This window comes from Pseudomonas sp. TE3786 (assembly GCF_054057335.1).
In genome coordinates this window covers 166,418-397,103 of the sequence record NZ_JBSRZF010000002.1, presented here as the reverse complement: position 1 = coordinate 397,103, position 230,686 = coordinate 166,418, and the positions used below count along the sequence as shown (strand labels likewise).

At 62.0% G+C, this 230,686-nt stretch carries 201 protein-coding genes, 1 pseudogene and 3 riboswitches (2 of these 205 cut by a window edge); of the genes and pseudogenes, 98 read left to right on the top strand and 104 right to left on the bottom strand.

The annotated features are described in order from the left end of the window. The 6 genes from ACVW0Y_RS04250 to ACVW0Y_RS04225 form a co-directional block, all read right to left on the bottom strand. Positions 1-557, bottom strand: partial view of a fimbrial biogenesis chaperone gene (locus tag ACVW0Y_RS04250; RefSeq protein WP_457436276.1) — the 5' portion only. 226 nt of this gene lie to the left of the window's left edge; the window shows 557 of its 783 coding nt (coding positions 1-557); it begins with the start codon at positions 555-557; the stop codon falls past the left edge of the window. 50 nt (positions 558-607) lie between these two features. Next, the gene (locus ACVW0Y_RS04245; RefSeq protein ID WP_457436275.1) at positions 608-1,165 is read right to left on the bottom strand and encodes a Csu type fimbrial protein; all 558 of its coding nucleotides are present in this window, start codon (positions 1,163-1,165) and stop codon (positions 608-610) included. Then, positions 1,165-1,695 carry a Csu type fimbrial protein gene (locus ACVW0Y_RS04240; RefSeq protein ID WP_457436274.1) on the bottom strand — a complete coding sequence of 177 codons (531 nt, stop codon included), beginning with the start codon at positions 1,693-1,695 and terminating at the stop codon, positions 1,165-1,167. The genes ACVW0Y_RS04245 and ACVW0Y_RS04240 overlap by 1 nt, the downstream gene beginning before the upstream one ends. Positions 1,696-1,787: 92 nt before the next feature. Then, entirely contained in the window at positions 1,788-2,327 is a 540-nt protein-coding gene (locus ACVW0Y_RS04235; RefSeq protein ID WP_457436273.1) for a Csu type fimbrial protein, read from the bottom strand. Positions 2,328-2,877: 550 nt separating this feature from the next. Beyond that, positions 2,878-3,747 (bottom strand): acyl-CoA thioesterase II, encoded by an 870-nt coding sequence (gene tesB / locus ACVW0Y_RS04230; RefSeq protein ID WP_457436271.1) that lies wholly within the window; start codon positions 3,745-3,747, stop codon positions 2,878-2,880. Positions 3,748-3,842: 95 nt separating this feature from the next. Beyond that, positions 3,843-4,433 (bottom strand): GNAT family N-acetyltransferase, encoded by a 591-nt coding sequence (locus ACVW0Y_RS04225; RefSeq protein WP_457436270.1) that lies wholly within the window; start codon positions 4,431-4,433, stop codon positions 3,843-3,845. Between the two features lie 81 nt (positions 4,434-4,514). Here ACVW0Y_RS04225 and ACVW0Y_RS04220 point away from each other — a divergent pair, with 81 nt between their 5' ends. From ACVW0Y_RS04220 to ACVW0Y_RS04195, 6 genes are all read left to right on the top strand, one after another. After that, positions 4,515-5,423 carry a histone deacetylase family protein gene (locus ACVW0Y_RS04220; protein WP_457436269.1) on the top strand — a complete coding sequence of 303 codons (909 nt, stop codon included), beginning with the start codon at positions 4,515-4,517 and terminating at the stop codon, positions 5,421-5,423. A gap of 80 nt (positions 5,424-5,503) precedes the next feature. Continuing rightward, on the top strand, positions 5,504-6,121 hold the full coding sequence (gene trhA / locus ACVW0Y_RS04215) for a PAQR family membrane homeostasis protein TrhA (RefSeq protein ID WP_457436268.1): 618 nt from the start codon (positions 5,504-5,506) through the stop codon (positions 6,119-6,121). Positions 6,122-6,254: 133 nt separating this feature from the next. Beyond that, positions 6,255-7,349 carry an L-dopachrome tautomerase-related protein gene (locus ACVW0Y_RS04210; protein ID WP_457436266.1) on the top strand — a complete coding sequence of 365 codons (1,095 nt, stop codon included), beginning with the start codon at positions 6,255-6,257 and terminating at the stop codon, positions 7,347-7,349. A 52-nt stretch (positions 7,350-7,401) separates the two neighbouring features. Then, on the top strand, positions 7,402-8,103 hold the full coding sequence (locus ACVW0Y_RS04205) for a CTP synthase C-terminal region-related (seleno)protein (RefSeq protein WP_457436265.1): 702 nt from the start codon (positions 7,402-7,404) through the stop codon (positions 8,101-8,103). A 190-nt stretch (positions 8,104-8,293) separates the two neighbouring features. Next, complete coding sequence (locus ACVW0Y_RS04200) at positions 8,294-9,544, top strand: TIGR03862 family flavoprotein (RefSeq protein ID WP_457436264.1); 1,251 nt, start codon at positions 8,294-8,296, stop codon at positions 9,542-9,544. A gap of 65 nt (positions 9,545-9,609) precedes the next feature. Next, on the top strand, positions 9,610-10,206 hold the full coding sequence (locus ACVW0Y_RS04195) for a GNAT family N-acetyltransferase (RefSeq protein ID WP_457436262.1): 597 nt from the start codon (positions 9,610-9,612) through the stop codon (positions 10,204-10,206). 119 nt (positions 10,207-10,325) lie between these two features. On the opposite strand, the gene ACVW0Y_RS04190 is transcribed toward ACVW0Y_RS04195, so the two are convergent. The 6 genes from ACVW0Y_RS04190 to ACVW0Y_RS04165 all read right to left on the bottom strand — a co-directional run bounded on the left by ACVW0Y_RS04190 (position 10,326) and on the right by ACVW0Y_RS04165 (position 17,458). After that, a complete protein-coding gene (locus ACVW0Y_RS04190; RefSeq protein ID WP_457436260.1) occupies positions 10,326-11,798 on the bottom strand; it encodes an aldehyde dehydrogenase family protein in 1,473 nt (490 codons plus the stop codon). Between the two features lie 24 nt (positions 11,799-11,822). After that, the gene (locus tag ACVW0Y_RS04185; RefSeq protein ID WP_457436332.1) at positions 11,823-12,629 is read right to left on the bottom strand and encodes an ABC transporter permease; all 807 of its coding nucleotides are present in this window, start codon (positions 12,627-12,629) and stop codon (positions 11,823-11,825) included. 16 nt (positions 12,630-12,645) lie between these two features. Next, positions 12,646-13,554: an ABC transporter permease gene (locus ACVW0Y_RS04180; RefSeq protein ID WP_457436259.1), complete on the bottom strand. Its 909-nt coding sequence runs from the start codon at positions 13,552-13,554 to the stop codon at positions 12,646-12,648. Positions 13,555-14,011: 457 nt separating this feature from the next. After that, complete coding sequence (locus ACVW0Y_RS04175; RefSeq protein WP_457436258.1) at positions 14,012-15,154, bottom strand: ABC transporter substrate-binding protein; 1,143 nt, start codon at positions 15,152-15,154, stop codon at positions 14,012-14,014. A gap of 57 nt (positions 15,155-15,211) precedes the next feature. Continuing rightward, complete coding sequence (locus ACVW0Y_RS04170) at positions 15,212-16,330, bottom strand: ABC transporter ATP-binding protein (RefSeq protein ID WP_457436257.1); 1,119 nt, start codon at positions 16,328-16,330, stop codon at positions 15,212-15,214. Positions 16,331-16,636: 306 nt separating this feature from the next. Then, on the bottom strand, positions 16,637-17,458 hold the full coding sequence (locus ACVW0Y_RS04165) for a LuxR C-terminal-related transcriptional regulator (RefSeq protein WP_457436256.1): 822 nt from the start codon (positions 17,456-17,458) through the stop codon (positions 16,637-16,639). Between the two features lie 288 nt (positions 17,459-17,746). Between ACVW0Y_RS04165 and ACVW0Y_RS04160 the strand changes: the two genes are divergently transcribed. Beyond that, entirely contained in the window at positions 17,747-18,745 is a 999-nt protein-coding gene (locus ACVW0Y_RS04160) for a response regulator (protein ID WP_457436255.1), read from the top strand. A 9-nt stretch (positions 18,746-18,754) separates the two neighbouring features. Then, positions 18,755-19,189: a PAS domain-containing protein gene (locus ACVW0Y_RS04155; protein ID WP_457436254.1), complete on the top strand. Its 435-nt coding sequence runs from the start codon at positions 18,755-18,757 to the stop codon at positions 19,187-19,189. A 119-nt stretch (positions 19,190-19,308) separates the two neighbouring features. Here the strand turns inward: ACVW0Y_RS04155 and ACVW0Y_RS04150 are convergent, their stop codons facing one another. The 3 genes from ACVW0Y_RS04150 to ACVW0Y_RS04140 all read right to left on the bottom strand — a co-directional run bounded on the left by ACVW0Y_RS04150 (position 19,309) and on the right by ACVW0Y_RS04140 (position 21,949). Then, positions 19,309-20,640 (bottom strand): DEAD/DEAH box helicase, encoded by a 1,332-nt coding sequence (locus tag ACVW0Y_RS04150; protein WP_457436253.1) that lies wholly within the window; start codon positions 20,638-20,640, stop codon positions 19,309-19,311. 67 nt (positions 20,641-20,707) lie between these two features. Beyond that, positions 20,708-21,319, bottom strand: a complete 612-nt coding sequence (locus ACVW0Y_RS04145) for a 3'-5' exonuclease (RefSeq protein ID WP_457436252.1) — start codon at positions 21,317-21,319, stop codon at positions 20,708-20,710. Positions 21,320-21,430: 111 nt separating this feature from the next. Then, positions 21,431-21,949 (bottom strand): NYN domain-containing protein, encoded by a 519-nt coding sequence (locus tag ACVW0Y_RS04140; protein WP_457436250.1) that lies wholly within the window; start codon positions 21,947-21,949, stop codon positions 21,431-21,433. A 115-nt stretch (positions 21,950-22,064) separates the two neighbouring features. On the opposite strand from ACVW0Y_RS04140, the gene ACVW0Y_RS04135 reads away from it, so the two are divergent. After that, positions 22,065-22,739, top strand: a complete 675-nt coding sequence (locus tag ACVW0Y_RS04135; RefSeq protein WP_457436249.1) for a hypothetical protein — start codon at positions 22,065-22,067, stop codon at positions 22,737-22,739. A gap of 44 nt (positions 22,740-22,783) precedes the next feature. Beyond that, positions 22,784-23,227, top strand: a complete 444-nt coding sequence (locus ACVW0Y_RS04130) for a VOC family protein (protein WP_457436248.1) — start codon at positions 22,784-22,786, stop codon at positions 23,225-23,227. Here the strand turns inward: ACVW0Y_RS04130 and ACVW0Y_RS04125 are convergent. Further along, positions 23,224-23,964, bottom strand: a complete 741-nt coding sequence (locus tag ACVW0Y_RS04125; protein WP_457436247.1) for a substrate-binding periplasmic protein — start codon at positions 23,962-23,964, stop codon at positions 23,224-23,226. The two genes, ACVW0Y_RS04130 and ACVW0Y_RS04125, sit on opposite strands and share 4 nt — an antisense overlap. A gap of 208 nt (positions 23,965-24,172) precedes the next feature. Here ACVW0Y_RS04125 and ACVW0Y_RS04120 point away from each other — a divergent pair, with 208 nt between their 5' ends. After that, on the top strand, positions 24,173-25,264 hold the full coding sequence (locus ACVW0Y_RS04120; protein ID WP_457436246.1) for an endonuclease/exonuclease/phosphatase family protein: 1,092 nt from the start codon (positions 24,173-24,175) through the stop codon (positions 25,262-25,264). Positions 25,265-25,361: 97 nt separating this feature from the next. On the opposite strand, the gene ACVW0Y_RS04115 is transcribed toward ACVW0Y_RS04120, so the two are convergent. The 3 genes and pseudogenes from ACVW0Y_RS04115 to hrpB form a co-directional block, all read right to left on the bottom strand. Further along, a complete protein-coding gene (locus tag ACVW0Y_RS04115; protein WP_457436331.1) occupies positions 25,362-26,087 on the bottom strand; it encodes a methyl-accepting chemotaxis protein in 726 nt (241 codons plus the stop codon). 129 nt (positions 26,088-26,216) lie between these two features. Beyond that, positions 26,217-27,062 (bottom strand): annotated as a pseudogene (locus ACVW0Y_RS04110) (cache domain-containing protein); the annotation flags it as partial. A 345-nt stretch (positions 27,063-27,407) separates the two neighbouring features. Further along, complete coding sequence (hrpB, locus tag ACVW0Y_RS04105) at positions 27,408-29,942, bottom strand: ATP-dependent helicase HrpB (protein WP_457436244.1); 2,535 nt, start codon at positions 29,940-29,942, stop codon at positions 27,408-27,410. Positions 29,943-30,121: 179 nt separating this feature from the next. Between hrpB and ACVW0Y_RS04100 the strand changes: the two genes are divergently transcribed. Both ACVW0Y_RS04100 and ACVW0Y_RS04095 read left to right on the top strand, forming a co-directional pair. Continuing rightward, on the top strand, positions 30,122-30,541 hold the full coding sequence (locus ACVW0Y_RS04100; RefSeq protein WP_457436243.1) for a polyribonucleotide nucleotidyltransferase: 420 nt from the start codon (positions 30,122-30,124) through the stop codon (positions 30,539-30,541). Then, positions 30,538-31,425 (top strand): cation diffusion facilitator family transporter, encoded by an 888-nt coding sequence (locus ACVW0Y_RS04095; protein WP_457436242.1) that lies wholly within the window; start codon positions 30,538-30,540, stop codon positions 31,423-31,425. The genes ACVW0Y_RS04100 and ACVW0Y_RS04095 overlap by 4 nt, the downstream gene beginning before the upstream one ends. A gap of 99 nt (positions 31,426-31,524) precedes the next feature. Here the strand turns inward: ACVW0Y_RS04095 and ACVW0Y_RS04090 are convergent, their stop codons facing one another. Further along, on the bottom strand, positions 31,525-32,640 hold the full coding sequence (locus ACVW0Y_RS04090) for a DUF6515 family protein (protein ID WP_457436241.1): 1,116 nt from the start codon (positions 32,638-32,640) through the stop codon (positions 31,525-31,527). A gap of 544 nt (positions 32,641-33,184) precedes the next feature. On the opposite strand from ACVW0Y_RS04090, the gene ACVW0Y_RS04085 reads away from it, so the two are divergent. Together ACVW0Y_RS04085 and ACVW0Y_RS04080 are read left to right on the top strand one after the other, a co-directional pair. Continuing rightward, complete coding sequence (locus ACVW0Y_RS04085) at positions 33,185-33,664, top strand: Lrp/AsnC family transcriptional regulator (protein ID WP_108096230.1); 480 nt, start codon at positions 33,185-33,187, stop codon at positions 33,662-33,664. Between the two features lie 119 nt (positions 33,665-33,783). Beyond that, a complete protein-coding gene (locus tag ACVW0Y_RS04080; protein ID WP_108096231.1) occupies positions 33,784-33,987 on the top strand; it encodes a DUF2788 domain-containing protein in 204 nt (67 codons plus the stop codon). Positions 33,988-34,095: 108 nt separating this feature from the next. Here ACVW0Y_RS04080 and ACVW0Y_RS04075 read toward each other — a convergent pair whose 3' ends face one another. Then, the gene (locus ACVW0Y_RS04075; protein WP_457436239.1) at positions 34,096-34,719 is read right to left on the bottom strand and encodes a pseudouridine synthase; all 624 of its coding nucleotides are present in this window, start codon (positions 34,717-34,719) and stop codon (positions 34,096-34,098) included. Between the two features lie 142 nt (positions 34,720-34,861). Between ACVW0Y_RS04075 and ahr the strand changes: the two genes are divergently transcribed. Continuing rightward, entirely contained in the window at positions 34,862-35,890 is a 1,029-nt protein-coding gene (gene ahr, locus ACVW0Y_RS04070; RefSeq protein ID WP_457436238.1) for an NADPH-dependent aldehyde reductase Ahr, read from the top strand. Positions 35,891-35,970: 80 nt separating this feature from the next. Beyond that, complete coding sequence (locus ACVW0Y_RS04065; protein WP_457436236.1) at positions 35,971-37,005, top strand: MBL fold metallo-hydrolase; 1,035 nt, start codon at positions 35,971-35,973, stop codon at positions 37,003-37,005. 97 nt (positions 37,006-37,102) lie between these two features. Here ACVW0Y_RS04065 and amn read toward each other — a convergent pair whose 3' ends face one another. The 4 genes from amn to ACVW0Y_RS04045 form a co-directional block, all read right to left on the bottom strand. Next, positions 37,103-38,575 carry an AMP nucleosidase gene (amn, locus tag ACVW0Y_RS04060; protein WP_457436235.1) on the bottom strand — a complete coding sequence of 491 codons (1,473 nt, stop codon included), beginning with the start codon at positions 38,573-38,575 and terminating at the stop codon, positions 37,103-37,105. A gap of 160 nt (positions 38,576-38,735) precedes the next feature. Continuing rightward, entirely contained in the window at positions 38,736-40,388 is a 1,653-nt protein-coding gene (locus tag ACVW0Y_RS04055; RefSeq protein WP_457436233.1) for an acyl-CoA dehydrogenase family protein, read from the bottom strand. Beyond that, positions 40,385-41,041, bottom strand: a complete 657-nt coding sequence (locus ACVW0Y_RS04050; RefSeq protein WP_457436231.1) for a TetR/AcrR family transcriptional regulator — start codon at positions 41,039-41,041, stop codon at positions 40,385-40,387. The genes ACVW0Y_RS04055 and ACVW0Y_RS04050 overlap by 4 nt, the downstream gene beginning before the upstream one ends. Positions 41,042-41,229: 188 nt before the next feature. Beyond that, complete coding sequence (locus ACVW0Y_RS04045) at positions 41,230-43,638, bottom strand: 7TM diverse intracellular signaling domain-containing protein (protein WP_457436230.1); 2,409 nt, start codon at positions 43,636-43,638, stop codon at positions 41,230-41,232. A gap of 281 nt (positions 43,639-43,919) precedes the next feature. Between ACVW0Y_RS04045 and ACVW0Y_RS04040 the strand changes: the two genes are divergently transcribed. The 5 genes from ACVW0Y_RS04040 (at position 43,920) to ACVW0Y_RS04020 (ending at position 47,995) form a co-directional block, all read left to right on the top strand. After that, positions 43,920-44,717, top strand: coding sequence for a hydroxymethylpyrimidine/phosphomethylpyrimidine kinase (locus ACVW0Y_RS04040; protein WP_457436228.1), 798 nt, complete (start codon positions 43,920-43,922; stop codon positions 44,715-44,717). 5 nt (positions 44,718-44,722) lie between these two features. After that, the gene (thiE, locus tag ACVW0Y_RS04035; RefSeq protein ID WP_457436329.1) at positions 44,723-45,343 is read left to right on the top strand and encodes a thiamine phosphate synthase; all 621 of its coding nucleotides are present in this window, start codon (positions 44,723-44,725) and stop codon (positions 45,341-45,343) included. A gap of 72 nt (positions 45,344-45,415) precedes the next feature. Further along, a complete protein-coding gene (gene hemL, locus ACVW0Y_RS04030) occupies positions 45,416-46,705 on the top strand; it encodes a glutamate-1-semialdehyde 2,1-aminomutase (RefSeq protein WP_457436226.1) in 1,290 nt (429 codons plus the stop codon). Continuing rightward, positions 46,705-47,355 carry a DUF6962 family protein gene (locus ACVW0Y_RS04025; protein WP_457436225.1) on the top strand — a complete coding sequence of 217 codons (651 nt, stop codon included), beginning with the start codon at positions 46,705-46,707 and terminating at the stop codon, positions 47,353-47,355. The genes hemL and ACVW0Y_RS04025 overlap by 1 nt, the downstream gene beginning before the upstream one ends. 91 nt (positions 47,356-47,446) lie before the next feature. Then, positions 47,447-47,995 (top strand): tetratricopeptide repeat protein, encoded by a 549-nt coding sequence (locus tag ACVW0Y_RS04020; protein WP_457436327.1) that lies wholly within the window; start codon positions 47,447-47,449, stop codon positions 47,993-47,995. A gap of 123 nt (positions 47,996-48,118) precedes the next feature. On the opposite strand, the gene hemE is transcribed toward ACVW0Y_RS04020, so the two are convergent. From hemE to ACVW0Y_RS03965, 11 genes are all read right to left on the bottom strand, one after another. After that, entirely contained in the window at positions 48,119-49,186 is a 1,068-nt protein-coding gene (gene hemE, locus ACVW0Y_RS04015; protein ID WP_457436224.1) for a uroporphyrinogen decarboxylase, read from the bottom strand. Between the two features lie 218 nt (positions 49,187-49,404). After that, positions 49,405-50,823 (bottom strand): FAD-dependent oxidoreductase, encoded by a 1,419-nt coding sequence (locus ACVW0Y_RS04010; RefSeq protein WP_457436223.1) that lies wholly within the window; start codon positions 50,821-50,823, stop codon positions 49,405-49,407. A gap of 34 nt (positions 50,824-50,857) precedes the next feature. Then, positions 50,858-55,303 (bottom strand): glutamate synthase large subunit, encoded by a 4,446-nt coding sequence (gene gltB, locus ACVW0Y_RS04005; RefSeq protein WP_457436221.1) that lies wholly within the window; start codon positions 55,301-55,303, stop codon positions 50,858-50,860. A gap of 226 nt (positions 55,304-55,529) precedes the next feature. Beyond that, entirely contained in the window at positions 55,530-57,161 is a 1,632-nt protein-coding gene (locus tag ACVW0Y_RS04000; protein ID WP_457436219.1) for an AAA family ATPase, read from the bottom strand. 26 nt (positions 57,162-57,187) lie between these two features. Continuing rightward, entirely contained in the window at positions 57,188-58,291 is a 1,104-nt protein-coding gene (aroB, locus tag ACVW0Y_RS03995; RefSeq protein ID WP_457436217.1) for a 3-dehydroquinate synthase, read from the bottom strand. Between the two features lie 50 nt (positions 58,292-58,341). Further along, on the bottom strand, positions 58,342-58,860 hold the full coding sequence (gene aroK, locus ACVW0Y_RS03990) for a shikimate kinase AroK (RefSeq protein ID WP_457436216.1): 519 nt from the start codon (positions 58,858-58,860) through the stop codon (positions 58,342-58,344). A gap of 4 nt (positions 58,861-58,864) precedes the next feature. Next, positions 58,865-60,952 carry a type IV pilus secretin PilQ gene (gene pilQ / locus ACVW0Y_RS03985; protein WP_457436214.1) on the bottom strand — a complete coding sequence of 696 codons (2,088 nt, stop codon included), beginning with the start codon at positions 60,950-60,952 and terminating at the stop codon, positions 58,865-58,867. Positions 60,953-61,006: 54 nt separating this feature from the next. Continuing rightward, a complete protein-coding gene (gene pilP / locus ACVW0Y_RS03980; RefSeq protein WP_457436212.1) occupies positions 61,007-61,534 on the bottom strand; it encodes a type 4a pilus biogenesis lipoprotein PilP in 528 nt (175 codons plus the stop codon). Continuing rightward, entirely contained in the window at positions 61,531-62,181 is a 651-nt protein-coding gene (gene pilO / locus ACVW0Y_RS03975) for a type 4a pilus biogenesis protein PilO (RefSeq protein WP_457436211.1), read from the bottom strand. Before pilO ends, pilP begins: the two co-directional genes overlap by 4 nt. Then, complete coding sequence (locus ACVW0Y_RS03970) at positions 62,178-62,750, bottom strand: PilN domain-containing protein (RefSeq protein ID WP_457436208.1); 573 nt, start codon at positions 62,748-62,750, stop codon at positions 62,178-62,180. The genes pilO and ACVW0Y_RS03970 overlap by 4 nt, the downstream gene beginning before the upstream one ends. After that, positions 62,750-63,814, bottom strand: coding sequence for a pilus assembly protein PilM (locus tag ACVW0Y_RS03965; RefSeq protein ID WP_457436207.1), 1,065 nt, complete (start codon positions 63,812-63,814; stop codon positions 62,750-62,752). Before ACVW0Y_RS03965 ends, ACVW0Y_RS03970 begins: the two co-directional genes overlap by 1 nt. Positions 63,815-63,998: 184 nt before the next feature. Here ACVW0Y_RS03965 and ACVW0Y_RS03960 point away from each other — a divergent pair, with 184 nt between their 5' ends. Further along, positions 63,999-66,425 (top strand): penicillin-binding protein 1A, encoded by a 2,427-nt coding sequence (locus ACVW0Y_RS03960; protein WP_457436206.1) that lies wholly within the window; start codon positions 63,999-64,001, stop codon positions 66,423-66,425. A gap of 62 nt (positions 66,426-66,487) precedes the next feature. Here the strand turns inward: ACVW0Y_RS03960 and ACVW0Y_RS03955 are convergent, their stop codons facing one another. From ACVW0Y_RS03955 to rpmE, 4 genes are all read right to left on the bottom strand, one after another. Continuing rightward, positions 66,488-67,756 (bottom strand): malic enzyme-like NAD(P)-binding protein, encoded by a 1,269-nt coding sequence (locus ACVW0Y_RS03955; protein ID WP_457436204.1) that lies wholly within the window; start codon positions 67,754-67,756, stop codon positions 66,488-66,490. A 101-nt stretch (positions 67,757-67,857) separates the two neighbouring features. Continuing rightward, entirely contained in the window at positions 67,858-69,294 is a 1,437-nt protein-coding gene (locus ACVW0Y_RS03950; protein WP_457436202.1) for a M48 family metalloprotease, read from the bottom strand. Further along, positions 69,291-70,091, bottom strand: a complete 801-nt coding sequence (locus ACVW0Y_RS03945; RefSeq protein ID WP_457436201.1) for a thermonuclease family protein — start codon at positions 70,089-70,091, stop codon at positions 69,291-69,293. The genes ACVW0Y_RS03950 and ACVW0Y_RS03945 overlap by 4 nt, the downstream gene beginning before the upstream one ends. A 26-nt stretch (positions 70,092-70,117) precedes the next feature. After that, positions 70,118-70,333, bottom strand: coding sequence for a 50S ribosomal protein L31 (rpmE, locus tag ACVW0Y_RS03940; RefSeq protein ID WP_108096257.1), 216 nt, complete (start codon positions 70,331-70,333; stop codon positions 70,118-70,120). A 159-nt stretch (positions 70,334-70,492) separates the two neighbouring features. Here rpmE and ACVW0Y_RS03935 point away from each other — a divergent pair, with 159 nt between their 5' ends. The 11 genes from ACVW0Y_RS03935 (at position 70,493) to ACVW0Y_RS03885 (ending at position 85,233) form a co-directional block, all read left to right on the top strand. Beyond that, on the top strand, positions 70,493-72,712 hold the full coding sequence (locus tag ACVW0Y_RS03935; RefSeq protein WP_457436200.1) for a primosomal protein N': 2,220 nt from the start codon (positions 70,493-70,495) through the stop codon (positions 72,710-72,712). Positions 72,713-72,831: 119 nt separating this feature from the next. Beyond that, on the top strand, positions 72,832-74,571 hold the full coding sequence (gene argS / locus ACVW0Y_RS03930) for an arginine--tRNA ligase (RefSeq protein WP_457436198.1): 1,740 nt from the start codon (positions 72,832-72,834) through the stop codon (positions 74,569-74,571). A 1-nt stretch (position 74,572) separates the two neighbouring features. Further along, a complete protein-coding gene (locus ACVW0Y_RS03925; RefSeq protein ID WP_457436196.1) occupies positions 74,573-75,250 on the top strand; it encodes an SPOR domain-containing protein in 678 nt (225 codons plus the stop codon). 187 nt (positions 75,251-75,437) lie between these two features. Continuing rightward, positions 75,438-76,961 (top strand): N-acetylglucosamine-binding protein GbpA, encoded by a 1,524-nt coding sequence (gene gbpA, locus ACVW0Y_RS03920; RefSeq protein WP_457436195.1) that lies wholly within the window; start codon positions 75,438-75,440, stop codon positions 76,959-76,961. A 182-nt stretch (positions 76,962-77,143) separates the two neighbouring features. Further along, complete coding sequence (gene hslV / locus ACVW0Y_RS03915) at positions 77,144-77,674, top strand: ATP-dependent protease subunit HslV (RefSeq protein WP_110617264.1); 531 nt, start codon at positions 77,144-77,146, stop codon at positions 77,672-77,674. A gap of 14 nt (positions 77,675-77,688) precedes the next feature. Further along, positions 77,689-79,029: an ATP-dependent protease ATPase subunit HslU gene (gene hslU, locus ACVW0Y_RS03910; RefSeq protein WP_457436194.1), complete on the top strand. Its 1,341-nt coding sequence runs from the start codon at positions 77,689-77,691 to the stop codon at positions 79,027-79,029. Positions 79,030-79,115: 86 nt separating this feature from the next. Next, positions 79,116-79,490, top strand: coding sequence for a gamma-butyrobetaine hydroxylase-like domain-containing protein (locus tag ACVW0Y_RS03905; protein WP_457436193.1), 375 nt, complete (start codon positions 79,116-79,118; stop codon positions 79,488-79,490). Positions 79,491-79,761: 271 nt separating this feature from the next. Further along, on the top strand, positions 79,762-81,444 hold the full coding sequence (phaC, locus tag ACVW0Y_RS03900) for a class II poly(R)-hydroxyalkanoic acid synthase (RefSeq protein WP_457436191.1): 1,683 nt from the start codon (positions 79,762-79,764) through the stop codon (positions 81,442-81,444). 279 nt (positions 81,445-81,723) lie between these two features. After that, on the top strand, positions 81,724-82,587 hold the full coding sequence (gene phaZ, locus ACVW0Y_RS03895; protein ID WP_457436190.1) for a poly(3-hydroxyalkanoate) depolymerase: 864 nt from the start codon (positions 81,724-81,726) through the stop codon (positions 82,585-82,587). A gap of 195 nt (positions 82,588-82,782) precedes the next feature. Beyond that, positions 82,783-84,468 (top strand): class II poly(R)-hydroxyalkanoic acid synthase, encoded by a 1,686-nt coding sequence (phaC, locus tag ACVW0Y_RS03890; RefSeq protein ID WP_457436188.1) that lies wholly within the window; start codon positions 82,783-82,785, stop codon positions 84,466-84,468. Positions 84,469-84,618: 150 nt separating this feature from the next. Then, positions 84,619-85,233: a TetR/AcrR family transcriptional regulator gene (locus tag ACVW0Y_RS03885; RefSeq protein WP_457436187.1), complete on the top strand. Its 615-nt coding sequence runs from the start codon at positions 84,619-84,621 to the stop codon at positions 85,231-85,233. A gap of 269 nt (positions 85,234-85,502) precedes the next feature. Here the strand turns inward: ACVW0Y_RS03885 and ACVW0Y_RS03880 are convergent, their stop codons facing one another. From ACVW0Y_RS03880 to ACVW0Y_RS03870, 3 genes are all read right to left on the bottom strand, one after another. Continuing rightward, positions 85,503-86,525: a phasin family protein gene (locus ACVW0Y_RS03880; RefSeq protein ID WP_457436185.1), complete on the bottom strand. Its 1,023-nt coding sequence runs from the start codon at positions 86,523-86,525 to the stop codon at positions 85,503-85,505. Between the two features lie 10 nt (positions 86,526-86,535). Beyond that, positions 86,536-86,982 (bottom strand): phasin family protein, encoded by a 447-nt coding sequence (locus ACVW0Y_RS03875; protein WP_457436184.1) that lies wholly within the window; start codon positions 86,980-86,982, stop codon positions 86,536-86,538. A 204-nt stretch (positions 86,983-87,186) separates the two neighbouring features. Then, complete coding sequence (locus tag ACVW0Y_RS03870; RefSeq protein WP_457436182.1) at positions 87,187-87,462, bottom strand: polyhydroxyalkanoic acid system family protein; 276 nt, start codon at positions 87,460-87,462, stop codon at positions 87,187-87,189. 150 nt (positions 87,463-87,612) lie between these two features. Here ACVW0Y_RS03870 and ubiE point away from each other — a divergent pair, with 150 nt between their 5' ends. The 9 genes from ubiE (at position 87,613) to ACVW0Y_RS03825 (ending at position 93,617) form a co-directional block, all read left to right on the top strand. Further along, a complete protein-coding gene (ubiE, locus tag ACVW0Y_RS03865; RefSeq protein WP_457436181.1) occupies positions 87,613-88,383 on the top strand; it encodes a bifunctional demethylmenaquinone methyltransferase/2-methoxy-6-polyprenyl-1,4-benzoquinol methylase UbiE in 771 nt (256 codons plus the stop codon). Further along, entirely contained in the window at positions 88,383-89,012 is a 630-nt protein-coding gene (locus tag ACVW0Y_RS03860; RefSeq protein WP_457436180.1) for a ubiquinone biosynthesis accessory factor UbiJ, read from the top strand. Before ubiE ends, ACVW0Y_RS03860 begins: the two co-directional genes overlap by 1 nt. Continuing rightward, positions 89,009-90,616, top strand: a complete 1,608-nt coding sequence (ubiB, locus tag ACVW0Y_RS03855; RefSeq protein WP_457436178.1) for a ubiquinone biosynthesis regulatory protein kinase UbiB — start codon at positions 89,009-89,011, stop codon at positions 90,614-90,616. The genes ACVW0Y_RS03860 and ubiB overlap by 4 nt, the downstream gene beginning before the upstream one ends. Positions 90,617-90,686: 70 nt before the next feature. Further along, positions 90,687-91,088, top strand: a complete 402-nt coding sequence (gene hisI / locus ACVW0Y_RS03850; RefSeq protein ID WP_457436177.1) for a phosphoribosyl-AMP cyclohydrolase — start codon at positions 90,687-90,689, stop codon at positions 91,086-91,088. Beyond that, positions 91,081-91,413, top strand: a complete 333-nt coding sequence (locus tag ACVW0Y_RS03845; protein WP_108096276.1) for a phosphoribosyl-ATP diphosphatase — start codon at positions 91,081-91,083, stop codon at positions 91,411-91,413. The genes hisI and ACVW0Y_RS03845 overlap by 8 nt, the downstream gene beginning before the upstream one ends. Positions 91,414-91,438: 25 nt before the next feature. Then, entirely contained in the window at positions 91,439-91,711 is a 273-nt protein-coding gene (locus ACVW0Y_RS03840) for a twin-arginine translocase TatA/TatE family subunit (RefSeq protein ID WP_457436176.1), read from the top strand. A gap of 3 nt (positions 91,712-91,714) precedes the next feature. Continuing rightward, positions 91,715-92,134 carry a Sec-independent protein translocase protein TatB gene (tatB, locus tag ACVW0Y_RS03835; protein WP_457436174.1) on the top strand — a complete coding sequence of 140 codons (420 nt, stop codon included), beginning with the start codon at positions 91,715-91,717 and terminating at the stop codon, positions 92,132-92,134. Beyond that, positions 92,131-92,913: a twin-arginine translocase subunit TatC gene (gene tatC / locus ACVW0Y_RS03830; protein WP_457436172.1), complete on the top strand. Its 783-nt coding sequence runs from the start codon at positions 92,131-92,133 to the stop codon at positions 92,911-92,913. Before tatB ends, tatC begins: the two co-directional genes overlap by 4 nt. After that, complete coding sequence (locus ACVW0Y_RS03825; protein WP_457436171.1) at positions 92,910-93,617, top strand: 16S rRNA (uracil(1498)-N(3))-methyltransferase; 708 nt, start codon at positions 92,910-92,912, stop codon at positions 93,615-93,617. The genes tatC and ACVW0Y_RS03825 overlap by 4 nt, the downstream gene beginning before the upstream one ends. A 109-nt stretch (positions 93,618-93,726) precedes the next feature. On the opposite strand, the gene ACVW0Y_RS03820 is transcribed toward ACVW0Y_RS03825, so the two are convergent. Beyond that, positions 93,727-94,221 (bottom strand): winged helix-turn-helix transcriptional regulator, encoded by a 495-nt coding sequence (locus ACVW0Y_RS03820; protein WP_457436169.1) that lies wholly within the window; start codon positions 94,219-94,221, stop codon positions 93,727-93,729. A gap of 149 nt (positions 94,222-94,370) precedes the next feature. Here ACVW0Y_RS03820 and ACVW0Y_RS03815 point away from each other — a divergent pair, with 149 nt between their 5' ends. From ACVW0Y_RS03815 to ACVW0Y_RS03805, 3 genes are all read left to right on the top strand, one after another. After that, positions 94,371-95,099 carry an SDR family oxidoreductase gene (locus ACVW0Y_RS03815; RefSeq protein WP_457436167.1) on the top strand — a complete coding sequence of 243 codons (729 nt, stop codon included), beginning with the start codon at positions 94,371-94,373 and terminating at the stop codon, positions 95,097-95,099. Between the two features lie 114 nt (positions 95,100-95,213). Then, complete coding sequence (locus ACVW0Y_RS03810) at positions 95,214-95,810, top strand: DsbA family protein (RefSeq protein WP_457436165.1); 597 nt, start codon at positions 95,214-95,216, stop codon at positions 95,808-95,810. 435 nt (positions 95,811-96,245) lie between these two features. After that, positions 96,246-97,898 carry a trypsin-like serine protease gene (locus ACVW0Y_RS03805; RefSeq protein ID WP_457436163.1) on the top strand — a complete coding sequence of 551 codons (1,653 nt, stop codon included), beginning with the start codon at positions 96,246-96,248 and terminating at the stop codon, positions 97,896-97,898. Between the two features lie 83 nt (positions 97,899-97,981). Here the strand turns inward: ACVW0Y_RS03805 and dtd are convergent, their stop codons facing one another. Both dtd and pip read right to left on the bottom strand, forming a co-directional pair. Beyond that, positions 97,982-98,419, bottom strand: coding sequence for a D-aminoacyl-tRNA deacylase (gene dtd / locus ACVW0Y_RS03800; protein WP_457436161.1), 438 nt, complete (start codon positions 98,417-98,419; stop codon positions 97,982-97,984). Beyond that, on the bottom strand, positions 98,416-99,387 hold the full coding sequence (gene pip / locus ACVW0Y_RS03795) for a prolyl aminopeptidase (protein ID WP_457436160.1): 972 nt from the start codon (positions 99,385-99,387) through the stop codon (positions 98,416-98,418). Before pip ends, dtd begins: the two co-directional genes overlap by 4 nt. 107 nt (positions 99,388-99,494) lie before the next feature. Between pip and ACVW0Y_RS03790 the strand changes: the two genes are divergently transcribed. Then, entirely contained in the window at positions 99,495-99,938 is a 444-nt protein-coding gene (locus ACVW0Y_RS03790) for a hypothetical protein (protein ID WP_457436159.1), read from the top strand. 58 nt (positions 99,939-99,996) lie between these two features. Here the strand turns inward: ACVW0Y_RS03790 and hutG are convergent, their stop codons facing one another. From hutG to ACVW0Y_RS03765, 5 genes are all read right to left on the bottom strand, one after another. Next, positions 99,997-100,809: an N-formylglutamate deformylase gene (gene hutG, locus ACVW0Y_RS03785; protein WP_457436158.1), complete on the bottom strand. Its 813-nt coding sequence runs from the start codon at positions 100,807-100,809 to the stop codon at positions 99,997-99,999. After that, complete coding sequence (gene hutI / locus ACVW0Y_RS03780; RefSeq protein ID WP_457436157.1) at positions 100,802-102,010, bottom strand: imidazolonepropionase; 1,209 nt, start codon at positions 102,008-102,010, stop codon at positions 100,802-100,804. Before hutI ends, hutG begins: the two co-directional genes overlap by 8 nt. Before the next feature lie 66 nt (positions 102,011-102,076). Continuing rightward, positions 102,077-103,753, bottom strand: a complete 1,677-nt coding sequence (gene hutU, locus ACVW0Y_RS03775) for a urocanate hydratase (RefSeq protein ID WP_457436156.1) — start codon at positions 103,751-103,753, stop codon at positions 102,077-102,079. Between the two features lie 132 nt (positions 103,754-103,885). Beyond that, positions 103,886-105,814 carry a hypothetical protein gene (locus tag ACVW0Y_RS03770; RefSeq protein ID WP_457436155.1) on the bottom strand — a complete coding sequence of 643 codons (1,929 nt, stop codon included), beginning with the start codon at positions 105,812-105,814 and terminating at the stop codon, positions 103,886-103,888. A 143-nt stretch (positions 105,815-105,957) separates the two neighbouring features. Continuing rightward, positions 105,958-106,569 (bottom strand): glutathione S-transferase family protein, encoded by a 612-nt coding sequence (locus tag ACVW0Y_RS03765; RefSeq protein WP_457436154.1) that lies wholly within the window; start codon positions 106,567-106,569, stop codon positions 105,958-105,960. Positions 106,570-106,671: 102 nt separating this feature from the next. On the opposite strand from ACVW0Y_RS03765, the gene ACVW0Y_RS03760 reads away from it, so the two are divergent. The 3 genes from ACVW0Y_RS03760 (at position 106,672) to dxs (ending at position 110,433) form a co-directional block, all read left to right on the top strand. Next, positions 106,672-107,571: a LysR substrate-binding domain-containing protein gene (locus ACVW0Y_RS03760; protein WP_457436153.1), complete on the top strand. Its 900-nt coding sequence runs from the start codon at positions 106,672-106,674 to the stop codon at positions 107,569-107,571. Between the two features lie 127 nt (positions 107,572-107,698). Next, complete coding sequence (locus ACVW0Y_RS03755; protein WP_457436152.1) at positions 107,699-108,373, top strand: HlyD family efflux transporter periplasmic adaptor subunit; 675 nt, start codon at positions 107,699-107,701, stop codon at positions 108,371-108,373. A 137-nt stretch (positions 108,374-108,510) separates the two neighbouring features. After that, positions 108,511-110,433 carry a 1-deoxy-D-xylulose-5-phosphate synthase gene (gene dxs / locus ACVW0Y_RS03750; RefSeq protein WP_457436150.1) on the top strand — a complete coding sequence of 641 codons (1,923 nt, stop codon included), beginning with the start codon at positions 108,511-108,513 and terminating at the stop codon, positions 110,431-110,433. Between the two features lie 54 nt (positions 110,434-110,487). On the opposite strand, the gene hemN is transcribed toward dxs, so the two are convergent. Beyond that, entirely contained in the window at positions 110,488-111,870 is a 1,383-nt protein-coding gene (gene hemN / locus ACVW0Y_RS03745; RefSeq protein WP_457436149.1) for an oxygen-independent coproporphyrinogen III oxidase, read from the bottom strand. Positions 111,871-112,339: 469 nt separating this feature from the next. Then, positions 112,340-112,630, top strand: a riboswitch (cobalamin riboswitch). Between the two features lie 95 nt (positions 112,631-112,725). Here hemN and ACVW0Y_RS03740 point away from each other — a divergent pair. Then, complete coding sequence (locus ACVW0Y_RS03740; protein WP_457436148.1) at positions 112,726-114,627, top strand: TonB-dependent receptor domain-containing protein; 1,902 nt, start codon at positions 112,726-112,728, stop codon at positions 114,625-114,627. An 89-nt stretch (positions 114,628-114,716) separates the two neighbouring features. Here the strand turns inward: ACVW0Y_RS03740 and ACVW0Y_RS03735 are convergent, their stop codons facing one another. From ACVW0Y_RS03735 to nrdR, 14 genes are all read right to left on the bottom strand, one after another. Beyond that, on the bottom strand, positions 114,717-115,514 hold the full coding sequence (locus tag ACVW0Y_RS03735) for a cobalamin-binding protein (protein WP_457436147.1): 798 nt from the start codon (positions 115,512-115,514) through the stop codon (positions 114,717-114,719). Further along, the gene (locus ACVW0Y_RS03730) at positions 115,514-115,930 is read right to left on the bottom strand and encodes an MFS transporter (protein ID WP_457436145.1); all 417 of its coding nucleotides are present in this window, start codon (positions 115,928-115,930) and stop codon (positions 115,514-115,516) included. The genes ACVW0Y_RS03735 and ACVW0Y_RS03730 overlap by 1 nt, the downstream gene beginning before the upstream one ends. Continuing rightward, complete coding sequence (gene ribA, locus ACVW0Y_RS03725) at positions 115,927-116,547, bottom strand: GTP cyclohydrolase II (protein ID WP_108096317.1); 621 nt, start codon at positions 116,545-116,547, stop codon at positions 115,927-115,929. Before ribA ends, ACVW0Y_RS03730 begins: the two co-directional genes overlap by 4 nt. 132 nt (positions 116,548-116,679) lie before the next feature. Further along, positions 116,680-117,549, bottom strand: coding sequence for a class A beta-lactamase (bla, locus tag ACVW0Y_RS03720; protein ID WP_457436144.1), 870 nt, complete (start codon positions 117,547-117,549; stop codon positions 116,680-116,682). A 4-nt stretch (positions 117,550-117,553) separates the two neighbouring features. After that, on the bottom strand, positions 117,554-118,195 hold the full coding sequence (locus ACVW0Y_RS03715) for a retropepsin-like aspartic protease family protein (RefSeq protein WP_457436325.1): 642 nt from the start codon (positions 118,193-118,195) through the stop codon (positions 117,554-117,556). 40 nt (positions 118,196-118,235) lie between these two features. Further along, entirely contained in the window at positions 118,236-118,964 is a 729-nt protein-coding gene (locus ACVW0Y_RS03710) for a substrate-binding periplasmic protein (protein WP_457436143.1), read from the bottom strand. Between the two features lie 59 nt (positions 118,965-119,023). Beyond that, positions 119,024-119,539 (bottom strand): phosphatidylglycerophosphatase A family protein, encoded by a 516-nt coding sequence (locus ACVW0Y_RS03705; RefSeq protein WP_457436142.1) that lies wholly within the window; start codon positions 119,537-119,539, stop codon positions 119,024-119,026. Continuing rightward, entirely contained in the window at positions 119,508-120,500 is a 993-nt protein-coding gene (gene thiL / locus ACVW0Y_RS03700) for a thiamine-phosphate kinase (RefSeq protein WP_457436141.1), read from the bottom strand. Before thiL ends, ACVW0Y_RS03705 begins: the two co-directional genes overlap by 32 nt. 8 nt (positions 120,501-120,508) lie before the next feature. Beyond that, the gene (gene nusB, locus ACVW0Y_RS03695) at positions 120,509-121,006 is read right to left on the bottom strand and encodes a transcription antitermination factor NusB (protein WP_108096323.1); all 498 of its coding nucleotides are present in this window, start codon (positions 121,004-121,006) and stop codon (positions 120,509-120,511) included. Further along, entirely contained in the window at positions 121,003-121,479 is a 477-nt protein-coding gene (ribH, locus tag ACVW0Y_RS03690) for a 6,7-dimethyl-8-ribityllumazine synthase (protein ID WP_108096324.1), read from the bottom strand. The genes nusB and ribH overlap by 4 nt, the downstream gene beginning before the upstream one ends. A 117-nt stretch (positions 121,480-121,596) precedes the next feature. Beyond that, positions 121,597-122,688 carry a bifunctional 3,4-dihydroxy-2-butanone-4-phosphate synthase/GTP cyclohydrolase II gene (ribBA, locus tag ACVW0Y_RS03685; protein ID WP_457436138.1) on the bottom strand — a complete coding sequence of 364 codons (1,092 nt, stop codon included), beginning with the start codon at positions 122,686-122,688 and terminating at the stop codon, positions 121,597-121,599. Between the two features lie 18 nt (positions 122,689-122,706). Continuing rightward, positions 122,707-123,363, bottom strand: coding sequence for a riboflavin synthase (locus ACVW0Y_RS03680; protein ID WP_457436136.1), 657 nt, complete (start codon positions 123,361-123,363; stop codon positions 122,707-122,709). 139 nt (positions 123,364-123,502) lie between these two features. Beyond that, positions 123,503-123,664, bottom strand: a riboswitch (FMN riboswitch). Positions 123,665-123,754: 90 nt separating this feature from the next. Beyond that, positions 123,755-124,888, bottom strand: coding sequence for a bifunctional diaminohydroxyphosphoribosylaminopyrimidine deaminase/5-amino-6-(5-phosphoribosylamino)uracil reductase RibD (gene ribD, locus ACVW0Y_RS03675; protein ID WP_457436134.1), 1,134 nt, complete (start codon positions 124,886-124,888; stop codon positions 123,755-123,757). A 2-nt stretch (positions 124,889-124,890) separates the two neighbouring features. Beyond that, on the bottom strand, positions 124,891-125,355 hold the full coding sequence (gene nrdR, locus ACVW0Y_RS03670; protein ID WP_457436132.1) for a transcriptional regulator NrdR: 465 nt from the start codon (positions 125,353-125,355) through the stop codon (positions 124,891-124,893). Positions 125,356-125,479: 124 nt separating this feature from the next. Between nrdR and ACVW0Y_RS03665 the strand changes: the two genes are divergently transcribed. The 6 genes from ACVW0Y_RS03665 (at position 125,480) to ACVW0Y_RS03640 (ending at position 130,294) form a co-directional block, all read left to right on the top strand. Beyond that, positions 125,480-125,926, top strand: a complete 447-nt coding sequence (locus tag ACVW0Y_RS03665) for a YbaY family lipoprotein (protein ID WP_457436130.1) — start codon at positions 125,480-125,482, stop codon at positions 125,924-125,926. Next, the gene (locus tag ACVW0Y_RS03660; protein ID WP_457436128.1) at positions 125,923-126,594 is read left to right on the top strand and encodes a class I SAM-dependent methyltransferase; all 672 of its coding nucleotides are present in this window, start codon (positions 125,923-125,925) and stop codon (positions 126,592-126,594) included. The genes ACVW0Y_RS03665 and ACVW0Y_RS03660 overlap by 4 nt, the downstream gene beginning before the upstream one ends. An 87-nt stretch (positions 126,595-126,681) precedes the next feature. Then, positions 126,682-127,707, top strand: coding sequence for an SDR family NAD(P)-dependent oxidoreductase (locus tag ACVW0Y_RS03655; RefSeq protein ID WP_457436125.1), 1,026 nt, complete (start codon positions 126,682-126,684; stop codon positions 127,705-127,707). Further along, the gene (locus ACVW0Y_RS03650) at positions 127,707-128,450 is read left to right on the top strand and encodes a glycosyltransferase (RefSeq protein ID WP_457436123.1); all 744 of its coding nucleotides are present in this window, start codon (positions 127,707-127,709) and stop codon (positions 128,448-128,450) included. Before ACVW0Y_RS03655 ends, ACVW0Y_RS03650 begins: the two co-directional genes overlap by 1 nt. Before the next feature lies 1 nt (position 128,451). Then, positions 128,452-128,745, top strand: coding sequence for a lipid-A-disaccharide synthase N-terminal domain-containing protein (locus tag ACVW0Y_RS03645; RefSeq protein WP_457436121.1), 294 nt, complete (start codon positions 128,452-128,454; stop codon positions 128,743-128,745). Between the two features lie 55 nt (positions 128,746-128,800). After that, the gene (locus ACVW0Y_RS03640; RefSeq protein ID WP_457436119.1) at positions 128,801-130,294 is read left to right on the top strand and encodes an ArnT family glycosyltransferase; all 1,494 of its coding nucleotides are present in this window, start codon (positions 128,801-128,803) and stop codon (positions 130,292-130,294) included. A 12-nt stretch (positions 130,295-130,306) separates the two neighbouring features. Here ACVW0Y_RS03640 and ACVW0Y_RS03635 read toward each other — a convergent pair whose 3' ends face one another. Beyond that, positions 130,307-131,008, bottom strand: coding sequence for a class I SAM-dependent methyltransferase (locus ACVW0Y_RS03635; protein ID WP_457436117.1), 702 nt, complete (start codon positions 131,006-131,008; stop codon positions 130,307-130,309). Positions 131,009-131,153: 145 nt separating this feature from the next. Further along, positions 131,154-131,942 (bottom strand): hypothetical protein, encoded by a 789-nt coding sequence (locus ACVW0Y_RS03630; protein WP_457436115.1) that lies wholly within the window; start codon positions 131,940-131,942, stop codon positions 131,154-131,156. A gap of 281 nt (positions 131,943-132,223) precedes the next feature. On the opposite strand from ACVW0Y_RS03630, the gene trxA reads away from it, so the two are divergent. Both trxA and ACVW0Y_RS03620 read left to right on the top strand, forming a co-directional pair. After that, complete coding sequence (trxA, locus tag ACVW0Y_RS03625; RefSeq protein ID WP_457436113.1) at positions 132,224-133,096, top strand: thioredoxin; 873 nt, start codon at positions 132,224-132,226, stop codon at positions 133,094-133,096. A gap of 63 nt (positions 133,097-133,159) precedes the next feature. Further along, entirely contained in the window at positions 133,160-134,158 is a 999-nt protein-coding gene (locus ACVW0Y_RS03620) for an SRPBCC family protein (RefSeq protein WP_457436111.1), read from the top strand. On the opposite strand, the gene ACVW0Y_RS03615 is transcribed toward ACVW0Y_RS03620, so the two are convergent. After that, positions 134,155-134,505, bottom strand: coding sequence for a hypothetical protein (locus tag ACVW0Y_RS03615; RefSeq protein WP_457436109.1), 351 nt, complete (start codon positions 134,503-134,505; stop codon positions 134,155-134,157). The genes ACVW0Y_RS03620 and ACVW0Y_RS03615 overlap by 4 nt on opposite strands. Positions 134,506-134,627: 122 nt before the next feature. On the opposite strand from ACVW0Y_RS03615, the gene ACVW0Y_RS03610 reads away from it, so the two are divergent. The 5 genes from ACVW0Y_RS03610 to ACVW0Y_RS03590 all read left to right on the top strand — a co-directional run bounded on the left by ACVW0Y_RS03610 (position 134,628) and on the right by ACVW0Y_RS03590 (position 138,694). Beyond that, positions 134,628-135,239, top strand: a complete 612-nt coding sequence (locus tag ACVW0Y_RS03610; RefSeq protein WP_457436107.1) for a DUF2796 domain-containing protein — start codon at positions 134,628-134,630, stop codon at positions 135,237-135,239. 102 nt (positions 135,240-135,341) lie between these two features. Further along, a complete protein-coding gene (locus ACVW0Y_RS03605) occupies positions 135,342-136,052 on the top strand; it encodes an ABC transporter ATP-binding protein (RefSeq protein WP_457436105.1) in 711 nt (236 codons plus the stop codon). A gap of 1 nt (position 136,053) precedes the next feature. After that, a complete protein-coding gene (locus tag ACVW0Y_RS03600) occupies positions 136,054-137,319 on the top strand; it encodes an ABC transporter permease (protein WP_457436104.1) in 1,266 nt (421 codons plus the stop codon). Between the two features lie 31 nt (positions 137,320-137,350). Continuing rightward, positions 137,351-137,881, top strand: coding sequence for a DUF3299 domain-containing protein (locus tag ACVW0Y_RS03595; RefSeq protein WP_457436103.1), 531 nt, complete (start codon positions 137,351-137,353; stop codon positions 137,879-137,881). A gap of 129 nt (positions 137,882-138,010) precedes the next feature. After that, positions 138,011-138,694 carry an OmpW/AlkL family protein gene (locus tag ACVW0Y_RS03590; protein ID WP_457436102.1) on the top strand — a complete coding sequence of 228 codons (684 nt, stop codon included), beginning with the start codon at positions 138,011-138,013 and terminating at the stop codon, positions 138,692-138,694. A 133-nt stretch (positions 138,695-138,827) separates the two neighbouring features. Here the strand turns inward: ACVW0Y_RS03590 and ACVW0Y_RS03585 are convergent, their stop codons facing one another. From ACVW0Y_RS03585 to ACVW0Y_RS03570, 4 genes are read right to left on the bottom strand one after another with little or no spacing between them, the layout of a single operon-like run. Continuing rightward, positions 138,828-139,757 (bottom strand): NAD-dependent epimerase/dehydratase family protein, encoded by a 930-nt coding sequence (locus tag ACVW0Y_RS03585; RefSeq protein ID WP_457436101.1) that lies wholly within the window; start codon positions 139,755-139,757, stop codon positions 138,828-138,830. Beyond that, positions 139,750-140,634 (bottom strand): sugar nucleotide-binding protein, encoded by an 885-nt coding sequence (locus tag ACVW0Y_RS03580; RefSeq protein ID WP_457436100.1) that lies wholly within the window; start codon positions 140,632-140,634, stop codon positions 139,750-139,752. Before ACVW0Y_RS03580 ends, ACVW0Y_RS03585 begins: the two co-directional genes overlap by 8 nt. Positions 140,635-140,651: 17 nt before the next feature. After that, complete coding sequence (locus ACVW0Y_RS03575) at positions 140,652-141,149, bottom strand: single-stranded DNA-binding protein (protein ID WP_108096341.1); 498 nt, start codon at positions 141,147-141,149, stop codon at positions 140,652-140,654. Positions 141,150-141,158: 9 nt separating this feature from the next. After that, complete coding sequence (locus tag ACVW0Y_RS03570) at positions 141,159-142,544, bottom strand: MFS transporter (RefSeq protein WP_457436099.1); 1,386 nt, start codon at positions 142,542-142,544, stop codon at positions 141,159-141,161. 129 nt (positions 142,545-142,673) lie between these two features. Between ACVW0Y_RS03570 and uvrA the strand changes: the two genes are divergently transcribed. Further along, positions 142,674-145,508, top strand: coding sequence for an excinuclease ABC subunit UvrA (uvrA, locus tag ACVW0Y_RS03565; protein WP_457436098.1), 2,835 nt, complete (start codon positions 142,674-142,676; stop codon positions 145,506-145,508). Between the two features lie 136 nt (positions 145,509-145,644). On the opposite strand, the gene serB is transcribed toward uvrA, so the two are convergent. Then, positions 145,645-146,859 (bottom strand): phosphoserine phosphatase SerB, encoded by a 1,215-nt coding sequence (gene serB, locus ACVW0Y_RS03560; RefSeq protein WP_457436097.1) that lies wholly within the window; start codon positions 146,857-146,859, stop codon positions 145,645-145,647. Positions 146,860-147,025: 166 nt separating this feature from the next. On the opposite strand from serB, the gene ACVW0Y_RS03555 reads away from it, so the two are divergent. Next, positions 147,026-148,612 carry an AhpA/YtjB family protein gene (locus ACVW0Y_RS03555; RefSeq protein ID WP_457436096.1) on the top strand — a complete coding sequence of 529 codons (1,587 nt, stop codon included), beginning with the start codon at positions 147,026-147,028 and terminating at the stop codon, positions 148,610-148,612. Continuing rightward, complete coding sequence (locus ACVW0Y_RS03550) at positions 148,609-149,136, top strand: metal-dependent hydrolase (protein WP_457436095.1); 528 nt, start codon at positions 148,609-148,611, stop codon at positions 149,134-149,136. Before ACVW0Y_RS03555 ends, ACVW0Y_RS03550 begins: the two co-directional genes overlap by 4 nt. 343 nt (positions 149,137-149,479) lie before the next feature. On the opposite strand, the gene ACVW0Y_RS03545 is transcribed toward ACVW0Y_RS03550, so the two are convergent. Continuing rightward, positions 149,480-150,928 (bottom strand): TolC family outer membrane protein, encoded by a 1,449-nt coding sequence (locus ACVW0Y_RS03545; protein WP_457436094.1) that lies wholly within the window; start codon positions 150,926-150,928, stop codon positions 149,480-149,482. 245 nt (positions 150,929-151,173) lie between these two features. Next, positions 151,174-151,279, top strand: a riboswitch (TPP riboswitch). A gap of 99 nt (positions 151,280-151,378) precedes the next feature. On the opposite strand from ACVW0Y_RS03545, the gene thiC reads away from it, so the two are divergent. Beyond that, positions 151,379-153,280 (top strand): phosphomethylpyrimidine synthase ThiC, encoded by a 1,902-nt coding sequence (gene thiC, locus ACVW0Y_RS03540; protein ID WP_457436092.1) that lies wholly within the window; start codon positions 151,379-151,381, stop codon positions 153,278-153,280. Between the two features lie 128 nt (positions 153,281-153,408). Then, the gene (cytX, locus tag ACVW0Y_RS03535) at positions 153,409-154,701 is read left to right on the top strand and encodes a putative hydroxymethylpyrimidine transporter CytX (RefSeq protein WP_457436091.1); all 1,293 of its coding nucleotides are present in this window, start codon (positions 153,409-153,411) and stop codon (positions 154,699-154,701) included. Between the two features lie 82 nt (positions 154,702-154,783). On the opposite strand, the gene ACVW0Y_RS03530 is transcribed toward cytX, so the two are convergent. Continuing rightward, positions 154,784-155,530, bottom strand: coding sequence for an RsiV family protein (locus ACVW0Y_RS03530; protein ID WP_457436089.1), 747 nt, complete (start codon positions 155,528-155,530; stop codon positions 154,784-154,786). A gap of 208 nt (positions 155,531-155,738) precedes the next feature. On the opposite strand from ACVW0Y_RS03530, the gene ACVW0Y_RS03525 reads away from it, so the two are divergent. From ACVW0Y_RS03525 to ACVW0Y_RS03485, 9 genes are all read left to right on the top strand, one after another. After that, the gene (locus ACVW0Y_RS03525) at positions 155,739-156,356 is read left to right on the top strand and encodes an NUDIX domain-containing protein (RefSeq protein ID WP_457436088.1); all 618 of its coding nucleotides are present in this window, start codon (positions 155,739-155,741) and stop codon (positions 156,354-156,356) included. Further along, a complete protein-coding gene (locus ACVW0Y_RS03520; RefSeq protein ID WP_457436087.1) occupies positions 156,347-156,799 on the top strand; it encodes a DUF1249 domain-containing protein in 453 nt (150 codons plus the stop codon). The genes ACVW0Y_RS03525 and ACVW0Y_RS03520 overlap by 10 nt, the downstream gene beginning before the upstream one ends. 152 nt (positions 156,800-156,951) lie before the next feature. Then, complete coding sequence (cpdA, locus tag ACVW0Y_RS03515; RefSeq protein WP_457436085.1) at positions 156,952-157,767, top strand: 3',5'-cyclic-AMP phosphodiesterase; 816 nt, start codon at positions 156,952-156,954, stop codon at positions 157,765-157,767. Between the two features lie 128 nt (positions 157,768-157,895). Then, the gene (locus ACVW0Y_RS03510; RefSeq protein ID WP_457436084.1) at positions 157,896-158,513 is read left to right on the top strand and encodes a YqiA/YcfP family alpha/beta fold hydrolase; all 618 of its coding nucleotides are present in this window, start codon (positions 157,896-157,898) and stop codon (positions 158,511-158,513) included. Positions 158,514-158,533: 20 nt separating this feature from the next. Beyond that, positions 158,534-160,438, top strand: coding sequence for a DNA topoisomerase IV subunit B (gene parE, locus ACVW0Y_RS03505; protein ID WP_457436083.1), 1,905 nt, complete (start codon positions 158,534-158,536; stop codon positions 160,436-160,438). A gap of 110 nt (positions 160,439-160,548) precedes the next feature. After that, the gene (locus tag ACVW0Y_RS03500; RefSeq protein WP_457436323.1) at positions 160,549-161,514 is read left to right on the top strand and encodes an esterase-like activity of phytase family protein; all 966 of its coding nucleotides are present in this window, start codon (positions 160,549-160,551) and stop codon (positions 161,512-161,514) included. Further along, positions 161,511-162,035, top strand: coding sequence for a retropepsin-like aspartic protease family protein (locus ACVW0Y_RS03495; RefSeq protein WP_457436081.1), 525 nt, complete (start codon positions 161,511-161,513; stop codon positions 162,033-162,035). The genes ACVW0Y_RS03500 and ACVW0Y_RS03495 overlap by 4 nt, the downstream gene beginning before the upstream one ends. Positions 162,036-162,042: 7 nt before the next feature. Beyond that, on the top strand, positions 162,043-164,295 hold the full coding sequence (parC, locus tag ACVW0Y_RS03490) for a DNA topoisomerase IV subunit A (RefSeq protein ID WP_457436079.1): 2,253 nt from the start codon (positions 162,043-162,045) through the stop codon (positions 164,293-164,295). 212 nt (positions 164,296-164,507) lie between these two features. Beyond that, a complete protein-coding gene (locus tag ACVW0Y_RS03485; protein ID WP_457436078.1) occupies positions 164,508-165,212 on the top strand; it encodes a PqiC family protein in 705 nt (234 codons plus the stop codon). A 209-nt stretch (positions 165,213-165,421) separates the two neighbouring features. On the opposite strand, the gene waaA is transcribed toward ACVW0Y_RS03485, so the two are convergent. After that, positions 165,422-166,696 carry a lipid IV(A) 3-deoxy-D-manno-octulosonic acid transferase gene (waaA, locus tag ACVW0Y_RS03480; RefSeq protein WP_457436076.1) on the bottom strand — a complete coding sequence of 425 codons (1,275 nt, stop codon included), beginning with the start codon at positions 166,694-166,696 and terminating at the stop codon, positions 165,422-165,424. A 31-nt stretch (positions 166,697-166,727) separates the two neighbouring features. Then, positions 166,728-167,612: a LysR family transcriptional regulator gene (locus ACVW0Y_RS03475; protein WP_457436075.1), complete on the bottom strand. Its 885-nt coding sequence runs from the start codon at positions 167,610-167,612 to the stop codon at positions 166,728-166,730. Positions 167,613-167,717: 105 nt separating this feature from the next. Between ACVW0Y_RS03475 and ACVW0Y_RS03470 the strand changes: the two genes are divergently transcribed. The 4 genes from ACVW0Y_RS03470 to ACVW0Y_RS03455 all read left to right on the top strand — a co-directional run bounded on the left by ACVW0Y_RS03470 (position 167,718) and on the right by ACVW0Y_RS03455 (position 171,161). Continuing rightward, positions 167,718-168,050 carry a DMT family transporter gene (locus tag ACVW0Y_RS03470; protein ID WP_457436074.1) on the top strand — a complete coding sequence of 111 codons (333 nt, stop codon included), beginning with the start codon at positions 167,718-167,720 and terminating at the stop codon, positions 168,048-168,050. A gap of 135 nt (positions 168,051-168,185) precedes the next feature. Further along, positions 168,186-169,361, top strand: coding sequence for an NAD(P)/FAD-dependent oxidoreductase (locus ACVW0Y_RS03465; protein ID WP_457436073.1), 1,176 nt, complete (start codon positions 168,186-168,188; stop codon positions 169,359-169,361). Continuing rightward, entirely contained in the window at positions 169,358-170,179 is an 822-nt protein-coding gene (locus ACVW0Y_RS03460; protein ID WP_457436072.1) for an aldo/keto reductase, read from the top strand. The genes ACVW0Y_RS03465 and ACVW0Y_RS03460 overlap by 4 nt, the downstream gene beginning before the upstream one ends. A gap of 70 nt (positions 170,180-170,249) precedes the next feature. After that, a complete protein-coding gene (locus tag ACVW0Y_RS03455) occupies positions 170,250-171,161 on the top strand; it encodes a metal ABC transporter ATPase (RefSeq protein ID WP_457436071.1) in 912 nt (303 codons plus the stop codon). A gap of 80 nt (positions 171,162-171,241) precedes the next feature. On the opposite strand, the gene ACVW0Y_RS03450 is transcribed toward ACVW0Y_RS03455, so the two are convergent. From ACVW0Y_RS03450 to msbA, 6 genes are all read right to left on the bottom strand, one after another. Beyond that, positions 171,242-172,450, bottom strand: a complete 1,209-nt coding sequence (locus ACVW0Y_RS03450; RefSeq protein ID WP_457436070.1) for an acyl-CoA dehydrogenase family protein — start codon at positions 172,448-172,450, stop codon at positions 171,242-171,244. 19 nt (positions 172,451-172,469) lie between these two features. Then, the gene (locus tag ACVW0Y_RS03445; RefSeq protein ID WP_457436069.1) at positions 172,470-173,762 is read right to left on the bottom strand and encodes an acyl-CoA dehydrogenase family protein; all 1,293 of its coding nucleotides are present in this window, start codon (positions 173,760-173,762) and stop codon (positions 172,470-172,472) included. 213 nt (positions 173,763-173,975) lie between these two features. Next, positions 173,976-175,400 carry a bifunctional D-glycero-beta-D-manno-heptose-7-phosphate kinase/D-glycero-beta-D-manno-heptose 1-phosphate adenylyltransferase HldE gene (gene hldE / locus ACVW0Y_RS03440; RefSeq protein ID WP_457436068.1) on the bottom strand — a complete coding sequence of 475 codons (1,425 nt, stop codon included), beginning with the start codon at positions 175,398-175,400 and terminating at the stop codon, positions 173,976-173,978. An 81-nt stretch (positions 175,401-175,481) separates the two neighbouring features. Further along, positions 175,482-176,882, bottom strand: a complete 1,401-nt coding sequence (locus tag ACVW0Y_RS03435) for a PIG-L deacetylase family protein (RefSeq protein ID WP_457436066.1) — start codon at positions 176,880-176,882, stop codon at positions 175,482-175,484. A 12-nt stretch (positions 176,883-176,894) separates the two neighbouring features. Then, positions 176,895-177,794, bottom strand: coding sequence for a GNAT family N-acetyltransferase (locus tag ACVW0Y_RS03430; RefSeq protein WP_457436065.1), 900 nt, complete (start codon positions 177,792-177,794; stop codon positions 176,895-176,897). After that, positions 177,791-179,584 (bottom strand): lipid A export permease/ATP-binding protein MsbA, encoded by a 1,794-nt coding sequence (msbA, locus tag ACVW0Y_RS03425; protein WP_457436064.1) that lies wholly within the window; start codon positions 179,582-179,584, stop codon positions 177,791-177,793. The genes ACVW0Y_RS03430 and msbA overlap by 4 nt, the downstream gene beginning before the upstream one ends. A 35-nt stretch (positions 179,585-179,619) precedes the next feature. Here msbA and ACVW0Y_RS03420 point away from each other — a divergent pair, with 35 nt between their 5' ends. Then, entirely contained in the window at positions 179,620-180,234 is a 615-nt protein-coding gene (locus tag ACVW0Y_RS03420; RefSeq protein ID WP_457436062.1) for a lipopolysaccharide kinase InaA family protein, read from the top strand. On the opposite strand, the gene ACVW0Y_RS03415 is transcribed toward ACVW0Y_RS03420, so the two are convergent. From ACVW0Y_RS03415 to ACVW0Y_RS03390, 6 genes are all read right to left on the bottom strand, one after another. Further along, complete coding sequence (locus ACVW0Y_RS03415) at positions 180,204-180,953, bottom strand: lipopolysaccharide core biosynthesis protein (RefSeq protein ID WP_457436060.1); 750 nt, start codon at positions 180,951-180,953, stop codon at positions 180,204-180,206. The two genes, ACVW0Y_RS03420 and ACVW0Y_RS03415, sit on opposite strands and share 31 nt — an antisense overlap. A gap of 372 nt (positions 180,954-181,325) precedes the next feature. Further along, on the bottom strand, positions 181,326-182,549 hold the full coding sequence (locus tag ACVW0Y_RS03410) for an O-antigen ligase family protein (protein ID WP_457436058.1): 1,224 nt from the start codon (positions 182,547-182,549) through the stop codon (positions 181,326-181,328). Between the two features lie 70 nt (positions 182,550-182,619). Next, entirely contained in the window at positions 182,620-183,882 is a 1,263-nt protein-coding gene (locus tag ACVW0Y_RS03405; protein WP_457436057.1) for a capsule biosynthesis protein, read from the bottom strand. Next, positions 183,875-185,008 carry a glycosyltransferase gene (locus ACVW0Y_RS03400; protein WP_457436055.1) on the bottom strand — a complete coding sequence of 378 codons (1,134 nt, stop codon included), beginning with the start codon at positions 185,006-185,008 and terminating at the stop codon, positions 183,875-183,877. Before ACVW0Y_RS03400 ends, ACVW0Y_RS03405 begins: the two co-directional genes overlap by 8 nt. Beyond that, positions 184,992-186,749 carry a carbamoyltransferase family protein gene (locus ACVW0Y_RS03395; protein WP_457436053.1) on the bottom strand — a complete coding sequence of 586 codons (1,758 nt, stop codon included), beginning with the start codon at positions 186,747-186,749 and terminating at the stop codon, positions 184,992-184,994. Before ACVW0Y_RS03395 ends, ACVW0Y_RS03400 begins: the two co-directional genes overlap by 17 nt. 419 nt (positions 186,750-187,168) lie before the next feature. After that, positions 187,169-189,568, bottom strand: coding sequence for a membrane-bound PQQ-dependent dehydrogenase, glucose/quinate/shikimate family (locus ACVW0Y_RS03390; protein WP_457436051.1), 2,400 nt, complete (start codon positions 189,566-189,568; stop codon positions 187,169-187,171). A gap of 255 nt (positions 189,569-189,823) precedes the next feature. Between ACVW0Y_RS03390 and ACVW0Y_RS03385 the strand changes: the two genes are divergently transcribed. Next, positions 189,824-191,941: a TonB-dependent receptor family protein gene (locus ACVW0Y_RS03385; RefSeq protein WP_457436050.1), complete on the top strand. Its 2,118-nt coding sequence runs from the start codon at positions 189,824-189,826 to the stop codon at positions 191,939-191,941. A gap of 83 nt (positions 191,942-192,024) precedes the next feature. On the opposite strand, the gene ACVW0Y_RS03380 is transcribed toward ACVW0Y_RS03385, so the two are convergent. From ACVW0Y_RS03380 to glnE, 9 genes are all read right to left on the bottom strand, one after another. Continuing rightward, a complete protein-coding gene (locus ACVW0Y_RS03380) occupies positions 192,025-193,446 on the bottom strand; it encodes a lipopolysaccharide kinase InaA family protein (protein ID WP_457436049.1) in 1,422 nt (473 codons plus the stop codon). Beyond that, positions 193,443-194,189, bottom strand: coding sequence for a lipopolysaccharide kinase InaA family protein (locus ACVW0Y_RS03375; RefSeq protein ID WP_457436048.1), 747 nt, complete (start codon positions 194,187-194,189; stop codon positions 193,443-193,445). Before ACVW0Y_RS03375 ends, ACVW0Y_RS03380 begins: the two co-directional genes overlap by 4 nt. After that, a complete protein-coding gene (locus ACVW0Y_RS03370) occupies positions 194,186-194,920 on the bottom strand; it encodes a lipopolysaccharide kinase InaA family protein (protein ID WP_457436047.1) in 735 nt (244 codons plus the stop codon). The genes ACVW0Y_RS03375 and ACVW0Y_RS03370 overlap by 4 nt, the downstream gene beginning before the upstream one ends. Then, positions 194,920-195,741 carry a lipopolysaccharide core heptose(I) kinase RfaP gene (gene rfaP, locus ACVW0Y_RS03365; protein WP_457436046.1) on the bottom strand — a complete coding sequence of 274 codons (822 nt, stop codon included), beginning with the start codon at positions 195,739-195,741 and terminating at the stop codon, positions 194,920-194,922. Before rfaP ends, ACVW0Y_RS03370 begins: the two co-directional genes overlap by 1 nt. Further along, complete coding sequence (locus ACVW0Y_RS03360; protein WP_457436045.1) at positions 195,738-196,859, bottom strand: glycosyltransferase family 4 protein; 1,122 nt, start codon at positions 196,857-196,859, stop codon at positions 195,738-195,740. The genes rfaP and ACVW0Y_RS03360 overlap by 4 nt, the downstream gene beginning before the upstream one ends. Continuing rightward, positions 196,859-197,860, bottom strand: a complete 1,002-nt coding sequence (gene waaC, locus ACVW0Y_RS03355; RefSeq protein WP_457436044.1) for a lipopolysaccharide heptosyltransferase I — start codon at positions 197,858-197,860, stop codon at positions 196,859-196,861. The genes ACVW0Y_RS03360 and waaC overlap by 1 nt, the downstream gene beginning before the upstream one ends. Further along, positions 197,860-198,894, bottom strand: coding sequence for a lipopolysaccharide heptosyltransferase II (gene waaF, locus ACVW0Y_RS03350; protein ID WP_457436043.1), 1,035 nt, complete (start codon positions 198,892-198,894; stop codon positions 197,860-197,862). Before waaF ends, waaC begins: the two co-directional genes overlap by 1 nt. A 73-nt stretch (positions 198,895-198,967) precedes the next feature. Beyond that, positions 198,968-199,891 carry a branched-chain amino acid transaminase gene (locus ACVW0Y_RS03345; RefSeq protein ID WP_108096384.1) on the bottom strand — a complete coding sequence of 308 codons (924 nt, stop codon included), beginning with the start codon at positions 199,889-199,891 and terminating at the stop codon, positions 198,968-198,970. An 84-nt stretch (positions 199,892-199,975) separates the two neighbouring features. Continuing rightward, positions 199,976-202,909, bottom strand: coding sequence for a bifunctional [glutamate--ammonia ligase]-adenylyl-L-tyrosine phosphorylase/[glutamate--ammonia-ligase] adenylyltransferase (gene glnE, locus ACVW0Y_RS03340; protein ID WP_457436041.1), 2,934 nt, complete (start codon positions 202,907-202,909; stop codon positions 199,976-199,978). 302 nt (positions 202,910-203,211) lie between these two features. Here glnE and aceE point away from each other — a divergent pair, with 302 nt between their 5' ends. Together aceE and aceF are read left to right on the top strand one after the other, a co-directional pair. Next, the gene (gene aceE / locus ACVW0Y_RS03335) at positions 203,212-205,857 is read left to right on the top strand and encodes a pyruvate dehydrogenase (acetyl-transferring), homodimeric type (RefSeq protein WP_457436040.1); all 2,646 of its coding nucleotides are present in this window, start codon (positions 203,212-203,214) and stop codon (positions 205,855-205,857) included. A gap of 12 nt (positions 205,858-205,869) precedes the next feature. Then, entirely contained in the window at positions 205,870-207,516 is a 1,647-nt protein-coding gene (gene aceF / locus ACVW0Y_RS03330) for a dihydrolipoyllysine-residue acetyltransferase (protein ID WP_457436038.1), read from the top strand. A gap of 227 nt (positions 207,517-207,743) precedes the next feature. Here the strand turns inward: aceF and ACVW0Y_RS03325 are convergent, their stop codons facing one another. After that, on the bottom strand, positions 207,744-208,223 hold the full coding sequence (locus tag ACVW0Y_RS03325) for a hypothetical protein (protein ID WP_457436036.1): 480 nt from the start codon (positions 208,221-208,223) through the stop codon (positions 207,744-207,746). Between the two features lie 119 nt (positions 208,224-208,342). On the opposite strand from ACVW0Y_RS03325, the gene ACVW0Y_RS03320 reads away from it, so the two are divergent. From ACVW0Y_RS03320 to ACVW0Y_RS03305, 4 genes are all read left to right on the top strand, one after another. Next, on the top strand, positions 208,343-211,039 hold the full coding sequence (locus ACVW0Y_RS03320; protein ID WP_457436035.1) for a putative bifunctional diguanylate cyclase/phosphodiesterase: 2,697 nt from the start codon (positions 208,343-208,345) through the stop codon (positions 211,037-211,039). An 89-nt stretch (positions 211,040-211,128) separates the two neighbouring features. Next, a complete protein-coding gene (gene msrA, locus ACVW0Y_RS03315) occupies positions 211,129-211,773 on the top strand; it encodes a peptide-methionine (S)-S-oxide reductase MsrA (protein ID WP_457436034.1) in 645 nt (214 codons plus the stop codon). A gap of 174 nt (positions 211,774-211,947) precedes the next feature. Continuing rightward, positions 211,948-212,970: a DctP family TRAP transporter solute-binding subunit gene (locus ACVW0Y_RS03310; RefSeq protein WP_457436033.1), complete on the top strand. Its 1,023-nt coding sequence runs from the start codon at positions 211,948-211,950 to the stop codon at positions 212,968-212,970. Positions 212,971-213,059: 89 nt separating this feature from the next. Further along, positions 213,060-214,328, top strand: a complete 1,269-nt coding sequence (locus tag ACVW0Y_RS03305; protein WP_457436032.1) for an HD-GYP domain-containing protein — start codon at positions 213,060-213,062, stop codon at positions 214,326-214,328. A 105-nt stretch (positions 214,329-214,433) separates the two neighbouring features. Here ACVW0Y_RS03305 and ACVW0Y_RS03300 read toward each other — a convergent pair whose 3' ends face one another. Further along, complete coding sequence (locus ACVW0Y_RS03300; protein ID WP_457436030.1) at positions 214,434-215,270, bottom strand: 23S rRNA (adenine(2030)-N(6))-methyltransferase RlmJ; 837 nt, start codon at positions 215,268-215,270, stop codon at positions 214,434-214,436. A 174-nt stretch (positions 215,271-215,444) separates the two neighbouring features. On the opposite strand from ACVW0Y_RS03300, the gene ACVW0Y_RS03295 reads away from it, so the two are divergent. The 4 genes from ACVW0Y_RS03295 to selO all read left to right on the top strand — a co-directional run bounded on the left by ACVW0Y_RS03295 (position 215,445) and on the right by selO (position 224,139). Then, the gene (locus ACVW0Y_RS03295; protein ID WP_457436029.1) at positions 215,445-217,247 is read left to right on the top strand and encodes an acyl-CoA dehydrogenase; all 1,803 of its coding nucleotides are present in this window, start codon (positions 215,445-215,447) and stop codon (positions 217,245-217,247) included. A gap of 264 nt (positions 217,248-217,511) precedes the next feature. Next, a complete protein-coding gene (locus ACVW0Y_RS03290; RefSeq protein ID WP_457436027.1) occupies positions 217,512-219,257 on the top strand; it encodes a potassium/proton antiporter in 1,746 nt (581 codons plus the stop codon). A 34-nt stretch (positions 219,258-219,291) separates the two neighbouring features. Then, a complete protein-coding gene (mscK, locus tag ACVW0Y_RS03285) occupies positions 219,292-222,618 on the top strand; it encodes a mechanosensitive channel MscK (RefSeq protein ID WP_457436026.1) in 3,327 nt (1,108 codons plus the stop codon). Between the two features lie 60 nt (positions 222,619-222,678). Further along, positions 222,679-224,139, top strand: coding sequence for a protein adenylyltransferase SelO (selO, locus tag ACVW0Y_RS03280; protein WP_457436025.1), 1,461 nt, complete (start codon positions 222,679-222,681; stop codon positions 224,137-224,139). On the opposite strand, the gene ACVW0Y_RS03275 is transcribed toward selO, so the two are convergent. Next, entirely contained in the window at positions 224,123-224,824 is a 702-nt protein-coding gene (locus ACVW0Y_RS03275; RefSeq protein ID WP_457436024.1) for an aspartate/glutamate racemase family protein, read from the bottom strand. The genes selO and ACVW0Y_RS03275 overlap by 17 nt on opposite strands. A 292-nt stretch (positions 224,825-225,116) precedes the next feature. Here ACVW0Y_RS03275 and ACVW0Y_RS03270 point away from each other — a divergent pair, with 292 nt between their 5' ends. From ACVW0Y_RS03270 to ACVW0Y_RS03260, 3 genes are all read left to right on the top strand, one after another. Beyond that, on the top strand, positions 225,117-226,094 hold the full coding sequence (locus tag ACVW0Y_RS03270) for a sulfite exporter TauE/SafE family protein (protein WP_457436023.1): 978 nt from the start codon (positions 225,117-225,119) through the stop codon (positions 226,092-226,094). A gap of 50 nt (positions 226,095-226,144) precedes the next feature. Beyond that, the gene (gene trxC, locus ACVW0Y_RS03265) at positions 226,145-226,579 is read left to right on the top strand and encodes a thioredoxin TrxC (RefSeq protein WP_457436022.1); all 435 of its coding nucleotides are present in this window, start codon (positions 226,145-226,147) and stop codon (positions 226,577-226,579) included. A gap of 98 nt (positions 226,580-226,677) precedes the next feature. After that, the gene (locus tag ACVW0Y_RS03260; protein WP_457436021.1) at positions 226,678-227,121 is read left to right on the top strand and encodes a PaaI family thioesterase; all 444 of its coding nucleotides are present in this window, start codon (positions 226,678-226,680) and stop codon (positions 227,119-227,121) included. A 367-nt stretch (positions 227,122-227,488) separates the two neighbouring features. Here the strand turns inward: ACVW0Y_RS03260 and ACVW0Y_RS03255 are convergent, their stop codons facing one another. Then, positions 227,489-228,766, bottom strand: coding sequence for an acetyl-CoA C-acetyltransferase (locus ACVW0Y_RS03255; RefSeq protein ID WP_457436019.1), 1,278 nt, complete (start codon positions 228,764-228,766; stop codon positions 227,489-227,491). Between the two features lie 170 nt (positions 228,767-228,936). Between ACVW0Y_RS03255 and ACVW0Y_RS03250 the strand changes: the two genes are divergently transcribed. Then, on the top strand, positions 228,937-230,289 hold the full coding sequence (locus tag ACVW0Y_RS03250) for a 3-oxoacyl-ACP reductase (protein ID WP_457436018.1): 1,353 nt from the start codon (positions 228,937-228,939) through the stop codon (positions 230,287-230,289). A gap of 90 nt (positions 230,290-230,379) precedes the next feature. Here the strand turns inward: ACVW0Y_RS03250 and ACVW0Y_RS03245 are convergent, their stop codons facing one another. Further along, positions 230,380-230,686 carry the 3' portion of an AraC family transcriptional regulator gene (locus ACVW0Y_RS03245; protein ID WP_457436017.1) on the bottom strand. Its footprint extends 689 nt past the window's final position, so 307 of the gene's 996 nt are visible here — the last part of the coding sequence; the start codon falls outside the window, past its right edge; its stop codon occupies positions 230,380-230,382.

Sequence of the window (230,686 nt, the reverse complement as noted above, 5' to 3'; positions counted from 1 at the left end):
CCGCCCTCGCTCTGTACCTGGTAACGCACATCCGGCTTGAGCAACTGAATGCCTTCCTGCGGCTTGGCAGAGGCGCTGGCCAGGCTGACGCCGGTACCGAGGACAAACAGCGGCACCGAATAACGCATCTGGAATTTCACCCCGAGCGCAGCATCCACCTTGGCATCCGGCGGCAGCAGTTCGTCCACCAGCACCCGGTAGGTCTGCTCGGTAGCGGCGGCTGGGGCCTGCATTTTCATCAGGCGGATCATCTGCCGCTTGCCCGGGTCGATGGTCACCACCGGCGGGCTGGCGACCACTGCGCGCTGGGCGCTGAGCTGGTCGGCGTAATCGGCCTGCCCCCAGTTGAGTACCCGCACCTGCAGGCTGATGGCGGCCTGACCACGATTTTCCAACCACAACGCTGCGGCCTTCTGGTCGGCCTCGATCTGCGGGTTGATCGGCCAGATCAGCACCGAACTGGCGGCTGGCGTCCGCTCGCTGTGCAACAACAGGGGCAGGGCAAACAACAGGGTCAGGGCAAACAACGGCAGAATCCGGCAACTGCGCTCAGGCATGGGTAGCTCCTTGGTCTGTTCTGGTTGTTGTTTTTCTGGCAGCTGCAGGCTCAGTTGAAGCTGACGGTAACGACCACGGTGTCGGTATAGATCCCCGCTGATGGCATGGGTGTCACCGCAAACAAGCGGGCGTATACCGGATAGGTCAGGGTCGCGGCACCAACGGGTACGGTCAGGCTCATGGCGGTGGCACCATTGCTACCGTCGCCCCAGATGGTCGTCCCGCTGTTCTGAAACAGTTGGTAGCGCAGCAATTCCGAGCCCTTGGCCAGGTAACGGCCGCCGCTCACATTGGCGGTATGGGCCCCGGTGCTGATACCGATGGTGAGGCTGGTGCCCGGCGTGCACTGCACTTGAATGGAACCGGCCCCCACCGTGCTGGTAACCGGAACGTCGGCCGACAGGGAGGCGACCTGGCCAAAGTTGATATTGCCGTAGGTGGTGACATCGCTGGCCCCGGAACCGAGCAGACAGCCGCGGGCAATCGCCGCTCTGACGAAGAACGTTTTCGTCACATTGAGTTCGTTCAGACCGGTATCCGCGACCACTGAAGCGCACGGCAACATGCTCGCCACTACGACGGCAAACAGCCATGACAACGCCTTCATCACCAGCTCACCGTAACGGTGATGGTGTCGGTATAGGTGCCCGGCGTGGGTGCCGGTTGCGCCGGCACGCGGCCATATACCTGCAGGTACTGATCGGTGCCGCTGCCGGTCCCGGTGACGCCGGTGGTGTTGTCCCACACCGTGGCGTAGGTGGCGTTGGTGTAAAGGTTGTAATTGATCTGCGCCGAGGCCGGGCCGGTCATGCGCCGCGCCGCCACACTGCCACTGCCGCCGGCACTGAGCAGCACACGATAGGGGGTATTGAGCAGACAGTTGATGCGCAACGAGCCATTGCCGATCTGGCTGGTGACCGAGACCAGGGCGGTAAGGGAAAAGTAGGTGCCGAAATCCAGAACGCCGAATTGGCCAAGGGTTGCCGGTGCCGTGCTGCCCGCGCTACAAGCCGGCAACACTTCCGCCGACAGGCCGATGCTGGCGGTTTTGCTGCCTGCGGCAGCAACGAAGGCGGAAGGGCTGAATACCGCGACCAACAGCAGCCACTTCCATGGAGTATCCCGAAGACGACGCATGGCTTGTCCTGGTAGAGAAGGGGTCTTCCGTGTTGCGTAAGTGACGGTGATCCTCGCGGGCAACGGCAACTGGGCTAAAGGTGGACAGGCGCTTACCAGGTCACGGTGACCTGCACGGTATCCACATAGGTACCCACTGCCGGAGTGGTCTGGTTCGGCACACGGCCGTACACCACCATCTCCTGAATGGCCCCGGTGCCGGTACCGGCCACGGCGTCACCGCCGTTACTGCCATTGCCCCAGGGGACCAAGCGGCCGGAATCGGAGTACAGGTTGTAGTTCACGAAGTTGGCGCCATTGATCATGCGCCGCTGGTTGCTGGCACCGACGTTGAGGCCGGAGTTGAGTGCCACGTTGTAGGCCGTCGAGGCCGCGCAGTTGATGCCGAACGAGCTACCCGCCGTGGCCCCTACCGACTGGGCGTCAAGGGTGCTGTCCAAGGTCGGGTGTTGACCGAAGTTGATGCTGCCGAAGTTGTTGGTACTGCCGTTGCTGCTGCCGTTGTTGATGGTGCAGCCGGCTCCGATGATGATCTGGATACCCAGTTGCCCCTGCACCGTGCCCGCTGCATCGGCCATGGAAAAAGGGACGAGTACAAGTGCGGCAGGGATCAGCAGAAAACGGTACTTCATCTCATATAACTCCTACGAAATTAGTCGCGTATTCACGCTTAATTGCAACGTAGTAGAAATTCGCCTGCTTTCAAAACAACTTGATGGCGTCAACTATTGCGCCTGCCGTCTGTGCGCTAACGCGCATATGACGCAAGTTGTTGTTCTCTTAACCAAGCGGTTAACCCTGTAGGAAAAAGTAGTTAGGAAAAATCGCCGATATCGCACAAGACAATCAGCAGCAAAGTTGGCCTGAAAACCAGCCAAACTCTGTATTTACCGGTGCCAGAGGTCGACCCAAAGCAACTTTCCATATCAGATAAGCAATTGTGACTGCGGGCTTTTTAGCCATTAAACGATGGCTGTAAAGTTGGATTTTCTGACTTTTTTATATAGCCAATGGCGATAGCTTTTATCGCAACTTTATTGCTAACAGAGCAACTTACCCCCACTAACTCCTATCGCCGCTGGCTATAACCAGCAACATTCAGATTGCGAAACACCTCTGTTCCCCACCATTAAGGGGAAGAGCAGAGGTGTTCTGCGCCAGCGGGTAATTTGTTGCGGCGGCTTAACGCCAATCTTCGCGAACCCGGGTCAGCCCTTCTTGCGCCACCGAGGCCACCAACTGACCGGCGCGGTTGAAGATGCTGCCGCGGGCAAAACCGCGACCATTGCCGGACCAGGGGCTGTCCATCGCATACAGCAGCCAATCATCCATGCGCAGGTCGGCATGGAACCACAGGGAGTGGTCGAGGCTGGCCACCTGCATAAACTTCTGAAACACCGAGACGCCATGGGGCAGCATCGAGGTGGTCAGCAGGTTGAAGTCCGAGGCATAGCCCAGCAGGTATTTGTGCAGTTGGCGCTCGTCCGGCAGGGTGCCGTCGGCGCGGAACCACACGTACTTCACCGGCTCACGCACCACCGGCTCGTAAGGGTTACCGGTGATCACCGGGCGGATCTCGATGGGTTTGGGGCTGGTAGCACGTTCGAGCATGCGCGCGGGAATAAACGCGGCGGCTTCGCCTGCCAGCTCGGTTTCCGAGCGGAAGTTTTCCGGGCCAGGCACATCGGGCATCTGCAACTGGTGACTAAGGCCTTCCTCATCATTCTGAAACGAGGCGCTGCAGGTAAAGATCGGCGCGCCCTTCTGGATCGCCGTCACTCGCCGGGTGCTGAAACTGCCGCCATCACGCACGCGGTCGACCAGGTACACCACCGGCAGACTGGCATCGCCAGCGCGCAGAAAATAGCCATGCAGGGAATGCACATGCCGCTCGGCTTCCACTGTCTGGCTGGCGGCCGACACGCACTGGCCGAGCACCTGGCCGCCGTAAAGTTGCCGAAAGCCAAGGTCCTGGCTGACGCCACGGAACATGTTTTCCTCGATCTGCTCCAGGCTCAGCAAGGCCACCAGATCATCGAGTAGTTGGCTCATCGGTTATTCCTCATCACGCATTTATTCAGGCGGGTGAAATGGTAAAGACTTTGCCCGCCGCTGTCGGCTATCACAGCAAAAAAGGCCGGTGCCCATCAGTCCAACCTCGGCGGCTTTTGCGCCAACCACTGCTCACGCCTGAGGCGATACAGCACATGGGGACGCAGCGGATGGTCCGCAGGCAGGTTGGGATGCAGGAAGTCATCCCCGGGGTCACGTTGCATACCGATGCGCTCCATCACCGCCCGCGAAGGCCGGTTGGCCGGCACGGTAAAGGCCACCACCTGCGGCACGTGCAAATGCTCGAAGGCGCAGGCCAGCGCCGCACGCGCCGCTTCACTGGCAAAGCCCTGGCCCCAGGCGTGCCGGGCCAGGCGCCAACCGATCTCGATGGTGGGCCGCCCGGCCTGGCAAAACGGCGCGTCGAAGCCCACCACGCCAAGCCCGGTAAAGCCGATAAAAGCGCCGTTGTCCTTGCGCTCCAGGGCCCACAGGCCAAAGCCATGCTCAGCGCTATGGGCATGCACCCGTTCGATCAGCGCGGCGGCCTCGGCGCGGTTCTGGGTGGCGGGGAAATACCGCATCACCATAGGGTCGGCGACCATCTCGGCAAATGGCAGCAAGTCCTCATCACGCCAGGTGCGCAGCAGCAGGCGTTCGGTTTGCAGTTCGATGATTTCACCCATGGCAGTTTCCTCTACGGCATCTGGCTTGAGGTCGCCCAGCTTGACGGGGATACTGGCGGCCTCTTTTATCTGGTTGAGTGTATGCGTCTGCCCCTGGTCTATCACGACGACTACAGCCCGCCCTTCCCGGCCAACCATCGTTTTCCGATGGAAAAATTCCGCCTGCTGCGCGAGCACCTGGTGGATAGCGGCCTGACCACCGACGCCGAACTGATTCGCCCGGAAATCTGCCCGGCCGAGATTCTCGCCCTGGCCCATGAGCCCGGTTATATCGAGCGCTTTCTCAGCGGCCAGCTCAGCCACGACGAACAGCGGCGCCTTGGCCTGCCCTGGAGTGAAGCCCTGGCGCGGCGCACCGTACGGGCCGTGGGCGGCTCACTGTTGACCGCCGAACTGGCCCTGCAGCACGGCCTGGCCTGTCACCTGGCAGGCGGCACCCATCACGCCCACTACGACCATGCCGCCGGTTTCTGCATCTTCAATGATCTGGCGATCATCAGCCGCTACCTGCTGGCAGCCGGGCGGGTAAACCGTGTGCTGATCTTCGACTGCGACGTGCACCAGGGCGACGGCACCGCGCGGATTCTGGCCGACACGCCGGAGGCGATCACCGTGTCGCTGCACTGCGAAAAGAATTTCCCCGCGCGCAAGGCCGCAAGCGATTGGGACATTCCCCTGCCGATGGGCATGGGCGACGAGGATTACCTGCGGGTGGTGGATGACAGCCTCAACTACCTGCTGCCGCTGTATCAACCCGACCTGGTGCTGTACGACGCCGGTGTCGATGTACACAAGGATGACGCCCTGGGTTATCTGCAACTCACCGACCAGGGCCTGGCCGAACGCGATGAACGCGTTATCCGCCACTGCCTGGGCCGCGATATTCCGGTGATGGGCGTAATCGGCGGCGGCTACGACAAAGACCGCATGGCCCTGGCCAAGCGCCATGGGATTCTTCATCACAGCGCCCACCGGGTCTGGCAATCGTAGGAGCGGCTGGGCGGCACCCCGCTTCAGCCGCTCCTACACGTCCAGACGCGGTTACGCTCAATCACCAAAGGCAAAACTCGATGTACCACGGAGAAAAATTCAACGCCTGGACCCATCTGGTCGGAGCCGTATTGGCCGCCATTGGTGCGGTCTGGCTGCTGGTGCTGGCCAGCTTCAGCGGCGATGCCTGGAAGATTGTCGGGGTGTCCGTATATGGCCTCACCCTGGTGCTGCTCTACAGCATCTCCACCGTTTACCACAGCATCAGCGGGCCGAAAAAACGCCTGCTGCAAAAGCTCGATCACCTGTCCATCTACCTGCTGATCGCCGGCAGCTACACGCCGTTCTGCCTGATCACCCTGCGCGGCCCCTGGGGCTGGACGCTACTCGGCATCGTCTGGGGCCTGGCGCTGGTGGGCATGCTGCAAGAGATCAAACCGCGCTCCGAAGCGCGGGTGCTGTCGCTGATCATCTATGCGGTGATGGGCTGGATCGTGCTGATCGCGGTCAAGCCACTGATCGCCGCCCTGGGCATGACCGGCTTCAAATGGCTGGCTGGCGGCGGTGTGCTGTACACCGTGGGGATCATCTTTTTTGCCAATGACAGCCGCTTTCGCCACTGGCACGGGATCTGGCATCTGTTCGTCATGGCCGGCAGCCTGCTGCACTTTGTCGCGATTCTGCTGTACGTGCTGTAAGGACACATCCGGCAACTTTCGTTTGCCTCTTGAAAGAGGTTCAACGCCGCCCCGCTTCTTCAGCCATCGCGTCAGCGCCAAGCTGGCTGCCACTGCCTACCGGCAGCTCTTTGGTTGAACAGGAAGCCCTGCCATGAAGTACCGCTCACACCCGCTGCGCACCAGTCTCGCCTTGTTGGCACTGAGCCTCAGCACACTCAATGTGGCCTTTGCCGCGCCCAAGACCGGCGAACTGCAAGTGGTCGCCGAACTGCCGATCCGCCCTGGCAACGTTGCCCCCGCCGCCCATGATCGCGTGTTCGCCACGGTGCATCCCCTCGGTGCCCCCACCACTGCCCAACTGATCGAAATCACCAGCCGCAACAGCTACAAAGCCTGGCCCAACGCCAGCCTGCAACGCGGCACCGGCGCCGCCAACGACGCCCAGATCGACAGCCCCCTGGGTATCGCCGTCGACGGCAAAAACCGCCTATGGATAACGGATATGGGCCTGAACCTGGGCAAGACCCGCCTGTGGGCCTTCGATATCGCCAGTGGCCGCGAGCTGTACCGTATCGAACTGCCCCAGGCCATCGCGCCCAAAGGCAGCTTTATCCAGGACCTGGCCGTGGACGACAAAGCCGGCTGGATCTACCTGGCCGACATCGCCAACCCCGGCCTGATCGCCGTGCAAATCGCCAGCGGCAAGGCCCGGCGCTTCAGCGGCCATCCTGCCCTGCAAGCCGAGCCGGATGCCCAGATGGTCATCGCCGGCAAAGCCATACAGTTCCAGGGCAAACCGGCCAGCGTAGCGGTCAACCCGCTGAGCCTGTCGGCCGACCATGCCACCCTGTTCTTCGGTGCCATGAATGGCAAAACCTGGTATTCAGTGCCGACCAAACTGCTGCGTGATGGCGCCAGCGACCAGCAGATTGGTGCCGCCATTAGCCGCGTAGGGCCCAAACCGGTCTCCGACGGCGCTGCTACCGACGCCCAGGGGCGGCACTTCTTCACCAACGTCAACGACGGCGGCATCGACGTTCTCAACCCCGACGGCAGCCTCCGCCCGCTGGTCCGCGATGCCCGCCTAGACTGGCCGGACAGCGTGCACCAGAGCGGCAACGGCTGGCTGTATATCTCGGTCAATCAGCTGTACAAAACCCCGGCCTTCAGCGGTGCCGAAGACGGCGGCAAACCGCCCTACCTGGTAATGCGGGTTTGGCCTGGGCCATCTTGGCCTGGGAAATAAATGGGGGTAGGTTGGGTGGGGCTAACGCCTAACCCAACCTGCGGAGCTCCCCATGCCCACCCTGCATATCGGTCTGATCGGCGACTACAACGCCGACGTCATCGCCCACCAAGCCATCCCCAAGGCCCTGGCCCTGGCTGGCGCGGCAGTGGGCGTCAGCGTGCAACCGCAATGGTTGGCCACCGAGAGCCTGCCGGGGCACAAACACCTGGCCGAATACCACGGCCTGTGGGCGGTACCAGCCACCCCCTACCGCGACATGGATGGCGCCCTGTTCGCCATCCGCTACGCCCGCGAACGCCAGGTACCCTTCTTCGGCAGCTGTGGCGGCTTCCAACATGCCCTACTCGAATACGCCCGCGCGGTCCTCGGCTGGGCAGACGCCGAACACGCCGAAACCCACCCCCACGCCACACGCCAAGTCATCGCCCCGCTTAGCTGCAGCCTGGTGGAAGTCAGCGGCGACATCGAACTGACAGCCGACTCGCAACTGGCCAACGCCTATGGCCGCCAGCGCATCACCGAGGGCTACCACTGCCGCTACGGCCTCAACCCCGACTTCGCCCAAGCCCTTAGCAGCGGCCCCCTACGCATCACCGCCCGCGACGACCAAGGCGACGCCCGCGGCATCGAACTGGAAGGCCACCCCTTCTTCGTCGGCACCCTCTTCCAACCCGAACGCAGCGCCCTGCAAGGCAGCGTGCCACCAATCATCCAAGCATTTATCCAAGCAGCAGCAGACCAACCGCAGTAATCAGCAAACACGTTTTCAGCCTTTGATCTGGCGTGTGATATGCCCGCCCCATTAGCGCAGGTCGAGTGGAGTTGTTGAGCGGCCGGGAGCCGCGAGAGTCACGTTGGGCCAAGGTTGGGGCTGTACGAGACAACCACATGGGCAGGACGCAAAACCAATCCCCAGCAAGCGACGAACACTCTCAGCTAGAATGCCGCCAACCTCCCCCGCAGCCATCCCCATGACCACAACCGCTCCCCCCATCGTCATCATCGGCGGCGGCCCCGCCGGCCTGATGGCCGCCGAAGTCCTGGCCCTGGCAGGGCAAAAAGTCCAACTCTTCGACGCCATGCCCTCAGTCGGCCGCAAATTCCTCCTCGCCGGCGTAGGCGGCATGAACATCACCCACGCCGAACCCAAAGCCGCCTTCCTCACCCGCTACGGCCCCAGGGCCCGCGAACTCAGCACCCTGCTGCAAGACTTCGACGCCGACCACCTGCGCACCTGGATCCACAACCTGGGCATCGACACCTTCGTCGGCACCTCGGGCCGCGTGTTCCCCACCGATATGAAAGCCGCGCCCCTGCTGCGCGCCTGGCTCAAACGCCTGCGTGAACACGGCGTAGTTATCCACACCCGCCAACGCTGGCTGGGCTGGCATGCCGATGGCCGTCTGCGGATCGCCGGCAGCGCCGGCGAACAGGCCCTCGAGGCACGCGCCGTGGTGCTGGCCCTGGGCGGCGGCAGCTGGGCACGGCTGGGTTCCGATGGTGCCTGGCAGACCTTGCTGACCGAGCGCGGGGTGGCGTTGGCACCGCTGCAGCCGAGCAATTGCGGCTTCGAGGTGGAGGGTTGGAGTGCGGTGTTCAACGACAAATTCGCTGGCGCGCCGGTGAAGTCCTGCGCCATTGCCCTGCCCGGTCAGCCGCCGCGCCTGGGGGAATTCGTGGTTACCGCGCAAGGGGTGGAAGGCAGCCTGGTATACGCCTTGTCGGCACCGATTCGCGACACCATCAACCGCGCCGGCAGCGCCACCGTGCAGCTCGATCTGCTGCCGCAGAAAAGCCCGGAGCAGGTGCTGGCCTTGCTGAATAAACCCCGTGGCAGTAAATCCATCAGCAACCACCTGCGCAGCGCCCTCGGCCTGGACGGCGTGCGTGCCGGCCTGCTGCGCGAACTCACCGATGCCGCCACCTTCGCCGACAGCGCAAAACTGGCGCAGGCGATCAAAGCCCTGCCCCTGACCCTGGTGCGCACCCGGCCACTGGACGAAGCCATCAGCAGTGCCGGTGGCGTGCCGTTCGAGGCGTTGGATAGCCAGCTGATGCTCAAGCAACTGCCCGGGGTGTTCTGCGCCGGCGAGATGCTCGACTGGGAAGCGCCTACCGGCGGCTACCTGCTCACCGCCTGTTTCGCCAGCGGCCGGGCCGCGGGTTTGGGTGTACTCGACTGGCTGCGCTGAAGCCCCCGCCACAACCTGGAACCATCGTGCTAGATTTACCACTCTCCCGCTAGCACGAGGCCGCCATGTCCCTGACCTTCCGCCCTGCCCGTCCCGATGATGTGGCCGCGGCTATCCCGCTGATCTACAGCTCCGGCCCGGCCGCTTTCAACTACGTATTTGGCGCACACCGCGTGCAGGACTTTCTGCAGCAGGTGTTCGTAGGCAAATATGGGCAATTCAGCCACCGCCAACACTGGGTGGGCGAGCTGGATGGGCAAGTGGTGGTGGCCGGCACCTTGATCAGCGCCGAGGCCAACCTGCGCAATATGCTCGCTGCCACCTGGCAGATACTGCGGTTTTACGGGCTATGGAATTCGCTCGGCGTTATCTACCGGGGCTTGCAGATGGAGCATCTGATTAAGCCGCCGAAAAAGGGCCTGAACTACCTCGCCCACCTGGGCGTGCAAACCGGCCTGACGGGCCAGGGCATCGGCAGCCAGTTGATCGACTACTTCCTCAAACTCGGCAGCGCCCGCGGCCTGCCCAAGGCGGCGCTGGATGTCTCGGCAGAGAATCCGTTGGCCCAGGCGCTGTATGAGCGGCTGGGGTTTGAAGTGGTGGTGCAGCGGGCTTCTACATTGGCTGGCGTGCCAGATCACATTTACATGGAACGTCCGTGAACCGTAGAAGCGGCCGGTGCGGCACTCCGCTCAGCCGCGACGCGCTTGATCGAGCCCCACCGTTTCCAGGCCCGACCAATCGCGGCGCAAGCCGCTCCTACAGACCTCGATACGACTGGCTATTTGAGGTACCAGCCCCAAGGCTGCGTGCCGATGTACTCGGTCACCTGCTTCACCTCCAGATAGTTATCCAAGCCCCAGCGCCCCAGCTCGCGGCCGATACCGCTCTGCTTCATGCCGCCCCAGGGTGCCTGGTTGAACGTCGGCTGTGAGCAGTTGACCCATACAATGCCGGCACGCAGCCCATTGGCCACCCGCGTGGCACGCTGCGGGTCAGCGCTCATCACCGCACCGGCCAGGCCGAAGCGGCTGGCGTTGGCCATGCGGATGGCGTCTTCCTCGCTGTTGAAACGCTTCACACAGAGCAACGGGCCGAACACTTCCTCGCGCCAGATAATGCTGTTCTCTGCCGGCTCATCGAAGATGGTTGGCTCGATAAAGTAGCCGCGTTGCAGATGCTCCGGGCGCTTGCCACCAGTGAGCAATTTGGCACCACTGAGCTTGGCCTGCTCAATGAAACCGATGACCTTTTCCAACTGCCCCTTGCTCACCAACGGCCCGAGCAACACGCCCTGCTCCAGGCCGCTGCCGATGGTGATGGCGCGTGCCGCCTCGACCAATCGTTCAAGCAATTTCCCGGCGATACCCTGCTGCACCAGCAGGCGCGACGTGGCGCTGCACACCTGACCCTGGTTCCAGAAAATACCGAACAGAATCCACTCCACGGCGGCGTCGATATCGGCATCGTCGAACACGATAAACGCCGATTTGCCGCCCAGCTCCAGGCTGATGTTTTTGATATCGGCGGCTGCCGCCGACATGATCTTCGCCCCGGTCGGCACACTGCCGGTAAAGGCCAGTTTGTCCACCTGTGGGTGCTGACTCAGCGGGCTGCCGGCATCGGCACCCAGGCCGGTGACGATATTCAGCACCCCCGCCGGCAAGCCGATGCGGTCGGCGGCGGCGGCCAGTTCCAGGGCCGTCAGCGGCGTCAGCTCCGAGGGTTTCAATACCACCGTGGCACCCGCAGCCAGAGCCGGCGCGACCTTCCACGAAGCCATCAGCAACGGGTAGTTCCAGGGAATGATCTGCCCCGCCACGCCAATCGGTTCGCGGCGGATATGGCAACGGAAACGCTCATCCGGCAGCGCCAGTGGCTCGTTCTGCTGCTGATCCAGTTCACGGGCCAGCCCGGCGTAATACCGGAAGCAGCCGATGGCATCGCCAATGTCCCATTGCGCCTCGGGCAACGGTTTGCCGTTGTCGCGCACCTCCAGCAGGGCCAGGGCGTCCTGGCTGCCTTCCAGCTCACTGGCCAGGGCCTCCAGCCAATCGGCACGCTCAGCACCGCTGGTTTGTCCCCAGCCATTGTCGAACGCCCGCCGCGCAGCCCTTACCGCATGGTCGATATCTTCTTCGCTGCCGGCCGGCACGCGCTGAATCACCTCTTCAGTGGCCGGATCGAGTGTCTCGAAATAACCGCCCAGGTCCGGGTTCACCCACTGGCCGTTGATATACAACTGATCGCGCATCGCTCTCTCCTTGTACGGCCGGGCTTAGGCGGCTCGGCGCCCTTGCAGATAACGGGAGGTGAACAGCAGTGCCAGCGAGGCAAGGATGATCACCGTGGATATGGCGTTGATCTCCGGGGTGATGCCACGGCGGATCGACGAGAAGATGTAGATCGGCAGGGTGGTTTCCGAGCCGGCGACAAAGAAGGCGATGATGAAATCGTCGAAGCTGAAGGTGAACGCCAACAGAAACCCGGCCAGAATCGCCGGCGCGATCTGCGGCAGAATCACCCGCCAGAAGGTTTCCAGCGGCGGCGCATAGAGGTCGGCGGAGGCTTCCAGCAGCGCCTTGTCGAGGGCATCGACACGGGTGCGGACAATCACCATCACCAACGCCATGGTGAACAGCGAGTGCGCAGCGATCACGGTGAAAAAGCCCATGCGCAGTTTCGCAATGCCCATGTCCAGCGCCGCCAGCAGCGGGTTGAACAGGTCGAACAGGGTGATAAAGGCGATCAGCGTGGCGATGCCGATAACAATGCCCGGCACGATGATCGCGCAGTAGGTCAGGGCATCGAAGATCATCCGCACCCGCCCGCTGACGCGCTGCAAACCGAACACCGCCAGGGTGCCGAACAGGGTCGCCAGCAGTGCCGAGCACAGGGCGATCAGCGCGCTATTGCCCAACGCCTCCATGATAAAGGGGTTGCCGAATGCCTTGCCGAACCACTGGGTGGAGCAGCACTCGAACGACAAGCCACTGCGCCCGGCGTTGAAACTGAACAGCATGATCAGCGCGATGGGCGCGTAGAGAAACAGGTAGACCGACGTCGAGTAGCCGCGCAGCCACAAAGCCTTGTCATTCATCTCAGAGCATCCCGTCTTGCTGGCGGCCGCCGTAGCGCGCCACCAGTTTCAGATACACCGCGATGATCGCCAGCATCATCGCCACCAGGGTCATCGCCACGGCACTGCCGAACGGCCAGTTGCGCGACTGCAGGAACAGGTCGACCAGCGCGTTGCCAACAAAAAACACCTTACCGCCACCGAGAATCGCCGGAATCAGGAACTCACCCATCAGCAGGATAAACACCAGCATCACCCCGGTGATCACCCCCGGTGCCGACAACGGCAGGGTCACCCGGCGAAAGGTTTCGAAGGCACCGGCACCCAGGTCGTGGGAGGCCTCGAGCAAGCGCTTGTCGAGTTTTTCCAGGCTGACGTAGATGGGGAACACCATCAGCGGCAGGTAGCCGTAGACAATGCCGATCAGCACCGCCGTCGGCGTATTGATCAGGCGCACATCATCCAGACCGAGGCTGGCCAGCAGCGCCGGAATACCCTTGCCGCTGAGGATGAAAATCCACGCATAGGTGCGGATCAGAAAGCTGGTCCAGAACGGCACTATCACCAGGGTGAGCAGCAACGAGCGGTTGCGCTTGACCTTCACCGCGAGGAAATAAGCCAGCGGGTAGGCCGCCAACAAACAGACCAAAGTACCCAACGGCGCGAGCACCAGAGTGTTGCTGAACGCCGCGGCGCGCGAGGCCAGGTTGAGGTAATTGGCAAAGGTGAAAGCCGGGCTGTAACCGCCCACGGCACTGCGCTCACCCAGGCTGAACAGCAGAATCACCACCAGCGGCATGAGCAACAACAGCACGAACCACAGGGTGGAAGGCAACAGCAACAGCCAGGTGATACGGCGACCGAGGCTGGCCGGCGCACTAGGCGCAGCCGCCTGTACCGCAGGCAGCGGGGCGGTAACGGCGATGTTCATGGGAGAGTCCTTGGGCATAAACCGATCTTTTGTTCTTTACGCATTCCCGTAGGAGCGGCTTCAGCCGCGATGCTTTTAGCGATCAAAAGCATCGCGGCTGAAGCCCCTCCTACATGTGACCGCGATCCATTGTGGGAGGGGCTGTAGCCGCGAGCTTTTAAAGATCAAGAGCATCGCGGCTGAAGCCCCTCCTACATGTGACCGCGATCCATTGTGGGAGGAGCTGTAGCCGCGAGCTTTTAAGATCAAGAGCATCGCGGCTGAAGTCGCTCCTACATGTGATCGCGATCCATTGTGGGAGGGGCTTTAGCCGCGAGCTTTTAAAGATCAAAAGCATCGAGGCTGAAGTCGCTCCTACATGTGATCGCGATCCATTGTGGGAGGGGCTTTAACCGCGAGCTTTTAAAGATCAAGAGCATCGCGGCTGAAGTCTCTCCCACAGGGACCGAGTTTGGCTTTACGCCGCTTTAAACCGCGCCATCAACTCGGCCCGCACCGGGCTGGTCAGGGTCGCTGCCGCACCGAATTCCAGGGTGCTGAGCAACTCGGCCGCCGGGTACATGATCGGGTCGTTAAGCATGGCCTTGGGCAGCAACGCATCCACGCGTTTGTCGCCGCTGGGGTAGCCGTGGGCTTCAACTTCCAGCTTGTTCACCTGCGGGTTGAGCAGGAAGTTGATAAAGGCATAGGCCGCGTCGCGGTGTTCGGCGTCCTTGGGAATGGCGAAGAAATCGCTCCACAATTCGCCGCCTTCCTTGCCGAGGGTGAACTGCAGGTTGGGCAGATCGCGGTGCAGTTGCGAGCCGTCGCCGGTCCAGCACATGGACATCCAGGCATCGCCGCTGCGCATGCTCGGCTGGTAGTCGGAGTTGATGGCGAACAGGTGTGGCTTGACCTCGATCAGCAGCTTCTCGGCGTCGGCCAGTTCTTTTTCATCCAGCGAGTTGAAGCTGTAGCCGAAGGATTTCAGCGCGTTGCCGATGGCGGTCAGCTGGTAGTCGTGAACCATCACCCGACCAGTGGCCGGGCCTTTGGCCAGGTCCCAGAATTCTTTCCACGACGCCGGTTTGCCCGGGATCTTTTTGTCGTCGTAAACGAACCCGGTGGTGCCCCAGTTCTTCGGCACGGCGTACACCTTGCCGTTGACGATGCCCTGCTCCATAAAACGTTTTTCGTAGGCGTTAGGGTCGAAGTTGGAAAGGCGCGTCAGATCCAGCGGCTCGATCAGACCCAGCTCCACATAGGTGCTGATGGTGTAGTTGGTGGGCACAAATACATCCCAACCGCTGCCCCCGGCCTGCAGCTTGGCGAGCATCTCTTCGTTGGAGCCGAACACGCTCATCTGCACCTTGGCACCGGTCTGGCTGGCGAAGGCTTCGAGGTTGACCGGGTTGTGGTAGTTGGGCCAGGTGGCCAGGGCCACGCGATCGCCGATCGAGCCTTTTTCGGCGGCGAAGGCGCTGTTGGTGAGGATGCCGGGCATGTTGCTGGCGACCACTGCAGCGGCTACACCCAGGCCCGTACGACCGAGGAAATCGCGGCGCGTGATGGAACCGTTTTGCCAACTGCGCATGGTCTTGATGAAATCTTTCTTATCCACAGTGCTTCCCCTTGAACGTGTCGGTTAGTTATTGGTGGACCTGCCGAACTGCGCCTATCAAAGTCCCATCGCCAGACCGTTGGCCTGGTCCCAGCCGATCTGCACGGCGGCACCGTGTTCGAAACTCGCCTGGTGGTGTTCCCGCACCCGCGGCACTCGTACACAGACGATGCCAAAGGGTTCGGTACGAACGCGGTATTCGGTGAGGTTGCCGAGGTAGATGCGGTCCTCCACCTGCCCGGCGAGGGTCACCTCGCGGCCCAACGGGGTGTTGGCGGTGCCGATGCTGATCAGCTCCGGGCGCACCGCGATGCAACCTTGCACCTGCGGGCTCAGCACCGCGCCGCTGGGGCTGCGCGGGCTGCTCAACTGCAGACCCTGGGGGGTTTCCAGCACCACGCTGTCACCCTCGATACGGCGCACCGTACCGTTGAACAGATTGGACTCCCCGATAAAGTCCGCCACATAGCGGCTGGCCGGGGTTTCGTAGAGTTGTTCGGGGGTGGCGGTCTGCACGATCAGGCCGTCCTGCATCACGCTGATGCTGTCGCTCATCGACAGCGCTTCTTCCTGGTCGTGGGTCACCAGCACAAAGGTGATGCCGACTTCACGCTGCAAGCGCAGCAGCTCGGACTGCATTTCCTTGCGCAGCTTGCGATCCAGCGCCGCCAGGGGTTCGTCGAGCAGCAGCACGGTGGGCTTGTTGACCAGCGCGCGGGCCAGGGCCACCCGTTGCTGCTGACCGCCGGAAAGTTCACTGGGCTTGCGCTGCCCGTAACCGCTGAGGCGCACCATTTCCAAGGCTTCATCGGCCAGACGGCGTTGTTCTTTCTTGTCCGGGCGCGGGTTTTGATAGCGCAGGCCGTAGGCGATGTTGTCGGCCACGCTCAGGTGCGGGAACAGGGCGTAGCTCTGGAACACCATGTTCACCGGGCGCTGAAATGCCGGTACGCCAGCCACGGATTTGCCCGCCAGCAAGACCTCACCTTCGCAAGGTTGCTCGAAGCCGGCGATCATCCGCAGGGTGGTGGTTTTGCCGCAGCCTGAGCTGCCAAGGAAGGAATGGAACGCGCCGCGGCGCACCTGAAAGCTCACACCGTTGACCGCCGGGGTGGTGCCGTAGCGCTTTACCACCTGACGGAACTCGATATCGAATGCTTCGCTGGAATTGCTCACCGCTCGCCCCTTGTTCTGGTTCTTGTGCGTGTGAGGGGAAACTAGCAATGGGGGTTTGCGGGCGTATATATCCCTTGGGGGATAGAGGTCGGTTTTGGTTTCTTTTGGTGGTTTTGGTGCGGAGGTGTTCTGCGTTACCGCGTGTGCTGGACGTTTTTGTTTCGCGCCTTACGCGCGAGTTTCTTTTATCAGTCGCCATAAAAGAAACCAAAAGGGCTTGCCCCTACCTGGGCCCTACGCTGCGCTTCGGGTTCCCTCGCTAAAGGGGCGGGTAGATCACAAGCCAGATCAAGATCAAAAGCGGGCTTACGAAGCGGTACGCAGCATCAGTTCTTCGCTGCCTTCGGAGCCGGCCAGCTCGCGAATAAATAAGCCTAGCAACTCCGCCTGGCTGCCTATGCCGAGTTTGGCGTAGATATTTTTACGGTGGATTTTCACGGTGCCGGGACTGATCTCCAGCTGCTCCGCCACCGAAGCACTGGAGTGCCCGCGCAGCAGCAGCTGCACAATCTCCTGCTCCCGCGCCGTCAGGCTATGGGCCCCAAACCCATCAAACGCCGCGCGAATCTTATGGTCCAGGTCCTGCGCCGGCCGCTGCACGCGGCACTCCTGCCAGGCTCCACGCACCACCTCGCTCACCACCGCCTCCGCGCATTCCAGCATCTGCAATTCATCCCGACTAAACGCCGGGCTGGTGGTGCTACGCATCAACGAAAACACCGCTTTGGCACCATCAGCCAGGTCGACGAAAAACGCCACCTCTTCGGCCAGGCCGGTGAGCTGGTAATAGTTGAGGTAGTACTCGCCGAGATAGAAGTGGTCCGGCGCGAACTGGCGCAGGCGCCACAAGCCGGGTGGCTGGTTGCGGGTGCAGGCCAGGTAGAAGGGATCAAGCAGGTAAGGACCCACCTGGTAGTCGTCGACATAAACCTTGCGCTTGTCCGCCGCAAAGGTGTCGAACAGAGGCAACGGCCGGTGGTTGCCTTCGTAGACAAAGAGCACGAAATGGTCGACCGGGCAGATCTGTTTCAGCCACTGACTAAGCCCCTGCAGCCGCGGACGGCCGTTAGGCAGACTGAGCAAATGGGCGAATCCGCTGGTCCAGTGTTTCAAGTCCTTGTGGCGCATGGCAGGCGTCTATGGGCAGAGAAGTGGGAGGAACATCGACTATAGATGTTCAAAATAGCGAACAAGAATGCAGGATTTGCGCCACACCCCGGCAACCCCCAGCCCAGGCGCGGCAGGCAACGGCCGGGCTCTGTTTACGCACCAGCCTGGCTCGCCGGGCACCAGTAAACGTCACTCCCGGTAACGCCTGGCCGGCATCGGGCGGCAAGCAAACCGGGCGACTATGCTTTCTTCCATTCGGCCGCCTCGGCGGCCGCTCACTCTCTTGGTCTGGGTGGTACGGCGATAGTGATTCCCCTGTTGGTCTGCGACGACTCCATGATGGCTCGCAAGCAGCTGATCCGTTCCTTACCCGCGGATTGGCCGGTGTCCATCACCCAGGCCGCCCACGGCCAGGAAGCCATGCAGGCTCTACGTCAGGGGCTGGGGCAGGTGATGCTGCTGGACCTGACCATGCCGGTGATGGATGGCTACGAAGTGCTCGCCGCCCTGCGCGCCGAAGGCCTGGCCAGCAAGGTGGTGGTAGTTTCCGGCGATGTTCAGGAAGAAGCCATGCGCCGGGTGCTGGAGCTCGGCGCTCTGGCCTTTATCAAAAAACCGGCCGAGCCGGAAACCCTCCGGCAAACCCTCGAACGCTTGAATCTGCTAGGCCAACCGGCCAAGCCTGCGGATATTCCGCTGCGCCCGGAATTCGAGCTCAAGGTGAATTTCCGCGATGCCCTGCGCGAGATCAACAACGTCGCCATGGGCCGCGCTGCAGCGTTGCTGGCCAAGGTGCTGGGGGTGTTTGTCGAACTGCCGGTGCCCAGCGTGAATATCTTCGAGGTCAGCGAGTTGCATATGACCCTGGCCGACGCACAGCGCGGCGAGCGCTACAGCGCCTTGTGCCAGGGATTTATCGGCGACGGCATTGCCGGCGAGGCGCTGCTGCTGTTCCACGACTCGGAGATCGCCGATATCGGCCGCCTGTTCAAGTGGCAGCCCAAGGACGAGCACGACGTGTCGGAGATGCTTCTGGATCTGGCCAGCATCCTGATCGGTGCCTGCCTGAGCGGCATTTCCGAGCAGATCGATGTGCGCTTTTCCCAGGGCCACCCGCAGCTGCTCGGCCTGCACAGTTCCATCGAAAGCCTGATCACGGTGAACAAGCAACGCTGGCGCAAAACCCTGGCGGTGGAGATCAGCTACAGCCTGGAAGGCCACGATGTGCACTTCGACCTGTTGCTGTTGTTCACCGAAGATTCGATCCCGCGCCTGACCTACAAAATCAATTACCTGATGAACTGAGACCCGCCTATGCCTGCGCAGATCGACATCAAAGAGGTTCACTGGCTACTGGATATCGTGCAGTGCATCGATGTGGGCGTGATCGTGCTCGACCGCGACTATCGGGTGGAAGTGTTCAACAGTTTTATGGAAAACCACTCGGGTCTGGGCCCGGATGAGGTGCACGGCAAGTCGCTGTTCGAGCTGTTCGAGGAAATCGACGAACCCTGGTTCCGGCGCAAGGTCGACAGCGTGGTCACCCTCGGCACCCGCGCCTTCAGCCTGTGGGAACAGCGGCCGTATCTGGTGCATTTCAAGAACTACCAACCGATCACCGGCCGCGCCGACTTTATGTACCAGAACGTCACCCTGCTGCCGCTGGCGGCGAGCAGTGGCAAGGTGGAGCACATTTGCGTGGTGATCTACGACGCGACCGAAGCGGCGGTGCATAAGAACGCGTCGTAAGGGTCGCGGCCTCAGCTCTTTGTAGGAGCGGCTTTAGCCGCGATGCGGTGGCCTAGCCAACACCGTTTCCAGGTCTGGCCAATCGCGGCTAAAGCCGCTCCTACGGGGTTGCGAGAGGCTTATTTCTTCTTGCGCGGCCCGGTATTGAAACTCGGCACCTTGCGAATCGCCTTCACCGGCGCTTCCAGCGGCTCGGCGCTTTCGGTCCATTTGCCCAGGGTTTTGCTTTTGCCGCCACCGCCGCCGGTTTTCGGTTTTTTCGGCTTCTTCGGTTTTTTCAGCACCTGGCCAGTGGGGTCGGTCATCGGCACCCGGTGTTCGGGTTCGAAGTCCTGTTCTTCGCTGCGCTGCAGGGTCTGGCGGGTCAGCACTTCAATGGCCGACAGCAGTTGCACTTCATCGGCACATACCAGGGAGATCGCCTGGCCGCTGTTGCCGGCACGGCCGGTACGGCCGATGCGGTGTACGTAGTCTTCGGCAACGATGGGCAGGTCGAAGTTGACCACCAGCGGCAGGTCGTCGATATCCAGGCCGCGGGCCGCCACATCGGTGGCCACCAGAATCTGGATCTCGCGAGTTTTGAAGCGGTCCAGGGCGCGCTGGCGGGTGGCTTGCGGTTTGTCGCCGTGGATGCCGTCGGCATTGATGCCCAGGGCTTGCAGCTTCTCGCACAGTTCATCGACGCCATTACGGGTCTTGGCGAACACCAGCACCTGGCCCCAACGCTGTTTTTTCAGCAGGTGAATAAATAGCTCGGACTTACGCTTTTTATCGACCGGGATAATCCACTGCTTGACGCTGCTAGCCGCCACGTTGCGCGGACTGACTTCGATACTCAGCGGGTCATTCAGGGTGTTGCCGGCCAGGGTGCGGATGGCCTCGGAGAAGGTCGCCGAGAACAACAGGGTCTGGCGCTTTTTCGGCAGCGCGGCGTAGATATCGCGCAGCTCTTCGGAGAAACCGAGGTCGAGCATGCGGTCGGCTTCATCGAGAATCAGGGTTTGCAGCTGGTTGAACTTGACCGCGTTCTGGCGGAACAGATCGAGCAGGCGCCCCGGGGTGGCCACTAGAATGTCGACGCCTTTGCGCAGCTTCATCATCTGCGGGTTGATGCTGACGCCGCCGTAGACTGCGTAGGTGGTCAGCGGCAGGTGCTGGCCATACACGCGAATGCTTTCGTGCACCTGCTCGGCCAGTTCACGGGTGGGGCACAGCACCAGCGCACGCACCGAGTTGCTTGCCACTTGCGGGCCTTCGAGGGTCAGGCGCTGCAACAGCGGCAAGGCGAAACCGGCGGTTTTACCGGTGCCGGTCTGGGCAGCGGCCATCAGGTCGCGGCCGGCCAGCACGGCCGGAATGGCCTGGGCCTGGATCGGCGACGGGGTTTTGTAATCGAGCTCTTGCAGAGCGCGCAGCAAAGGTTCGATCAGGCCAAGGGTGGCGAAAGTCATAGCGGGGAGCCCGGGTGTTTCAAAGAAGCCGGCAGTTTACCCTGTCCGCGGCGCTGGGCGTTATGGCTCAGGCGTTACGCGCCAGGCGCAAGGCTTCGCCGATCTTCGCCGCGGGCACTTTCTGCAAACGGCACAACAGGCTGTGGGAGATGCTGTGAATGCCGTGCTGCTCACGCAGGTGGCCGGCCATAAACAGGGTCAGGTTGGCGGCCATTTCCGCATCGGCCATGGCCCGGTGCGCCTTGCCGGTGACCGGCAGCCGCGCCCAACTGTTGAGGGTGCCAAGCTTGTGGTTGGGGGCCTGGGGCAATAAACGCCGCGCCAGCAACATGGAACAGGCGAAGGACTGCACGCGTTGGCGTTTGATCAGGCCGAGTTCGGCGTCCCAGAATTTTTGGTCGAAAGACGCGTTATGGGCCACCAGGGGAATGTCGCCGACAAACTCCGCCACCGCCTCCATCACCTCGGCGGCTGGCGGCGCGTCGCGCAGCATGGCGTTGCTGATGCCAGTGAGGCTTTCGATAAAAGGCGGCACCCACACACCGGTTTTCATCAGGCTTTGATAACGGCCGACGATGCGCCCGTCTTCGACTATCACCGCAGCAATCTCGGTGGCGCGGCAATTCTGGCCAGGGGATATGCCGGTGGTTTCGAAGTCGATGACAGCAATGGGTTCCACGGGGGAGAGTCTCGTCAGGGGAATGGGCGGCGTAGGAGCGGCTTTAGCCGCGATCCCTGCAAACGGCGAGATCAAAAGCATCGCGGCTGAAGCTGCTCCTACGGGTGATGACTAGTTGCGAAGCAGTAAGGCACCTTCAATCGGCACATAGCGCGAAGCAGCCCGCACCAGCGACTGAGCAGTAAGCCCCGGCACCCCATAGGCCACCGCCTCGGTGCCATAGCTACGGACCTTGTCCAGCAGCATGTCGAAGTCGCCATCGCCAGAAGCGAGCACCACGCTGTCGACGCGCTGGGCGGCGTCCATGATGTCGATGGTGATGCCCACATCCCAGTCGCCTTTGGCCGAGCCGTCACTGCGCTGGATAAAGGGTTTGAGCTTTACGGTAAACCCGAGGTTGCGCAGGATCTGCTGAAACTGCTGCTGCTTGGCGTCGCCACGGTCAATGGCATAGGCGTAAGCCTCGACTATCTCGCCATGCTGGGCGATATCGGCCCACAGCGCGGCATAGTTGAAGTGGCAACCATGGGCCTGACGCACGGTGTAGTAGAGGTTCTGCACATCGGCGAACACGGCAATTCTTTTCACCAGCCTGACTCCTGGGCGGCCAAAGTATTGGCAGTATGCCATCAGTCGATCAGGTTTAGCCGAGGCTTTGTGCTAATCGTTCGCCACATCCTGGCGTTGGAGGGCCGCCAGCCATGGGCTAAAGTGCAGCCCTTGCTTCGCTGCCGTGACCGCCTTGATGAACCCATTACCGATTATTCGTGACGCTTTTTACTTTTTCAGCCGCAACCTGGGTGACATCACCCGCCTCTGCCTGCCGCTGGTGATGCTCGAAAGCCTGGCGCAAACCGTACTGCTGTGTGCCGACCCCGGCGACAACTCGCCGATCTACGCCATGCTGATCACCCTGGCGGTATACCCGCTGTACACCGGTGCCTTGATCATCTTCATGGCCGCGCGCAGCAGCGGCGAAACCCCGCGATTGCCCGATGTGCTGGCCCTGACGCTGCGCCTGTGGCCGCGTCTGGCGGTGCTGAGTGCGCTGACCAATCTGCTGTTTCTGCTGGGTGCCAAGCTGATGTTGCTGCCGGGCATCTATGTGCTGGTCAAGCTGGCCTTCGCCGAGTACCTGCTGGTACTGCGCGGCACCTCGCCCCTGGCGGCGATGCGCGACAGCTTCAGCATGACCAATGGCCAATTCCTGCGCGTGTTGCTGTGCATCATGCTGGTGGTAGTGCCGCTCTGGGTGCTGCAAAGCCTCAACTTCGGTGTCGCTGGCGAAGGCGAAGTGCAAATGGACGAGGCGCTGCTGGTATTTGCCGTGCAGAGCGTTACCAGTTTTATCTCGCTGTTCTCCAGCGTGGTGGGGTTTCGTCTGTTTATGCTGGTCGGCGCGCAGCCAGCAGCACGCTGATTTGCAGCTAGGCTCAGGGGAAGCCTTTTCCCGGAGCCTGTTCCATGGCTGATGCCAATCCCAGCATCCTCTCCCACCTGTCCATCGGCACCAATCACTTCGAGCGCGCGCTGGTGTTTTATGACCGCGTGCTGGCCACTCTGGGTTGCAAGCGGGTGATGGAGCACCCCGGCGCGGTCGCCTATGGCCGCATGTACCCGGAGTTCTGGCTGCAGATTCCTCTCGACGGCCAGGCGGCCAGCGTCGGCAATGGCACCCATATCGGCTTCGTCGCGCAGGACAAATCCTCGGTAGATGCCTTCTATGCCGCCGCCCTGTCGGCAGGTGCCAGCGGCGATGGCCCGCCCGGTCCGCGGCCGCACTATGGCGAGCAGTATTACGGTTGTTTCGTTCGTGATCTGGATGGCCACAAGATCGAGGCAACCTACTGGGAAGCGACCTCGCTGTATGACATTTATGTCGAAGCCGAAGCCGCCACGTCGAACTAACGCGGGGCCCGATAACGCTTGGCGCGCTGGCTGACCCAGCCTTCGTCGAGCATGTTCTGCAGAGCCTTGGCCATCACCTGCTGCTCCGCCGCCAGGCCGCGCATGCGGGAAAAACCGATAAACAATTCGGTGTGCGCTTCGGGCAGATAGCGGGCCTTGGCGATGGCGGCCGCGTAGTGGCTTTGCAGCAACTCGAAGTCCACTTGGCAATCGGTGCCGATCACCACGGCCAGGCGGCCGCGTAGCAACATCTGCAACAGCTGCTGCTCGTTATTGACCCCGCGTTTGAGCAGAGTCTGGTCCGAATCGAAGGGCTGGAAGTACACCGACTCGTGGACATAGCCAATCAGCTTGCCCTGCAGATCGGCGTAGCTTTGCAGTTGCTCGGAGGTGTTGGCGGCGGTGTAGAAACGGGGCGCGCAGGCGTAATAAGGAGCGGGCAAATACTCAATGTACTGCTCACGGTCGGGGGTTTTCGCCAGGCCGATCATCAGGTCGGCGCGCCCCTGTTGCAGGTCGGCCAGACCGCGTGCCCAGGGTGCCCGCTGCACATCGAAGTGCAGACCACTGCGACGGCTGATTTCGTTGAGTACGTCGATATCCAGACCGATCAGATTGCCTTGGGCATCTTCCATACGAAACGGTGGCCAAAGGTCGGTCATCACCCGCAAAGGTGCGCGCTCATCCGCCAGAACCAACTGGCAGAGCAGGGTGAGCAGCAACAATGACCAGCGCATTCACGTCCTTAGCCCACGCCCGTGGGGGCCTTGGGAGTTGGGTAGACATCGTACAAGTGCGGCGTAATCTACAGCGAGCAATATGACATTCGCCAGATGCGTCACACGATTACCTGCAATTGGCCCGTTAGTTGGCTGCTAGTTGGGTTGAGCCCCCACGCTCGGTTATGCTCCGGCTCGCGCCCTTTTTGCCACTTGGCCCCTGCCCATGCCTTTGCTTCGCACGCTTGCGTTACGAAAAGCCCTGTTGCTCGTTCTGCTTCTTGGTATTGCCCTGTCGGTGCTGGTCTACAGCATCACCTGGCACCCTGCTGAGCGCGAGGCGGCGCCGCTGTCCTGCGACGTGAATACCGCCACCTTGCAGCCCGGTCAGGCCCTTAAAGTGATGACCTGGAACGTGCAGTACCTGGCCGGCAAGCGCTATGTTTTCTGGTACGACCTGGCCGATGGCAGCGGCCCGGACACCCGCCCGACTGCCGCCGACCTGGCTTACAGCCTGGACGAGGTGGCGCGTATTCTGCGCGATGAGCAGCCGGATATCGTGCTGCTACAGGAGCTGCACGAAAACACCAAAGCCACCGATTACCAGAACCAGCTGGCGCTGTTGCAGGAGCGTCTGGCCGACCTCTACCCGTGCAGCAGTCAGGCGTTTTATTGGAAGGCGGCGTTTGTGCCGCACCCGAAAATCCGCGGCAGCGTGGGGATGAAACTCGGCACCCTCAGCCGCTTTCGCATCAGCCAGGCCGAACGCCTGCAGTTACCAACGCCGCCGGCCGACCCGCTGACCCGCCAGTTCAATCTCAAGCGCGCCCTGCTGGTGAGCTACCTGCCGATTCGCGGCGGCGGCCAACTGGCGGTGATCAACACCCACCTGGATGCCTTCGCCCAAGGCGATGACACCATGCAGCGGCAAGTGGCGATGATTGATCAACAGTTACAGGCACTGAACGCGGCGAAGACGCCGTGGGTGATTGGTGGCGATTTCAATCTATTACCGCCCGGACAATTCCAGCGCCTGTCGGAACGCCAGCGCAGCTGGTACGCCGCCGATAGTGAGCTGCAGGTGCTGGCGGGTAAATACCCGATGATTCCCAGCCTGGAGGAAGCCGGCGGTGCTGGCCAGGCGGCCTGGTACACGCACTTCCCCAACGACCCGCAAGTGAGCGGTCCGGATCGTACCCTCGACTACCTGTTCCACAGCCCCTCACTGGAGCGTGTGGCCGCCACTGTGCGGCAGGTGGATACCCTGAGGATCTCCGATCACTTGCCGGTGATTGCGCGCTTTCTGCTCCCCGAGTAACGAGCAAAAGCCTCGCGGCTAAAGCCTCTCCCCAAGGGAAATTCGATCCCTTGTGGGAGGGGCATTAGCCGCGACGAGAGGAACGCCGAACGGTCGGTCAAATCCTGAAACTACGCACCAACTGACTCAACTGCGCCGCCTGTTGCTCCAGCTCTTTGCAGGCCTGCAGGGTGGTACGCAGGTTCTCTACGCCATCCTGGTTGAGGGTGTTGATTTCAGTGATGTCCATATTGATAGTCTCGACCACCGCGGTCTGTTCTTCCGTGGCGGTGGCCACCGATTGGTTCATGCCGTCGATCTCGTCGATCCGGCTGGTCACGCTGCCCAGGCGCTCGCCAGCCAGGTTGGCGACCTGCACGGTTTTGTCGCTCTGCTTCTGACTCTCTTCCATGGTGCCCACCGCACTGCGCGCGCCGGTTTGCAGCTCGTCGATCATCTGCTGCACCTGCTGCGCCGACTCCTGGGTGCGGTGCGCCAGGTTGCGCACTTCATCGGCTACCACGGCGAAGCCGCGCCCCGCTTCACCCGCCCGCGCCGCTTCGATGGCGGCGTTCAAGGCAAGGAGATTGGTCTGCTGGGAAATGCCGGTGATCACTTCGAGAATCTGCCCGATATTCACCGTTTTCGCGTTCAGGCTTTCGATGGTCACGCAGGACTCGCTGATCTTCTGCGACAGCTCGCGCATCGAGGTGATCGACTGGCCAAGCACCTGCTGCCCTTCTGCCGACAGCGCACTGGCATCGGCGGAACTCTCGGAGGCGACCGCGGCATTGCGGGCAATTTCATGGGCGGCGGCACCCAGTTCGTTGATCGCTGCGGCCACGCTGGTGGTGCGCGTGGCCTGCTGGTCGGAGTTGAGCAACGAGGCGTTGGAAGCGGTCAGCACCCGGGAGACCACCTCGTTGACGTGGTGGGTGGCTTTGGCCACGTCCTTGATCGACTGGTGGATACGCTCGACAAACCGGTTGAACGAAGCCCCCATCTGGCCGAACTCATCGTGGCGCAGCACCACCAGGCGGCGGGTCAGATCGCCCTCGCCCTCGGCGATATCCTGCATGGCCTTGCCCATTACAAACAGCGGCTGCATCAGCACGTTAATCAGGATGCCGAGCAAGGTGATAATGGCGACCACCGCTATCACCGTGGCAAGTGCCGCGGTTACGCGAAATTCTTTGAGCATGGAAAAAGCGAACGACTGCTCCAGAGCCAGACCCAGCTGCCAGTTCGCCGAAGCGATGCCCTGCATCGGGGTGAACTGCACCAGCAGGTCTTCGCCGTTGGCCTGAACATCGCTCAAGCCGCTTTTTGCCACCAGACCGCTACCGGGGAAGGCCTCGGCCAGGGTTTTGAGGATCAGATCCTTGTTCGGGTGGATGAGAATCTTGCCGTCGCTGCTGACGATAAAGGCATGGCCGTGGCCATCGAAGTCCAGCGAGTTGATGGTAGCGCTGACGCTAGCCAGGTCGATGTCGGCACCGGCTACACCAATGATCTGGCCGCCCTGTTTGACCGGGGTAGCGACGGTGATCACCAGCTTGCCCGAGGAGGCGGCGATGTAGGGTTCGGTGACTACGGTCTGCCCCGCCGCCATCGCCGCCTTGTACCAGCCACGGGCGCGTGGGTCGTAATCTGCGGCACGCGAACCGGCCGGTACGGAGAACATCAGGCCATCGGTGCCGCCGAAATAGCTGAGCTGAAAGGCGCTGCCATACACCGGCAGGCCGACGATTTGTTTCAGGGTGTCCGGTGCGGCACCCTGGTTGCCGATCTGCTGGGCCATGGAGTCCACCAGGGCCATATTGCCGCGCAGCCAGGTCTGGATATTGGAGGTGGTCAGCGCCCCCAACTCACCCATGGAGCGTGCCGCGTCCACGCGCAGGGTCTGGCGCTGTTGGTAGTCGTTGAACAGCACAAAGACGGTAAAGGCAAAAACTACGGTTAAGCCCGCCGCTAGCAAAATCTTGTGGCGAAACTTCAAATTGAGCGCCATTCCATCGTTCTCCAGGCATTAAGGTGTTGTATGGCTGCTATCGGCGGCCACGGGCGATCCGTTAACCTTTCCGACCAGCGTAACGGTGCGCACACCGCGCCCACGAATCGCGGCGGCGTAGGTTGCGCCATACGCGGCAAAAAATCGTTCAGGTTAGCGACGCGGTTTGGCTCTGGCGGTCGGTTCGGCGACCAAAGGGTCATCGGGCCAATAATGTTTCGGGTAGCGGCCCTTCAATTCCTTCTTCACTTCGGCGTAGGTGCTGCGCCAGAAGTTGGCCAGGTCCTGCGTTACTTGCACCGGCTTGCGCCCAGGTGAGAGTAGATGCAGTTTCACCACCTGGCGGCCGCCGGCAATCCGCGGCGTATCGGCCAGGCCGAACAGCTCCTGCATGCGTACCGCGAGCACCGGCGGTTCTTCGTGGTAGTCGATGCCGATACGCGAGCCGGAGGGCACCTCGATGGTCTTCGGTGCCAGCTCTTCCAGACGCTGCGGCAGCGGCCAGGGCAACAGGGTTTGCAGCATGTTGTGCAGGTCCAGATTGCCGAAATGGCTCAGCCGGGTGACTTTGCCCAGGTAAGGTTGCAGCCATTTCTCCAGACTGGCGAGCAACGCCGCGTCGCTGACATCCGGCCATTCGCTGCTGCTGCCGTTGGCCAGGTCGAGGCGGCGCAACAAACCAATACGCGCCTGCCATTGGCGCTGCTCGGGTTTCCACGGCAACAGCTCCAGGCCCTTGCGTCGCACCAGGCCAAGCAAGGCGCGACTGCGGGAGTCTTGGTCGAGGTCTTTCAGCGGTTCGCGATTGAGCACCAGCTCACCAACTCGCCATTGGCGTTCGGCCTTGAGCGCGCCTTCGCGTTCGTCCCATTCCAGCTCCTCACGCACGCTGACTTGCTCGCGCAAAACGCCATCGAACAGCGCCGGTTCCAACTCGGCAGCCAGATAAATACGTTCTTCGCGCTGGCCCTGGCGGCTGCCCAGTTCGGCGACCACCAGCCAGGGTTGTTTCATCAAGGCATCCGGCTCACCGAACTGCGCAGCGCGGCCGTTGGCCAGCCGGTATTCGCCACCGCCGGCACGCCGCTGCTGGGCCACGCGGTCGGGATAGGCAAAGGCCAACAAGGCACCGAGCCAACGCGGGTGATCCGGGTCGCTGACCGGCTCGGTAGGTTTGCCACGCAGGTAGCTTTTGAATTGCTTGGCCAATTGCCGGGCCCGCTGCACCCCGCCCTGCCCGCCTCGGTGACCACGCTCTTCACCACTGAGCAAGGCCAGGCGACTGTGCAGATCGGCACCGCCGCCGCGCTGGATATCACGCTCACCGAGCAACGCGGCGACATCGCAGGCCAGATTGCCCAGGCCCAGGGCCTGGCCACGCAACAATAAATGCGCGATGCGCGGATGCGCCGGCAGTTCGGCCATGGCCTGGCCGTGGGGCGTCAGTTGGCCGTTGCTCTGCAGGGCACCGAGGCGCACCAGCAGGTCCTGGGCCTGGGCATAGGATGCAGTGGGCGGCGCATCCAGCCAGGTCAGTTCCTGCGGGGTCACCCCCCAACGCGCCAGCTGCAGGGCCAGGCCGGCGAGGTCGGCCTGGAGAATCTCCGCGCTGCCATATGCGGCCATCTGCTCGTGCTGCGCCTGCGACCACAGGCGATAGCAGGAACCCGGCTGCAAACGCCCGGCACGCCCGGCGCGCTGGGTGGCACTGGCGCGGGAGATGCGCTGGGTATCCAGGCGGGTCATACCGCTGCCGGGGTCGAAACGCGGCACCCGGGCAAATCCGGCGTCCACCACCACGCGTACGCCATCGATGGTCAGGCTGGTCTCGGCGATATTGGTGGCCAGCACCACTTTGCGTTTGCCCACAGGGGCCGGTTCGATGGCGGCGCGCTGGGCGCTGAGGTCGAGTTCGCCGTGCAGCGGGCAGAGCAGAATATCGCTGCGCCCGTTCAAGGCTTCAGCGAGTTGATCGTTAACCCGGCGGATCTCCCCCTGCCCCGGCAGAAATACCAGCACGCTGCCCGGTTCATCGTTAAGGGCCTGCAGCACGGTCTGCACCGCCCGCGGCTCCAGGCCTTCCTTGGCGTACGGACCGGCAGGCTGGAATGGCCGCCCCCAGTGAGTTTCCACGGGGAACATGCGCCCTTCGCTGCGCACCACCGGGGCGTTGTCGAGCAGCGCGGACAAGCGCTCACCTTCCAGGGTGGCGGACATCAGCAGCACCTTCAGGGGCGGCTCATCACGCAGCAAGGCGCGGCCATTGAGGGTCAGGGCCAGGGCCAGATCGGCGTCCAGGCTACGCTCATGGAATTCGTCGAAGATCACCAGACCGACGCCTTCCAGCGCCGGGTCGTCCTGCAGACGCCGGGCAAGAATGCCCTCGGTGACCACCTCGATGCGGGTGGCCGCACTGACTTTGCTTTCCAGACGAATGCGGTAGCCCACTGTGTTGCCGACGGCCTCACCCAATTCGCTGGCCAGGCGCTCGGCCGCTGCACGCGCGGCCAGGCGCCGCGGTTCAAGCATGATGATCGACTGCCCGGCCAGCCAGCTTTCCTGCAACAACGCCAGCGGCACACGGGTGGTTTTACCCGCGCCGGGCGGTGCTTCCAGCACGGCCTCATGGCGCTCGGCCAGGGCGGCGCGCAGAGCGGGCAAAACGTCGTCGATGGGCAATGGAGTCATGGGCATGTCATTGGCGCGAGGCAAAGTCGGGCGGCGATTATAGCGGCGAACGCCAACGGGCTTTGCACAGTCTCAGTTACAGCAGGGCAGTCGCAGGATTAGCGCCTAAAACGCGTGCGCCTGCTGCTTCGCGGCCAATCAGCCTTTATAGTTGCACGACTATTTCCTTGGAGGTGCTTATGCACATGCGGACTCGTGTTGTTGGTGGTGCGTTGATCGTTGCGTTGCTCACTCAGTTGACGGCCTGCGGCAGCATTTTCTTCCCGGATCGTCGTGGCCAGATCGAAGGCAAGATCGATCCGGTGGTGGCAGGTCTCGATGCCATCGGCCTGCTGTTCTATATCATCCCCGGCCTGATCGCCTTCAGCATCGACTTTGCCACCGGTGCCATTTACTTCCCCGAAGGCCAGAGCGCGCAGATCGATCCACAGAAACTGCAGGACACCATCGGTACCGATGGCAAGGTCGACAACGTGCGCCTGAAAGCGCTGATCGAGCAGGAAACCGGTCGCACCCTGCCACTCGATGATCCCCGTCTGATCCAGCACAGCGGCAGCCTGCAACAGCTGGCCGCGTTCGGTCTGCAGCCCGCCGCATGAAATTGACCCAGGCGCACGAGCGCCTGCTGCGTCAGGCCACCTTTGCCTCGCTGACGGTAGCGATCGTTCTGATCGTCGCCAAAGGCGTGGCCTGGTGGCTGAGCGGTTCGGTCAGCCTGCTGGCGGGGCTCACCGACTCGCTGCTGGATGGCGCGGCATCGCTGCTCAATCTGTTGGCCGTGCACTATTCGTTGCGCCCGGCCGATGACGATCACCGCTACGGCCACGGCAAAGCGGAAGCGTTGTCAGCGATTGCCCAGGCACTGTTTATTGCCGTGAGTGCGGTGCTGGTGGCGATTCAGGCGGTGGAGCATCTGCGCCATCCCGAGCCCCTGGGTTCGCCGGAACTGGGCATCGCGGTGATGCTGCTGTCGCTGGCGCTGACCCTGGCCTTGCTGGCATTCCAATACCGGGTGATCCGCATCACCGGCTCCACGGCGATTCGTGCCGACTCCTTGCACTACCGCTCCGACCTGCTGCTTAACGGCAGCATTCTGGCGGCCCTGGTACTGGCCTGGTTTGGCTGGCAGCAGCTGGATGCGTTGTTCGGGTTAGGGATTTCGGTCTACATCCTGTGGAGCGCGGTGCAGATTGTCCGCGAGGCGATTGCCGTACTGATGGATGAAGAGCTGCCGACGGATGTCAGCACGCAGATGCTCGAACTGGCTTGCCAGGTGCCCGGCGTGCTTGGAGCCCATGACCTGCGCACACGGATTTCCGGCTCGCACTGGTTTGTGCAGCTGCATCTGGAATTGCCGGGGGAGCTGAGCCTGACCGTGGCACACGATCTGTGCGAGCAGGTGGAGCAAGCCATTATCGCCGCCTACCCACGGGCCGAAGTGCTGGTGCATGCCGATCCGCAGGAAGTGGTGAGACCGCGCTGACTTCTTCGTTTCCAGGCCCATCAATCGCGGCTGAAGCCGCTCCTACGAGGTGTGTTTCCACCGTAGGAGCGGCTTCAGCCGCGATGTTTTTGATCTTCCTCAGTTCACGCTATATCCACGCCCGGCCATACAGGCACCGAGCGAACGACGGTAGATATCCGCCACATTCGCCGCCGGGGCGTAGCTGGCTTGCGAGGGATCGAAGCCGCTCTGGTTGACGGCCCAGCGGTGGCAGTCGTAGCGGTCCTGCGCGACTTGCGCTTCGCTCTGCCCGCGGGCCGGATAGGCCACTACGTCGTAGCCGTTACCCTGCCAGCCGTTGTTGCTGGTTACCTGTGTCGGCGGGTTGGTGACCACGTATTCCTGGCGGTCGGCCTGATAGAGGTAGTAGGTGCCGGCGGCGATAAAATACAGCGAACTGCCAATCCACAGCTGCTCGGCGTATGACGGCAAGGTGCGCACCCGCACGCCATAAGGTGGGGTGACGACGACATAGCTGGGACCATAAGGGCGGTACCAGTAGCCGTCGGCGTAGTAGTAATCGATGCCGCCGTGGGGTACGCGCCAGCGGCCCTGGGGAATGGTGTCGACTCGATAGCCCGGCTCCCAGCGTGGGCCTGGGCCCCAGCCGCCATCCGGGCGACCACCGTGCCATTGGTTGGCCGGCGGCGGCGACTTGGCACCCAATTGCCGGGCCGGGCCTTGCGGGCCACGGGGTTCATTGTTGCTGGAGTGGCCGCGGTCATCGTCATCATGATCGCCGTTATGGCCGTTGCCGTTGTTATTGTCGTAATGCCCTTGGTTGTAGCCGTTCTGGTTGTAGCCGCCCTGGTTGTAGCCACCACTGTTGTAACCATTGCCATAACTGTCGCGGCCGCCGCGGTCATCGCGCTGCGACGAACTGCTGCCGCCCAGGGTACGGGCCGCGCCTTGCGGGCCTGGCTGTTGCTGTTGCTGCTGTTGCGGAGGCCGCAACTGCCCGTTGCCTTGATTGCCTTGACCTTGATTGTTTTGACCTTGATTGCCACCGCCCTGGTGACCACCCTGCCCGCCACCTTGATAGCCGCCACCTGAATTGCTCCGCCCCTGATCACGCTGCGAACCGCCGCCCATCACCGCGCGCGCATCGGGCTTGTCATCATCAGCCAGGGCATTGGCAAACATCGCCAGGGAAAGGACGCTTACACCTGCCAGGCGCCAGATCTGCGACTTCATGACTTCTACTCCAGGGGACAGTTACCGCGAAATGACCTGCCGTCAGTATCGCTGAACGGCGGGCAGTTGTAGCCGATTGGTAACAGCTTCGACAACGGCCGCTTACGGAGTTGCAAGGGCCACCACAGCTGAATAAAAAATAGTTGCCTGCCACCATTCAAGATCGCGCGAGCCAGGCAGGGCAAGGTGCAGACGGCTTTTCAAGCGCTGCGGATCGTTTAGTAACACCCAATAAAAAGGGGGCCTCGCGAGGGCCCCCTTCTAAACTTCTCGTCCGCTGCTGGCGATTGTGTCGCCGCCTGTATCGCCCTCTTGGTTCAGCGGGCGGACCCGGGTGCCTGAGCGACCCGGTGGGATCGGTGGCGCTGGCGCACCTGATTGAGCGGGCCAGTTGGACTTGCGTCCGGGTCATTTAACTTGAGGGAAAGTGTAGGCCTGACCACGCGACAGAGGATTGCGAATATTGCTGATCGAGATATGAGTTGCGCAATCTTTCCCCCTTAACGCACCATGTTGCGCAATCAGAAACGAAAGGGGCGTCATCTTGAACAACCTGGATCGCTACGACCTGAATATTCTCGCCGAATTGCAGCGCGACGCGCGTATCTCCAATCAGGAGCTCGCCGAGCGTATCGGCCTGTCGCCTTCGCCCTGCTCGCGGCGGGTGAAACAGCTGGAAGATGACGGCTATATTCTCCGCCAGGTGGCGCTGCTGGACCGCAAGAAGCTGGGGCTGAGCCTGACCGCCTATGTGCATATCGGCATGGACCGGCACACGCCCGAGCGCTTCGAGCACTTCGAATCGGTGATCAACCAGTGCCCGGAAGTGCTGGAGTGCAGCCTGGTGACGGGCATGGACGCCGACTACCAGCTCAAGGTGGTGGTACCGGATATGGACCACTACCAGAAATTCCTTCTCGGCCAGCTCACCCGTATTGAAGGGGTGACCAGCGTGAAGTCGAGCTTTGTCCTCAACCAGGTAATTTCCAGCACCCAGCTGCCGTTGCAACATCTGCGCAGCTGAACCGGGTGCGGCGACGAAGCTCAGGCCAGAGCCCTGAACGCTGGCGTATAATCGCCGGCCTTGACCCGGCCCTGGTGCCCGGGCAGCACGTTCAAGTCTGGTGAATACCCGAGGTTGTGATGGAACCGGAAAAGTTTGAAGAGTGGATGATGATCATCCTGGTCGGCGGCCTGGTGGCCTTTATGGGCTTTATCGTCTGGGACCTGGCGAAAAAATCCAAAGCCGGCAAATACGGCACCATGGTTCTCTTTCTGGCCCTGGGGCTGGGCGTGTTGGGCTTTATCATCAAGACCGTAGTGATCGGAAGCCTGGAAGGCTTCTGATTCACCGCTTCCCCGGAGGAGCGGCTTCAGCCGCGATTGGCCGGGCCTGAAAACGCAAAGCCCGAGAGCAAAAAGCATCGCGGCTGAAGCCGCTCCCACGGACGGGAGTCAGCGCAGTACGGCATCCACCTCTTTCCACTCCCCCAGCCCCAACCCTTCAATACTCCACGGCCCGATCCGTACCCGTACCAAACGCAAGGTCGGCAACCCCACCGCCGCCGTCATCCGCCGCACCTGGCGATTGCGCCCTTCTTTGATCACCAGCTCCAACCAAGCCGTCGGAATGCTTTTGCGAAAGCGTACCGGCGGATTGCGCTCCCATAAGTGCGGCTCCGGCAGGTGGCGCGCCTCGGCCGGCAAGGTCGGCCCGTCATTCAACGCCAATCCATCACGTAAACGCTGCAACTGCTCTTCGGTGGGCTCACCCTCTACCTGCACCCAGTAGGTTTTCGCCAGCTTGTGTTTGGGGTCGGCGATCCGCGCCTGCAGCTGGCCGTCGTTGGTCAGCAGCAACAGGCCTTCGCTGTCGCGGTCCAGACGCCCGGCCGGGTACACGCCGGGCACCGGGATAAAGTCTTTGAGGGTGCTACGACCCTGTTCGTCGTTGAACTGGGTCAGTACATCAAAGGGCTTGTTGAATAGCAGCAGCTTGGGCTCGGCCGGCGGTGCCTTGGCGACACGGCGCGGTGCCGGGCGGGCAGGTTGGGAGGCAGGGCGAGGTGGGCGGGCCATAAACAATCCGGGAGGGCAAACGGGCGGCACAGTGTAACCCGAGGCCATGCCACGCCATCAGCCTGGCTTATCTCGCTTCAGCAATTACCGTCTATGGTTATTCTGCTGCGTTGCGCCGAACAACCAATCAGGAAGCCCTTGCATGAGCACGTCCGACGTTCAGAAGTTCACCGGTTGGGCCGCCACCGCGCCCAACGCCCCGCTGCAAGCCTATGAGTACGACCCGGGGCCGCTGGGCGCCGAAGAAGTGGAAGTGGCGGTGGAGTTCTGCGGCATCTGCCACTCCGATCAGTCGATGATCGACAACGAATGGGGCCGTACCCGTTACCCGTTTATTCCCGGCCATGAAGTGGTCGGCAAAGTGGTGCGGGTGGGCGATCAGGTGCGCGGCCTGAAGCTGGGCCAGCGCGTCGGCATTGGCTGGAACAAAGGCAGCTGCATGCACTGCGCCTCCTGCATGGAAGGCTCGCACCAGCTGTGCCGCACCGTGCAGCCAACCATTATTGGCGGCAACGGCGGCTTCGCTGATCGCCTGCGCGCTCATTGGGCCTGGGCCATTCCGATTCCCGAGGCCATCGACCCCAGCCTGGCCGGTCCGCTGTTCTGCGCCGGCTCCACGGTGTTCAGCCCGCTGCTGGAGCTGGACATCAAGCCCACCGACCGCGTGGGTGTGGTCGGTATTGGCGGTCTCGGCCACCTGGCACTGAAATTCCTCAATGCCTGGGGCTGCGAGGTGACGGCGTTCACTTCATCGCCGAGCAAACAGGAAGAAGCCCAGCGTCTGGGTGCGCACCAGGCGGTGGCCTCTACCGATGCTGCGGCGATGAAAGCCATTGCTGGCACCCTGGATTTCCTGCTGGTTACCGCCAGCGCCGATCTCAACTGGAATGCCCTGCTCACCACCTTGCGTGGCCGCGGCCGCCTGCACTTTGTTGGCATTGTGCCCAGCGATATTCCGGTGAATGTGTTTAGCCTGATCCCCGCGCAGAAGGCCATTTCCGGTTCCCCGGTGGGCTCGCCGGCCAATATGGCGAAGATGCTGGAGTTCTGTGCCCGCCACCAGATCGTGCCGCAGGTGGAGATGTTTCCGATGAGCAAGGTCAACGAGGCCATCGACCATCTGCGTGCCGGCAAGGCCCGCTACCGTGTGGTGCTGGACGCCAGCCAGTAGTTGCAAAACATGTAAGGGCGCAGGCAAACCGCAGCCGCCGTGCTAGGTTTGCCTGCATCTTCCCTGCATGAGTTTTCTCCATGCCCCGTAGCCTGCGCCCTACCTGGTTGCTGAGCCTGCTGACCCTGGTCGGCTGCAACAACTCCGCCTATCAAGGCCCCGCCAGCGATCACTTCGATGGCGAGCGTTTTCACAATATCCAGCCCACCCCGCATAAAAGCTTTGCCGACCTGCTCAAGTGGCAGCTCAACCGCGAGCGCACCGACGCCTGGGTGGCACAACCTGCTGTGCAAACCCCGCCGGTGCTACGTGAACGGGTACCGGGCGAAGAGTTGCAAGCCACCTATATCAACCACGCCACCGTGCTGCTGCAGACCCAGGGCCTGAATATCCTCACCGACCCGGTATGGTCCAAGCGGGTCAGCCCGTTCAGCTTTATCGGCCCGAAACGCTTTCAACAGCCGGGGCTGAGTATCGACCAGCTACCGCCGATTGATCTGATTCTGGTCAGCCACAACCACTACGACCACCTCGATCTGCAAAGCTTGCGCCAGTTGGCTCTGCGCTTCCCGCTGGCCAAGGTGGTGACGGGCTTGGGCAACGGCGAGCTGATCAAGCAAACCGGTTTCGCCGATGTGGCAGAGATCGATTGGTGGCAAGCGTTGAGCATCAGCCCGACCCTGAGCGTGCATGGCGTGCCGGTGCAGCATTGGTCGGCACGCACCCGCACCGATACCAATCACACCCTGTGGCTGGGCTTCGTCCTGCAGGCACCGGGTGGGCCACTGCTGTTTCCGGGAGATACCGGGCTGGGGCCGGAATTCAAGCTGATCAACCAGCGCTTCGGGCCGATGCGTTTTGCCCTGCTGCCGATAGGTGCCTACGCGCCGCGCTGGTTTATGCGCGACCACCATATGAACCCCGACGATGCCGTCCAGGCGCACCGGCAGTTGCAAGCGAAGAACAGCCTGGCGATTCACTTCGGGGTTTTCCGCCTGACCGACGAAGGCCAGTTCGCCCCGCCGGCCGACCTGGCGGCGGCGTTGCAGGAACAGCAAGTGGACCCGCAGACCTTTCGCGTGCCACAGCCTGGGGATACGTGGCAGGTGCCCTAAAAACACATGCCCGTAGGAGCGGCTTCAGCCGCGAAGCTCTTGATCTTAAGAGCATCGCGGCTGAAGCCGCTCCTACGGGGTTGCTTTAAGGCCGGGATTACCTGAACGGCGGCTCGTCGAAGCTGCGCAGTTTGCGTGAGTGCAGGGAGTCGAGTTGGGTGCGCATCAGGTCCAGGGCAGCGATGCCGATGTTCAAATGCTGGCTCACCGCGCGCTCGTAAAACGCCCCGGCCGCGCCCGGCAGTTTGATTTCGCTGTGCAGCGGTTTGTCCGAGACACACAGCAAGGTGCCGTAGGGCACGCGCAGACGATAACCCTGGGCGGCGATGGTGCCGCTTTCCATATCCACGGCAATGGCGCGGGCCAGGTTGATCAGCGGCCGCTCCTGGGCCCAGCGCAGCTCCCAGTTACGGTCGTCGTAGGTCAGCACGGTGCCGGTGCGCAGGCGCCGTTTCAGCGCTTCGCCCTTCTCGCCGGTAACCGCAGCAGCAGCCTCCTGCAAGGCCAGCTGCACTTCGGCCAGGGCCGGAATCGGAATATTCGGCGGCACCACGCGGTCGAGAATACCGTCGCGGCGCATATAGGCGTGGGCCAGCACGTAGTCGCCAATGGTCTGCGACTGACGCAGGCCACCGCAGTGGCCAATCATCAACCAGCAATGCGGGCGCAGCACGGCCAGGTGGTCGGTGATGTTCTTCGCGTTGGACGGGCCGACACCGATATTCACCAGGGTCACACCATGGCCATCGGCGGCGATCAGGTGGTAGGCCGGCATCTGGTAACGGTGCCAGACCACCGCATCGGCGACTGCCTGGGCATCTTCTTCGGACGTGCCGCGTTCGATGATCACATTGCCCGGCAGCACCATGCGCACATAGCGCGGGTCGTCGCGCAGTTGCGCCAGGCCGTGGCGGATAAATTGGTCCACATAACGGTGGTAGTTGGTCAGCAGAATCCATGGCTGCACATGCCGCCAGTCGCTGCCGGTGTAATGCACCAGGCGGCGCAGGGAGAAGTCCACCCGCGCCGCGTCGAACAGCGCCAGAGGCAGCGGATCGATGTTTTGCCAGTCGTACAGGCCGTCGGCGATGCCATCGGTGGCGGCGGATAGATCGGTGCTCGGGAATACCCGCGACAACTCGGCGGCAGTCACGCCGGAACCGGCCAGCTCATCGCCGGCTTCCACCACATAGGGGTACGGAATGTTCTGCTCGCTGACGCCCACTTCCACCTTGACGGTGAAGTCGTTCATCAACGGGCGCAGTTGTTCCAGCAGGTATTTACGAAAGGCTGCGGGGTGGGTGACGGTGATGGCATAGGTACCGGGCACCTGCACCTTGGCGTAGGCGCGCACGGTGGTGGGCACTTCGCCCTGGGTTTGGTAGGTCAGGCGCAGTTCGGGGTAGCGAAAGCGGTCGCGCTGGCCGGGCTCGGGTTTGGTGCGATCTTTGAGGTAGGCCTTGAGCGCCTGACTCAGGCCATCCACAGCTGCCTGGTGCAGTGCGGCAAGGCGGTCCACCGCTTCTTCCGGGGTGTATGCAATGACAAAACTCTCGGTGCTACTGGTCACGTTCGGCCTTCCTGTCTGGACTCGCATGGCTCTATCTTGCCTGCATTGTCAGGAAAAGGCATGAGGGACTGAGCAACGCCGCCTTCGTAGGAGCGGCTTTAGCCGCGATGCTTTCATCTCAACAGCATCGCGGCTGAAGCCGCTCCTACGAGGGCTACAATCAAGCCATCAGGTGCGGGGTACTGCGCGCAACGAGGGCTTCGGCGTCGATACCGCGCGGCAAGGTGCCGTACACGCGACCACCCTGGCCCAGACGGCTGGCGATAAAGGCGTCGGCCACCAGCGCATTGCCACCTTCAAGCAGCAGTTTGGCTTGCAGGCCGACGGCGACATCTTCGGTGAGCTGGCGGGCGCGGTACTGGATGTCGGCGGTATCGCGGAAGCCCGCCTTCAAGCCTTCGATATGCGCTTTCAAACGCGCATCGCCGTGACCATCGCCCAGCTCGGCAAACAGCACATCGAGGACACCCGGCTCTTTCGACAGGGCGCGCAGCACGTCCAGGCACTGCACGTTGCCGGAACCTTCCCAGGTGGAGTTCACCGGTGCTTCGCGGTACAGGCGCGGCAGGATGCTGTCTTCCACATAACCCGCGCCGCCCATGCATTCGGCGGCCTCATTGATCATTGCGGGGGCGCGTTTGCAGATCCAGTACTTGCCCACCGCAGTCACCAGCCGGGCGAATTTGTCTTCCTGTTCGTCATGGGCGTTATCCAGCGCCTTGGCCATGCGCATGCTCAGGGCAATGGCTGCCTCGCTTTCCAGCGCCAGATCGGCCAGCACGTTCTGCATCAACGCCTGCTCGCTCAGCAGTCGGCCACCGACACGGCGGTGCGCGCAGTGATGGGCGGCCTGGCTCAAGGCCTGACGCATCAGGGCGCTGGAGCCGACCATGCAGTCGAAGCGGGTCAGCGAAACCATTTCGATAATGGTCGGCACCCCGCGGCCTTCTTCACCGAGCATCCAGGCCAGGGCGCCGCGGTACTCCACTTCGCTGGAGGCGTTGGACCAGTTACCCAGTTTGTTTTTCAGGCGCTGGATATAGAACTCGTTGCGCGTGCCATCTGGACGGTGGCGCGGCAGCAAGAAGCAGCTCAGGCCCTTGTCGGTTTGCGCCAGGGTCAGAAACGCATCGCACATCGGTGCCGAGCAGAACCACTTGTGGCCCACCAGTTCATAAGCCTGGCCTGGGCCGGGAATGCCCACGGGATAAGCACGGGTGGTGTTGGCGCGCACATCGGTGCCGCCCTGCTTTTCGGTCATGGCCATACCGATGGTGACGCCGGCCTTCTGGCCCATCGGCAGGTTGCGCGGGTCGTATTCGGTGGCGAGGATTTTCGGCAGCCAGATTTCGGCCACATCCGGCTGAATGCGCAGGGCCGGCACACTGGCAAAGGTCATGGTCAGCGGGCAGCCACTGCCGGCTTCGGCCTGGCTGTGCATATAGGTCATGGCGGCGCGGGCGACGTTGGCGCCGGCGCGCGGATCGGTCCAGGGCAGCGAGGTCAGGCCGTGCTCGACGGCGGCCTGCATCAACTGGTGGTAGGCCGGGTGAAACTCCACCAGGTCGATGCGATGGCCATAGCGGTCATGGCTTTTGAATACCGGTTTGTTTTCGTTGGCGAGAAAACCGGCGGCCATCAGCGGACCACCTGCCAGAGCGCCGTAGGCATCGATACGCTGCTGCGCCCAGGCACCACCGAAGTGGCGGGTCCAGTCCTGCAGCGGCAAGTCGGCGCGGTACAGGTTGATGCCATCGAGGGCGGGCGGCTGGTTGCTGACTTCGTGGGTTTCGGCGAGTACGGCGTGGTTCATGGCAGTAACTCCTCAGCGCAGGCTTCACGGGATGCGAGTGCGCGCAGACAGAAAGAGACCAAAGCGGCGCTGACGTCCGCCAATTGTTGTGTGGGTTCACCGGCCTCACGGGCGGCGCGGGCTTGCGGCGACAACGGGCCGACCAGGGCTTCGCTGATGGCACCCACCAGGCAGGCGGCGCTGATGGCGATGGATGAAGTGCGGAATGCGCCGGACTGCACGCCTTCGGCGATCAACGTGCCGAGCAGGTCGGCATAGGCCTCGCGGTATACCAGGCGGCTTTCGTCGACTTCGGGGTCAACGGGTTCGGCGATCAGGGCAAACGCCAAACGGCGGCTCTGCCAGGCGCGGTCGGCAAATTGATGCAGGGCTGCCGCCAGGCGCTGCGGCTCGCTGCCCGGCAGCGCCAGCGACGCGGCCAGGGCGTCCACCTCGCGCTGACTGGCGCGGGTAAAGACTTCCGCCGCCAGCTCACCCTTGCCGCGAAAGTGCCGGTACAGGCTGCCGGTGGCGATGCCCACGCGTTCGGCCAGGCCGTGCATGGTCAGCGCGGCAAAACCACCCTCCACCACCAGCAGCAGGGCACAGTCGAGAATGCGTTCGCGCTGTTCCTGGTCGCGGTCGATACGGGCGGCGCTGTGACGGTAAGCCATAGTCTGAATCCTGATTCATTTGATTGCAGTGAATCATGGTTCAGAGTTTGGATGAAGGGGCATTCCAGCCAAAGAAGAAGGTCAAACGAGCACCCCGTAGGAGCGGCTTTAGCCGCGATGCCTGCAAAAGGCGGGAGGGCGCAAGAGCATCGCGGCTGAAGCCGCTCCTACGAGAAAACCGGCGGGGCTTAGTGGGTGCGCACTGGCACAGGCGGCTCCAGGCACAACAACCAGTCATGCAGCAGCGCCTGCAACGCTTCGAACTTCACCGGCTTGGCCAGGTAGTCGCTCATGCCCGCCGCCAGGCAACGCTCGCGGTCGCCGCTGTGGCTGTGGGCCGTAATGGCCAGCACCGGCAGATCGACACAGCTGGGCAGCGCGCGCAGTGCTCGGCAGGTGGCGAAGCCATCCATGACCGGCATCTGACAGTCCAGCAGCACCGCATCCACCGGTTCACGGCGCAGCAGCTCAAGGGCGTCGGCACCGTTGTCGGCACAGCGCACCCGGTAGCCGAGCTTGAGCAGCATGCCGCGCATCACCAGTTGGTTGATGCCGTTGTCTTCCACCACCAGCACCGTGCACTGCTCCGGCCGGCGCAAGGCCGGGCCATTGCCACGCCGTGTGACATCAGCGGCAGCAACGTTGTTAGCGCTGGCGGAGAGAAACAGCGGCACGCTCAGCGCGAATGTGCTGCCCTCGCCCACTTGCGATTGATGGCTCAAACCACCGCCCATCAAACTCACCAGTTTGCGGCAGATCGCCAGGCCGACACCGAGGCCGCCGTACTCGCGGGTCATGGAACCATCCAGTTGATGGAAACGCTGGTACAGGGAACCGTCCTGCGGGGTGCTGAAGCCGATGCCGCTGTCGATCACCTCGACCTTCAAGCTCAGGCCCTCACGGCCGCGCTCGCCGGCCGACACCCGCAGCGTCACCGCCCCACCGGGGGTGAACTTGATGGCGTTGTCCAGCAGGTACCCGATGCACTGGCTGAGTTTGCCGGCATCACCTTCAAGGGTGTCAGGCAGGCTGTCGTCCATTTCCAGCGTGAAGCCCAGGCCCTTTTCTTCGGCGCGTGGGGCGAACTGGCTGCGCACACCGCCGAACAGGCCGCGCAGGCTGAACGGTTCGCGCCAGGGATAAAGCTTGCCGGCCTGCAACTCGGTGAGGGTGAGGATATCGCTGACCATCCGCATCATGTCCCGCGACGAGGCACTGGCGGTCTTCTGGTATTGCTCCAGTTCAACGTCCATGGGTACCGTTTGCATCAACTCCAGCGAGCCGATTACGCCGTTCATTGGGGTGCGCAGTTCGTGGGTAACGGTGGCGAGGAATTCATCTTTCAGGCGGTTGCTGTTGGCCAGTTCGAGGTTCAGCGTTTCCAGCTTGCGCCCGGAGTCATAGAGGATGCGCGCGCGCTCTTCCTTCATCGAGTTGATGCGGTCGGCCAGCGCCAGGGACAACAGGCCCACCTCGATGGCCGAACCGATCTGGCTGGCGTACATGGTGAGGAACACGTTAGGCAGGTAGCCAAGCACCATCAGGGTATTGATCACCCCACCGATCAGGAAGGTGGTCCAGGCAAAGATAAAATAGCGCGCCACGCGCATGCCCCGCCGCCAGGCAATCAACCCGGCCGAGAACACCACAATGGTGAACAGCAGCGCCAGGTAAGTGGCCAGGCGCAACGACACGCTGTAGCTGACGGTCAGCGCCAGCACCATCACCAGGGCGCCGACGGCCATGATTGCCAGCAAGGTACGGTCAACCCAGGGACTGTGCTCGGCGGTATGCAGGAAGCTGCGGGCGAATTGCCCGCCGAACAGCGCTGCCGAACCCACCAGGAATGGCGTCGAGGCATTGGCCCACCAGGGGTTGTCCGGCCAGAAATATTCGATGCCGGCACCGTTGACCGACACCTGATACAGGCCGAACGAGGCGATATAAAGGATGTAATAGAGGTAACTGGGGTCGCGCACGCTGAGGAAGATAAACAGGTTGTAGATCAGCATGCCCAGCAGCACACCGTAGATCACCCCGAGCAGGTAGATACGCCCGGGCATCTGTTCCATATACGTCTTGGGCGACCACAGGTTCAGCGGTGCCTGGATCGAACCCTGACTCTGCAGGCGCAGGTAGATACGTTGCGGCTGATACGGCTGCAGATAGATTTCGAACAGGTAGTTGTTCTGTTTGATCTGCCGGCTGGCGAATGGCAGGGCATCGCCGGTGCGCTGAGCCAGAGTGAAACCGCCACGGCCATCGGGCAGGTACAGGTCGAGATGATCCAGCGGCGGGTAGGCCAGTTCCAGCAGCCAGGGCTGCTGGCCAACCAGAGTTTGCGGGCGGTAGGCCAGATCGACCCGCAGCCAGAATACCGAGTGGGAATAACCGGCATTCAGCACCGGATTGTCGTGGCGGCGGAAGCTGGCTTGCAGCGCCGGCGAGGTGATGTCGCTGATGGTGGCGTCGCCGCGCACATCTTCGAACACGTCCATCTCTTGTCCGAGCACAAGCTGGGTTGTGTACTCATCGAGCTCGACCGCCTGGGCCAGGTTCGTCAGTAGACACAGAAGAAGTAAAAGACCGTAGCGCATGCTGCCCCGCAAAGACCTGGAACCTGAAGTCGGAGCCCCATCTCCGTAGATGACCTCAGGATACCGGCCTGATTTATTCAAATGGGCCCACTTTAGCATAGCCGCCAGGCGCTGAAAGCCGCCGCCAGCAAGGCATGGCAGGTGCCAGCAGCAATGCTGGCCACCTGTCGTCGGGAAAACCCCGGTGGCCACTGCTGCGCGGCTGGCATCTCACAGGGCAGCGATTGAAAACGCCGCCCGGCCAGGGGCAAAAAAGGTGAAAAGTGATAAGCTCGCGCACCATGACTACCTATAGCTCCCGCCCCGTTGTCCTCTGCCTTTCCGGCCACGACCCAAGTGGTGGTGCCGGTCTTCAGGCCGATATCGAAGCCTTGCTTGCCCAAGGCTGCCATGCCGCTCCAGCGGTAACCGCATTGACGGTGCAGGACACCGTCAACGTCAGTGATTTCCGCGTACTCGACCGCGAATGGGTGCTGGCCCAGGCCCATGCCGTGATCGCCGATATGCCGGTGGCCGCCGTCAAGCTGGGCATGCTCGGCTCGGTGCAGATGGTCGAAACCGTGCTGGAAATCATGCAGCAGCTGCCAGGCGTTCCGCTGGTCTGCGACCCGGTGCTGCGCGCCGGTGGCGGTGGCGCACTGGGCAAGGACGAAGTGGGTTTCGCCATGCGCGAGCGTCTGCTGCCGGTGGCAACCATCGCCACACCGAACCTGCCCGAAGCGCGCATCCTCGCCGAATTGCCTGAGGGCACGGCCGACGAATGCGCCGCCAAACTCCTGCCCTTTATCCAACACCTGCTGATCACCGGCGGTCATGGCGACGAAGCCCAAGTGCACAACCGCCTGTACAGCCGCGACGGCAGCCAACACAGCTTTACCTGCGAACGCCTGCCCGGCAGCTACCATGGCTCCGGCTGCACCTTGGCCAGCACCCTGGCCGGCCGCCTGGCCCTGGGGGAAAACCTGGCCAGCGCCGTTGAATCTGCCCTGGCCTATACCTGGCGTACCCTGCGGGATGCCGAGCAACTGGGTCGCGGCCAGTACGTACCGCGCCGCCTGCCGCTGGACTTCTGTTCGTGACGGCCTTGCGCGGCCTTTACGCCATCACCGACAGCCAACTGCTGGCGGGCGGCAAGCTGCTGCCCTACGTGGAAGCCGCGCTGGATGGCGGTGCCACCCTGCTGCAATACCGCGACAAAAGCAGCGACGAAGCCCGCCGCCTGCGCGAAGCCGAAGCGCTGAAAAGCCTCTGCGAACGCTACGGTGCCAGCCTGCTGATCAACGACGATGCCGAGCTGGCCGCGCGCCTGGGCGTTGGCGTGCACCTGGGCCAGGGCGATGGTTCCTTGTCCGCGGCCCGCGCCCTGCTCGGCCGCCAAGCCATTATCGGCGGCACCTGCCTGGCCTCCGTCGAGCTGGCCGAACAGGCCGCCCGTGATGGCGCGAGCTACGTCGCCTTTGGCCGTTTCTTCAATTCCCATACCAAACCTGGCGCGCCGGCCGCCACCCTGGAGCTGGTGCAACAGGCCCGCGCCAAGGTGCAGTTGCCCGTCTGCGCCATTGGTGGCATCACCCTGGACAATGCCGCGCCCCTGGTGGCCGGCGGCGTCAGCCTGCTGGCGGTGATCCACGCCCTGTTCAGCGCCGACACCGCCCAGGAAGTAAACCGCCGCGCCCGCGCCTTCAGCGCCCTGTTCCACTCTTGAAAGTCGAATCCTGAGTGCGCCGGCAGGCCAGGCCTGCCCGCCACCGCCCTGTTCAGTTTAAGGAGTCTGCCCATGACCCAGTCCCGTTCCGAATCCCTGTTTGCCAGCGCGCAGAAACATATCCCCGGCGGCGTTAACTCGCCCGTGCGCGCGTTCCGCAGCGTCGGCGGCACCCCGCTGTTCTTCAAACATGCAGTAGGTGCCTACGTCACCGATGAAGACAACAAACAGTACGTCGATTACGTCGGCTCCTGGGGCCCGATGATCCTCGGCCACAGCCACCCGGACGTGCTGGACGCGGTGCGTAAACAACTGGAGCACGGCCTTTCCTACGGCGCACCAACCGCCATGGAAACCGAGATGGCCGAGCTGGTCTGCTCGATCGTGCCGTCGATGGAAATGGTGCGCATGGTCAGCTCCGGCACCGAAGCGACCATGAGCGCGATTCGCCTGGCCCGGGGTTACACCGGCCGCGACAGCATCATCAAGTTCGAAGGCTGCTACCACGGTCACTCCGACAGCCTGCTGGTGAAAGCCGGTTCCGGCGCTCTGACCCAGGGCGTACCAAGCTCCGCTGGCGTGCCGGCGGCCTTCGCCAAACACACCCTGACCCTGCCGTTCAACGACATTGCTGCCGTCGAAAAAATGCTCAGCGAAGTGGGCAAGGACGTGGCGTGCATCATCGTCGAGCCGGTGGCCGGCAATATGAACTGCGTGCCGCCCGCACCGGGCTTCCTCGAAGGCCTGCGTGAGCAGTGCGACAAGCACGGCGTGGTGCTGATTTTCGACGAAGTGATGACCGGCTTCCGCGTTGCCCTCGGCGGCGCTCAGGCTTATTACGGCGTCACCCCGGACCTGTCGACCTTCGGCAAGATCATCGGCGGTGGTATGCCGGTGGGCTGCTTCGGCGGCAAACGGGAAATCATGCAGCAGATCGCTCCGCTCGGCCCGGTGTACCAGGCCGGCACCCTGTCGGGTAACCCGCTGGCCATGGCCGCCGGCCTGACCACCTTGAACCTGATCCGCCGCCCGGGCTTCCACGACGAACTGAGCGCCTACACAACACGCATGCTCGACGGCCTGCAACAACGCGCCGACGCCGCTGGGGTGCCGTTCGTGACCACCCAGGCGGGTGGCATGTTCGGTCTGTACTTCAGCGGCGCGGACGACATCGTCACTTTCGACGACGTGATGAGCAGCGATGCCGAGCGCTTCAAGAAGTTCTTCCATCTGATGCTGGAGGGCGGCGTCTACTTGGCACCGAGCGCCTTCGAGGCCGGTTTCACCTCCATCGCCCATGGCGACAAGGAGCTGCAAATCACCCTCGACGCCGCCGAACGCGCCTTCGCCGCGCTGCGCTGATGCAATACAGCACTGCGGTTTCCGACGCTGTGTTGGCGCTGGCCTGCCTGGCCAGCGTGATCGGCATTCTGCGCAGTCGGCGATGGGGCGAGAAGCCGCTGCGCGCCACCTGGCTGCTGGTCATCGCCGCGCTGCTGCTGACCGGCGCGACAGCGGTGGTCGGCGTGCTGCATTTCGGTGTGGATGAAAGCTGGCAGACGCTACACGCCAAGCTCAGCCAGGCCAGCAGTTTGCTTGCCTTGCCGGCTCTGGGCGTAGCGGCGCTGACGTTGATTCGTGGCTGGCACTGGCAGCGTCTGGGCTGGTGCTGGGTAATCATCAGCCTGAGCCTGCTGTTCGAAGGTGCCAAGCGCCTGGGCGTGCTGGACAGCTACAAGCTGGCACTTAACCTGGCCACCCTGTTGCTGTTTCTCTACGCCGGCGTTACCCAAGGCCGTAAAGCTGTGCCGGCAGCGGTGGGCGTTGTGGCACTGTTTATCGTCGCCGGCCTGGTGGTGGGCACCCAGGGAAACCTCGGCCCGCTGCTGCGGGTTGACCTATTTCATGCCCTGCTAAGCTTGGCCTATGTGCTGCTGACCTGGCTGTTGCTGAGCCTGCAGCCAGGCCAAGGCGAGACGGACGGGGCAGAAAAGTCGGTAAAGACTTTGTAACAGGCGCCCGGCTTATTCCATAATGCGCAGGCCGTCGCGTTCCGATGGCCGGGCATTTGCCCGCACTGCTTGATGAGGCGTGTTGATTGTTATGAACTGCATCGGCCGCACCCTGTCCCTGGGCTGCCTGTTGCTCCTGCTGCCCCTGGTTGCATCGGCGGGCGGCAACTCCTTGCTGATCCCGGCCACCGGCCGCTGTTCGCTCAACACCCTTCCCGAAGACCAGGCAGAAGCCCTCTCCTCCTGCCAGCAAGCCGCCCAGAGCGGCGACCCTGAAGCCCAATACGAACTCGGCGAGTACTACTACGACGGGGAACGCACCCCGCGGGATCTGCCGCAGGCGTTGAACCTGTTCGAGCAGGCTTCGCTACAAGGCCATGCGCAAAGCCAGTACCGACTGGGGATGATGTTTTTCCGCGGCGAAGGGGTGCAGGCCAATAATGTGCAAGCCTATATCGTGCTGAAGATGGCGGCCGTAAATGGGGCCGAAGATGCGCTGGATACTGCCGACCAGGTGGCCGCGCAGATGCCGCGCGAGCAGTTGGAAATCGCTACCCAGGTGCTGGGGCAGATCTTCCGCAATTACCTGATTGAATTGCAGACGGCGGATGGTGGTTCGCCGTTTGCGCCGTTGCCTTAAAAGCATCGCGGCTGAAGCCGCTCCTACAAAGAGCTCGATCCCCTGTAGGAGCGGCTTCAGCCGCGAATCCTGCAAGCACAAAAAAGGCGCTTGATAGCGCCCTTCTCGTATCAGCCGATCACCTTACTGGTGATACTGCGCCGACAACTCATGCACCGCCTCGAGGAACGCACCGGCATGGGCCGGGTCGACTTCCGGGGTAATACCGTGCCCCAGATTGAACACATGGCCGCTGCCCTTGCCGTAGCTAGCCAGAATGCGCGCCACTTCGTTACGGATGGCGGCAGGCTGGGCGTAGAGCACGGTGGGGTCCATATTGCCTTGCAGGGAAACCTGGCCACCGACGCGACGACGGGCTTCGCCGATATCGCAGGTCCAGTCCAGCCCCAGTGCATCGGCACCGGCGTCGGCCAGCGACTCCAGCCACAGCCCGCCGTTTTTGGTGAACAGGATCACCGGAATCTTGCGGCCTTCGTGTTCGCGAATCAGACCGCTGACGATCTTTTTCATATACGCCAGGGAGAACTCCAGATAGGCCGCCGAGGACAGGTTGCCGCCCCAGGTATCGAAGATCTGCACTGCTTGCGCGCCGGCCAGGATCTGACCGTTGAGGTAGCTGGTGACCGACTGCGCCAGTTTATCCAGCAGCAGGTGCATGGCCTGTGGGTTGTCGTAGAGCATGGCCTTGGACTTGCGGAAGTCTTTCGACGAGCCGCCTTCGACCATATAGGTGGCCAAGGTCCATGGGCTGCCGGAGAAGCCGATCAAGGGCACACGGCCGTTGAGGGCGCTGCGGATGGTACGCACGGCATCCATTACATAACCGAGGTCTTTTTCCGGATCAGGAATCGGCAGGGCTTCAACGTCGGCCAGGCTGCTGATGACCTTCTTGAAACGCGGGCCTTCGCCGGTTTCAAAGTACAGGCCCTGGCCCATAGCGTCGGGGATGGTGAGGATGTCGGAGAACAGGATCGCCGCGTCCAGTTGCGGGTAGCGATCCAGCGGTTGCAGGGTTACTTCGCAGGCGAATTGCGGATTCTGCATCAACCCCATGAAGTCGCCGGCCTTGGCGCGGCTGGCACGGTACTCCGGCAGGTAGCGACCGGCCTGGCGCATCATCCACACCGGGGTGACATCGACGGGCTGTTTCAACAAGGCACGGAGGAAGCGATCGTTCTTCAGGGCGGTCATGGCATTTCCTGAGAAAAAGTAGGCAGCAAAAAAGTGCCGGCATTTTCGCAGAGCGCACAGCAAAAGGCACGGCGAGTGCCGTGCCTTTTGTCTATGGAGTCAATTTGTCGCGGTAACGCAGCCTACGCAGCCCTCGTAGGAGCGGCTTTAGCCGCGATGCTTTTGATCTTTAAGAGCATCGCGGCTGAAGCCGCTCCTACGGGGGATCGCGTTGCGGCTTATACGTTGAGGTAATCCAGAATCCCTTCGGCAGCCTGACGACCTTCGAAAATCGCCGTCACCACCAAATCCGAACCGCGCACCATATCGCCGCCCGCAAAGATCTTCGGGTTGCTGGTCTGGTGCTTGAACTTGGACTGCTCGGGCGCGATCACGCGGCCCTGGCTGTCGGTCTGGATGCTGAACTGCTCGAACCACGGTGCCGGGCTTGGGCGGAAACCGAAGGCGATCAGCACGGCTTCGGCCGGGATGATTTCCTCGGAGCCCGGAATCGGCTCAGGGCTGCGACGGCCACGGGCGTCCGGCTCGCCGAGACGGGTCTCGACCACTTTCACGCCTTCAACCTTATCTTCGCCGACGATGGCGATGGGCTGGCGGTTGTAGAGGAATTTCACGCCTTCTTCCTTGGCGTTCTTCACCTCTTTGCGCGAGCCCGGCATGTTCTCTTCGTCGCGACGATAAGCGCAGGTTACCGACTTGGCTCCCTGGCGGATCGAGGTGCGGTTGCAGTCCATGGCGGTATCGCCACCACCGAGCACGACGATGCGCTTGCCCTTCATATTGATGAAGTCTTCCGGGGCCTTTTCGAAACCTAGGTTGCGGTTCACGTTGGCGATCAGGAAGTCGAGGGCATCGTGTACGCCAGGCAGGTCTTCGCCAGGGAAGCCGCCCTTCATGTAGGTATAGGTGCCCATGCCCATGAACACGGCATCGTATTCTTCGAGCAGTTGGTCGACGGTGACGTCTTTGCCCACTTCGGTGTTCAGGCGGAATTCGATACCCATGCCGGTGAACACTTCACGGCGACGGCTGAGCACGCTTTTTTCCAGCTTGAATTCGGGGATGCCGAAGGTCAGCAGGCCACCGATTTCCGGGTTCTTGTCGAACACCACCGGCGACACGCCGTTACGCACCAGCACGTCGGCACAGCCCAGGCCAGCAGGGCCGGCGCCGATAATGGCGACGCGCTTGCCGGTCGGAACAACCTTGGACATATCCGGACGCCAGCCCATGGCGAAGGCGGTATCGGTGATGTATTTCTCCACCGAACCGATGGTCACCGCGCCGAAGCCATCGTTGAGGGTGCAGGCACCCTCGCACAGACGGTCTTGCGGGCACACGCGGCCGCAGACTTCCGGCAGGGTGTTGGTCTGGTGGGACAATTCCGCGGCGGCCAGGATATTGCCTTCCGATACCAGCTTCAGCCAGTTCGGAATGAAGTTGTGCACCGGGCACTTCCACTCGCAATACGGGTTACCGCAGCCCAGGCAGCGATGCGACTGGTCCGCGGCCTGAGCCGGCTTGAAAGGCTCATAGATCTCGACGAATTCCTTCTTGCGCTGGCGCAAGAGCTTCTTCTTCGGATCTTTGCGCCCGACATCGAGGAACTGGAAGTCATTGTTCAGACGTTCAGTCATTGTAAAAACCTCATCACACTACGGCAGGCGCAAATTATTGTGGGTTAGCACGGGTGCTGGAGAGCAGCGACCCAAGGCTGGCGGCTTTCGGCTTGACCAGCCAGAACTTGCGCAGGTAGTCGTCGAGGTTTTCCAGGAGGTTGCGACCCCATTCGCTGGAAGTTTCCTCGACGTACTCGGCCAGCACACGTTGCAAGTGGCTACGGTACGACTCCATCGACTCCCCGCTGATGCGCTGGATTTCCACCAGCTCATGGTTCACGCGGTCAACGAAGCCGTTGTCCAGATCGAGCACGTAGGCGAAACCGCCGGTCATGCCCGAGCCGAAGTTGTAGCCGGTCTTGCCCAGTACCGCGACGAAACCGCCAGTCATGTATTCGCAGCAGTGGTCGCCGGTGCCTTCCACGACCGCGTGGGCCCCGGAGTTACGCACGGCAAAACGCTCACCGGCAGTACCGGCGGCGAACAGCTTGCCGCCGGTGGCACCGTACAGGCAGGTGTTGCCGACGATGGCACCATCCTGGGTTTTGAACGCACTGTTGGCCGGCGGCACGATGACCAGCTTGCCGCCGGTCATGCCCTTGCCCACGTAGTCGTTGGCATCGCCTTGCAGGTACAGGTTCAGGCCGCCGGCGTTCCATACGCCGAAGCTTTGTCCGGCAGTACCTTTGAAGCGGAAGGTGATCGGTGCCTTGGCCATGCCCTGGTTGCCATGCACACGGGCGATTTCGCCGGATACACGGGCACCGATGGAACGGTCGCAGTTGCAGATATCCAGCTCGAACTCGGCGCCGGTCAGGCCGTCGATAGCCGACTTGGCCAAGCCGACCATATGCTCGGCCAGCTTGCCTTCGTCGAACGGCGGGTTGCGGTCGACCTGGCAGAACTGCGGCTTGTCAGCCGGAATATGGTCGCTGCCCAGCAGCGGACTGAGGTCGAGGAACCTCTGCTTGTCGGTTTCACCCGGCAGCATTTCCAAGAGATCAGTACGGCCGATCAGTTCTTCCAGGCTGGCAACGCCGACCTTGGCCAGCCACTCGCGAGTTTCTTCGGCGACGAAGGTGAAGAAGTTCATCACCATCTCGACGGTGCCGATGAAGTGGTCCTTGCGCAGCTTTTCGTTCTGCGTGGCAACGCCGGTGGCGCAGTTGTTCAGGTGGCAGATACGCAGGTATTTGCAGCCCAGCGCGATCATCGGCGCAGTACCGAAGCCGAAGCTTTCGGCACCGAGGATGGCCGCTTTGATCACGTCGAGGCCGGTTTTCAGGCCGCCGTCGGTCTGCACCCGCACCTTCCCGCGCAGGTCGTTGCCGCGCAGAGTCTGGTGGGTTTCGGCCAGGCCGAGTTCCCACGGTGCGCCGGCGTACTTGATCGAGGTCAGCGGGGATGCGCCAGTACCACCGTCGTAACCGGAGATGGTGATCAGGTCGGCATAGGCCTTGGCCACACCGGCGGCGATGGTGCCAACGCCCGCCTCTGCCACAAGCTTCACCGAGACCAGCGCCTGCGGGTTGACCTGCTTGAGGTCAAAGATCAGCTGCGACAAGTCTTCGATGGAATAGATGTCGTGGTGCGGCGGCGGCGAAATCAGAGTCACGCCCGGTACCGCATAGCGCAGCTTGGCGATCAGGCCGTTGACCTTGCCGCCTGGCAGCTGACCGCCCTCGCCTGGCTTGGCACCTTGGGCCACTTTGATCTGCAGCACTTCAGCGTTGACCAGGTATTCCGGCGTTACGCCGAAACGGCCGGTGGCCACTTGCTTGATTTTCGAACTGCGCACGGTGCCGTAACGCGCCGGATCTTCACCGCCTTCACCAGAGTTGGAACGCGCACCCAGGCGGTTCATGGCTTCGGCGATGGCTTCGTGAGCTTCCGGCGACAGCGCGCCAAGGGAAATACCAGCCGAGTCGAAACGCTTGAGGATCGCTTCCAGCGGCTCGATCTGGTCGAGGGCCAGTGGCGTCTCAGCCTCTTTGACTTTCAGCAGGTCACGGATCATCGACACCGGACGGGTGTCGACCAGCGTGGTGTATTCCTTGAATTTCTCGTAGCTGCCGATCTGCACAGCGGCCTGCAGGGTGTTGACCACGTCCGGGTTGTAGGCGTGGTATTCACCGCCGTAGACGAACTTGAGCAAACCGCCCTGCTGGATGGTTTTGCGGTTGTTCCAGGCTTCAGCGGCGAGCAGTTTCTGCTCGGCTTCGATGTCGACAAAACGCGCACCTTTGATGCGGCTGGCAACACCACGGAAGCTCAGGTTGACCACTTCTTCCGACAGGCCGACGGCTTCGAACAGCTGGGCACCGCGGTACGAAGCCACAGTGGAAATGCCCATCTTCGAGAGGATTTTCAGCAGGCCTTTGGAGATGCCTTTGCGGTAGTGCTTGAACACTTCATACAGATCGCCCAGCACTTCGCCGGTACGGATCAGGTCCGCCAGCACTTCGTAGGCCAGGTATGGGTAAACGGCCGAGGCACCGAAGCCAACCAGCACGGCAAAGTGGTGCGGGTCGCGGGCAGTGGCGGTTTCCACCAGGATATTGCAGTCGCAACGCAGGCCTTTCTCGATCAACCGGTGGTGCGCGGCACCTACAGCCAGCGAGGCGTGGATCGGCAACTTGCCCGGGGCGATGTTGCGGTCGGTCAGTACCAGCAGGCACTTGCCGCTGCGCACGGCCTCTTCGGCCTGGTCGGCCACGTTACGCACGGCCGCTTCGAGGCCGACGCTTTCGTCGTAGTTGAGGTCGATGACGTGACGCTCGAACCCGGGGGTATCGAGGTTCATTAGCGAGCGCCACTTGGCCGGGGAAATTACCGGCGAGCTGAGGATCACGCGGGAGGCGTGGGCCGGCGACTCTTCGAAAATATTGCGCTCGGCACCCAGGCAGATCTCCAGGGACATCACGATGGCTTCACGCAGCGGGTCGATCGGCGGGTTGGTGACCTGCGCGAACTGCTGACGGAAGTAGTCGTAGGTCGGGCGTACGCGCTGGGACAACACCGCCATCGGCGTGTCGTCACCCATCGAGCCCACCGCTTCCTGGCCCTGCTCGGCGAGCGGACGCAGCACCTGGTCACGCTCTTCGAAGGTGACCTGGAACATTTTCATATATTGCTTGAGTTGGTCGCTGCCATAGCTGGCGGCACCATGGTCGTCGTCCATGGTCGCCTGAATGCGCACGGCACTCTTGCGCAGCCACTGCTTGTAGGGGTGGCGCGACTTCAGACGGCTGTCGATATCGTCGGTGTGCAGCACCTGACCGGTTTCGGTGTCCACGGCCAGCACCTGGCCCGGACCCACGCGACCTTTGGCAATCACGTCTTCAGGCTTGTAGTCCCATACGCCGATTTCCGAGGCGATGGTGATATAGCCATTGCTGGTGGTTACCCAACGCGCCGGGCGCAGACCGTTACGGTCGAGCAGGCACACGGCATAGCGGCCGTCGGTGAGTACCACACCGGCCGGGCCATCCCAAGGCTCCATGTGCATGGAGTTGTATTCGTAGAACGCACGCAGATCGGCGTCCATGGTTTCCACGTTCTGCCATGCCGGCGGAATGATCATGCGGATGCCACGGAACAGGTCCATGCCACCGGTGACCATCAGCTCGAGCATGTTGTCCATGCTCGAAGAGTCGGAACCCACGCGGTTAACCAGCGGGCCCAATTCGTCGAGGTCGGGCAACTGATCGTTGGCGAACTTGGTGCGACGGGCCACGGCCCAGTTGCGGTTGCCGGTGATGGTGTTGATTTCACCGTTGTGCGCCAGCAGGCGGAACGGTTGGGCCAACGGCCATTTCGGCAGGGTGTTGGTGGAGAAGCGCTGGTGAAACACGCAGATCGCGGTCATCAGGCGCTCGTCACCGAGGTCCGGATAGAACTGCTGCAGGTCGACCGGCATCATCAAGCCTTTATAGATGATGGTCTTGGCCGAGAAGCTGCAGATGTAGTGGTCGGTGTCGGCGGCGTTGGCCACCGAAGAGCGACGACGGGCGCTGAACAGTTTGATGGCGAATTCCTGATCGCTCAGGCCTTCACCGCCGATGAACACTTGTTCAATTTGCGGCAGGCGCTCAAGGGCCAGGCGGCCGAGCACGCTGGTGTCCAGCGGTACTTTGCGCCAGCCGATCAGTTGCAGGCCGGCCGCGAGGATTTCGCGGTTCATGTTCTCGCGCGCAACGTCGGCTTTGGCCGCGTCCTGGTTGAGAAACACCATGCCGACGGCGTATTGGGCCGGCAGGTCAGCAGCGAATTGCTCTTTGGCCACGGCACGCAGGAAGGCGTCAGGCTTCTGGATCAGCAGGCCGCAGCCGTCACCCGTCTTACCGTCGGCGTTGATGCCGCCGCGGTGGGTCATACAGGTCAAGGCTTCAATAGCCGTTTGCAGCAAGTGATGACTCGCCTCGCCCTGCATATGGGCGATCAGGCCGAAGCCGCAGTTATCCTTGAACTCATCAGGATGGTACAGACCTGCTTTCATAGGGACTCTCACCAGGCAAACTTTGATCTATTTCAAACACTTACCGTGCGCGCAGGTCAATGCGCCAGCTTTGCGCAGGCAAAAGGGGGGTCATTGTACACAGACGAATATCAGCGAACAAATGTCCCGCGGCGAAAGCGCGAAACCTTATGTCGCCTTTTTATAAGAAAGTACCAGGCGGTCGTGCTAAAGACCACCCGGTCATTACCCTCAAGCGCAGATTAAATCAGTGCGCCTGAGCCTCTTGCTGGATGCTGGAGAAGGTCTTGGGCCAAGGCTTGGCAGCCTGGACCTTGGCAGGCAGCGACTTGATCGCGGCCTGAGCGGCGGTGCGATTGGGGAAATTGCCGTAGGTCACCACGTACAGCGGTTTGCCGTTCAGGGTTTTCTTGAAGTAGTGATACTCCGCGCCCTGCTGGCGAACGAATGCCTGAGCTGCGCTTTCCGAGCCGGTACCTAGAACCTGCAGCGCGTAGTTGCCACCGGCCTGACTGGCGTACCAACCGCTGCCCGAACCTGCGGCGGCAGGCGCTGCTGCCGGTTTCTCCACTTTGGCAATCGGCTTCACTGGCGCTGCCGCTGGCTTGGTCGCTGGAGCAGCCGGAGCTGCGGCCTGCGGTTTCGCGCTGGCAACCGCTGGCGCAGTCGGTGCAGGCGGAGCAACTGGAGCCGGTTTGACTACCGGGGCAACAACAGGCGCTGTAGGCGCAGTGCCAACCGTTGCGCCTTGCGGCGGTGCCGTGGTCGTTACGGTCGGCGGCGTGGCGCTGGCTGGTGGCTCGATTGCACCGTCGTCATCACTGTCACCCAGACCTGAAGCCTGCGCCAAAGGCTCGCGAATAACCGGCTGAGCCTGACCCACCAATGGCAGCGGCAGCGGCTGGGTCGACCCGGCAAACTCTACCGCCGGCCCCTTGCCATCAGCAGGTGCAGTCGCATCCACGGTTGGCGCGGGAGCAGTGCCCAATGGCAGCTGCGCGGCAACCGGCGCTTCCGGTTCGGATTTGCTGCGCCCCTGCATCATCCAGGCCGCGCCTACGGCGATGGCAACCACCACCAGGGCCAACAGGTGCTTCTTCGGCAGCTTGAACGCCATACCGGCCTTCTGCGCGCCACCGCGATTGGCCAACATCGCTTCAATCAGCGTTTCCCGTGCCACCTGATTGATCGCCCCCGGCCAGCCGGCCGATTGCAGGTGGATATCGGCAATCTGCTCGTCATTGAGCAGTTCGATACCCTGGCCGGCACCGTCCAGACGCTGGGCCAGATAGTCGCGGGTTTCTTCTTCGCTGTACGAATCCAGCTCGATGGCGTGGAAACGCTCTTCGCCATCAGCCAGCAGCTCCAGTCGCGGCAGCAGGGCCGACTCACCGAAGAGGAACACATGGGGACGCCCCTCGGCGTTACCAGCCGCCAAGGCCAGCAGCGCGTCCAGCGCATCGGTATCCAGCGCTTCGGCGTCGTCGATCAGCAGATAGACTTCCTGACCGGTCAACGACAGCTGGGCAACCTGCGACAGCAACGAACGGGCGTCCGCCTGCTGAACGTTCAATCCCTGCGCAATCTGGCGCATAACGCCACCGGCATCGGTCGCACCACGGGCGGAAAACACCACGCTGTGCACCGCCTGCTTGTTGGTACTGGCCACCAGCGCCTGGCGCAGCAGGGTTTTGCCGCTGCCCTGCGGACCACTGACCACCAGCAGCAACTGGCTGTAGCGAGCCAAGTGGTGCAACTGGCCCAGCACTGGCTTGCGCTGCGCCGGAAAGAACTTGAAGCCCGGAACGCGTGCAGCAAAGGGATCGTGACTGAACTGATAGTGGCCGAGAAAGGCCTCGTCGGCGTGCAGACTGGTCATGTGGCTCTCATTTAGACGTCAAGCAATTAGGCTTCAAGGTGCTCCACCATGGCGCGGTAATCCGCAACCAGGGTGGCATCCAAAATCTCGCGCGGGAAATCGCCTGTCACGACCGCTTCGCCCATCTGGCGAAGCAGGACAAGACGGAGCCGGCCGCCAAGAACTTTCTTATCGACCGCCATATGAGTGAGAAAATCCTCAGCGGTCATTTCTTCGGGTGGAATTACCGGCAAGCCGGCAAGCAGGAACAGACGAATACCGCGATCACGCTCAGCTGCTGTGATCCAGCCCAGGCGACAGGACATCTCCAGCGCCATTACCGTACCAGCAGCGACAGCCTCGCCATGCAACCAGACGCCATAACCCATGTGAGTTTCGATGGCGTGACCAAAGGTATGGCCGAGGTTGAGTGTGGCCCGTACGCCGGACTCACGCTCATCTGCCCCCACTACCCTGGCCTTGGCCGCACAGGAACGGGCGATCGCTTCGGTCAACGCGACTTGATCGAGGCTACGCAACGCCTCGATATTGGCCTCCAGCCAGGTCAGAAACGGCTCATCGCAGATCAGGCCGTATTTGATCACCTCAGCCAAACCGGCAGATAGCTCACGGGCTGGCAGCGTATTCAGGGTGGCGGTATCGATCAGCACTGCATTGGGCTGATAGAAGGCACCGACCATGTTCTTGCCCAGCGGATGGTTGATCCCGGTTTTGCCGCCGACAGAGGAGTCGACCTGCGACAACAAGGTGGTCGGCACCTGGATAAAGTCGACGCCACGCTGATAGCAGGCCGCCGCGAAGCCGGCCATATCGCCAATCACCCCACCACCCAAGGCAATCACCGTGGTGCTGCGCTCGTGCCGTGCAGTAAGAAGGCCATCGAAGATCAGCTGAAGAGTTTCCCAGCCCTTGAAAGCTTCGCCATCAGGAAGGATGACGGTCGCCACATCAAAACCGGCCAAGGCCTGTTTGACGGATTCAAGATAGAGAGGCGCAACGGTCTCGTTGCTGACAATGGCAACTTGCTTACCCGCAATATGCCGAGAAAAAAGCGCGGGCTGAACCAACAGGTTCGCCCCGATATAGATGGGATAACTACGTTCGCCCAGCTCAACCTGAAGAGTCTGCATGAAGCCCCCACGATAAAAGGGCCATAGGATAACGCATATCGGCGTGCGCTTTAACGCGGATGAAGCGCCTCAAGACGTTCGAGAATTTCCTGTACCACCATGCGCGGTGGACGCTCATCGGTTTCGATAATGACATCCGCGATTTCCCGGTACAGCGGATCACGGATGCTCATCAGATCGGCCAACACCTTGCCGGGGTTGGCCGTACGCAACAGAGGGCGATTGCGATCCCGCGAGGTGCGGTCCAGCTGCTGATCGACGGAGGTATGCAGATAGACCACACGGCCACCGGCACGCAGCGCCGAGCGATTTTCCGGACGCAGCACAGCGCCGCCTCCGGTAGCGAGGACCACACCGTCGAGCTCACACAGCTCGCCGATCACGGCCTGCTCACGCTCACGGAAACCAGCCTCCCCTTCAACATCGAAGATCCAGGGAATATTGGCTCCGGTACGCTGCTCGATTTCCTTATCCGAGTCTTTGAATGACAGCCTTAACTCTTTTGCCAGTAACCTCCCGATGGTGCTTTTACCTGCCCCCATCGGGCCTACGAGGATCAAATTTCGCACAGATTTAGCGACTCACAGCGATTGCCGAGTTGTTCATGATACGCGGAGTCAGGAAAACCAGAAGTTCGTTTTTGCTGTCAGCTACGACGTCACGACGGAACAGACGACCGAGGTACGGCAGGTCACCGAGGAACGGCACCTTGTCGACCGACTTGGTCTGGGTGTTGGAGAACACACCACCGATCACGATGGTTTCACCATCACTGACCAGAACCTTGGCGTTAACTTCGTTTTTCTTGATCGGCGGAACACCGTTCAGGGCGTTGGCGAAGTCAGGTTCGTCTTTGGTGACTTTCACTTCGATGATGATGCGGTTGTCCGGAGTGATCTGCGGCGTTACTTCCAGGGACAGCGACGCTTCTTTGAACGAAGTGCTGGTGGCACCACTGGAGCTTGCTTCCTGGTACGGGATCTCGGAGCCCTTGAGGATCTTCGCGGTTTCTTTGTCCGAGGTAACAACCTTGGGCTGGGAGACCACTTCACCGTTGCCGGTTTTTTCCATCGCCGACAGTTCGAGATCGAGGATCAGGTTGTCGCTGACGAAACCGATGCCGAGACCGGCGGTACGGTTGGCTACGCCCATATCCACGAAGGGATAGTTGCCGTTGCTATCGTCACCGCTATCACCGTTTTCGTCGCCTTGGTCATCGCTGCCATATACGGCACCGCGACCATTGGCGAACAGCTGCGTACCGCCCCAGCGAACCCCCAGGCTCTTGTCGTAGTCGACGTTGGCTTCAACGATACGGGCTTCGATCATTACCTGACGAACCGGGATATCCAGCTGAGTAATGATGCGACGCAGCTCATCGATGCGCTCTTGAGTGAGCGACAGGATCAAACTGTTGGTACGGTCGTCGGCAATTACCGAACCGCGCATATCGTCCTTCAGAGAGCCCTTTTTGCCTTCGTCTTCGTAGATTTTGGCGATATCAGTGGCTTTGGCGTAGTTCAGCTGAATGATGTCTTTACGCAGAGGTGCCAGTTCGGCGACTTGTTTCTGCGACTCCATTTCCTGACGCTCACGCGCGGCAATTTCATCTGCCGGCGCAACCATCAGCACGTTACCCACTTTGCGCTTGTCCAGGCCCTTGGTCTTCAGCACCAGGTCCAGCGCCTGATCCCACGGCACGTTCTGCAGACGCAGCGTGATGTTGCCTTGAACGGTATCACTGGCGACCAGGTTGAGGTCTGTGAAGTCTGCGATCAGTTGCAGAACCGAGCGTACATCGATGTCCTGGAAGTTCAGCGAGAGCTTTTCACCGCTGTAGGCAAAGCGGTCCTGCTTACGCTTGTCCGCATCTTCCTGGGTCAACGGCTTGACGCTGATGGTCAGCTTGTTATCTGCCTGATAGGCCAGATAGTCGTACAGACCCGTTGGCTCGACGGTGATGATCGCTTTGTCATCCTGCTCGACCGCACTGACAAATTGCACCGGGGTGGCGAAGTCTTTGACATCCAGACGAACGCGTAGCGACTCAGGCAGATCGGTCTTGTTGAACGCCAGACGAATCTTCCCGCCTTGCTCTTGAATATCCGGGTTCACCGAGGCATCGGAGAGCTGGATAACGACGTTACCTTCGCCCTGCTCGCCGCGCTGAAAGTCGATGTTCGAGATGCTTTTGTTAACCGGAGCGAAGCTTTTCTTCGCCGGCGTTGCCGAAACGGCTGCAACCGGGGCGGCAACTGGAGCAGCAGAAGCGGAGCTAACCGCACCCTCGCCCACCACCACATACAGGTTGTTGCCTTCGGCGCGAGTGCTGTAAGGCACCAGGCTTGCCAAGTTGATGATCAGACGCGTGCGGTCCTTGGCCTCGACCACGGTCACGCTACGGGCGTTACCCACACCCAGCTCACGGTTCTTGGAACCGGTCTGGTTGCTGACACCCGGCAAATCCAGGGCGATACGAGCTGGCTGCTCGATGGTGTAACCACGGGGCGCAGCCACCGGCTCATCGAAAGCCAGCTTGAGCTCGACTCGATCGCCCGGCAACGCAGCGACATCAAGGGTTTTCAGGTTTGCAGCCAACAGTGTTGGCGACATGACCGCGACCAAAACAGATATGCAGATGCGCGACAGGGAGCTTTTCATACTCAGGTTCCGTTGTACCGACCGGTAATTGTTTTTCATCTTCCACCCCACTCCTTAAGAGCGCTCTTTGAGAGAGAGGCTTCGTGGCCGTTCTAGCCAGCCACCTTCACCATCAGGAACAATCTCGACCACATCGATTTTCGCTTCACTGATAGCAATGATGCGTCCATTGTTACGACCCAAGTAGTCACCCACTTTCACCCGATGTACACCACCGGCACCGTTGACCAGCGCAAACATACCGGCTTCGTTGGAAAGTGTGCCCACCATTTGGAAGACTTCGATATTGAAGCCCTCCAGAAACTGCTTGATACGAGTTTCATCCGGCTTGATCTCCTGCGAGCCTTTCTGCCGGTTGACCAGATCAATCTTGATTGGCGGCTGAAATGGGCTACGCAAGGCAGCAGCGCTATAGGTAAACGCTTCGTACGGTTGAAACTTTGGCAGCGGCTCGATGGAGCCTTTCGGCCGAGCGCGAACTTCATCCATATAGGCTTGAAGATCAGCGAAATCACCGCTCGAATCACAACCTGCCAAGGTCGCCAACAACAGCGTGCCAAGAATTAGTTTGGAGGTTCTCATTGCTTCACCCCCGGTTTAGCAGCAGCACCGGCCACGCCTTTATCGTTGTAGCGGTAGGTCTTGGCCAAAATGGTCATCCGCAACTTCGAAGTGCTATCGGCACTAACCGGTTTAATGTCGAAATCATGCAATGTCACAATACGCGGCAAACTAGCCACGCCGCTGACGAAAGTCGCCAGATCGTGGTAAGCACCCACTACCGAAATCTGAATAGGCAACTCGATATAGAACTGCTGAGTAGACTCAGGCAACAGCTTGATTTCTTCGAACTCAAGGCCGCTACCCAGACCTGTACGAGTAATATCCTCCAGCAAGCCAGGCACCTCGGTGTCGCCGGGGAGCTGCCGCAGAAGAGCGCCGAAAGAAACTTCCATTTCTTTCATCTGATCTTTGTAGGCCTCCAGGTTCGCGGCCTGGAACGCTTTATTGGAATATTGCTCTTTCAGTGTTTGCTCTTGCGCTCGCTGCTTATCCAGTTCCGCTTCAAGATCTTTCAAGTGAAAGTTGTAACCAAGCGCCAAAACAGCGATCAGCAATATCAGGCAAGCGATCGCTTTGACCGCCGCCGGCCACGAACCCAGATTATTGAAATCCAGATCGGCAATATCAATCTTGCGCAAATTCTCTAGAGAGTCAGCCAAGCTCATTTCTTGACTCCTTGTGCTTCAACAGCAGGCTGAGTTTGCTGCACAGTCAACTGAAAGACGTTGGCTTGATCCAGCTCGCCAGCCGTTACAGCTTTAACCGCAGTCAAGTTCGGGGCAGTGAGCCAATCAGAAGCATCCAGGTTACGCATCAGGTTCGAAACGCGGTTGTTGGACTCTGCCGCACCACTAATCGCGATGTTTTTGCCCTTCATACTCAATGCCGAGAAATACACGCCATCGGGCAAGGTCCGCGCAAGTTGGTCGAATACACGACCAATGATCGGCCGATTACCCTGCAAGTCCTGAATGATCTTCATCCGTTCCAGCAGCTGCTGACGACGGGTTTTCAACTCGCTGATTTCTTTGATGCGCGCATCGAGAACCGCAATCTCTTTTTTCACGAACTCGTTGCGCGCATTCTGCTGATCAATTGCGCCACTAAAGTATTGGTCGCCAAGAAATACCGCGCCGCCAGCCACAATCAGCACGCCAGCAAGAGTCACCAGGAAGCGCTGCTTACGCTCCTCGCGCAGCTGCTCCCGCCAGGGCAGTAAGTTAATCCGTGCCATTAGTCGAAACTCCTCATCGCCAGACCACAGGCAATCATCAGCGCGGGTGCATCACTAGCCAGAGCCCCTGCGTTGACCTTGCCACTGAGCGCCATGTCGGCAAACGGATTGGCGACCAAGGTTTGCGTACCGATCTTTTGCTGAATCAGGCGATCCAGATCCGGAATCGACGCAGTGCCGCCTGCCAGAAGGATGTAATCGACGTCGTTGTACTGACCCGCTGCGAAGAAGAACTGCAGCGAGCGCGAAACCTGCTGAACCACAGCTTCTTTGAACGGCTGCAACACTTCCGTGTCGTAGTCATCCGGAAGGCCGCCCTGTTTCTTGGCCAGCCCGGCTTCCTCTACGGACAAGCCATAGCGGCGCTGAATCTCTTCGGTTAGCTGACGACCGCCGAACAGCTGTTCACGGGTATAGATGGTGCGACCGTTGTGCAGCACGCTGAGGGTGGTCATGGTCGCGCCGATATCGACGATCGCTACCGTCAGCTCATCGTGACCGCTGCCCAACTGAGCGGCTAACAGACCGTAAGCCCGTTCCAGCGCATACGCCTCGACATCCACCACTTTGGCGGTCATGCCGGACAAGGCCAGAGCAGCTTCGCGAACCTCGACGTTCTCTTTACGGCAGGCAGCTAGCAACACGTCAACGCGATCTGCGTTACGTGCCGAAGGCCCTTGCACTTCAAAGTCGATGGCGACTTCTTCGAGCGGGTAAGGAATGTATTGGTCAGCTTCGATCTTCAGCTGGTTTTCCAGATCATCGTCCGAAAGCCCGGCTTCCATTTCGATTGTCTTGGTGATGACAGCAGAACCGGCTACAGCGACTGCGACCGTCTTGACGCCCGTCTTGGCCTTGGCCAATACGCGCGACAATGCCTGGCCTACGCCTTCCAGTTCAGCAATGTTTTTCTCGACCACTGCATTGGGTGGGAGCGGCTCTACAGCATAAGCCTCTACTTTGTAGCGGCTTCCTGAGCGACTCAATTCGAGGAGCTTGACGGAGGTCGAACTGATATCGATCCCCAGCAGCGTATTCGCTTTCTTATTGAAGAGCCCTAGCACGACCGATTTCCTATTGGCATCCGCGACTTACGGACTATTTATGTTTTTTCACATTAAATAACAGTCTTGACATAAGCGCAAATGGCTACCTAGCAAAAAAAGCGCTTATAATGTGAACAGTTTTTCCCTTTCGACATTGCCCTACGCTTAACTCTTTCTTTTATCTGGAAATCCAAACATTTTGATGCGCCTGCTGAAGTTCTTCTGGTGGTCCTGCGTAGCCGTTTTTTGTGGACTGTTGCTCAGTCTATCCGGCGCTTATCTGTACCTTAGCCCGGCTCTGCCCTCCGTGGACTCGCTGCGCCGCATCCAGCTGCAGATCCCCCTGCGCGTCTACAGCAGCGATGCCAAGCTGATCGCCGAATTCGGTGAGATGCGCCGCACACCAATTCGCTTTGCCGACATCCCGCCAAACTTCATCAAAGCGCTGCTTTCTGCCGAAGACGATAATTTTGCCAATCATTATGGCGTTGACCTCAGCAGCCTGATGCGCGCTGCCACGCAATTATTAAAAAGCGGGCAAATACAATCGGGTGGCAGCACCATCACCATGCAGGTGGCGAAGAACTTCTTCCTCACTAACGAGCGCAGCTTTTCGCGCAAGATCAATGAAATCCTGCTGGCGTTACAAATTGAGCGTGAGCTGAGCAAAGACGAAATTCTTGAGTTGTACGTCAACAAGATCTACCTCGGTAACCGTGCTTATGGTATCGAAGCGGCGGCGCAGGTTTACTACGGCAAACCTATGCACGATTTGAGCCTGGGTCAGATGGCGATGATCGCCGGACTGCCGAAAGCGCCTTCGCGCTTCAACCCGCTGGTCAATCCGCAACGCAGCAAAGAACGTCGCGACTGGATCCTCGGACGCATGTTCAAGCTCGGCAAGATCGATCAGGGCCAGTATCAGACCGCGCTGGCTGAACCCATTGACGCCAGTTACCACGTTCCAACCCCGGAAGTGCAGGCTCCTTATATTGCCGAGATGGCCCGCGCGGAAATGGTTGGCCGCTATGGCAGCGAGGCCTACACCGAGGGCTTCCACGTTACCACTACTGTTCCGAGCAATCTTCAGGAAGCAGCCAACGAAGCCGTACGCAGTGGTCTGATCAGCTATGACCAGCGCCACGGCTATCGCGGCCCGGAAACGCGCCTACCAGGCATGACCCGCGAAGCCTGGCAAACCGAACTGACCAAGCAGAAAACCCAGAACGGCATCGAGCCGGCCATCGTTACTCAAGTGCTGAAAAGCGGAGTCATGGTGCTGACCCGTAACGGCCAGGAAGAAACCGTCAGCTGGGAAAGCATGAAGTGGGCCCGCCCCTTCCTGAACACCAACAGCCTCGGCCCGCGTCCGCAGAAGCCGGATGATGTGGTGCAAGTTGGCGACCTGATTCGCGTGCTGCGCCAGGAAGACGGCAACCTTGCCTTCAGCCAGATCCCGGCAGCCCAGGGCGCGCTGGTTTCCCTCGACCCGAAAAATGGTGCAATCCGTGCCTTGGTCGGCGGCTTCTCGTTCGAGCAAAGCAACTACAACCGCGCCACCCAGGCCAAGCGCCAGCCTGGCTCCAGCTTCAAGCCTTTCATTTATAGCGCTGCACTGGATAAGGGCTACACCGCCGCCACATTGGTCAACGATGCACCTATTGTTTTCGTCGATGAGTACCTCGACCAGGTTTGGCGGCCGAAGAACGACACCAATACCTTCCTCGGTCCGATCCGTTTGCGCGAAGCGCTGTACAAGTCGCGCAACCTGGTTTCGATCCGCCTGCTGCAAGCCATCGGCATCGACTACGCGCTCGACTATGTGAGCCGCTTCGGCTTCAACAAACAGGATCTGCCGCGCAACCTGTCCATGGCGCTGGGCACCGCCAACCTGACCCCCGTGGAAATCGCCGGCGGCTGGAGCACCTTCGCCAACGGCGGCTATAAAGTGCAGCCTTATCTGATTCAAAGTATCCACAGCCGCAATGGCGAAGCCCTGTATATCGCCAACCCGCCCAGCGCTCCTGGCGAGAATAATGACCAACCGGAAACCGTAGTCGATCCCGCAGCCATTGCCGAAAACATCCCGGCACCGACCAGCACCGCGCCTGCACCAGCCGTAGCCGAACGTATCGTCGACGCTCGCACCACCTACATTCTCACCAGCATGCTGCAAGACGTGATCAAACGCGGCACTGGCCGCCGCGCCCTGGCCATGGGCCGCAGCGATATCGCGGGCAAGACCGGCACCACCAATGAATCGAAAGACAGTTGGTTCTCCGGCTTCAATGCCGATTACATGACCACGGTATGGACCGGTTTCGACCAGCCGGAAAGCCTTGGCAGCCATGAATTCGGCGGCACCGTCGCGCTGCCGATCTGGATGAGTTACATGAGTGCGGCACTAAAAGACAAGCCACCGCATATGCTGCCCGAGCCGCCCGGCCTGCTGACCTTGCGCATCGACCCAGTGAGCGGCCGCGCTGCCACCCCCGGCACGCCAAACGCCTACTTCGAAGTGTTCAAGAACGAAGACTCACCGCCACCGATGAACGAACTCGACCCCGGCTCCAGCGCTCCAGGCAGCCCACTGCCGGCGGATGATGCGGCACCAATCGACCTGTTCTAAACGGCAAAATACCCGCCCAATAAAAAGCCCCGCTGATGCGGGGCTTTTTATTGCTACAACAATCAGCCGTTGAAAACGTCTTCTACCGACGTCAACGGGTAGTGCTTGGGATAAGGCAGAGTCGCCACACCGCTTTCAATCGCGGCCTTGGCCACAGCATCCGCCACTACGGTGATCAGACGTGCATCCATCGGCTTTGGAATGATGTACTGGCGGCCGAACGACAGCTCGATACCACCGTAGGCATCGCACACTTCCTTCGGCACTGGCAGCTTGGCCAGTTCACGCAGGGCGACGGCGGCGGCGATCTTCATCTCTTCGTTGATACGGGTTGCGCGAACATCCAGCGCACCACGGAAGATAAAGGGGAAGCCCAGTACATTGTTGACCTGGTTCGGGTAGTCCGAACGGCCGGTGGCCATGATCACGTCGCTACGGGTTGCGTGGGCCAGCTCCGGGGAAATTTCCGGATCCGGGTTGGAGCATGCGAAGACGATCGGGTCAGCAGCCATGCGCTGCAGGTTTTCCGCAGTGAGCAGGTTGGCACCCGACAAACCGACAAACACATCGGCACCGTCCAGTGCGTCCGATAGCGTGCGCTTGTCGGTTTCGTGGGCGAATACGGCTTTGTATTGGTTCAGATCGGTGCGACCGGAATGAATCACGCCGCTGCGGTCGATCATAAAGATGTTTTCGATCTTCGCCCCCATGCTCACCAACAACTTCATGCACGAGATGGCGGCAGCGCCAGCACCCAGGCAGACGATTTTGGCTTCCGGCAGGGTTTTTCCGACGATTTCCAGGGCATTGAGCATGCCGGCAGCAGTCACGATCGCAGTGCCGTGCTGGTCATCGTGGAATACCGGGATGTCGCACTGCTCGATCAACGCGCGTTCGATCTCGAAGCACTCAGGTGCCTTGATATCTTCCAGGTTGATGCCACCGAAGGTGATGGAGATGCGCTTTACGGTGTCGATAAAGGCTTGCGGGCTTTCCGAATCAACTTCGATGTCGAACACGTCGATACCGGCGAAACGCTTGAACAGTACGCCCTTGCCCTCCATTACAGGTTTCGAAGCCAGCGGGCCGAGGTCGCCCAAACCGAGAATGGCGGTACCGTCGGAAATCACTGCAACCAGGTTGCCTTTGCCGGTGTACTTGTAGGCCAGCTCGGGATCGCGGGCGATTTCACGCACGGGTTCAGCCACACCAGGGCTGTACGCCAGGGACAGATCACGCGCGGTGGAAGTGGGTTTGGTCAGCTCGACACTCAGCTTCCCCGGGCGAGGATGGGCGTGGTATTCGAGAGCGGCAGTTTTCAAATCAGACATGGTGGCATTTCCGCTTTTTTATGCTGTTAAACAGACAGGCAGCGAGGATACGCAAGATGCAAGGCTCGAACAAGACTGGTCAGTCAGGTCTGTCAAGGGCTCTAGCGTACGACTTTAAGCCAATCCCCTGGGGACGGCTCGCCGCTTGGATATAGATGATTGAGTAGGCGCAGACGGGACTCGGCATCACCGGGCAGCGTACTGCCCTGAGCTAGCTTGGTCATGGTTTGCGCGCTTGTGGCACGCACCAGTTGCAGCCGGAGAGGTTGCGCCAGCTTACGCTCTTCGGCCTTCAGAGGTCGAAAACTATTGATCACTTTGAGGAAATTTTCGTCGTGCGTCTCAAGCGAAGCAGGCGCTTTGACGCTGGCAATAAAGACATAGGCCGAGTTGTCTTTGTAGATCACCGCCACACGCTTGGCCGGTCGTCCGGGAATCACTGCGGTATAACCGTCGAGCCCAGCCTGCTGAAGCTCTCGCTCATCAGCCAGACGCCCGGACACCTTGGAACGGATGAACTGCTGCGGCGTTTGCCCTGGCTTCACCTTCTCCAGAACCACGGCGACAAAAGCATCCTGATCAGGGGTATGGGCGATCACCGCATCCGGACGATTGACCAGCTCCCAGCCCGGCGGCGCACTAAAGGTGAAGTCCAACTCCGCGTGGTAGAACTGCTGGCCGCGGCGAATGCCGGTGGACTCCGAGTCACCATAGGGCAGCCCGGCCAGGTGCTGCATAAACACATCACGGCCGACCTCTTGCTGGCCTGTAGCCAGGGCTCGCGCCGGACCGACCACCTGCTGCAGGCGCTGGTCATTGCCGGGGTGGGTGTCGAACACGCCGTGATAGCTGGAGGTCGGTTCGGGTTTACCGGCTTTTTTCGCTTCATCGCGCGCGAAATCGTCCTGACTTTTCAGTACTTCGACCACTTCAATCATGGCCTGCGGGTCATAACCTGCGCGCGCCAGGTATTCGGCACCCAGGCCATCGGCCTGCAACTCCATATCGCGCCCGTAACCACGGACAAACGCAGAACCCAAGGCACTGGTGACATCCCCTGCCGCGCCCACGCCTGTACCAATGGCAACGGCCTGGCCGAGAATGCCCCACGCCTGGGACTGGCTTTGCTGCTGCACGCTATGCCGGGCCGTAACGTGGCCAACCTCATGCCCCAGCACCGCAGCCAGTTCGGCCTCTGAGTTCAAATAAGCGAGCAGGCCGCGGTGGATATAGATGTAGCCACCCGGCAAGGCAAAGGCGTTGATGTCCGGGCTATCAATCACCGTGAAATGGTAGGTCAGGTTGCTACGATGGCTATGCTTGGCCACCCGCTCACCCACTTGCTGCACATAGGCCTGGAGTTTTTCATCGGGGTAACGCGGGTATTGCTTGGCGATTTCCTGGCTGTAATTGCGCCCAAGCTCGAGCTCCTGGCGCTCGCTCATCATCACGAAGTTGGTTTCGCCGGTGGCCGGGTTTTGCGCGCAGCCCTGCAACAGCATCAGCGCGATTGCCAGCCAGAACAGACGGACGATCATGGCCGTACCTCCACCATAGTCGGGTGGGTGAGCGGCAACATCCAACGCACCTGATCGGGTTGCTGCTGGCCGCGCCGCGCCCGGTCGATGACCCAGCCACGCGCCTCGACTGTGCGCCCGCGCATGTCTTGCAGCGCCTGCAGATCAAAGTCTGGCAAGACCTTGCTCGCCACCCGTAACACCAATGGCCCATCCAACTGCAACCAGACGCCACCGCGATTTTGCTCGACCTTCATGACCCGTCCCTGCACCAATGCGAAGCCACTGACATTAACCTGCGCGGCTGTGAGTGCGGGCGTCTCGCGCCACACCCCCAACCTTGCCGCACGGGCGCTGCGCTCAGCCGCCTGCTGGCAAGCCAGCAGCGCCACGTTCGGCGCAATCGCCACCTGAAAGCCCAGCCCTTCGGCCAGCAGCTGCGCTTCAAGATTCTGCCCTTGAACAGCATAGACATGCGCCAGGGTACGACCGTAATGATCCTTGGCCTGCCGGCCAACCTGCACCGCCACCTGCCCGTCACTGGCGCGCACCAGCTCCTGCAAACGGCGCTTGGCCTGCTCGGCAAAGGGTTGCGCCGCCTGGCCTTTATGCGCGAGTTCAGGCGCATTGATCCCAATCAGCCGCACGCTGCGACCGTCGACCAGGCGCAGGGTATCGCCATCTACCACCTGAGTGACACTAACTGACACGAGCCCGCTAGGCGCCGGACAGAATGCCCAGACCGGTCCGACACAAACCGTAGAAACGAAAAAGGCGCCCACTAGGGACGCCTTTTTCAACAGCTGCGAAAAGCCCATCAGGCTTCTCGAGGCTACAAAGCCGATTAGGCCTTGGAACCGAACACACCGAAACGCTGCTTGAAGCGATCAACACGGCCGCCAACGTCCAGCACTTTCTGCTTGCCGGTGTAGAACGGGTGGCACTCGTTGCACACGTCCAGGCTCAGCGGCTTGGCCAGGGTGGAGCGAGTCTGGATCACGTTACCGCAGCTGCAGGTAGCGGTTACGGCTTCGTATACTGGATGGATATCAGCTTTCATGGTGTATTCCTCAGGGCTATCGCGCCGCCACCCGACACTATTGTCGAGTACCGCACGGAATTAGGCCGCGCATCTTACCAGAGTGCGGCAGCCACGCAAGACCGATCGTCAGGCCCTCGCATGCTAAGATCGCGCCTCGCTCTCTAGGACGTTTCCCGCGTGCCCCCGGTAATTTTGCGCCTCGCCCTGCCATCTCCACTGCGCCGTCTGTTCGACTACCTGGCCCCCCAAGGCGTGCCAGCTAGTGCCTTGCAGCCCGGCATGCGGTTGCGGGTGCCGTTCGGGCGACGGGAAATCATCGGCATTCTGGTGGAAGTCAGCGAGCACAGCGAAGTGCCAGCAGACAAACTGAAACCCGCCATCGCCCTGCTCGACAGCCAATCCCCGGTACCGCCGGCGTTTTTCAAGCTGTGCCTGTGGACCGCGCAGTACTACCAGCACAGCCTCGGCGACACGTTCAGTTGGGCGCTGCCCAACCTGCTGCGTCAGGGCGAGCCGGCCGAAGCACGCCAGGAGCGCTTCTGGCATGTGGCCGAAGGCGCTTCTCTCGACGACCCACGTCTGACCCGCGCGCCGCGCCAGCGCGATGCATTAAAGGTGCTCGCCCAGCACCCCCATGGCGTCGCCCATCGTTTGCTCAACCAGTTGCAGCTGAATAAAGACAGCCTCGACCTGCTGCGCGAGAAAGGCCTGGTGACCATCGAGGCCCGCCGTCATGCGCTTATCGAGCGCCATGGCAATTGGCTGGCGCAACCGGAGCTGCCGCTCAACCCGGAGCAGCGCGCCGCCACCGAAGCCATTCGCAGCGGTCTGGGCAGCTTCAACGCCTTTCTGCTCGCCGGGGTAACCGGCAGCGGCAAGACCGAAGTCTATCTGCAGCTGATCCGCGAAACCCTGGAAGCCGGCAAGCAAGCCCTGGTGCTGATCCCCGAAATCAACCTGGGCCCGCAGACCCTGGCGCGCTTCGAGCGCCGCTTCAATGCGCGCATCGCCCTGCTGCATTCGGCAGTCAACGACCGTGAGCGCCTGGATGCCTGGCTCGCCGCCCGCGATGGCGAGGCCGACATCATTATCGGCACCCGTTCGGCGCTGTTCACGCCGATGAAAAACCCGGGCCTGATCATCATCGATGAAGAGCACGACGGCTCTTATAAACAGCAGGAAGGCCTGCGCTACCACGCCCGCGACCTGGCGCTGGTACGCGCGCGGCAGGAAAACATTCCGATTGTCCTCGGCTCGGCCACCCCGTCCCTGGAAAGCCTGCAGAACGCCTACTCCGGGCGTTATGGCCTGCTACGTCTGACCCAGCGCGCCGGCGGCGCCCAGCAACCACGCTTTCTGCGCCTGGATATCAAGAGCCGACCGCTGGACAGCGGCATTTCCGGGCCCATGCAGCAAGCCATTGGCCAGACATTGGCCGCCGGCCAGCAAGTGTTGGTATTCCTCAACCGCCGCGGCTTTGCCCCGACCCTGCTGTGCCACGACTGCGGCTGGCTGTCCGAATGCCCGCGTTGCGATGCGCGGATGACTGTGCATCAGCGCTCCCGCGAGCTGCGCTGCCACCATTGCGGCCATGTCGAACGTCAGCCAAGCAATTGCCCGAAATGCGCCCAGGTCGACCTGCGCCCGGTCGGTGCAGGTACCGAACGCGCTGAGGATCGCCTGGCCACCCTGTTCCCCGACGTGCCCGTACTGCGCGTCGACCGCGAGAGCACCTCGCGCAAGGACGCCATGCAGAATCTGTTCGCCACCATTAATAAAGGCGAGCCGTGCATCCTGATCGGCACCCAGATGTTGGCCAAGGGGCATCACTTTCCACGGGTGACCCTGGTATCGATTCTGGATGCCGATGGCGGCCTGTTCTCCGCCGATTTCCGCGCCAGCGAGCGCATGGCCCAGTTGATCGTGCAGGTGGCGGGGCGCGCCGGACGGGCCGAAGAGCCGGGCCGGGTGATTATCCAGACCCATCTGGCTGACCATCCGCTACTGGTGCAACTCACCGAGCAGGGTTATTTCGCCTTTGCCGAACAGGCCTTGAGTGAACGCCGCGCCGCCGGTCTGCCGCCGTTTTGTCACCTGGCCCTGCTGCGCGCCGAAGCCCATAAGCCTGGCCAGGCCGAAGGTTTTCTCGACGATGCCTGCACCGAAGCCGAACACCTGCTGGGCGAGTTGAACCTCAGCGGCATTGAACTCCTGGGCCCGGTGCCGGCTCCCATGGAGCGCCGCGCCGGCCGTTATCGGGCACAGTTGCTGCTGCAAGCCAATGCCCGCGCGCCACTGCACAAGCTGCTCAACTATTGGCTGACGGCGCTGGAGAAAATGCCGTCCGGCCGCGCGGTGCGCTGGTCGCTGGACATCGACCCGATCGACCTGTTCTGACCGTCAGCACGCCACGGCCGGACCCTGCGGTTGGCAACATCGCAAACGCCACGGATAATGGCCCCCTTTTCACCCGCTTCGCGGCGCCAAGCGCGCTCCGATGGCCGCACGAGCACACCATGAAAGACACCATTCGCCAGCTGATCCAGCAAGCCCTCTCCCGCCTCGTCAGCGAAGGCGTACTGCCTGAAGGGCTTACGCCAGTGATCCAGGTCGAAAACACCAAGGACAAAACCCACGGTGACTTCGCCAGCAACATCGCCATGATGCTGGCCAAGCCGGCGGCCATGAAGCCGCGCGACCTGGCGGAAAAACTCATTGCTGCGCTGCCCGCCGATGCGCAGATCCGCAAAGTGGAAATCGCCGGCCCCGGCTTCCTCAATTTCTACCAGGACAGCCAGGCCCTCGCCCAGCGTCTGGAGCAGGCCCTGACCGACGCCAAGCTCGGCGTACATAAAAGCGGTGCCGCCCAACGCGTGGTGGTCGATCTGTCGTCGCCCAACCTGGCCAAAGAGATGCACGTCGGCCATCTACGCTCCACCATCATTGGTGATGGCGTTTCCCGCGTACTGGAATTCCTCGGCGACACCGTGATCCGCCAGAACCATGTAGGCGACTGGGGCACCCAATTCGGCATGCTGCTGGCCTATCTGCAGGAAAACCCGGAAACCAGCGAAACCCAGCTCTCCGACCTCGAAGGTTTTTACCGCGCCGCCAAGCAGCGCTTCGACGAGTCGCCTGAGTTCGCTGACCGTGCCCGTGAGCTGGTGGTCCAGCTGCAAGCCGGCGAGCCCGAGTGCATGCGCCTGTGGCATCGCTTCAACGCCATTTCCCTGGCCCACTGCCAGAAGGCCTACGACCGTCTGAACGTGAAGCTGACCCCTGCCGATGTGAAGGGCGAAAGCGCCTATAACGATGACCTGGCCAATGTGGTTGCCGACCTGAAAAGTGCCGGCCTGCTGGTAGAAAGCAACGGCGCCCAGTGCGTGTTTCTCGACGAATTCAAGAATGCCGAAGGCAACCCGTTGCCAGTGATCGTGCAAAAGGCCGGCGGTGGCTACCTGTACGCCACCACCGACCTCGCGGCCATGCGCTACCGCAGCCAGGTGCTGAAGGCCGACCGCGTGCTCTATTTCGTCGACCAGCGCCAGGCCCTGCACTTCCAGCAAGTATTTGAAGTGGCGCGGCGCGCCGGCTTCGTCCACCCAGGCATGCAACTGGAACACATGGGCTTTGGCACCATGAACGGCCCGGACGGCAAACCGTTCAAGACCCGTGATGGCGGTACGGTGAAGCTGATCGACCTGCTGGATGAGGCGCAAGAACGCGCCTATGTGCTGGTGAAAGAGAAAAACCCGGAGCTGGCCGAAGACGAACTGCGCACCATCGCGCGAGTGGTTGGCATCGGCTCGGTGAAATACGCCGACCTGAGCAAACACCGCACCAGCGACTACACCTTCAACTTCGAGCAGATGCTCAGCTTCGAAGGCAACACCGCGCCTTACCTGCTGTATGCCTACACCCGTGTCGCAAGCATCTTCCGCAAGCTGGGCAAGGGCTACGACCAGCTTGACGGCCGGATCACGCTGAACGCCGTGCAGGAACAGGACCTGGCCGCCAAGCTGGCGCAGTTCGGCGAAGTGCTGGCCAACGTGGCCGAGAAAGGCACACCGCACACCCTGTGCACCTACCTGTATGAATTGGCTGGGCTGTTCTCCAGCTTCTACGAACACTGCCCGGTCCTCACCGCCGAAGACCCGGCCACCCAGCACAGCCGCCTGCGCCTGGCCGCCCTGACCGGGCGCACCTTGCAGCAAGGTCTGCAACTGCTGGGTCTGGAAACCCTGGAGCGCATGTAAGTTGGCGGCCAAGAAAAAACCTGCACCCAAACGCGGCGCCAGCCGCTACCAGGCCCCAGCCAAACGACCCGTACCGGGTTGGATCTGGCTGGCCTGCGGCCTGGCCATCGGTGCCTTTATCGTGCTGCTGATGAAGCTCGAGCCGGGCCGCAAGGAAATCCAGCGCGACAAGCCGGATGACAAGGCCAGCAAAACCGCCGTCGCCCCCAAGGCACCGGTCGACAGCAGCCCGTCGCCCAGCGGTCCGGTAAAACCCAAGTACGACTTCTACACCCTGCTGCCCGAATCGGAAGTCATAGTGCCGCCGGAAGCCGTACCCGAGCAGACGCCGCCGCCGGCCAGCCCCGCCGAATTGGCCAAGGCTGACGCCGCCCGCGCCGAAGCCGCGCTCAAAGGCGAGACCCCGCCGCCGTTGCCGAGCGCGGTGAAAGCGGCGGTCACCCAGTACTTCCTGCAGGCCGGCTCGTTCCGCAAGCAGGAAGACGCGGACAAGGTGCGCGCGCAGATCATTCTGTTGGGTCAGGACGTGCAGGTGGAATCCGGCATGGTTCGCGATGAGACCTGGTATCGGGTGCTGGTCGGCCCATTCAGCAACCGCGAACAACTGACCGCGGCGCAGAAAAAACTGGCCGGCAGCGGCTTCAGCAATCTGCTCTTGCAGCAGCGCCAGGGACGTTGATCTGACGGGCGGCGAGAACTCTCCTCGTCGCCCGACACCTTCAGTTCCGCCGCCTCCCGGAGGCGTCCTACATTACCGCTCGATTCCCCTCGGCATAGTAAATGCCGCTCGGGTCCGGCACTTTCCCACCTTGCCGACCACTTGCTGGTCACCCCGAGCGCCCTTCTAATTAGAAAAGGTCGCCGCCATGCATCAATCCCCACTACATCATCGCAAGCACCAGCGGATGGGCCAGCTGCCCCTGCTGGCTGCCATGGGCCTGGCCTGTCTTAGCGCACAACAAACCTGCGCCCACGGCTATGTAGAGCAACCCAAGTCCCGCGCCGTGCTCTGTACCGCCGGCGCCGGCAACCTCAACAGCAACTGCGGCAGCGTGGCCTACGAGCCGCAAAGCCTCGAGTACAGCCCCTCGGTCAGCCACCACTATCGCGGTGCCTACTGCGCCGGTGACTTCAGCCAATGCGGCCCGGCCGATGAGACCATCGCCGCCGCCGGCATATCGGCCTTCGGCCAGCTCAACGAGCAGTCCGCTACGCGCTGGACCAAGAACCCCATCAAGCCTGGCCCCAACACCTTTATCTGGCGCTACACCGCCGGCCACGCCTCCGCCTACCACCAGTTCTTTATTACCAAGAAGGACTGGAACCCCAACCAGCCACTGACCCGCGACTCCTTCGAACTCACCCCACTGCTCCAGGAAGACGGCCAGGGCCTGCGCCCGCCGAGCGGTGGCACCAGCAGCCATACCGTCAATATCCCTGCCGATCACAGCGGCTACCACGTGGTGCTGGCCACCTGGAAAATCGCCGACACCGCCGCCACCTTCTATCAGGTGATCGACGTCAACATCAGCGCCAGCGCCGCCGGCACCAACGCTGCCAGCGTGCCGGTGAGCAGCTGGAAAAACATCGGTGCGGTGCAGCCCGAAGCCCTGCAAGCCGGCGACAAGGTGCTGACCCGGGTGTTTACCGCCCAGGGTGAGCAGACTGATCGGCAAACCACCCTGACCCTCGAAACGGCAGCGCAAGCCCAGGCCGATACGTGGCCGTTCCTGTTGGCGCAGAAGGTGGCCAAAGCCAAGGCCGGCTACCTGATGGGTGAACTCAATACCCACGACGAAGTGGTGCCCAACTACGGCAAGAACAGCCTGTACACCCCGTCCGGCAGCGATGTGCTGCGCGTGGAGATCCAGAAGGTGCAGGCCCAGCCACTGAATGTCGGCAGCCTGAATCTGGATGGCCTGCAAGCCAGCTACAAGGTGGAAGGCGGCATGGTGCAGCTGCACCTCAACGCCCTCACCGAGGGTGGCCCCTATACGGTCAGCGCCACCCTGTTCAATGCCAAAGGTGAAAGCGTGGCCTTCCAGCAGAGCGAAGCGGGTAGCACCTCGCCACACCTGATGTTCAGCCTGCGCAATCCGCCAGCCGGCACCTATGACCTGGTGGTGGTGGCCAAACCGGAAGCCGGCGAGCCATTGCAGAAAACCCAGCGTTTCAGCATCGAGGCCCCGGCCTCAGGCAAAGCCGAGTACGTGTTCCCCAACGGTCTGAAGAGCTACAAGGCCGGCACCAAAGTGCTGGCCCGCGACGGCAACACCTACACCTGCAAACCCTGGCCCTATAACGGCTATTGCGTGCAATGGAGCAGCAGCGCCACCCAGTTCGAGCCGGGCAGCGGTTCGCATTGGCAGATGGCCTGGACCCGCGATTGAGCCCAGGCGGGGCCGCAGCCCACGGAAACCGCGAAGCCAGGCTTCGCGGTTACTTTTCACGGACACAATCTGACGCAAAACCCAGACGCTGCACATTCGTCGCACCCGGTTGAAATGCCTGAACCCCTCCCCCATATGAGTTTCCAACAGGGCACTTTCGCCCCCAGTGTGGAGACTCTCCCTTGACCACCATCGTTTCAGTTCGTCGCCACGGCAAAGTCGTCATGGGCGGCGACGGCCAGGTTTCCCTCGGCAATACCGTGATGAAAGGCAACGCGAAAAAAGTCCGTCGCCTGTACCACGGCCAGGTGATCGCCGGCTTTGCCGGGGCCACCGCCGACGCCTTCACGCTCTTCGAACGCTTCGAAGGGCAGCTGGAAAAACACCAGGGCCATCTGGTGCGGGCCGCCGTCGAGTTGGCCAAAGAATGGCGCACCGACCGCTCCCTCAGCCGTCTGGAAGCCATGTTGGCGGTCGCCAACAAAGATGCCTCGCTGATCATCACCGGCAACGGCGACGTGGTTGAGCCCGAAGACGGCCTGATCGCCATGGGCTCTGGCGGCCCCTATGCCCAGGCCGCTGCCCGCGCCCTGCTGATGCACAGCGACCTCAGCGCCCGCGAAGTGGCCGAAACCGCGCTGGGTATCGCCGGCGATATCTGCGTGTTCACCAATCACCACCTGACCATCGAGGAGCTGGACCTCGCTGTCTGAGGCCCGACCATTCCATGCCCATGACTCCCCGCGAAATCGTTCATGAACTGAGCCGTCACATCATCGGCCAGGACGAAGCCAAACGTGCCGTTGCCATTGCCTTGCGCAACCGCTGGCGCCGTATGCAGCTCCCCGCCGAGCTGCGTGCCGAGGTCACGCCGAAAAACATTCTGATGATCGGCCCGACCGGCGTCGGCAAAACTGAAATCGCCCGGCGCCTGGCCAAGCTGGCCAACGCGCCGTTCCTGAAAGTGGAAGCGACCAAGTTCACCGAGGTCGGCTATGTCGGCCGCGACGTCGAGTCGATCATCCGCGACCTCGCCGATGCGGCGATCAAGATGCTCCGCGAGCAGGAGATGGTCAAAGTCCGTCACCGCGCCGAAGACGCTGCCGAAGAGCGCATCCTCGATGCCCTGCTGCCGCCGGCCCGGGTTGGCTTCAATGAAGACCAGACGCCAAGCAACGACTCCAACACCCGCCAACTGTTCCGCAAGCGTCTGCGTGAAGGCCAGCTGGACGACAAGGACATCGAAATCGAGGTGGCCGACCTGCCCGGCGGCGTGGAAATCATGGCCCCGCCCGGCATGGAGGAAATGACCAACCAGCTGCAGAACCTGTTCTCGACCATGGGCAAGGGCAAGAAGAAAGCCCGCAAGCTGAAGGTCAAGGAAGCGCTGAAACTGGTACGCGACGAAGAAGCCGCGCGCCTGGTCAATGAAGAAGAGCTGAAGGCCCAGGCGCTGGAAGCGGTGGAGCAGCACGGCATCGTGTTTATCGACGAGATCGACAAGGTCGCCAAGCGCGGCAATGTCGGCGGTGCCGATGTCTCCCGCGAAGGCGTACAGCGCGACCTGCTGCCGCTGATTGAGGGCTGCACGGTGAACACCAAGCTGGGCATGGTCAAAACCGACCATATCCTGTTTATCGCCTCGGGGGCCTTCCACCTGAGCAAGCCCAGCGATCTGGTGCCCGAGCTGCAAGGCCGGTTACCAATCCGCGTGGAGCTCAAGGCGCTGACCCCGAACGACTTCGAGCGCATCCTCACTGAGCCGCACGCCTCGCTCACCGAGCAATACCGCGAGCTGCTGTTGACCGAAGGGCTGAGCATCGAGTTCGACGCCGACGGGATCAAACGCCTCGCCGAGATCGCCTGGCAGGTCAACGAGAAAACCGAGAACATTGGCGCGCGCCGCTTGCACACCTTGCTCGAGCGTCTGCTTGAGGAAGTGTCGTTCAGCGCTGGTGACCTGGCTGGCAGCCAGAACGGCCAAGCCATCCGCATCGACGCCGACTACGTCAACAGCCACCTCGGCGAGTTGGCGCAAGACGAAGACCTGTCGCGCTATATTCTCTAAACGTTTTATTCTTCAGACCCAGCCGACACCCCGAGCCCGGCCGCTGCAAAGCGGTCGGGCTCAACTATTTCAGAGCGAGCAGCCCCATGCGTATCCCATCGGCCATCGAGCTGCACAAAGCCTCGAAAACCCTCACCCTGAAATACGGCGCAGACGAAAGCTATACGCTGCCCGCCGAGTTTCTGCGCGTGCATTCGCCCTCGGCCGAGGTACAGGGGCACGGCAAACCGATTCTGCAATTCGGCAAGCTGGGGGTCGGTTTGAGCAAGATCGAACCCGCCGGGCAATACGCACTAAAGTTGTGCTTCGACGACGGACATGACAGCGGTTTGTTCACCTGGGACTACCTTGAGCAACTGGCGCAACGCCAGGAACAACTCTGGGCCGATTATCTGGAAGAGCTGAAACGCGCCGGAAAATCCCGTGATCCGGCTGAGTCCGTAGTCAAGCTGATGCTCTAACTCAACCCTTCCCACAGGTTAGGGCGAACTTTCTAAACTCCCTCGGCATACTCCCCCCTGCGCTTGGCCAAGTGACTGGCCTGCTTGCGCAAACGCTGAAACTCGGGTAACCAATTACCTGGCAGGTTCCGTGCATTTGACTGTGTCAGATGCAATGAATGAAGCGGAGCTAGCTCCGCCCCCGGTAACCCGAGCAGTACTAGGCGCTAACGCCCTGTGTCCGCGCACAGCAGCATGCCGGTATCAGCCTCAGGACAATGGAGCGTCGTAGATGAGCAATAAAAATAATGAAGACCTGCAGCGCCAGGCCTCGGACAACACCCTTGGGCTCAATCCCGTCATTGGCCTTCGTGGTAAGGACATTCTCGCATCTGCCCGCATGATCCTCGCGCAGGCTTATAAGCAACCGCTGCACAGTGCCAAACACCTTGCCCATCTGGGAATCGAATTGAAGAACGTTGTCCTGGGCAGCTCCGAGCTGAAGATGGACGACGGCGACAAACGTTTCGCCGACCCGGCCTGGAGCCAGAACCCCCTGTACAGGCGCTACCTGCAAAGCTATCTGGCCTGGCGCAAAGAACTGCACAGCTGGGTCGAGCACAGCAACCTGTCGGAGACCGATATCAGCCGCGGTCACTTCGTTATCAATTTGCTCACCGAAGCCTTGGCACCGAGCAACAGCATGGCCAACCCGGCGGCGCTCAAACGCTTTTTCGAAACCGGTGGCAAGAGTCTGCTCGACGGCCTCTCGCACCTGGCCAAAGACCTGGTGAACAACGGCGGCATGCCCAGCCAGGTAAATATGGACGCCTTCGAGGTCGGCAAGAACCTGGCCCTGAGCGAAGGCTCGGTGGTGTTTCGCAATAACCTGCTGGAGCTGATCCAGTACAAGCCGACCACCGAGCAAGTGCACGAGCGCCCGCTGCTGGTGGTGCCGCCGCAGATCAACAAGTTCTATGTATTCGACCTGTCGCAGGAAAAGAGCCTGGCGCGGTTCTGTCTGCGCAATGGCATCCAGACCTTTATCGTCAGCTGGCGCAACCCGACCAAGGCACAACGCGAGTGGGGTCTGTCGACTTATATCGAAGCGCTGAAAGAAGCCATCGAAGTGATCCTGGCCATCACCGGCAGCAAAGACGTGAACATGCTCGGTGCCTGCTCCGGCGGCATCACCACCGCCGCCCTGCTCGGCCATTACCAGGCGATTGGCGAGAAAAAGGTCAACGCCCTGACCCTGCTGGTCAGCGTGCTCGACACCAAGCTCGACACCCAGGTGGCACTGTTCGTCAACGAACAGACCCTGGAAGCGGCCAAGCGGCGCTCCTACCAGGCCGGTGTGCTGGAAGGTACCGACATGGCCAAGGTGTTTGCCTGGATGCGCCCCAACGACCTGATCTGGAACTACTGGGTGAACAACTACCTGCTCGGCAACGAGCCGCCGGTGTTCGACATCCTCTACTGGAACAATGACACCACGCGCCTGCCAGCGGCCTTCCATGGCGACCTGATCGAGCTGTTCAAGACCAACCCGCTGACCCGCCCGGATGCCCTGGAAGTCTGTGGTACGCCGATCGACCTGAAAAAGGTCACCGCCGATATCTTCAGCCTGGCCGGCACCAACGACCACATCACCCCCTGGGAAGCCTGCTACCGCTCGGCGCGTCTGTTCGGCGGCAAGATCGAATTCGTGCTGTCCAACAGCGGCCATATCCAGAGCATTCTCAACCCGCCAGGCAACCCCAAGGCACGCTTTTCCACCAGTGAAGGCGAGCTGCCGGACTGCCCGAAAGCCTGGCAGGAAGACGCCACCAAGCACACCGACTCGTGGTGGCTGCACTGGCAGAAATGGCTGGCCGACCGCTCCGGCAAAGTGAAAAAGGCACCGGCGGTCCTGGGCAACAAAACCTATACGCCGGGGGAAGCCTCACCGGGTACCTATGTGCATGAGCGCTAGGTAAATGAACGTCAGCTACATGAGCGCCAGGTTCACCAGCACCTGGCGTGAAGACGAAAACTGCAACCTCGCCGGTTGATAGTTGTTCAACGTCAACCAGGCGCAAGCGACAGGATTCACTGCATACACTGCCCGCGGCACTCGGATGTGCCGCCTGCTGCCAACGCCCACCAAGCGTTTGCAGCTGTCACGAAGCCAGCAGCGGAAGCCAGCTTCGTTAATCTGGAACGGCACCTGGACGGTGCCCCCAGTGATTAACAGACCCTATAGGGCCAGCGCATGCCGTTACCATTTGTTTTCCGCACCATCGACCTCGATGGGCAAACCATCCGCACGGCGGTCCGTCCAGGCAAACCACACCTGACGCCGTTGCTGATCTTCAACGGCATCGGGGCCAACCTGGAGTTGGTCTTCCCCTTTGTAGCCGCACTGGACCCCGACCTCGAAGTGATCGCCTTCGATGTGCCCGGTGTCGGCGGGTCGTCGACACCCAACCAGCCCTACCGTTTCCCCGGCCTGGCCAAGCTGGCCGCGCGCATGCTCGATTACCTCGACTATGGCCAGGTCAATGCCATTGGCGTGTCCTGGGGTGGCGCGCTGGCGCAGCAGTTCGCCCACGACTATCCCGAGCGCTGCAAGAAACTGGTGCTGGCGGCTACCTCCGCCGGCGCAGTAATGGTGCCGGGCAAGCCCAAGGTGCTGTGGCGCATGGCCAGTCCACGGCGTTATGTACAACCGTCCTATGGCGTGAAGATCGCCCCGGACATCTACGGCGGTGCCTTTCGTCGCGACCCCAACCTGGCCATGGCGCATGCCAGCAAAGTGCGCTCCTCGGGCAAGCTCGGCTACTACTGGCAGCTGTTCGCCGGTATGGGTTGGACGAGCATCCACTGGCTGCACAAGCTGACCCAGCCGACGCTGGTACTGGCGGGCGACGACGACCCATTGATCCCCCTGATCAACATGCGTCTGCTAGCCTGGAGAATTCCCAACTCGGAACTGCACGTGATCGACGACGGTCACCTGTTCCTGATCACGCGGGCCGAAGCGGTCGCGCCAATCATCATGAAATTCTTACAAGAGGAACGCCAACGTGCAGTGATGCACCCACAACCGACGCCTTCGCCGGTTCGCGATCACTGAAACAACAACACCCCGGCGGTGCGCACTGAATCAGTTCGATCAGTGCCCACCTGACCCAATAGGGCGCTGGGCGCACCACCTTCTGTTCTTTGCGCGGTTGTCTGGAATGCACCTCCGGCGCGCCTTGGTACAAGCCTTGCTCTGTACCAATTTGACGTTGAGTCCCTTGCCGGTTTGACGACGGAGTGTTGCCACATGCGAGACAAATCTGTGCCTACCCCGGTGCCCACCCCACCGGCCAATCAAATGAATGCGCAAAATGCCGTACTCGGTCTGCGCGGCCGCGACGTGCTGAGTACCGTGCGCACCCTGGCGCTCCAGGGGCTGCGGCGGCCGGTGTACAGCGCCAAGCACGCGCTGGCCCTGGGCGGCCAGCTTGGCCGGGTGCTGATCGGCGATACCCTGCACAAGCACAACCCCAACGACCCGCGCTTCGCTGACCCCACCTGGCAACTCAACCCGTTCTACCGTCGCAGCCTGCAGGCCTACCTGGCCTGGCAGCAGCAACTGACCCGCTGGATCGAAGAAAGCGACCTGCCCGCTGACGACCGCGCCCGGGCGCGCTTTATCGCGACGATGCTCGGCGACGCCCTGGCACCCTCCAACAGCGTGCTCAATCCGCTGGCGATCAAAGAACTGCTCAACAGCGGCGGCACCAGTATCTTCAAAGGCATGCGCCACCTCTACGATGACCTGCTGCACAACAGCGGTATGCCCCGTCAGGTCAGCAAGAAAGCCTTCGAAGTCGGTCGCAACCTGGCCACCACACCCGGTTCGGTGGTGTTTCGCAACGAGATGCTCGAGCTTATCCAATACAAACCGATGAGCGAAAAGCAGTACGCCAAGCCCCTGGTGATCGTGCCGCCGCAGATCAACAAGTTCTATATTTTCGACCTGAGCCCGGAAAAGAGCTTCGTGCAGTACTGCCTGAAAAACGGCCTGCAGGTGTTTATGATCAGTTGGCGCAACCCCGATGCCCGTCACCGCGAATGGGGGCTGTCGAGCTATGTGCAAGCCCTGGAGGCGGCCACCGATGTGGCGCGCGCCATCACCGGCAGCAAAGAGGTCAACCTGATCGGTGCCTGTGCCGGCGGCCTGACCCTCGCCGCCCTGCAAGGCCATTTGCTGGCCAAACGGCAACTGCGCAAGATCAGCAGCGCCAGCTACCTGGTGAGCCTGCTGGACTGCCAGATCGACAGCCCGGCCATGCTGTTTGCCGACGAAAAAACCCTGGAAGCGGCCAAGCGTCGCTCCTACCAGAACGGCGTGCTCGATGGCCGCGACATGGCCCGGGTGTTCGCCTGGATGCGCCCCAACGACCTGATCTGGAATTACTGGGTCAACAACTACCTGCTGGGCAAGCAACCGCCGGCCTTCGACATCCTCTACTGGAACAACGACAACACCCGCCTGCCCGCCGCCCTGCACGGCGATCTGCTGGACTGCTTCAAACACAACCCGCTGACTCGGCCTGGCGCGTTGGAGGTTTGTGGCACGCCCATCGATTTGCAGAAGGTCAACGTCGACAGCTTCAGCGTGGCCGGCATCAACGACCACATCACGCCCTGGGATGCGGTATACCGCTCCACCTTGCTGATGGGCGGTGACCGGCGCTTTATTCTGTCCAACAGCGGGCATATCCAGAGCATCCTCAACCCACCAGGCAACCCCAAAGCCAACTTCTTCGAAAACAGCAAACTCACCTCGGACCCACGGGCCTGGTACTACGACGCCAAACAGCACAACGGCAGTTGGTGGCCGGTGTGGATGGAATGGATTCAGGCACGCTCTGGCGAGCCACGGGAGACCTTGCTGGCCATCGGCAATCAGAACTATCCACCGATGCAGGCAGCGCCCGGCACCTATGTGCACGAGGTTTGAGGCGTTGTGACCTGTAGGGCGAATATCCGTGCAACGGATATCCGCCGGCGCTGCAACCCGCTATAACGGAACGGCGGATACCGCTACGCGGTATTCGCCCTACGTCCTCAACCGTCGGCCAATGGACCGTCTGACCAATAAGAAGAATGGATGAAAACCCGCGACCGCATTCTTGAATGCGCCCTGCTGTTATTCAATCAACAGGGCGAACCCAACGTCTCCACCCTGGAAATCGCCAACGAGCTGGAAATCAGTCCGGGCAATCTCTACTACCACTTTCACGGCAAAGAGCCGCTGGTGATGGAGCTGTTCGAACGCTTCGAAATCGACATGGCACCGCTCCTCGACCCACCGGCCGATGCACGCCTGAATGTCGAAGACTACTGGCTGTTCCTGCACCTGATCGTCGAGCGCCTGGCGCACTACCGCTTTCTGTTCCAGGACCTCTCCAACCTCGCCGGCCGCCTGCCGAAACTGGCGCGCGGCATCCGCCTGTGGCTGAACGCCCTGAAACGCACCCTGGCCGCCTTGCTGGCCGGGCTGAAAGCCGAAGGTCACCTGAGCAGCAGCACCCAGGCCCTGGGCCTGCTGGTGGAACAGATCACCCTGACCCTGCTGTTCTCCCTCGACTACCAACGCATCCTCGGCAACATCGGCGAGATTCGCCTGGTGGTGTTTCAGGTGATGATGCTGGTAAGCCCGCATATGCAAGAAGACTCGCGCTACACGGCTGAGTTGTTGGCCCAGCGTTATCTGGAAGCGTGACGCGGTTTGGCTTTCCTGCTTTTGATCTGCCCGCCCCGCTGGCGAAGGCTGAATGAAAGTATCGAGCAAAACATCCGTCATCCCAGCGAAGGCTGGGATCCAGAGTTTCGGATAGGACGAGGAACGGCGATCGATCCAATATTCTGGATCCCAGCCTGCGCTGGGATGACAGTGCACAACCCAACGCACCTTCGGACAGTAGCTCCCGAGTAACACGCCCATAAAAAAACCCGACCATCTGGCCGGGTTTCTAGTTACCGCACTGGCACTCAGGAAGACGTGCTTGGCGTCACTGGCGGAACTGGCGATGCAACCGGTGTGGTTGTGGTCGCAGCAGTTGGCGCTGGCGTCGGAGCAGGTGCAGCCGGTTTGGCCGCGGCAGGTGCCGCCGGCTTCGGTGCAGCAGGCTTGGCAGCGGCCGGCTTGGGTGCGGGTTTAGCGGCAGGTTTCACCGCAGGCTTGGCAGCCGGTTTAGCGGCAGCGGGTTTCGCTGCTGGCTTGGCGGCAGGTTTTGCGGCGGGCTTGGCAGCGGCTTTTACGGCTGGTTTCGCAGCAGGTTTGGCAGCAGCTTTAACGGCTGGTTTTACCGCAGGCTTGGCGGCAGGTTTCGCTGCAGCTTTGGCCGCTGGTTTAGCAGCTGGCTTGGCAGCAGGTTTAGCGGCTGCTTTTACCAGTGGCTTGGCCGCGGGCTTGGCGGCAGCTTTGGCAGCGGGTTTAGCCGCAGCTTTTACTGCTGGTTTGGCGGCTGGCTTGGCTGCAGGTTTCGCAGCGGCTTTAGCGGCCGGTTTGGCGGCTGGTTTGCTCGCGGCTTTCGCAGCAGGCTTGGCAGCGACTTTGGCAGCTGGTTTGGCGGCAACTGTTTTAGCAGAAACGCCGGTCAGTTTTTCCAGCTGCTTGGTCAGGGTATCGACCTTGCTGTTCAGCGATTTCACTTCATTGCGGCTTGGCACACCCAAGCGCGAAATGGCACTGTTCAGACGTTTGTCAAAGGCCTCTTCGAGCTCGCCCCACTTGCCGAGCGCCAGACCTTTTACTTCATCGACCTTGGATTTGGCCGACTTTGCCGATGTTTTAGCGGTCGATTTAACTGCGCCAACCTGTTTCTCGACTTCGGTCTTGGCCAGCTTCTCGGCTTTCTCGCCATCGGTTACCAGCGTATCGAACAGCTTGGTGCCGTCCTTGCTGATTTTCGAATAGGCGCCCAACCCAGCCAGCCAGATTTGGCGAGAGTATTTTTCTACTTCGCCAATCCACGAGCTGCTTTGTTTTTCGACTTTCTTTTTAGCAACCATCCCGCTCTCCTTATTGAGTCTTAGCGACACGTGCAACCAACGCATTCAGCACGTCCAGCTTAGCAGAGAGCGCATCAACGTCCTGGCGCGAAGGGATACCAAAACGATTTAGTGCTTTGGCCACCCGACGATCGAAAACTTTCTCGATTTTGTCGAACTGCACTTCAACTTTGCTTTTGACGCTGGAGACATTGCTGCTGACAGTTTTTTTAACCGAGTCGAGTTGGCTGTTTGCCGCTTCGACTTGCACTGTGACCAGCTTTTTACCTTTCTGTTCGATACCTTCGCCGGCGCTTACCAGACCTTTGACGTAACCCAAACCTTCCTTGCCGGCTTTGGCGTAGGCACCCAGACCGGCCAGCCAGATCTGGCGGCTGTAGTGTTTGACGTCAGTGAGTACGCTAGTGGTGTCTTCAACTTTTTTAACCACTGCTTTCTTAGCTGCAACTTTGGCCATGGTGCACCTCATGAGAAAGGAAGATAAACGCCTGCCGATGGCAGGCTTGCACCAAAGCTAACGGGGAAAATTAGAATTCACATACTAGGTATTGAGAGGGGCGGTGCCCCTAGGAGCGGCTTTAGCCGCGATGCTCTGGATCTTCGGAGAATCACGGCTAAAGCCGCTCCTACGAGAGAGAGGCGAGGTATGAAAGAGGGGGCGTTAGCTCAGGGATTCATCCAGACCTTTTTCAATTTCGCGCTTGATGGTGCCGCTCATGGCCGACAGCAGCAGCCCCAACTTCAAATCGACACGCACGCTGTCATCCCCCACTTCAATCGTGCCGTCGGCACCACTGCGTTTGAACTCCAGCACATCGCCCTGCCACTGATAACGCACGGCGTACTCGGCAGCCAGGCGTGCGGCCAGCTCTTCGGCTTTGGCGCGGGCACCTTCACGACCAAGGGTGTGGGAACGTTCGACGGTAATGCGGGCCATAGTTGGCAACTCCTGCGACCATAAGTCGCGCGACTATAGCGCGAGCACAGCGCCATGGGCAGCAACACCGCTACCCCAGGCGCACGCCTTGCCAAGACAAAGCCGATGTCGGCGATTAGAATGGCCGGCACTTTCTTCCGGTGACCGCATATGAACGATCCGCGCAAAGGCAGTGATGCCGAACCGACTACCCACTTCGGCTACCAGAGCGTGCCGGAAAGCCAGAAGGCCGACAAAGTCGCCGAGGTTTTCCATTCCGTAGCCGCCAAATACGACCTGATGAACGACCTGATGTCTGCTGGCGTACACCGCCTGTGGAAGCGTTTCACCATCGAGCTGTCGGGCGTACGCACCGGCAACCGGGTGCTGGATATCGCCGGCGGCACAGGCGATCTCACCCGCCAGTTCTCGCGCCTGGTAGGCCCTAGCGGTGAAGTGGTGCTGGCCGACATCAACGCCTCGATGCTCAAGGTCGGTCGCGACAAGCTGCTCGACAGCGGCGTGGCCAATAACGTGCAGTTCGTGCAGGCCGACGCTGAAAAGCTGCCGTTCCCGGACAACCACTTCGACTGCGTGACCATCGCCTTCGGCTTGCGCAACGTCACCCACAAAGATCAAGCCATCCGCTCCATGCTGCGGGTGCTCAAGCCCGGCGGTCGTTTGCTGATCCTGGAGTTCTCCAAGCCCACCAGCAACCTGCTGTCCAAGGCCTACGACGCCTACTCGTTCAGCCTGCTGCCGCTGATGGGCAAGCTGATCACCAACGATTCGGAAAGCTACCGCTACCTGGCGGAATCGATCCGCATGCACCCGGATCAGGAAACCCTCAAGGCCATGATGGTCGAGGCCGGTTTCGAGCGTGCCACGTACCACAATATGACTGGCGGCATCGTCGCCCTGCACCGCGGCATCAAGCCCTGATGCTGACCCAGGCGCTGCTCGCTACTGCCGAAACCGGGATCAACCGCGTATTGCGGCTGGACGCGACAGCCTTGCCGCGCCTGGCCCATTTGGCCGGCAAGGTGATCGAAGTCGATTGCAGCGCCCCGGCCATGCAGGTGTTCATCCTGGCTGACGGTGCCGGCCTGCGCTTGGCCGCCCGTTGGGATGGCGATATCGCCTGCCGCCTGCGCGCCCCGGCCAGCAGCCTGCTGCGCCTGGCCACCAGCAAAGACAAAACCGCCGTGCTGCACAGCCCCGAGGTTGAACTGGACGGCGACAGCGCCGTGCTCCTCGATCTCGCCGGCGTGCTGCAAGACCTCGAACTGGACTGGGAATACGAGCTGGCGCGCTGGCTCGGCCCAGTGGGCAGCCAACTGCTCAGCGGCCATCTGAAAAGCCGTGCGCGCTTTACCCGCCAGAACCTCGACAGCCTGCGCCACAACCTCGCCGACTACCTCAGCGAGGAATCCCGCACGCTGGTTGGCGACAACGAAGCGCAAGCCCGTTTCGCCGAACTCGATGATCTGAAGATGGCCCTCGATCGCCTCGATGCGCGGGTTGAACGCCTGGCCCTGACACTCACCCCAAAACCTAGCGAACCCGCATGAGCCTGCTTGCCGTCCGCCGTTTGTTGCGCATCCAGCGCGTGGTCATTCGCTACCGCCTCGATGATCTGATTCTCGACCTGCCGCTGCCCTGGTATTTGCGCGCCGTTGGCTATTGCCTGCCATGGCGCTGGCTGCCGCGACGCAAGCTGGCGCTGACCCGCGGCGAGCGGGTGCGCCTGGCGTTGCAGGACCTGGGGCCGATCTTTATCAAGTTCGGGCAATTGCTTTCCACTCGCCGCGACCTGTTGCCGGTGGACATGGCCGATGAACTGGCCTTTCTGCAAGACCAGGTGCCGCCGTTCGATTCCGCCCACTCCCTGGCGCTGATCGAAGCGCAATTGGGTGCCAAGGTCGCCGACGTATTTGCCCGTTTCGACAGCCAACCCCTGGCCTCGGCCTCGGTGGCGCAGGTGCATGCGGCGCAATTGCGCAGTGGCGAAGAAGTGGTGGTGAAGGTGATTCGCCCGGGCTTGAAACCGGTGATTCGCGCCGATATCGCCTGGCTGTTCCTGCTCGCCAAACTGGCCGAGCGGGTGTCCACCGAAGCGCGTCGCCTGCACCCGGTGGAAGTGGTCAGTGACTACGAAAAAACCATCTACGACGAGCTCGATCTGCTGCGCGAGGCCGCCAACGCCAGCCAGTTGCGGCGTAACTTCGAAGGCTCGCCGCTGCTCTATGTACCCCAGGTGTACTGGGACTGGTGCCGCCCGCAAGTGCTGGTGATGGAGCGCATCTACGGCGTGCAGGTTACCGATATGGTCACCCTCGCCGACCAGCGCACCGATCTGAAACTGCTCGCCGAACGCGGCGTGGAGATCTTCTTCACCCAGGTGTTTCGCGACAGCTTTTTCCATGCCGATATGCACCCCGGCAATATCTTCGTTAGCACCCGCACGCCGTGGAGCCCGCAGTACATTGCCATCGACTGCGGCATCATCGGCAGCCTGACCCCGGAAGATCAGGACTACCTGGCGCGCAACCTGATCGCCTTCTTCAAGCGCGATTACCGCAAGGTGGCCCAGCTGCATATCGATTCAGGCTGGGTGCCGGCGGAAACCAAGGTGAATGATTTCGAAGCGGCGATTCGGACTGTTTGCGAGCCAATCTTCGAGCGGCCATTGAAAGACATCTCCTTCGGCCTGCTGCTGATGCGCCTGTTCCAGACCGCGCGGCGCTTCAATATGGAAATCCAGCCGCAGCTGGTGCTGCTGCAGAAAACCCTGCTCAACATCGAAGGCCTGGGCCGCCAGCTGTACCCGGACCTCGACCTGTGGAGCACCGCGCAACCCTTCCTGGAGCGTTGGATGCGTGAGCGGGTCAGCCCGAAAAGCCTGCTGCAGAATCTGCAATCGCAAGTCGAACAGGTGCCCCACCTGGCCCATATGACCCGTGAACTGCTGGAGCGTATGGCCCAACCGCACCTGCATAATCCGCCGCTGCAACAGCAAGCCAACCGCGACAACTGGGCGTTGCGTTTGCTTGGCACGGCACTGCTGGGTGGCGGTATCACCCTGGCGCTGGCCGCTGCCAGCGTCACCCTTGCCGCCCTCTGGCCAGCCGGCTTGATGAGCGCCAGTGGTCTGTACCTGATTCTGCGCCGATAGCCAGTGGCGGCCTCAACTGGCAAACTCGCCGGATGATTCGACAGGGCAACGCCCGCATTACGGAATGGCAATGAACGATTGGCTAGACGAGATCAACTGGAACAGCGACGGCCTGGTGCCGGCGATTGCCCAGGACTACAAAACCGGCCGTGTATTGATGATGGCCTGGATGAACCGCGAGGCCCTGAGCCTCACTGCCGCCGAGCAACGCGCCATCTACTGGTCGCGCTCGCGTGGCAAACTCTGGCGCAAGGGCGAAGAGTCCGGCCATGTGCAGAAGCTGCATGAGATGCGCCTGGACTGCGACGAAGACGTGATCATTCTGCTGGTCGAGCAACTCGGCGGCATCGCCTGCCACACCGGCCGTGAAAGCTGCTTCTACCGCGTCTATGAAAATGGCACCTGGAAAGCCGTCGATCCGGTGCTCAAAGACCCCCACGCCATTTATGCCGGAGGCCACAGCCATGAGTGACACGCTCAGCCGAGTTGCCCAGGTGCTGGAGGAGCGCAAAGGCGCCGCCCCCGACAGCTCCTATGTGGCCAGCCTGTACCACAAGGGCCTGAACAAGATTCTGGAAAAGGTCGGTGAGGAATCGGTGGAAACCATCCTCGCTGCCAAGGATGCTGCCGTCAGCGGTGACTGCAGCGACCTGATCTACGAAACCGCCGACCTGTGGTTCCACAGCCTGGTCATGCTCGCCGCCCTCGGCCAGCATCCACAGGCGGTACTGGACGAACTGGACCGACGCTTCGGGTTGTCCGGGCATGCAGAAAAAGCCGCTCGCGATCCGTCTTAACCTATCTATCTAGAGGAACAGCTCCATGGGTATTTTTGACTGGAAACACTGGATCGTCATTCTGATCGTCGTCGTGCTGGTCTTCGGTACCAAGAAACTCAAGGGCCTGGGCGGTGACGTTGGCGAAGCCATCAAGGGCTTTCGCAAAGCCATGAACGATGACGAAAAACCCGCCGAACCGGCACCGGCACAGCCAACCCAGGCACAACCAGCGCCTGGCCAGAGCGCGCCGCTGAACCAACCGCACACCATCGACGTGCAAGCCCAGAAAGTTGAAGAACCGGCGCGCAAGGACTGACCCATGTTTGGCATCAGCTTCGGCGAATTGTTGCTGGTCGGCCTGGTGGCCCTGCTGGTGCTCGGCCCCGAGCGCCTGCCCGGTGCCGCGCGCACTGCAGGCCTGTGGATCGGCCGCCTGAAACGCAGCTTCAATGCGATCAAACAGGAAGTGGAACGCGAAATCGGCGCTGACGAGATTCGTCGACAGCTGCACAACGAGCATATTCTGGCCCTGGAACAGGAAGCCCGAAACGCCATCGCCCCGCCCCAGGTACCGGCCGCACCACCGCTGGCCGAGACCACGCCGATAGCGACCGCTGCTCAAGCGGCAGTGGCACCCGTCGCTGAGTCGGTGCCAGCGCCGGTAACCGCCAGCGAGCCGAACCCGGCCCAGACCCAACTGGAGCTGCCCGTCCCTCCCCAACCGCCGCGAGCCCCATGAGCGCAGATACCCCGGAAAACGACCAGCAGATGCCGCTGGTTTCGCACCTCACCGAGTTGCGCACGCGCCTGCTGCGCTGCGTAGCGGCGACCTTTCTGATCTTCGCCGGGCTGTTCTACTTCGCGCGGGATATCTACACCATCGCCTCCGAGCCGCTGCGCCGCTTTCTGCCTGAAGGCGCGACGATGATCGCCATCGACCCGGCCTCGGCTTTTCTCGCACCGCTGAAACTGACCATGGTCATCGCCCTGTTCGCCAGCATGCCGGTGATCCTCTACCAGGCCTGGGGCTTTATCGCGCCCGGCTTGTACAAGCATGAAAAGCGCATTGCCGTGCCGCTGCTGACCTCCAGCGTGCTGCTGTTCTACGCCGGCATGGCCTTCGCCTACTTCCTGGTGCTGCCGCTGATCTACCACTTCCTGCTGGGCTCGGCACCGGTGGGCGTGACGCCAATGACCGATATCAACACCTACCTGGATTCGGTGCTGACCCTGCTGTTCGCCTTTGGCGTGGCCTTCGAGATTCCGGTAGCCGTGGTGCTGCTGGTGATCATCGGGGTGGTCGATGTCGCTTACCTGAAGAAGATCCGCCCGTACGTGATCATTGGCTGCTTCGTGGTCGGCATGATCCTCACCCCGCCGGACCCACTGTCGCAGACCCTGCTGGCCGTGCCGATGTGGATGCTGTTCGAAGTTGGCGTGTTCTTCGGCGGCATGGTGCGCAAGCGCAAGCCTGAAGAAAGCGCCGACGACGCCCAACCGCCAGCCACCCAGCCGTGAACCTGCTGCTTCTGGAGGACGCCGATTTTGTCGGTGCCGACCGCGTAATTCTGCGCGACCGCCGCCTCACCCATCTGCAGGAAGTGCACCGCGCCGAGTCCGGCGACAGCCTGCGGGTAGGCCGTATCGGCGGGCTGATGGGCAAAGCGCAGATCCTGCGCCTGGAAGCTACTGAGGCCGAGTTGCAAATCAGCCTCGACCAACCGCCACCGGCCAAGCTGCCGCTGACGCTATTGCTCGCCCTGCCCCGCCCGAAAATGCTCCGCCGCGTGCTGCAAACCGTCGCCAGCATGGGCGTGCCACGGCTGATACTGCTCAACAGCTACCGGGTGGAGAAAAGCTTCTGGCAGACACCGTTTCTCGAGCCGGCGGCGATTCGCGAGCAGCTGATTCTGGGCTTGGAACAATCGCGCGATACCGTGCTGCCTGAAGTGCGCATCGAAAAGCGCTTCAAGCCGTTTGTGGAAGACCACCTGGCGCAACTCTGCGCCGGCACTCAAGGGTTGGTAGGCCACCCTGGCGACTACCCGAGTTGCCCACGCGCCATTGAAGGCCCGGTGACCTTGGCCATAGGCCCGGAGGGCGGCTGGATTCCCTATGAAGTGGAGAAGCTGGCTGAAGCGGGTTTGCAGCCTGTGCAACTGGGTGAGCGCATCTTGCGGGTTGAAACCGCCGTCACCGCACTACTCGCCCGGATGTTCTAGTCCTCGCACGCCCCCCGTAGGAGCGGCTTCAGCCGCGATTGGATTGACCTGGAAGCCTCTATTCGCAGATCAAGAGCATCGCGGCTGAAGCCGCTCCTACGGATTATTGTCAGCCTGGTTTCTGCGCATGCCAATGCGCCGGCAATAACTGCCCTTCCAGCTCCGGCGCTTCGCGCAGGCTCATATCCCGTGCCTGCAACGGCTCGCCACATTCCGAGCAGACCAGCACGCCGCGCACCTCATGACCGCAGGTTTTGTGCACATGGCGAATCGGCTGGCCGATGTCGTCACTCATATGCCGGTCGCCCCAGTTCACCAGTGCCAACACCGCCGGGTACAGGTCGTGGCCCTTTTCGGTCAACCTATACTCCTCGCGCAGCGGTCGCTGCTGGTAGGCGCTTTTCACCAGCACACCGTGCTCGGTCAGGCGCTTGAGGCGCTCGGCCAGCACATGGCGAGTGATGCCCATGCGCTTTTCGAAGTCATCGAAACGGCGCACTCCCATAAAACATTCGCGCAGCACCAGCAGGGTCCAGCGGTCGCCGATCACCGACAAGGTGCGCGATAGTGAGCATGGTTGCTGACCCAGATCTTCCCAACGCATGGAGGCTCTCCAACAGATTCTGCTGGCTACCTTAACTTGACAGGTTCTAAAAAGGAACCGACTATCTCGACCAAGTTCCAAAAAGGAACTTACTGACCAGCAGGCTGCAAAAGGCCACTGGCCCCGACAAAACCGACGAGACAATAACAATGAGCGAACGCAAAGCAGTGTTAGTGGTGGGTGCCGGCGATGCCACCGGCGGTGCGATAGCCAAGCGCTTTGCCCGCGAGGGCTATGTGGCCTGCGTGGCGCGGCGCAATGCCGACAAACTCGAACCGCTGGTCGCCGAAATCATCGCCGCCGGTGGCGAGGCCCGCGCCTTTGGCTGCGATGCGCGTATCGAAGAACAGGTGCAGGAGATGTTCGCCACCATCGAGCGCGAAATCGGCCCGTTGGAAGTGGTGGTGTTCAACATCGGTGCCAACGTGTGGTTCTCAATCACCGAGACCACCGAGCGGGTATACCGCAAGGTCTGGGAAATGGCCGCCCTGGCCGGTTTTTTGACCGGCCGTGAAGCCGCCAAGGTGATGCTGCCCCGTGGCCGCGGCACGATTATTTTCACCGGTGCCACCGCCTCCCTGCGCGGCGGCAAAGGCTTCAGCGCCTTTGCCAGCGCCAAATTCGCCCTGCGCGCCACCGCCCAGAGCATGGCCCGCGAACTCGGGCCGCTGGGCATTCACGTGGCCCACCCGATCATCGATGGTGCCATCGATACCGCATTTATCCGCGACAACTTCCCCGAGCGTTACGCCCTCAAAGAGCAGGACGGGATTCTCAACCCCGAGCATATCGCCGACAGCTACTGGCAAATCCACACACAGCCCAGAGATTCCTGGACCCACGAACTCGATCTGCGCCCGTGGTTAGAAACGTTCTGAATTCGCACATCCCGTAGGAGCGGCTTCAGCCGCGATGCTTTTGCTCTTGAAGAGCAATCGCGGCTGAAGCCGCTCCTACGGGACATGTATCCCACAACAAAAAGGGACAACCCTATGAGCAAAACCCTGGAATTTTTCTTCGACGTCGGCAGCCCCACCACCTACCTGGCCTGGACCCAACTGCCGAAGATCGCCGCCGATGCCGGCGTGGAGATCACCTGGAAACCCATGCTGCTGGGCGGTGTATTCAAGGCCACCGGCAACCAGTCGCCGATCGCCATACCGGCCAAGGCCAAATACACCCTGGCCGATATGCAACGCTTTGCCACTCGTTATGGCGTACCGATGGCGTTCAACCCGTTCTTCCCCATCAACACCCTGGTACTGATGCGCGGCGCGGCGGGCTACCTGGGCACGGCCAACTTCCACACCTACCTGCAGGCAGTGTTCACCGCGCTGTGGGTGGAACAGAAGAATATGGGCGACCCGGCAGTGGTGGCCCAGGTGCTAAGCGCCGTGGGGTTGGACCCGCAGGAGTTCGAGCAGCTGGTAAATGACGAAACGGTCAAACAACGGCTGAAAGACCTCACCGAAGAAGCGATCAAGCGCGGTGCCTTTGGTGCACCGATTTTCTTCGTCGATGGGGAGATGCACTTTGGTCAGGATCGGCTGGATTTTGTCGCCGAAGCCCTGGCACGCCAAGGGCAATAATCTCGACCCGCGATAAACCCGACTTTGCCACAGCGGATATCCGCAACAGATATCCGCTCTTAGACTCTCGTCGCAAAATGGGTGTACACCCCAACACTTAACAACCCCGCCCTCAGTCCAACTAATAGTTGGGCAACTTCAATACAAACCCGCTGAATCAAATAAAAGATCAACGTGAATCGTAACTTTGTCTCGTGCGCCATTTCCCACCGCCTTATATGCGCATTGCTTTAGCAAAACAAACAGCCGAGCCTCCACAGAAGCGCGCTGAATAGCTCGCTACACCGGCTCCTCCAACGAAAGCCACTTCAACCCGAGCGAGTCTTTAGAAACTCCTCTAACAAAAAACAAAAGTATCCCACTCCAGAAACCCAATTACGGAAACACACTTTGAAACAGCCCTAAATTAAAAATCCAAAGAAAAGGATTCCAATCATGTCGACATCGAACGATGAATTAGTCACAGACGAATTTATTAAAGACACCAACAGCGACAGACCAAGAACCTGGCAGAAAAACTTCAAGTTCGGCCTCTATTCAACTTTGCTTGTCATAGCCACGGCGGCGCTATTCACAACCACTCCAGCGCAGGCAGTTACTGGCGGTTCTGCTTCATCGAAGCCTTGGGTGGTGCGCATTACCGGAACCATTCAGGGTTACCTTGACTCCTGTACCGGCGTTGCCCTCAATGAGCTGCTGGTAGTCACCGCAGCCCATTGCGTAGCAGACCACGTGATTTTTCAGGACGGCACGGTGGCGGTCCAGGGTCGTTTCCCCACTGCGGGTTCCGATATACAAGTGCTGACGCTTTCTCAGGCGCACCGTGTCGCTGAATATCCCAAGCTGGGGCCAGACCTCGTCAGCGGCGGACACGAGATTAATCCTGGATATGCCGCCACTGGCTATGGGTATGGAAATGTACCCTTCAAGCAAAGAAGCCTAAGCCTCAAAGTTGAAGACCACGGAGTGACCGACGCTGGAGCCGAGATTATTAGAGTCGCCACGCGCAAAGGATTTTCTGAGGGAGGCGATTCAGGCGGGCCGGTTATTTTGGCGGGCTTTCTGGTAGGCGTCATGGCTACCATGGGCAGCGACGCCGATGACGGCCATCAAACTATCAACGTTATTGGGATATCCAGTACCCTTCCTAAAATCCGCCAGCTACAGCACGCGCGCGACATGCGCTCCATCCCTGAAAGCAATGCCCTGCTTCCCTGGATCAGTGACGTCAACGTCGCAAACGGTGCCGTCTCCGTCACCCTGAGCGACGAGCTCGTCAGTTCCGGACGTCAGGTGGTGGTTTGGGTCAATGGCCGTTATCTGGGCGAAGTTCAGGGTGATAACGCTTACTACGCCAATGTGGAAAAAATCAATGGCGGAACCATCTACCGCATGGGCGGTTTCCACGTCCGTGACAGCGATTTGGTACAGATCGGTATCGTCACCGGCGCCAATAGTCCGGAAGCTGCAGAACTGCTCTATGAATCGCCCATAACCGGCATCAAGGCGGCCAATATCGACAATAAGGCACTTGTGGTTAGTGTGAGCAACGAACTACTCAATGCCGACCTCAAGATGGTTGTCTGGCTCAATGGCAAGTACCTGGGCGAGCTTAACCGCAACCCTGCCTACGCCTATTACGCCAGTAAAGAAGATATAGCCGGCGGTGCCCGCTTCCGGCTGGCGGGGCGTATCGTTAAACACGGTGATCTGCTGCAGATCGGCATCGTCACCGGCACCAACTCGCCAGAGGCAGCAAGCCTGATCTACAGCAGCAACCTTTCCGGCATCGAGGCCATCAGGCGCAGAGGCAATTATCTGGGTATCACCATGGCAACCTCGCTGAGCAATTCAGGACAGCGAATTATGGTTTGGTACAACGGCGTGCGAGCGGCTGAAATTTATAACGGAGTTTTCTATTTCAGTTACGCCCCGGCTGCATCGGGAGGCAGCCAGGAGTTCACTCCGCAAGTTGGGTTCGCAGCCAACACCCGTGTGCAAATCGGCATAGTGCCGGGCGTACCTGGGCAAACGTTCGGAACGCCAAACAGCGCAAGACTGCTCTATGACAACATTCCGAACCTCTGAAGTCCTGCGTCAATGGCGAGGCCTGGCAGCAAGCCAGGTTTCGCCATCGGTAACCGCAGGATGTTTAAAGGCAAGGTGCTGCTTCAGGTTTCCAGCAAAAACGTCACCGGCCCATCATTGACCAGCGACACTTGCATATCCGCAGCAAACCGCCCGGTGGCCACCACCGGGTGTTTTATCTGCGCTTGCGCCACCAGGTAATCAAACAGTTCCGCCCCCAATGCCGGCGGTGCGGCAGTGGAAAAGCTGGGGCGCAAGCCGCTTTTGGTATCCGCCGCCAAGGTGAACTGGGACACCAGCAAAAGCCCGCCGCCGACATCCGTCAATGACAGGTTCATCTTGCCGTCAGCATCGCTGAACACGCGGTAGTTAAGGAGTTTGTGCAGCAGTTTGTCGGCGCTGGCTTTGCTGTCCTGTGGCTCGACGCCGACCAGCACCAGCAGGCCCTGATCGATGGCACCCAGCGTTTCCCCCGCTACGTCTACCCGCGCCGCCGTGACACGTTGAATCAGCCCCTTCATGCCTCTTCAGGTGCCAGGTTGAGCAGGCGGCGGGCAATCTGGTCGGCAGCGCGAACCAGGGCGTCGGTGATGCCCGGCTCGGCAGCGGCGTGGCCGGCGTCGCGGATGATCTGCAGCTCGCTGTTGGGCCAGGCCTGGTGCAGTTCCCAGGCGTTGTCCAGCGGGCAGATCACGTCGTAGCGGCCATGCACGATGATCCCCGGCAGGTGGGCGATCTTGTGCATATCGCGGATCAGTTGGTTGGGTTCCAGGAAGGCGTCGTTCATAAAGTAGTGACATTCGATCCGAGCGATGGACAACGCGCGTTGCGGCTCGGAGAAACGGTCGACTACCTGCGGATTGGGGCGCAGGGTGGCGGTGCGCCCTTCCCAGGTGGACCAGGCTTTGGCAGCGTGCATCTGGGCAATCTGGTCGCTGCCGCTCAGGCGCTTATGGAAGGCCGGCAACAGGTCGTGGCGTTCTTCCGGTGGAATGGGGGCCACGTAGTCTTCCCAGTAGTCAGGGAACAGACGACTGGCACCCTCCTGGTAGAACCACTTGATCTCCTGCGGTCGGCACAGAAAGATCCCGCGCAGAATCAGCGCATGCACACGCTCGGGGTGAGTCTGGGCATAGGCCAGTGACAAGGTGGAGCCCCAGGAGCCACCGAACAACACCCACTTGTCGATGCCCAGGTGCTGACGAATGATTTCCAGGTCGGCGACCAGGTCCCAGGTGGTGTTGTTTTCCAGGCTGGCGTGCGGGGCGGAGCGTCCGCAGCCTCGCTGATCGAAGGTGATGATGCGGTACTGGTTGGGATCGAAGTAACGGCGGCTGGCACCATCGCAACCGGCACCCGGACCGCCATGCACAAACACCACAGGAAGACCTTCCGGCGTACCGCTCTCGTCGACATAGAGCACGTGCGGTGCCTGCACCGCCAGCTCATGACGGGCGTAAGGCTTAATCTCCGGATACAAAGTCTGCATGCTGCACTCCCCTGTTTATGACTTCGGTGCCGCTTGGCAGCCCTGTTACTCGGCTACATTGCGCGGCACTGCGCTCGGGCATCATAACCATGAAAACGGAGTTGAGCATGTCACACCGGATATTTCCCCTTGGTCGCCTGTGGATTGTCGCCTTGGCCTTGACGCTGCTCGCCGGCTGCTCACGCAGCGACCCGCAGGCGGCGCTGGAAGCCGCTGTGCAGCAACTGCAGGAGAACCTCGAGGGCAAGCGCAGCGGCGAGGTGTTGGAGCAACTGCACCCCGAGTTCCGCGCCCAGCAGCAATTCGACCGCGAGTGGGCCAAACGCACCCTGCTCGGGCTGTTTTTGCGTTACCAGAACGTCCGGGTGATTGCCCTGAGCAAATCCAGCAGCCTCGACTCCAGCGTATCCACCAAGGGCTACACCGAAGCGCAGGTAGCCGTCACCGGTGCCCAGGGGCTGATTCCCGACAATGCCAACCACTACAGCGTGAAGCTGGAATGGTGGTTGGAAGGGGATGAGTGGAAGCTGGCGCGGATGGACTGGAAATAGGCGTTCGAAAACACCAAAAACTCGAGGCTTCAGCCTCGATTCCTGGAAAGAAAGGACTTTACCGATAACGCGCCCGCCCCCAGTCCAAATAGGCCTCCAGCAACCCCCTCAACACCCCCTGCGCCTGTTCCGCCAACTCAGGCCGGTAGGTAAACGGTGCTTGTTCATCCATATAAATGCACTGGCCGATCTCCAACTGCACGGCGTGCACGTTGTCGGCTGGCTGGCCGTAACAGCGGGTGATGTGCCCGCCCTTGAAGCGACCGTTGAGCACATGGCTGTAGCCCGGCGCGGCCGCGCACACCTGCACCAGGCGCTGGGCCAGTTGCGGATCGCAGCTGGCACCATCGTTGGTGCCGAGGTTGAAGTCCGGTAGCTTGCCGTCGAACAAGCGCGGCACCCGCGAGCAGATGGAGTGGGCGTCGAACAACAGGGCGTAGCCGAACGCGGCCTTGAGGCGCGCCAACTCCGCCGCCAGCGTGCGGTGGTAGGGCGTCCAGATTTGCTCCAGGTAGCGTTCACGCTCGAGCGCCGACGGCTGGCCGCCTTCGATAAACAGTGGCTGACCATCGAACAGCACGTCCGGGTACAGGCCGGTGGTGGCCGTGCTGTACAGCGGGCGGTCATCGGCCGGGCGGTTAAGGTCAATCACATAGCGGGAATAGTTGGCCGCCAGGGTGCTGGCACCCAGCTCGGCGGCGAAGGCATACAGCGTCGGGATATGCCAGTCGGTGTCCGGCAGCCCCTGCGCCTGAGGCACCAGGCCCGCCTGCACCGCCGGGGTCAGCTGCAAGCCGCCATGGGGCATGCTGATCAGCAGCGGTACGCGGCCTTGAATAAATACCAGGGGATCGTCGATCAGATCAGACATTCAGCACCTCCCGGCCATGGCGAATTACCCGTTTATCCAGCTCGCCGCCTAGCCAGTAGGCCAGCTCGGCGGGCCGGGCAATCTGCCAGGCGACGAAATCCGCCACCTTGCCTACTTCCAGGCTGCCGTGACTGGCACCCAGGCCGAGGGCTTTGGCGGCATTGATGGTAACCCCGGCCAGCGCCTCTTCCGGCGTCAGGCGAAACAGGGTGCAGGCCATATTCAGCATCAGCCGCAGCGACAAGGCCGGCGAGGTGCCGGGGTTGAGGTCGCTGGCCAGCGCCATCGGCACGCCCTGCTCGCGCAACAGCTGGATCGGTGGCAACTGGGTTTCGCGCAAAAAGTACAACGCCCCCGGCAGCAGCACGGCGACTGTACCGGCGGCGGCCATGGCCTGCGCATCGCTCAGGGTCATAAATTCCAGATGATCCGCCGACAGCGCCTGATAGCGCGCCGCCAGGCTGGAGCCAGCCAAGGCCGACAACTGCTCGGCATGCAGCTTGACCGGCAGGCCCAGGCGCTGGGCAGCGATAAACACCCGCTCGACCTGCGCCGGGGAAAACGCCAGGTGCTCGCAGAAGGCATCCACCGCATCCACCAGCCCTTCAGCGGCCAGGGCTGGCAGCATCTCGCCGCACACCAGATCGATATAGGCGTCACTGCGCCCGGCGTATTCCGGCGGCAAGGCATGGGCGGCCAGACAGGTGGCGCGCACGGTCACCGGCAGGGTTTCCCCCAGGCGACGAATTACCCGCAGCATCTTGCGCTCGGTGGCCAGATCCAGGCCGTAGCCGGACTTGATCTCCACGGTGGTCACACCATCGCGCAGCAAGGCCCGCACCCGCTGGGTGGCACTGTTTAACAGTTCGTCTTCACTGGCGGTGCGAGTGGCGCGCACAGTGCTGGCGATACCGCCACCGGCGGCAGCAATCTCGGCATAGCTGACGCCCTGCAGGCGCAGCTCGAATTCCCCACTGCGATTGCCGCCAAATACCGCATGGGTGTGGCAATCGATGAGGCCGGGGGTCACCCAGGCACCGCCCAGGTCGTGGCGCTGGGCATAGTCGTCAACGGGCAGATCGACAAAGCTGCCGATCCATTTGATCAAGCCGTTGGCGGTGACAATGGTGGCGTTGTCGATGCTCGAATAGCGGCCATCGACCATGGTCGCGACGTGGCAGTTGAACCACAGGTGCTGCATACGGGCCTCCCTGGGCATCGCCCTCTCGTGCAGTAGAGGGCTGATGGTGAAGTTAGTTAGCAGAACTTAGCTGCCAGTAATCATCGGCAGATTGAGGCCCTGTTCCTTGGCGCAGTCGATGGCGATCTGATAACCGGCATCGGCATGGCGCATCACCCCGGTGGCCGGGTCGTTGTGCAGCACACGGGCAATGCGCGCGGCCGCTTCATCAGTACCGTCGCAGACAATCACCATCCCCGAATGCTGGGAAAAGCCCATGCCTACGCCGCCGCCATGGTGCAGCGACACCCAGGTAGCGCCGCTGGCGGTGTTGAGCAAGGCATTGAGCAGCGGCCAATCGGATACCGCGTCCGAGCCATCGCGCATGGCTTCGGTCTCCCGGTTGGGGCTGGCCACCGAGCCGGAGTCGAGGTGGTCGCGACCAATCACGATCGGTGCCGACAGCTCGCCACTGCGCACCATCTCGTTGAACGCCAGGCCGAGTTTGGCCCGCTGCCCCAGGCCGACCCAGCAGATCCGCGCCGGCAGGCCCTGGAAGGCGATGCGCTCGCGGGCCATATCCAGCCAGCGATGCAGATGGGCGTCGTCAGGAATCAGCGCTTTGACCTTGGCATCGGTCTTGTAAATGTCCTCGGCATTGCCCGACAGCGCCGCCCAGCGAAACGGCCCCACGCCACGGCAGAAGAGTGGGCGGATATAGGCCGGTACAAAGCCGGGAAAATCGAAGGCATTGGCCACGCCCTCGTCCTTGGCCATCTGGCGGATGTTGTTGCCGTAGTCGAAGGTCGGCACGCCCATTTTCTGGAACGCCAGCATCGCCTCGACATGCACGGCCATCGAACGCTTGGCGGCTTTCACCACCTCGGCCGGTGCGGTTTGCGCCTTGGCGCGGTACTCGTCCCAGCTCCAGCCGCTGGGCAGGTAGCCATTGAGCGGGTCGTGGGCGCTGGTCTGGTCGGTGACCATATGCGGACGCACGCCACGGCGGACCAGTTCCGGCAGGATGTCGGCGGCATTGCCGCACAAGGCGATGGAGATGGCTTTGCCCTCGCCGGTGTACTTGGCGATGCGCGCCAGGGCGTCATCCAGGTCAGTGGCTTGCTCGTCGACGTAGCGGGTTTTCAGACGGAAATCGATGCGGCTCTGCTGGCACTCGATGTTCAGTGAACAGGCACCGGCCATACCCGCCGCCAACGGCTGCGCGCCGCCCATGCCACCCAGGCCGGCGGTGAGCACCCATTTGCCCTTGAGATTGCCGTTGTAGTGCTGGCGACCGGCCTCGACGAAGGTTTCATAGGTGCCTTGGACGATGCCCTGGCTGCCGATATAGATCCAGCTGCCAGCGGTCATCTGCCCGTACATGGCCAGGCCCTTGGCATCCAGTTCGTTGAAGTGTTCCCAGGTGGCCCAGTGCGGCACCAGGTTGGAGTTGGCGATCAGCACGCGCGGCGCGTTGCTGTGGGTTTTGAATACGCCCACCGGTTTACCCGATTGCACCAGCAGGGTTTCGTCGTCTTCCAGGGCGGTCAGGGCTTTGACGATGGCGTCGTAGCACTCCCAATTGCGCGCGGCGCGGCCGATGCCACCGTACACCACCAACTCGTTGGGGTTCTCCGCCACTTCCGGGTCGAGGTTGTTCATCAACATGCGCAGCGGCGCTTCGGTCAGCCAGCTCTTGGCGGTCAACTGAGTGCCGCGAGCGGCGCGGACCACGGTGTCACGGTAACGATTGGAAGTGCTCATTGAACGGCTCCGGGCGCCGGGGGCAGCGCATTGTCTGAACTTGTATGTACAAGTAAAGCACAGCGCACGCCGAAGAGGAAAGCCCGCCAACGCCCGCCCTGGGCTTTGCCTTGGGGCGGATGCTATCTGCCGCTAAAAGGCATAGCGGTACTGCACCTCCAGGCCGTAGGGCGGATGTTGCTGCTCGAATGCCGAAGCGCTGACATGCAGCTGCGTGGCCAGGCTGGAATTGCGGTTGAGCGCCAGCCGATAGGCGGCGGAAGCGGCCGGCAGCAGATTGCGTCGTTGCAGTTGGTCATCGCTGGCGAATCGATTGAGACCGGGAATCTGCGAACGGCCCTCGAAACTGGCCGGGTTATCGTCGAGCAGCACATCCGTCGCCAGGCACAGCTCCAGACTGCCGTGCAGGCCGAGCGGCGTGGAGCTGCGCAGGGCCAGGGTGGCGTAGGTCTGCGCGCTGCCAGTGCCGTCCACCTCTAAAGGCAGCGCCACTTCCTGCTCGTGGTAACCCTCTCGCTGACTATCTACATGACTGAGGGCCAGCTCCGGACTCAGCAGCGTATGCCCGGCAGCAATGCCGTAAGCCAACGCCAGGCGCGCAGCACTGGCAGATTCGGCCACGGGCGTTTCGCTGCGTTGCACATCGGCCAACGCATCGCCGCGCTGCAGGCGGTTGTCGGCGCGACTGGCGGCCAGGCTGATGGTGTCGCGCCACCCAGTGCCGGTTTCGGCGTTCTGCTGATAGGTCAGCCACAGCGCCAGACCCTTTTCCTGATCTTCCCGCGCGGCACTGCCGGGCGCTTGCTGCAGGATCACGCTGGCACCCATCGACAGGTGTTCATCGAGGCGCACACCGGCACCAGCCTGAGCCATGCCCTGTCGATCCGAGTCATTCACATGAGCAAAGCCAACCCCGGCACCCAAGCCCAGGCAATAGCGCTGCTCGGCACCCGGCACACAGGTTTGCGCGGCCACCTCGCGGGTCAGTTGCGCTTGATCATTGAGCAATTGCGCACTTCTGCTGGCCGTCTGCCGCACCGACTGCTGCAGGTTACTGAGGTCCTGGAGCGGCACCTGGCCAACGGCAGACGACTTCCAGATAAAGGTGCGTTCGGCGCCCTGGCCGTTATCGGCGCGGCCAACTATCACCTCGCCGTTATCGCTGATCGCTTGCGCTTCGCTATAGCTGCCGCCGCTGAGCACACCGAGGCTGCGCATGCCCTCTGCGGCGGTCCAGCGGTAGGCGCGGGCGCTGCCGTCGGCCAGGGTCGAGGTACCGACTACCACGCGGCCATCGGCACTTACGTCGCTGGCCTGGCTTAGCGTTCCGCCCAACGAACCAAGGTCGGTCATGCCGCCGGCGGCGGTCCAGCGAAAGGCATAGTCGCCGCTGGTTCCCACCACCACACTGCCGTCGCCATTCACGCCCTGGGCAGCGCTGGTGGTGCTGCCGTTCAGGGTGCCGAGGTCAATAATTCCGTTGCTGTCCCAGCGCACAGCATGGCTGTTGCTGCCGGCCACCGCCGAGCCCACCACCACGCGGCCATCGGCGCTGATAGCGAAGGCCGTGCTGGCACCCGTTGCGCTCAGGCCGCCAAGATCTTCCATTCCCTGCCCTGCGCTCCAGCGAAAGGCGCGGCGCACACCCGCCGCATTCAGGGCACCGCCGACTACCACACTGCCGTCGCTGCTGATGCCCCAGGCTTCGCTGCTCTGGCCGCCCAGGGTGCCGAGGTCCAGCAGGCCGCCACTGGCGTCCCAGCGAAAGGCGTGTTGCGCGCCGCTTTGATCGACGGAGCCGGCAATCACGCTGCCATCCCAGTTGCTCGCATTGGCACCGCCCAACTGGGCATAACTGGCGAAAGTCACCAGGCCTTTGTCGGCGCTCCAGCGAAACAGCCATCGGTGCTGGCTGGCATCCAGCGCCTGGCCCACCACCACGGAGCCGTTGCCACTCACGGCACCGGGTTGGCTGAAAGTGCCATTGGGCAATACCCCCAGATCCATCATCTGCGCTTGGGCAGACAACGCTGCCAGGCTCAGGAAAAGGGTCAGAAGCAAACGAATAGAGCGAGGACGCCGGGGCCGGCTCGGAAACAGGATCAAATTCATGGGAATACGCCTACGTCAAAAACAGACGCAAGCTTCCCCATTGCAAGCCCGTTGAATCTGTAAGGCGTTTCCCAGAAGCCCGTCAGCGCCCGCTAGACGGCCGGCGTCTGGACAAATACCGGCAAGCGTTCCAGGGCCTCGGTATAGGCCGCCACCTGGGGATAATCCGCCGCATCCACCAGGTGCGGGGTCATCAACTGGCGGAACGACCAGGCCACCGCGATGCTCACCTCAGCCAAGCCCAGCTGGTGTTGCTCGGTACTCAAGGATTGTTCGCCCAGCGCCTGTTCCAACTGGCCGAAGGCCGCAGCCAGTTGCGAATACACCCGGTCCAGCCAGGGCTGATGGAGTTTTTCCGACGGCCGCAGATTGTGCTCGTACACCACCTGCACGGCTTTTTCGCAAGCGGCCAGGGCCAGGCCGGTAAGACGCACGGCCCAGGCGCGGGCGCAGGCATCGCCGGGCCACAGACTGTGCTGCGGATCCAGGCTGATCAGGTATTCCAGAATCAGGCTGGAATCCATCAGCACCTGGCCATCGTCGAGCACCAGGGTGGGTGCCTTGACCACTGGGTTGATGCGCTGGAACTCTTCAAAGGTGCTGAATACCGACAGCGGCTGGTGTTCGAACTCCAGCTTGAGCAGTTTCAGGCAGATCGCCACGCGGCGAACGTAAGGCGAATCGAGCATTCCGATCAATTTCATAACAACTCCGTAAATCATGCTTAACCAGGCGCAGCCACGATAAAAGCTTTGCTTAACGCCGAGTAGCGACAAAATTCAACGCTCTGCGTTAGATTTGCTTACATGAAAAACATCCCGCCCCTGACCACCCTGAAATGCTTCGAAGCGGCCGCCCGGTTGGGCAGCGTGACCCAGGCCGCGCACGAACTGCACGTCACCCATTCGGCCGTTAGCCAGCAGCTGGGCAGCCTGGAACAGAATATCGGGCTGGCCCTGTTCGTCCGTGAAGCCCGTGGCCTGCGCCTGACCGAAGCCGGCCGCTTATATGCCCTGGAGGTCCGCGCCGCCTTGCTGGCCCTGAGCAGCGCCACCCACCAGGTGCAGGGGCGGCCGGATGACGCCGAGCTGGTGATTACCACCCTCGCCTCCTTTGCCCTGCATTGGCTGATCCCGCGGCTGGGCGACTTTCAACAGCGCTACCCGCACTACCGCGTGCGCCTGCACACCAGCCTGGAACTGCAGAATCTGCAGCAGGGCCTGGCCGATATCGGTATCCGGATGGGCCAGGGACACTGGCCGGAACTGACGCAGAAAAAACTCTTCACAGACCAACTGCTGGTGGTGGCCGCGCCGCACTTTGCCGACGGCGATCTGCCGCGCAGCCCGGAGCAGATTCTGGCCGGCCCGCTGCTGCACAGCACCGATGCGCCGTGGAAGGATTGGTGCCAGCTGGCAGGCCTGGCCGGCGAGCACCTGCCCGCCCCGAGCCTGAGCGCCAACGACTCCAATATCATCCTCGGTGCCGCCCTGCTCGGGCAGGGCATCGCTCTGGAGCGGCGCAGCCTGGTGGCCGGCGCGCTGCAGCGTGGCGAGCTGGTGCAGTTGTCCCCGCTGTGCCTGCCCTACCCCTACCCCTATTGGCTGGTATGGCAACCGCGGGAAAGCCTCAGCCACAAGCAACTGCATTTTATCGAGTGGATGCAGGAGCAGACGCGCGCCTATTTGCAACCTCCTCCGCCGTAGCCAAAACGGCTGGCACCGCTCTATTGATTCAGATCCAACTTTACGTTGGCGCGGCTGGAAAACTAGAGCGAGGCTTCTACGCTCCCACCTGCAGGGATGGCCAGAGCGGCCTCAGGAGGGCAAGACAATGCGGCGTTCAACGTTCACCAATCCGTTTCGACCCAACAGCCAGGCGATTGCCCTGGAGCCGCGGATTTTGTTTGACGGTGCCGCCGCTGTAGCCGTCGATCACCAGCAAAGCCAAGACAACGCCACCCGCGAACGCATGGGCGTGCAAACCCAGGAAGCCCGGGCGGCCCGCTCGGAAATCGCCCGGCTGACCCTGCAAAGCAGCTTTACCGGCCTGTGGCTGGACGTCGACCCACAGCGCCAACCCGGACAATGGCTAAGCAGCCAGGAAGCCCTCGGCGTGCTGGTCGACCCCAGCAGTTGGCAGGTCGATGCCTATATCCAACAGGACCAGGTGCACCGCCTGCAGATCGGCGACACCGTGCGCTTCTACCCCGACGGCCAACCCAGCGCGCTGCCCGGCCATGTCATCGCCATCGGCAGCACCCGCGCCAACCAACTCAACCACCGCATGCTCGCCTCCCGTTTCGGCGGCCCGGTGCCCACCACCAGCCATGGCGGTGCCCTGGTACCGACCGACGCCCTGTTCCAAGTGCTGATCCAACTCGACCAACCACCACCGGCCCTGCACGAAACCCGCGGCCACCTGAAAATCGCCGGCCAACGACGCAGCCTGCTGGCCGACGGGGCTACCCATCTGGCGGCGGTGTTGATGAGGGAGAGTGGGTTTTGAAGCCAACACTGAGCACAGAAACCCGCACAAACCCTCCGGACATCGGTATTTGCCGGGGTGCGTCACGCGCACCCTACGAAAAGCCCTACCGCATCAGGTAAACTGCGCCATCTTTTATACCTATAACGATTTGCCTGATGCCCACGACGTTTCACGAGTTCCCCCGCGAACGCCCCGCAACGCCGCTGCTCGACCGTGCAGAGACGCCTGTAGGTCTGCGTCGCCTGGGCGAGGCCGAGCTGGAAATCCTCGCTGATGAGTTGCGCCAGGAGCTGCTCTATACCGTCGGCAAGACCGGCGGGCACTTTGGCGCTGGCCTGGGTGTGATCGAGCTGACCATCGCGCTGCACTATGTGTTCGATACGCCGGATGACCGTCTGGTGTGGGACGTGGGCCATCAGGCCTACCCGCACAAGATCCTTACCGGGCGCCGTGAGCTTATGCACACGCTCCGGCAGAAGGACGGCATCGCGGCCTTCCCGCGCCGCAGCGAAAGTGAGTACGACACCTTTGGCGTCGGCCATTCCAGCACCTCCATCAGCGCCGCACTGGGCATGGCGATTGCCGCTCAGTTGCAGGGCAGCAAGCGCAAGTCGGTGGCGGTGATCGGTGATGGCGCGCTGACCGCCGGCATGGCCTTCGAGGCGTTGAACCACGCCTCCGACGTCAAGGCCAATATGCTGGTGGTGCTCAACGACAACGATATGTCGATCTCGAAAAACGTCGGCGGCCTGTCCAACCACCTGGCCAAGATTCTCTCCAGCCGCACCTACGCCAATATGCGCGAGGGCAGCAAAAAAGTGCTGTCGCGCCTGCCGGGTGCCTGGGAAATTGCGCGCAAGACCGAAGAGCACGCCAAAGGCATGCTGGTCTCCGGCACATTGTTCGAGGAGTTGGGCTGGAACTATATCGGCCCCATCGACGGCCACGACCTGCCGACCCTGATCACCACCCTGCGCAATATGCGCGAGCTGGAAGGCCCGCAGTTCCTCCATGTGATTACCAAGAAAGGCAAAGGCTTCGCCCCGGCCGAGCTCGATCCGATTGGTTATCACGCGATCACCAAGCTGGAGCCGCTCAACGCCCCGGCCGCGCCGAAGAAACCCAGCGGGCCGAAGTATTCGGCAGTGTTCGGCCAGTGGCTGTGCGATATGGCCGAGGCCGATGCGCGGCTGACCGGCATTACGCCGGCAATGAAAGAAGGCTCCGATCTGGTGGCCTTCAGCGAGCGCTTCCCGCAGCGTTATTTCGATGTGGCGATTGCCGAGCAACACGCGGTCACCCTGGCTGCCGGTATGGCCTGCGAAGGTGCCAAGCCGGTGGTGGCGATCTATTCCACCTTTCTGCAACGCGGCTACGACCAACTGATTCACGACGTGGCGGTGCAGCACCTGGATGTGCTGTTCGCCATCGACCGCGCCGGCCTGGTGGGCGAAGACGGCCCGACCCACGCTGGCAGCTTCGATTTGTCGTACCTGCGCTGCATTCCCGGCATTCTGGTGATGACCCCCAGCGACGAAAACGAACTGCGCCGCATGCTGACCACCGGCTACCTGTTCAATGGCCCGGCGGCTGTACGTTATCCGCGTGGTACCGGTCCGAATGCGGAAATCGACGCGGCCCTGGTGCCGCTGGAAATCGGCAAAGGTGTGGTGCGTCGTCGAGGCCAGGGCGTAGCCATGCTGGTGTTCGGCGTGCAACTGGCCGACGCCCTGCTGGTCGCCGAAAAGCTGGATGCCACCGTCGTAGACATGCGTTTCGTCAAACCGCTGGACGAAGCCCTGGTGCGCGAGCTGGCGGCCAGCCACGACCTGCTGGTAACCATCGAAGAGAACGCCATCATGGGTGGCGCTGGTGCGGCGGTCAGTGAGTTCCTGGCGCGGGAAAATCTGCTCAAGCCGGTGCTGCATCTGGGGCTGCCGGACACCTATGTGGAGCACGCCAAGCCGGCCACCATGCTCGCCGAGTGCGGGCTGGATGCAGTAGGTATCGAAGCCGCCATCAATCAGCGCCTGGCGCTGTTGACGCCGGTCGGGCTGACGCCTGGTGTCACTGCGTAAGCGCTGCAGTTCAAAAAAAGGCCGGTCAGATGACCGGCCTTTTTTCGTTCTACGTCAGATCACCCGGGAAAAGCGCTGGCTGTTCTGTTCACTCAGGTAGTGGTCGAACAGCATGCATACCGAGCGCACCAGCAAGCGGCCCGCCGGCAGTACCTCGATGCCCTTGTCGTTGAGGCTGATCAACCCGTCGCGGGCAAACTGCTGCAACTGCGGCCAGACCTCGGCGAAGTAACCGCGAAACTCGATATTGAAGCTGCTCTCGATCAGGCTGAAGTCCAGCTTGAAGGCGCAGATCAGGTGCTGGATCACGGCGCGGCGGATACGGTCGTCGTCGTTGCACAGCAGACCGCGTTCCACGGCCGACTGGCCACTGTCGATGGCCGCCATATAACGCGGCAGGTCGCTGCTGTTCTGGCAGTAGAGGTCACCCAGCTGGCTGATCGCCGACACCCCCAAGCCCACCAGGTCGCAATGCCCATGGGTGGTATAGCCCTGGAAGTTGCGCCGCAACATGCCGTCTTCCTGGGCCACCGCCAGCTCATCGTCGGGCAGGGCGAAGTGGTCCATGCCGATATACACATAACCGGCGGCGGTCAGCTGCTCGATGCTGCGCTGCAGCATTTCCAGTTTGGCCGCAGGGCTAGGCAGCTCATCGGCGTTGATCCGCCGTTGCGGCATAAAGCGCTCGGGCAGGTGGGCGTAGTTGAACAGGGAAAGGCGGTCGGGCTGCAGCTCGATAACCTTTTCAACGGTGCGGGCAAAGCGCTCGGGGGTCTGCTTGGGCAGGCCGTAGATCAGGTCGATATTCACCGAGCGAAATTGCAGGGTCCAGGCAGCTTCGACAATGGCGCGGGTCTGCTCGAAGCTTTGCAGGCGATTGACCGCCTGTTGCACCTGCGGATCGAGGTCCTGCACCCCCAGGCTGACGCGGTTGAAGCCCAGTTCACGGAGCAGGCCCATGGTCGCCCAGTCGGCTTCGCGGGGGTCGATCTCGATGCCGTAGTCGCCGCTGTCGCCTTCCAGCAGGGTGAAGTGCTCGCGCAGGTGGCGCATCAGGTCGCGCAGTTCGGTATGGCTGAGAAAAGTCGGAGTGCCGCCGCCGAAGTGCAGTTGCTCGACCACCTGGCGGCGGTCGAGCTGGCTGGCGATGCGGCTGATTTCTTCATGCAGACGTTGCAGATAAGGCACTGCGCGGCCACGGTCTTTGGTGATCACCTTGTTGCAGCCGCAGTAGTAACAAATGTTGGCGCAGAACGGCACATGCACATACACCGACAACGGCCGCAGCGCCTTGCGGCTTTCCCCCAGCGCCTGGACCAGGGCATTGCCAGCGACCTGATCGCTGAATTGCAGGGCCGTCGGGTAGGAGGTGTAGCGCGGACCGGGGCGGTCGTAACGGCGAATCAGGTCAGCATCCCAGTGAATGGCTTCGTGCATGGCGGCGGTCCGAGAAGAGCGTGGGCGGCCAGTCTAGGGAGCTGCGACAAAGCGGATCTTGACTTGACGCAAGGCAAGGCCGACTCCCTGGTCAGACTTCACCCCGCGGCGCACCACAAGCGAGCAACACAGCGCCTTGGCGTGACACAAAAGCATGCCGATCTAGCACGCTGAACGAGCGTACCCAGTAGAAAAGCGACATCCACCCGGCAAAAAGCGTCATCGCGCCAACCAGACTCAGCTCGCGGCCAGGGCGCTGGAGCGTTTGGTGCTGGATCAGCACAAAGCAGCCAGTCGGCTGGGCCAGGCAGAGCCCACCCATTGACCACCCCCATGACCTTGTAGGAGCGACTGGGCGGCACTCCGATCAGCCGCGATGCTTGACCTTAAAAGCTTCGCGGCTAAAGCCGCTCCTACGGTTCAATTCTCTGCAAACCTTGACCCACCCTCCCTGCCGCCGTTAGGGTGCGCGGCGTTTATCCACGCAGGTGCGCCGCGCTCATTGAGCCTGGCGTTAAACGGGAAGCCGGTGCGCTTACGAGCCATGCCGGCGCTGCCCCCGCAACGGTAATCGACCGCAGCCTTGCTGCATGCCCGATCGATACACCACTGGGTTTACCTGGGAAGGTGATCGCGGCAAGAGCAGGTCGCGTGAAAACTACGGCGCTTGGTTTTGCCTTGCTAAACCTTCGCTCGCTACGTTTTCACGCCACCTGAAAAGGTCGAGAGCCCGGAGACCGGCCTGTGCGGAGTCGACTGGTGTTGCGGAGGGCAGCACCAACAAGCGCAGGCGCGCTTTCAAGCGCCGTGCTTGCCTATGCCCTCCTCAAAAATAATCTTTTGAGGATCCACCCCATGAAGTACACCCACCTCGCCCTGCCGGCGCTGCTATTGCCCCTGCTCGCCCAGGCGCAAGGCAGCGATGAGGCACTGAAGCTGCCGACCATGGTGATCACCTCCGGCCGCAGCGCCGAACCGCTGGACCAGGCCACGGCCGCCGCTACCGTCTTCACGCGCGCCGATATCGAGCGCCTGCAACCCAGCTCCATCACCGAGTTGCTCACCCGTGTACCGGGAGTGCAAGTGGTGCAGAACGGTGGGCGCGGTAGCAATACCTCACTTTTTATTCGCGGCAGCAGCAACACCCAGAGCCTGATTCTGGTGGACGGCCAGCGCATCGGCTCGGCCTCCGATGGCGGTGCCAGTTTGCAGTTCCTCAGCCTTGAGCAGATCGAACGCATCGAGGTGGTACGCGGTTCGCGTTCGGCGCTGTATGGCAGCGATGCGATTGGCGGCGTGGTGCAGATTTTTACCCGCCGTGGCGACAGCGGCCTGCAGCCGCGCCTGGCGGTCAGCGCCGGCAGCCATCAGAGCTGGCAGCGCAGCCTGGGCCTCAGTGGTGGCGACGCGCAAACCCGCTTCAGCCTCAATGGCAGCCTGGACGAAACCGCCGGAATTGACCGCACCGGCCCCTCGTACGACGCCGACAGCGACCACGACGCGTACCGCAACAAAGCCCTGAGCGTGAACCTCAGCCATCAGTTCAGCGAGCTGCTTGAAGGTGGCGTCAGCCTGTTGGATCAGCGCGGGCGTACCGAGTACGACAGCCCGTTTGGCCGTTTCGACCCCAGCACCTATCAGGCCTACCCCGAGCAGCCCTATACCCACTTCAGCCTGAGCAGCGCCAGCACCTACCTCGATGGCCAGCTCAGCGATGCCTGGAACAGCCGTCTGGAACTGGGCCACAGCGAAAGCCGGCAAAAGACCGAAGACAAACTCAGCGACAGCGTGGGCATCTTCAATACCTACCGTGACTCCGCCAGTTGGCTTAACACCCTGCAACTAAACGAGCAGCACAGCCTGTTGCTGGGCACCGACTGGTTCGAGGATGAACTGCACAGCAGCACGCCTTACAACCAGCAAACTCGCTGGAACCAGGCGGCGTTCGCCCAGCACCGTTTCCAGGGCGAGTGGTTCGCCACCGAACTGGGTCTGCGGCATGACAAGAACCAGCAGTTCGGCAGCGAAAACACCTGGAACGGCGCGCTCACCGTGCCGCTGGGTGCCAGCACTTCGCTGATTGCCTCCTACAGCGAAGGCTTCCGCGCGCCGACCTTCAACGAGCTGTACTGGGCCGACTCCAGCCTTGGCTATCTTGGCAACCCCGAGCTGTCACCCGAGCACTCGAAGACCTACGAACTGCAACTGCGTGGCGAGCACCTGGACACCCGCTGGAGCCTGGCCGCGTACCGCAATAACGTGCGCGATCTGGTCGGCAGCGAGCTGTATGACCCGGTCTTCTATGTGTACCGTGCGGTCAACGTCAACAAGGCGCGCCTGCAAGGCATCGAGTTGACCCTGGAACGCGACATCCTCGGCTGGCAGACCGCGGCCAACGCCAACTGGCTGGACGCCCGCGACCGTGAAACCGGCCACGCCCTGGCGCGCCGCGCCAAGCGCACGCTGAACCTGGATATCGACCGCCACTTCGGCCAGCTCGGCCTGGGCGCCAGCTGGCAAGCATTCAGCAGCAGCTATGACGATGCCGACAACCGCCACGAGTTGCCGGGTTATGGCCTGGTGGCAGTGCGCAGCAGCTGGCAAGCCAGCAGAGAGCTGGAGCTGCAGTTCAAGGTGGATAACTTGCTGGACAAAGACTACAGCCGCGCCTTGTACAGCCATGACGGCGAGGACTACGGCTACCGCGAGGAAGGTCGTACGGCGACGCTGGGGTTGGTCTGGACGCCGGCGATTTAAGATCAAAAGCGCGCGGCTAAAGCCCCCCACAGACAACGCGGTCCCTGTGCGAGGGTTTCAGCCGCGCGCTTTTGATTCTGTTTTGCTGGCTAGCGCATCGGTGCCAAGGCGGCGCAAAGCCGCTCGGTGGCATCGAGCATCTGCAGGCTGGGGCGTTCGAGGCCTTTGTCGGGTAGCACCAGCAACTGATGACGACTGACAGCCTTGAGTTGCGGCCAGGCCTGCCAGGCTTTCAGTTGGCTCTCATCGCCGGCAACGATCGCATGCGGGTCACGCTGCAATACGGCCTCGACGCTAACCTGCGGCGCTGGCAGTTGCAGGTCGGCAAATACATTCTTCGCCCCACACACGCTCAGCGCATCGCTGATGATCTGCCCACCACCCACGGTGTACAGCGGCGAATTCCAGATCTGGTAGAACACCGGCAGCGGCTTGCTGCGCTTATAGCGTTGCCTGAGCGCGCTCAGCCGCTGACGAAAGTCATCAGCACGTTGCTGGCCACGCTCGGCGCGCCCCACCCGCGCCCCGATGGCGCTGAACTGCTCGGCCAACTGCGCCAGGCTACGGGGTTCTGCTTCATAGAGAGGAATGCCAAAGCCGAGCAGTTGCTGGCGTTGCGCCGAGCTGATGCTGTCGGGCCAGAGCAACAGCAAGTCAGGCTTGAGCGCCAGCAGGCTCTCCATTTCCAACTGCCCGTAGCGCCCTACCGACGGCACGCTCGCCAACGCAGGCGGCCGCTCTCCGCCATCGAGCACGCCGACCAATAAATCGGCGGCATCCAACTCCAACATGATTTCACTGAGCGAGGGTGCCAGCGTCACCACCCGCAATTGCGCCGCTGCGGGCCACGCCAGCAGGCATAACAGGCAGGCAAGCAGCAGGCGCATCAGCCTAGTTGGCGAGGAATGCGGTAGAGGAATAGCAGCACGGTGCTGGACAGTGCCAACAGCACCAGGGGAATCGCCTCCAGGCCGGCGAACACGGCAATGGCGGCAATCCAGGCCGGCAAACCGGCACCCAGGAAGGCCTGGCGCCGGCGTGCAGCGAGGTCCAACCAGGCGGCGCGTTCTTCCGGGGTATCCAGCGCCTGTTCGGTAGCGATCAGGCCGCGCTTGTAGGCGGAAAACAGCGGCAGGCTGACAAACATCGAGGCCAGGCCACCGATGAACAGCGGCATGGCCAGCACCGAAACGGTCTTGCCGGCACCGAACAGCAGGTCAACCAGAAACACCGGTGCCAGGGTCAGCGCCAATTGCCGCCACCACAACAAGCCCAGGCGCTTGCGCACGTCGGCTCGGGTCACAGACTTTCCTCGGCCTCACCCTGGTGCTGGTTGCCCAGCAGGTGCCCGAGTTTGCCGGACTTGGTGGCCAGGTAGTACTTGTTGTGCGGGTTGTGTTCGATCTGCAACGGCATGCGCTCGGCCACCGGAATGCCCATGTCGGCCAGCGCTTTGAGTTTGCGCGGGTTGTTGGTCATCAGCTTGAGCGAGGTGATGCCCAGGTGATTGAGCATCGGCAGGCAGATCGAGTAGTCGCGCTGGTCGGCAGCGAAACCCAGACGCTCGTTGGCTTCCACGGTATCGGCACCGCCGTCTTGCAGCTCGTAGGCGCGGATCTTGTTCATCAAGCCGATGCCGCGGCCTTCCTGGCGCAGGTACAGCAGCACGCCACGGCCTTCTTTGGCGATGGCGGCCAGGGCTGCTTCCAGTTGGAAACCACAGTCGCAGCGCAGGCTGAACAGGGCATCACCGGTAAGGCATTCGGAATGCAGGCGACCCAGCACTGGAGCACCATCGGCGACATCACCGAGGGTCAGGGCCACGTGTTCACGGCCGGTGGCTTCTTCGAGAAAGCCATGCATGGTGAAAACGGCAAATGGAGTGGGCAGTTGGGAGGCGGCGACGAAGACGACAGACACCGGATGCTCCTAGTAAAGAAGGCGGAAATTTCGCACGGGGGCGGCATTGTAACAGCAGGCTTTGCGTGCTGGTCAGCCTGAATTGCTGGCCATAAAGATCAAAGCGGTTGATGGATATAACGGATCTCCCGCTCAGCCCAACCAATCGACCACGATGCGCGTGGCGGCGGCCAGGGTTTCATTGCGCGGACTGGCGTCCCTGGCGTTCTGGGTCAGGTACAGGGTTAGCACCACAGGAGCCTTGCCGGGCGGCCAGAGCACCGCCACATCATTAGTGGTGCCGTAATCGCCGGTGCCGGTTTTATCGCCCACTTGCCAGGTTGCCGGCAGGCCGGCGCGGATGCGGGTGCCGCCGGTGGTATTGCCGCGCAGCCAGTCCTGCAATTGCTGGCGTTGCGCCGCTGGCAAGGCATCGCCGAGCACCAGACGATTGAGGCTATGGGCCATCGCCAGCGGCGTGGTGGTGTCGCGCAGATCGCCCGGAATGGCTGTGTTCAATTCGGTTTCCCAGCGTTCCAGACGGAAGTGCTGATCACCAATCGAGTGGGCGAAAGTAGTCACCCCTTCCGGCCCATCAAGCAATTTCATCAGCAGATTGGCGGCGCCGTTGTCGCTGTACTGGATGGTGGCGGCGCACAGTTCGGCCACGGTCATACCGTCTTGCACATGCTTTTCGCTGATGGGTGAATTGGCCACCAGGTCGCTTTGACGGTAGCTGACGCGCTCGTTCAGCAAGCCGGGGGTCAAGGTGCTGCGCTGCAGAATGGCACCGGCAAGCATGGCCTTGAAGGTGCTGCACAGCGGAAAACGTTGATCGCCGCGGTAGCTCAGCACCTCACCATTGCCGGTGTTGAGGGCGACCACGCCGAGACGACCGGCAAAGCTGCCTTCGAGCTGTTTGAGGCGCTGCCTGGGCTCAGTGGCTTCTGCCGCCCAGGCCGGCAGCAATGGCAGGGCAGCAGCGGCCAGCAGAAAGGTACGGCGACGCAGAGAAGGGTTCATAGGCTTAGAGTTTCGACTCCAGAATCAACATGCCTTGCTCTTCACGCCAACTGACGCGGCTGAGAAAGCTCATGCCCAGCAGGGCTTCGGTGGGTGCCGGACCATCCAGAACCATGGCTTCGACGCCCAGCACCTGGATGCTGCCGATCTTCACTTTATCCAGGGTCACCTTCCAGGCCGTCACCGTGCCGCTGGCCGTGCTGACGACTGTAGGTTTGCCGACCACCCGATAATCGATGCCCAACTGGCGGGCCTGGGAGTCGTTCATGGCGATGGTGGTGGCACCGGTATCCACCAGGAACTGGATCGGCTGGCCATTGGCCGAGCCGGAAATCCAGTAGTGGCCGCCAATGCCTTTGGCAATGCTGACCTGGGTTTTGGTCGGCACGGCAAAACCGTGGCTGTATTCGCGTTCGAGCGGGTAGCTACGCTCCACCCCGTTGACGCGCAGCACCGCGCCATGGCTGTCGGCGCTGACCACTACCACCCCGCCGGGCCCGGTCTTGCCGATCTTCACCAGCTTGCGGTCTCCGTCGACGTTGATCACCGCCGCGCCTGGAAACAGGCCCACCACCATCACCTGCTCGGCAGCAGTGGCCAAACCGCTGGCCAGCAAGCTAAGTAAACCGGCTGCCAGCACGTACATCCTGTTGTTCGTCATCGCATCATGCTCGTTGCGTGGGGTTCTATTCGAATGGGTAGGGTTGCTGCCAGCGCTCGAACAGCGGGCGCAGGCTGCCGTCTTTGACCAACTGTTCCATGCGCGCATCGAACAGTTGGGCCAGGGCATGGCCATCGGGGGTATCGGCAAAGCCCAGGTACAGCGGCAATTGGGTCAATTCGGTAACGCGATAGCGGGTTTTATCCTCGGCTTCGTTGAGCACGTCCTGCACTTCGGTGCGCGCGTCCAGGTAGAAGTCGATGTGCTTCAAATCCAGCATCGAGAGGATACCGTCACGCCGCAAGACTTCTTGGTAGTGGGTCAAATTCGGCAGATATTTCTCGTAGGCATAGCCACGCACCCAGGCCAGGCGGAATTGCCCGAGGTTGTGCAGATTGACCTCAGCGGCGTCGCTCAGGCCGAGGGCGCTGATATGGTCGGCGTCGTAGCTCCAGTGCGGGTAGAACACCCCGTCGCGGATCTCGTTGAGGTACGAGCCCACCCAGGCATCGGCGCCGCCGCGTTGCACCAGGCCCACCGAGCGGGTGTAGGGCACGCTGTGAATCTGCAGGCTGACCCCGGCCGGCTCGAACACCGCGCGCAGAATGTCCCAGGCCAGGCCGCTGCCATCGGCATTGGTATGTTCGGCCCAGACCTCACTGGCCAGGCGGATCTGCGTCGGCGCGGCGGCCTGCGCCAGTTGCGCGCAGGCTATTTGCACACCGATAAGCACTGCTAACCAAACGCCACGCATAAGCCACTCCCTCAGGCGCCGCTGTGCATCCCCAACCCGTCTTGTTTGCCCATCCCGCCCTAGGCAAACCAATGCTGGGCCCAGGCCCAGACCGCCAGTTGCATGGTCAGCCAGGCAAACACCCCGGCCAGCAGGTCGTCGAGCATGATGCCGACGCCGCCGTGTACATGTCGATCGATCCAGCGAATCGGCCAGGGCTTGAGGATGTCGAACACCCGGAACACCAGAAAGCCTAGCAGCAACCATTCCCAGCCTTCGGGCACCAGCCACAGGGTGATCCACATGCCGACCATCTCGTCCCAGACGATGCCTTCGTGGTCGTGCACACGCAAATCGTCGGCCACTTTGCCGCACAGCCAGAAGCCGAACAGCATGGTCACCCCGAGCATCAGCCAATAACCCCAGTCGGGCAGCATCTGCCACAGCGGGATAAAAGGCAGCGCCACCAGCGAACCCCAGGTGCCCGGCGCCTTGGGCAAGGTGCCGGAACCAAAACCGAAGGCCAGAAAATGCCAGGGATTGCGCCAAACCGAAGGCGGTGCGTCAGGTACCGTTTTCTTGCTTGGTGATGTCACCCGAGCCCCCAAAGTGTTGATAGCCGCGCGAAGAATGCGCAAGGCTGTGACCTGCCGAATCGAATAAGTGCACCCCCTTTCCGGGGGCTACGCGACCGATGACCGCTATCGGCCAACCGTCTTGTTGCAGTCCGGCCAGATGCTGCGGCGGCAGGGTAAAGGCCAGCACGTAGTCATCGCCACCGCCCAGCGCACAGTCCCAGGCCTTTTGTTGTTCGAGCCAGGCACGCACCGCTGCCGACAGCGGCAAGCGCTCGCGCTCGATATGCAGTGCCACGTTCGATGACAGGGCGATATGGCCGCAATCGGCCAACAACCCATCGGAGATATCCAGCGCCGCCGTGGCCTTGCCGCGCAGCGCCTGGCCGAGGGCCAACTGCGGCTGCGGCGACCAGTAGCGCGCCAGCAGCGGCTCGGCGATCTCGGCCGCCGCCGTGCACTCGCCCAGCACCAGCGGTAAAGCCGCCGCCGCATCGCCCAGTGGCCCGCCGACACACAGCAGATCGCCCACCTGGGCACCGGCGCGGGTCAACGCCTGGCCAGCAGGAACCCGGCCAAATACGCTGAGGGTGAGGCTTAACGGACCACGGGTGGTATCGCCGCCAATCAGGCGCATATCACAGGCTTGCGCCATCTGATTGAGGCCGGCGGCAAAGGCTTGCAGCCAGTCGGCGTTGGCCTCCGGCAAAGTCAGCGCCAGGGTAAAACCGATGGGCGCAGCGCCCATGGCCGCGAGGTCGCTGGTGGACACCGCCAGGGCCCGTTGGCCAAGCAGAAAGGCATCACAGGTATGGGGAAAATGCACACCGATCACCAAGGTGTCGGTGGACACCGCCAGCTGTTCGCCGGCGGCCAGGGCCAACAGCGCACAATCGTCGCCAATGCCCTGCACCACCGCCTCGCCGGGCTGCGCACAGGGCGCAGCGGCGAAGTAGCGGCGGATCAGCTCGAACTCACCCACGACCCCGATCAGCGCTTGTTAGCGTTGACTTCGGCAGCCCGCAGGCGCGGTGCCAGCTTGTCCAGCACACCGTTGACGAACTTGTGCCCGTCGGTAGCGCCAAACACCTTGGCCAGCTCGATGCCTTCGTTGATCACCACGCGGTAGGGTACATCGACGCGCTTGAGCATTTCGAAGGTGGACAGGCGCAGGATCGCCAGTTCGACCGGGTCGAGCTCTTCCTGAGCACGGTCCAGGCACGGCGCGAACGCCGCGTCGATCTCGGTCTTGTTGGCCGGTACGCCGTGCAGAATCTCACGGAAGTAAGCGCCATCAACGCTGCTGAAATCGTTGTCGACGCGAAACTGCGCTTCGATTTCATTCACCGACTGACCGGCCAGGTGCCACTGATACAGCGCCTGCATGGCCAGGCTGCGGGCCTGACGACGGGCCGCGATCTTGCCGGTGGGCGCGTTCGGGCCTTTTTCTGCCGGAGGGTTGAAGGTGTCGTCTTCGTCGTTAATCACTTGGCCTCCAACTGCGCCAGCAGGCTGACCATTTCCAGGGCGGAAAGGGCCGCTTCGGCACCTTTGTTACCGGCTTTGGTGCCGGAACGTTCGATGGCTTGTTCGATGGAATCAACGGTCAGCACGCCGAAGGAAACCGGTACGCCGAATTCCATGGACACCTGGGCCAGGCCCTTGGTGCATTCGCCAGCCACGTATTCGAAGTGCGGGGTGCCGCCACGAATCACGGCGCCGAGGGCGATGATGGCGGCGTATTCGCTGCGCTGGGCAACTTTCTGGGCAACCAATGGAATTTCAAAAGCGCCTGGGGCACGGATGATGGTGATGTCGCTTTCGCTCACGCCGTGACGCACCAGGGCGTCTACAGCACCGCTCACCAGGCTTTCGACCACGAAGCTGTTGAAGCGGCCAACCACCAGGGCATAGCGGCCTTTGGGGGCGATGAAAGTACCTTCGATGGTCTTCAGGGTCATGGCGTTCTCGTCTTGAAAGAGCAAATTAGAGTAAAGACCGCGCGGCGACTTCTGCGCGCCGCGCGGCGTAAAACGTTCGAATTGAGCCCGCCATCAGCAACGCGGCGGTTCCGGCCTTTATTCAGAGGGCAGGTATTCTACAACTTCGAGATCAAAACCGGATATCGCATTGAACTTCACCGGCGAACTGAGCAGGCGCATTTTGCGCACGCCCAGGTCACGCAGGATCTGCGAACCGGCACCGACGGTGCTGTAGGTAGCCGCCGAGGACTTCTGCTCGCCGCCCAGTTGCTGCTCCAGGTGAGCGAGCAAATCCGAACCAGCCAACTGGTTACCCAGCAGCAGCACCACGCCACTGCCCGCCTCGGCCACTTTGGCCATGGCCGCGCGCAGGCTCCAGCGGCCCGGTTGCTTGACCATCAGCAGATCGCGCAGCGGCTCCATGCTGTGTACGCGCACCAGGGTCGCCTCTTCCGGGCAGATGGTGCCCAGGGTCAACGCCATGTGAATGTCGCCTTCTACCGAGTCACGGTAGGTCACCAGATTGAAGTGGCCCAGCTCGCTGTCCAGCGGTTGCTCGGAAATGCGCTCGACGGTGTGTTCGTGCATCAGGCGGTAGTGGATCAGGTCGGCAATGGTGCCAATCTTGATGCCATGCAGCTCGGCGAAGGTTTCCAGCTCGGCACGGCGGCTCATGGTGCCGTCGTCGTTCATGATTTCGCAGATCACGCCACTCGGCTCGAAGCCGCCGAGGCGCGCCAGGTCGCAGGCCGCTTCGGTGTGGCCGGCACGGGCCAGCACACCGCCCGGTTGCGCCATCAGCGGAAAGATATGCCCGGGGCTGACGATATCGTCGGCCGTGGCATCCTTGGCCGCGGCGGCCTGCACCGTGCGGGCGCGGTCAGCGGCAGAGATGCCGGTGGTCACGCCAGTGGCCGCTTCGATGGAGACGGTGAACTTGGTGCCAAAGCCGGAACCGTTGCGCGGTGCCATCAGCGGCAGCTTGAGGGTTTCGCAACGCTCGCGGCTCATGGGCATGCAGATCAGCCCGCGGGCGTGCTTGGCCATAAAGTTGATGTGTTCAGCGGTGACGCATTCGGAGGCGATGATCAGGTCGCCTTCGTTCTCGCGGTCTTCGTCATCCATAAGGATGACCATTTTGCCGGCACGGATATCGGCAACCAATTCTTCAATGCTGTTAAGAGCCATGGGTCATGCCTTACGTAATTAGCGGTAGCCGTGTTCGGCGAGGAAACTTTCGGTCAGGCCCGAGGCCTTGGGTTCGGCGGCTTTGTCACCGAGTAGCAGGCGCTCCAGATAGCGCGCCAGCAGATCGACTTCCAGGTTCACCTGCCGCCCTGGCCGGTAGTCGGCCATGATGGTTTCACCCAAGGTGTGCGGCACGATGGTCAGCTCGAACTCGGTGCCATTCACGCCGTTGACCGTGAGGCTGGTGCCATCGACGGTAATCGAACCCTTGAGGGCGATGTACTTGGCCAGCTCGCGCGGGGCGCGGATGCGAAATTGCACGGCGCGGGCATTGTCTTCGCGGGCAACCACTTCACCAACGCCATCGACGTGGCCGCTGACCAGGTGACCACCCAGGCGGCTGCTGGGGGTCAGAGCCTTTTCCAGGTTGACCTTGCTGCCGGTTTTCAAGTCGATAAAGGCGCTACAGGCCAGGGTTTCGCGGCTGACGTCAGCCCAGAACCCATCGCCAGGCAACTCCACGGCGGTCAGGCACACGCCGTTGACCGCGATGCTGTCGCCGAGCTTTACATCGCTTAAGTCGAGCTTGCCGGTTTCCACGTACACGCGTACGTCGCCGCCTTTTGGGCTAAGGGCGCGGATGGTGCCGAGGGCTTCAATTATTCCGGTGAACATGCGGCCTCCTTGACGGAGATTGCCGCTGCAGTGATGCGGTAGAACATGGATCGAACTCCTGTTTAATGAAAAACAGGGCGTGTTGGATCGAAGGGGATGTCTCGAACGAGCGCACGCACGTGTGCGCCCTGGCAGGCAATCCCGTTCTCTCTTCATCCGGACTATGACCGTCGGCCTCGGAATCACACCGAGTCTGCTGACCTTGCGCGCGCCGTTGTCGGCTTGCCCAAGCGCTCGCGGGCTAAGCGCATTGCGCGCCATTACCGCCGGTGGGGAATCGCACCCCGCCCTGAGAACGTTCAGCCATCTGCATGGCTGGGCTGCGTTTTTACCACAACTCGCTGTTTGAATGCATCTATAGGCCGATATTCATTGGGCTGGATGGCCGATATCAGCTGGACCTGTCCGGAATAGCGATGATCCGCCAGTCGTCCCCGACCGCACGCATCTCGGTGATTTTCAATGGCGTGGCCTCGGCCATCCGCGCCAGCGGCATATCCAGCAATGGCCGGGCACTGGAACCGAGGAACTTGGCAGCGACAAACAGCTGGTATTCATCCACCAGACCCAGGCGGGCAAAAGCCCCGGCCAGACGTGGACCGGCTTCCACCAGCACTTCATTGACGCCCTGGCTAGCCAACTCGGCGAGCAGCTTGCGCAGGTCGACATGGCCATTGCTGCCGGGGATGGCCAGCAAGGTGTGGCCTTCCTCGAGGAAACGGTCACGCGCCGATGCGGCGGCGCAGGTCGCCACCAATGCCGCACCGGCTTGGTAGAACGGCGCGCTGAGGGGCACCCGCAAGCGACCATCAACCAACACCCGCAGCGGCGGACGAGTCATCGCCAGAGCAGTGAGTTCGGCATTCAGGCCCAGTTCGTCAGGGCGCACGGTCAGGCGCGCGGCATCCGCTAGTACGGTATCGGCACCGGTCAGCACCACGCTGGCCTGGGCGCGCAGTCGCTGCACCGCCGCGCGGGCATCCGGCCCGGTGATCCACTGGCTTTCGCCGCTGGCCATGGCGGTCCGACCGTCCAGGCTCATGGCCAATTTCACCCGAACAAAGGGTAGGCCCTGCTCCATACGCTTGATAAAACCGGCATTCAGCGCCCGCGCCTCGGCTTCCAGCACGCCGCTCTGCACCGCGATACCGGCCTGCATCAGGCGCAGCAGACCGCGGCCGGAGACTTGCGGGTTGGGGTCCTGCATGGCAGCGACTACCCGCGCCACGCCGGCATTCATCAGGGCTTCGGCGCAGGGCGGCGTGCGGCCGTGGTGGCTGCAGGGTTCGAGGGTGACGTAAGCGGTGGCACCGCGCGCCTTGGCACCGGCCTGGCGCAGCGCGTGCACTTCGGCATGCGGCTCACCAGCACGGGCATGCCAGCCTTCGCCGACGATCTTGCCGTCGGCGACGATCACGCAACCGACGCGGGGATTGGGGTGGGTGGAGTAGATGCCCTTACGCGCCAGTTCCAGCGCACGGGCCATGAATTGCGGGTCGGTGGCGGCGTGTTCGAGGTTCGGCATACTCAGTCTTGCGCCGGTTCGCGGGACAAGCGGTCGATTTCCTCGCGGAATTCGTTGAGATCCTGGAAGCGCCGATATACCGAAGCGAAACGGATATAGGCCACTTCATCGAGCTTCTGCAGCTCGGTCATCACCAGCTCACCGAGCACCCGCGATTTGATCTCGCGTTCACCCGTGGCGCGCAACTTGTGTTTGATATGGGCAATCGCCGCTTCCAGCCGCTCGATGCTCACCGGGCGTTTTTCCAGGGCCCGCTGCATACCGGCACGCAGCTTTTCTTCATCGAAGGGCTGGCGGCTGCCGTCCTGCTTGATCAGGCGCGGCATCACCAGCTCGGCGGTCTCAAAGGTGGTGAAACGCTCTTCGCAGGCCAGGCACTCCCGGCGGCGGCGAACCTGCTCGCCCTCGGCGACCAATCGCGAATCGATAACCTTGGTGTCGTTGGCGCCGCAGAAGGGACAGTGCATAAAATAAATGGCAACAAAATGAAGGAGGGGCCATGGTAGCGCATCCCACTGGCAAGACAACCCGGCTACTTTGCGGTATACAAGCCCCCGCCTTAAATTCGCTGGACTCGTGACGGACTTCCCTATGTTTCGCCCACTCGCTGTGCTTTGTGCCCTTGCTCTGCTGGCTGGTTGCGCCAGCGAGACGCCCACCCCAACCACCCAGGTAACGCCGGGCAAACCCGCTGCCAGCGCCACGCCAGCGCCGGCACCGCTGCCGGCCAACCTGCGCGAACTGAGCGGCACCTTGCTGAACGTGCCTGCCGGCGCCAATGTCGAGCTGGCCCTGCTGGTGATCGACGAACGCGACCGCCCGCAACAGCTGCTGGGCAATATCACCCTGCAAGGCAACGGTCAGCCACTGCCCTTCCAGCTGCCATTCAATCCGGACTCCTTCCCGGCCAATGCCCGGGTCGAGTTGCATGGCCGGGTGACCCAGTCGGCGCAACTGATCTTGCGTCTGAGCCCGCAGCGCATCACGTCGGCGACCACCCAGGCGCTCGGCAACCTGCGTTTCGACACTGCACCATGACGCCACCGCTGGCCCTGCAAGCGGCGCTCGGCGAATTGCTCGGTGACGCGCAACTGGTGGCAGAAACCCTGCCCGGTACCGACCTCAAGCTGTGGCTGATCGACGCCAACAACATGGACCGCGCCTTCAGCCCGGAAGAAACCCGGCGCATCCTCGAAGAACCGCCCTACTGGTGCTTTTGCTGGGCCAGCGGCCTGGTGCTGGCGCGCTGGTTTGCCGAACACCCCGAGTGGGTCGCCGGTAAACGGGTGCTGGATTTCGGCGCCGGTTCCGGCGTCGCGGCCATCGCCGCGGCCAAAGCCGGTGCCGCCGAAGTGGTGGCCTGTGACCTCGACCCACTGGCCCTGGCCGCCTGCCGCGCCAACGCAGAGCTGAATGGCGTGGCGTTGAGTTACTCCGAAGACTTCTTCGCCGAAGCCGACCGCTTCGACCTGATCGTGGTCGCCGACGTGCTTTACGATCGCGCCAACCTGCCGCTGCTCGATCATTTCCTCAGCCGCGGCCGGCAGGCGTTGGTGGCCGACTCACGGGTGCGCGATTTCAATCATCCGCAGTACCAGCGTCTGGATATCCTCGAAGCCTGCACCTGGCCGGACCTGGCCGAGCCGGCGGAGTTTCGCTACGTCAGCCTGTACCACGCCTCGCGCGCTCAGGGCGCATCTTCTTAACGCAAGCAAAGCCTCACAAAACGTTCATCTGCCCTTGTTATAAGCGTGCGCATTGCTTGCAAAGCCTCGCCATCCAAAAGGTGCTCAATGAACGTGACCGAGCAGGGGAAAACACCCCATCGAAAAGTGCTGGTTACGGGTGCCGCCGGTTTTATCGGTTTCCACACGGCGCTGCGCCTGTGCCGCGATGGCCACCAGGTGGTGGGTATCGACAACCTCAACGATTACTACAGCGTTGAACTGAAACAGGCGCGGCTGGCGCTGTTGCTCGAGCAGGCGAATTTCCGCTTCCAGCGCCTGGATATCGCCGACCAACCGGCGCTGGTGCAGGTGTTCGCCGACGGCCATTTCGACCACGTGATCCACCTGGCCGCCCAGGCCGGAGTCCGTTACTCCATCGAGCAACCGCACAGTTATGCACAGGCCAACCTGGTGGGTTTCCTCAATGTACTGGAGGCCTGCCGCGCCTATCCGCCCGCCCACTTGATCTACGCCTCAAGCAGTTCGGTTTATGGCTTGAGCAGCACCCTGCCCTATGCCACCAGCGACCGCGCCGACCAACCCGTTTCGCTCTACGCGGCGACCAAACGCGCCAATGAGCTGATGGCCCACAGCTACGCCCATCTGTATGGAATTCCGAGCACCGGCCTGCGTTTTTTTACTGTGTACGGCCCGTGGGGGCGACCGGACATGGCGCTGTTCAAATTCACCGACGCCATCCTCAACGGCCGCCCTATCGATGTGTACAACGACGGTGCCATGTCGCGCGACTTCACCTTTATCGATGACATCGTCGAAGGGCTGGTGCGCCTGCTGCCACTGCCGCCGCAGGACAGCACGGTCTACAACATCGGCCTCGGCACCCCGGTGAAGCTGCTGGAGTTCATCGACTGCATCGAAGCGGCGCTGGGCATTCGCGCGATCAGGAATTTTATGCCGCTGCAGTCCGGCGAGGTGCTCAACACCTGGGCCGACACGGCTGAGCTGGCGGCACGGATCAACTTCCAACCGCAGGTTACCGTAGCTGCCGGTGTGCAGGCCTTTGTCGACTGGTATAGCCGCTACTACCGCCTGACCCCATCCCCTTCTTCGCCCGCCTTCAAGGAAGCCTGATGCACGAAGCGCCCTATGTCTCGGTTCTGATCCCGGCCAAAAATGAAGCGGGCAACCTGCTGCCACTGCTCGAAGAAGTGCGCGCGGCCCTGCGTGATGAGCACTTTGAAGTGATTGTCGTCGACGACGGCAGCACCGACGCCACCGCCAGCGAATTGCGCCACTTGCAAAACAGCGGCTACAGCCAGTTACGTGTGCTCAGCCACGCTCGCTCGCTGGGCCAGAGCACCTCGATCTACCACGCCGCCGAAGTGGCGCGCGGGCACTGGCTGGCCACCTTGGATGGCGATGGCCAGAACGACCCGGCGGACATCCCCAAGATGCTCGAGTGGGTACGCGGCTCCGAGGGCCAACCTGGCGGCGTCAAGCTGGTGGCCGGGCATCGCGCCAACCGGCAGGACACCGCCAGCAAACGCTGGGCCTCGCGCTGGGCCAACACACTGCGCGCCAGCCTGCTGCACGACCAAACCCCGGACACTGGTTGCGGCATCAAGCTGATCGAGCGCCAGGCTTTTTTACGCCTGCCGTATTTCGACCATATGCACCGCTTTATTCCGGCGCTGATTCGCCGCCATAACGGCCGCATGCTGGTGCAACCAGTCAACCACCGTGAGCGCGGAGCCGGGGTGTCGAACTATGGCAACCTCGACCGCGCGCTGGTCGGCATTCTCGATTTGTTTGGCGTGTGGTGGTTGATCCGCCGTACCCGCTTGGACGTCAACGCCCAGGAAGAGGAGGCGTGAGATGAGTGGCGAGTCGTTGTGGCTGGCCATCGGCTTTCTCGGCCAGTTGGCGTTTACCGGACGTTTTGTTTTGCAGTGGCTGTACAGCGAGTACCAGAAGCGCAGCGTGATTCCCGTGGCCTTCTGGTACCTGAGCATCGTTGGCAGCGCCTTGTTGCTGGCTTATGCCATCTACCGCCAGGACCCGGTATTTATTGCCGGCCAGGCGTTTGGTTTCATTGTGTACCTGCGCAATTTGCAGCTGATCGCCCAACGCGGCGAACAGCCAACCTCCGAGCCTGACAACAAGGACTGACGCCGTGCGCTTGTTTTCTTCGCCGCGGCTTTTTTCGCGGCGATTATCCTCGAGAGTGGAGTGCTGGCTGCTGGTGGTGCTGACGCTGGTGTTGGTCGGGGCCGGTATTGGCTGGCGCCAGCCGCTAAATGTCGATGAAGAGCGTTTTCTTGCCGTAGCGCTGGAGATGCTGCAGAACGGCTCGTGGTTTATTCCGCACCGCGCCGCAGAGATCTATGCCGACAAACCGCCGCTATTCATATGGACGGTGGCGCTGTTTGTGCAGCTCACCCACCTGCCAAAAATTGCCCTTTATCTGCCCGCTCTGCTCGCCAGCGCCGTCACCAGTGCGTGCCTTTACGACCTGGCCCAGCGCCTGTGGAATCGACGCATTGGCGTGATTGCGGTGCTGCTGTTTCTGTCCACTTACCAGACCTACAGCATTCTGCGCACCGGGCAGATCGACGGCTTTCTGGCGCTGTGGACCATGCTCGCAGTGTATGGCTTGTGCCGGCATTTGTTTCTCGGCCCGGCCTGGCGCTGGTACTACGTGGCGTGTGCGGCGATGGGCCTGGGCATTATCAGCAAGGGCGTGGGTTTTCTCCCGGTGCTGATACTGATTCCTTATTTCTATGCTGCACGCAAAGGCTGGAAGGGCGTGGTGCCCATGCCCGGAAACACCGGTGCCTGGTGGTTGGGGCTGCTGGTGGCCTTGCTGGCGATTAGCATCTGGCTGGGGCCGTTGATGCTGATCGTGCTGCAAGGCAGCGCCGACAGCCTGGCGTATACCGAGGAAATTCTGCTTAAACAAACCGCCGGCCGCTATGCCAATGCCTGGGCGCACAAAGAGCCGTTCTGGTACTTCTTCGTCAAGGTCATTCCCAAGTACTGGTTGCCGATCTTTTTTATGCTGCCCTGGCTGCTGCCGGCCTGGCGCAAACAGCTGGCCAAACAGGACGGCCGGGTGCTGGTGTTGCTCGGCTGGGTGATGTTGGTGCTGCTGTTTTTCAGTTTCAGCAGTGGCAAACGCAAGCTGTACATCTTTCCGGCCGTACCGGGCTTGATTCTGCTGGTGGCACCGTTGTTGCCCTGGTTACTGCGCCGCTGGTTGCACAACCGGCCACGGGCTAGGGTGGTGTTCACCACGCTAACGGTCGTGTGGTTGTGTGCCTGGTTTGTGCGCGGCTTTGTAGAGCCCTACAAGGAAGGCAGCAACCCCCACGAAACCCTGATGCGCGAGGTGGCCCGGCAAACCGGCAATGCCGAGCTGGTGCTGGTGGGATGGCGCGAGGGCCATTGGCTGTTTGCCCAACAACCCATCGTGCATTTCGGCTTTATCAACAGCCATCCCCTGGAGGACTCCGTCAGTTGGCTGCGCAGCCATCCGCACGCAGTTGCCCTGGTGCCGGCGCGGGAGTTGGCGCGCTGCTATCTCCCGGAAAAAGCCCATAAGGTCGGTAGTACCTCCAGGGCCGAATGGTATTGGGTGGGTGTCGATGCGGATAACCAACAGTGCGGGCAAACCGATCCACAAAAGGTCTATCGCTTTGCCTGGCAACAGCCGTTGTAAAGGGCGTTGCGACTAGGCGGTAAAACCGTCGACGGCGCGCAACACATAAACCCGCCACATGGCGTACCGCGGCAGAAAGTCCAGGCGCTCGTCGATCACAAACCCCGCCTGCTTGAACTCGGCCTCGATCACGGCGCGCGGTACCACAAAGCGATTCTGGCTCGCCTCGCTGGCCGGGCCCGCTGGCACCGAGCACTGCGTCTCCAGCGTGTTGCGGTGCCACGATTGGTAGTTGCCGTCCACCCACAGCGACACAATGACGCTGTCTCGGGTAACCCGATGAAACTCCTTGAGCATGGCCAGACGGTGCTGTGCATCACTGATGTGGTGCAACAGACGCATGCTGAAAATGCAGTCCACCGAGTGGTCCGGTAGGTCGATATCGAAGGCCGAGGTTTGCAGCAACGTGACGCGTTCCACCACAGCCGCAGGCTGGGCCTTGCAGGCCGTGTCTAGCATGCCGCGCGAGTTGTCGGCGCCAATGATGATGCGGTTGGGTTTCTCCGCCAGCAGCGGCCAGAAGCGCCCGGCAGCGGATGACAAGTCCAGCACCAGGCCCGGGTCGCTGGCAACAGCCAGGGCTTTGCGCGCCAATTGTTCGTCACGCCAATGGGACAAGCGCCGCAACAGGCCGTCCTGGTGTTTGTGCAAGTACTGCTGCGCATGCTCCAGCGTGTACTTCTTGGAAAACTTCAGCTTTATGGGGGTGCCCATACATCCCTCCCACAGCGGGTTGCTGCGTAAACGTGGGGAGAAGGTAACCAGGGGGACGTCGTAATCAGGTAAAAGTGAGGTGAAATTTCTGTCAGCTGATACATGCACCGGCACGCAATCAGCGGCGCAAGTGGTTGCGGCGTGCCTAGGCGGGAAGCCAGAACCAGACGCCCACCCCCAGCACCACCAGGGCCAGCAATATCACCAAAAAGGCGTGGCCATCGAGCGCGGCGCGATAGCGGGTCGGCACCACGGTCGTCGCACGACGCTGCTGCTGGGTCAGCCAGATAGCACTGGCAACAAACACCGACGACGCCGTTGCCGCCAGCCCGCCCACCATCAGCACCAGTGCAGGCAGGTGCAAGGTATTGCCAGCAAACAGGTACAGACTACTGAGGATCAACATCACCGCGAGCAAGCCAATCCGCGCCTGCCCCAGCGTCTGCTGAATGCTGACATTGGCCAGTAACGACAAGGACAACGGTTGATCGGTTTGGGCGTTGCGCAGGTTGTCGGCAATACGCTTGAGCATGGTGGCCTTGCCGAGCAACGAATAGCCGATGACCGCCACCAGCGCCGCCGTGCAACCCGGGTCAAGGCTGAAATTGAACAACGCCAATAGCGCGAGCACGATAGACAGGTCCAGCGCCACCGGCAGCAGAGTGGCCAGCGCAATCGTCCCGGAAAAGCGCAAACAGCTATACAGCGTAACGCTCAGCAAGGTGCCAAAAGCGGCATAAACATCCCAACTGCCCCCCAGACTCAGGCCATGGGCGGGGGAATGCCAAATACCGCCGACGATGATCGCCAGCGCCACCAGCACCGCCGATTTGCCGCCCCCGACAAAGTTGAAGACGCGCCGCCGCGAGCCGCTGTCGGCACCTGCAGAGGCGTCGTACAGAGCATCGCCTGGGCGGGGTTTGGTGATAGGCATCAAGGGATCCGGACAAGGCACCTGGATGCCTCGACAAAGCCGGCATCTGCGCAAATGACGCGCAGCTTAAACCGGCATTTGTGAAGGTATTGTCAAAGCACTGCAGCCCGCAGGCGGCTACCCGTCCAGCCTTGAATTCAGCGGCAGGTGGAGGTGCAACGTTGACGCACGACGCTTTCTTGCAGCCGGCACTGGTTTTCAGCCGCGGCGTCCCCACCTATAGTGACGAGCCTGCGCCGGGGATAACCCGGCCGTCCCATTTTCGCGTTTCGAGACCAAGCATGAGCCAGGACACGCCCTATATCTTCGACGTCAGCACGGCCAACTTCGACCAGCTGGTGATCCAGAACTCCTTTCACAAGCCGGTGCTGGTGGACTTCTGGGCCGAGTGGTGCGCGCCGTGCAAAGCCCTGATGCCAATGCTCGCGCAGATTGCCGAGGGCTATCGCGGCGAGCTGTTGCTGGCCAAGCTGAACTGCGACCTGGAGCCGGATGTGGTCGCCCGCTTCGGCATTCGCAGCCTGCCTACCGTGGTGCTGTTCAAGGACGGCCAGCCGGTGGATGGCTTCCAGGGTGCACAGCCGGAATCGGCGATTCGCGCCATCCTTGAACCCCACGTCGCCGCCCCGCCGCCGCTTGCGGCTGACCCGCTGGAAAGCGCCGTGGCACTGTTTGCCGAAGGGCGGATTGGCGACGCGGAAAACCTGCTGCGGGAAATTCTCGCCGCTGACAGCGAGAAACCCGCCGCCCTGATTCTGTATGCCCGCTGCCTGGCCGAGCGCGGTGAGTTGGGCGAAGCGCAAAGCGTGTTGGATGCCGTGAAGGGCGATAGCCACAAGCAAGACCTGGCCAGCGCCCGTGCGCAGATCACCTTCTTGCGCCAAGCCGCCGATATGCCCGATGCCGCCGCCCTGAAGGCGCGCCTGGCGCAGGATGCCGGCGACGATGAAGCGGTGTACCAACTGGCCATCCAGCAACTGGCGCGCCAGCAGTACGAACCGGCGCTGGAAGCGCTGTTGAAACTGTTTGTCCGCAACCGCAGCTACGCCGACGGCATGCCGCACAAAACCCTGCTGCAGGTATTTGAGCTGTTGGGCAACGAGCACCCGCTGGTGACCCTGTTCCGCCGCAAGCTGTACCAGGCGCTGTATTGATTCGCTGAGCCCGCTGCGCCTTGCCCATTCCGGGCAGGGCCCACTCCGCACAAGGATGCTGCATTGAACGCCCAGAATTCCCCAGACCCAACCCTGCCGTTTTCCAACTGGCTGCCGTTTATGCTTGGTGCCGGTTACGGCTTTCTGCTGCGCCTGCTGTTCTCCGGCCCCAGCCTGTTCGGCGCCTTCAAAGGGCCGACCGTGATGTCGGCGGCCTTTGCCCTGGGGGTGCCATTTGCGGTGGGGGCGATCAGCGTGTATTTCGCCGAACGCAGCAAAGATCGCAGCGTGATGTTCTTTATCTTTGCGCCCTGGCTGGCCGTGTCGCTGTTTGTCGGTGGTACGGCACTGGCGCTTATCGAAGGCTCGATCTGCATCGCCATGGCCTTGCCGCTGTTTCTGCTGATGGGCTCGCTCGGCGGTCTGCTGATGGGCCTGTTTTGCCGGGTGGTCGAGAGCTCCGGGCGGACGCTCTACAGCATCGCCGCGCTGCCCTTGGTACTGGCTGCCGTGGAAACCCTGTATGTACCGCACGATGGCTTTGCCACCGTGGAGCGCAGCGTACAGATTGCCGCGCCGGTTGACCGGGTGTGGCAGCTGATCAACTTTCCCACCGATATTCACCCGCAGGAGCTGGCCAGCGGCCTGGCTTACCGCATCGGCGTACCCTATCCGATCGAAGCGCGAACGCTGGAGCCACGGGTGGGCGGCATGCGCAAGTTGATCTGGCAACGCGGCATCAGCTTCGACGAGCAGATCACCGACTGGCAGGACCAGCGCTACATTGCCTGGAACTACCACTTTCGCCCTGACTCATTCCCCGCCGGCTCAATGGACGACCATGTGCGCATTGGCGGCGAATATTTCGACCTCAAGGACACCTCTTACACGCTCACGCCAAACGCCGGCGGCACGCGCCTGGATGTGCGCGTGACGTTCCGCGCCACCACAGCGTTCAACTGGTACGCGGTGCCGGTGGCGCGCTTCATGATTGGCGATACCGCCGAAACCATCCTCGGTTTTTATCAGCACCGCGCCGAAGCGGCGGGCAAAGCCGGCTAGCCGACCCAGCTATACACCGGCGCATCGGTGCCGGCTTCCACTTCCACCAGCGTCGAATGGCGCAAGCGCACCAGCAGGCGCTTGGCGGCGCTGGCATTGCCGGTGAGCGCTTGCAGCTCGCCGAGCAAGGCCGGGCCGTCGATCTTGCCGGCGCTGCGCAGCAACTCCTGCACCAGCAACCATTGCTTATCATCCTGCGAGTGAGTGGCCAGCGGCGGTGCTGGTTTGACGGGTTCGGCGGCGGCCGTTACCGGTAGCTGCGCGGCCAATTGCGCCCAGTCTTCAGCATCCAGTTCAATGCTCAGATCGACCGGCCAGGTGCCGATCGTGCCTTTGATATGCACCATAAAAACCACCTCAAGCAAAAGTGCCGTCATGCTCCCATGAGTTCGCCAAGCGGGCTAGGCAAGCGTCGATTTGAGTTATAACATAACATCTCATTTAAGCCGCCCACCCGGAGTCATCCTTCATGCGCCGTTTGCTGCTCGCTCTGCCGTTTGCCCTGTTGCCGCTGGCCATTGCCCAGGCTAGTGAAGACCATGATCACCCTGAAGAGCACGCCAGCCTCGGCACCCACGAGCATGGCGTCGGCCGTTTGAACGCCGCGCTGGATGGCAACACGCTGGAGTTGGAGCTGGAAAACCCGTCGATGAACCTGGTGGGCTTTGAGCATGCGGCGAAATCCGCCGTCGACCAAGCCACCGTCGCTGGTGCAAAAACCGATCTGGAAAAACCCCTGAGCCTGTTCGCCCTACCCGCCGCCGCCAAATGCAGCGTGACGAAAGTGGAGCTGCACAGCCCGCTGTTCGGCGACAAACCGGATGCCGATGAAGACGACGATCATGACCATGACGAGCACGCTGCTGCCGATGGCGACGAACATGAGCATGAACACCACCACAGCGAGATTCACGCCAGCTATCAGCTGACCTGTGCCGAGCCCGCTGCACTCACCCGTCTGGACCTGACGCCGCTGTTCAAACGCTTCCCGTCGCTGCACCAGGTGCAAGCGCAATTGATCGGCCCCACCGGCCAACAAGGTGCCGAGCTGACGGAAAAAAGCCCACGCCTGAACTTTTGATTCGGCCGCGCTCTAACAGCCAGCCGTAGCCGCCCAAGCGGGTATCCAGATACCCTCTCGGGCAGCGTCTATTTCGCCCCACCCCACTTCAAAGTGCCCTTCATGACAGCGCCACTCCTGACCCTCAGTGACCTTGGTTTCGCCTGGCCTGGCCATGCCGAACTGCTGGATATTCCCGCGTTCCATCTGGCGCAGGGTGAAACCCTGTTTCTCAAGGGCCCCAGTGGCAGCGGCAAGACCACCTTGCTGGGGTTGCTCGGCGGCGTGCAGAAGCCCAGCCGCGGCAGCATCGCGTTGCTGGGGCAAGAATTGACCAGCCTGTCGGCCGGTGCCCGCGACCACTTTCGCGTCGACCACACCGGCTACATCTTTCAGCAGTTCAACCTGCTGCCGTTTCTTTCGGTACGGGAAAACGTCGAGTTGCCCTGTCATTTCTCCAAGCTGCGCGCCAGCCGTGCCAAGCAGCGCCATGGCAGCGTGCACCAGGCCGCTGGTGCCCTGCTCGCCCACCTGGGCTTGAAGGATGAACTGCTCGAACGCCGCGCCGATGCCTTGTCCATCGGCCAGCAGCAACGGGTGGCCGCCGCCCGGGCGCTGATTGGTCAGCCGGAGCTGGTGATTGCCGACGAACCGACCTCGGCGCTGGATGCCGATGCCCGCGAGGCGTTTCTGCAATTGCTTTTTGCCGAATGCCGTGAGGCGGGCTCCAGCCTGTTGTTCGTCAGCCACGACCAGAGCCTGGCCCCGCTATTCGACCGCCACCTGTCGCTGGCAGAACTCAATCGCGCGGCCAAGCCCGCTGCGGAGGTTTGAGATGTACCTGTTGCGCCTCGCCATGGCCAGTCTGGCCAACCGTCGTTTTACCGCGTTGCTCACCGTGTTCGCCATCGCCCTGTCGGTCTGCCTGCTGCTGGCCGTAGAGCGGGTACGCACCGAAGCCCGCGCCAGTTTTGCCAGCACCATCAGCGGCACCGATCTGGTGGTCGGTGCCCGTTCGGGGTCGATCAACCTGCTGCTGTATTCGGTGTTCCGCATCGGCAACGCCACCAACAATATTCGCTGGGACAGCTTCGAGCACTTTGCCAACAGCAAGCAGGTGAAGTGGGCGATTCCCATGTCCCTCGGTGACTCTCATCGTGGCTTCCGCGTGATGGGTACTACTGGTGCCTATTTCGAGCACTACCACTATGGCCGCGGCCAGGCCCTGCAACTGGCCGAAGGCCGCGCGTTCGACAGCGATCCATTCGAGGTGGTGCTGGGCGCTGAAGTGGCCGAAGCGCTGAAGTACAAACTTGGCGAAAAGATCGTGCTGGCCCATGGCGTGGCCAGCATCAGCCTGGTCAAACATGACGACAAACCCTTCACCGTAGTCGGCATTCTGCAACGCACCGGCACCCCGGTGGACCGCACCCTGCATATCAGCCTGGGCGGCATGGAAGCACTGCATATCGACTGGAAAAACGGCGTTCCGGCCCGCGGCACCGGGCGCATCAGCGCGGATCAGGCGCGCAATATGGACCTGACGCCACAGGCGATCACCGCCTTTATGCTCGGTCTGAACAACAAGATCGCCACCTTCAGCATGCAACGTGAAATCAACGAATTCCGTGGCGAGCCGCTGCTGGCGATTCTGCCTGGGGTGGCCCTGCAGGAGCTGTGGAGCCTGATGGGTACCGCTGAGCAGGCGCTGTTCGTGGTCTCGTTGTTTGTGGTGATCACCGGCTTGATCGGCATGCTCACGGCGATCCTCACCAGCCTCAACGAGCGCCGCCGGGAGATGGCCATCCTGCGTTCGGTTGGTGCCCGACCCTGGCATATCGCCAGCCTGCTGGTGCTGGAGGCCTTCACTCTGGCATGCTCCGGCGTCGTTCTCGGCACCCTGTTGCTGTACGTCGGCATCGCCGGTGCCCAGAGTTTTGTGCAGGCCAACTACGGGATCTTTCTGCCCCTGGCCCTGCCCAGCGCATACGAGTGGGCTCTGCTGGGCGGTATTCTCGGTGCCGCACTGCTGATGGGCGCGATTCCGGCCTGGCGTGCCTATCGACAATCGCTGGCGGATGGTTTGTCCATCCGCGTGTAGTCCACTGCTGTAAAACTTGAGGACCCTGACCATGTTGCGCGCGCTTTTCCTTGCCCTGTTGTTGGCGCCGAGCCTGACCCTGAGCGCCTGGGCCGCCGATGTGCGCGAGCTGACCTGGTCGGAAATGGTACCGCCGGACGCCCCGGTCGCCACCCAGCCGCAAGCGCCGATGCACGACCTGTCGCAGCTGGCCGATGCCCTGGCCGCAGAGTCGGCACCAGCGGCCAAGCAACAGTCTCCCGCCGCGCCCGTGGTGCAGGCGCTGAATGGCCAGGTGGTGAAACTGCCGGGCTATATCGTGCCGCTGGAAGTCGGCGAAGACAGCCGGGTGACCGAGTTTCTACTGGTGCCTTACTTCGGTGCCTGCATCCACGTGCCGCCGCCACCGTCGAACCAGATCGTGCATGTCACCAGTGAGCTCGGCGTACTGATGGATGCGCTGTACCAACCGTTCTGGGTCGAAGGTCCGTTGCTGGTAAAAAACAGCAGCAGTGACCTTGCCGATGCCGGTTACGCGATGGATGCGAGCAAGATCTACCCCTATGAAACCCCGGAAAACTGACTACGCTCCAACGGTTGCTCCAAGCGCAACCGTACACATTACAATTTGTTGCTATAGATCAAGATAGGCAGCTACCGATCTGTCGATACTGACGCCATCCGAACCGTTAGTGATTGAAAGGAGTACACCATGTCCAAGGCCATCTTCGCCGCCTCCCTGCTGGCGGTCGCGCTTGTCGCCCCCATGGCTCATGCCTACGAGGCCGGCGATATCATTCTGCGTGCAGGCGCCATTACCGTTGATCCACACGAAAACAGCGGCAACATCGACCACTCGGTACTGGGCAAAGTCGATGGCAGCAAGGCCACCGTGGACGGTGACACCCAACTGGGCTTGAACTTCGCCTATATGGTGACCAACAACGTCGGTATCGAACTGCTGGCCGCAACTCCGTTCAATCATGACGTCGGCGTCAAAGGCATGCCAGGTGCCTTGTCCGGCCTCAATGGCAAGCTCGGCAGCATCAAGCAACTGCCGCCAACCCTGAGCCTGGTGTACTACCCAATGGACAGCAAGTCGGCGTTCCAACCCTATGTCGGTGCCGGCATCAACTACACCTGGTTCTTCGACGACAAGCTCAGCAGCGAAGCCGAAAGCAAAGGTTTCAGCGGCCTGGATATGAAAGATTCCTGGGGCCTCGCCGGGCAAGTGGGCATGGATTACATGCTGACTGACAACATCATGCTCAACGCCCAGGTGCGCTACATCGACATCGACACCACTGGTACAACTCACCTGGCGGGCGACAAGGTGAAGGTCGACGTGGATGTGGACCCGTGGGTTTACATGGTCGGTCTTGGCTACAAATTCTGAGGTCAATCCCAGAATGAACAAAGGCGCCTTCGGGCGCCTTTTTCGTTTGCAGGAATCGAGGCTAAGCCTCTCCCTCCGGGTCACTCAATCCATTGGGGGTGAGGCTTTAGCCTCGATGCTTTTGATCTAGCGACTAACGGCCAAGCAACTTGGCCAGACCAACTGCGATAGGCGTCGGCTCAGGCACCTGATAGCGGCTCAACAACCGCTGGTTGTTAGCCCGCGAATGACGAATATCGCCATCCCGCGCCGGGCCATAAGTAACTGCCGGCAAGCTGCCGACCACGTCGCCTATGTGTTGCAGCAACTGGTTGAGGCTGGTGGCGCGATCCAGACCCACGTTAACGGGGCCCGCTTCGACGCTGGGCATCTCCAGCGCCTGCATCAGCACGGCAATCAGGTCCGCCACGTAGAAGAAGTCCCGCGTCTGCTCTCCATCACCAAACACCGCAATCGGCAGGCCTTGCTGGGCGCGCTGGATAAAGATGCTGATCACCCCGGAATACGGCGATGAAGGATCCTGGCGTGGCCCAAAGATATTGAAGAAGCGGAAAATCGCCGGTTCCAGACCATGCTGGCGGCGGTAGAAATCCAGGTATTGCTCGCTGGCCAGCTTGTCTACCGCGTAGGGCGTAAGCGGCGCGATCGGGGTGTCTTCGTCGATGGCCTGGCCATCGCCGTTGTTGCCATACACCGAGGCGCTGGAGGCGAACAGCACGCGCTTGACGTCATGCTTACGCATCGCCTCGCAGACATTCAGGGTGCCTACGAAATTACTCTGGTGGGTGCCCACCGGATCGGCCACCGAGGCCGGTACCGAGGCCACCGCCGCCAGATGGACAACAGCCTGGCAGCCGGCCACCGCCTGCGAAACCAACGCCGCATCCGCCACGCTGCCCTCCAGCAACTGCAGGCGCGGGTTGTCCAGCGGCAGGTTGCTGCGCTTGCCCATGGACAGGTCGTCCAGCACCCGCACGGCGTAGCCTTTGGCCAATAGGCAATCAACCAGGTTGGAGCCGATAAAGCCGGCGCCCCCGGTAACCAGAACGGGGAGATCAGGCATGACGGTAGTAACGATCCAGAAGACTTGGCAAACCGGCACGCCAGGCGCGCGGCTTGATGCCGAAGGTATGCAGAATTTTCTTGCAGGCCAGCACCGCGTGCTGCGGCTCGTCGGCCACATCCGGGCGGGCCGCGTGGGCCTGAGCGCCGACTTCCTGCACCGCCAGCTGGCGGAACGCCCGCGCCTCGGTGAGCACCGCCTGGCCGAGGGCCAGTGACGTGGTCGCCTCGTAGCCGCCGTAGTGGTACGTGCCCCACAGCGGTGCCTGGCAATCCAGTTGTTTCAGTACGGCAATCAACACTCTGGCGGCATCGTCGATGGGCGTCGGGTTGCCCCGGCGGTCATCGGCGAGAAACAGTTCGGCATCGTGCTCGGCACGGTTGAGGAAACGCCCCAGCAACCCTTCGGCGCTGGAATCCAGCAACCAGCCAAAGCGGATCAGCACATGCCGCGGGCAGGCCGCACGCACGCTCTGTTCGATCCGCCACAACGCCTGACCGCGCAGGCCCAACGGCACCTGCTCCTCCTTTTCGCTGTAGGCAGTGGCGCGCGAGCCATCGAATACGCGATAGCTGGAGGGCTGTACCAGGCGAATGGAATGGTGTTGGCAGAGTTCGGCGAGGCGTTCGACCGCACGTTCCTGCGGGGCGAAACGCTCGGCGCTCACCGCTTCGGCCTGGAACCAGTCGAAGTAGTAGGCGAGATTGACCACCACGTCGGGCCGGGTTTCATCCAGCAGCAGAGTCAGGCTGGTGGCGTCCCAGCCGCCCTCGGGCGGACGTGGGGCGAGGAAGCCGATGTCATCCTCGGCCCCCAGGCGGATCAGCGCCTGCCCAAGGGCATTGCCGCCGCCCAGTAGCATCAGGCGCATACGCATACGTCAGGAAGGCCCGATCAGAACGGGATATCGTCGTCGAAGCTATCGTAGTTCGGCGCTGGCTGGGCCGCAGGTTGCGGTGCCGGGCGCGACTCACGCGGCGCTTGTTGCTCGCGCTGCTGAGGTGCCGGACGCTGTTGACGTGGGGCGGAATCGCCACCGCCATTGTCCGGACGGCCGCCGAGCAATTGCATGGTGCCGTTGATGTCGACCACGATTTCGGTGGTGTAGCGTTTTACGCCGTCTTTTTCCCACTCGCGGGTTTGCAGCTTGCCTTCGATGTACACCTGCGAACCTTTGCGCAGGTATTCGCCGGCGATTTCAGCGACTTTGCCGAACAGGGCAACACGGTGCCATTCGGTTTTTTCGACTTTCTGCCCGCTCTGCTTGTCGGTCCACTGCTCGCTGGTAGCCAGGCTCAGGTTGGTGACCGCGTTGCCGTTCGGCATGTAGCGTGTTTCCGGGTCCTGGCCGCAGGTTCCGACCAGAATGACTTTGTTAACCCCACGGGCCATAACGTTCTCCTAGGTATCGGCACGCGCTTCGAGCAAGGCGTCGAGCGCTGAGCGATCCAATTGTTCGGAATCCAATTTGATATAGATGGCGGCTTCGTCGGCCACCACCACTGCATCCGTTACTCCGGCCACCGCCAAGAGGCGCTCTACCAGGCCAGCATCACGCACCGCGGCGGGTGAAAGTGGCAAGCGCAGGCTGGTGACATACGGAGGTTCGCGCATAGTAACAGCAATGATCAACCAGAGCCCACAGAGCGCAGCACATCCCAGAAAGACGGTATTCAGACCACCATGCTGGAACAACCAGCCACCGAGAATGCCACCCAAGGCGGCGCCGAGGAACTGGCTGGTGGAGTAAACCCCCATCGCCGTACCCTTGCCACCCGCCGGCGACACCTTGCTGATCAACGACGGCAGCGACGCTTCCAGCAGGTTGAACGCGGTAAAGAACACGATGGTGCCGACCAACAGCTCATGCAGGGTGCCGTCCGTCAGCCAGAAGAACACTTCACAGCCCAGCAGTACCGCCACCGCGCCGGACAGAACGCGCTTCATCTGGCGCTTTTTCTCGGCATAAATAATGAAAGGGATCATGGCGAAGAATCCGACCAGCAGCGCGGTCAGATACACCCACCAATGCTGCTCTTTGGGCAACCCGCCACGTTCCACCAGTGCCAGCGGCAAGGCGACGAAGCTGGACATCAAAACCGCATGCAGCACGAAGATGCCCAGGTTCAGGCGCAACAGGTCCGGATGCCGCAGGGTGCGCCCCAGGGCCTCCTTGGCCACCCCCGACTCACGGTGCTGCAACGGCCCGGCCGAACGCGGCACCCACCAGGCCACCAGGGCGATACCCACCAGGGCCATGCCCGCGGTAGCGAGGAATAGGCCGGACAGCCCGAAAGCACGGGTCAGCAACGGCCCCACCACCATGGCCACGGCGAACGACAGGCCGATGCTCATGCCGATCATGGCCATGGCTTTGGTGCGATGTTGTTCGCGGGTCAGGTCGGATAGCAGCGCCATCACCGCCGCGGAGATTGCTCCGGCACCCTGCAACACGCGCCCGGCGATCACGCCCCAGATCGAGTCGGCATTGGCCGCCAGCAAGCTGCCCGCGGCAAAAATGATCAGCCCCACATAGATGACCGGGCGGCGGCCGATGCGATCGGAGATGACGCCAAAGGGTATCTGCAACACGGCCTGGGTCAGCCCGTAGGCACCAATGGCCAGACCGATCAGTGCCGGCGTCGCGCCAGCCAGGTCCATGCCGTAGGTGGCCAGCACCGGCAGGACCATGAACATACCAAGCATTCGGAACGCAAAGACCAGCGACAACCCACTTGCTGCGCGGGTTTCACTGCCACTCATGCGTTCGCTGTGCGGATCGTGCATGGAAGTACCTCAAGAAAATGCGCGCCGATTCTAGCAGCCCCCATTCAGCCCCGCACAGGCGTGACGCTTTGCCGCTGGCTTGACAAGGCCCGTATACTCATCGGTTTTCGCCCGCCATGCGAGGCCGCAGTGGACAAGATCCTGATTCGTGGGGCACGAACCCACAACCTGAAGAACATCGACCTGACCCTGCCACGGGACAAATTGATCGTTATCACCGGCCTGTCCGGCTCGGGGAAATCTTCCCTGGCCTTCGACACCCTGTACGCCGAAGGTCAGCGCCGCTACGTCGAATCGCTGTCGGCCTATGCCCGGCAGTTTCTGTCGATGATGGAAAAGCCCGACGTCGACACCATCGAAGGCCTGTCGCCGGCGATTTCCATCGAGCAGAAATCCACCTCGCACAACCCGCGTTCAACTGTCGGCACTATCACCGAAATCTACGACTACCTGCGCCTGCTCTATGCCCGCGTGGGTACGCCGCGTTGCCCGGACCACGATCTGCCGCTGGAAGCGCAGACCGTCAGTCAGATGGTCGACCAGGTATTGGCCCTGCCGGAAGGCAAAAAGCTGATGCTGCTGGCACCGATCATTCGCGAGCGCAAAGGCGAGCACCTGGCGGTGTTCGACGAGCTGCGCGCCCAGGGCTTCGTGCGCGTGCGGGTCAACGGCAAGCTCTATGAACTGGACGAGCTGCCCAAGCTGGATAAACAGAAGAAGCACTCGATCGACGCCGTGGTCGACCGCTTCAAAGCCCGTGGCGACTTGCAGCAACGCCTGGCGGAGTCCTTCGAAACCGCGCTGAAGCTAGCCGACGGCTTGGCGTTCGTCGCCCCGATGGACGATGAAGAAGGCGAAGAGATGGTGTTCTCCGCGCGCTTCGCCTGCCCGGTGTGCGGCCACTCGATCAGCGAGCTGGAACCCAAGCTGTTCTCCTTCAACAACCCCGCTGGTGCCTGCCCGACCTGCGATGGTCTGGGGGTCAAACAGTTCTTCGACACCAAGCGCCTGGTCAATGGCGAGCTGACCCTGGCCGAAGGCGCGATCCGCGGCTGGGACCGGCGCAACGTCTATTACTTCCAGATGCTCGGCTCGCTGGCCAGCCACTTTGGTTTCAGCCTGGACGAGCCGTTCGACAGCCTTAGCGCCGAACACAAGAAAGTCATCCTCACTGGCAGCGGCAGCGCCAATGTCGACTTCCGCTACTTGAACGACCGTGGCGATATCGTCAAACGCGCCCACCCGTTCGAGGGCATCGTGCCGAACCTGGAGCGCCGCTATCGGGAAACCGAATCCACCACCGTGCGCGAAGAGCTGGCCAAGTTCCTCAGCACCCAGCCGTGCCCGGACTGCCGCGGCACCCGCCTGCGCCGCGAAGCCCGCCATGTGTTCGTCGGCGAGCGCAATCTGCCAGCCGTCAGCGGCCTGCCGATTGGCGATGCCACCGAGTACTTCGGCAGCCTGGCCCTGACCGGGCGCAAGGGCGAGATCGCCGAAAAGATCCTCAAGGAAATCCGTGAGCGCCTGCAGTTTCTGGTCAACGTCGGCCTCGACTACCTGACCCTGGACCGCAGCGCCGACACCCTGTCCGGCGGTGAAGCCCAGCGTATCCGTCTGGCCAGCCAGATCGGCGCCGGCCTGGTAGGCGTCATGTATATCCTCGACGAACCCTCCATCGGCCTGCACCAGCGCGACAACGAGCGCCTGCTGGGCACCCTGCGCCACCTGCGTGATATCGGTAACACGGTGATCGTGGTCGAGCACGACGAAGACGCCATCCGCATGGCCGACTACGTGGTCGATATCGGCCCTGGCGCGGGCGTGCATGGCGGCAATATCGTTGCCGAAGGCACTGCCGCCGAAGTCATGGCCCACCCGGATTCGCTGACCGGCAAGTACCTGTCCGGTCGCGTGAAAATCCAGTACCCGGCCAAACGCACACCGCGGGACAAGAAGCTGTCGCTCAAGCTCAAAGGTGCGCGCGGCAACAACCTGCGCAATGTCGACCTGGAAATTCCGATTGGCCTGCTGACCTGCATCACCGGCGTATCCGGCTCGGGCAAGTCGACCCTGATCAACAACACCCTGTTCCCCCTGAGCGCCACCGCGCTGAACGGTGCCACCACCCTGGAAGCTGCGGCCCACGACAGCATCGACGGTCTGCAGCACCTGGATAAAGTGGTGGATATCGACCAGAGCCCCATCGGTCGTACTCCACGCTCCAACCCGGCAACCTACACCGGGCTGTTCACCCCGATTCGTGAGCTGTTTGCCGGCGTGCCGGAAGCCCGCTCGCGCGGCTACGGGCCGGGGCGCTTCTCCTTCAACGTCAAGGGCGGGCGCTGCGAGGCCTGCCAGGGTGATGGCCTGATCAAGGTGGAGATGCACTTTCTGCCGGACATCTACGTGCCCTGCGACGTGTGCAAGAGCAAGCGCTACAACCGCGAAACCCTGGAAATCAAATACAAGGGCAAGAGCATCCACGAAGTGCTGGAAATGACCATCGAAGAAGCGCGCCCGTTCTTCGATGCCGTGCCGGCGCTGTCGCGCAAGCTGCAAACCCTGGTGGATGTCGGCCTGTCCTATATCAAGCTGGGGCAGTCGGCCACCACCCTGTCCGGCGGTGAGGCGCAGCGGGTCAAGCTGTCGCGCGAGCTGTCCAAGCGCGATACCGGCAAGACCCTGTATATCCTCGACGAACCCACCACCGGCCTGCACTTTGCCGATATCCAGCAACTGCTCGACGTGCTCCACCGTTTGCGCGACCACGGCAATACGGTGGTGGTGATCGAGCACAACCTGGATGTGATCAAGACTGCCGACTGGCTGGTGGACCTCGGCCCCGAGGGTGGATCACGCGGCGGGCAGATCATTGCCGTCGGCACCCCGGAAGAAGTCGCCGAAATGCCGCAATCCCACACTGGCTACTTCCTCAAGCCACTGCTGGAACGCGACAAGGCCTGACTTCAAGCCAATAAAAAACCGGGCCAGGTGCCCGGTTTTTTATTGGCTACTCGATCTGTAGGAGCGGCTTCAGCCGCGATGCTTTTTAAGGTCACAAGCATCGCGGCTAAAGCCGCTCCTACGGACGGTGATCGGCTTACGCTTGCCCGTCACGATCGCGGTAGCCGAGCAGGTAGAGCACGCCATCCAGCCCCAGGGTGGAAATCGCCTGTTTGGCCGATTGCTTCACCAGCGGCTTGGCGCGGAACGCCACACCCAGACCGGCAATCGCCAGCATCGGCAGGTCGTTGGCACCGTCGCCCACGGCGATGGTCTGCTCCAGACTCACGCCTTCCTGTTCCGCCAGCTGGCGCAGCAAGTCGGCTTTGCGCTGGGCATCGACGATAGGTTCGATGGCCACGCCCGTCAGCTTGCCGTCTTCAATCTGCAGTTCATTGGCGAACACATAATCGATGCCCAGCTTGGCTTGCAACTGTTTGGCGAAGTAGCTGAAGCCGCCGGACAGAATCGCGGTCTTGTAGCCCAGGCGTTTCAGTTCGACGAACAGGGTCTCGGCACCCTCGGTCAGGCGCAACGCAGCGCCGATGGCAGCCAGTTCACTTTCCGGCAGACCTTTGAGCAAGGCCAGGCGCTCCTTGAAGCTGGCGCGGAAATCCAGTTCGCCGCGCATGGCGCGCTCAGTGATTTCCGATACTTTCTCGCCAACGCCAGCGACCTTGGCCAGTTCATCGATCACTTCGGCTTCGATCAGCGTCGAGTCCATGTCGAACACCGCCAGGCGGCGGTTGCGACGAAATACCGAGTCCTGCTGGAAAGCGATATCGACGTTCAGCTCCTGAGCCACGCTGAGGAATTCGGCACGCAGGGCCACCGGATCGGCCGGCTCGCCACGCACGGAAAACTCGATGCAGCCCTTGCTCTGGTCGGCCGGGGTATCCAGCGGCATGCGCCCGGAAAGGCGGTCGATATGGTCGATATTCAGGGCGTACTTGGCGGTGATCGAACTGACGCGCTGCAGCTGCTCGGCAGTCACTCGGCGGGTCAGCAGGGTAACGATGTGCCGGGACTTGCCCTGCCCGCTTACCCAGTGCTGGTAGTCCGCTTCGGAAATAGGGGTAAAACGCACCTGCTGATCGAGCTTGTAGGCGGTGAACAGCACGTCCTTGAGCACCACGGAGCCCTGCTCGGTGCCGGGAATCTCCACCAGAATGCCGAACGACAGGGTGTTGTGGATTACGGCCTGGCCGATGTCGAGGATATTCACCCCGCCTTGCGCCAGCACGCCGGTAATGGCAGCGGTAAGGCCCGGGCGATCTTCGCCGGTGATATTGATCAGAACGATTTCGCGCAAGGCGGACCTCCACAGGGCACGGCAAAAGCACCGGCGCAGCGCCGGGGGTGATGAAAAGGCGCACATTCTAACCACTTTCGCCGCTATACGGGCATGCGCGCGCTTTGCCCACCCCCATGCCCTCGTTATACTGCGCGGCAATTCCATTCGAGAAGAGCCGCGCTCTGTGAACCGGCCCGCGCCCGTAAAACCCGACAATTTCTTCCTCCTCATCTTCCACGCGCTGCGTCAGCGTCGCGTGCCGCTGGCGTTGCGCATTGCCAGCCACAGCCTGCTGCTGGTGGCGGCGGCCCTGGTGATCTACGCCCTGGTGATGGGCATGCAGTTCAAACAGGCCATGCAACAGCAGGCCGATGCCCTGGGCCAGAGCCTGACCACCCAGACGGCTGCCTCGGCCACCGAACTGTTGGTGTCCAACGACATCCTCAGCCTCAACGTACTGCTCAATAACCTGGTGAAGAACCCGTTGGTGGCGCATGCCGCCATCTACAGCGTGGACAACCGCATCCTCGCCGAAGCCGGCTCGCGTCCGACACAAAGCATGCTCGGCGAAACCGAAGGCCTGTATTCCACCCCCATCACCTTCCAGGAAGTGATCGCCGGCCACCTGCGCATCAGCCTGGATATGCAGCAATTCCAGCAGCCGATGACCATCAGCCTGCAGAGCATGGGCTTGCTCAGCCTGATTCTGCTGGCCCTGACCTTGAGCCTGAGCCTGCGCCTGGGTCGGCATATCTCCACGCCGCTGATGCAACTGCGGGTGTGGCTGCGCGACCCGGATGACCCGGCCCCCGGTGCCGGGCGCAATGACGAGATCGGTGACCTGGCCCGCCAGCTGCAATCGCGCCTGGTGCCGGAAAAGCCCAAACCCGTAGCACCGCCGGAGCCTGAGTACGTCGAAGACGAGTACGAAGACGACGAGCAGCCCTTCGCCGAAGACCAGGAACCTGACTTCGAAGAGGGCGAAGAAGAGCCCGAATTCGAAGTGCGCGACCTGCGTGATGACAGCTACGACAGCGACGATGACGCCACCCTTGAGCGGCCACGCCGCGTGCAGTCGCCGTTGCGGGTCAAGCCAATCCAGGCACCGCTGGACGAAGATGATCCGTTCGCCGACCTGCAGGATCCGGTGCTCGACGTTGAAGAAGACGACTACGAACCCGAACGGAACCAGCCGGAAAAGAGCGCCGTACTGGCCATTCAGCTGGGTGCCCAGGAGCAACTGCGCCGCCTGCCCCGCGCCCGTTTGATGGACCTGTTGCAACGCTATCGCGACTGCCTGGACCAGGCCGCCGCCCTGTACAGCGGCGTGCTGCACACCCTCAAGGACGGCAGCAGCCTGATGCTGTTCAACAGTGACGACAGCGGTGAGGACTACCTGACCCACGCCATCTGCTGCGGCGAACTGATGCGTGCACTCGGCCATCAATTGCAGATCGAAGTGGCCGACAGTGGCATCACCCTGCAACTGCAGCTTGGCCTGACTGCCGGCGAAGAGCTCGGCGACCTCAGCCAGGGTGACCTGCTGCTCAGCGACACCGCCCTGGATGCCCTGGCCCTGTCGCAACACAGCCGCAATCTGCTGTTGGTAGAACGCAGCATTGGCGACGACCCGCTGCTGCGCCAACGGGTGCGCATCCGCCCCATCGCCAGCCCGGAAGGTGCCTGCTGCGTTGAGCGTCTGCTGGAGCCTTATCCATCGCTGCTGGAACGCCAACTGGCGCGCATGCACGAACAACCCGCCCGCCCTTGACCACATTAATCACCCATCCGCTGCCCGTCCTGGCCATTGGTCTGGCCCTGGGCAGCCGGGTAATCCCGCCCCGCCTGCTGATCGCCGGCATGCTCGCCGCCTGTTTGCCGGATGCCGATGTGCTGGCGTTCAAATTCGGCATCGCCTACGCCGACAGCTTTGGCCATCGCGGTGCCAGCCACTCGCTAGCCTTCGCTGCCCTGATGGGGGTGCTTGGTCTGCTGTTCGCGCCGTTGCTCAACAGTGGCCGAATCAAAGCCGGCATCTGGCTGGCCCTGGCCGCCGCGTCCCATAGCGTGCTGGATGCGCTCACCAATGGTGGCCTCGGCGTGGCCTGGTTGTGGCCATGGAGCGAACAGCGCTTCTTCCTACCGTGGCGACCGATTGCGGTCTCGCCGTTTATCAACGGCTTTTTCAGTGAGCGTGGGTTGGCGGTGTTGGCCAGCGAAGCGCGCTGGGTATGGCTCCCTTGCGCAGCCATCGCCGTGCTTGGCATCGCCGCCCGCAAGACATTCAAGCGTTAACCGTCGTCCCAGCGCAGGCTGGGACCCAGACTCTCGAACCGAACCTCAATACCGAACCCGCCGCGGCATTCTGGGTCCCAGCCTTCGCTGGGACGACAGTGGAAAAACCAAGATCTCAGTCAACACCCCTAACGGCATCGCCGCCCGCATGACAATCAAGCCTTAACGCCTCCACACCGTCGTCCCAGCGCAAGCTGGGACCCAGACTCTCGAACCGAACCTCAATACCGAGCCCGCCGCGGCATTCTGGGTCCCAGCCTTCGCTGGGACGACAGTGGACAAACGCATATCTCAGCCAACAAAAAGCCCCGCCAAGTGCGGGGCTTTTTGTTGGGCGGGCCGATCAATAATCCGGTTTGGCGCTCAGGTTCTGTTCAGCCGACTTGGCCAGATCTGGCGGCAGGAAGTCTTTGTCCGGGTTGTAGTCGGGCTTGAGGAAACGCGCCAGAGCTTCCAGATCCGCCGGGCTCAGAGTACCGGCAGCCTGTTTCAGGCGCAGGTTGTCGAGGATGTAGTCGTAACGGGCGTTGTTGTAGTTACGCACCGAGCTGTACAGCTGACGCTGGGCATCAAGCACATCGACGATATTGCGGGTACCGACCTGGTAGCCAATCTCGGTGGCTTCCAGGGCGCTCTGGTTGGAAATGATCGACTGTTTGCGCGCCTGTACGGTTTCCACATCGGTGTTCACCGCGCGGTGCAGGTTGCGGGTGTTTTCCACCACCTGACGACGCAGGCCTTCGCGCTGCTGCTCGATCTGGTTCAGGCGCTGGTACGACTCACGCACCTGGGAGCTGGTGAGCCCGCCACTGAAAATCGGGATATTCAATTGCAGGCCGATGCTGCGCTGCTCGACATCGCCGTTGTAACGCGGCGTACCCGGGGTGCCGCTGTTCACGTAACCCAGATTGTCGTTGTCGCCGCGCTGGTATTGCGCCACGGCATCGACCGTCGGCGCGTGGCCGGCCTTGCGTTGACGCAAGACTTCTTCTGCCGCGTCCACGGCGAAGTTGCTGGCTTGCAGATTGAGGTTCTGCTGCGCGGCAGTGTCTACCCAGGCCTTGGCGTCGTTCGGGGTGGGTGCCAGTACCGGCAGGGTGTGGCGAATGCCTTCAACCGAGTTGTAGTCGCGGTTGGTCAGGGTGATCAAGGCCTGGAAGGCGTCGTCCACCGAGCGCTGGGCAAGAATACGGTTGGCGCGGGCGGTGTCGAAGCTGGCTTGGGCTTCGAGCACATCGGTCTTGTCCGAGAGGCCCACATCGAAACGCTCATTGGCTTGGTCCAGTTGACGCTGGAAAGCGGCTTCTTCGGCCTTGGTCGAGGCCAGGTTGTCCTGGGCGCGCAGCACCGCGAAGTAGGATTCGGCACTTTGCAGAATCAGGTTCTGTTCGGTGGCCGACAGCTCCAGCGCAGCTTGTTCGCTGGTCGCTTCAGCAGCCTTGAGCTGGAACCAGCGATCGGCACGGAACACCGGTTGGCTCAAGGTGGCCTGGTAGAGAATGCCACTGCGGTCCATGCGCGGGTCACCCATATTGGTGCGCACCTTGGTTTCGCTGTCGCTCATATTGGCACCACCGGAAATGTTCGGCAGCAGCCCGGCACGGGCTTGCGGAACGACTTCCTTGCGGGCCAGGTAATCGGCGTGGGCGGCCGCCAGATCGGCGTTGTTGTTGACCGCTTCCTGGTAAACGCTGACGAGGTCGGTCTTGGTCGACAGGGGAGCTTCCGCTGCCCAGGCAGCGCCGCTTGAGGCTGAAGCCACGGCAAGTGCCAGGGAAAGTCTGCGCAGCATGCTAATCATCCTAATTGGTGTGGCCCCTGAACCTGCGGCAGTGGGGCGGTGATGGGCAAGGCTAAGGGGCGCGGTGATAGGGGTCAAGCGCCCTGACAGCGCCGTGAGTGTAGTTTGCGACAAGCTATGTTGCCTGCTCGCAACAATCCCTTTGCAACGCTGCGCCCGCCGTCATATTTCGACGCGCGGGTCGGGCTTTTTTGACTTTGGGGTTGGTTTTCCCCCGGCCCTTGTTTAGAGTGGCCGGGTTCTTGTCGGGGTGCCTTGAGTGAAAGGCTGAGATCGGTAAATCCGGATCCCGTTGAACCTGATCAGGTTAACGCCTGCGTAGGGAACAAGATTGCTCGCCTGCCGTCTGTTTGCGAGTCCTCTGGCACCGGTCCCGGTGCACCTCCGTCCCTATCAGGCTCACTCCGACAATCCCGTTCAGGATGACGTTGGAGAGCCTTGATGAGCACCACAAAACAACTAAAAAATTTGAGCGAAAGCGCTCAGGTCGATCAGCAATCAGTACAACCTTTCCCTCGCTCGCAGAAGATTTATGTACAGGGTTCACGCCCTGATATTCGCGTGCCGATGCGCGAGATCAGCCTCGACGTTACCCCCACCGATTTTTCAGGGACAAAGAGCGGTGGCGAGATCAACGCCCCGGTGCTGGTGTACGACACCTCCGGCCCCTACACCGACCCCACCGTACAGATCGACGTGCGCAACGGCCTGGCCGATATCCGCTCGCCATGGATCGACGCCCGCGGCGACACCGAGCGCCTGCCCGGCCTCAGCTCGCACTTCGGCCAGGAGCGCCTGAGCAACCCCGAACTCACCGCCATGCGTTTTGCCCACGTGCGCAACCCGCGCCGCGCCAAGCCCGGTGCCAATGTCAGCCAGATGCACTACGCGCGTCAGGGCATCATTACTCCGGAGATGGAGTTCGTCGCGATCCGCGAGAACATGAAGCTCCAGGAACACCGCGCCGCCGGCCTGCTCGACCAGCAGCACCCGGGCCACAGCTTCGGCGCCAGCATTCCGAAAGAGATCACCGCCGAGTTCGTCCGCGAGGAAATCGCCCGCGGCCGCGCCATCATCCCGGCCAACATCAACCACACGGAGCTGGAGCCGATGATCATCGGCCGCAACTTCCTGGTGAAGATCAACGGCAATATCGGCAACAGCGCCCTGGGCTCCTCTATTGAAGAAGAAGTGGCCAAGCTGACCTGGGGCATTCGCTGGGGCTCGGACACGGTGATGGACCTCTCCACCGGCAAACATATTCACGAAACCCGCGAGTGGATCATCCGCAACTCGCCGGTACCCATCGGCACCGTGCCCATCTACCAGGCCCTGGAAAAAGTCGGCGGCGTCGCCGAAGACCTGACCTGGGAGCTGTTCCGCGACACCCTGATCGAACAGGCCGAACAGGGCGTGGATTACTTCACCATCCATGCCGGCGTATTGCTGCGCTATGTGCCGCTGACCGCCAAGCGCGTGACCGGCATCGTGTCCCGTGGTGGTTCGATCATGGCCAAGTGGTGCCTGGCGCACCATAAAGAGAACTTCCTCTATACGCACTTCGATGACATCTGCGAAATCATGAAGGCCTACGACGTGTCCTTCTCCCTGGGTGACGGCCTGCGCCCCGGCTCGATTGCCGACGCCAACGACGCCGCGCAATTCGGCGAGCTGGAAACCCTTGGCGAGCTGACCAAGATCGCCTGGAAGCACGACGTGCAATGCATGATCGAAGGCCCCGGCCATGTGCCGATGCAGCTGATCAAAGAGAACATGGACAAGCAGCTGGAGTGCTGTGACGAGGCGCCCTTCTATACCCTCGGCCCACTGACCACCGACATCGCACCGGGCTACGACCACATCACCTCGGGCATCGGTGCGGCGATGATCGGCTGGTTCGGCTGCGCCATGCTCTGCTATGTCACACCCAAGGAACATCTGGGGTTGCCGAACAAGGATGACGTCAAGACCGGGATCATCACCTACAAGATCGCCGCCCATGCCGCCGACCTTGCCAAGGGCCATCCAGGTGCCCAGATCCGCGACAACGCCCTCTCCAAGGCGCGCTTCGAATTCCGCTGGGAAGACCAGTTCAACCTGGGCCTGGACCCGGATACCGCACGGGCTTACCACGATGAAACCCTGCCCAAGGACTCGGCCAAGGTCGCGCATTTCTGCTCCATGTGCGGACCGAAATTCTGCTCGATGAAGATCACCCAGGAAGTGCGCGAATACGCCGCCAACCAGCGCATTGAGGCGGTGGATGTCGATATCGCGCAAGGGCTGCGCGAACAGGCCGAGCGCTTCAGGCACGAAGGCAGTCAGCTGTACAAGAAGGTCTAGCGCCCCGCTATCCCTGTAGGAGCGACTTCAGCCGCGATGCTCTTGATCTTGCAAAGCATCGCGGCTGAAGCCGCTCCTACAGGGAACTCGAGCACCTCACTAACAACGCCACCCCGAGAACCAAACGCGTGAACACTCCCAGCACTTATTCCCCCGATCTCGCCGTCCCCGCCAGCAAGCGCGTGTTCGGTGCGCGTGATCTGTTTTCCCTGTGGTTCTCTCTAGGCATCGGCCTGATGGTGCTGCAAACCGGTGCCCTGCTCGCCCCCGGCCTGGGCCTGGCGTTCGGTCTGCTGGCCATCGCCCTGGGCACCGCCGTTGGCGTATTGCTGCTGGCAGCGGTCGGTGTAATCGGCAGCGACACCGGCCTGGCCTCGATGGCCGCGATCAAACTCAGCCTGGGTAACTACGGGGCCAGCCTGCCGGCGGTGCTCAACCTGTTGCAGCTGATCGGCTGGGGCGCGTTCGAAATCATCGTGATGCGCGATGCCGCCAGCCTGCTGGCCGCCCGTGTATTTGGCGAAGAAAGCCTGTGGACCCAGCCGCTGCTCTGGACCCTACTGTTCGGCGCGCTGGCCACCCTGCTGGCGGTCACCGGGCCGCTGACCTTTGTGCGGCAGATCCTGCGCAAGTGGGGGATCTGGCTGCTGCTCGCCGCCTGCGTATGGCTGACCTGGAACCTGTTTGCCAAAGCCGACCTGGCCACCCTCTGGGCCCAGCGTGGCGATGGCTCACTGCCGTTTGCCCTGGGTTTCGATATCGCCATCGCCATGCCGCTGTCCTGGCTGCCGCTGATTGCCGACTACTCACGCTTTGGCAAACGCGCCGGTAGCGTATTCACCGGCACCGCACTGGGCTTCTTTATTGGCAATCTGTGGCTGATGGGCCTGGGCGTGGCGTACACCCTGGCGTTCGCACCCAGCGGTGAGGTGAATGCCCTGCTGCTGGCCCTGGCCGGTGCCGGTCTGGGGATTCCATTGCTGCTGATTTTGCTCGATGAATCGGAAAACGCCTTTGCCGATATTCACTCGGCGGCGGTTTCCAGCGGCACGCTGTTGAAACTGAAAGTGGAGCACCTGGCCCTGGCCATCGGTGCCATCTGCACTCTGATCGCCTGCCTGGCACCGCTGGCGCAGTACCAGAACTTTCTGCTGCTGATCGGTTCGGTGTTTGCGCCGCTGTTTGGCGTGGTGCTGGTGGATCACTTTGTTCTGCGTCGCCGCCAGGCTGTGGTCATGCACCATGCCTTGCGCTGGTCAGCGCTGTTTGCCTGGGCGGGCGGTGTGGCGACCTATCACCTGCTGGCCAATTTCTACCCGGAACTGGGCGCGACCTTGCCGGCATTGATTCTGGCGGGGCTGTTGCAGTTCGGCTTGGGGAATCTTGGCGCAAGGGCCAAGTCAGCTGCAGCCCAGGCTTAAATAAGGCCCATAGGAGCGGCTTCAGCGGCGATGCTTTTTTAAGATCAAGTGCATCGCGGCTGAAGCCGCTCCTACGCAACAGCTAACCGCGACCAGGGAAGTATTGGGGTTTGATGATGCCGTTCAAGCGCGGATAGGGAATCTTCAACTCCGGATGCCCAGAGGAATACGGTGCAATGCTGTACACGTCGTACATCAGGCTCACCGCGCCAAAGGTCAGGCCGATATTGTCGGTGCGCTGGAATGGCCAGGTCTTGATGAACTCGGGGTCTTCGTCCAGCTTGTTGGCCGCGATCCAGCCCTTGTGCGCCAACTCGGCCGCTTGCCAGAAGGCTGCCTCCTGGCCGGGGATAAGCATGTCCTGCAGGGTCAGTACCTTGTGCAGTTTGCGGTCGTAGTTGAGCAACTGCCGGCCCGGCATACCGTGGGCACCGCCGGTGAACAAGTAACTGGACAGCTCGATGATCACCAGGCCGTCATGCTGCTCGCGTACCTTGGCCTGCAGATAACTCGACCAGCCCGGTTCAGCACTCTGCAGAAAACCCTTTTCGTAGCTTTGCAGGGTGGCCGGCACGGTGCCATCCGGGGTGTTGACGGTCATTTGCCGCAGGCGCTGGTCGATCAGCGCGGTCAGTTGCGGTTCGTCGGCAAAGCTTACGGTGTCGATATTGACCAGCGGGCAATCGCTGCCCTGGCAAGCGGCTTGGGTGTGTTCCCAGGCGGTGCGTTTGACGTCCAGTTTGTCCGTGAAGTCCGGCTGGAACAGACTGGCGCAGCCGCCCAACAACAGAGCCAGAGCGAGCGGCGTACAGGCTTTCAACAGAGGCATGGCATTCCTTGGCGATCAGATTTCGGTACGGGTGAAATACAGCGGGTGTCGGCCTTCGACTGCCGATACCCCCATGAGTTCGGGCTTTCTGGCTTTTGCCCGGGCAGCTATCCTCGCAGCCCGTCGGCATTCTTGAAAGTGGCTGCGGCGCTCGCCGAGGCAAGCTAGGATGACAGCAATCGACGTTTCAGCAACGAATGGGTAACCGATGACCAAGACCTTCACACCAGGCCCGGATGACGTAGAGATCCTCGAGCGGGAAAACTGCTTCAGTGGTTTCTACAAGGTCGACCGCCTGCACCTGCGCCATCGCCAGTTCGCTGGCGACATGGGCCCGAAAATCAGCCGCGAGCTGTTCGTGCGCCATGACGCGGTCTGTGTGTTGCCCTACGACGCCAAGAGCGACAACGTGGTGCTGATCGAACAGTTCCGCGTCGGCGCCATGACCAAAGGCGTCAACCCCTGGCTGCTGGAACTGGTGGCCGGTCTGATCGACAAAGATGAACAACCCGAAGAAGTCGCCCGTCGCGAGGCGGTGGAAGAAGCCAACCTGCAACTGGGTGCCCTGTGGCCACTGCCCTCCTACTTCCCCTCCCCGGGCGGTTCGGACGAACAGGTCTACCTCTATGTTGGCCGCTGTGACAGCACCGGTGCTGGCGGCGTGCACGGGCTGGCCGAGGAAGGCGAAGACATTCGCGTGCATGTGCTGCCGTTCGAAGACGCCCTGGCGGCGGTTCGTGACGGACGTATCTGCAACGCGGCAAGTATCATTGCCATCCAGTGGCTGGCACTCAACCGTGCCGAAGTGAGGGGAATGTGGGCGTAACCCTGCTGCGCGAGCGTTACCGCGTCGACCTGATCGAGCTGCAAGCGGCGTGCGAGGCCAACTATGCACGGCTGATGCGCCTGCTGCCGGCCATGCGCGATGCGCAAGGTTCGCGGCGCGTAGCCCTGAGCCAGGGCGAACGGTTGCTCGGCGTACTGGCGCTGGATGTGGTCGAAGCCTGTCCGTATACCACCACCTTGAAGGTGCGCCAGGAACACAGCCTGCCCTGGCTGCCCGTGCCGCAACTGGAGGTGCGGGTGTACCACGACGCGCGCATGGCCGAGGTGGTCAGCGCGGAAAATGCCCGGCGTTTTCGCAGTATTTATCCGTATCCGAATGCCGCTATGCATCAGCCGGATGAGAAAACTCAGCTGAACTTATTCCTGGGGGAATGGCTCAGTCATTGTCTGGCCTGTGGCCACGAACTGGAGCCTGTACGTTAGGAAAGCCCCTGCGTCTAGGCCAGGCAGAGACTTTCGCTATTGTCTATTTTCGCCAATCCAGCGCCCTAACTGTGATCCATGCCCATATCGCGCCTTTACCGGTAGCGTCCTAAACAACCATAATTCTCACCAAACCGCTCAAGGAGACGGCCTTGCCGAGCTCGTCCATTCCCTCTGCTGATTCGTCGGTGCTGCTGGTGCAGCTGTCCGACAGCCACCTATTTGCAGAAGCGGACGGCAAACTGCTGGGCATGGATACCCGCGACAGCCTGGAAAAGGTCGTCGAACGGGTGCAACGCGAGCAGCCGCAGATCGACCTGATGCTGGCCACCGGCGACCTGTCTCAGGACGGCACGTTGGAGTCCTACCAGCGTTTTCGTGAGATGACCGCAGTGCTGCCCGGCGCAGCACGTTGGTTCCCTGGTAACCACGATGAAGTACCGGTGATGCAGCAAGCCTGCGCCGGTAGCGAGTTGCTGGAACCCGTGCTGGACCTGGGCAATTGGCGCATCACCGTGCTCGACTCGTCGATTCCGGGTGCCGTACCGGGCTACCTCGAAGAGTCGCAATTGAACCTGCTGGTCAATGCCCTGAGCGAAGCGCCGGAGCGTCATCACCTGGTGTGTTTCCACCATCACCCGGTGTCCATCGGTTGCCGCTGGATGGAACCCATCGGCCTGCGCAACCCCGATGAACTGTTCGCCGTGCTCGACCGCTTCCCGCAAGTACGCGCCGTGCTGTGGGGGCATATCCACCAGGAATTCGACCAGATGCGCAACGGCGTGCGCCTGCTGGCCTCGCCCTCCACCTGTGTGCAATTCGCGCCGGGCAGCGAAGAGTTTCAGGTCGACGACACCGCCCCTGGCTACCGCTGGCTGCGTCTGCATGATGATGGGCGCCTGGAGACCGGAGTCTCGCGCGTCACCGGTATTCATTTCGTGGTCGACTACAGCATCAAAGGTTATTAAGTAGGCTGGGTTGAGCGCAGCGAAGCCCAACGAAGTCGCGCACGGCTCGTTGGGCTTCGCTGCGTTCAACCCAACCTACCGCTCTTCTTTGCTAAAGTGCGCCGCTACGGTTTTATGGAGTCGCCCGCGTGCTGACCGACACCCCCACCCTTCTTTATATACATGGCCTCAACAGTTCGCCGCTGTCGCAGAAAGCCAGCCAGTTGAGCGCCGTGTTCCAGCGCCTGGGCTGGGCCGAACAGCTGCGCGTACCGGCGCTGCATCACCACCCGCGCCAGGCCATTGCCCAGTTGGATGAAGCCATTGCCGAGCTCGGCAGCCCGGTGCTGGTCGGCAGCTCCCTTGGCGGCTACTATGCCACCCACCTGGCCGCGCGCCATGGCCTGAAGGCGCTGGTGATCAACCCGGCGGTCAACCCACACCGGCTGTTCGCCGGCCATCTGGGCCCCCAGACCAACCATTACACCGGTGAAACCTGGGAACTGACCCTCGACCACGTCAACGCCCTGGCCGAGCTGGAAGTGCCGGCCCCAGCCGACCCCGCGCGCTATCAGGTGTGGTTGCAGACGGCCGACGAAACCCTTGATTATCGCCATGCCCAGACCTTCTACCAGGGCTGCGCGCTGCGTATCCAGGCCGGTGGTGACCATGGCTTCCAGGGTTTCGCCCAGCGTCTGCCGGCCCTGCTGGCATTTGCCGGGTTTGCTTCGAGCACCTGGCGTGATTTCGATTTTTCCGACATTTAACGACTGACGAACGAGACCCCATGGCCCAGCAAGGTTCTAGCTCTTACAACGCAGACGCCATCGAAGTCCTCTCCGGCCTCGATCCGGTGCGCAAGCGCCCGGGCATGTACACCGATACCAGCCGTCCCAACCACCTGGCCCAGGAAGTGATCGACAACAGCGTCGACGAAGCCCTGGCCGGTCACGCCAAATCGGTGCAGGTGATCCTGCACGAAGACAACTCCCTGGAAGTCTGCGACGACGGCCGTGGCATGCCGGTGGATATCCACCCCGAAGAAGGCGTGCCGGGGGTTGAGCTGATCCTCACCAAGCTGCATGCCGGCGGCAAGTTCTCCAACAAGAACTACCAGTTCTCCGGCGGTCTGCACGGCGTGGGCATTTCGGTGGTCAACGCCCTGTCCACCAGCGTCGAAGTACGCGTTAAACGCGACGGCAACGAATACCGCATGACCTTCGCTGACGGCTACAAAGCCAGCGACCTGGAAGTGATCGGCACCGTCGGCAAGCGCAACACCGGCACCAGCGTGCACTTCTGGCCCGACGCCAAGTATTTCGACTCGCACAAATTCTCCGTCAGTCGCCTCAAGCACGTGCTCAAGGCCAAGGCCGTGCTGTGCCCGGGCCTGGCGGTCAGCTTCGAAGACAAAGCCAGCGGCGAGAAGGTCGAGTGGCACTACGAAGACGGCCTGCGCTCCTACCTGGCCGATTCGGTGGCCGAGGTCGAGCGCCTGCCCAACGAACCGTTCTGCGGCAGCCTGGCCGGTAATAAAGAAGCCGTGGACTGGGCCCTGCTGTGGCTGCCCGAAGGCGGCGAAAGCGTGCAGGAAAGCTACGTCAACCTGATCCCCACCGCGCAAGGCGGCACCCACGTCAACGGCCTGCGTCAGGGCCTGCTGGATGCCATGCGCGAGTTCTGCGAATTCCGTAGCCTGCTGCCGCGCGGCGTGAAGCTGGCACCGGAAGACGTGTGGGAACGCATTGCCTTTGTGCTGTCGATGAAGATGCAGGAGCCGCAATTCTCTGGGCAGACCAAAGAGCGCCTGTCCTCGCGCGAAGCCTCGGCATTCGTTTCCGGGGTAGTCAAAGATGCCTTTAGTCTGTGGCTGAACCAGCACCCGGAACTGGGCCTGCAACTGGCCGAACTGGCCATCAGCAACGCCGGCCGCCGCCTGAAAGCGGGCAAGAAAGTCGAACGCAAACGCATTACCCAGGGCCCGGCCCTGCCCGGCAAACTGGCCGACTGTGCCGGCCAGGACCCGATGCGTTCGGAGCTGTTCCTGGTCGAAGGTGACTCCGCCGGCGGCTCGGCCAAACAGGCGCGGGACAAAGAGTTCCAGGCCATCCTGCCGTTGCGCGGCAAGATTCTGAACACCTGGGAAGTCGATGGCGGCGAAGTACTGGCCAGCCAGGAAGTGCATAACATCGCCGTGGCCATTGGCGTCGACCCCGGTGCCGCCGACCTCAGCCAATTGCGCTACGGCAAGATCTGCATCCTCGCCGACGCCGACTCCGATGGTCTGCACATTGCCACCTTGCTCTGCGCCCTGTTCGTGCGCCACTTCCGCGCCCTGGTGGATGCCGGTCATGTGTATGTGGCCATGCCGCCGCTGTACCGCATCGACCTGGGCAAGGAGATTTTCTACGCCCTCGACGAAGGCGAACGCGATGGCATCCTCGACCGCCTGGTGGCCGAGAAAAAACGCGGCAAGCCGCAGGTCACCCGCTTTAAAGGCCTGGGTGAGATGAACCCGCCGCAACTGCGCGAAACCACCATGGACCCCAACACCCGCCGCCTGGTGCAACTGACCCTGGAAGATTTCGAGATGACCCAGGAGCTGATGGACATGCTGCTGGCGAAAAAACGCGCAGGTGATCGCAAAACCTGGCTGGAATCCAAAGGCGACCTGGCCGAGGTTCTGGCTTGATGCGCCAGCTGTTCGCAGCCCTGCTGCTGATAGCTGCTCCCGCGTTGACGCTGACCTACCCCATGACGGCAGCGGCCGGTTCGGCGAGCAAACCGCAGCCAGTGGTGGCCATGGACAGCGCTGTGGACGAAAGGGCGCCTGTGCCGCAACCGCCGTTCGAAGAGCTCAAGCTGCTCAGCGAACAGGTGGTGGACGGCATGCCCACGGGCAACCTCTCCGGCCTGGCCTGGTGCGGCGACGCGCTATGGACGGTGTCGGACCGCGATGACGATCGGCTGTACCGCCTGTCCGCCAATGGCGCGGTGCTGAATGCCGAAGTCGAAGTGTTCCAGGCCCCACCACCCCCGCAAAGCCCGCTGCCCTGGGGGGTGCGCGTGCGTAACTGGCTGTCCGGGCTTACCCGCGGCGGCGCTCTGGATTTCGAAGGCCTCAGCTGCGACGCCAAAGGCAACCGCTATCTGGTCAGTGAAGCCACTTCGGCGGTGCTGATGATTCCGCCCGCGGGCAGTGGCGAATGGCTCAACCTGCCCGCCAGCCTGGTCAGCCAGGCCCGGGCCAGTGGCATGTTGCTGCACTTCAATGCGCTGTTCGAAGGCCTGGTGGTCGACGCCAAGGGCGACCGCCTGTGGCTGGCGGCCGAGCGTGAGCGCCGTGGCCTGCTGGTGCTGCACAAAATCAACGGCAGCTGGAAATGTGCCGGCGGCTGCGTGCTGATGAGCGAAGGCGGCGATGAACTGCCACCGCCGCAGATGGGCACTAAACCCATGCCCAAAGACTTCAGCGACATCGCCTTCTACAAAGGCCACCTGTACACCCTGGAGCGCCTGGCCCACCAGATTTGCCGGCGCGCCGCCGATACCGGTGAGGCCGAGCACTGCTGGTCGTTCGCCAATGAAGCGCTGACCGACGCCCGCAAGTACGACGAGCCCTGGGGCATGGCCGAGGCCCTGACCATCGACGAAAAAGGCGCATGGATCGGCGTCGACAACGGTAACAAGGCCCGTGGCGATGGCGAAGACCGCCCGATTGTCTGGCGCTTCGCCGCGCCGGCCGCCGGCTGGAGCGCCAAGCCGTGAGCCAGCAGACCGTCGGCCGACGTGCCGGACGCGTGATGTGGGTGCTGTTCTGGGGCGCAGGTTTGGCGCTGGCCACGCACTTCTTCGGCCAGTGGGAAGAGAAAAAGCACAACCCCAATCAGGTGCCGACCTCCTCCCATGGCCAAGGCTTTATCGAGGTGCGTCTGGCGGGCAATGGCCAGGGGCATTTTCTCTCCACCGGCGCCATCAACGGCAGCACCGTGCTATTTATGCTCGACACCGGCGCTACCGATGTAGCGATCCCGGCCGGCATCGCCGAGAGCCTCAAGCTCGAACGCGGCGCGCCGGTTACCTTGAGCACTGCCAACGGCATGAGCAGCGGCTACCGGACCCAGATCGACAGCCTGCAATTGGGCGAGATCGTTCTGCATAACGTGCGCGCCATCGTCGCGCCCGGCATGCAGGGCGATGAAGTGCTACTCGGCATGAGTGCACTCAAACAACTGGAATTCACCCAGCGCGACGGCACCCTGGTGCTGCGCCAGACCACCAAACAATGAGGCACGCATGAGCGACTCTCTAGACCTGAGCCTGGACGGCGTGGAGCGGCGCTCCCTGGCCGACTTCACCGAGCAGGCCTACCTGAACTACTCCATGTACGTGATCATGGACCGTGCCCTGCCGCACATTGGCGACGGCCTCAAACCGGTACAGCGGCGCATCATTTACGCCATGAGCGAGCTGGGCCTGGACGCCGATTCCAAGCACAAGAAATCGGCGCGTACTGTCGGTGACGTACTGGGTAAGTTCCACCCCCACGGCGACTCGGCGTGCTACGAGGCCATGGTGCTGATGGCCCAACCATTCAGCTACCGCTACACCCTGGTCGACGGCCAGGGTAACTGGGGTGCGCCGGACGATCCGAAATCCTTCGCCGCCATGCGTTACACCGAAGCGCGCCTGTCGCGCTACTCGGAAGTGTTGCTGACTGAACTGGGCCAGGGCACCGCCGACTGGGTACCGAACTTCGACGGCACCCTGGATGAACCGGCGGTATTGCCGGCACGCCTGCCCAACCTGCTGCTCAACGGCACCACCGGTATCGCCGTGGGCATGGCCACCGACGTACCGCCGCATAACCTGCGCGAAGTGGCCAGCGCCTGCGTGCGTTTGCTGGACGAACCGAAAGCGACCGTTGAAGAGCTGTGTGAACACGTCCTCGGCCCGGACTATCCGACCGAAGCCGAAGTGATCACCCCACGTGCCGACCTGCTGAAAATCTACGAAACCGGCAAGGGCTCGGTGCGTATGCGCGCCGTGTACCGCGTGGAAGACGGCGACGTCGTGATCACCGCGCTGCCGCACCAGGTGTCCGGGGCCAAGGTGCTGGAACAGATCGCCGGGCAGATGCAGGCGAAAAAGCTGCCGATGGTGGCCGACCTGCGCGACGAATCGGACCACGAACACCCGTGCCGCATCGTCATCATTCCGCGCTCCAACCGCATCGATGCCGACGAACTGATGCAACACCTGTTCGCCACCACCGAGCTGGAATCCAGCTACCGGGTGAACATCAATATCATCGGCCTGGACGGCAAACCGCAGGTGAAAAACCTGCGCGAGCTGCTCAGCGAGTGGCTGGCGTTCCGCATCGGCACCGTGCGTCGTCGCCTGCAGTTCCGCCTGGACAAGGTCGAGCGCCGCCTGCACCTGTTGGATGGTTTGCTGATCGCCTTCCTCAACCTGGATGAAGTGATCCATATCATCCGCACCGAGGAGCACCCCAAGTCGGTGCTGATGGAGCGTTTTGCCCTCACCGATATTCAGGCCGACTACATCCTCGACACCCGCCTGCGTCAGCTGGCGCGCCTGGAAGAAATGAAAATCCGTGGTGAGCAGGAAGAGCTCGCCAAGGAACAGGCCAAGCTGCAGGCCCTGCTGGGCAGCGAAAGCAAACTGCGCAAGCTGGTGCGCAGCGAGCTGATCGCCGATGCCGAAACCTATGGCGACGACCGCCGCTCGCCCATCGTCGCGCGCGCCGAAGCCAAGGCCCTGTCGGAAACCGAACTGATGCCGACCGAACCGGTCACCGTGGTGATCTCGGAAAAAGGCTGGGTACGTTGCGCCAAGGGCCACGATATCGACGCCACCGGCCTCTCCTACAAAGCCGGAGATGAATTCAAAGCCTCGGCACCGGGACGCTCGAACCAGTACGCGGTGTTTATCGACTCCACCGGGCGCAGCTACTCACTGGCGGCACATTCGCTGCCCTCGGCCCGCGGCCAGGGCGAGCCGCTGACCGGGCGCCTGACGCCGCCACCGGGTGCCAACTTCGAATGCGTGCTGCTGCCGGATGACGAGGCACTGTTCGTGATCGCTTCCGACGCCGGCTACGGCTTCGTGGTCAAAGGCGAAGATCTGCAAGCCAAGAACAAGGCCGGCAAGGCCCTGCTCAGCCTGCCCAACGGTGCCAAGGTGCTGCTCCCGCAGGCCGTGGCCAACCGCGAGGAAGACTGGCTGGCCGCAGTGACCACCGAAGGCCGCCTGCTGCTGTTCAAGGTCAGCGACCTGCCGCAACTGGGGAAAGGCAAAGGCAACAAGATCATCGGCGTGCCCGGTGATCGCGTGGCCAGCCGCGAAGAGTTCGTCACCGGTCTGGCGGTGCTTCCAACGGGTGCCACTCTGGTACTACAGGCCGGCAAACGCACCCTGTCGCTGAAAGCCGATGATCTGGAGCACTACAAAGGCGAACGCGGCCGGCGCGGCAACAAACTGCCCCGCGGCTTCCAGCGTGTGGATGGTTTGCTGGTCGAGGGCTAAACCGCACGAACGGCGCGCACTACCGCTTGAAGCGCGCCGTTCGCGGCCAGATCCGACCGTTTCGCCGGCCGCGAGCGCTCTGCCGTGTGGCTCCGACGCACGCCGTAACGCTCGCAAGGCTGGAGTCATCGGCAGCTTTGTCGGATGATAGCCGGCCTTAACCCAGTGTTTTGACTGCAAGTGGCCCCTGCGCCGCTGCCTGGATGAGATAGATGATTTCCTTGCGAATTCCCTCGCTGCTGTTGCTGACCAGCCTCTTGAGCATGGTCGGTTGCGTCGCCCAACCACCGGTGACGCTGTACCAACTGGACAGCGGCAACCCGAAAATGCCCGTCGCCAATAAAGGCGTGGCCGTTTTATTGGGCCCGGTGTCCATCGCCGACTACCTGCAACAACAAACCCTGCTGCAACGCCAGCAAGATGGCAGCCTGACCCCGGCCCCCGAAGCCCGCTGGGCCGGCACCCTGGGTGCCGATATCGACCAGGTGCTGCTGCGCCAACTGGCCTCGCGTCTGGAAACTCAGCGGCTGGTGATGGCCCCTGGCGCGGCGGGTTTTATCCCTGACGTGCAAGTGGAACTCACCATCAGCCGCATGGACTCGGGCCCGCTGCAACCGGCGGTGCTGGATGCGCAATGGCGCTTGCTGGACCGTCGCGGGCAGTTGCGTGACAGCCGTCTGATTCATCTCGAAGAGCCCCATCAGGGCAACTCGGCCGATCAGGTGCGCGCCCAGAGTGTGATTCTGCGTCGCCTGGCGGAGCAGTTGGCGATGGCAATCAAACCGCTTTCCGAGCAGCCGATTGCTGAAGAGACCCGTAAGCCGGCAGCAGCGCCAGCACCGGCCAAGACACCGGAGCCACCGCAGATTCCGAAGGCAGCACCGGTTCGGCAACAGACGGAAGTGTTTCGCTTCTGACCTGCATAAAAAAACCGCTCATCCGAGCGGTTTTTTTATGGGCTGCGAAACGCATCGCAGCTGACGCTGCCGCTTTTGGGTGCCGTTTACCGCATGCGCGGATAGATCTGTTTCGCGCCTTGCGCGCGACTCACTTTTTGCCAGTCGCCGGAATGCCGGACCAGGCTAAAAGTAAGGGCTTCACCTCGACTGGCCAGTGAGGCAAGCCATCACCCGAGCAACTTACCCAAGCCTTCCAGCAACCGCTCCAACGCCCCCTGATTGCGCTGCATCACTGCAGCCCCCGCCGCCCGCATCTGTTCGGCCGCTTCGGGTTTCTGCCACAGCTCATTCACTACCGCCGCCAACTGCTGCGCATTAGCCACTTCGCGCAACGCCCCCGCCTCGCGCAATTGCGCGGCAATATCGAGGAAGTTGAACAGATGCGGCCCGGCCAGCACCGGCTTGCCCAGCGCCGCCGGCTCCAACAGGTTATGCCCGCCATTGGCCACCAGGCTGCCGCCCACCAAGGCGATATCGGCCAGTGCGTAAAGAAACAGCAGCTCGCCCATGGTGTCGCCGAGCAGCACTTGGGTGGTGTCGTTAACGGGCGCGGCGGTGGAACGACGCACGGTGTTCAGGCCGATCCGGCCGCACAGTTCGAACACGCTGTTGAAGCGCTCGGGATGGCGCGGTACCAGGATCAGCAACGCCTCTGGATGGCGGGTCAGCAGTTGCTGGTGCGCGGCCAGGATGATTTCGTCTTCACCGGCATGGGTGCTGGCAGCGATCCAAACCGGGCGCGTGCCGATCTGCCATTCGGTGCGCAAGGCGGCTGCGCGCTGCAGCAGTTCGGCGTCGATGCTCAGGTCGAATTTGATCGAGCCGGTCACGCTGACGCATTCAGGCCGCGCGCCCAGGCTACGGAAACGCTCGGCTTCGGTCTCGGTCTGTACCGCCAGCAAGCTCATTTCCGCCAGCATGGGTGCCGTCAGCTTGGCGAAGCGCGCATAGCCCCGCGCCGAGCGCTCGGACAACCGCCCATTGGCCAGCGCCATCGGAATTCCGCGCTTGGCGCATTGGTGAATATGGTTGGGCCACAGCTCGGTTTCCATGATCACCGCCAGCTTGGGCTGTACACGGCGCAGAAAGCGCGCGGCGGCCCAGGGCAAGTCGTATGGCAGGTAACAATGCTGAATCAGGGTATCGCCGGCAAACAGCGCCTGAATACGCTCGGAGCCGGTGGGGGTCATGCAGGTGACGGTGATCGGCAGCTGTGGATAACGCGCCCGCAACGCGCGAATCATCGGCGCGGCGGCAATGCTTTCGCCCACCGACACCGCATGCACCCAGATACCACCTGGCTGCAGCGGCGGCAGGCCGAAGGCGAAACGCTCGCCAATGCGCTGACCATAGGCCGGCGCTTTGCGTGCGCGCAGAAACAGACGCAGCGCAATCAGCGGCAGGCCCAGGTGAAACAGCAAGGTATAGAGGGTTCGATTCATGCGCCGCAGTTTACTGAGTTCAGCAACGGGCTCAACCAATTGCCTGCAGGTGCTCGGCAAAACAATCGGCCAACCATACTGCCGCCGGCCCCAGGGCTTCGTCGCGGCGACAGACCAGCTCCACCACCAACGGCGGCGGTGCCCAGTCGCTGCGCAGCTCCACCAGTTGATTGAGATAAGTCGGGTAGCGTGCCACATGACGTGGCAGCCAGGCCCAACCGAGGTTACGCATCACCAGTTCGGCCATGGAGTAGAAGCTGTCGGTGCGCCACACCGCCGGGCTGATCTGCTCGCCGCCGGGGTAGCGGCTGTCCTGTGGGGTCATCAATAGCTGGCGGTGCTGGGCCAGGGCATGGCGATCCACGTACTCGGCCTTGGCCAGGGCATGGCCGGCGGCGCACACGGTAACCATCTCGATGGTACCCAGGCGCTGACGCTCCAGCGCCCGCGGCATATCTTCATGGTGAAATAGCAGGCCCAGATCGGCACGGCGCTCCAGCAGCTTGCGCGCCACATCGCCCTGGGCACCGCTGGATAACTGCACCTCAAGGCGCGGGAACTGCCGGGCCAACGCCTCCAAGCTGTCGAGTACCGGCTGATAGGGCATGGCTTCGTCCTGAGCCAGGCGCAGACAGGCCTCCTCCCCGCGTACCAGACCCATGGCCCGGCCTTCCAGGCGTTCGCACTGGCGCAGGATTTCCCGCGCGTCTTCCAACAGCACCAGGCCCGCTTCGGTCAGGCGCGGCTGGCGGCCGCTGCTGCGGTCGAACAGCAACATGCCCAGATCGGTTTCCAGCATGGCAATGGCATTGCTTACCGCCGACTGCGCCCGATTGAGCCGCCGCGCCACCGCCGAAAACGACTGGCTCTCGGCCACGCTGACAAACAGACGCAACTGCTCGAAATTCCATTGCATGGCCGCACCTATCTCCAATATGGATAGGTAATGACTTTATCCCATCGCGCCAGCGCTTAGAATCCTCCGCCATCGCCACGCAGAATCGAACGAAGGAGCCCTGCCATGTCCGGATACCTATATTTAGGCATCGCCATTGCCTCGGAAGTGATCGCCACCACCTCGATGAAAGCCATCGACGGCTTCAACAAGCCGTTGCCGCTGGCCTTGGTGATCATCGGTTACGCCATCTCGTTCTGGATGCTCACCCTGGTGGTGCGCACCATTCCGGTGGGCGTGGCCTATGCCGTGTGGGCGGGGCTGGGGATTGTGTTGGTCAGTATTGCGGCGACCTTTATCTATAACCAGAAGCTCGACCTGCCGGCCATGCTCGGGATGGCGATGATTGTCGCGGGAGTGGTAGTGATTCAGTTGTTCTCCAGCACCACTGGGCATTGAAAAAAGCATCGCGGCTGAAGCCGCTCCTACGGATTGCGCGGTCCTGTAGGAGCGGCTTCAGCCGCGATGCTTTTAGCTTGCCCGGTGCCGAGGGGTATACTGCCGGCCTGTTTTTTCAGCGAGGCTGCCCGCTCCATGTCCCAAGCCCTTAACACAGACATTCTGATCGTTGGCGGCGGTATCGCCGGCCTGTGGCTGAACGCGCGGTTGCGCCAGCAAGGCTTTGCCACCGTGCTGGTCGAAAGCGCCACCTTGGGCGGCGGGCAGAGCGTGAAGTCTCAGGGCATCATCCACGGCGGTGCCAAGTACGCCCTGCATGGCGCGCTGACCGGTGCCTCGGAAGCCATTGCCGATATGCCGCGGCGCTGGCGCGAAGCACTCGACGGCAGCGGCGAACTCGACCTGCGCGGTGCCAAGGTCCTGTCCCAGGCCCACTACCTCTGGTCACCCGGCACCCTGGCCGGCAACCTCACCAGTTTTTTCGCCAGCAAGGCCGTGCGCACCCGGGTCGATCAGGTCAAGGGCGCGGACCTGCCGCCCGCCCTGCAAGACCCGAAATTCAAAGGCAAGGTCTACCGCCTCAATGAGTTGGTGCTTGATGTCCCCAGCCTGATCCAGCGTCTGGCCGAGCTGGCGGGCGACAGCCTGCTGAGTGGCGAAGCCATCGAACCACTGCTGGAAAATGGTGAGCTGATCGGGCTGACCGTTGATGGCCGCGAAATTCGCGCCCAGCGCGTGGTGCTTAGCGCCGGTGCCGGCAATGCTGCCCTGCTCACCGCCCTTGGCCAAACCCAACCGCTGATGCAGCGCCGACCGCTGCATATGGTGATGGTCAAGGGCCCGACCCTGAAACCTCTGTATGCCCACTGCCTGGGTGGCGGACCGAAACCGCGGGTCACCGTGACCAGCCACCCCACCGCCGATGGCCAATGGCTGTGGTACCTGGGCGGCGATCTGGCTGAGGCCGACGGTGTGGCCCGCGACGGTCAGGCGCAAATTGCCGCCGCGCAAAAAGAACTGAGCAACCTGCTGCCCTGGGTGGACTTCAGCCAGGCGCACTGGGCCACCCTGCGGGTCGACCGTGCCGAACCGGCGCAGAGCGGCCTGGTGCGCCCGGACAACGCCTTTCTTGCCGAGCACCAACGGCTGCTGATCGGCTGGCCGACCAAACTGGCACTCGCCCCGGACCTCGCTGACCGCGTGCTGGCTGCCTTGCAGCGCGATGGCGTGACGCCCGGCGACTACCCGCCGCTGCCTGAGCTGCCACGCCCAAGCGTTGCCCCCACCGCCTGGGACATCCTGCTGCCATGAGCATAAAAACCCTGCACGACCTGCACCGCCCCCTGGGCAGCACCGGCCTGCTGGTGTCGCCCCTGGGCCTGGGCACCGTCAAGCTGGGCCGCGATCAGGGGGTGAAATACCCCAATGGCTTTCAGATTCCCGATGACCACGAAGCCGGCCTGCTGTTGAGCCTGGCGCGCGAGCTGGGGATCAACCTGATCGATACCGCCCCGGCCTATGGCCGCAGTGAAGAGCGCCTGGGCCCGCTGCTGCGCGGCCAGCGCGAGGAGTGGGTGATTGTCAGCAAGGTGGGTGAAGAGTTTAGCGACGGCCTGTCCCACCACGATTTTTCCGCAGCCCATACCCGCCTGTCGGTGGAACGCAGCCTCAAGCGTCTGCAAACCGAGCAGATCGATCTGCTGCTGGTGCACTCCGATGGCAACGACCTCGCGGTGCTGCAGGAACACGAGGTGTATCAGACCCTCGCCGCCCTCAAGGCCGAGGGCAAGATCGGCGCTTACGGCTTTTCCGGCAAGACTGTGGCCGGCGGTCTGCTGGCCCTGGAGCACGGCGACTGCGCGATGGTCACCTATAACCTCAATGAACAGGGCGAACGCCCGGTGCTCGACTACGCTTGGCAACACGGCAAAGGCATTCTGCTGAAGAAGGCCCTGGCCAGCGGGCATGTATGTCTGGAGCCGGGCGTAGACCCGGTGCGTGCCAGCTTCGAACTGGCCTTCGCGCACCCGGCGGTGGCCAGCGCAATAGTCGGAACCATAAATCCGCTGCACCTGTCACACAATGTCGCCACCGCAGCCGACGTTATTCGTGCCCTGCGCGCTGGCTAAAGAGAATAAAGACGGCCTACGCCAGCCATGCAGGCTTCAGAAATGAAGCTGACGACGAAGGAGCCGAACCATGCCAAGAACCTTAACCCGCAAAGCCCCTAGCGACTTCAAGACCCTGGCGTTAAAAGTCGAAGCCAATGCCAGCGGCCTGAGCTATGAAGGCATAGGTCCACCGTTGAATTTCGGCCAGGTGCTCGACCGCCGCCAACCCTTGCCACTTTCCGAAACCGAAACCTTCCAGGCCGAACTGGCCAACCTGGGCGTTTCCGTGCGTCTGACCCTCAGCTGGCAAGGCCGCGACTACTGGGTGCTGGTTCGCCAACGCCGTGCCGACCGCGGTGATGTGGTGCTCAAGCTGATCTCCGGCTATGTGCCGGCCCATGAATTGAACCTGCCGCTGCTTACCGCCATTCAGGAAGTGGCCGAGGAATGCCTGCTGGAAACCCCGGAAGGCTGGCTGGGCGGACGCTTTGGCGATACCTGGCTGCCAACCCCGTACCAGAGCGCTTTGCGCTACCGGCAATCGGCAAGTTTCAGTCTCAGCCCACTGTCCGGCGCGGCGCGGTCAATCCGCTGCGGCAACCTGACCCTGATCGAACGCCCACGCGCCTATGTGCATCTGCCGACCGCCTCCTTGCAACTGGTCTACGACCTGCGCCTGGAACTGCCAAAAGATACCCGCCAGCTCAGCCTGTTTCATGTCGATGAAAAGCTCGAAGAAGGCAAGTTGGTGGCGCGTCTGGATCGGCGGCGGCCGGATCTGTATCTGATCCCCCTGCAACAGGGCAAACCCTGCGCCGACCTGCTGACCCTCAAGCACGGCGCACTGGTGCCGGCGAGCACCCGCGGGATATTCCTCGCCGAAAGCTTTGCGCCGCAGCAAGGCTGGGTGGTGAAGGAGGAGCGGATTCGCTGGAAAGACTGGGTGGCCCAGCAGGGGTTGGAGGCAAAAAAGCCCCTGGGAAAGGTGGCATGTAGCTAGACCAAAAAGCATCGCGGCTGAAGCCGCTCCTACAAGGACGTGCGGTCCGTAGGAGCGGCTTCAGCCGCGATGCATGTGATTTATTTCAACTCGCTGGAGGTCTTGCCCAGCAGACGCCGCGCCACAATCAGTAGCTGAATCTGCTGGGTGCCTTCAAAGATGTCGAGAATCTTCGAGTCCCGCGCCCATTTCTCCAGCAGCTCATCCTCGCCGTAGCCCAACGCTCCGGCCAACTCCACACACTTGAGCGTCACTTCATTGGCCACCCGGCCCGCCTTGGCTTTGGCGATGGAGGCTTCCTTGGAGTTGGGCAGTTTGTTGTCGGCCATCCAGGCCGCTTTCAGGGTCAGCAGGCGGGCGGCCTCCCATTCGGCTTCCAGGCGATACAGGGTGGCTTCGGCATGGCTGACCGCCAGCAGGGGTTTGCCGTAGTCGAAGCGAAAGCTGTCCTTGAGCAGTTCACGGGTGCGGTCGAGGGAGGCTTTGGCCACCCCGATGGCCATGCCCGCGACCAGAGGGCGGGTGTTGTCGAAGGTTTCCATCACCCCGGCAAAGCCCTTCTGCACATCCACTTCCGGGTTGCCCAGCAGATTGGCAGCCGGTACGCGGCAGTCGCTGAAGCTGATGGAGGCGGTGTCAGAGGCCTTGATGCCGAGCTTTTTCTCCAGCCGGGTAACGCTCATGCCCGGCGTGCCGTGCTCGACCACAAAGGACTTGATCGCCGCCCGGCCCAGCGCCTTGTCGAGAGTGGCCCAGACCACCACCGAATCGGCGCGTTCGCCGGAGGTAACGAAGATTTTCTCGCCATTCAACACATAGTGGTCGCCGTCCTTGCGGGCGGTGGTACGGATTGCCGCCGAATCCGAGCCGGTGCCCGGTTCGGTAATAGCCATGGCCGCCCAGGTGCCGCTGAAGCGCTGCAGCTGTTCGTCGTTGGCCACGGCGGCGATGGCGGCGTTGCCCAGGCCCTGGCGCGGCATGGCCAGCAGCAGGCCGACGTCACCCCAGCAGAGTTCCATCACCCCCAGCAGCGCCGAGAGGTTGCCGCCGTTCTTTACCCCTTCCTCGATGGATTTGGCGGCACCACGCTTGCTCGCCGAGGTCGCGCCAATGGCATCCGGCGAGCCGGCGTTCATGCCGTCGAGCAGCGCAGCCAGCAGGTCGAGTTCTTTGGGGTAGGCGTGTTCGGCCTTGTCGTATTTGCGCGAGATCGGCCGGAAATAGTTGGCCGCCACTTGATGGGCCTGGCGCTTAAGGCCGGCGAATTTCTTCGGGGTTTCCAGATTCATGTGCGTAGCTCCCGGGCGCTCAAAGCTGCAGGCCGCCGGCCATTACGGCCACGGCGCGCAGGTCGCGGTACCAGCGCTCGGCTGGATGTTCTTTGGTAAAGCCATGGCCACCGAGCAACTGCACGGCGTCGGTGCCGATCTTCATGGCCTTTTCGGCGCATAGCAGACGGGCCAGGTAGGCTTCGCGATGGAAGGACAGGCCCTGTTCGGCGCGGGCGCAGGCGCGCCAGGTGAGCATGCGCATGGCGTCCAGCTCGATGGCGATATCGGCCACCATAAAGGCCACACCCTGGCGGTGGCTGATCGGCTCGCCAAAGGCCACGCGCTCGTTGCAATAGGTGGTGACGTACTCCAGCGCCGCCTGCCCGGTGCCGATGGCCAGGGCACACCAGGCCAGCGCCGCGTGGTCGAGAAAGCTTTGGTAGTTGAAATGCTCGGCGTTCAGGCGCTGCTCAACAGGCACCTTCACACCTTTGAGCTTGACCCGCGCCGTGGCACCGGCCTTGAGGCCCATGCCGGGCTCGGGAAAGCGCTGCAGGCCCTGGCTGCCCGCCTCGACGATAAACAGCGCCGGGCCATTCTCCGCTTGCGCAGCGATGATCAGGTGGCTGGCATCCAGGCCACGCAGTACCAGGCATTTCTCGCCGCTGAGGTGGTAGTGCTTGCCCTTGCGCTTGGCTTTACTGGCCAAGTGCTGGGGATCGAACAGCGCTTCGGGCTCATTCACGGCAATGGCCATCACGGGCGCAGCGGCTTCCCCGACAAACGCCGGCAGCCAGCGTTGCTGTTGCTCGGCGGAACCCCAGCGGCGGATGCAGTTGGCCGCTGATAGCGGCACCAGCAGCGCGGCAGCCAGGGACATATCACCCTTGGCCAGGGCTTCGGCGATCAAGGCGTTGCTCACCGTGGTGCGCTCGCCAGCCATGCCGCCGTGCACTTCGCTGACACCGTAAAAGGTCAGGCCCAGATCTTGAGCCTGATTGAGCAATTCGGCGGGAATGGCGGCATTGGTGTCGGCATCATGGGCGGCCGGACGCAGCACTTCGCTGGCAAAGCTGGCGAGCATATCCACCAGCATCTGTTGTTCGTCGCTCAGGGACAGGTCGAACAGGGCGTCCGGATCAACCTTGCGCGGGGCGCGGCTGCCGCCCTTTTGCGCGCGGTCCGCAGCCAGGCGGAAACTGGCGCGGCTGCCGCTGTAGATCAGCTTTTCAAAGGGTTTGCGCAGGTTCAGGCGGTCCGGCCAATCGGCCTGGGCCATGCGATTGAGAATGGCCAGAGCGCGGCCTTGTACATCGGCATTCATGGGCATCTTTCCGTCCAGGATGAAGATGCTTGCAGCATGCGCGGTGGTGAATGCTTGCGCCTATGACCGTTCCGCCGAGAGCGATTGGCAGGTCGGCCATAGGGGGCTGAAGATCAACGGTATCGCGGCTAAAGCCCCCCCACAGGGTTCTGCTTTCCCGCAGAGAACTCGATCCCTTGTGGGAGGGGCTTTAGCCGCGATGCTCTTAGCGGTCTCGGCCTACTTGCGCTCGCGGATCTTGTTGACGATGGCGGTGGTCGAGCTGTTTTCCACCAACCCCAGCACCCGCACTTCACCGCCATAGGCTTTGACGATATCGGCGCCAACCACTTGCTCCACGCCGTAGTCGCCACCTTTGACCAGCACATCCGGTTTGACCGCGCGCAGCAGGTTTTCCGGGGTGTCTTCGCTGAAGCTCACCACCCAGTCCACGGCACCCAGGCCAGCCAGAACGGCCATGCGGCGGTCCACCGAGTTGATCGGCCGGCCAGGGCCTTTGAGGCGGCTGACCGAGGCGTCGTCATTGACCGCCAGCACCAGACGGTCGCCTTGGGCGCGCGCTTGTTCCAGGTAAGTCACGTGGCCGGCATGGAGGATGTCGAAGCAGCCGTTGGTGAAGACGATCTTCTCGCCATGGGCACGGGCGTCGTCGATGCTGGTAAGCAGTTGCTCCAGGCTCAACACCCCACGCTCGGAGCCTTCCTCGCGCTGCACGGCGCGGCGCAGTTCCGGGGCGCTGATGGCGGCCGTACCCAGCTTGCCGACCACGATGCCGGCAGCCAGGTTGGCCAGGGCCACGGCTTGTGGCAGTTCCTCACCAGCGGCGATGGAGGCCGCCAGGGTGGAAATCACCGTGTCACCGGCACCGGTGACGTCGAACACTTCACGGGCACGGGCCGGCAGGTGCAGGGCCGGGTGACCGGGGCGCAGCAGGGTCATGCCGTGTTCGCCACGGGTCACCAGCAGAGCACCCAGCTCCAGCTCGCGCATCAGCTCGGCACCTTTGGCCACCAGCTCGGCTTCGTCTGCACAGCGGCCAACGATGGTTTCGAATTCATTCAGGTTCGGGGTGATCAGACTGGCACCACGGTAGATGGCGAAGTCCTTGCCCTTGGGGTCAGCCAACACCGGGATATTGCGCGCACGGGCCACCTGGATCAGCTCCTGGTGGTTTTTCAACGCGCCTTTGCCGTAGTCCGATAGCACCAGCACCTTGATGCCATCCAGCAGGCTTTGCACCGAAGCGGTGAGGGCCACGGTATCGGTCTTGAACGGCTCTTCGAAGTCCATGCGCAGCAGCTGCTGGTGACGGCTCATAACCCGCAACTTGACGATGGTCGGTTGCCCGGCAATCCGCTGGAAGTGCGCCTGCACCTTGGCTCCCTGCAGGCTGGCGCTGAGGCTGGCGGCAGCTTCGTCTTCACCGGTAACGCCAACCAGACGGGCCGGCGCGCCGAGGGCGGCAATGTTCAGGGCGACGTTGGCAGCACCACCGGGACGGTCTTCGATCTGGTCGACCCGCACCACCGGCACCGGTGCCTCAGGAGAGATCCGTGAGGTGCCGCCATGCCAGTAGCGGTCGAGCATGACATCACCGACCACCAATACGGCAGCCTGATCAAAACGGGGCATGGACAACTTCATGGACTCTCCGGGGACGCTAAAACGCGGCAAAAATATAGCACAGCAAGGTGCGCGCCCAGCCTCAGGGCCGGGGGCAGCGCCTCAATCAGGTAAACGACGCGCCCAGAACAGCTCGTGCCGTCTGACCGCTTTACGAAAGAACTCATCCTCGCCGGTGGTCGGCCAGCGCCGCCCGGCAAGCAGCTTCTGAATCATCCGGCGCAGACGCTTTTTCAGCGCCGGCCGGCCTTGCAGATCGTGTTGCATGCCCAGGGCCATGGCCTTGTCCAGCTGTACGGCCGGGCTCAGCAGCGGGCTCCACAGGGAATCGGCCGGCAGCGCCTCGATGGCGGGCGGCAGGGCAATGCCCTGACCCGCCGGGCCCATCGGCCAGCGGTCATTGTCGTGCAGATGGTTGGCGTACAGCAGCAGGGTAACCGGCTTCCAACTGCTGCGGGCGATGGCCTGCTGCAAGGCGACAGTGGTGGCGACGTGATCGGCGTGCGGGTCCAGTTCGGGGTGCGGGGTGACCACCACCTGCGGGCGGAAATGCTCCAGCACTTCCACCAGATCCGCCACCAGATTGCGCCAGCTGGGGATGCCGTCGATATCGGCCGGCAGACGCAACGGGTTGTGCTGGCGAACCGAACGTACATCGCTGTCGCCGGATTCGCGGGAACCAAAGGCGTTGTCCGGTTCGGCGGCCATCGCCGGCAACTGCAGGCAGTAATAACCGAGCTGCACACACTGGCTGGCGGGAACCCCGCCCCACAGCGGCACGGCCAGGCTGTCCCAGGCACGCAGACGGCCTTTCAGGCGCGCGGCTTCGGTGCTCGGCAGGCCCAGCTGTTGATAGTGTTCGGCTTCGATCTCGCCCTGGGTCAGGGTGACAATGCTGACATTGCGGCTGCGGCTGTACAGACCAAAGGCCGCCAGCTCGGCGTCATCGGCATGCGGGGCGAGGATCATCAGCGCCTGCTCGGCGTAGTCCGGGTTGCTCAGGCAGAACAGCTCGCCGTCGCTGGCCAGCCGGCAGAAGCGGCCTTTAACGGTCAGCTGGCCCTGGGCCAATGCCGCAGCCTGACCGGACAGGTTGAGGTAACGCCGGCCGGCTACTCCGCGTTCGAAATCCTGGCGGTCATCACCAATCTGCACATAGGGGTCCAGCCAGCGCCCCAGCCAGCTGGCCCGCAGCGGCAACGCCAGAATCAGGGTTTCACCCTCGGCCAGTTCAGCGCTCAACTGCACGCGGCCATCGACCAGCTTCACCGCCTGCTGCGGCGTGCCCGCCGGGAACTGGTACTGGTAGTCGTCTTTGGGCGAATAGAACAGATGATCGGCAAACCAGGCCTCATGAGCGACCCAGCCCAGCACCAGCAACAGCGGCACCAGCCACCAGGCCAGCAGCACGCCCAGCAGCGCCAACGCCAGCAAGGCGACCAGCACAAACAGGCGCTTGTGGCGGCGATGGGTTTTCAGAAGCTGCTGTTTACGTGCACTCATGGCCTGGGGCTCTTAGGTCCGAAAGGTCGGCACGGTATGGCACCAACGATCCTTGTACTCGCGGTCGGCGCGGCCGAAGGAGTAGCGCAGGGGTTTGCCCAGGGCGCGGGCGGCGGCCCAGGCATCCTGAGTATTGATAAAGCTGAGCACGCTGCCAGGGCTGAACTCGCGGTTCTGCGGGTCGACGCCACCGTTGATGTACTCCAGGCTCACCCAGTTCGGTGCCTGAACCTGATACAGCACCTGAATCGCCACCGGCAGATCGTTGAGGTAAATCAGCGAGCCGGTCATAAATTCACGCAGCAGGGCGAACACCTCGGCCTGGCGCTCCTTGCCGGTGGCTTCGAAGCCCCAGCGGCGCTGGAACAGATCGGCGTAAATGGCGGCCTGCTCGCTTGGCGACAGCTCGAGCATTGGCCGCACCACCCCACCCGCCTCTTCCAGCAGACGCTGCTCGCGGCGCTGGTTGTAGCGGAATTTCTTCGAGTAATCCTCCGGTGCCCGGGCCAGCGCCAGACCTTCCGGCTGCGGCTTGAGGGTGCTGATGCGCCCGGCATTCAGTTCGGAGACATAGCGCATCTGCTGACGCACCGGCACCTGGGCGTTCTCGGCCAGCGGCAGAATGATTTCGGCATTGCCCAGATCGAACAGGCCGCGCTGCCCCCGCGCCTTGAGCACGTCCTTGGACAACGCCAGATGGCGGCCCCAGCACGGCACGGCGGCGATCAGCTCAGCGCCCTGCAACCAGCCGAGGTAATGCACAGGAATGCCGGCCAACCCGGCCAGGCGTTCGATCACCTGGGGATGGGTTGCCACACTGCCGCCGAACCTGTTCCAGGCGGCGGCATAGGCAGCAGCATCGATTGGTGTCCAGCCGCGCTCACGCCAGCCGCGCCATACACGGTTGATCATGCCTCGAGCGGCTCCGCGGCGGCTTCCTGGTCGTCGTCCTTGAACTGCTTGGCGTGCAGACGCGAGTAGTAGCCGTTGAGGGCCAGCAGCTCATTGTGCGTACCGCGCTCGACGATCTCGCCCTGGTCCATCACCAGAATCAGGTCGGCCTTCTCGATGGTGCTCAGGCGGTGGGCGATCACCAGGGTGGTGCGCCCTTGCATGACTTTGTCCAGAGCACCCTGGATATGCCGCTCGGACTCGGTGTCCAGCGCCGAAGTGGCCTCGTCGAGGATCAGCACCGGGGCGTTTTTCAGCAACGCGCGGGCAATCGCCAGGCGCTGGCGTTGGCCGCCGGAAAGCAGCACGCCGTTCTCGCCCACCAGGGTGTCGAAGCCTTGCGGCATCTTGTCGATAAACTCGGCGGCGTAGGCGTCTTCGGCCGACTGGCGTACCAGTTCGAACGGCGCGCCGGCCAGGTCGCCATAGGCGATGTTGTTGGTCACGGTGTCGTTGAACAGGGTGACGTGCTGGGTCACCAGGGCGATATGACGACGCAGGTTGGTCAGGGTAAAGGTTTCGATTTCCAGACCATCAAGGAGAATCTCGCCCTGATCGTGGTGGTAAAAACGGGGGATCAGGTTGGCCAGGGTCGACTTGCCGCTACCGGAGCGACCAACCAGGGCGACCATCTGCCCAGGCTTGGCAACAAAGGAAATATCCTTGAGCACGGCACGCTCGGTACCTGGGTACTGGAAGTTGAGGTTGCGCACTTCCAGGTGGCCGGTGGCGCGCTCCAGTTCGATGCTGCCGGTGTCGACTTCCGGCTCTTCGTCGAGCTGTTCAAAAATACTTTCGGCACCGGCCAGACCTTTCTGAATGGTGGCGCTGACTTCGGAAAGTTGGCGAATCGGCTTGGGCAACAGACCGGCAGCGGTGATGTAGGCAATCAGCTCGCCCGGCGACGCATCACCACGGAGGTAGAGCACCAGGTACATCAGCACGGCCATGCCGATGTAGATCACCAATTGCAGGCTAGGCGTGTAGATCGACTGGGTGCGGGTCATGCCCAGGCTGCGATTCATGTTGTCTTCGCTGGCATCGCGAAAACGGTTTTTCTCGTAGGTTTCGCCGCCGAAGCTGCGCACCACGCGGTAACCCTGAATGGTTTCCGAAGCGACATGGGTGACATCGCCCATGGCCACCTGGATCTTCTTGCTCTGGCTGCGGAATTTCTTGCTCGCGGTGGTCACCAGCACGGCAATGATCGGCAGAATCGCCAGCAGTACCATGGTCAGTTTCCAGTTGCTGTACACCAGGTAACCGAACAGGAACACCACGGTCAGGCCCTCACGGATCACCACCTTGATGGCGTCGGTGGCGGCACCGGTGACCATGGTCACGTTATAGGTAATGCGCGAGATCAGGTGACCGGAATTGTTGTTATCGAAGTAACGGTTGGGCAGGGTCAGCAGGCTGTTGAACAGCGCCACACGCAGGTCGTGCACCAGCCCGCGGGAGACCTTGGCCAGGTAGTAGTTGCCCAGAAATGAGCCTATGCCCTGGTAGACGGCAATGAGTACAATCAGGATCGGTACGCCGAGCACCAGGGAAACGCCAAGAAACTTGGCATCTTTGGCCGGATCCAGGGCATCGAGAAAGTGTTTGAGCATGTCCGCCAGCATCGGCTGGCTGGACGCGAAGATCACGAAGCCAAGGATGCTGATGGCAAATGCGCCCCAGTACGGCAGCACATACTTGAGCAGTCGCATGTAGATTTTCAGACTGGATTGCTCACTGGTTTTGGCCATTCGGCACGCCTCATTCGACTGGCTAGAGAGAAAAGATGCGGATTGTAGCAGCGAACGAATTACAAGATTGGCTCAGCCACGGCGAGCTTCTGGAAAAAGACAGTTTTGGGCCCAAGGTGGTGCGTCTGGCCGATGGCCGCTTGCTGAAGATCATGCGCAGCCGCCGCACCCCGTTGGTGGCCCGCTTGCTGCCTTCGGCACAGCGCTTCAAGCGCAACGCGCAACGCCTGCAGCGGGCCGGCATCGCCACCCCGCTGATTGATGAATGCCTGTGGATCGACCGGGAAAAAGCGGTCAGCGCCTGTCTCTATCAGCCGCTAACCGGCGAGCCGCTGGACGGCATATTCCGTAACGACAAGACACGTTTTCTTGCTCTGCTGCCGCAACTGGCCGCCTATATCCACCGCTTGCACCAGCGCGGGATCTACTTCCGCTCGCTGCACCTGGGCAATATTCTGCTGACGGCTGATGGCGGCTTCGGTCTGATCGACTTTCTCGATATGCGCTTCAAGCGCGGCCCGCTGGGCAAGCGCCTGGTAAGGCGCAACTTCGAGCACCTGCGCGGCTACCTGGAGCGGCGCAAGGTGGAAGGTTTTCCTTGGGATGAGCTGCTGGCCGCTTATGCGCGAGCCAGCAAAGCGTCCAACTGATCCAGAGCGAGCTTGGGTATCAAGTGGTCGGGCAGGCGGCTTTCGGCGGACAGGTTATAGACCTGAAACTGCGGTTCGATAACCCGCTCGGCCAGTAGCTGAAAGCTCGGCAGGATGTAGTCCTGGAAGTCGCAATCCAGGCGACTGGATACTGCCGCCGCACCGTCTTCATAAAAACGGCCCACATTGGAACGCAAATCCAAGCCGACCAGAAACACCTGGTTAAATCCCAAATGGCAGGCCAACTGAATAGCTGCATAGGGAATGGTGCGGCCGTTGAAGTAGCCTTTTTCCAGATTGCGACTGAAGCCGATACGATTGGGCTTCTGACGCAACAACGAATAGTTGCATTCAATGTCGCTGTCGCCACGCACGGCTCTGGAAAATTGCCGCGGGCTCAGTCGGCGTAGCGCCTCATCACTACGCCCCGCCCGCTCGAAGCAGAACACCGAGCGCCCCATCAGCGCCTCAGGCTCAAACCCTAACAAGGTTTCGATCACCCGGGGCGAAAGCACTAAATGACGGGCATGCCCTACCGCTTGCATCATCAGCGGCAGACGACTGCGGACGAAGCCACTGTCATCGCAAAGGTAATAGTCCGGTGCCATACCCGCAGCGGTGAAACGGCAAATGGAACCGTTCAGCGCCATCATCGGGAATTGCCCGTACTGCTCAAGCGGGAATTTTTTTGTGGAGGGTCCGGAGGCGACGATAAACACCGGGCCGGAACAGCTGTTGCGGCAGGCATCGAAGCGTTCGAACGCCATATTTTTATTAGAAAGATAAAACTCGCCCATCCAAGGCGCCCCTCTTAAACGCATGCCCCGTCAACCGGTGCACTTCAATAACTTCGAGATATCTTAGAACGCTGGATTCAACATTTTTCTTACAGCCCAGACGACCGGCAATGGCGTACGCCAACCTGCGCCTGGTTAAACACCAGAGCGCGGTTCATCACCATAGGATTTGGGGCTGCGGGACCCGGCTTCAGTAGCGACTGATATAAAAAGGGCAGATACAGACAACTGGCCTGTTATCTAACTAGAGAAGGACGCGCGACTGAATCACCGCGCATCTCTACTACGCCCCTATCAGCACCGAATGGGATCAGTCGCCAAGCTGTTTTTTTGTGTTTTCCCGTCAGCGCGAGTCGTGAAATACAGCAGAAACAGCGGCATCCAGAAAGAGATCCACTCGATCGATGGCTTGGTTAGCAATGCCCGACCATTGGTCGACAGGCAGATCCCACCGAAAATCAGCCAAAGCGCGAAAAAGTAGCCCTCCGGTCGGCGCAACGAGCGACGAACCAGCATGAGTGTCATGCCGATAAACAGCAAACCACCCAGCAGACCACCGGTACGAAACGCCTCGAACAACGAAGAATGGGAGTGGGTGACTACCTGGCCGTTCGCAATGGCAATTTCAGCGTCGTTACCCAATCCGCGCCCGATCAGCCAGTGACTTTGGAACTGTTGCCACACCTGCGACCAGATTTCGCCGCGGTAATTGGGCGAGGAAACCCGCTGAGCCACTACGGCATCCAGATTCGAAAGCGCCACACCCACGGCAATCAATGCGCCGCCCAATGCCAGAAGCAGCAAATCAACTTTGCTTCTCCTGACCAGACCGATCAGCAGCAGGATGACAGTCAACGACAACATCGGCCCACGGCTCTTGGTTACAAACATAAGGGTGACCGCGAGACCAATCACCACCATCAGCCCCAACTGCACCGGCCACTTCTTGTTGGGTAGCGACCACCATGCAGCAATAGCCACGACGCCGAAAACAATCGCCGAGTTGATAGGGTTGCCCGGCCCCCACCCTGCCATTTGTTGCAACGAATAGCGGCCAGTAACAAATGCCGAGAGTGGGACATCACCCAACAACATGCTCAACACATAGCCACACGCAGCAACACCACCCGCTACAGCGATAAACCCGGGAATAAACTGTGGGCCGAAGCGATTGATGGCGCCCTCAATGCCCAGCATCAAGCAATAAATATAAAGGCTGTACTTGGCTGCATCGCGGATCGAGCCCTCGCCTCCGGACCACAAGGTACTTAACGAGAAGTAGCTGAGAAACAGCACGACGGATGCCAGCGCCCAGCTATCCTGCCGAAACAACAGTGCCGAGCGCACCAGCAGGAACAACGCTGGCAATGCCACCAAAAGATAGAAAAACGTTTTTTGATGGCTACCACCCAGAAAGAAAATGGAGCCCAAATACAGCAGAAAGCCCACTGCAATCCACTTGTGCACGGTCTCTTGCAGAGTCAGACCACGCGACCGAAAAGCCTCCACCAACGCCATACAAACACCTATTCAAGATTTTCGATTGCGCCTGGTGGCGCCGTTACAAAAAGCAGTTCGATTGCAAATCTCAGCCGCTAGCAGTCAGCGCCACACCTTCAACGTCGACGGGCAATGAAGTACCGCCAACCAAGGCATTGATTACCGCTACGGTTCTATCCAGCCCCAGGAAGCCTCCGGCGAGATGGAAAACCGCAAAGTTTTCCGAAGTCTCAACATGGGCAAGGTAGTGTGTCTCGATCTGCGCAATACGTTGATCCAGCTCGGCAATATTTTTCACTGCAGCCCCGAAGAATCGTTCCTGCTCGAAAATATCCCGGTAGCCGCCGGCATTGATATACACCACAGGCCGCCTGGCCAAGGCCGCTTCAATTACCGCATTGGAAACCAGGCTGATGACGATTGACGCAGCCGACAGCGCATCTTCCAGCGAGGTGGACGGCGGCAACACTTGGATATTGGCGTGTTGGGCAGCAGCCTCTTGCCAAAGCGCCATGCGGCTGCGCGGATGGCCCTTGATCAACACCTTGTGCTCAGGATGGCTGGCCGCCCAATCGCGAACCAGTCGATAACTTTCCTGGTAGCCAGGCTCTTTTTCCTTGTCTGGCCCAACACCCAGCACCAGCAGTGTCTTTACCGAAGGTGATGCCAGCGGCATGTCGAATGTTTGGCTGATCATATGCGAGCCGGTCAGCAGTGCGGTGGTAGAGCCAAATCGCAGCACACGACGCCTTAGCGCCTCTTCTGAGCTCTTGCCGAACAACAAGTAGTAGTCATAGTCGAGCATTCCCAGCCGCCGGGAAGCCTCCACCGTAGTGGCGTGGGCCAGATGCACGAGCGGGCGCTGACGCTGATTTAAAGACAAGCGCAGAAAGGGCGAATAGAGGCTGCCATTGCGATCGTTGAGCAAAACCCGCGGCTGGTGATGCGCAACCAACCACTCAGCGTGGGCGGCGATACCAAAGTAACGCGTGGGAACAGCGTATGGCGGTGCCGCCAGCTCGCGCTTTTTCAGCGTCGCCCGAGGCTCCTGCAACGAAGTCTCGACCAGTCTGTGACCCCACTGGCGCAGGGCCTCAATCAACATTTTTTTACGCTGCAAGACGATAACCTTGGGCGCAGACTGCAGCAGCAACACATCGCAGGGCTCAGCGACTACGCTGGCCGCCAGTCGCCGTCTGGCACGCAACCCGAACCACCAGTCACCCACCACTTCGCGCGCAAAGCGCACTGCACTGCCTAACATCCCATGACGTTCGCGCAGCAAGCACCAGCGGTACTGGTCGAGCGCCTGGGCTTTGGCTGCCCAGGGGTTAACGGTGTTCTCAAGCATCTCGCGGCTCTCGCAACAGCGGTGAAAACCCGGCTAGGGCCCAGAAGCGCTGACGCACGGCATCATCCGAAAACGAGCGCTGCAGACGCTCCAACATCAATTGCGATACTGCCTGGCGATCTTGCGCCTTGGCCTGTTGAATCAAGGCCTGCGCCAGTGCCTGCGTGTCACCCAGCGGGAACAATCGACCGACACCAGCTATCACTTCCTGCCCACCACCACAGGCCGAGCCAATCAGAGGTACGCCGGCGGCCATTGCCTCTAGCAGCACCATACCGAAGGGCTCGTGATCAGAGCTCAACGCGAACACATCGAAGGCCCGGAAGTAGCGGCGACCATGGGCCACCTGGCCGAGAAAACGCACCTGCTCGGCCACGCCTAGCTCCTGCGCCAACGCCTTGAGCGAGGCCTCCAGCTTGCCGCTGCCCATGATCACTAACAGGCTGCCGGCCGGCAGTTGCGGCAACGCTTGGGCGAAACCGCGCAACAACGTCGCCTGATCCTTGTCCGGATGCAGACGCCCGACATTGCCAACAACCCAGGCATCCGCCGGCAGGCCGAGAAACTCGCGTGCCTCGCTGTGGGACACCTGCTCCGCTTGTACCGCAGCAATGTCGACACGGTTGTACAGGGTTTCGATACGCTCGGCCGGCCAGCCGGGCAGGCTCTCGCGGATATCGTCACGCACCGCATCGGAAACCCCGAGCAGGCGCAGACGGCGCTTGAACCATTGGGCAAAGAGAAACCGCGTACGCCGCCGGTAGTCACCAAAGGCGTGGTGCACGCCGATCACCGGCAGGTTACTGCCCAGTAGCGCCACATACACCGGCTTGAAACGATGGGCGATGCAAAAGGCAAACGAGCGCTGGCTGGTGAGACGCTTGATATCGCGAATGGCCGCCAGCTTCAGGCCGCGCACATCGGCGCTGTGGTAGCCGAGAAAGATCACTTCATCGGAACCCGAGCCCGCTTCCACGGCGGCGCTCGGCTCACCGGTCAGGTAGACCGTGGTGACCTTGTACGGCGTACCGTCGAACAGGCTGGCGTACTGACGGGCGCAGTCGAGAAACGGCCCGTCATAGCTGTGGCAGAACTGCAGAACACGCAGTTCAGTTGAGTGCGTCATACCCGTCCGCGCCTTCCTTGATCACCAAAATATCTTCCATGATCAGGTACTGCAGGTCCGAACCGAAGAACATGTTCAACGCGTCGGTAGGCGAGCAGATCATCGGTTCGCCACGACGGTTCAGCGAGGTGTTCAGCGACACGCCGTTGCCGGTCAGGCCTTCCAGGGCCTTCATCATGTCGTAGTAGCGCGGGTTGTATTCGCGCTTGAGCACCTGGGCACGGGAAGTGCCGTCTTCGTGCACCACTTCCGGCACACGGGTTTTCCACTCTTCGGCGACTTCGAAGGTGAAGGTCATAAAGGGTGCCGGGTGGTCGACCTTGATCATCTGCGGGCCGACGGTATCCAGCATCGACGGGCAGAAGGGGCGCCAGCGCTCACGGAACTTGATCTGCTCGTTGATGCGGTTGGCCACCCCGGCAATGCTCGGGCAGCCAATGATCGAACGGCCACCGAGGGCGCGCGGACCAAACTCCATGCGGCCCTGGAACCAGGCCACCGGGTTGCCGGCGACCATGATCTCGGCAATGCGCTGGGGCATTTCCTCGATCTGTTTGAACTTGGGCTTGCTCGGGTGGCGGGCGCAGGCGGCGATCACGTCTTCGTTGGAATACGCAGGGCCGAGATAGACGTGTTCCATCTTCTCCACCGGCACACCGCGCTTGTGCGAGATATAGGCGGCGGCACCAACGGCGGTACCGGCGTCACCGGAAGCCGGCTGCACGAACAGCTCTTTGACTTCCGGGCGGGCAATGATGCGCTGGTTGAGTTTGACGTTCAGCGCACAACCGCCGGCGAAGGCGATCTTGCCGGTTTCCTTGAGGATGTCGCCCAGGTAGTAATCCATCATCTGCAGCGCCAGCTTCTCGAACAGCGCTTGCATGCTGGCGGCGTAATGAATGTACGGGTCGTCGGCGATATCGCCTTCGCGTTTCGGGCCCAGCCACTCGATCAGCTTGGGCGAGAAGTAGAAGCCCTTGCCGTTCTCTTTATAGCGGCGCAGGCCGATGACGTTGGCGTACTCGGTGTTGATGATCAGCTCACCATTCTCGAACTTGGCCAAGCGGGAGAAATCGTACTTGCTGGCATCGCCATACGGTGCCATGCCCATGACCTTGAACTCGCCATCGAGCATCTCGAAACCGAGGAACTCGGTGATTGCGCCGTACAGGCCGCCGAGGGAATCCGGGTCGAAGAACTCTTTGATCTTGTGGATATTGCCGTTCTCGCCATAGCCGAAAAAGGTCGTGGCGTACTCACCCTTGCCGTCGATGCCCATGATCGCGGTCTTTTCGGTAAAGCCCGAGCAGTGGTAAGCGCTGGAGGCGTGAGCCAGGTGGTGCTCGACCGGCTCGATCTTGATCTTCTTCGGATCGAAACCCAGCTGTTCCAGGCACCAGACAATCTTGTTGCGGTAGCGCTTGTAGCGACGGTTACCCATCAGGATCGCGTCGAGGGAACGGTCCGGCGCATACCAGTAACGCTTGGCGTAGTGCCAGCGAGCCTTGCCGAACAGGCTGATGGGGGCAAAGGGAATGGCCACCACATCGACATCCGACGGTTTGATCCCGGCCTGTTCCAGACAGAACTTGGCCGACTCGTAGGGCATACGGTTCTTGGCGTGCTTGTCGCGCACAAAGCGCTCTTCTTCGGCGGCCGCGATCAACTTGCCGTCGATATACAGCGCAGCGGAAGGATCATGACTGAGGGCGCCGGAAAGGCCGAGAATCGTCAGTGCCACGGGAAACCTCTTGCAACGACGCAAGGCCTACGCCTGCGCGAAAAGTCGGACGGCAGGCCGGAAAAGCAAAGGGCTGCCTGATAAAGCGGGGGATTATAGCCGTTGCGTTGCGCTGGGTGCGAGCGTGACGGGGCGAGGTGTTCCAGAACCGGTGTTTGCAGGAAGCGAGGTTGCCCCGGAGCGCCGGCCGACCTCTCCGACAAAAAGCACTCTCCCTGTGAGAGGCTTCAGCCTCGATGCTTTTGCTTTGGCGATTGCCGCCTCCCACACATCGAGATCAAGCGAGCTAGAGCCGCGCAAGGCAAAAATCCATTTTGAAGCGTAGGGCGAATATCCGCTGCGCGGATATTCGCCCTACGCCCATGAGCATTCAAAACCTTTTTTAACCCAACCCGGCCGACGCGCAGCCGATCGTTTGATTACGGCAGCGCGTAAGCGATGACGTAATCCCCCCGCTCCGGCGACTGCCGCGCCCCGCCGGCACTCACCACGATGTACTGCTTACCGGTTTTCGGCGACACATAGGTCATCGGCCCCGACTGGCTGCCCACCGGCAGGCGTGCTTTCCAGACTTCCTTGCCGCTGCCGCTATCAAAGGCGCGCAGGTAGAAATCCTGGGTGCCGGCGAAGAGCAGCAGGCCCGACTGGGTGGCCATCGAGGCACCCAGGGTCGGCATGCCGATGGGGATCGGCAGGTGCATCTTGATGCCCAGCGGGCCGGTGTCCTGCACTGTGCCGACCGGAACCTGCCAGACCAGCTTGCGGGTTTTCAGATCGATGGCCGACATGGTGCCGAATGGCGGTTTCTGGCACGGAATGCCGGCCACCGACAGGAAGCGTTCACGCATGGCACCGAACGGGGTGCCAGTCTGCGGCACCACGCCCATTTCGATACCACTGGCACCCGCGGCGATCTTTTCGCGCGGGATCATGTAGTTGGCCAGGCCCAGGCGCATGTCATTGACGAACATATAGTGGGTGGTCGGGTCCACCGACACGCTGCCCCAGTTCATCCCGCCAAGGGAGCCGGGGAATTGCAGGGCACGGTCCAGCCCCGGCGGGGTGTAGACGCCTTCATGGCGCATGCCTTTGAACTGGATACGGCACAGCAACTGGTCAAATACCGTGGCACCCCACATGTCCGCTTCATACAGTTGGCGGTTGCCGATCGAGGGCATGTCCACCGAGAACGGCTGGGTTGGCGAGTAGCGCTCGCCTGGCACGTTGCCCTGCGGCACCGGCTTTTCATCGACCTTGGCAATCGGCACGCCGGTGGCGCGGTTGAGCAGGAAGATCTCGCCTTGCTTGGTGATCTGCGCCAGCGCCGGCTGGGTGCCACCGGCGTCATCAGGCACATCGTAGAGCAGCGGTTGCGCCGGGATGTCGAAGTCCCACAGGTCGTGGTGGGTCATCTGGAAGTGCCAACGGATGGCACCGGTGGCGGCTTCGACGGCGACTACCGAGGAGCTGTATTTATCGTCCAGCTCGGTACGCTCGCCGGCCCAGAAGTCCGGCGTTGCGTTGCCGGTGGGCAAGTAGATGAGGCCGAGTTTTTCGTCGTAGGCCATGGCCGACCACACGTTCGGCGTACCACGGGTGTAGGTCTGACCTTCCGGCGGACGTTTGGTGGTTTGCGGGTTGCCCGGGTCCCAGGCCCAGATCAGCTCGCCGCTGTGCACATCGAAGGCACGCACCACGCCCGGCGGTTCGCCGGTAGAGAAGTTGTCCGCTACCCGGCCGCCCACTACCACCACATTGCCCGCCACCAGCGGGGTAGAGGTCTGTTGGTAGTAGCCGTCTTTGACTTCGCCCATATCGGTTTTCAGATCCACCGTGCCCTGATTGCCAAAGTCGGCGCACGGCTCGCCGGTGTCAGCGTTGATGGCGATCAGGCGCGCATCAATGGTCGGCAGGAACAGGCGCTTGGCGCAGGCGGCCGGCGCAGCGGCGGCCGTATCGACCGGAGCGGCATCTTCGTAAAAGCCCAGGCCGCGGCAACGCTGCCAGTTCGGTGCCGAGCCTTGCGGGTCGAAGTGCCAGCGCTCCTTACCGCTGTCGACGTCGATGGCAAACACCTTGCCGTAGGCGGTGCAGTGATAGAGGGTGTCGCCGATCTGCAGCGGGGTGTTCTGGTCTTCGGCGCCGGAGCCGGTGCTCTGCGGTAGATCGCCGGTGCGGAAAGTCCAGGCCACTTGCAGCTTGTCGATATTGCCCTTGTTGATCTGATCCAGGGCGGCGAAACGATCTCCGTGGGTGGTGTTGCCCCAGTGTTTCCAATCTTTCTGTTCCTGCCCCTTGGCCACCGGGATGACTGGTGGCTCGCTGGTCGCCGCAACGATGGGGTTAAGCACAAAGGCATAGGCCGAGGTGGCGACAATCGCCAGCGCCAGCAGACCGCTCAGCACATAAGCGCCGCGGCCATCGCCTTCATGGCCACCGTCATGGTGCGCCGGAGAAAGACGCAGCAAGGTCGGATAAAGCAGGCTCACCACCAGACCGATCACGGCAAGCACCAACAAGCGCGACACCAGCGGCCAGAATTCCAGGCCGGTTTCCCACACGGCCCAGATCACCGACAGCAGCAGCACCGCGCCAAACAGCCAGGCACCATTGGGGTTGGCCTTGGCGATCAGCACACCGGCACCGAGCAAGGCCAGCCCCGACAGCACGAAATACCAACTGCCGCCCAGTACTGCCAGGTAGGCACCGCCACCGGCCAGGTACAGACCGACCAGGGCAATCGCTACCCCGACCACCACCAGCAACCAGCTGGCCAGGCCCCCGGCGCGTCGGCCGCCAACAGTTATTACCTCATTCATCTGCGCTATCCCCTTGCTCAATCAATTGGTACCAGCCGCCCTAGCCAGGCCAGCCACCTAAAGGGCGCGGATTCTGCCGCGCATCCAGCGGGCTTACACCTTGCGGGGCGTAGGTCATTAGCCGACCTGGTGCCGAAATAAAAGCGCAAACCCAGTAGCAGAGCGGCTCGGCAGCGGATGACTTTATGGTCGATAATCGCCCACTATGCTCAGCCCGCGACCGCAGCGGCATTGTTGATCTGTATAACGCCGGCGATGACTTCATTGAACCGACTACCGCCCTACTCCCTGCTGCTGACACTGTTCGCGGTTGCCAGCACCCAGGCCGCTGAAACCCGCAACGATCAGCTTGCCCCGCTGGAACTCGACACATTGGTGATCAGTGGTTCCCGCCAAGCCAGTGACAGCTTTGCTCTGCCGTTCTCGATAGATAGCGTAGATCGTCAGCAGATCAGCGACGGCCAACTAGCCATCAATGCCTCGGAGGCCCTGAACCGCGTCCCCGGCCTGGTGGTACAGAACCGCCAGAATTACGCCCAGGACCTGCAGATTTCTTCCCGAGGTTTCGGTGCTCGGTCGGCCTTTGGTGTACGCGGCATCAAGCTGCTCAGCGACGGCATTCCAGCCAGCACTGCGGACGGTCAGGGCCAGGCCGCCACCTTCAACCTCGACACCGCCGAGCGCATCGAAGTGTTGCGCGGGCCGGCGTCTACCCTGTATGGCAGCAACGCTGGCGGCGTGGTTCAGGTATTTTCCCGCGATCCCGAAGGGCCACCGCAAGTCGCTGCCGAAAGCATTTTCGGCAGCGACGGCATAAACAAAAACCACCTCAGCGCCGAGGGTGCGGTTGAGCAGGCCGGTTTTCTCCTTGATGCCTCGCGCATGGACACCGATGGCTACCGCGACCACAGCGCCGCCCGCCGCGACCAGACCCTCGCCAAGCTCAACCTCAAGCCCGATGCCGACAGCAAGCTGGCGCTGATCTACAGCAGCCTGGAGCAGAACGGCACCCAGGACCCGCTGGGGCAAACCTGGGCGGGCTACAAAGCCGACCCACGCTCGGTGGCCCCCGCAGCGCTGACCTACAACACGCGCAAAAGCATCGACCACCAGCAGGTGGGTGCCAACTATGAGCGCTACTTTGGTGAGGCGACGCTGCAGGCCACGGCCTATAGCGGCAAGCGCAGCGTGATTCAGTATCTGTCGATTCCCAAAGGCACGCCGGCCAACAACAACGGTGGCGGCGTGGTGGCTTTTGACCGCACCTTCCATGGCGGCAGCCTGCGCTGGCTGCAACCGGTCGGCGATCTGGACCTGGTATTTGGCCTCGATTACGACCAAAGCCAGGATGATCGTCAGGGTTACCAAAACTTCTCGGGCAACCAGCTGGGCGTAAAGGGCGAACTGCGCCGCGACGAGATCGACACCGCCACCAGCCTTGACCCCTACGCCCAAGCCACCTGGACCTACGGCAACTGGACCGTGCAAGGCGGCCTGCGCTACAGCACGGTGGAAATCGAGGTGGATGACCACTACATCACCAGCAGCAATGGCGATGACAGTGGCGACCGACGTTACGAACAGGCCAGCCCGGCACTGAGCCTGGGCTACGCCTTCACACCACAACTGAATGGCTACGTCAGCGTTGGCCGGGGTTTTGAAACGCCCACCCAGGGTGAACTGGCCTACGGCGCGCCGGGCAGCAGCGGGGTGAACTACAACCTCGACCCGTCCACCAGCACCCAATATGAACTAGGCCTCAAGGCTCTTCTGGGTAGCGGTACACGGGTGAATGCAGCGGTGTTTCAGATCACTACCGACGATGAAATCGTGGTGCTTAGCAGCGACGCTGGCCGCACCAGCTACCAGAACGCCGGGCGCACGCTGCGGCGGGGATTCGAGCTGGGCATAGAAAGCCAACTCAGCGAGCAGTGGTCAGCCAACCTCGCCTACACCTACCTGGCGGCGCAGTACGACTCCAGTTTCGTCAGCGGCACCGGCAGCACGGCGCAGACGGTCGACAGCGGCAACAACCTGCCGGGCGTGCCGCGCACCACCCTGTTCGCCGAACTCGACTGGCGGCCGCTCGACGGCGTCAGCACCGCCATCGAGGGGCTGTACCGCAGCAAGGTGTACGTCAACGACAGCAACAATGCCCGACCGGCACCGGCCTACAGCGTGTTCAACTGGCGCGCCCGCTTCGAACAGCACTACGGCCCATGGACCGTGCACCAGCTGCTGCGTCTGGATAACCTGCTGGACCGCCAATATGTCGGCTCGGTGATAGTCGGCGACGGCAACAGCCGCTACTACGAAGCCGCACCCGGACGCAGCTGGTATGCCGGGGCCGGGGTTTCCTATCAGTTCGAGTAACGGCCAATCGCGGCTGAAGCCGCTCCTACAAGACCGCACAATCCGTAGGAGCGGCTTCAGCCGCGATTCCTGGAAACGGCGATTTAAAGTGTGGGTAGTCGCTGATCCAGCAACTTGTATAGCGCCGAGTCTGTGGGCCAATTACGCAAAAACCGCGCACGATCCCGGGCATAAGCTTTGGCAAAACTGCCCTGACTGCCGTGCTGCTGCATGGCATCCAGATCGATCAGCGTCCATTGGTTCTGGAACCAGAACAGGTTGTGGCCTTTGAAGTCGCCATGGCTGATGCGCTCGCGAAGCAGTGCGGCGAACAGTTGGTCCAAGGCCTGCAATTCGCTATCCGGCGGCGTGCTGTGCAGGTACGGCGAAAAGCGCGCAATCAGGTCTTCGTCGCCGCAGTAAGCGGTCACCAGATAAGCGCGGCCGCGCAGCCAGCACCAGCGCCGTTCGATCACCGCCAGCGGCTGCGGGGTGGCGATGCCCAGTACCTGCAGGCGATTGCCTTCACGCCAGCTGTGCCAGGCGCGGCTGGGGCGCCAGAAGCGTTTCAGCCAGTGGGCGAAGTTCTTCACGTTGTAGCGCTTCACCACCAGTGGCGCGCCCGCCACTTCAACCCGCGCCACAGTAGCCGCGCCCCCGGTTTTGTACAGATGACCGGCGTCGATGGCGCTATCCGGGTCGGCCAGCAGCGCCTGCAACCCCGGCTCGGCCTCGCGGCGCACCACACGCAAACCGAAGGCACCACTCCGCGCGCTGAACAGGCTGCACTCGCGGGCGGCCTTTTTCAGGTAGTCGCGCACCCGCCAGCGCCGCACGCTGGCGACTTCGGCCAAGAGCTTTTCCAGCGGCAGGGCATGTTCGCCGTTGGCCAGCAGGTAGTGAATCAGCAGTTCTTCGAGGAAGGGTTCGAGGTTGGCCGGCAACTGGGCAAAAAACACTCCGAGGTTGCGCAGCACTTCATCACGCCCCAGCGGCTGCCCCGGCACCTGCGCCTGCACGCCGCCGCCATCGATCAGGTACAGCTGGCCGTTGTACTGCAGCAGATTGTCCAGATGCAGATCAGCCTGCCACAGGCCTTTGCTATGCAACTGCGCAATGGCACCCAGGGCCTGGGCCAGCACCTGCTGCTGGCCGTCGGATGCCGGCGCTTGCTGGGCCACCGCACGCCAGGCATCGCCCAGGCTTTGCGCGCCAGCCAGATACTCGAACAGCAACCAGCCGCCCTCGCCCGCCGTATAGCCTTCAGCCAATAGCGCCGGGGTCAGCAGGCCCTGCTCGGCCAGCAGATGCACGCCCTTGGACTCACGGTTGAAGTGGCGCTCGGCCTTGCCCCCCACCAACAACTTGGCCAGTACCGGGCGGCCCTGCCACTGCGCCACGCCGACATAACGCTGGCCCGGCAACACCCGCAGCAGGCTCTGCAGCTGCAGCGTTTCGCCGCCCACCTGCACGCTCAGCGGCAAGGCTGGTGTGCGCCCGGCGCTGCTCAGCTCGCCGAGGTTCATCGGCGAGCTGCCTTATGCGCGCTGCGCGCGCCCAGGCGCTTGCTCCAGCCTTTGGCATCGCCCTTGTCGCCGACGTAGGCCAACAGCAATTGCCAGACTTCTTCCTGGCTCCAGCTACTGGCACGGCGCAGTAACGGCTCAAGGTCCTTGATCCGGTCGCGCTTGCCGAACACCAGGCGGCGGGTCTTTTCCAGATCGATCAATTGCGCGTCGAAACCGCTGGCCGACTCGCGCAGAAAAATATGTTTGGGATAGAAGCAGCCATGCATCTGATTGGCATCGTGCAGGCGCCGCGCCAGCTCCCCGCAGGCGCGCAGAATGGCCATGCGCTGAGCCTCGCTGCGCTCAGTCCAATCGCGCAACCAGTATTCCAGGTCCTGCCAGCCATCCAGAGCACGGGTGAGCAGGATGGCCTGCTGCTTGCCGTCCACTTCGCGCTGGGCGAAGAAGGCCGCGTGCAGAGCCGGAATACCGAGCTTCTGGTAGCGCTCGATATTGCGCAGCTCGCGGGCGAAGGTCGGCTCGCCCAGGGGATGCAGCAGGCTGCGGGTCAGGTGGTTGGTCTGGCGTTTGAGGTAATAGGCCGACTCGCCCAGCACCAGCCGCGACACCGTGCTGTACCCGCCGCGCTCGGTGTTCGGTTCATCCACCGCGTCCAGCTCCAGGGCCCACAGGGCATCGAAGGAGTCGAGTTGATGAGCAGCGAGAACCGCACGGTCTTCGGCGGCGATAAAGTCCTTCATTCCCGACCCTCAAAGAATTGCACGATCTTGCGGATCTGTTTCTTGTCCGCTGGATTGAGCTTGGCGTGCCCGCTGTACTGCAGGTAGAAGCGCAGCCGCTGGGTGTTGGAAAGCTTGTACTTGGCCACTTTGTCGAGGCAGGCGAGGTCTTTGATGATCCGGTAACGCAACACGAAACCGCGCCAGAACGCACCGTTAGGGCAATCGATAAAGAACAGCTTGGCCTGGTCATCGACCAGCAAGTTGCGCCACTTTAGGTCGTTGTGGGTGAAAGAGTTGTCGTGCATCACGCGGGTGCCGTGGGCCAGCTGGCGACTGATGCCGTCTACCCAGGCGGCGTCCTGCAGGCGCACATCGCCCTTTTTCGCCATCCGTCCGAGGTCGTCGGTGTTGGGCAGTTCACGGGTGATCATGGCACCGCGCACGAACGCACCATGGCGGCGTTCGAAACCACGCGCTACCACTTCGGCGGTGGGCAGGCCCCACTTGGCGAAGCGCTTCAGGTTCTGCCACTCACTGCGTACCCGCAGGCGCGCCAGGTACGGCCGCAAGCCCTTGCCGGCACTGCGGTAGCGTTTGACGTAATAACGCACGCCTTCGCGCTCGATGCGGATCACTTCGGAAACCGGGTCGCGGGTCATGCGCTCGCCGGTCAGGGCGAACACCGCATCGAGATCACCGAAGTCGGCGGCCAGCTGCTGATAAGCGGGTTCCAGATGCCACGACGCCATCAGAGCGCGTCCCCGTAACGCTGCTTGCGGTCATACAGCTTGGCGGCCTTGCGTTCCAGCCAGGCCAACAACGTCGCTTCCTCACGGAGAATCTGGCGCAGGTTGCAGGTACCCCGGGCCGCGAGGAAATAGGCGCGCAGAAAGCGCAGCTTGTCGCGCTGGGTCAGGCCGATATCCAGGGCCGAGAAGTACAGGGCGGCGAGGTCTTTGTCGCGCCAGCGGCGGCTGATTTTCTCGCGGCTTTGCGCGCGATGCAGGTCGATCACCGACAGCTTGAAGTCATCGGCGGTCACCGCTTTATCGGTGTGCAACAGAAAGTGGCAGATATAGCAGTCGCGGTGGTTGACCCCGGCATGGTGCATCATCCCGGTCATGCGCGCCACTTCGGCGATCAGCGCCCATTTCAGGCGCGGCGCAGGCGGCTGCTTGAGCCAGTCGATGCTGAAGTCTTCCAGGCTGACGGTGGGTGCCAGTTCCTCGGTGACGATAAACGAATGCTGCGCCGCCGGGTTATTGCCGCGCTCGCCGTAGGCAACCGCCGTCATGGTCGGCACACCCACTTCGGTCAGGCGCTGAATGGCTTTGAGCTCCTGCCCGGCACCGAGCACTGGCAATTTGGCGGTAAACAGGTTTTTGAAGATTTCACCCCAGCCGATGCCTCGGTGAATTTTCACAAAGTAGCCACGGCCATCGACTTCGGTGCGCAGGGTGCGCCTGCCTTCCAGCTCGCGGTACACCTGGCCATCCAGGCGTTCGACGGCCTCGAAAGCGTCCTGCCCGGCCCACAGCCGCTTGAACGGCTCAGTCAGCATCAGCTTCACGCGCGCGCCTCCAGAATCACATCGGCGGCGCGCTGCGGCAGGCTGTAGAGGTCCGCCGTATCGGCAAACGCCAGGCCATTGGCCGCCCAGGCGGCACGCTGCGCGTCGTCTTCAAGCATGGTTTGCAGGGTGCTGTTGAGCTGCTCCTGCTGGAACGGGCTGGGCACCACGCGGCCGCAATCGGCTTCTTCGATGTAGTGGGCGTAGCCGCACACATCGGTGACCAAAACCGGCAGCCCCGCCACCAACGCTTCCAGCAACACGGTGCCGGTGTTTTCGTTGTAGGCCGGGTGAATCAGCAGATCGGCACCCAGGAGAAAACGCGGGATATCGCTGCGCCCTTTGAGAATCTGCACCTGCTCGCTAATGCCCAAGGCCGCCACCTGCAGCAGAAACGGCTTGGGATCGTCCTGGCCAATGACGATCAGCCGGGTGCGTTTTTTCAGTTCTTTGGGCAACGCCGCCACGGCTTTCAGGCTGCGGTCCAGGCCCTTGGTTTTGAACCCGGAACCGATCTGCACCAGCAGCAGGTCATCGTCGGCCAGGTTGAACTCGCGACGGAACTCGGCACGGATCTCGGCAGCATTGGCCGGCGCGCGGCGGTCGGCAGCGATGCCCGGCGGCAGCAGATGAAAGCGCTCGGCCGGGGTGGCGTAGTGTTTGACGAACAGCGGCTGCTGCACTTCGGAAATCATCAGCACTTCGGTCCTGGCGGTCGGCGCGAACACCGCGCGCTCGTAGTCGGCAAAGTGCTTGTAGCGCCCGAATTTGCGGTACAGCGAGTTGCGCAGGTTTTGCGCTTTATCTTCAAAACAGCCATCGGCGGCGTAGTACACATCCAGGCCGGGCATCTTGTTGAAACCTACCACGCGGTCCACCGGGCGCTTGGCCAGGTCGGCCTGCACCCAGGCCAGCAGTTTTTCGTTGCGACGGTGGTTGAACAGGGCTTTGACCGGTGCCACCAGCACTTCGAAACCGGGCGGCACCTCGCCTTCCCAGATCAGCGTGTAGACGCGAATGCTGTGGCCACGCTGCTGGCACTCCAGGGCGATGCGCATGAAATCGCGCTGCAGGCCGCCGAAGGGAAAGTACTTGTACAGAACAAAAGCCAGTTGCATCACACAGTCTCCGGTGCCAAAAGCAGGGCTTGTAACTCGGTGGCCACACGCTCGGGCAGCAGGTCATCGAAACAGGGTTTATCGCGGTCGCCCAACCCGGCGTTCGGGCCGGTGGCGCACAGATGAATCTGCGAGCGCCCATAGGCACCCACGCGGCCCGGCAGGGTCGGGCCGTACAGGGAAATGGTCGGTACATCCAGGGCGGCGGCCAGATGGCCAAGGCCGGTATCCACCGCCACGCAGGCTTGCGCGCCGGCAATCACCTTGGCCACGCCCGCCAGGTTTAATTTGGGCAGTACCACGGCGTTTTCCAAGCCCTGGGCGATACGTTCGGCGCGTTGCTGCTCGACGGCATTGCCCCAAGGCAAGCGAATGGCATAGCCCAGTTCGCTCATTTGTTCGGCCAGCTGCCGCCAGTAAGCCTCGGGCCAATGCTTGCTGGCCCAGGTGGTGCCATGCAGGAACAACAGATACGGCGGCGCAGCGGGGTCAGCCATCTGCGCACGGTTCAACCCGTAGTCGCCAATGCCCGCCGGCAGCGGGTAGTCGAGGGCCTGGGCAAACAACTGGCGAATCCGCTCCAGCGCATGCTGGTCACGCGGCACGGCATAGGTGCGGTCGTAGAAACGGCAGGCAATCGGCTCGCGCGCCGAGTCGCGGTCCAGGCCCGCGATCGGGCCTTGCACATAGCGGGTCAGCCAGGCGCTTTTCAGCAGGCCCTGGGCGTCGATCACCAGGTCGTATCTGGTTTCGCCCAGGCGCTGTTTGAAGCGTTTCCAGTCGCCGTGTTTGATGGTCTGCCAGAGGTTCTTGCGCCAGCGGCGGATGGCCACCGGAATCACCTGGGCCACGGCCGGATGCCAGGCCGGAATCTCGGCAAAGCCCTCTTCCACCACCCAGTCGAACTGGATGCCGGGAATGGCGCGGGCGGCATCGGTAAGCGCCGGCAGGCTGTGAATCACATCGCCCAGCGACGAGGTTTTGATCAGCAGAACCCGCATCAATCGACCTCGGCCGGATTCGGCGCCACACGCGCCAGGGCTTCCACCACCGGACGCGGCTTCAGCTCGCGCAGGCAGTTGTAGTGGCCGAAGCGGCAGGTGCGGTCAAAGCACGGGCTGCATTCGATACCCAGACGGACGATTTCCACCTGGTCGGCCAACGGCGGGGTAAAGCCCGGCGAGGTGGAACCGTAAATCGCCACCAGCGGGCGGTTCAGCGCCGCCGCCACATGCATCAGGCCCGAGTCGTTGGAGGCAACGGCATTGGCGCAGGACAGCAGATCGATGGCTTCGGCCAGCGAGGTTTCGCCCGCCAGGTTATGGGCTTCTTCGCGCAGACCAGGGATCAGCCGGCTGCGGATCGCTTCGCCCACCGGGTGATCATTCTTCGAGCCGAACAACCACACCTGCCAGCCTTCACGGATTTTCAGCTCGGCCACTTTGGCGTAATGCTCGCTGGGCCATTTCTTCGCTTCACCGAACTCGGCGCCGGGGCACAGGGCCAATATCGGCCGATCCAGAGTCAGGCCGAACTTGGCCAGGGCGGCATCACGGCTTTGCGGCTCGATACGCAGGCTGGGCTGTGGATAAGGTTGCGGCAGTTCGGCACCCGGCTCGTAGGCGAGGGCCATAAAGCGCTCGATCATCAGCGGATAGCGCTCTTTGTCGAGTTTGCGCACATCGTTGAGCAAGCCATAGCGCAGCTCGCCTTTCCAGCCGGTGCGTTTCGGGATGCCGGCGAAGAACGGCACCAGTGCCGACTTCAACGAATTGGGCAGCAAAATGGCCTGATCGTACTGGCCAGCCAGGGATTTGCCGATGCGCCGCCGCGTGCCCAACTCCAGCGCGCCATGGCCAAGGGGAAAGCTCAGCGCCTTACGCACTTGGGGCATGCGTTCGAGAATCGGCCGGCTCCAGTCGGGTGCCAGCACGTCGATCTGGCAGTCGGGGTGACGCTGTTTCAGGCACTGGAACAGGGTCTGCGCCATCACCATGTCGCCAACCCAGCTCGGCCCTACGATCAATATGTTCATTCAAACTCCGCAAATGAGCAGGGAGGCGTTTAAGCCTCCCTGTCACTGCTAATTGCTGTTTTTACCTGGCGGTTTACTTGACGGCGGTACGCCACTCGGCGTGAGCGCTGGTCTGGCCAGTCACCAGGTCGAAGTAGGCTTTCTGCAGTTTTTCGGTGACCGGGCCACGGCTGCCGATCCCGATGCTGCGGCCGTCCACTTCGCGGATCGGCGTTACTTCAGCGGCGGTGCCGGTGAAGAAGGCTTCGTCGGCGATATACACCTCGTCGCGGGTGATGCGTTTTTCCACCACCGGGATACCCAGCTCGCCGGCCAGGGTCAGCACGGTGCTGCGGGTGATGCCGTTCAGGCACGAGGTGACTTCCGGGGTGTAGAGCACGCCGTCCTTGATCAGGAAGATGTTCTCGCCCGAGCCTTCGGCCACATAGCCTTCCGGGTCCAGCAGCATGGCTTCGTCGGCACCGGCCGAGACCGCTTCCTGCAACGCCAGCATCGAATTGATGTAGTTGCCGTTGGCCTTGGCGCGGGTCATGGAAATATTGACGTGGTGGCGAGTGAAGGAGCTGGTGCGCACCTTGATGCCTTTTTGCAGGGCTTCGTCGCCCATGTACGCGCCCCAGTGCCAGGCAGCAACGATCACATGTACTTTCAGGCTGTCAGCACGGATGCCCATGGCTTCAGACCCGTAGAACACCATCGGGCGGATATAGGCGCTTTCGAGGTTGTTTTCACGTACCGCCGCACGGGTGGCTTCGTTGATCTGCTCTTTAGTGAACGGCATCTTCATGTTCATGATGTGAGCCGAATCGAACAGGCGGTCGGTGTGCGCTTGCAGGCGGAAAATCGAGGTGCCCTGGGGGGTGTTGTAGGCGCGGACGCCTTCGAAAACACCCATGCCGTAATGCAGGGTATGGGTCAGCACGTGGGTGGTTGCGTCGCGCCATTGCACCAGCTCGCCGTCATACCAAATCACACCATCACGATCGGCCATCGACATCGTTCAGCTCCTCAGAAACTTGCTTCAGTAGGGTTGCTTGAGTTCGGGTTGCTTGCGTCAGGGTTTGCGTTTGCTGCGGGCCGTTCAACCAAGCCCCAGTTCCCGCCAGATGCGCATCACTTCCTGGCGTTCATGCTGGAACTGCTCGCCGCTGACCGTGCCCGGCTGCTTCTGCAGAGCCAGGCGGTGCGAGGCGGAACGGTAGGCCTTGTAGACCTCCTGTAGCAGGGTGGCATCGGCCGCGGGCATCAAGCCCAGGCGTTCCAAGCCTTCCAGAATGCGAATGTTGTCAGTGAACTGCAACAGCGGCGGATACGCGCCAGACCAAGCCAAGGCCGCGTATTGCACCATAAATTCAATATCGACGATACCTCCGGCATCCTGCTTGAGATCGAACGGCGCTGCGGCTTCGAAGGCATTTTGCCCGGTGCCGGCGGCCGTTTGCTTGCTGCCGAGGTTGTCGCGCATCTTGGCGCGCATCTCCCTGACATCGACGCGCAGTTTGTCCAGATCGCGACTGCGCCCCAGCACCTGGGCACGCACATCCTCAAAGGCTTTGCCGACCCGCTCGCTGCCCACCAGCACCCGCGCCCGCACCAGCGCCTGGTGTTCCCAGGTCCAGGCCTCATTTTCCTGGTAACGCCGGAAGGCACCGAGGGAGCTGACCAGCAGCCCCGCCGAGCCCGAGGGCCGCAGGCGCATATCCACTTCATACAACTGGCCGGAGTTGGTCTGCGCGGTGAGCAGGTGAATGATCCGCTGCCCCAGGCGATTGAAGAATTGCGCGCCATCGATGGGCTTGGCACCATCGGTTTCCGCCTGCGGGTCGCCGTCATGGATAAACACCAGATCCAGATCGGAACCATGGCCCAGCTCGATACCGCCGACCTTGCCGTAGCCAACGATGATGAAGTCCGGATCGCACAGCCCACCATCCGCGCGTTGCGGTGTGCCGTGCTTGGCCACGGTATGCCGCCAGGCCAGGGCCAGCACCTGGTCGAGAATGGCTTCGGCCAGCCAGGTCAGGTAATCGCTGACCTTCATTAGCGGCAACGCCCCGGAGATTTCCGAAGCGGCCACCCGCAGGCGGTGGGCCAGCTTGAAGTGGCGCAGGGCCTCCATCTGCTGTTCCAGATCGTCTTCGGGAATCCGGGTCAGGCGCTCGCGCAGCTCGGCGGCCAGTTCCGGTGCCAGTGGCGGCTTGAACAGGCGGCCTTCATTAAGAAGCTCGTCGAGCAGCAGCGGGAAGCGACTGATCTGCTCGGCAATCCACGGGCTGGCGGCGCACAGGGTCAGCAACTGTTGCAGGGCCCCCGGGTTCTCGGTGAGCAGCACCAGATAGGCAGAACGCCGCGCCACCGCTTCGATCAGCGGCAACACGCGCTCTAGTACCAGGTCAGGATTATCGTGTTCGACCGCCTGCGCCAACAGGCGCGGAATAAAGGCGTCCAGGCGTTCCCGGCCAAGGCGCTGCATGGCACGCACCTGGTTGCCGCTGCGCAGGCCCGCCAGGCGCTGCCAGGCCGATTGCGCATCGGCGAAACCGGCATCGGCCAGTTGCCGGCAGGCACTTTCTTCGTCCAGCGCGTCTTCCCACAGCGGCAGCCATTCGCTGCCGACGCAGAGGTCGGCTTCGCCGTTTTCGTCTTCGTCGGGGTCGGCGATCACCTGGCGGAAATGCCATTCGATGCGCCCACGCCAGTACATCAGCCGCTCATGGAAAGCCGCCCAGCTATCGAAACCCATGATAAAGGCGACGCGGGCACGCTCGTCGTCGTTGTCCGGCAGCATCTGGGTCTGGCGGTCGGCAATGGCCTGGATGGCGTGTTCGGTGTAACGCAGAAATTCATAGCCGTCGCGCATTTCGGCGACCACAGCCGGCGGCAGGTAGCCCTGCCCTTCCAGGGTTTTCAGCACCTTTAACAGCGGCCGCTGCTGCAGGCTGAGGTCACGGCCACCGTGGATCAGCTGGAAGGCCTGGGCAATAAATTCCACTTCACGAATGCCGCCGGAGCCCAGCTTGATATTGTCGGCCATGCCCTTGCGCCGCACTTCCTGCTGAATCAGCAGTTTCATCGCACGTAGCGCTTCGATGGCGGAGAAATCGAGGTAACGGCGGTAAACGAAGGGGCGCAGCATTTCCAGCAACTGCGCGCCGGCGGCCTGGTCGCCACCGACCACCCGCGCCTTGATCATGGCGTAGCGCTCCCAGTCGCGACCCTGGTCCTGGTAGTACTGCTCCAGGGCATTGAAGCTGAACACCAGGGAACCGGCCGAGCCGTAAGGACGCAGGCGCATATCGACGCGAAACACAAAGCCGTCGACGGTAATCGCATCCAGCGCCTTGATCAGGCGTTGACCGAGCTTGATAAAGAACTCCTGGTTATCCAGCGAACGCTTCACCCCTTCGGTTTCACCGCCTTCGGGGTAGGCGAAGATCAGGTCGATATCGGAGGACAGGTTGAGCTCCACCGCACCCAGTTTGCCCATGCCCAGCACCACCATATGCTGCGGCTCGCCGCTGCGCCGGCCCATGGGGGTGCCGAACTGTTCGCAGTGGCGCGGGTATAACCAGTTGTAGGTAAGGTCGATACTGGCATCGGCCAGATCGGAAAGATCGCGACAGGTTTGCGCCAGACCCGCCTGACGGCTGATATCGCGCCAGATGATCCGCACCTGCTGACGGTTGCGCAGGCGGCGCAGCACCTGGCCCAGTTGGGCTTCATCGGTGCACTCGGCCAGGGCTTCGGCCATTTGCTGGCGCAATTCGCCGGGCTGCAGGGGCCGCTCAAGTTCGCCGCTTTCAGCCAGAGCCAAGAGCATCTGCGGGTCGCGAATGCTTTGTTCGCTGACGAAATCACTGGCACCGACCACGCGTTTAAAAACATCGAGGCGCTGCGCCGGCCAGGCATCAAATTGTCTGCTGGCCTCCCCTAACGCTGCACGCAGCGATTGCTCCGCCCGCTGGACGAAAGGCTGTAACGAGGAAGGCAAGTCGACGAGCGGCGGCAGGTTCATGATCTATCCTTTGGATCGGCGTACATCTCGGTCAGGGTGTTTGCAGCCACTGAGATTGGCTCGACAGTGGCAAAGCGCTCTAAGCCCAGGATTGTCGCGATTTTTTCGTTCTAATGTGTACACAATGTAGTTTTACTACTAAAGAATGTGTCCCAAGGGCTGAAACGTCCGTCGATTTGTAGTAAAACTACACGCGGCCGGTCCTACCTCCGGTAAATCCAAGAATTTACGTGCCCGCCCATAAGGCCGGCAACGAACACAAGGTTTTCGATTCTGGAAGCCTTTCCGCCATGGAGCAAGCCATGCAAGACCTCGATCCCGTCGAAACCCAGGAATGGCTGGACGCGCTTGAATCCGTCCTAGACCGTGAAGGTGAAGACCGTGCTCATTATCTGATGACCCGTATGGGCGAACTCGCCACCCGCAGCGGTGCGCAACTGCCCTACGCCATCACCACGCCGTATCGCAACACCATCCCCGTTACCCACGAAGCACGCATGCCTGGCGACCTGTTCATGGAACGCCGCATCCGTTCGCTGGTCCGTTGGAACGCCTTGGCGATGGTGATGCGCACCAACCTGCGCGACTCGGATCTGGGCGGCCATATCTCCAGCTTCGCCTCCAGCGCCACGCTGTATGACATTGGCTTCAACTACTTTTTCCAGGCACCGACCGACGAACACGGCGGCGACCTTATCTACTTCCAGGGCCACGCCTCCCCCGGCGTTTATGCCCGCGCCTTTATGGAAGGGCGCATCAGCGAAGACCAGATGAACAACTTCCGTCAGGAAGTCGATGGCAACGGCCTGTCTTCGTACCCACACCCGTGGCTGATGCCCGACTTCTGGCAGTTCCCGACTGTGTCCATGGGCCTTGGCCCGATCCAGGCGATCTACCAGGCACGCTTTATGAAGTACCTGGAAAGCCGTGGTTTCATCCCGGCTGGCAAGCAGAAAGTCTGGTGTTTCATGGGTGACGGCGAGTGCGACGAGCCGGAATCCCTCGGCGCCATCTCCTTGGCTGGCCGCGAAAAACTCGACAACCTGATCTTCGTCATCAACTGCAACCTGCAGCGCCTCGACGGCCCGGTGCGTGGTAACGGCAAGATCATCCAGGAACTCGAAGGCGTGTTCCGTGGTGCGCAGTGGAACGTGAACAAAGTCGTGTGGGGCCGCTTCTGGGACCCACTGCTGGCCAAAGACACCGACGGCATCCTGCAACGCCGGATGGACGAAGTGATCGACGGCGAGTACCAGAACTACAAAGCCAAAGACGGCGCGTTCGTCCGTGAACACTTCTTCAACTCGCCAGAACTCAAGGCGATGGTTGCTGATTTGTCCGACGACGAAATCTGGAAGCTCAACCGCGGCGGCCACGACCCGTACAAGGTCTATGCGGCCTACCACCAGGCGGTCAACCATAAAGAGCAACCCACCGTCATCCTGGCCAAGACCATCAAGGGTTATGGCACCGGTGCCGGCGAAGCGAAGAACACCGCGCACAACACCAAGAAAGTTGATGTCGACAGCCTGAAGAAATTCCGCGACCGCTTCGATATTCCGGTGAAAGACGAAGAACTGGAAAACCTGCCGTTCTTCAAACCCGAAGAAGGCAGTGCCGAAGCCCGTTACTTGAGCGAACGCCGTGCCGCCCTGGGTGGTTTCGTGCCGCAGCGCCGGGCCAAGAGCTTCAGCATTCCGACCCCGCCGCTGGATAGCCTCAAGGCGATTCTGGACGGCAGCGGCGACCGCGAAATCTCCACCACCATGGCCTTCGTGCGCATCCTGTCGCAGCTGGTCAAGGACAAGGAAATCGGCCAGCGCATCGTACCGATCATCCCGGACGAAGCCCGTACCTTCGGTATGGAAGGCATGTTCCGCCAGCTCGGTATCTACTCCTCGGTCGGCCAGCTCTACGAGCCGGTGGATAAAGACCAGGTGATGTTCTACCGCGAAGACAAGAAGGGCCAGATTCTCGAAGAAGGCATCAACGAAGCCGGCGCCATGTCGTCGTTCATTGCGGCCGGTACCTCGTACTCCAGCCATAACCAGCCGATGCTGCCGTTCTACATCTTCTATTCGATGTTCGGCTTCCAGCGTATTGGCGACCTGGCCTGGGCCGCTGGCGACAGCCGCACCCGTGGCTTCCTGATCGGCGGTACTGCCGGGCGCACCACCCTGAACGGTGAAGGCCTGCAGCACGAAGACGGTCACAGCCATATGCTGGCCGGCACCATCCCCAACTGCCGCACCTATGACCCCACCTACGGCTACGAGCTGGCGGTGATCATTCAGGACGGCATGAAGAAGATGACCGAAGAGCAACAGGACGTCTTCTACTACATCACCGTAATGAACGAGTCCTACGCCCAACCCGCCATTCCGGCCGGTGTGGAAGAAGGCATCGTCAAGGGCATGTACCTGCTCGAAGAAGACAAGCGCGACGCAGCCCACCACGTGCAACTGCTGGGCTCGGGCACCATCCTGCGGGAAGTGCGCGAAGCGGCGAAGATTCTGCGTGACGAGTTCAACATCGGTGCCGATGTGTGGAGCGTTACCAGCTTCAACGAACTGCGCCGTGATGGTCTGGCCGTGGAACGCAGCAACCGTCTGAAACCGGGCCAGAAGCCGAAGAAGACCTACGTCGAAGAGTGCCTGAGCGGCCGCAAAGGTCCGGTGATTGCCTCTACCGACTATATGAAGCTGTTCGCCGAGCAGATTCGTCAGTGGGTACCGGTCAAGGAATACAAAGTGCTGGGCACCGACGGCTTCGGCCGCAGCGACAGCCGCAAGAAGCTGCGTCACTTCTTCGAAGTGGACCGTCACTTCGTGGTCCTGGCCGCACTGGAAGCCCTGGCTGATCGCGGTGATATCGAACCGAAAGTGGTGGCCGAAGCCATCGTCAAGTTCGGCATCAACCCAGAAAAACTCAACCCACTGGACTGCTAAGGGAGCGCACACATGAGTGAATTAATTCGCGTACCCGACATTGGCAGCGGTGAAGGTGAAGTCATCGAACTGATGGTGAAAGTGGGCGACCGGATCGAAGCCGATCAAAGCCTGCTGACCCTCGAGTCGGATAAAGCCAGCATGGAAATCCCTGCGCCGAAAGCCGGCGTGGTGAAAAGCCTGAAGGTCAAACTCGGTGATCGCCTGAAAGAAGGTGATGAGCTGCTGGAATTGGAAGTGGACGGCGCTGAAGCAGCCCCTGCCGCCGCCGAGCCAGCCGCCAAGACCGAAGCCGCGCCTGCCGCTGAACCGGCCAAAGCAGCCGAGCCTGCACCGGCGGCAGCTCCAGCTGCGGCTGCGGCCAGCTCGGTGCAAGATATCCACGTGCCGGATATCGGCTCGTCAGGCAAAGCCAAGATCATCGAACTGCTGGTAAAGGTCGGTGACACGGTTGAGGCCGATCAATCGCTGCTGGTGCTGGAGTCGGACAAGGCCAGCATGGAAATCCCTTCGCCGGCTGCCGGCGTGGTGGAAAGCCTGAGCGTCAAGCTGGACGACGAAGTCGGCACCGGCGATCTGATTCTGAAGCTGAAAGTGGCAGGTGCAGCACCGGCTGCCGCCCCTGCGCCAGCCGCAGCACCAGCCGCACCGGCCGCCAAAGCCGACGCAGCGCCTGCACCGGCTGCGGCACCAGCCAAAGCTGAAGCGACCCCGGCTGCTCCCGCCGCGCCAGCCAAAGACGGTGCCAAAACCCACGCCGGCCCGGCCGTACGCCAGTTGGCGCGTGAGTTTGGTGTGGAACTGAGCGCCGTAACCGCCAGCGGTCCCCACGGTCGGGTGCTGAAAGAAGACGTGCAGGTGTACGTCAAAGCCATGATGCAGAAGGCCAAGGAAGCACCGGCTGCCGGCGCTACCGGTGGTGCGGGTATTCCGCCGATTCCGGAAGTCGACTTCAGCCGCTTCGGTGAAATCGAAGAAGTGCCGATGACCCGCCTGATGCAGGTCGGTGCCGCCAACCTGCACCGCAGCTGGCTCAATGTGCCGCACGTTACCCAGTTTGATTCGGCCGATATCACCGAGCTGGAAGCCTTCCGCATTGCGCAGAAAGCCGTGGCCGAGAAAGCCGGTGTGAAACTCACCGTGCTGCCGCTGCTGCTCAAGGCCTGCGCCTACCTGCTCAAGGAACTGCCGGACTTCAACAGTTCGTTGGCACCGTCGGGCAAAGCGATTATCCGCAAGAAGTACGTGAACATCGGCTTTGCCGTGGACACCCCGGACGGTCTGCTGGTGCCTGTGATCAAGGACGTCGACAAGAAGAGCTTGCTGCAGCTGGCCGCCGAAGCCGCCGAACTGGCGGAAAAAGCGCGCACCAAGAAGCTCTCGGCCGACGCCATGCAAGGTGCCTGCTTCACCATTTCCAGCCTCGGCCACATTGGCGGCACCGGCTTCACGCCGATCGTCAACGCGCCGGAAGTGGCGATCCTCGGGGTTTCGAAGGCGACCATGCAGCCGGTCTGGGATGGCAAAGCCTTCCAGCCCAAGCTGATGCTGCCGCTGTCCCTGTCCTACGACCACCGCGTCATCAATGGTGCTGCTGCCGCCCGTTTCACCAAACGTCTGAGCGACGTATTGGGCGATATCCGCACCATGCTGCTTTAAGGCTTTAGCGCTTCATATTTCGGGCATGCCACGCTCGTACCTCAGCCCCGCCGTTTGGCGGGGTTTTTTTTTGCGTGTTTTTTGAGGGGAAAACAATCACTGGAACAAAACATCCGTCATCCCAGCGCAGGCTGGGATCCAGAGTCTCGGATAGGACGAGAGACGCAAATCGACTGAAGATTCTGGGTCCCAGCCTGCGCTGGGACGACGGTGTGTCCGGAAGAAGTTCAGCCCTTCTGCAGATTGCGCAGCAGGAACGACAACGCCTTGGCCAACTCCGCCGCGCCCTGGTGGTCGCGGCGAATGGTCAGCCACGGGCTGCCATCCTGGGGATTTTTCAGTATGCAGACCTGCTCGGTGGGCGGGCAGTCGTATTTGATATAGGGATCTACACCAAACACCGAGAGGCGCTGATTGCGTACGGCCAGGCCTACCCCTTGGGCTTCGCGGGTTTTCTCGTGGATCAACAATTCCCCCGAGCCGCCGACGCTGAGTTGATATACCTGGTCGCGGCGTTCGGCCTGACCAACCTGAAAAGCCGCGCGCACCGCATAGGTATCCAGCAGTTCATTGCTCTGCGCCAGCAGGGCCTGGCGCTCGTCGCTGGTGAGGTACAGATGCTTGAGTTCGTTGAGGTAACGCGCCTGCTCGGCACCGCTCAACTCTGCTTCCGGCTCTGCCGCCTGCACGCCAGACGCTGCCAGCATTAAGAAGGCGATTGCAGGCAAAATCCCGAGCCGCCTTGTCAGTCTTGTTCGCATGATGCACCCTTACCGTTGAAGTGGCCCCGAGCCACTCGTTCAGCATACTGGAAGCGGGTCTCTCGATGAAAAGCCATACCGATGCCGCCAGCCGTCCGGCGGTCGAGGTTGTGACGCAGTTGCCAGTGCCCTCGCGGCTCGGCATGTTGCGTTTCGAGCGGCTTAATGAGGCTAGCTGGACTCTGCTGTTTCTCGATGCCTCCTGCGAAGCCCAATTGGGCCTGGCAGCTGGTGAGTTGTGCGGCCTGGTCGGCTCGCCCTACGCCAGCCTGATGGAGCCGGAACAGCGCTATCAGTTGCACGACACCATCCAGCTGCAACTTAAAGACAGTCCGCATTACAAAGTCCACTACAAGCTGCATACGCCCCAGGGCGTCCTGCACCTGGTGGAGCTCGGCGAGGCCTTCAAGCAGCACGGACGACAGTTATTGCGCGGCTATCTATTGCCGGCAGACGAACCGGTGTTCCCCGACCGCCAACCGCAACAGTCCGAACTGCAAATCCAGAACAACCGCCTGCAAGCCTCCCTCGAACTTTACCAACGCTCCCAGGAAGAACACCTGCAGCACCTGGTGCGCAGCCGGGCGCAGCAAAGCATGATCGTGCGTCTGGCGCGCCATCGCTACAGCTCGGACAACCAGGTATTCGAGGCCGCGCAACTGATCACCAAGGCCGCCTGCGAAACCTTCAGTGTCGCCCGCGCCAGCCTCTGGCACCTGCGCGCTGAGCAGCTCGACCCGATCACCATGTACAGCACCGATATCGGTCAGCATGAGCTGCCGCCGCCGATCAACGCGAGCAAGTACCCGCATTACCTCGCCGCCCTGCACAGCGGCCGCGCCATCGATGCCCACAGCGCGATGCGCGACCCGCGGACCCGCGAGCTGGCCGAAACCCATCTGCTGCCCCGTGGCGTCAGCGCCATGCTGGATGCCAGCGTGCGGGTCGCCGGCGAAGTGGTGGCGGTGCTGTGCCTGGAAAATGTGGGCAGCGAACGGGTCTGGCAGGCCGATGAAATCGCCTTCGCCGGCGAGCTGGCCGACCAGTTCGCCCACGCCATGGTCAACCAGCAGCGCCGCAGTGCCAGCAGCGAACTGCAACTGTTTCGCCGCGCCGTCGAGCAGAGCGCCAGCGCCTTTCTGCTGATCGACCGCGAAGGCATAGTCGAATACGTCAACCCGAGCTTTACCGCCATCACCCTGTTCAGCCCGGAAGAAGTGCAGGGCCGCCGGCTATCCGAGCTGCCAGCCCTGGCCAACCTCAGCGACCTGCTGTTCGATGCCCACTCCAACCTGGCTCAGCAGAACAGCTGGCACGGCGAGTTCCGCAGCCGGCGCAAGAGCCTGGAACCCTACTGGGGCCATCTGTCGATTTCCAAGGTGTATGGCGCTGACGGCGAGCTGACCCACTACATCGGCATCTACGAAGACATCACCCAGACCAAACTGGCCCAACAGCGCATCGAGCGCCTGGCCTATACCGACAACCTCACCCGCCTGGGCAACCGTCCGGCCTTTATCCGCAGCATGGGAGAACGCTTTTCCGGCAACAGCGAGCAGCCCACCTGCCTGCTGCTGGTGGACATCGACAACTTCAAGCGGATCAACGACAGCCTCGGCCACCAGACCGGCGACAAGCTGCTGATGAGTCTGGCCCGTCGTTTACGCAACAGCCTCAACGCCAACAACAGCCTGGCGCGCTTTGCCAGCAACGAGTTCGCCGTGCTGCTGGACAACTGCGATGTCGCTGAAGGCCAACGGATTGCCGGGCAGATTCTGCAGACCCTCGACAAACCCCTGTTCGTCGACAACCAACTGATCAGCGTCACCGGCTCGGTGGGCCTGGCCTGCGCGCCGCTGCATGGCGAGGACTCACACACCCTGATGAAACACGCGGGCCTGGCGCTGCACAAAGCCAAGGCCAACGGCAAACACCAGGTGCAGGTCTTTACCGAGGCGCTGAACGCCGAGGCCAACTACAAGCTGTTTGTGGAAAACAACCTGCGCCGCGCCCTGACCCAGAACGAGCTGGAAGTGTTCTACCAGCCCAAGCTCGATCTGCGCAGCGGCCATCTCACCGGCATGGAGGCGCTGCTGCGCTGGAACCATCCGGAAAAGGGCATGATCAACCCGGACCAATTTATCAGCGTGGCCGAAGACACCGGGCTGATCATCCCCATCGGCAAATGGGTGGCACGCCAGGCCTGCCGCATGAGCAAGCAGCTCACCGCCCTCGGCCTGGGTGATATCCAGGTGGCGATCAACCTGTCGCCCAAACAGTTCTCCGACCCCGACCTGGTGGGCTCGATTGCCGATATCCTCCAGGAAGAAATGCTGCCGCCGCACCTGCTGGAGCTGGAACTCACCGAAAGCCTGCTGCTGGAAGCCACCGACGACACCCGCCAGCAGCTCAATCGCCTGAAGAGCCTGGGCCTGACCCTGGCCATGGACGACTTCGGCACCGGCTACTCGTCCCTCAGCTACCTGAAAAAATTCCCCATCGATGTGATCAAGATCGATCGCAGCTTTATCAAGGACATCCCGGACAACCAGGATGATATGGAAATCACCTCGGCGGTGATCGCCATGGCCCACAACCTCAAGCTCAAAGTCGTGGCCGAAGGCATCGAGAATGCGGCCCAGCTGAGCTTTCTGCGCCGGCATAAATGCGATATCGGCCAGGGTTATCTGTTCGACCGGCCGATTGCCGGCCGCGACTTGTTGGAAAGCCTGCGTCGCTACCCGTGCCGACCGGCGAGCTAATTCGCTGTAACGCTGGGCCTTGTATTCGGTCCACTGCAACGCCACATCAGCTAAACCCATCTGTTAAGCCAACTCGTTAGGAGCCTGCCATGGTGCTGCGTTCGCAAATTCTCGCCCACAAGCTCGACCTGCCTACCGCCGAGCAAGCCCTGCCCGGCCGTGAAAGCCCGATGCCGGTGCCGGAGCAGCATTTCGTCAACGGCAACCCGCTGCAGGGCCCGTTCCCGGCCGGCCTGGAAACCGCGATCTTCGGCCTCGGCTGTTTCTGGGGCGCTGAGCGGCGCTTCTGGCAGCAACCCGGCGTGTTCACCACGGCCGTCGGTTATGCCGGCGGCCACACCCCCAACCCCACTTACGACGAAACCTGCTCGGGCCTGACCGGCCATGCCGAAGTGGTTTTGGTGGTGTTCGATCCAAAAGTGACCAGCTATGCCGCCCTGTTGAAAACCTTCTGGGAAATTCACAACCCGACCCAGGGCATGCGCCAGGGCAATGACGTCGGCAGCCAGTACCGCTCGGCGATCTACGCCACCAGCCCGGCCCAGCTGGATGCAGCGCTGAGCAGCCAGGCCGCGTTCCAGGAACAACTGGAGGCTGCCGGTTTCGGCACCATCACCACGGAAATCATCGAAGCGCCGACCTTTTACTACGCCGAGGCGTACCACCAGCAGTACCTTGCCAAGAATCCGAATGGCTATTGCGGGTTGGGCGGCACCGGGGTTTGCCTGCTGTAAAACGCGCGAACACGTCGTGATTGCGCGGCAGTCACGACGTGGTTCACGCCTTGCGAAGGTCTTAGAGCGACGGTAACAAGCAAGTTGTAGGATCACTCTCTGCCAGCTGTCATACCGCTGCCGATTTGCCCAGTGGCTGCACCGGATGCGCCTATAAAAAGAGAGAGAGTCTGCATGAACACGTTTCACCTCGGGCGTAGCCGCCTGGTCGCAGGGTTTGCCGCGTTGCTGAGTTTTGCCGGGGCCGTCGGCGCCGCTTCCAGTGACGAACCCATCGTTATCAAGTTTTCCCACGTCGTCGCCGAAGACACGCCCAAGGGCCAAGGCGCGCTGCTGTTCAAAAAACTCGCCGAGGAACGCCTGGCCGGCAAGGTCAGCGTCGAGATCTACCCCAACTCCAGCCTGTATGGCGATGCCGATGAGCTGCAGGCCCTGCGTGACAACAAGGTGCAGATCCTGGCACCGTCGCTGGCCAAGTTCAGCGAGTACAACAAGCAACTGCAAATCTTCGACCTGCCCTTTCTGTTCGACGACCTGGCGGCAGTCGACCGCTTCCAGCAGCGCGCCAAGGGCCGTCAGCTGCTGACCGGGATGCAGCAGCACAACATCACTGGCCTGGCCTATTGGCACAACGGCATGAAGCAGCTGTCGGCCACCAAGGCGCTGAACAACCCGGCCGATGCCAAAGGCCTGACCTTCCGCATCCAGCCCTCGCCGGTGATCGAAAGCCAGTTCACCGCCCTTGGTGCCACGCCGGTGAAACTGCCATTCGCCGCCACCTTGCAAGCCATGCAAGAGGGCAAGGTGCAGGGCACCGAGAACACCTGGTCGAACCTCTACAGTCAGAAATACGCCCCGCTGCAGCCGTATATGACCGAAACCAACCATGGCGTGCTCGACTATATGCTGGTGACCAATACCAAGTTCTGGTACGCCATTCCCCACGCCACCCGCACCGAACTGGAAGGCATCATCGAAGAGGTGACCTTCGCCGTGAACAACGCCGCCGAGCAGCAGAACGTTGTCGCTCGCCAGCAGTTGAGCCAGGGTAAAACCCACCTGATCAGCCTCACCGAGCAAGAGCGCAGCGCCTGGCGCGCAGCCATGCAACCGGTGTGGAAACAGTACGAAGCGGAGATCGGCAGTGACATCGTGCATGCTGCCGAGCAGGTCAACCGCAAAAACGCCGGCAAGTAATTGCTGGCGGTTAGCCATTAGGCAGGCTGCTATGGGCACAAAGGCCGGCTAGACTTAGGTTTTCATTGACCCCGGCCCAAGTTCCCTGCATGCCCGATTCCGCCAAACGCTACATCGTCCCCGAACAGCTCTGCATAGGGCTGTTTGTACAGCTCGACCTCGGCTGGTGGGAACACGATTTCGCCTTCAGCAACTTCAAGATCAAGGACCAGGCCCAGCTCGACGCCCTGCTCGACCTGGGCCTGACCCGTGTGCGCTATGACCCGGCGAAAAGCGATTGCCCGCCGCTGCCCCACCCGGACGAACTGCCGCCAACCGTTATCGAAGCAGCCAAAGCAGAACCCCCGCCGCCCAGCGCCGCAGAGCTAGCCGCCCAGGCCCGCGCGGTAAAGCTGAGCAAGCTGCGCAAACGCCTGGCCGAAGTGGACCGCAAGTTCATCCACACCAGCCAGATGGTCAAAGAACTCAACCACACTCTGCACCGCGCCCCCGAAGACGTGGTGAAACAGGCCGGCGCCGTGGTTCGCGAGCTGGTGGACGCGATGATGGCCGAGGATGGCGTGGTGCTGCACAGCATCAACGGCAAGGCCGCCGAAGACGCCTACTCCCACGCCCTGAACGTTACCGTGCTGTCGATGATGCTCGGCCGGCAGCTCGGCTATGACAGCGAGGCTTGTCACTCCCTGGGCTTGGGTGCCCTGCTGCATGACATGGGCAAGATGGATGTACCGAGCAAGGTGCTGTTGAAAACCGAGCCATTGAACCGCCCGGAATTACAGTTTCTGCAGATGCACACCGAATTCGGCCGCCGCCGCGGGCACAAGCTGATGCTCGACGATGAAGTGCTGCGGATCATCTACGAGCACCACGAATACTGCGACGGCAGCGGCTATCCCAACCACCTGCACGAAGCCGCCATCGGCCGATTGAGCCGCGTGGTGACCATCGCCAACGTCTTCGACAACCTGTGCAACCCCGCAAACCCGCGCGATGCCATCAGCCCCCACGAAGCCTTGGCGCGGATGTTCAACCAGTACAAGGAACGCTTCGACCAGGTGGCACTGAAAGCCTTTATCCGCTGCATGGGCGTGTATCCGCCGGGCAGTCTGGTGCAGTTGCAGGACGGCCGCTTCGGCCTGGTGCTGGGCATGCACCCGACGCTGCCGCTGAAGCCGACGCTGATTCTATACGAGGCAAATATTCCCAAGAGCGAGGCGCTGATCATCAACCTGGAGCAGGAGCCCGAACTGGCGATTGCCAAGAGCGTGCGGGCATCGGAGCTGGATGAAGCGGCCCGCGACTACCTGAATCCGCGGCAGCAGTTGAGTTATTACGTCGACCCCAAGCGCCCGAAATAAGCGTTTGATCTTCGTAGGAGCGGCTTCAGCCGCGATTTCTGCACACTACTAATTCAAAAGCATCGCGGCTAAAGCCGCTCCTACAGGGACGGTGATTGCCTTAGGTTACTCAGCAATCAACCAGTCAAGGCGCCAATTCCCTTCGCTCTGCGCCAGGTGCTTGGCCAGCCACGGCAGCAATTCTTTCAACTCCTCCTCCAACCCCCACGGCGCATTGGCAATCACCAATCCGGAGCCGGTCAGGCGCGTGGCATCATCCGGGCTATGCACAAACAGCTCGGCACGCAGCAGTTTCGGTGCGCTGGATTTGCTCAGGCCTTGGTAGAAACGTTTGAGCTGGCGCTCGTCCTTGATCGGGTACCAGATGGCGACGATGGTCTGGCGCATGCGGCTGATGCTTTCGTTCAGCGCGGTGATGCAACGATCCAGTTCATCGCTCTGTTCGAAGGGTGGGTCGATCAACAACAGGGCGCGCTTCTCCGCCACCGGCAGCAAGGCACGCGGCACATGCCAACCTTCGCCCAGGTGGACCGCCACGCGGCGGTCGCCGCGCATATTCTCTTTGAGCAGCTGGCCGTCTTGCGGGTGTTTTTCGTTGAGCAACACGCGGTCCTGGTCGCGGGTCAGCTGCCGCGCCAGTTCGGGGGAACCTGGGTAGTAGCGCAGTTCGCCGTCCGGGTTCATGGCCTTGAGCACGTCGAAGTAGTCATCGGTGCTGGCCGGCAGGTCGTCGGCACTCCACAGCTTGGCAATGCCTTCCAGCCATTCACCGGTACGGCTCGCTTCATCGCCCTTGAGGTCGTACAGGCCCAGGCCCGCGTGGCTATCCAGGCATACGAACGGAGCTTCCTTGCGCGCCAGCAAGGCAATGATGCGGCTGATGATCAGGTGTTTAAGCACATCGGCATGGTTGCCGGCATGGAAGGCGTGGCGGTAGTTCATGGTGCAGGTCCTCGGGCGCGCTAAGGCGGCGAAGTTTACCAGCCCGCTAGACTGCCATGGTTAGTGGGTTTTGCTGCTTTATCACTGGCCTGTATGAAGCTAGGCGCTGCCATGAAGCCGCAATAGACTCCGGCAACGTAGTTTTTAACCGTCCAACAAAAACAGGTAAGCCGCATGTCCGAGACTCTGCTCAGCTCCCGTAACCTGGCCTTCGAGCTTTATGAAGTGCTGGATGCCGAAGCCCTGACCCAGCGCGAGCGTTTCGCCGAACACAGCCGCGAAACCTTCGACGCCGCCATCGACACCGCCCGCAGCATCGCGGAAAACCTGTTTGCCCCGCACTGCCGCAAGAACGACGAACACGAACCGCAATTCGTCGACGGCGCTGCCGTGCTGATCCCGGAAGTGAAACCGGCCGTTGACGCCTTCCTCGAAGCCGGTTTCCTCAATGCTTCGCGTGACTTCGAAGCCGGCGGCATGCAGCTGCCAACCCTGCTGTCGCAGGCCTGCTTCTGCCACTTTCAGTCGGCCAACGCCGCCACCACCTCGTACCCGTTCCTGACCATGGGCGCGGCCAACCTGATCGAGAGCTTCGGCAACGAAGAGCAAAAACAGCGCTTCCTGCAGCCGATGATCGACGGCCGTTTCTTCGGCACCATGGCCCTCACCGAACCCCATGCCGGTTCTTCCCTGTCGGACTTGCGTACCCGCGCCGAGCCAGCCGGCGATGGCAGCTACCGGATCAAGGGCAACAAGATCTTTATCTCCGGCGGCGACCACCCGCTGTCGGAAAACATCGTGCATATGGTGCTGGCCAAGCTGCCGGACGCACCGCCCGGCGTGAAAGGTATTTCGCTGTTTATCGTGCCCAAGTTCCTGGTCAACGATGACGGCTCCCTGGGCCAGCGCAACGACGTGATCCTTGCCGGCCTGTTCCACAAGATGGGCTGGCGCGGCACCACCTCCACCGCGCTGAACTTCGGCGATAACGGCGAGTGCGTGGGCTATCTGGTCGGCAAGCCGCACGCGGGCCTGTCGTATATGTTCCAGATGATGAACGAGGCGCGCATTGGCGTCGGCATGGGCGCGGTGATGCTCGGCTACGCCGGTTACCTGTACTCGCTGGACTACGCCCGTCAGCGTCCGCAAGGTCGCCTGCCAGACGGCAAAGACCCCACCACCGCACAAGTGGCGATCATCGAGCACGCCGACGTGCGCCGCATGCTGCTGACCCAGAAGGCCTATGTGGAAGGCTCGTTCGACCTGGCCCTGTACGCCGCCCGCCTGTTTGACGACACCCAGACCCTGGCCACGGAGGAAGAGCGCAAGTCGACCCTGGAACTGCTCGACCTGCTGACCCCGATCGTCAAATCCTGGCCGTCGGACTACTGCCTGAAGGCCAACGAACTGGCGATCCAGATTCTCGGCGGCCACGGCTACACCCGCGAATACCCGGTGGAGCAGTACTACCGCGACAACCGCCTGAACCCGATCCACGAAGGTACCTACGGCATCCAGTCGCTGGACCTGCTCGGTCGCAAGGTGTCGATGAATGGCGGTGCCGCGCTCAAGCAACTGGTGAAGCTGGTGCAGACCTGCTGCCAGCGCGCCGCCGAGTACCAATCGCTCAATGCCCTGCGTGAGCCGCTGGAACATCTGCTATCGCGCCTGACCACCGTGACCCTGGCGCTGCTGGGTGACCTGATGCAGGGCAAGGTCAACGAAAGCCTGGCCAACTCGGCCCTGTACCTGAAGGTGTTCGGCCATATGGTGATCGGCTGGCGCTGGCTGGAACAGGCGATTCGCGCCGAAGAAGGGCTAGCCAAGGGCAATGCCCAGGACCACGACTTCTACACCGGCAAGCTGCAAGCCGCACGCTACTTCCTGACCTGGGAAGTGCCGAGCATGCACCACGACCTGGCGATTCTCGAGGCCAAAGACGATACGTGTCTGGGGATGAAAGACGCCTGGTTCTAACGCGCTCTTCGATCCAAAATTCCGGACCCCAGCCTGCGCTGGGGTGACGGAGGGAGTGGCAAAGAACACCGTCGTCCCAGCGCAGGCTGAGACCCAGAATCGCAAGCCGAACACCCATCCGTAACAACAAAAATCATGCCCCGCCCACACGCGGGGCTTTTTTTTGACAGGCGCAGGAAAACGCGGGTTAGAATCGTCTGGCATGCCTGCTGCATGCTGTAGGTCATTTTCGATCTATCCGCCGTTTTGCCTGGAGTTCTGCCCTTGGATGCAACCGCCATCAATAGCCTGTTCCTGATCGGCGCATTGCTGGTGGGCGCGAGCATTCTGGTGAGTTCGCTTTCCTCGCGTCTGGGCATCCCGATTCTGGTGATCATTCTCGCGGTCGGCATGATCGCCGGAGTCGATGGTCCCGGCGGTATCGGCTTCAGCAACTACCCCCTTTCTTACCTCGTGGGCAACCTGGCCCTGGCAGTGATCCTGCTGGATGGCGGCTTGCGCACGCGGGTGTCCAGCTTCCGCGTGGCGCTGTCGCCGGCGCTGTCGATGGCCACGGTGGGCGTACTGATCACCACCGGCCTTACCGGCATGGCCGCCGCCTGGTTGTTCAATCTCAATCTGATGCAGGGCCTACTGGTGGGTGCCATCGTCGGCTCCACGGATGCGGCGGCCGTGTTCTCGCTGCTGGGCGGTAAAGGTCTGAACGAACGGGTAAACGCTACCCTGGAAATCGAGTCCGGTAGCAACGACCCGATGGCGGTGTTTCTCACCGTTACCTTGATCGACATGCTGGCCAGCGGTCAGGATCAATTCGGCTTCGGTCTGCTGCTGCATCTGCTGCGTGAATTCGGCATCGGCGCTGTGATCGGCCTGGGCGGCGGCTGGGTGATTCTCAAGCTGGTCAACCGCATTCACCTGGCCCACGGTCTGTATCCGTTGCTGGTGGTCAGTGGCGGCCTGCTGACCTTCGCTCTCACCAACGCCCTGCATGGCAGCGGCATTCTGGCCGTGTACCTGTGCGGCCTGGTGCTGGGCAACAAGGCCATTCGCTCGCGCCACGGCATTCTGCATATGCTCGACGGCCTGGCCTGGCTGGCGCAGATCGGCATGTTCCTGGTCCTTGGCCTGCTGGTCACGCCCCATGACTTGCTGCCCATCGCCCTGCCCGCCCTGGCTCTGGCGCTGTGGATGATCCTGATCGCCCGACCGCTGTCGGTGGTCGTCGGCCTGTTTCCATTCAAAGCCTTCCATGACCGGGAAAAGGTGTTTATCGCCTGGGTCGGTCTGCGCGGCGCGGTGCCGATCATTCTCGCGGTGTTCCCGCTGATGGCCGGCCTGGAACATGCGCAGCTGTACTTCAACCTGGCCTTCTTTATCGTCCTGGTGTCGCTGGTGGTGCAAGGCACCAGCCTGCCATGGGTGGCGAAGTGGCTGCGGGTGACCGTACCGCCGGAGCCGGCACCGATTTCCCGCGCGGGTCTGGAAGTGCACCCTACCAGCCAGTGGGAGCTGTTCGTCTACCGCCTGGGCGCGGAGAAATGGTGCATCGGTGCCGCCCTGCGCGAGCTGAATATGCCCGAAGGCACGCGGATCGCCGCGCTGTTCCGCGGCACCGAACTGCTCCACCCGTCTGGTAGTACCACCCTGGAAGCTGGCGACATGCTCTGCGTGGTAGGCCATGAACATGACCTGCCAGCCCTCGGCAAGCTGTTCAGCCAGGCGCCCAAGCGTGGCCTGGACCTGCGTTTCTTCGGCGACTTCGTGCTCGAAGGCGACGCCGAACTCAGCGCCATCGCCGCCCTCTACGGGCTTAAAGTCGGCGATGTCGACGGCACTATGCCGCTGGGCCGCTTTATCTCCCACGAGATTGGTGGCGAGCCGGTGATCGGCGACCAGGTGGAGTGGAATGGCCTGACCTGGACGGTGGCGGCCATGGAAGGGAACAAGATCCGCAAGGTCGGCGTCAAATTCCCCGAAGGCAGCCGCCCCGGCCCTGGCTTGTTCCTCTAAACTGCTCGCTTCCCGAGCCGCACGATTGGCGACCATGTCTCTGTTCCCGTATTCGCTCCGTTCCTTTGTTACGGCCAGCCTGCTTGGCCTTGCCCTTATTGTTCCTTCCCTGCACGCCGCCGAGCCGCCGTCTGCCGATGACGTGCAGCGCAGTCTGGACGGCCTGGCCGCGCGCAAGCTGGCAGAAACCGATGCCGCCAACGTCAAGCAGATCCTGGAAAACACCCTGGCCCTGCTGGCCGAGAAAAGTGACGCGGAAACCCGCCTGATCCAGCTGAAACAGAAACTTGCCGAAGCGCCCAAGCTCACCGCAGACAACCAGCACGAGCTGACCCGACTCAAAGCCCACCAGCCCGAGGACTTCCGCCAACGCTTCGGCCCGTTGAGCATTCCGCAGTTGGAGCAAAAGCTCACTGACCTCAGTACCCAGCTCAGTGATTGGCAAAAGGCTCTGGCCGTGGCCAACAGCGACATCCTCACCGCGCAAACCCGTCCGGAGCGGGCCCAGGCGGAAATCAGCAGCGGCCAGACCCGCGTGCAGGAAATCGGCAACCTGCTCAAGGTCGGCAAAGAAGCCGGCAAGCCGCTGATTCCCGAACGCCGCGATCAACTGAACGCCGAGCAGGCGGCGCTTAACGCGAAAATCACCCTGCGCCGCGCCGAACTGGCCGGCAACAACCTGCTGCAAGACCTTGGCAACGGCCAGCGCGACCTACTGGTAGAGCGCATCGCCCGCGCCGAACAGAACAGCAACGACCTGCAAAACCTGATCAGCGAGAAACGCCGGGCGCAGTCGGAAAAGACCTTGGTGGAGCTGTCCAAGGAAGCACAGAACGTCAGCTCCGACAGCGTGGTGGCGCTGGAAAGCGCGCAGAACCTGAAGCTGTCGGACTACCTGCTGCGCGCCACCGACCGCCTTAATGACCTGACCAAAGAAAACCTGCTGACCAAACAGCAACTGGATAGCGTCAACCAGGCCGACCAGTCCCTGGAAGAACAGATCAACGTGCTCAAGGGCAGCCTGCTGCTGTCGAAGATCCTCTACCAGCAGAAGCAATCACTGCCGCACCTGTCGATGAACAAAGACCTGGCCGACGAGATTGCCGATATCCGTCTGTACCAGTTCAACCTCGACCAGAGCCGCGACCAATACAGCTCCCCGCAAGCCTATGTGGACAGCCTGCTGGCGAAACAGCCGGCCGAACAGGTGACCCCGGAAATACGCCGCACCCTGCTGGATCTGGCCAATACCCGCGCCGAACTGCTGGATCGGCTGAGCCGCGAGCTCAACGCCCTGCTCAATGAATCGATCACCCTGCAACTCAACCAGAAACAGCTGCAAGCCACCGCCAAGGCCCTGCGCGCCACGCTGGAAGAGCAGATGTTCTGGATTCCCAGCAACAAGCCGCTGGACCTCTCGTGGCTGCGTGTCGCCCCGCGCTACCTGGAAAGCCAGATGGCCGACCTGCCGTGGGGCGACGGCCTGACGCAACTGGTCGAAGCTCTGGGCGAACGGCCGTGGTTCTTCCTGCCCCTGGCCTTGGTCAGCGGCCTGCTGATCTGGCGGCGCAGCACCATCTACCGCAAGCTCGGCGAGTTGCATGAAGACATCGGACACTACAAACGCGACAGCCAGCTGCACACGCCCCTGGCGCTGCTGCTGAACATTCTTCTGGCCCTGCCGGTGTCCTTGCTCCTGGCCCTTGGCGGCCTGGCATTGCGCGCCGACGCCCGCGGGCAGAACGCGGCGCTGGGCTTGGCGCTGCTGGAAATGGCCCAGGCCTGGCTGGTGTTCTACACCCTGTACCGAATTCTTGCTCCCGGTGGCGTGGCCGAGCTGCACTTCCGCTGGCCGCGGCCGCAGGTGGACTTCCTTAGCAAAAAAGTCCGTAACCTCGGCCTGGTGGTGATGGCCCTGGTGGCCGTGGTGAGCGTGGCCGAACAACAACCGGCAGCTCTGGCCGAAGACGTGATCGGCATCGTTATCGTGCTGACCTGCTTCTGCCTGATGACCTGGCTACTGGGCAAACTGCTGTTGGGCGAACAACTGCGCGAACATGCCTCGCCGTTCCGCCTGGTGGTGGGTGCCGCCTTCACCCTGCTGCCATTCGCGCTGATCATCGCGGTGGGGTTCGGTTACTACTACACCTCGCTGAAGCTCACCGACCGCCTGATCAACACCCTGTACCTGTTGATCGTCTGGCTGATTATCGAGGCCACTTTCGTCCGCGGTCTGGCAGTTGCCGCCCGGCGTCTGGCCTATGCCCGCGCTCTGGCCAAACGCCAGGCGCAGGCCAAGGAAAATATCGACGGCGATGAAGTGCCGGTGGAAAACCCGACCCTGGATATCGACCAGGTCAACCAGCAGTCCCTGCGCCTGATCCGCCTGGCGTTGCTGGCCGGCTTCATCGGTTGCCTGTACTGGGTGTGGGCTGACCTGATCAGCGTGTTCGCCTACCTCGACAACGTCACCCTCTACCAATACGCCTCCGGCACCGGTGCCACCGCCACCCAGGTACCGATCAGCCTGATGGACGTGCTCGGTGCGCTGCTGATCATCGGTGTCACCATTGCCCTGGCGAACAACCTGCCCGGCCTGCTGGAAGTGTTGGTGCTGTCGCGGCTGTCCCTGGCCCAGGGCAGCGCCTATGCCACCACCACGTTGCTGTCCTATGCCATTGCCGGCATCGGTATCGTCAGCACCCTGTCGACCCTGGGGGTCAGTTGGGACAAGCTGCAATGGCTGGTGGCCGCGCTATCGGTAGGTATCGGTTTTGGTATGCAGGCGATTTTCGCCAACTTTATTTCCGGGATCATTCTGCTGTTCGAGCGCCCGGTGCGCATCGGCGATCTGGTCACCATCGGCACGGTGACCGGCACGGTCAACCGTATCCGCATCCGCGCCACCCATATCACCGACGGCGACCGCAAAGCGGTGATCGTGCCGAACCAGACCATCCTCACCAGCCAGTTGATCAACTGGACCCTGACCGACACCGTGACGCGCATCGTGCTGACCTTCAATGTGCAGCGCGGCACCGATCTGGATCTGGTGCGCAAACTGATGCTGCAGGCCACCCAGGAAAACTCCCGCGTACTGCGCGACCCGGCGCCAACCGTGCAACTGACGTCTTACGGCGCCAGCACCCTGGACCATGAACTGAAGATTTACGTGCGTGAACTGGGCGACCGCGGCCCCGCTACCGACGAGCTGAACCGGCGCATCGATCAGCTGTTCCGCGACCACGACATCAACTCCAGTAGCACGCCGAAAATGGAAATTTTCCTGGCCAATCGGGATGGTCAGGAGCAGAAGATTGCCCATGGCGACGAGCCGGAACCGGTCGCGCCCAAACCGTAGGTTGGGGTTGAGCACAGCGACGCCCAACCTACGCTCACCCATTACCAAGGGACGTTGCCGTTGAAAACCCTCGCCGAGCTGAATTTCGATAACCGCTTTGCCCGCTTGGGCGATGGGTTTTCCACCGAGGTGCTGCCCGAGCCCATCGACGAGCCACGTCTGGTGGTTGCCAGCCCGGCCGCCATGGCCTTGCTCGATCTTGATCCGAACGAAGCCGAGCAGCAGGTGTTCGCCGAAATCTTCGCCGGCCACAAGCTCTGGGAAAGTGCCGAGCCGCGGGCCATGGTCTATTCCGGTCACCAGTTCGGCTCCTACAACCCGCGCCTGGGCGACGGCCGCGGTCTGCTGTTGGGTGAGGTGGTAAACGAAGCCGGCGAGCACTGGGACCTGCACCTTAAAGGCGCCGGGCAAACGCCGTACTCGCGCATGGGCGATGGTCGCGCGGTGCTGCGCTCCTCGATCCGCGAGTTTCTCGCCTCCGAAGCCCTGCACGCCCTGGGCATCCCCAGCAGCCGGGCGCTGTGCGTAACCGGTTCGACCACCCCGGTGTGGCGCGAGACAAAGGAAAGTGCCGCCATGGTGCTGCGTCTGGCCCCCAGCCATGTGCGCTTTGGCCACTTCGAGTACTTCTATTACACCAAGCAGGAAGAACAGCTCAAAACCCTCGGCGAGCATGTGCTGCGCTGCCACTTCCCGCAGTGCCTGGAGCAACCCGAGCCCTACCTGGCGATGTTCCGCGAAGTGCTGGAGCGCAACGCCGAAATGATTGCCTACTGGCAGGCGTATGGCTTCTGCCATGGGGTGATGAACACCGACAATATGTCGATCCTCGGCATCACCTTCGACTACGGCCCCTTTGCCTTCCTCGACGACTTCGATGCGCGGTTTATCTGCAACCATTCCGACGACAGCGGCCGCTATTCCTTCAGCAATCAGGTGCCGATTGCCCACTGGAACCTCTCTGCCCTGGCTCAGGCGCTGACGCCCTTTATCAGCGTGGAAGCGTTGCGCGACACCCTCAATCTGTTTCTGCCGCTGTACCAGGCCCATTACCTCGACCTGATGCGCAAACGTCTGGGCCTGTACCAGGCGCAGGATGACGACAACAGCCTGATCGAACGCTTACTGCAACTGATGCAGACCAGCCCGGTGGACTACAGTCGTTTCTTCCGTGAGCTGGGCGATAGCGCGCCGGCGGATGCCCTGCAGCGTTTGCGCGACGACTTTGTCGACCTCACCGGCTTCGATGCCTGGGCAGCGGACTATCTGGCCCGCAGCACGACCCAAGGGCTTGAACAGACTGAGCGGAAAAGCCGTATGCACGCGGCCAACCCGAAATACATCCTGCGCAACTACCTGGCGCAGCAGGCCATCGACGCGGCGGAGAAAGGCGATTACCGCGAAGTACGGTTACTGCATGAGGTGCTGAGCAAGCCGTTTGATGAGCAGCCCGGCATGGAGCGCTTTGCCGAGCGGCCCCCAGAGTGGGGCAAACACTTGGAGATCAGTTGTTCGTCTTGAGCATCCAGCCAAGCCCCATCTGCACATGCAGATGGGCGCTATCGAGCAAGGGCAGCGGCGACGCGCAGCCTTCGAGCAACAACCCGATTTCCGTACAGCCAAGAATCGCCGCTTCGGCACCCCGCTCTTTCAGGCGCGTCAGGCAGTCGAGGTAATAGCGCTTCGACTCCTCCGGAAACTGCCCCAGGCACAGCTGCTGAAAAATGATGCGGTCGATTTCGCCTTGCTCATCCAAGGACGGCACCAGCACCTCTATGCCGAAACACTCGCTCAACCGGTCGCGGTAAAACGCTTCCTGCATGGTGAAGCGGGTGCCGAGCAGTGCTGCCTTCTTTACCCCATCGGCCTTGAGCGCCTGGCCGACCGCATCGCCGATATGCAGCAAGGGAATGCTCACTGCGGCTTCGATAGCCGGTGCCACCTTGTGCATGGTGTTGGTGGCCAGCAGCAGTGCCGTGGCACCGGCCTGTTGCAGGCCGAAGGCAGCATTCGCCAGCACCTCGCCGGCACCCAGCCAGTCGCCACTTTTCTGCATGGCGGCGATCTGCGCGAAGTCCACCGAATGCAGGAGCAAGGGCGCTGAATGCAGCCCACCCAGCTGCTCGCGCACGCCTTCGTTGAGCAGGCGGTAATAGGTCACCGTCGATTCCCAACTCATACCGCCTAGAACGCCAAGGGTGTGCATCGCTCTCTCCACCGTCGATTCATCCGCGATTCTGGGCCCCAGCCTGCGCCGGGGCGAGGGTGGTCTGGGCAAACACTTCCGTCATCCCCGCAGGCGAGATCCAGACTTGCAGCCTAGCCTGGCCCCGTCGCCAAACACCGATACAGCGACGACCAGAGGCAACAGTACAGCCGCAACGATAACCAGAAGACATATAAACCTGCCCAATGATTCTTAGACTCTCTAAGCAAAGCTCTCTATCGTTGCGCCACCGAACGGCTAACCGCTCGCCCCGCTCAAGGCCCCGCTGTAGATGAAAATCCGCGAACTCGATTACACCCCCAGCCCAATCAACACCGAACACCAGGCAATGGGCTTGCCGCCAGTCGAAGACTACGTTTCCCACCCCGCCAACCACCCTGTGCTGCGTATCGCCATGTGGCTGGCTGTGGCCATTCTGCTCAGTCTGTTGGGTTTTCTCGCCTGGCGTCTGTTCTTCGGCAATCACGAAAGCAGCGGTGTGGAAATTATCGAAGCAGCCCTTAGCAGCCGTCTGTTCTGGAGTGCCGTGGCCGTTGGCTTTTTTGCCCAGGCTATCGATGGGGCGCTAGGCATGGCCTACGGTATTACCGCCACCACCTTTCTGCTCAGTGCCGGTGCCACGCCTGCGGCGGCCAGTGCCAGCGTGCATATCGCCGAAGTATTCACCACCGGCCTGTCTGGCATTTCACATGTAAAGCTGGGCAACGTTAATCGCCAGCTGTTCTTGCGCCTGCTGATTCCCGGCATGATCGGCGCGGTACTCGGTGCCGTGGTGATTACCCAATTCGACGGCAAGGTGCTCAAGCCGTTTATCTCGGCTTATCTGCTGATCATGGGCCTGTATATCCTGCGCAAGGCGTTTCTGCATGTGGTGCACAAACGTGAGCCCAAACATATCGCCAAGCTGGCAATGTTCGGTGGTTTCGTCGATGCGGCCGGCGGCGGTGGCTGGGGCCCGGTGGTAACCACCACGCTGATCGGTTCCGGCAGCGACCCGCGCACCACCATCGGCTCGGTGAACTTCGCCGAGTTCTTTCTGACCATCGCCAGCGCCACTTCTTTTATCTTGCTGGCCGGCCAGCCAAGCACCTGGCAGCTGGTGGCCGGGTTGGTCTTCGGCGGCCTGTTCGCTGCGCCGTTTGCCGCGCTGCTGTGCAAGAAGCTGCATGCGAAAACCCTGTTGATGATGATCGGCAGCCTGATCACCCTGATCAGCGCCTACAACATCTATATGGCCTTCTCGGCTTGAAAGCTTCGCCGGTCGGCTCCAAATACGCTGCATAGCCTCTGGAGCCGACCATGTCTGATTCACTCGTCATTCCCTGCCCGCACTGCAACGGGCTTAACCGCATTCCCGCCGAGCGCCTGGGCGACAGCCCGCGCTGCGGCAAATGCAAAGACGCCGTGCTGCAAGGCAAACCCTTCGACCTGAGCCAAGCCAGCGTCGCCAGCCAGATCAAAGGCGACCTGCCACTGCTGGTGGATGTCTGGGCCAGCTGGTGCGGCCCGTGTCAGGCTTTTGCGCCGACCTTCCAGCAAGCCGCCGGGCAGCTGGTCGGCCGTGCGCGGCTGGCCAAGCTGGATAGCGAGGCCAATCAGCAGCTTTCGGCCCAGCTCAATATCCGTTCGATCCCCAGCCTGTTGCTGTTCAAGAATGGCAAGGAAGTGGCGCGGCAAAGTGGTGCCATGCCGCTGCCTCAACTTATGGCGTGGCTGAAGTCGCAAGGCATCTGAGGCGTCACTTTCGGTCAGGCAGGGCGAGCGAAAGCGTCATTGAGCAACGCCAACTAAAGACTAGGCTGAGCCTTCAATAACAAGAAGGAACTCAGCCCGTGGCATTTCCCGTCGAGATCGCTCGTCAGCTCACTGAAGAACAAATCGCCTTCGTCAAGCGCTGCCAACTCAAGGCCGAGGTGCTGGAACCGGGGCGCGTGCGCCTGTGTATGCCGTTGGCTGGCAATCAGAACCATATCGGCAGTATGTATGCCGGAGCGCTGTTCACCCTGGCCGAGATTCCTGGCGGGGCGTTGTTTCTCACCAGCTTCGATACCCAGCGTTTCTACCCGATCATCAAGGAAATGAACCTGCGGTTTCGCCGCCCGGCTACGGGGGATATTCGTGTGGAGGCGGTGTTGGCCGCGGATGAGATTGAGCGGCTGCAGGGTGCGGCCAACGAGACCGGCAAGGCCGAATACGTGCTGGAGCTGAAGTTGGTGGATGGTAGCGGGGAAGTGGTGGCGGAGAGTCGTGGGGTTTATCAGCTGCGTAAGCACTGATTTGGGGGTGCCGACTATCGCGATATTCTTCGTTACCGCGTGCACTGGCCGTGTGGTTTCGCGCCTGGGGAAGACGGAGGTTTTTGTCCAGAACACCGTCATCCCAGCGCAGGCTGGGATTCAGGCGCAGAGATAAAAAGCAAACCTAGGCTCACGCCACTCGAGATCGAGCGAGCACTGGGCTGCTGCCCATGGGCAATGGAAAAGCGTTTTTAACGCGGCAATGCCGATGCGCAGCCGCTGGTTGCCGAACACGCAAAAAAAACGGCAGCGCCTGGGGGGGCGCTGCCGTTGCTCTTACGATGAAGAGAAATCACGGAGTTGCTACATCCTGCCGGCACGATCGATTGTGTCGGCAGGGGTTAGATCACTTTTCGATGATGGCAGTCACACCTTGCCCGCCAGCCGCACAAATCGAGATCAGGCCGCGCCCGTTTTCTGCTACCGAAAGCAGTTTCGCCAGGTTGGCGACAATGCGCCCACCGGTCGCGGCGAACGGGTGGCCGGCGGCCAGGGAGCTGCCTTTGACGTTCATTTTGCTGCGGTCTATCGAGCCCAATGCGGAGTCCAATCCCAGGCGGGTTTTGCAGTATTCGGGGTCTTCCCAGGCTTTAAGCGTGCACAGAACCTGAGCGGCAAAGGCTTCGTGGATTTCGTAGTAGTCGAAGTCCTGCAGGCTCAGCCCGTTGCGTTTGAGCAGGCGCGGTACGGCATAGACCGGTGCCATCAGCAGGCCTTCCTTGCCGTTGACGAAGTCCACCGCCGCCGCTTCGCCGTCGCGGAAGTAGGCCAGGATCGGCAAACCGCGCGCTTTCGCCCATTCTTCGCTGGCCAGCAGCACCACTGAAGCGCCGTCGGTAAGTGGCGTGGAGTTGGCGGCGGTCATGGTGCCGCGCGGGCCTTTTTCGAAGACCGGTTTCAAGGTGGCGAGTTTTTCCAGGCGGATGTCGGCGCGCAGGTTCTGGTCGCGGGTCAGGCCCAGGTAGGGGGTGAGCAGGTCGTCTTGCCAACCTTCGGCGTAGGCAGCGGCGAGTTTCTGGTGGCTGGCGACGGCAAGCTGGTCTTGTTCATCACGGGGGATGGACCAGGTTTGCGCCATCAATTCGCAATGCTCACCCATCGACAGCCCGGTGCGCGGCTCGCCGTTGCGCGGAATATGCGGGGCCAGGTGACGGGGGCGGATCTGCAGCAGCGCCTTGAGCTTGTCGCCGGTGGTTTTGCTGCGGTTGGCTTGCAGCAGAATCTTGCGCAGGCCTTCGTTGACTCCGATGGGCGCATCGGAGGTGGTGTCGACGCCGCCGGCAATGGCGCTGTCGATCTGCCCCAGGGCGATTTTGTTGGCCACCAGAATCGCCGCTTCCAGGCCGGTGCCGCAGGCTTGTTGAATATCGTAGGCCGGGGTTTCCGGGGCCAGGCGCGAGCCGAGCACGCACTCACGGGTGAGGTTGAAGTCGCGCGAATGCTTGAGCACCGCGCCGGCCACCACTTCGCCAATGATTTCGCCATGCAGCTGGTAACGCTCGATCAGGCCTTCCAGCGCAGCGGTGAGCATCTCCTGATTGCTGGTGGTGGCATACACGGTGTTGGAGCGGGCGAAGGGAATACGGTTGCCGCCAACAATGGCGACCCGGCGCAGCTGGGTCATTGGAAACTCCTTGGGAGATACGTTTTCACAGGGTCTGGCACAGACTAGCTTGCCTGATGCCGCTCGCATTGGCCGCCTTGCCAACGCCGCAAGCGGCACGGTCAATTGCGCATCCTGTCGGTCTGCGTAGAGTGGGCCTACATTTGACTCTCCTGTTGGAGCCTTCTGCCATGTCCGATCGTTACCTGAACTTTGCCAACTCGCCCACTGGTCGCCGCCTGGTCGGTGCCCTCGGCCTGCCCGCGCCGGTACGCCTGGAGCGCTGGACCGCCGGGCGCATGCGGCCGGTGGAAGGCGCGCTGTTGATCAATGGCGGCGTGTTGGCCGAAGCGGCCAGCGGTTTTCTCAATCGCCTCACCGACCAGGCGTTTGCCAGCGCCGACGGGCTGTTCGGCCTGGGTCGCTGGACCGCCGAACACGGTCCCAAACTCAAGGCACTGATCTTCGACGCCAGTGCCATCAGCAGCGCCGAAGAACTCAAACAGCTGCGCGAGTTTTTCCAACCGGCGCTCAAGGGCCTCGATCTGTGCCCGCGCATTGTGGTGCTGGGCCGCCCGCCGGAATCGCTGAAGGACCCCTTCGCCGCCAGCGCCCAGCGTTCCCTGGAAGGTTTTACCCGTTCCCTGGGCAAAGAGATCCGCCGTGGCGGCAGCGTGCAATTGCTCTATGTGGCCAAGGGGGCGGAAGACCAACTGGAGGGCGCGCTGCGCTTTTTCCTGTCGCCGAAAAGCGCCTATGTCTCCGGCCAGGTCGTGCGCCTGGCCGCCAACAGCGCCGCGGTAAAAGACTGGACCCGCCCGCTGGGTGGCCAGGTGGCCTTGGTCACCGGTGCCAGCCGCGGCATTGGTGCCGCCATCGCCGAAACCCTGGCCCGTGATGGTGCCACGGTGGTGCTGCTGGATGTGCCGGCCATGAAAGATGCCCTCGACGCCCTGGCTGGCCGTCTGGGTGGCCGCAGCGTGGCGTTGGATATCTGCGCGCCGGATGCCGCAGAGCTCCTGCTGGCGGCGCTGCCTGAAGGGGTGGATATCCTGGTGCATAACGCCGGCATTACCCGCGATAAAACCCTGGCCAAGATGAGCGAAGCGTTTTGGGACATGGTCATCGACGTCAATCTGCGCGCCCCGGAGATCCTCACCAAGGCACTGCTCGACGGCGGCAAGCTGCACGACAACGGGCGCGTGGTGCTGCTCGCCTCCATCAGCGGCATCGCCGGCAATATGGGCCAAAGCAACTACGCGGTGAGCAAGGCAGGGCTGATCGGCCTGGCGGCGGCGTGGGCACCGGCCTTGGCCAAGCGCGGCATCACCATCAATGCGGTGGCACCGGGCTTTATCGAAACCCAGATGACGGCGGCGATTCCGCTGACCATTCGGGAAGCCGGACGGCGGATGAACTCCATGGGGCAAGGCGGTTTGCCACAGGACGTGGCCGAGGCGGTGGCGTGGTTTGCCCAGCCCACCAGTGGCGCGGTGACCGGGCAGGTGTTGCGGGTGTGTGGGCAGAGTTTGTTGGGTGCCTAGTTAGTTTCCTTGTTGGGCTTCGCCGAACGCGGACCGACCCCACCTACGACGTGTAGGTGGGGTTGAGTACAACGAAGCCCAACAGCAGTATCAAGGCTTACCGCGCTTGCGAAACTCCACCGGCGTCTCCCCCACCCAGCGCTTGAACGCCCGGTAAAACGTGCTCGGCTCCGAAAAACCGGTACGTTCGACTATCACTTCAATGCGCTCATCGGTCTTCAACAACAATTCCTTGGCCAACCGACAGCGGTAGTCGGTGACCAGGTCGTTGAAGCGCACCCCCGCCATGGCCAAGCGTTCGCGCAGGCGCCGCGGCGGCATATTCAGGCGGCCAGCCACTTGTTCGAGGGTGGCACCGCTGTCCACCAGCAGTTCACCAATCAATTCGCGCACCTGG

Coding starts and splice junctions, on each gene's coding strand:
- ACVW0Y_RS03325 (WP_457436036.1), bottom strand. CDS start 208,223: ATGCTGGCAGCGTCTGGCGTGCAGGCGGCAGAGCCGGAAGCAGAGTTG.
- argS (WP_457436198.1), top strand. CDS start 72,832: ATGAAAGACACCATTCGCCAGCTGATCCAGCAAGCCCTCTCCCGCCTC.
- ACVW0Y_RS04040 (WP_457436228.1), top strand. CDS start 43,920: ATGACTACCTATAGCTCCCGCCCCGTTGTCCTCTGCCTTTCCGGCCAC.
- ACVW0Y_RS03570 (WP_457436099.1), bottom strand. CDS start 142,544: ATGCACGATCCGCACAGCGAACGCATGAGTGGCAGTGAAACCCGCGCA.
- ACVW0Y_RS04165 (WP_457436256.1), bottom strand. CDS start 17,458: ATGCGCCACAAGGACTTGAAACACTGGACCAGCGGATTCGCCCATTTG.
- ACVW0Y_RS03860 (WP_457436180.1), top strand. CDS start 88,383: ATGCTGACCCAGGCGCTGCTCGCTACTGCCGAAACCGGGATCAACCGC.
- ACVW0Y_RS04130 (WP_457436248.1), top strand. CDS start 22,784: ATGGCTGATGCCAATCCCAGCATCCTCTCCCACCTGTCCATCGGCACC.
- ACVW0Y_RS03955 (WP_457436204.1), bottom strand. CDS start 67,756: ATGTCTGATTTGAAAACTGCCGCTCTCGAATACCACGCCCATCCTCGC.
- msrA (WP_457436034.1), top strand. CDS start 211,129: ATGGTGCTGCGTTCGCAAATTCTCGCCCACAAGCTCGACCTGCCTACC.
- trhA (WP_457436268.1), top strand. CDS start 5,504: ATGTACCACGGAGAAAAATTCAACGCCTGGACCCATCTGGTCGGAGCC.
- ACVW0Y_RS04100 (WP_457436243.1), top strand. CDS start 30,122: ATGCACATGCGGACTCGTGTTGTTGGTGGTGCGTTGATCGTTGCGTTG.
- ACVW0Y_RS03810 (WP_457436165.1), top strand. CDS start 95,214: ATGAGCAAAACCCTGGAATTTTTCTTCGACGTCGGCAGCCCCACCACC.
- ACVW0Y_RS03845 (WP_108096276.1), top strand. CDS start 91,081: ATGAGTGACACGCTCAGCCGAGTTGCCCAGGTGCTGGAGGAGCGCAAA.
- ACVW0Y_RS03600 (WP_457436104.1), top strand. CDS start 136,054: ATGTACCTGTTGCGCCTCGCCATGGCCAGTCTGGCCAACCGTCGTTTT.
- ubiB (WP_457436178.1), top strand. CDS start 89,009: ATGAGCCTGCTTGCCGTCCGCCGTTTGTTGCGCATCCAGCGCGTGGTC.
- ACVW0Y_RS03360 (WP_457436045.1), bottom strand. CDS start 196,859: ATGCAACTGGCTTTTGTTCTGTACAAGTACTTTCCCTTCGGCGGCCTG.
- ACVW0Y_RS03435 (WP_457436066.1), bottom strand. CDS start 176,882: ATGAGTGCACGTAAACAGCAGCTTCTGAAAACCCATCGCCGCCACAAG.
- ACVW0Y_RS03380 (WP_457436049.1), bottom strand. CDS start 193,446: ATGAACCTCGGCGAGCTGAGCAGCGCCGGGCGCACACCAGCCTTGCCG.
- ubiE (WP_457436181.1), top strand. CDS start 87,613: ATGAACGATCCGCGCAAAGGCAGTGATGCCGAACCGACTACCCACTTC.
- ACVW0Y_RS03870 (WP_457436182.1), bottom strand. CDS start 87,462: ATGGCCCGCATTACCGTCGAACGTTCCCACACCCTTGGTCGTGAAGGT.
- ACVW0Y_RS04120 (WP_457436246.1), top strand. CDS start 24,173: ATGCCTTTGCTTCGCACGCTTGCGTTACGAAAAGCCCTGTTGCTCGTT.
- waaC (WP_457436044.1), bottom strand. CDS start 197,860: ATGCGGGTTCTGCTGATCAAAACCTCGTCGCTGGGCGATGTGATTCAC.
- ACVW0Y_RS03525 (WP_457436088.1), top strand. CDS start 155,739: ATGACCAAGACCTTCACACCAGGCCCGGATGACGTAGAGATCCTCGAG.
- ACVW0Y_RS04180 (WP_457436259.1), bottom strand. CDS start 13,554: ATGAACATCGCCGTTACCGCCCCGCTGCCTGCGGTACAGGCGGCTGCG.
- parC (WP_457436079.1), top strand. CDS start 162,043: ATGAGCGACTCTCTAGACCTGAGCCTGGACGGCGTGGAGCGGCGCTCC.
- ACVW0Y_RS04225 (WP_457436270.1), bottom strand. CDS start 4,433: ATGGGTGAAATCATCGAACTGCAAACCGAACGCCTGCTGCTGCGCACC.
- ACVW0Y_RS03790 (WP_457436159.1), top strand. CDS start 99,495: ATGTCACACCGGATATTTCCCCTTGGTCGCCTGTGGATTGTCGCCTTG.
- ACVW0Y_RS03735 (WP_457436147.1), bottom strand. CDS start 115,514: ATGCGCCTGCTGCTTGCCTGCCTGTTATGCCTGCTGGCGTGGCCCGCA.
- pilQ (WP_457436214.1), bottom strand. CDS start 60,952: ATGAAAAGCTCCCTGTCGCGCATCTGCATATCTGTTTTGGTCGCGGTC.
- ACVW0Y_RS04235 (WP_457436273.1), bottom strand. CDS start 2,327: ATGAAGTACCGTTTTCTGCTGATCCCTGCCGCACTTGTACTCGTCCCT.
- ACVW0Y_RS03635 (WP_457436117.1), bottom strand. CDS start 131,008: ATGGGCACCCCCATAAAGCTGAAGTTTTCCAAGAAGTACACGCTGGAG.
- ACVW0Y_RS04050 (WP_457436231.1), bottom strand. CDS start 41,041: ATGGCTTACCGTCACAGCGCCGCCCGTATCGACCGCGACCAGGAACAG.
- tesB (WP_457436271.1), bottom strand. CDS start 3,747: ATGAGCCAACTACTCGATGATCTGGTGGCCTTGCTGAGCCTGGAGCAG.
- ACVW0Y_RS03295 (WP_457436029.1), top strand. CDS start 215,445: ATGTCCGAGACTCTGCTCAGCTCCCGTAACCTGGCCTTCGAGCTTTAT.
- ACVW0Y_RS03630 (WP_457436115.1), bottom strand. CDS start 131,942: ATGCCTATCACCAAACCCCGCCCAGGCGATGCTCTGTACGACGCCTCT.
- pip (WP_457436160.1), bottom strand. CDS start 99,387: ATGCAGACTTTGTATCCGGAGATTAAGCCTTACGCCCGTCATGAGCTG.
- ACVW0Y_RS03710 (WP_457436143.1), bottom strand. CDS start 118,964: ATGCGTGGCGTTTGGTTAGCAGTGCTTATCGGTGTGCAAATAGCCTGC.
- ACVW0Y_RS04240 (WP_457436274.1), bottom strand. CDS start 1,695: ATGCGTCGTCTTCGGGATACTCCATGGAAGTGGCTGCTGTTGGTCGCG.
- ACVW0Y_RS03465 (WP_457436073.1), top strand. CDS start 168,186: ATGTCCCAAGCCCTTAACACAGACATTCTGATCGTTGGCGGCGGTATC.
- bla (WP_457436144.1), bottom strand. CDS start 117,549: ATGAACCCTTCTCTGCGTCGCCGTACCTTTCTGCTGGCCGCTGCTGCC.
- ACVW0Y_RS03875 (WP_457436184.1), bottom strand. CDS start 86,982: ATGGCCAAAGTTGCAGCTAAGAAAGCAGTGGTTAAAAAAGTTGAAGAC.
- ribD (WP_457436134.1), bottom strand. CDS start 124,888: ATGCCGAACCTCGAACACGCCGCCACCGACCCGCAATTCATGGCCCGT.
- gltB (WP_457436221.1), bottom strand. CDS start 55,303: ATGAAAGCAGGTCTGTACCATCCTGATGAGTTCAAGGATAACTGCGGC.
- ACVW0Y_RS04135 (WP_457436249.1), top strand. CDS start 22,065: ATGAACCCATTACCGATTATTCGTGACGCTTTTTACTTTTTCAGCCGC.
- ACVW0Y_RS04140 (WP_457436250.1), bottom strand. CDS start 21,949: ATGGCATACTGCCAATACTTTGGCCGCCCAGGAGTCAGGCTGGTGAAA.
- ACVW0Y_RS04150 (WP_457436253.1), bottom strand. CDS start 20,640: ATGACTTTCGCCACCCTTGGCCTGATCGAACCTTTGCTGCGCGCTCTG.
- ACVW0Y_RS03755 (WP_457436152.1), top strand. CDS start 107,699: ATGCGGCGTTCAACGTTCACCAATCCGTTTCGACCCAACAGCCAGGCG.
- ACVW0Y_RS04065 (WP_457436236.1), top strand. CDS start 35,971: ATGCCCCGTAGCCTGCGCCCTACCTGGTTGCTGAGCCTGCTGACCCTG.
- ACVW0Y_RS04125 (WP_457436247.1), bottom strand. CDS start 23,964: ATGCGCTGGTCATTGTTGCTGCTCACCCTGCTCTGCCAGTTGGTTCTG.
- ACVW0Y_RS03255 (WP_457436019.1), bottom strand. CDS start 228,766: ATGACCCAGCTGCGCCGGGTCGCCATTGTTGGCGGCAACCGTATTCCC.
- ACVW0Y_RS03715 (WP_457436325.1), bottom strand. CDS start 118,195: ATGTACGTGCTGGCAGCCGGTTTACTTAGCTTGCTGGCCAGCGGTTTG.
- ACVW0Y_RS04200 (WP_457436264.1), top strand. CDS start 8,294: ATGCCGCCAACCTCCCCCGCAGCCATCCCCATGACCACAACCGCTCCC.
- ACVW0Y_RS03740 (WP_457436148.1), top strand. CDS start 112,726: ATGAAGTACACCCACCTCGCCCTGCCGGCGCTGCTATTGCCCCTGCTC.
- hemE (WP_457436224.1), bottom strand. CDS start 49,186: ATGACCGCCCTGAAGAACGATCGCTTCCTCCGTGCCTTGTTGAAACAG.
- ACVW0Y_RS03815 (WP_457436167.1), top strand. CDS start 94,371: ATGAGCGAACGCAAAGCAGTGTTAGTGGTGGGTGCCGGCGATGCCACC.
- ACVW0Y_RS03805 (WP_457436163.1), top strand. CDS start 96,246: ATGTCGACATCGAACGATGAATTAGTCACAGACGAATTTATTAAAGAC.
- ACVW0Y_RS03590 (WP_457436102.1), top strand. CDS start 138,011: ATGTCCAAGGCCATCTTCGCCGCCTCCCTGCTGGCGGTCGCGCTTGTC.
- dxs (WP_457436150.1), top strand. CDS start 108,511: ATGCCCACGACGTTTCACGAGTTCCCCCGCGAACGCCCCGCAACGCCG.
- hslU (WP_457436194.1), top strand. CDS start 77,689: ATGCCCATGACTCCCCGCGAAATCGTTCATGAACTGAGCCGTCACATC.
- ACVW0Y_RS03410 (WP_457436058.1), bottom strand. CDS start 182,549: ATGGCGTTGGTGGAGGCTTTTCGGTCGCGTGGTCTGACTCTGCAAGAG.
- ACVW0Y_RS03270 (WP_457436023.1), top strand. CDS start 225,117: ATGAAAATCCGCGAACTCGATTACACCCCCAGCCCAATCAACACCGAA.
- thiC (WP_457436092.1), top strand. CDS start 151,379: ATGAGCACCACAAAACAACTAAAAAATTTGAGCGAAAGCGCTCAGGTC.
- mscK (WP_457436026.1), top strand. CDS start 219,292: ATGTCTCTGTTCCCGTATTCGCTCCGTTCCTTTGTTACGGCCAGCCTG.
- ACVW0Y_RS04000 (WP_457436219.1), bottom strand. CDS start 57,161: ATGACCAGTCTGCACGCCGACGAGGCCTTTCTCGGCCACTATCAGTTC.
- ACVW0Y_RS04045 (WP_457436230.1), bottom strand. CDS start 43,638: ATGCGCTACGGTCTTTTACTTCTTCTGTGTCTACTGACGAACCTGGCC.
- ACVW0Y_RS03820 (WP_457436169.1), bottom strand. CDS start 94,221: ATGCGTTGGGAAGATCTGGGTCAGCAACCATGCTCACTATCGCGCACC.
- ACVW0Y_RS03760 (WP_457436153.1), top strand. CDS start 106,672: ATGAAAAACATCCCGCCCCTGACCACCCTGAAATGCTTCGAAGCGGCC.
- ACVW0Y_RS03475 (WP_457436075.1), bottom strand. CDS start 167,612: ATGCAATGGAATTTCGAGCAGTTGCGTCTGTTTGTCAGCGTGGCCGAG.
- ACVW0Y_RS03450 (WP_457436070.1), bottom strand. CDS start 172,450: ATGAATCTGGAAACCCCGAAGAAATTCGCCGGCCTTAAGCGCCAGGCC.
- ACVW0Y_RS03650 (WP_457436123.1), top strand. CDS start 127,707: ATGCACGAAGCGCCCTATGTCTCGGTTCTGATCCCGGCCAAAAATGAA.
- ACVW0Y_RS03370 (WP_457436047.1), bottom strand. CDS start 194,920: ATGGCGTCGTGGCATCTGGAACCCGCTTATCAGCAGCTGGCCGCCGAC.
- ribH (WP_108096324.1), bottom strand. CDS start 121,479: ATGACCCTGAAGACCATCGAAGGTACTTTCATCGCCCCCAAAGGCCGC.
- ACVW0Y_RS04020 (WP_457436327.1), top strand. CDS start 47,447: ATGAACTGCATCGGCCGCACCCTGTCCCTGGGCTGCCTGTTGCTCCTG.
- ACVW0Y_RS03375 (WP_457436048.1), bottom strand. CDS start 194,189: ATGAAGGACTTTATCGCCGCCGAAGACCGTGCGGTTCTCGCTGCTCAT.
- pilO (WP_457436211.1), bottom strand. CDS start 62,181: ATGAGCTTGGCTGACTCTCTAGAGAATTTGCGCAAGATTGATATTGCC.
- hrpB (WP_457436244.1), bottom strand. CDS start 29,942: ATGACTCCATTGCCCATCGACGACGTTTTGCCCGCTCTGCGCGCCGCC.
- ACVW0Y_RS04090 (WP_457436241.1), bottom strand. CDS start 32,640: ATGAAGTCGCAGATCTGGCGCCTGGCAGGTGTAAGCGTCCTTTCCCTG.
- ACVW0Y_RS04055 (WP_457436233.1), bottom strand. CDS start 40,388: ATGAACCACGCCGTACTCGCCGAAACCCACGAAGTCAGCAACCAGCCG.
- ACVW0Y_RS03610 (WP_457436107.1), top strand. CDS start 134,628: ATGCGCCGTTTGCTGCTCGCTCTGCCGTTTGCCCTGTTGCCGCTGGCC.
- ACVW0Y_RS04155 (WP_457436254.1), top strand. CDS start 18,755: ATGCCTGCGCAGATCGACATCAAAGAGGTTCACTGGCTACTGGATATC.
- ACVW0Y_RS03445 (WP_457436069.1), bottom strand. CDS start 173,762: ATGCCCATGAATGCCGATGTACAAGGCCGCGCTCTGGCCATTCTCAAT.
- ACVW0Y_RS03430 (WP_457436065.1), bottom strand. CDS start 177,794: ATGATCAACCGTGTATGGCGCGGCTGGCGTGAGCGCGGCTGGACACCA.
- ACVW0Y_RS03345 (WP_108096384.1), bottom strand. CDS start 199,891: ATGTCGATGGCCGATCGTGATGGTGTGATTTGGTATGACGGCGAGCTG.
- ACVW0Y_RS03575 (WP_108096341.1), bottom strand. CDS start 141,149: ATGGCCCGTGGGGTTAACAAAGTCATTCTGGTCGGAACCTGCGGCCAG.
- ACVW0Y_RS03880 (WP_457436185.1), bottom strand. CDS start 86,525: ATGGTTGCTAAAAAGAAAGTCGAAAAACAAAGCAGCTCGTGGATTGGC.
- trxC (WP_457436022.1), top strand. CDS start 226,145: ATGTCTGATTCACTCGTCATTCCCTGCCCGCACTGCAACGGGCTTAAC.
- aroB (WP_457436217.1), bottom strand. CDS start 58,291: ATGCAGACTCTTCAGGTTGAGCTGGGCGAACGTAGTTATCCCATCTAT.
- ACVW0Y_RS03305 (WP_457436032.1), top strand. CDS start 213,060: ATGCCCGATTCCGCCAAACGCTACATCGTCCCCGAACAGCTCTGCATA.
- ACVW0Y_RS03500 (WP_457436323.1), top strand. CDS start 160,549: ATGGACAGCGCTGTGGACGAAAGGGCGCCTGTGCCGCAACCGCCGTTC.
- tatB (WP_457436174.1), top strand. CDS start 91,715: ATGTTTGGCATCAGCTTCGGCGAATTGTTGCTGGTCGGCCTGGTGGCC.
- ahr (WP_457436238.1), top strand. CDS start 34,862: ATGAGCACGTCCGACGTTCAGAAGTTCACCGGTTGGGCCGCCACCGCG.
- ACVW0Y_RS03960 (WP_457436206.1), top strand. CDS start 63,999: ATGCGCCTGCTGAAGTTCTTCTGGTGGTCCTGCGTAGCCGTTTTTTGT.
- ACVW0Y_RS03310 (WP_457436033.1), top strand. CDS start 211,948: ATGAACACGTTTCACCTCGGGCGTAGCCGCCTGGTCGCAGGGTTTGCC.
- ACVW0Y_RS03660 (WP_457436128.1), top strand. CDS start 125,923: ATGACGCCACCGCTGGCCCTGCAAGCGGCGCTCGGCGAATTGCTCGGT.
- ACVW0Y_RS04080 (WP_108096231.1), top strand. CDS start 33,784: ATGGAACCGGAAAAGTTTGAAGAGTGGATGATGATCATCCTGGTCGGC.
- ACVW0Y_RS03405 (WP_457436057.1), bottom strand. CDS start 183,882: ATGCTTGAGAACACCGTTAACCCCTGGGCAGCCAAAGCCCAGGCGCTC.
- ACVW0Y_RS03615 (WP_457436109.1), bottom strand. CDS start 134,505: ATGGTGCATATCAAAGGCACGATCGGCACCTGGCCGGTCGATCTGAGC.
- phaC (WP_457436188.1), top strand. CDS start 82,783: ATGCGAGACAAATCTGTGCCTACCCCGGTGCCCACCCCACCGGCCAAT.
- ACVW0Y_RS03400 (WP_457436055.1), bottom strand. CDS start 185,008: ATGACGCACTCAACTGAACTGCGTGTTCTGCAGTTCTGCCACAGCTAT.
- glnE (WP_457436041.1), bottom strand. CDS start 202,909: ATGAACCTGCCGCCGCTCGTCGACTTGCCTTCCTCGTTACAGCCTTTC.
- ACVW0Y_RS03655 (WP_457436125.1), top strand. CDS start 126,682: ATGAACGTGACCGAGCAGGGGAAAACACCCCATCGAAAAGTGCTGGTT.
- ACVW0Y_RS03485 (WP_457436078.1), top strand. CDS start 164,508: ATGATTTCCTTGCGAATTCCCTCGCTGCTGTTGCTGACCAGCCTCTTG.
- ACVW0Y_RS03470 (WP_457436074.1), top strand. CDS start 167,718: ATGTCCGGATACCTATATTTAGGCATCGCCATTGCCTCGGAAGTGATC.
- ACVW0Y_RS03420 (WP_457436062.1), top strand. CDS start 179,620: ATGCGGATTGTAGCAGCGAACGAATTACAAGATTGGCTCAGCCACGGC.
- hemN (WP_457436149.1), bottom strand. CDS start 111,870: ATGCACGAAGCCATTCACTGGGATGCTGACCTGATTCGCCGTTACGAC.
- ACVW0Y_RS03300 (WP_457436030.1), bottom strand. CDS start 215,270: ATGAACTACCGCCACGCCTTCCATGCCGGCAACCATGCCGATGTGCTT.
- hldE (WP_457436068.1), bottom strand. CDS start 175,400: ATGAAGTTGTCCATGCCCCGTTTTGATCAGGCTGCCGTATTGGTGGTC.
- ACVW0Y_RS03320 (WP_457436035.1), top strand. CDS start 208,343: ATGAAAAGCCATACCGATGCCGCCAGCCGTCCGGCGGTCGAGGTTGTG.
- waaF (WP_457436043.1), bottom strand. CDS start 198,894: ATGAACATATTGATCGTAGGGCCGAGCTGGGTTGGCGACATGGTGATG.
- ACVW0Y_RS03460 (WP_457436072.1), top strand. CDS start 169,358: ATGAGCATAAAAACCCTGCACGACCTGCACCGCCCCCTGGGCAGCACC.
- ACVW0Y_RS04210 (WP_457436266.1), top strand. CDS start 6,255: ATGAAGTACCGCTCACACCCGCTGCGCACCAGTCTCGCCTTGTTGGCA.
- ribBA (WP_457436138.1), bottom strand. CDS start 122,688: ATGGCTCTTAACAGCATTGAAGAATTGGTTGCCGATATCCGTGCCGGC.
- ACVW0Y_RS04095 (WP_457436242.1), top strand. CDS start 30,538: ATGAAATTGACCCAGGCGCACGAGCGCCTGCTGCGTCAGGCCACCTTT.
- aceE (WP_457436040.1), top strand. CDS start 203,212: ATGCAAGACCTCGATCCCGTCGAAACCCAGGAATGGCTGGACGCGCTT.
- ACVW0Y_RS04025 (WP_457436225.1), top strand. CDS start 46,705: ATGCAATACAGCACTGCGGTTTCCGACGCTGTGTTGGCGCTGGCCTGC.
- tatC (WP_457436172.1), top strand. CDS start 92,131: ATGAGCGCAGATACCCCGGAAAACGACCAGCAGATGCCGCTGGTTTCG.
- phaC (WP_457436191.1), top strand. CDS start 79,762: ATGAGCAATAAAAATAATGAAGACCTGCAGCGCCAGGCCTCGGACAAC.
- ACVW0Y_RS03275 (WP_457436024.1), bottom strand. CDS start 224,824: ATGCACACCCTTGGCGTTCTAGGCGGTATGAGTTGGGAATCGACGGTG.
- pilP (WP_457436212.1), bottom strand. CDS start 61,534: ATGAGAACCTCCAAACTAATTCTTGGCACGCTGTTGTTGGCGACCTTG.
- ACVW0Y_RS03530 (WP_457436089.1), bottom strand. CDS start 155,530: ATGCCTCTGTTGAAAGCCTGTACGCCGCTCGCTCTGGCTCTGTTGTTG.
- ACVW0Y_RS04205 (WP_457436265.1), top strand. CDS start 7,402: ATGCCCACCCTGCATATCGGTCTGATCGGCGACTACAACGCCGACGTC.
- ACVW0Y_RS03970 (WP_457436208.1), bottom strand. CDS start 62,750: ATGGCACGGATTAACTTACTGCCCTGGCGGGAGCAGCTGCGCGAGGAG.
- msbA (WP_457436064.1), bottom strand. CDS start 179,584: ATGGCCAAAACCAGTGAGCAATCCAGTCTGAAAATCTACATGCGACTG.
- ACVW0Y_RS03840 (WP_457436176.1), top strand. CDS start 91,439: ATGGGTATTTTTGACTGGAAACACTGGATCGTCATTCTGATCGTCGTC.
- ACVW0Y_RS03385 (WP_457436050.1), top strand. CDS start 189,824: ATGACTTCATTGAACCGACTACCGCCCTACTCCCTGCTGCTGACACTG.
- hutU (WP_457436156.1), bottom strand. CDS start 103,753: ATGAGCACTTCCAATCGTTACCGTGACACCGTGGTCCGCGCCGCTCGC.
- ACVW0Y_RS03885 (WP_457436187.1), top strand. CDS start 84,619: ATGAAAACCCGCGACCGCATTCTTGAATGCGCCCTGCTGTTATTCAAT.
- dtd (WP_457436161.1), bottom strand. CDS start 98,419: ATGAAGGGGCTGATTCAACGTGTCACGGCGGCGCGGGTAGACGTAGCG.
- ACVW0Y_RS03765 (WP_457436154.1), bottom strand. CDS start 106,569: ATGAAATTGATCGGAATGCTCGATTCGCCTTACGTTCGCCGCGTGGCG.
- waaA (WP_457436076.1), bottom strand. CDS start 166,696: ATGAATCGAACCCTCTATACCTTGCTGTTTCACCTGGGCCTGCCGCTG.
- hisI (WP_457436177.1), top strand. CDS start 90,687: ATGAACGATTGGCTAGACGAGATCAACTGGAACAGCGACGGCCTGGTG.
- hutG (WP_457436158.1), bottom strand. CDS start 100,809: ATGTCTGATCTGATCGACGATCCCCTGGTATTTATTCAAGGCCGCGTA.
- ACVW0Y_RS04190 (WP_457436260.1), bottom strand. CDS start 11,798: ATGCGCGATCAGTTGTATATCAACGGCCAGTGGGTGAACCCGGACCTG.
- hemL (WP_457436226.1), top strand. CDS start 45,416: ATGACCCAGTCCCGTTCCGAATCCCTGTTTGCCAGCGCGCAGAAACAT.
- ACVW0Y_RS03945 (WP_457436201.1), bottom strand. CDS start 70,091: ATGGGCTTTTCGCAGCTGTTGAAAAAGGCGTCCCTAGTGGGCGCCTTT.
- ACVW0Y_RS03390 (WP_457436051.1), bottom strand. CDS start 189,568: ATGAATGAGGTAATAACTGTTGGCGGCCGACGCGCCGGGGGCCTGGCC.
- trxA (WP_457436113.1), top strand. CDS start 132,224: ATGAGCCAGGACACGCCCTATATCTTCGACGTCAGCACGGCCAACTTC.
- hutI (WP_457436157.1), bottom strand. CDS start 102,010: ATGCAGCACCTGTGGTTCAACTGCCACGTCGCGACCATGGTCGATGGC.
- phaZ (WP_457436190.1), top strand. CDS start 81,724: ATGCCGTTACCATTTGTTTTCCGCACCATCGACCTCGATGGGCAAACC.
- ACVW0Y_RS03665 (WP_457436130.1), top strand. CDS start 125,480: ATGTTTCGCCCACTCGCTGTGCTTTGTGCCCTTGCTCTGCTGGCTGGT.
- ACVW0Y_RS03585 (WP_457436101.1), bottom strand. CDS start 139,757: ATGCCTGATCTCCCCGTTCTGGTTACCGGGGGCGCCGGCTTTATCGGC.
- ACVW0Y_RS04245 (WP_457436275.1), bottom strand. CDS start 1,165: ATGAAGGCGTTGTCATGGCTGTTTGCCGTCGTAGTGGCGAGCATGTTG.
- ACVW0Y_RS04195 (WP_457436262.1), top strand. CDS start 9,610: ATGTCCCTGACCTTCCGCCCTGCCCGTCCCGATGATGTGGCCGCGGCT.
- ACVW0Y_RS03605 (WP_457436105.1), top strand. CDS start 135,342: ATGACAGCGCCACTCCTGACCCTCAGTGACCTTGGTTTCGCCTGGCCT.
- ACVW0Y_RS04010 (WP_457436223.1), bottom strand. CDS start 50,823: ATGACTGAACGTCTGAACAATGACTTCCAGTTCCTCGATGTCGGGCGC.
- aceF (WP_457436038.1), top strand. CDS start 205,870: ATGAGTGAATTAATTCGCGTACCCGACATTGGCAGCGGTGAAGGTGAA.
- ACVW0Y_RS03950 (WP_457436202.1), bottom strand. CDS start 69,294: ATGATCGTCCGTCTGTTCTGGCTGGCAATCGCGCTGATGCTGTTGCAG.
- ACVW0Y_RS03595 (WP_457436103.1), top strand. CDS start 137,351: ATGTTGCGCGCGCTTTTCCTTGCCCTGTTGTTGGCGCCGAGCCTGACC.
- ACVW0Y_RS03680 (WP_457436136.1), bottom strand. CDS start 123,363: ATGTTCACCGGAATAATTGAAGCCCTCGGCACCATCCGCGCCCTTAGC.
- ACVW0Y_RS03645 (WP_457436121.1), top strand. CDS start 128,452: ATGAGTGGCGAGTCGTTGTGGCTGGCCATCGGCTTTCTCGGCCAGTTG.
- ACVW0Y_RS03545 (WP_457436094.1), bottom strand. CDS start 150,928: ATGCTGCGCAGACTTTCCCTGGCACTTGCCGTGGCTTCAGCCTCAAGC.
- ACVW0Y_RS03250 (WP_457436018.1), top strand. CDS start 228,937: ATGTCCGATCGTTACCTGAACTTTGCCAACTCGCCCACTGGTCGCCGC.
- rpmE (WP_108096257.1), bottom strand. CDS start 70,333: ATGAAAGCTGATATCCATCCAGTATACGAAGCCGTAACCGCTACCTGC.
- ACVW0Y_RS03455 (WP_457436071.1), top strand. CDS start 170,250: ATGCCAAGAACCTTAACCCGCAAAGCCCCTAGCGACTTCAAGACCCTG.
- gbpA (WP_457436195.1), top strand. CDS start 75,438: ATGCATCAATCCCCACTACATCATCGCAAGCACCAGCGGATGGGCCAG.
- nrdR (WP_457436132.1), bottom strand. CDS start 125,355: ATGCACTGTCCCTTCTGCGGCGCCAACGACACCAAGGTTATCGATTCG.
- ACVW0Y_RS03580 (WP_457436100.1), bottom strand. CDS start 140,634: ATGCGTATGCGCCTGATGCTACTGGGCGGCGGCAATGCCCTTGGGCAG.
- ACVW0Y_RS03905 (WP_457436193.1), top strand. CDS start 79,116: ATGCGTATCCCATCGGCCATCGAGCTGCACAAAGCCTCGAAAACCCTC.
- ACVW0Y_RS04220 (WP_457436269.1), top strand. CDS start 4,515: ATGCGTCTGCCCCTGGTCTATCACGACGACTACAGCCCGCCCTTCCCG.
- parE (WP_457436083.1), top strand. CDS start 158,534: ATGGCCCAGCAAGGTTCTAGCTCTTACAACGCAGACGCCATCGAAGTC.
- ACVW0Y_RS04075 (WP_457436239.1), bottom strand. CDS start 34,719: ATGGCCCGCCCACCTCGCCCTGCCTCCCAACCTGCCCGCCCGGCACCG.